Origin of the sequence: Xanthomonas hortorum pv. cynarae (genome assembly GCF_002939985.1) — a bacterium.
Lineage (GTDB): Bacteria > Pseudomonadota > Gammaproteobacteria > Xanthomonadales > Xanthomonadaceae > Xanthomonas > Xanthomonas hortorum_D.
The window spans coordinates 1-220,892 of the sequence record NZ_MDFM01000001.1; the positions used below are offsets into that span (position 1 = coordinate 1).

215 protein-coding genes and 14 tRNA genes (1 of these 229 running past the window's edge) are annotated in these 220,892 nt (G+C 64.1%); 139 read left to right on the plus strand and 90 right to left on the minus strand.

What is annotated here, in order from left to right; translation table 11 throughout:
• The 6 genes from XcyCFBP4188_RS00005 to XcyCFBP4188_RS00030 all read right to left on the minus strand — a co-directional run.
• A partial coding sequence (locus tag XcyCFBP4188_RS00005; RefSeq protein ID WP_104591455.1) for an ABC transporter permease occupies window positions 1-794 on the minus strand: 794 nt, incomplete at its 3' end.
• A complete protein-coding gene (locus XcyCFBP4188_RS00010) occupies window positions 791-1,630 on the minus strand; it encodes an ABC transporter ATP-binding protein (protein ID WP_046932160.1) in 840 nt (279 codons plus the stop codon). The genes XcyCFBP4188_RS00005 and XcyCFBP4188_RS00010, both read right to left, overlap by 4 nt.
• 3 nt (window positions 1,631-1,633) lie before the next feature.
• Window positions 1,634-2,680, minus strand: coding sequence for an ABC transporter substrate-binding protein (locus XcyCFBP4188_RS00015; protein ID WP_043909270.1), 1,047 nt, complete (start codon window positions 2,678-2,680; stop codon window positions 1,634-1,636).
• Between the two features lie 84 nt (window positions 2,681-2,764).
• Complete coding sequence (locus tag XcyCFBP4188_RS00020; protein WP_006453121.1) at window positions 2,765-3,682, minus strand: TauD/TfdA dioxygenase family protein; 918 nt, start codon at window positions 3,680-3,682, stop codon at window positions 2,765-2,767.
• A 245-nt stretch (window positions 3,683-3,927) separates the two neighbouring features.
• Window positions 3,928-6,411, minus strand: coding sequence for an ABC transporter permease (locus XcyCFBP4188_RS00025; protein ID WP_046932157.1), 2,484 nt, complete (start codon window positions 6,409-6,411; stop codon window positions 3,928-3,930).
• Entirely contained in the window at window positions 6,408-7,013 is a 606-nt protein-coding gene (locus XcyCFBP4188_RS00030) for an ABC transporter ATP-binding protein (protein ID WP_023902758.1), read from the minus strand. The genes XcyCFBP4188_RS00025 and XcyCFBP4188_RS00030 overlap by 4 nt, the downstream gene beginning before the upstream one ends.
• A 103-nt stretch (window positions 7,014-7,116) precedes the next feature.
• Here XcyCFBP4188_RS00030 and XcyCFBP4188_RS00035 point away from each other — a divergent pair, with 103 nt between their 5' ends.
• The 3 genes from XcyCFBP4188_RS00035 to XcyCFBP4188_RS00045 all read left to right on the plus strand — a co-directional run bounded on the left by XcyCFBP4188_RS00035 (window position 7,117) and on the right by XcyCFBP4188_RS00045 (window position 10,003).
• Complete coding sequence (locus XcyCFBP4188_RS00035) at window positions 7,117-7,785, plus strand: arylesterase (protein WP_043909587.1); 669 nt, start codon at window positions 7,117-7,119, stop codon at window positions 7,783-7,785.
• A gap of 91 nt (window positions 7,786-7,876) precedes the next feature.
• A complete protein-coding gene (locus tag XcyCFBP4188_RS00040) occupies window positions 7,877-8,590 on the plus strand; it encodes a response regulator transcription factor (protein ID WP_002811889.1) in 714 nt (237 codons plus the stop codon).
• A 141-nt stretch (window positions 8,591-8,731) separates the two neighbouring features.
• Window positions 8,732-10,003: a sensor histidine kinase gene (locus tag XcyCFBP4188_RS00045; protein WP_006451472.1), complete on the plus strand. Its 1,272-nt coding sequence runs from the start codon at window positions 8,732-8,734 to the stop codon at window positions 10,001-10,003.
• Between the two features lie 31 nt (window positions 10,004-10,034).
• Here XcyCFBP4188_RS00045 and XcyCFBP4188_RS00050 read toward each other — a convergent pair whose 3' ends face one another.
• A complete protein-coding gene (locus tag XcyCFBP4188_RS00050) occupies window positions 10,035-10,736 on the minus strand; it encodes an SGNH/GDSL hydrolase family protein (protein WP_104591456.1) in 702 nt (233 codons plus the stop codon).
• 318 nt (window positions 10,737-11,054) lie between these two features.
• Between XcyCFBP4188_RS00050 and XcyCFBP4188_RS00055 the strand changes: the two genes are divergently transcribed.
• From XcyCFBP4188_RS00055 to XcyCFBP4188_RS00085, 7 genes are all read left to right on the plus strand, one after another.
• Window positions 11,055-11,435 carry a diacylglycerol kinase gene (locus XcyCFBP4188_RS00055; protein ID WP_043909591.1) on the plus strand — a complete coding sequence of 127 codons (381 nt, stop codon included), beginning with the start codon at window positions 11,055-11,057 and terminating at the stop codon, window positions 11,433-11,435.
• A 343-nt stretch (window positions 11,436-11,778) separates the two neighbouring features.
• Window positions 11,779-12,411 carry a LemA family protein gene (locus XcyCFBP4188_RS00060; protein ID WP_006451475.1) on the plus strand — a complete coding sequence of 211 codons (633 nt, stop codon included), beginning with the start codon at window positions 11,779-11,781 and terminating at the stop codon, window positions 12,409-12,411.
• A gap of 317 nt (window positions 12,412-12,728) precedes the next feature.
• Complete coding sequence (locus tag XcyCFBP4188_RS00065; protein ID WP_104591457.1) at window positions 12,729-13,628, plus strand: TPM domain-containing protein; 900 nt, start codon at window positions 12,729-12,731, stop codon at window positions 13,626-13,628.
• On the plus strand, window positions 13,628-14,119 hold the full coding sequence (locus XcyCFBP4188_RS00070; protein WP_006451477.1) for a TPM domain-containing protein: 492 nt from the start codon (window positions 13,628-13,630) through the stop codon (window positions 14,117-14,119). Before XcyCFBP4188_RS00065 ends, XcyCFBP4188_RS00070 begins: the two co-directional genes overlap by 1 nt.
• A gap of 54 nt (window positions 14,120-14,173) precedes the next feature.
• The gene (gene lgt, locus XcyCFBP4188_RS00075) at window positions 14,174-15,064 is read left to right on the plus strand and encodes a prolipoprotein diacylglyceryl transferase (protein ID WP_006451478.1); all 891 of its coding nucleotides are present in this window, start codon (window positions 14,174-14,176) and stop codon (window positions 15,062-15,064) included.
• On the plus strand, window positions 15,061-15,855 hold the full coding sequence (locus XcyCFBP4188_RS00080; protein ID WP_006451479.1) for a thymidylate synthase: 795 nt from the start codon (window positions 15,061-15,063) through the stop codon (window positions 15,853-15,855). The genes lgt and XcyCFBP4188_RS00080 overlap by 4 nt, the downstream gene beginning before the upstream one ends.
• A 44-nt stretch (window positions 15,856-15,899) precedes the next feature.
• Window positions 15,900-16,394: a dihydrofolate reductase gene (locus tag XcyCFBP4188_RS00085; protein ID WP_104591458.1), complete on the plus strand. Its 495-nt coding sequence runs from the start codon at window positions 15,900-15,902 to the stop codon at window positions 16,392-16,394.
• Window positions 16,395-16,549: 155 nt separating this feature from the next.
• Here the strand turns inward: XcyCFBP4188_RS00085 and XcyCFBP4188_RS00090 are convergent, their stop codons facing one another.
• From XcyCFBP4188_RS00090 to XcyCFBP4188_RS00160, 15 genes are all read right to left on the minus strand, one after another.
• Window positions 16,550-17,737 carry an acyl-CoA dehydrogenase family protein gene (locus tag XcyCFBP4188_RS00090; protein ID WP_104591459.1) on the minus strand — a complete coding sequence of 396 codons (1,188 nt, stop codon included), beginning with the start codon at window positions 17,735-17,737 and terminating at the stop codon, window positions 16,550-16,552.
• A 268-nt stretch (window positions 17,738-18,005) separates the two neighbouring features.
• Window positions 18,006-18,764: an ABC transporter ATP-binding protein gene (locus XcyCFBP4188_RS00095; RefSeq protein ID WP_006451482.1), complete on the minus strand. Its 759-nt coding sequence runs from the start codon at window positions 18,762-18,764 to the stop codon at window positions 18,006-18,008.
• Entirely contained in the window at window positions 18,761-19,615 is an 855-nt protein-coding gene (locus tag XcyCFBP4188_RS00100) for an ABC transporter permease (RefSeq protein ID WP_104591460.1), read from the minus strand. Before XcyCFBP4188_RS00100 ends, XcyCFBP4188_RS00095 begins: the two co-directional genes overlap by 4 nt.
• Before the next feature lie 8 nt (window positions 19,616-19,623).
• A complete protein-coding gene (locus tag XcyCFBP4188_RS00105; RefSeq protein WP_104591461.1) occupies window positions 19,624-20,628 on the minus strand; it encodes an aliphatic sulfonate ABC transporter substrate-binding protein in 1,005 nt (334 codons plus the stop codon).
• Window positions 20,629-20,639: 11 nt separating this feature from the next.
• Complete coding sequence (ssuD, locus tag XcyCFBP4188_RS00110) at window positions 20,640-21,803, minus strand: FMNH2-dependent alkanesulfonate monooxygenase (protein ID WP_006451485.1); 1,164 nt, start codon at window positions 21,801-21,803, stop codon at window positions 20,640-20,642.
• Window positions 21,804-22,055: 252 nt separating this feature from the next.
• Window positions 22,056-22,619, minus strand: coding sequence for an FMN reductase (gene msuE / locus XcyCFBP4188_RS00115; RefSeq protein ID WP_006451486.1), 564 nt, complete (start codon window positions 22,617-22,619; stop codon window positions 22,056-22,058).
• 596 nt (window positions 22,620-23,215) lie between these two features.
• The gene (locus XcyCFBP4188_RS00120; RefSeq protein WP_006451487.1) at window positions 23,216-24,172 is read right to left on the minus strand and encodes a symmetrical bis(5'-nucleosyl)-tetraphosphatase; all 957 of its coding nucleotides are present in this window, start codon (window positions 24,170-24,172) and stop codon (window positions 23,216-23,218) included.
• 28 nt (window positions 24,173-24,200) lie between these two features.
• A complete protein-coding gene (apaG, locus tag XcyCFBP4188_RS00125; RefSeq protein WP_006451488.1) occupies window positions 24,201-24,584 on the minus strand; it encodes a Co2+/Mg2+ efflux protein ApaG in 384 nt (127 codons plus the stop codon).
• Window positions 24,585-24,620: 36 nt separating this feature from the next.
• Window positions 24,621-25,409: a 16S rRNA (adenine(1518)-N(6)/adenine(1519)-N(6))-dimethyltransferase RsmA gene (gene rsmA, locus XcyCFBP4188_RS00130; protein ID WP_006451489.1), complete on the minus strand. Its 789-nt coding sequence runs from the start codon at window positions 25,407-25,409 to the stop codon at window positions 24,621-24,623.
• Window positions 25,410-25,514: 105 nt separating this feature from the next.
• Complete coding sequence (gene pdxA / locus XcyCFBP4188_RS00135) at window positions 25,515-26,483, minus strand: 4-hydroxythreonine-4-phosphate dehydrogenase PdxA (protein WP_104591462.1); 969 nt, start codon at window positions 26,481-26,483, stop codon at window positions 25,515-25,517.
• A gap of 4 nt (window positions 26,484-26,487) precedes the next feature.
• Window positions 26,488-27,888: a peptidylprolyl isomerase gene (locus XcyCFBP4188_RS00140; protein ID WP_006451491.1), complete on the minus strand. Its 1,401-nt coding sequence runs from the start codon at window positions 27,886-27,888 to the stop codon at window positions 26,488-26,490.
• Window positions 27,885-30,314 (minus strand): LPS-assembly protein LptD, encoded by a 2,430-nt coding sequence (lptD, locus tag XcyCFBP4188_RS00145; protein WP_043909593.1) that lies wholly within the window; start codon window positions 30,312-30,314, stop codon window positions 27,885-27,887. The genes XcyCFBP4188_RS00140 and lptD overlap by 4 nt, the downstream gene beginning before the upstream one ends.
• Before the next feature lie 127 nt (window positions 30,315-30,441).
• On the minus strand, window positions 30,442-31,350 hold the full coding sequence (locus XcyCFBP4188_RS00150) for a histone deacetylase family protein (protein WP_006451493.1): 909 nt from the start codon (window positions 31,348-31,350) through the stop codon (window positions 30,442-30,444).
• A 37-nt stretch (window positions 31,351-31,387) separates the two neighbouring features.
• Window positions 31,388-31,945, minus strand: a complete 558-nt coding sequence (locus tag XcyCFBP4188_RS00155) for a cob(I)yrinic acid a,c-diamide adenosyltransferase (RefSeq protein ID WP_006451494.1) — start codon at window positions 31,943-31,945, stop codon at window positions 31,388-31,390.
• Between the two features lies 1 nt (window position 31,946).
• Window positions 31,947-32,525 (minus strand): hypothetical protein, encoded by a 579-nt coding sequence (locus XcyCFBP4188_RS00160; RefSeq protein WP_006451495.1) that lies wholly within the window; start codon window positions 32,523-32,525, stop codon window positions 31,947-31,949.
• A gap of 129 nt (window positions 32,526-32,654) precedes the next feature.
• On the opposite strand from XcyCFBP4188_RS00160, the gene ubiH reads away from it, so the two are divergent.
• The 5 genes from ubiH (at window position 32,655) to XcyCFBP4188_RS00185 (ending at window position 37,552) form a co-directional block, all read left to right on the plus strand.
• Window positions 32,655-33,863: a 2-octaprenyl-6-methoxyphenyl hydroxylase gene (gene ubiH, locus XcyCFBP4188_RS00165; protein WP_046932141.1), complete on the plus strand. Its 1,209-nt coding sequence runs from the start codon at window positions 32,655-32,657 to the stop codon at window positions 33,861-33,863.
• Window positions 33,860-35,041 (plus strand): UbiH/UbiF family hydroxylase, encoded by a 1,182-nt coding sequence (locus XcyCFBP4188_RS00170; protein ID WP_104591463.1) that lies wholly within the window; start codon window positions 33,860-33,862, stop codon window positions 35,039-35,041. Before ubiH ends, XcyCFBP4188_RS00170 begins: the two co-directional genes overlap by 4 nt.
• Window positions 35,042-35,143: 102 nt before the next feature.
• Window positions 35,144-35,863 carry an alpha/beta fold hydrolase gene (locus XcyCFBP4188_RS00175; RefSeq protein WP_006449029.1) on the plus strand — a complete coding sequence of 240 codons (720 nt, stop codon included), beginning with the start codon at window positions 35,144-35,146 and terminating at the stop codon, window positions 35,861-35,863.
• 114 nt (window positions 35,864-35,977) lie between these two features.
• The gene (locus tag XcyCFBP4188_RS00180) at window positions 35,978-36,409 is read left to right on the plus strand and encodes a nuclear transport factor 2 family protein (RefSeq protein ID WP_043907455.1); all 432 of its coding nucleotides are present in this window, start codon (window positions 35,978-35,980) and stop codon (window positions 36,407-36,409) included.
• 114 nt (window positions 36,410-36,523) lie between these two features.
• Window positions 36,524-37,552 (plus strand): SphA family protein, encoded by a 1,029-nt coding sequence (locus tag XcyCFBP4188_RS00185; RefSeq protein ID WP_043907453.1) that lies wholly within the window; start codon window positions 36,524-36,526, stop codon window positions 37,550-37,552.
• Between the two features lie 175 nt (window positions 37,553-37,727).
• On the opposite strand, the gene XcyCFBP4188_RS00190 is transcribed toward XcyCFBP4188_RS00185, so the two are convergent.
• Window positions 37,728-38,402, minus strand: a complete 675-nt coding sequence (locus tag XcyCFBP4188_RS00190; RefSeq protein ID WP_006449026.1) for a GntR family transcriptional regulator — start codon at window positions 38,400-38,402, stop codon at window positions 37,728-37,730.
• Window positions 38,403-38,637: 235 nt separating this feature from the next.
• Between XcyCFBP4188_RS00190 and XcyCFBP4188_RS00195 the strand changes: the two genes are divergently transcribed.
• The 3 genes from XcyCFBP4188_RS00195 (at window position 38,638) to XcyCFBP4188_RS00205 (ending at window position 40,972) form a co-directional block, all read left to right on the plus strand.
• Window positions 38,638-39,534 (plus strand): gallate dioxygenase, encoded by an 897-nt coding sequence (locus XcyCFBP4188_RS00195; RefSeq protein WP_006449025.1) that lies wholly within the window; start codon window positions 38,638-38,640, stop codon window positions 39,532-39,534.
• Window positions 39,535-39,544: 10 nt separating this feature from the next.
• On the plus strand, window positions 39,545-39,904 hold the full coding sequence (locus XcyCFBP4188_RS00200; protein WP_006449024.1) for a protocatechuate 3,4-dioxygenase subunit alpha: 360 nt from the start codon (window positions 39,545-39,547) through the stop codon (window positions 39,902-39,904).
• Window positions 39,905-39,970: 66 nt separating this feature from the next.
• Window positions 39,971-40,972, plus strand: coding sequence for a LysR substrate-binding domain-containing protein (locus XcyCFBP4188_RS00205; RefSeq protein ID WP_006449023.1), 1,002 nt, complete (start codon window positions 39,971-39,973; stop codon window positions 40,970-40,972).
• A gap of 198 nt (window positions 40,973-41,170) precedes the next feature.
• Here XcyCFBP4188_RS00205 and XcyCFBP4188_RS00210 read toward each other — a convergent pair whose 3' ends face one another.
• The 7 genes from XcyCFBP4188_RS00210 to XcyCFBP4188_RS00240 form a co-directional block, all read right to left on the minus strand.
• Window positions 41,171-42,649, minus strand: coding sequence for an AMP-binding protein (locus tag XcyCFBP4188_RS00210; RefSeq protein WP_104591465.1), 1,479 nt, complete (start codon window positions 42,647-42,649; stop codon window positions 41,171-41,173).
• Window positions 42,650-42,796: 147 nt separating this feature from the next.
• Window positions 42,797-44,266, minus strand: coding sequence for an aldehyde dehydrogenase (locus XcyCFBP4188_RS00215; RefSeq protein ID WP_104591466.1), 1,470 nt, complete (start codon window positions 44,264-44,266; stop codon window positions 42,797-42,799).
• 83 nt (window positions 44,267-44,349) lie between these two features.
• A complete protein-coding gene (locus XcyCFBP4188_RS00220) occupies window positions 44,350-45,177 on the minus strand; it encodes a p-hydroxycinnamoyl CoA hydratase/lyase (RefSeq protein ID WP_006449020.1) in 828 nt (275 codons plus the stop codon).
• A gap of 34 nt (window positions 45,178-45,211) precedes the next feature.
• Window positions 45,212-45,685: a MarR family winged helix-turn-helix transcriptional regulator gene (locus tag XcyCFBP4188_RS00225; RefSeq protein ID WP_006449019.1), complete on the minus strand. Its 474-nt coding sequence runs from the start codon at window positions 45,683-45,685 to the stop codon at window positions 45,212-45,214.
• A gap of 605 nt (window positions 45,686-46,290) precedes the next feature.
• On the minus strand, window positions 46,291-46,689 hold the full coding sequence (locus XcyCFBP4188_RS00230; protein WP_006449577.1) for an EF-hand domain-containing protein: 399 nt from the start codon (window positions 46,687-46,689) through the stop codon (window positions 46,291-46,293).
• A 144-nt stretch (window positions 46,690-46,833) separates the two neighbouring features.
• On the minus strand, window positions 46,834-47,556 hold the full coding sequence (locus XcyCFBP4188_RS00235) for a hypothetical protein (RefSeq protein WP_006449576.1): 723 nt from the start codon (window positions 47,554-47,556) through the stop codon (window positions 46,834-46,836).
• An 82-nt stretch (window positions 47,557-47,638) separates the two neighbouring features.
• Window positions 47,639-48,541, minus strand: coding sequence for an SMP-30/gluconolactonase/LRE family protein (locus XcyCFBP4188_RS00240; protein ID WP_074056735.1), 903 nt, complete (start codon window positions 48,539-48,541; stop codon window positions 47,639-47,641).
• A gap of 263 nt (window positions 48,542-48,804) precedes the next feature.
• Here XcyCFBP4188_RS00240 and XcyCFBP4188_RS00245 point away from each other — a divergent pair, with 263 nt between their 5' ends.
• Window positions 48,805-49,914 (plus strand): Gfo/Idh/MocA family protein, encoded by a 1,110-nt coding sequence (locus XcyCFBP4188_RS00245; RefSeq protein ID WP_006449574.1) that lies wholly within the window; start codon window positions 48,805-48,807, stop codon window positions 49,912-49,914.
• A 264-nt stretch (window positions 49,915-50,178) separates the two neighbouring features.
• Here the strand turns inward: XcyCFBP4188_RS00245 and rlmM are convergent, their stop codons facing one another.
• The 6 genes from rlmM to XcyCFBP4188_RS00270 all read right to left on the minus strand — a co-directional run bounded on the left by rlmM (window position 50,179) and on the right by XcyCFBP4188_RS00270 (window position 55,631).
• The gene (gene rlmM / locus XcyCFBP4188_RS00250) at window positions 50,179-51,222 is read right to left on the minus strand and encodes a 23S rRNA (cytidine(2498)-2'-O)-methyltransferase RlmM (RefSeq protein WP_006449573.1); all 1,044 of its coding nucleotides are present in this window, start codon (window positions 51,220-51,222) and stop codon (window positions 50,179-50,181) included.
• A 36-nt stretch (window positions 51,223-51,258) separates the two neighbouring features.
• Window positions 51,259-51,819 (minus strand): nucleoside deaminase, encoded by a 561-nt coding sequence (locus tag XcyCFBP4188_RS00255; protein ID WP_006449572.1) that lies wholly within the window; start codon window positions 51,817-51,819, stop codon window positions 51,259-51,261.
• A complete protein-coding gene (locus XcyCFBP4188_RS00260; RefSeq protein WP_006449571.1) occupies window positions 51,819-52,247 on the minus strand; it encodes a hypothetical protein in 429 nt (142 codons plus the stop codon). The genes XcyCFBP4188_RS00255 and XcyCFBP4188_RS00260 overlap by 1 nt, the downstream gene beginning before the upstream one ends.
• Before the next feature lie 175 nt (window positions 52,248-52,422).
• Window positions 52,423-52,611: a hypothetical protein gene (locus tag XcyCFBP4188_RS22830; RefSeq protein WP_155767605.1), complete on the minus strand. Its 189-nt coding sequence runs from the start codon at window positions 52,609-52,611 to the stop codon at window positions 52,423-52,425.
• Between the two features lie 123 nt (window positions 52,612-52,734).
• A complete protein-coding gene (locus tag XcyCFBP4188_RS00265) occupies window positions 52,735-53,664 on the minus strand; it encodes a DMT family transporter (RefSeq protein WP_006449569.1) in 930 nt (309 codons plus the stop codon).
• Window positions 53,665-53,891: 227 nt separating this feature from the next.
• Complete coding sequence (locus tag XcyCFBP4188_RS00270) at window positions 53,892-55,631, minus strand: glutamine--tRNA ligase/YqeY domain fusion protein (protein WP_006449568.1); 1,740 nt, start codon at window positions 55,629-55,631, stop codon at window positions 53,892-53,894.
• 244 nt (window positions 55,632-55,875) lie between these two features.
• Here XcyCFBP4188_RS00270 and XcyCFBP4188_RS00275 point away from each other — a divergent pair, with 244 nt between their 5' ends.
• Entirely contained in the window at window positions 55,876-56,517 is a 642-nt protein-coding gene (locus XcyCFBP4188_RS00275; protein WP_104591467.1) for a glutathione S-transferase family protein, read from the plus strand.
• Between the two features lie 2 nt (window positions 56,518-56,519).
• Window positions 56,520-56,750, plus strand: a complete 231-nt coding sequence (locus tag XcyCFBP4188_RS00280) for a putative signal transducing protein (RefSeq protein WP_006449566.1) — start codon at window positions 56,520-56,522, stop codon at window positions 56,748-56,750.
• A 426-nt stretch (window positions 56,751-57,176) separates the two neighbouring features.
• Here the strand turns inward: XcyCFBP4188_RS00280 and XcyCFBP4188_RS00285 are convergent, their stop codons facing one another.
• Genes XcyCFBP4188_RS00285 through XcyCFBP4188_RS00295 form a run of 3 tightly spaced genes read right to left on the minus strand, consistent with a single transcriptional unit; the run spans window position 57,177 to window position 60,252 of the window.
• Window positions 57,177-57,641 carry a response regulator gene (locus XcyCFBP4188_RS00285; protein WP_006452452.1) on the minus strand — a complete coding sequence of 155 codons (465 nt, stop codon included), beginning with the start codon at window positions 57,639-57,641 and terminating at the stop codon, window positions 57,177-57,179.
• Complete coding sequence (locus XcyCFBP4188_RS00290) at window positions 57,638-59,548, minus strand: ATP-binding protein (protein WP_104591468.1); 1,911 nt, start codon at window positions 59,546-59,548, stop codon at window positions 57,638-57,640. Before XcyCFBP4188_RS00290 ends, XcyCFBP4188_RS00285 begins: the two co-directional genes overlap by 4 nt.
• Entirely contained in the window at window positions 59,545-60,252 is a 708-nt protein-coding gene (locus XcyCFBP4188_RS00295; protein ID WP_006452029.1) for a helix-turn-helix transcriptional regulator, read from the minus strand. Before XcyCFBP4188_RS00295 ends, XcyCFBP4188_RS00290 begins: the two co-directional genes overlap by 4 nt.
• A gap of 124 nt (window positions 60,253-60,376) precedes the next feature.
• Here XcyCFBP4188_RS00295 and XcyCFBP4188_RS00300 point away from each other — a divergent pair, with 124 nt between their 5' ends.
• Window positions 60,377-60,892, plus strand: a complete 516-nt coding sequence (locus XcyCFBP4188_RS00300; protein ID WP_046933018.1) for an SgcJ/EcaC family oxidoreductase — start codon at window positions 60,377-60,379, stop codon at window positions 60,890-60,892.
• Between the two features lie 83 nt (window positions 60,893-60,975).
• Entirely contained in the window at window positions 60,976-61,626 is a 651-nt protein-coding gene (gene msrA / locus XcyCFBP4188_RS00305) for a peptide-methionine (S)-S-oxide reductase MsrA (protein ID WP_006451407.1), read from the plus strand.
• Window positions 61,627-61,888: 262 nt separating this feature from the next.
• Here msrA and XcyCFBP4188_RS00310 read toward each other — a convergent pair whose 3' ends face one another.
• The 6 genes from XcyCFBP4188_RS00310 to ahpC form a co-directional block, all read right to left on the minus strand.
• Window positions 61,889-62,458 carry a type 1 glutamine amidotransferase family protein gene (locus tag XcyCFBP4188_RS00310; protein WP_006451406.1) on the minus strand — a complete coding sequence of 190 codons (570 nt, stop codon included), beginning with the start codon at window positions 62,456-62,458 and terminating at the stop codon, window positions 61,889-61,891.
• Window positions 62,459-62,616: 158 nt separating this feature from the next.
• Complete coding sequence (locus XcyCFBP4188_RS00315) at window positions 62,617-63,585, minus strand: transaldolase (RefSeq protein WP_006451405.1); 969 nt, start codon at window positions 63,583-63,585, stop codon at window positions 62,617-62,619.
• Between the two features lie 61 nt (window positions 63,586-63,646).
• On the minus strand, window positions 63,647-64,078 hold the full coding sequence (gene rnk, locus XcyCFBP4188_RS00320) for a nucleoside diphosphate kinase regulator (protein WP_104591515.1): 432 nt from the start codon (window positions 64,076-64,078) through the stop codon (window positions 63,647-63,649).
• Between the two features lie 398 nt (window positions 64,079-64,476).
• On the minus strand, window positions 64,477-65,418 hold the full coding sequence (locus tag XcyCFBP4188_RS00325) for a LysR substrate-binding domain-containing protein (protein ID WP_006451403.1): 942 nt from the start codon (window positions 65,416-65,418) through the stop codon (window positions 64,477-64,479).
• A gap of 90 nt (window positions 65,419-65,508) precedes the next feature.
• Entirely contained in the window at window positions 65,509-67,101 is a 1,593-nt protein-coding gene (gene ahpF / locus XcyCFBP4188_RS00330; protein WP_006451402.1) for an alkyl hydroperoxide reductase subunit F, read from the minus strand.
• Between the two features lie 218 nt (window positions 67,102-67,319).
• Complete coding sequence (ahpC, locus tag XcyCFBP4188_RS00335; RefSeq protein ID WP_006451401.1) at window positions 67,320-67,883, minus strand: alkyl hydroperoxide reductase subunit C; 564 nt, start codon at window positions 67,881-67,883, stop codon at window positions 67,320-67,322.
• A gap of 201 nt (window positions 67,884-68,084) precedes the next feature.
• On the opposite strand from ahpC, the gene prmC reads away from it, so the two are divergent.
• Entirely contained in the window at window positions 68,085-68,936 is an 852-nt protein-coding gene (gene prmC / locus XcyCFBP4188_RS00340) for a peptide chain release factor N(5)-glutamine methyltransferase (RefSeq protein WP_043909491.1), read from the plus strand.
• Window positions 68,937-69,172: 236 nt separating this feature from the next.
• The gene (gene pip, locus XcyCFBP4188_RS00345) at window positions 69,173-70,114 is read left to right on the plus strand and encodes a prolyl aminopeptidase (protein ID WP_006451399.1); all 942 of its coding nucleotides are present in this window, start codon (window positions 69,173-69,175) and stop codon (window positions 70,112-70,114) included.
• A 147-nt stretch (window positions 70,115-70,261) separates the two neighbouring features.
• Here pip and XcyCFBP4188_RS00350 read toward each other — a convergent pair whose 3' ends face one another.
• From XcyCFBP4188_RS00350 to XcyCFBP4188_RS00360, 4 genes are read right to left on the minus strand one after another with little or no spacing between them, the layout of a single operon-like run.
• The gene (locus XcyCFBP4188_RS00350) at window positions 70,262-71,059 is read right to left on the minus strand and encodes an N-formylglutamate amidohydrolase (RefSeq protein ID WP_006451768.1); all 798 of its coding nucleotides are present in this window, start codon (window positions 71,057-71,059) and stop codon (window positions 70,262-70,264) included.
• Window positions 71,052-71,603 carry an NUDIX hydrolase gene (locus tag XcyCFBP4188_RS22415; RefSeq protein WP_006451767.1) on the minus strand — a complete coding sequence of 184 codons (552 nt, stop codon included), beginning with the start codon at window positions 71,601-71,603 and terminating at the stop codon, window positions 71,052-71,054. Before XcyCFBP4188_RS22415 ends, XcyCFBP4188_RS00350 begins: the two co-directional genes overlap by 8 nt.
• On the minus strand, window positions 71,600-72,595 hold the full coding sequence (locus tag XcyCFBP4188_RS00355) for a 5'-3' exonuclease (RefSeq protein ID WP_180334212.1): 996 nt from the start codon (window positions 72,593-72,595) through the stop codon (window positions 71,600-71,602). Before XcyCFBP4188_RS00355 ends, XcyCFBP4188_RS22415 begins: the two co-directional genes overlap by 4 nt.
• Window positions 72,583-73,158 (minus strand): nitroreductase family protein, encoded by a 576-nt coding sequence (locus tag XcyCFBP4188_RS00360; protein ID WP_104591470.1) that lies wholly within the window; start codon window positions 73,156-73,158, stop codon window positions 72,583-72,585. The genes XcyCFBP4188_RS00355 and XcyCFBP4188_RS00360 overlap by 13 nt, the downstream gene beginning before the upstream one ends.
• A 361-nt stretch (window positions 73,159-73,519) precedes the next feature.
• On the opposite strand from XcyCFBP4188_RS00360, the gene XcyCFBP4188_RS00365 reads away from it, so the two are divergent.
• A complete protein-coding gene (locus XcyCFBP4188_RS00365; RefSeq protein WP_043909883.1) occupies window positions 73,520-75,883 on the plus strand; it encodes a DUF1631 domain-containing protein in 2,364 nt (787 codons plus the stop codon).
• A gap of 186 nt (window positions 75,884-76,069) precedes the next feature.
• Here XcyCFBP4188_RS00365 and XcyCFBP4188_RS00370 read toward each other — a convergent pair whose 3' ends face one another.
• Window positions 76,070-76,936 carry an alpha/beta hydrolase gene (locus XcyCFBP4188_RS00370; RefSeq protein WP_104591471.1) on the minus strand — a complete coding sequence of 289 codons (867 nt, stop codon included), beginning with the start codon at window positions 76,934-76,936 and terminating at the stop codon, window positions 76,070-76,072.
• Window positions 76,937-77,067: 131 nt separating this feature from the next.
• Between XcyCFBP4188_RS00370 and XcyCFBP4188_RS00375 the strand changes: the two genes are divergently transcribed.
• Window positions 77,068-77,667 carry a TetR/AcrR family transcriptional regulator gene (locus XcyCFBP4188_RS00375; RefSeq protein ID WP_104591472.1) on the plus strand — a complete coding sequence of 200 codons (600 nt, stop codon included), beginning with the start codon at window positions 77,068-77,070 and terminating at the stop codon, window positions 77,665-77,667.
• A gap of 126 nt (window positions 77,668-77,793) precedes the next feature.
• On the opposite strand, the gene XcyCFBP4188_RS00380 is transcribed toward XcyCFBP4188_RS00375, so the two are convergent.
• From XcyCFBP4188_RS00380 to XcyCFBP4188_RS00395, 4 genes are all read right to left on the minus strand, one after another.
• Entirely contained in the window at window positions 77,794-78,288 is a 495-nt protein-coding gene (locus tag XcyCFBP4188_RS00380) for a DUF3106 domain-containing protein (RefSeq protein ID WP_104591473.1), read from the minus strand.
• 5 nt (window positions 78,289-78,293) lie between these two features.
• Complete coding sequence (locus tag XcyCFBP4188_RS00385) at window positions 78,294-78,638, minus strand: hypothetical protein (RefSeq protein WP_104591474.1); 345 nt, start codon at window positions 78,636-78,638, stop codon at window positions 78,294-78,296.
• Window positions 78,635-79,198 carry an RNA polymerase sigma factor gene (locus XcyCFBP4188_RS00390; RefSeq protein ID WP_074058743.1) on the minus strand — a complete coding sequence of 188 codons (564 nt, stop codon included), beginning with the start codon at window positions 79,196-79,198 and terminating at the stop codon, window positions 78,635-78,637. Before XcyCFBP4188_RS00390 ends, XcyCFBP4188_RS00385 begins: the two co-directional genes overlap by 4 nt.
• A 245-nt stretch (window positions 79,199-79,443) precedes the next feature.
• Window positions 79,444-79,863: a hypothetical protein gene (locus XcyCFBP4188_RS00395; protein WP_074056750.1), complete on the minus strand. Its 420-nt coding sequence runs from the start codon at window positions 79,861-79,863 to the stop codon at window positions 79,444-79,446.
• A 195-nt stretch (window positions 79,864-80,058) separates the two neighbouring features.
• Between XcyCFBP4188_RS00395 and sufT the strand changes: the two genes are divergently transcribed.
• The 5 genes from sufT to XcyCFBP4188_RS00420 all read left to right on the plus strand — a co-directional run bounded on the left by sufT (window position 80,059) and on the right by XcyCFBP4188_RS00420 (window position 87,518).
• Window positions 80,059-80,613, plus strand: coding sequence for a putative Fe-S cluster assembly protein SufT (sufT, locus tag XcyCFBP4188_RS00400; RefSeq protein ID WP_006451756.1), 555 nt, complete (start codon window positions 80,059-80,061; stop codon window positions 80,611-80,613).
• Window positions 80,614-80,677: 64 nt separating this feature from the next.
• A complete protein-coding gene (locus tag XcyCFBP4188_RS00405) occupies window positions 80,678-81,763 on the plus strand; it encodes a branched-chain amino acid aminotransferase (RefSeq protein ID WP_043909876.1) in 1,086 nt (361 codons plus the stop codon).
• 308 nt (window positions 81,764-82,071) lie between these two features.
• Complete coding sequence (locus XcyCFBP4188_RS00410; RefSeq protein ID WP_104591475.1) at window positions 82,072-83,814, plus strand: S8 family peptidase; 1,743 nt, start codon at window positions 82,072-82,074, stop codon at window positions 83,812-83,814.
• A 256-nt stretch (window positions 83,815-84,070) separates the two neighbouring features.
• Entirely contained in the window at window positions 84,071-85,480 is a 1,410-nt protein-coding gene (locus XcyCFBP4188_RS00415; RefSeq protein ID WP_074056753.1) for a S8 family peptidase, read from the plus strand.
• A gap of 340 nt (window positions 85,481-85,820) precedes the next feature.
• Window positions 85,821-87,518: a S8 family peptidase gene (locus XcyCFBP4188_RS00420; RefSeq protein WP_104591476.1), complete on the plus strand. Its 1,698-nt coding sequence runs from the start codon at window positions 85,821-85,823 to the stop codon at window positions 87,516-87,518.
• 209 nt (window positions 87,519-87,727) lie between these two features.
• Here XcyCFBP4188_RS00420 and ybaK read toward each other — a convergent pair whose 3' ends face one another.
• The 4 genes from ybaK to wrbA all read right to left on the minus strand — a co-directional run bounded on the left by ybaK (window position 87,728) and on the right by wrbA (window position 89,784).
• A complete protein-coding gene (gene ybaK, locus XcyCFBP4188_RS00425; protein WP_006451622.1) occupies window positions 87,728-88,201 on the minus strand; it encodes a Cys-tRNA(Pro) deacylase in 474 nt (157 codons plus the stop codon).
• Window positions 88,202-88,205: 4 nt separating this feature from the next.
• A complete protein-coding gene (locus XcyCFBP4188_RS00430; RefSeq protein WP_006451623.1) occupies window positions 88,206-88,691 on the minus strand; it encodes an asparaginase domain-containing protein in 486 nt (161 codons plus the stop codon).
• Between the two features lie 155 nt (window positions 88,692-88,846).
• Window positions 88,847-89,191 carry a DUF2069 domain-containing protein gene (locus XcyCFBP4188_RS00435; RefSeq protein WP_104591477.1) on the minus strand — a complete coding sequence of 115 codons (345 nt, stop codon included), beginning with the start codon at window positions 89,189-89,191 and terminating at the stop codon, window positions 88,847-88,849.
• Window positions 89,188-89,784 carry an NAD(P)H:quinone oxidoreductase gene (wrbA, locus tag XcyCFBP4188_RS00440; RefSeq protein WP_104591478.1) on the minus strand — a complete coding sequence of 199 codons (597 nt, stop codon included), beginning with the start codon at window positions 89,782-89,784 and terminating at the stop codon, window positions 89,188-89,190. The genes XcyCFBP4188_RS00435 and wrbA overlap by 4 nt, the downstream gene beginning before the upstream one ends.
• Window positions 89,785-89,895: 111 nt before the next feature.
• Between wrbA and XcyCFBP4188_RS00445 the strand changes: the two genes are divergently transcribed.
• The 4 genes from XcyCFBP4188_RS00445 (at window position 89,896) to XcyCFBP4188_RS00460 (ending at window position 93,365) form a co-directional block, all read left to right on the plus strand.
• Complete coding sequence (locus tag XcyCFBP4188_RS00445) at window positions 89,896-91,173, plus strand: YihY family inner membrane protein (RefSeq protein ID WP_104591479.1); 1,278 nt, start codon at window positions 89,896-89,898, stop codon at window positions 91,171-91,173.
• Entirely contained in the window at window positions 91,170-91,781 is a 612-nt protein-coding gene (locus XcyCFBP4188_RS00450) for a TlpA family protein disulfide reductase (protein ID WP_104591480.1), read from the plus strand. The genes XcyCFBP4188_RS00445 and XcyCFBP4188_RS00450 overlap by 4 nt, the downstream gene beginning before the upstream one ends.
• Entirely contained in the window at window positions 91,781-92,047 is a 267-nt protein-coding gene (locus XcyCFBP4188_RS00455; protein ID WP_006451974.1) for an acylphosphatase, read from the plus strand. Before XcyCFBP4188_RS00450 ends, XcyCFBP4188_RS00455 begins: the two co-directional genes overlap by 1 nt.
• A gap of 85 nt (window positions 92,048-92,132) precedes the next feature.
• A complete protein-coding gene (locus tag XcyCFBP4188_RS00460) occupies window positions 92,133-93,365 on the plus strand; it encodes a hypothetical protein (RefSeq protein ID WP_006451975.1) in 1,233 nt (410 codons plus the stop codon).
• Here the strand turns inward: XcyCFBP4188_RS00460 and ppk2 are convergent.
• The 5 genes from ppk2 to hemA all read right to left on the minus strand — a co-directional run bounded on the left by ppk2 (window position 93,347) and on the right by hemA (window position 99,638).
• Window positions 93,347-94,129 (minus strand): polyphosphate kinase 2, encoded by a 783-nt coding sequence (gene ppk2 / locus XcyCFBP4188_RS00465; protein WP_006451976.1) that lies wholly within the window; start codon window positions 94,127-94,129, stop codon window positions 93,347-93,349. The genes XcyCFBP4188_RS00460 and ppk2 overlap by 19 nt on opposite strands.
• Before the next feature lie 32 nt (window positions 94,130-94,161).
• Window positions 94,162-94,680, minus strand: a complete 519-nt coding sequence (moaB, locus tag XcyCFBP4188_RS00470) for a molybdenum cofactor biosynthesis protein B (protein WP_104591481.1) — start codon at window positions 94,678-94,680, stop codon at window positions 94,162-94,164.
• Window positions 94,681-95,573: 893 nt separating this feature from the next.
• On the minus strand, window positions 95,574-97,280 hold the full coding sequence (locus XcyCFBP4188_RS00480; protein ID WP_006450608.1) for an O-linked N-acetylglucosamine transferase, SPINDLY family protein: 1,707 nt from the start codon (window positions 97,278-97,280) through the stop codon (window positions 95,574-95,576).
• Window positions 97,277-98,362, minus strand: a complete 1,086-nt coding sequence (prfA, locus tag XcyCFBP4188_RS00485) for a peptide chain release factor 1 (protein ID WP_006450609.1) — start codon at window positions 98,360-98,362, stop codon at window positions 97,277-97,279. The genes XcyCFBP4188_RS00480 and prfA overlap by 4 nt, the downstream gene beginning before the upstream one ends.
• Window positions 98,340-99,638, minus strand: coding sequence for a glutamyl-tRNA reductase (gene hemA, locus XcyCFBP4188_RS00490; RefSeq protein ID WP_006450610.1), 1,299 nt, complete (start codon window positions 99,636-99,638; stop codon window positions 98,340-98,342). Before hemA ends, prfA begins: the two co-directional genes overlap by 23 nt.
• 65 nt (window positions 99,639-99,703) lie before the next feature.
• On the opposite strand from hemA, the gene XcyCFBP4188_RS00495 reads away from it, so the two are divergent.
• From XcyCFBP4188_RS00495 to XcyCFBP4188_RS00770, 55 genes are all read left to right on the plus strand, one after another.
• The gene (locus XcyCFBP4188_RS00495; RefSeq protein WP_104591482.1) at window positions 99,704-101,392 is read left to right on the plus strand and encodes a tetratricopeptide repeat protein; all 1,689 of its coding nucleotides are present in this window, start codon (window positions 99,704-99,706) and stop codon (window positions 101,390-101,392) included.
• On the plus strand, window positions 101,389-102,045 hold the full coding sequence (gene lolB, locus XcyCFBP4188_RS00500) for a lipoprotein insertase outer membrane protein LolB (RefSeq protein WP_006450612.1): 657 nt from the start codon (window positions 101,389-101,391) through the stop codon (window positions 102,043-102,045). The genes XcyCFBP4188_RS00495 and lolB overlap by 4 nt, the downstream gene beginning before the upstream one ends.
• Window positions 102,027-102,914, plus strand: a complete 888-nt coding sequence (gene ispE, locus XcyCFBP4188_RS00505) for a 4-(cytidine 5'-diphospho)-2-C-methyl-D-erythritol kinase (protein ID WP_006450613.1) — start codon at window positions 102,027-102,029, stop codon at window positions 102,912-102,914. The genes lolB and ispE overlap by 19 nt, the downstream gene beginning before the upstream one ends.
• 3 nt (window positions 102,915-102,917) lie before the next feature.
• Window positions 102,918-102,994, plus strand: a tRNA-Gln gene (locus tag XcyCFBP4188_RS00510).
• 163 nt (window positions 102,995-103,157) lie between these two features.
• The gene (locus XcyCFBP4188_RS00515; protein ID WP_006450614.1) at window positions 103,158-104,117 is read left to right on the plus strand and encodes a ribose-phosphate diphosphokinase; all 960 of its coding nucleotides are present in this window, start codon (window positions 103,158-103,160) and stop codon (window positions 104,115-104,117) included.
• A 109-nt stretch (window positions 104,118-104,226) separates the two neighbouring features.
• Window positions 104,227-104,862 (plus strand): 50S ribosomal protein L25/general stress protein Ctc, encoded by a 636-nt coding sequence (locus XcyCFBP4188_RS00520; protein ID WP_023902813.1) that lies wholly within the window; start codon window positions 104,227-104,229, stop codon window positions 104,860-104,862.
• Between the two features lie 51 nt (window positions 104,863-104,913).
• A complete protein-coding gene (gene pth / locus XcyCFBP4188_RS00525; RefSeq protein ID WP_006450616.1) occupies window positions 104,914-105,492 on the plus strand; it encodes an aminoacyl-tRNA hydrolase in 579 nt (192 codons plus the stop codon).
• A gap of 77 nt (window positions 105,493-105,569) precedes the next feature.
• Entirely contained in the window at window positions 105,570-106,661 is a 1,092-nt protein-coding gene (ychF, locus tag XcyCFBP4188_RS00530; RefSeq protein WP_104591483.1) for a redox-regulated ATPase YchF, read from the plus strand.
• 153 nt (window positions 106,662-106,814) lie between these two features.
• Window positions 106,815-106,900: transfer RNA gene (locus tag XcyCFBP4188_RS00535), tRNA-Tyr, on the plus strand.
• 29 nt (window positions 106,901-106,929) lie between these two features.
• A tRNA-Gly gene (locus XcyCFBP4188_RS00540) sits at window positions 106,930-107,003 on the plus strand.
• Window positions 107,004-107,036: 33 nt separating this feature from the next.
• Window positions 107,037-107,112: transfer RNA gene (locus XcyCFBP4188_RS00545), tRNA-Thr, on the plus strand.
• Window positions 107,113-107,158: 46 nt separating this feature from the next.
• Entirely contained in the window at window positions 107,159-108,349 is a 1,191-nt protein-coding gene (tuf, locus tag XcyCFBP4188_RS00550; RefSeq protein ID WP_104591484.1) for an elongation factor Tu, read from the plus strand.
• 106 nt (window positions 108,350-108,455) lie between these two features.
• Window positions 108,456-108,531: transfer RNA gene (locus XcyCFBP4188_RS00555), tRNA-Trp, on the plus strand.
• A gap of 49 nt (window positions 108,532-108,580) precedes the next feature.
• The gene (gene secE, locus XcyCFBP4188_RS00560; protein WP_006450619.1) at window positions 108,581-108,991 is read left to right on the plus strand and encodes a preprotein translocase subunit SecE; all 411 of its coding nucleotides are present in this window, start codon (window positions 108,581-108,583) and stop codon (window positions 108,989-108,991) included.
• 13 nt (window positions 108,992-109,004) lie between these two features.
• The gene (gene nusG / locus XcyCFBP4188_RS00565) at window positions 109,005-109,562 is read left to right on the plus strand and encodes a transcription termination/antitermination protein NusG (RefSeq protein ID WP_043908886.1); all 558 of its coding nucleotides are present in this window, start codon (window positions 109,005-109,007) and stop codon (window positions 109,560-109,562) included.
• 198 nt (window positions 109,563-109,760) lie between these two features.
• The gene (gene rplK / locus XcyCFBP4188_RS00570; protein ID WP_006450621.1) at window positions 109,761-110,189 is read left to right on the plus strand and encodes a 50S ribosomal protein L11; all 429 of its coding nucleotides are present in this window, start codon (window positions 109,761-109,763) and stop codon (window positions 110,187-110,189) included.
• Between the two features lie 3 nt (window positions 110,190-110,192).
• The gene (gene rplA, locus XcyCFBP4188_RS00575; protein ID WP_006450622.1) at window positions 110,193-110,891 is read left to right on the plus strand and encodes a 50S ribosomal protein L1; all 699 of its coding nucleotides are present in this window, start codon (window positions 110,193-110,195) and stop codon (window positions 110,889-110,891) included.
• A 549-nt stretch (window positions 110,892-111,440) separates the two neighbouring features.
• The gene (gene rplJ, locus XcyCFBP4188_RS00580) at window positions 111,441-111,974 is read left to right on the plus strand and encodes a 50S ribosomal protein L10 (protein ID WP_006450624.1); all 534 of its coding nucleotides are present in this window, start codon (window positions 111,441-111,443) and stop codon (window positions 111,972-111,974) included.
• 54 nt (window positions 111,975-112,028) lie between these two features.
• The gene (rplL, locus tag XcyCFBP4188_RS00585; RefSeq protein ID WP_006450625.1) at window positions 112,029-112,394 is read left to right on the plus strand and encodes a 50S ribosomal protein L7/L12; all 366 of its coding nucleotides are present in this window, start codon (window positions 112,029-112,031) and stop codon (window positions 112,392-112,394) included.
• Between the two features lie 294 nt (window positions 112,395-112,688).
• On the plus strand, window positions 112,689-116,840 hold the full coding sequence (gene rpoB / locus XcyCFBP4188_RS00590; RefSeq protein ID WP_006450626.1) for a DNA-directed RNA polymerase subunit beta: 4,152 nt from the start codon (window positions 112,689-112,691) through the stop codon (window positions 116,838-116,840).
• 100 nt (window positions 116,841-116,940) lie between these two features.
• Window positions 116,941-121,158 (plus strand): DNA-directed RNA polymerase subunit beta', encoded by a 4,218-nt coding sequence (gene rpoC, locus XcyCFBP4188_RS00595; protein ID WP_006450627.1) that lies wholly within the window; start codon window positions 116,941-116,943, stop codon window positions 121,156-121,158.
• A gap of 222 nt (window positions 121,159-121,380) precedes the next feature.
• Window positions 121,381-121,755 carry a 30S ribosomal protein S12 gene (gene rpsL, locus XcyCFBP4188_RS00600; RefSeq protein ID WP_006450628.1) on the plus strand — a complete coding sequence of 125 codons (375 nt, stop codon included), beginning with the start codon at window positions 121,381-121,383 and terminating at the stop codon, window positions 121,753-121,755.
• A gap of 12 nt (window positions 121,756-121,767) precedes the next feature.
• Window positions 121,768-122,235 (plus strand): 30S ribosomal protein S7, encoded by a 468-nt coding sequence (gene rpsG / locus XcyCFBP4188_RS00605; protein ID WP_006450629.1) that lies wholly within the window; start codon window positions 121,768-121,770, stop codon window positions 122,233-122,235.
• A 140-nt stretch (window positions 122,236-122,375) separates the two neighbouring features.
• Window positions 122,376-124,493, plus strand: a complete 2,118-nt coding sequence (gene fusA / locus XcyCFBP4188_RS00610) for an elongation factor G (protein ID WP_006450630.1) — start codon at window positions 122,376-122,378, stop codon at window positions 124,491-124,493.
• Window positions 124,494-124,543: 50 nt separating this feature from the next.
• A complete protein-coding gene (tuf, locus tag XcyCFBP4188_RS00615; protein WP_104591485.1) occupies window positions 124,544-125,734 on the plus strand; it encodes an elongation factor Tu in 1,191 nt (396 codons plus the stop codon).
• A 466-nt stretch (window positions 125,735-126,200) separates the two neighbouring features.
• Window positions 126,201-126,512: a 30S ribosomal protein S10 gene (rpsJ, locus tag XcyCFBP4188_RS00620; RefSeq protein ID WP_003486723.1), complete on the plus strand. Its 312-nt coding sequence runs from the start codon at window positions 126,201-126,203 to the stop codon at window positions 126,510-126,512.
• A gap of 11 nt (window positions 126,513-126,523) precedes the next feature.
• Window positions 126,524-127,174, plus strand: a complete 651-nt coding sequence (gene rplC / locus XcyCFBP4188_RS00625; protein ID WP_006450633.1) for a 50S ribosomal protein L3 — start codon at window positions 126,524-126,526, stop codon at window positions 127,172-127,174.
• A gap of 12 nt (window positions 127,175-127,186) precedes the next feature.
• Window positions 127,187-127,792 carry a 50S ribosomal protein L4 gene (rplD, locus tag XcyCFBP4188_RS00630; protein ID WP_023902821.1) on the plus strand — a complete coding sequence of 202 codons (606 nt, stop codon included), beginning with the start codon at window positions 127,187-127,189 and terminating at the stop codon, window positions 127,790-127,792.
• Window positions 127,789-128,088: a 50S ribosomal protein L23 gene (rplW, locus tag XcyCFBP4188_RS00635; RefSeq protein WP_002811694.1), complete on the plus strand. Its 300-nt coding sequence runs from the start codon at window positions 127,789-127,791 to the stop codon at window positions 128,086-128,088. Before rplD ends, rplW begins: the two co-directional genes overlap by 4 nt.
• A gap of 10 nt (window positions 128,089-128,098) precedes the next feature.
• Window positions 128,099-128,926: a 50S ribosomal protein L2 gene (gene rplB / locus XcyCFBP4188_RS00640; RefSeq protein ID WP_003486715.1), complete on the plus strand. Its 828-nt coding sequence runs from the start codon at window positions 128,099-128,101 to the stop codon at window positions 128,924-128,926.
• Window positions 128,927-128,932: 6 nt separating this feature from the next.
• A complete protein-coding gene (rpsS, locus tag XcyCFBP4188_RS00645) occupies window positions 128,933-129,202 on the plus strand; it encodes a 30S ribosomal protein S19 (protein ID WP_005993369.1) in 270 nt (89 codons plus the stop codon).
• Window positions 129,203-129,214: 12 nt separating this feature from the next.
• Window positions 129,215-129,550, plus strand: coding sequence for a 50S ribosomal protein L22 (gene rplV / locus XcyCFBP4188_RS00650; protein ID WP_002811686.1), 336 nt, complete (start codon window positions 129,215-129,217; stop codon window positions 129,548-129,550).
• A 17-nt stretch (window positions 129,551-129,567) separates the two neighbouring features.
• The gene (gene rpsC / locus XcyCFBP4188_RS00655) at window positions 129,568-130,302 is read left to right on the plus strand and encodes a 30S ribosomal protein S3 (RefSeq protein ID WP_006450636.1); all 735 of its coding nucleotides are present in this window, start codon (window positions 129,568-129,570) and stop codon (window positions 130,300-130,302) included.
• A 5-nt stretch (window positions 130,303-130,307) separates the two neighbouring features.
• Window positions 130,308-130,721 carry a 50S ribosomal protein L16 gene (rplP, locus tag XcyCFBP4188_RS00660; RefSeq protein ID WP_006450637.1) on the plus strand — a complete coding sequence of 138 codons (414 nt, stop codon included), beginning with the start codon at window positions 130,308-130,310 and terminating at the stop codon, window positions 130,719-130,721.
• Window positions 130,721-130,906 carry a 50S ribosomal protein L29 gene (rpmC, locus tag XcyCFBP4188_RS00665; RefSeq protein ID WP_006450638.1) on the plus strand — a complete coding sequence of 62 codons (186 nt, stop codon included), beginning with the start codon at window positions 130,721-130,723 and terminating at the stop codon, window positions 130,904-130,906. Before rplP ends, rpmC begins: the two co-directional genes overlap by 1 nt.
• An 11-nt stretch (window positions 130,907-130,917) precedes the next feature.
• Window positions 130,918-131,187 (plus strand): 30S ribosomal protein S17, encoded by a 270-nt coding sequence (rpsQ, locus tag XcyCFBP4188_RS00670; RefSeq protein ID WP_005993374.1) that lies wholly within the window; start codon window positions 130,918-130,920, stop codon window positions 131,185-131,187.
• 14 nt (window positions 131,188-131,201) lie between these two features.
• Entirely contained in the window at window positions 131,202-131,570 is a 369-nt protein-coding gene (gene rplN, locus XcyCFBP4188_RS00675) for a 50S ribosomal protein L14 (RefSeq protein ID WP_003486699.1), read from the plus strand.
• 15 nt (window positions 131,571-131,585) lie between these two features.
• Window positions 131,586-131,903: a 50S ribosomal protein L24 gene (gene rplX / locus XcyCFBP4188_RS00680; protein ID WP_006450639.1), complete on the plus strand. Its 318-nt coding sequence runs from the start codon at window positions 131,586-131,588 to the stop codon at window positions 131,901-131,903.
• Between the two features lie 11 nt (window positions 131,904-131,914).
• Window positions 131,915-132,457, plus strand: a complete 543-nt coding sequence (gene rplE, locus XcyCFBP4188_RS00685) for a 50S ribosomal protein L5 (RefSeq protein ID WP_006450640.1) — start codon at window positions 131,915-131,917, stop codon at window positions 132,455-132,457.
• Between the two features lie 18 nt (window positions 132,458-132,475).
• Window positions 132,476-132,781: a 30S ribosomal protein S14 gene (gene rpsN / locus XcyCFBP4188_RS00690; protein ID WP_005917137.1), complete on the plus strand. Its 306-nt coding sequence runs from the start codon at window positions 132,476-132,478 to the stop codon at window positions 132,779-132,781.
• A gap of 204 nt (window positions 132,782-132,985) precedes the next feature.
• Entirely contained in the window at window positions 132,986-133,384 is a 399-nt protein-coding gene (gene rpsH / locus XcyCFBP4188_RS00695; RefSeq protein ID WP_006450641.1) for a 30S ribosomal protein S8, read from the plus strand.
• A gap of 15 nt (window positions 133,385-133,399) precedes the next feature.
• Entirely contained in the window at window positions 133,400-133,927 is a 528-nt protein-coding gene (rplF, locus tag XcyCFBP4188_RS00700; protein ID WP_006450642.1) for a 50S ribosomal protein L6, read from the plus strand.
• 91 nt (window positions 133,928-134,018) lie between these two features.
• On the plus strand, window positions 134,019-134,378 hold the full coding sequence (gene rplR, locus XcyCFBP4188_RS00705; RefSeq protein ID WP_006450644.1) for a 50S ribosomal protein L18: 360 nt from the start codon (window positions 134,019-134,021) through the stop codon (window positions 134,376-134,378).
• 159 nt (window positions 134,379-134,537) lie between these two features.
• Window positions 134,538-135,080, plus strand: coding sequence for a 30S ribosomal protein S5 (gene rpsE, locus XcyCFBP4188_RS00710; protein WP_003486682.1), 543 nt, complete (start codon window positions 134,538-134,540; stop codon window positions 135,078-135,080).
• Window positions 135,073-135,264 (plus strand): 50S ribosomal protein L30, encoded by a 192-nt coding sequence (rpmD, locus tag XcyCFBP4188_RS00715; protein ID WP_006450646.1) that lies wholly within the window; start codon window positions 135,073-135,075, stop codon window positions 135,262-135,264. The genes rpsE and rpmD overlap by 8 nt, the downstream gene beginning before the upstream one ends.
• Before the next feature lie 4 nt (window positions 135,265-135,268).
• The gene (gene rplO / locus XcyCFBP4188_RS00720; RefSeq protein WP_012439114.1) at window positions 135,269-135,712 is read left to right on the plus strand and encodes a 50S ribosomal protein L15; all 444 of its coding nucleotides are present in this window, start codon (window positions 135,269-135,271) and stop codon (window positions 135,710-135,712) included.
• A gap of 7 nt (window positions 135,713-135,719) precedes the next feature.
• Window positions 135,720-137,087 (plus strand): preprotein translocase subunit SecY, encoded by a 1,368-nt coding sequence (secY, locus tag XcyCFBP4188_RS00725; protein ID WP_023902825.1) that lies wholly within the window; start codon window positions 135,720-135,722, stop codon window positions 137,085-137,087.
• A gap of 334 nt (window positions 137,088-137,421) precedes the next feature.
• Window positions 137,422-137,778, plus strand: a complete 357-nt coding sequence (rpsM, locus tag XcyCFBP4188_RS00730; protein ID WP_003486672.1) for a 30S ribosomal protein S13 — start codon at window positions 137,422-137,424, stop codon at window positions 137,776-137,778.
• Between the two features lie 10 nt (window positions 137,779-137,788).
• Entirely contained in the window at window positions 137,789-138,181 is a 393-nt protein-coding gene (gene rpsK / locus XcyCFBP4188_RS00735; protein ID WP_002811645.1) for a 30S ribosomal protein S11, read from the plus strand.
• Between the two features lie 14 nt (window positions 138,182-138,195).
• On the plus strand, window positions 138,196-138,822 hold the full coding sequence (gene rpsD / locus XcyCFBP4188_RS00740) for a 30S ribosomal protein S4 (protein ID WP_002811641.1): 627 nt from the start codon (window positions 138,196-138,198) through the stop codon (window positions 138,820-138,822).
• A 53-nt stretch (window positions 138,823-138,875) separates the two neighbouring features.
• On the plus strand, window positions 138,876-139,874 hold the full coding sequence (locus tag XcyCFBP4188_RS00745) for a DNA-directed RNA polymerase subunit alpha (RefSeq protein ID WP_002811635.1): 999 nt from the start codon (window positions 138,876-138,878) through the stop codon (window positions 139,872-139,874).
• Between the two features lie 181 nt (window positions 139,875-140,055).
• Window positions 140,056-140,439, plus strand: coding sequence for a 50S ribosomal protein L17 (gene rplQ, locus XcyCFBP4188_RS00750; protein WP_003486665.1), 384 nt, complete (start codon window positions 140,056-140,058; stop codon window positions 140,437-140,439).
• A gap of 312 nt (window positions 140,440-140,751) precedes the next feature.
• Window positions 140,752-141,270 (plus strand): disulfide bond formation protein B, encoded by a 519-nt coding sequence (locus XcyCFBP4188_RS00760; RefSeq protein ID WP_043908902.1) that lies wholly within the window; start codon window positions 140,752-140,754, stop codon window positions 141,268-141,270.
• A gap of 48 nt (window positions 141,271-141,318) precedes the next feature.
• Window positions 141,319-142,710, plus strand: coding sequence for a class II 3-deoxy-7-phosphoheptulonate synthase (locus XcyCFBP4188_RS00765; RefSeq protein WP_006450651.1), 1,392 nt, complete (start codon window positions 141,319-141,321; stop codon window positions 142,708-142,710).
• 86 nt (window positions 142,711-142,796) lie between these two features.
• Window positions 142,797-143,924, plus strand: a complete 1,128-nt coding sequence (locus XcyCFBP4188_RS00770) for a mechanosensitive ion channel family protein (RefSeq protein ID WP_074056773.1) — start codon at window positions 142,797-142,799, stop codon at window positions 143,922-143,924.
• On the opposite strand, the gene XcyCFBP4188_RS00775 is transcribed toward XcyCFBP4188_RS00770, so the two are convergent.
• The 3 genes from XcyCFBP4188_RS00775 to typA all read right to left on the minus strand — a co-directional run bounded on the left by XcyCFBP4188_RS00775 (window position 143,914) and on the right by typA (window position 148,000).
• Window positions 143,914-145,569 (minus strand): amidase, encoded by a 1,656-nt coding sequence (locus XcyCFBP4188_RS00775; protein WP_174705819.1) that lies wholly within the window; start codon window positions 145,567-145,569, stop codon window positions 143,914-143,916. The two genes, XcyCFBP4188_RS00770 and XcyCFBP4188_RS00775, sit on opposite strands and share 11 nt — an antisense overlap.
• 109 nt (window positions 145,570-145,678) lie before the next feature.
• The gene (locus tag XcyCFBP4188_RS00780) at window positions 145,679-146,098 is read right to left on the minus strand and encodes a DUF2127 domain-containing protein (RefSeq protein WP_174556015.1); all 420 of its coding nucleotides are present in this window, start codon (window positions 146,096-146,098) and stop codon (window positions 145,679-145,681) included.
• Between the two features lie 72 nt (window positions 146,099-146,170).
• Window positions 146,171-148,000, minus strand: coding sequence for a translational GTPase TypA (gene typA, locus XcyCFBP4188_RS00785; protein WP_006450655.1), 1,830 nt, complete (start codon window positions 147,998-148,000; stop codon window positions 146,171-146,173).
• A 218-nt stretch (window positions 148,001-148,218) separates the two neighbouring features.
• Here typA and XcyCFBP4188_RS00790 point away from each other — a divergent pair, with 218 nt between their 5' ends.
• Both XcyCFBP4188_RS00790 and XcyCFBP4188_RS00795 read left to right on the plus strand, forming a co-directional pair.
• Window positions 148,219-148,713 (plus strand): peptidylprolyl isomerase, encoded by a 495-nt coding sequence (locus XcyCFBP4188_RS00790; RefSeq protein WP_006450656.1) that lies wholly within the window; start codon window positions 148,219-148,221, stop codon window positions 148,711-148,713.
• 116 nt (window positions 148,714-148,829) lie between these two features.
• Window positions 148,830-149,816, plus strand: coding sequence for a malate dehydrogenase (locus XcyCFBP4188_RS00795; protein WP_006450657.1), 987 nt, complete (start codon window positions 148,830-148,832; stop codon window positions 149,814-149,816).
• Between the two features lie 173 nt (window positions 149,817-149,989).
• Here XcyCFBP4188_RS00795 and XcyCFBP4188_RS00800 read toward each other — a convergent pair whose 3' ends face one another.
• The 5 genes from XcyCFBP4188_RS00800 to XcyCFBP4188_RS00820 all read right to left on the minus strand — a co-directional run bounded on the left by XcyCFBP4188_RS00800 (window position 149,990) and on the right by XcyCFBP4188_RS00820 (window position 156,744).
• Window positions 149,990-150,604, minus strand: coding sequence for a glutathione S-transferase family protein (locus XcyCFBP4188_RS00800; protein ID WP_006450658.1), 615 nt, complete (start codon window positions 150,602-150,604; stop codon window positions 149,990-149,992).
• A 66-nt stretch (window positions 150,605-150,670) separates the two neighbouring features.
• A complete protein-coding gene (locus XcyCFBP4188_RS00805; RefSeq protein WP_014506828.1) occupies window positions 150,671-151,132 on the minus strand; it encodes a cell wall hydrolase in 462 nt (153 codons plus the stop codon).
• Window positions 151,133-151,907: 775 nt separating this feature from the next.
• A complete protein-coding gene (locus tag XcyCFBP4188_RS00810) occupies window positions 151,908-153,221 on the minus strand; it encodes an MFS transporter (RefSeq protein ID WP_043908907.1) in 1,314 nt (437 codons plus the stop codon).
• A 301-nt stretch (window positions 153,222-153,522) separates the two neighbouring features.
• Window positions 153,523-155,562: an NADPH-dependent 2,4-dienoyl-CoA reductase gene (locus tag XcyCFBP4188_RS00815; RefSeq protein ID WP_074056777.1), complete on the minus strand. Its 2,040-nt coding sequence runs from the start codon at window positions 155,560-155,562 to the stop codon at window positions 153,523-153,525.
• A gap of 159 nt (window positions 155,563-155,721) precedes the next feature.
• Window positions 155,722-156,744, minus strand: a complete 1,023-nt coding sequence (locus XcyCFBP4188_RS00820; RefSeq protein ID WP_006452597.1) for a zinc-binding alcohol dehydrogenase family protein — start codon at window positions 156,742-156,744, stop codon at window positions 155,722-155,724.
• A 411-nt stretch (window positions 156,745-157,155) separates the two neighbouring features.
• Here XcyCFBP4188_RS00820 and XcyCFBP4188_RS00830 point away from each other — a divergent pair, with 411 nt between their 5' ends.
• The 3 genes from XcyCFBP4188_RS00830 to XcyCFBP4188_RS00840 all read left to right on the plus strand — a co-directional run bounded on the left by XcyCFBP4188_RS00830 (window position 157,156) and on the right by XcyCFBP4188_RS00840 (window position 159,833).
• Entirely contained in the window at window positions 157,156-158,253 is a 1,098-nt protein-coding gene (locus XcyCFBP4188_RS00830) for an OmpA family protein (protein ID WP_023902839.1), read from the plus strand.
• A 190-nt stretch (window positions 158,254-158,443) separates the two neighbouring features.
• Window positions 158,444-158,962 (plus strand): hypothetical protein, encoded by a 519-nt coding sequence (locus tag XcyCFBP4188_RS00835; protein WP_006452595.1) that lies wholly within the window; start codon window positions 158,444-158,446, stop codon window positions 158,960-158,962.
• Between the two features lie 19 nt (window positions 158,963-158,981).
• Window positions 158,982-159,833 (plus strand): pseudouridine synthase, encoded by an 852-nt coding sequence (locus XcyCFBP4188_RS00840; protein WP_043910697.1) that lies wholly within the window; start codon window positions 158,982-158,984, stop codon window positions 159,831-159,833.
• On the opposite strand, the gene XcyCFBP4188_RS00845 is transcribed toward XcyCFBP4188_RS00840, so the two are convergent.
• Together XcyCFBP4188_RS00845 and kbl are read right to left on the minus strand one after the other, a co-directional pair.
• Entirely contained in the window at window positions 159,787-160,176 is a 390-nt protein-coding gene (locus XcyCFBP4188_RS00845) for an HNH endonuclease (protein ID WP_043910694.1), read from the minus strand. The two genes, XcyCFBP4188_RS00840 and XcyCFBP4188_RS00845, sit on opposite strands and share 47 nt — an antisense overlap.
• A complete protein-coding gene (kbl, locus tag XcyCFBP4188_RS00850) occupies window positions 160,176-161,384 on the minus strand; it encodes a glycine C-acetyltransferase (RefSeq protein ID WP_043910692.1) in 1,209 nt (402 codons plus the stop codon). Before kbl ends, XcyCFBP4188_RS00845 begins: the two co-directional genes overlap by 1 nt.
• A 90-nt stretch (window positions 161,385-161,474) precedes the next feature.
• Between kbl and XcyCFBP4188_RS00855 the strand changes: the two genes are divergently transcribed.
• The 5 genes from XcyCFBP4188_RS00855 (at window position 161,475) to XcyCFBP4188_RS00875 (ending at window position 166,480) form a co-directional block, all read left to right on the plus strand.
• A complete protein-coding gene (locus tag XcyCFBP4188_RS00855) occupies window positions 161,475-162,575 on the plus strand; it encodes a sulfate ABC transporter substrate-binding protein (protein ID WP_043910691.1) in 1,101 nt (366 codons plus the stop codon).
• A gap of 3 nt (window positions 162,576-162,578) precedes the next feature.
• Complete coding sequence (gene cysT / locus XcyCFBP4188_RS00860; protein WP_043888978.1) at window positions 162,579-163,439, plus strand: sulfate ABC transporter permease subunit CysT; 861 nt, start codon at window positions 162,579-162,581, stop codon at window positions 163,437-163,439.
• Window positions 163,436-164,389 carry a sulfate ABC transporter permease subunit CysW gene (gene cysW, locus XcyCFBP4188_RS00865; RefSeq protein WP_006452589.1) on the plus strand — a complete coding sequence of 318 codons (954 nt, stop codon included), beginning with the start codon at window positions 163,436-163,438 and terminating at the stop codon, window positions 164,387-164,389. The genes cysT and cysW overlap by 4 nt, the downstream gene beginning before the upstream one ends.
• A 7-nt stretch (window positions 164,390-164,396) precedes the next feature.
• Entirely contained in the window at window positions 164,397-165,428 is a 1,032-nt protein-coding gene (locus tag XcyCFBP4188_RS00870; protein ID WP_023902846.1) for a sulfate/molybdate ABC transporter ATP-binding protein, read from the plus strand.
• 335 nt (window positions 165,429-165,763) lie between these two features.
• Entirely contained in the window at window positions 165,764-166,480 is a 717-nt protein-coding gene (locus XcyCFBP4188_RS00875) for a TorF family putative porin (RefSeq protein ID WP_006452587.1), read from the plus strand.
• 247 nt (window positions 166,481-166,727) lie between these two features.
• Here XcyCFBP4188_RS00875 and XcyCFBP4188_RS22420 read toward each other — a convergent pair whose 3' ends face one another.
• The 3 genes from XcyCFBP4188_RS22420 to XcyCFBP4188_RS00890 form a co-directional block, all read right to left on the minus strand.
• The gene (locus tag XcyCFBP4188_RS22420; protein ID WP_146094018.1) at window positions 166,728-167,054 is read right to left on the minus strand and encodes a hypothetical protein; all 327 of its coding nucleotides are present in this window, start codon (window positions 167,052-167,054) and stop codon (window positions 166,728-166,730) included.
• 47 nt (window positions 167,055-167,101) lie between these two features.
• The gene (gene tdh, locus XcyCFBP4188_RS00880) at window positions 167,102-168,136 is read right to left on the minus strand and encodes an L-threonine 3-dehydrogenase (protein WP_006449402.1); all 1,035 of its coding nucleotides are present in this window, start codon (window positions 168,134-168,136) and stop codon (window positions 167,102-167,104) included.
• A gap of 411 nt (window positions 168,137-168,547) precedes the next feature.
• Window positions 168,548-170,983 carry a TonB-dependent receptor gene (locus XcyCFBP4188_RS00890; RefSeq protein ID WP_104591488.1) on the minus strand — a complete coding sequence of 812 codons (2,436 nt, stop codon included), beginning with the start codon at window positions 170,981-170,983 and terminating at the stop codon, window positions 168,548-168,550.
• Window positions 170,984-171,088: 105 nt separating this feature from the next.
• Here XcyCFBP4188_RS00890 and XcyCFBP4188_RS00895 point away from each other — a divergent pair, with 105 nt between their 5' ends.
• The 11 genes from XcyCFBP4188_RS00895 to XcyCFBP4188_RS00945 all read left to right on the plus strand — a co-directional run bounded on the left by XcyCFBP4188_RS00895 (window position 171,089) and on the right by XcyCFBP4188_RS00945 (window position 184,740).
• On the plus strand, window positions 171,089-173,170 hold the full coding sequence (locus XcyCFBP4188_RS00895; protein WP_104591489.1) for a phosphocholine-specific phospholipase C: 2,082 nt from the start codon (window positions 171,089-171,091) through the stop codon (window positions 173,168-173,170).
• Between the two features lie 242 nt (window positions 173,171-173,412).
• Entirely contained in the window at window positions 173,413-175,497 is a 2,085-nt protein-coding gene (locus tag XcyCFBP4188_RS00900; RefSeq protein WP_174705816.1) for a S46 family peptidase, read from the plus strand.
• 91 nt (window positions 175,498-175,588) lie between these two features.
• The gene (locus tag XcyCFBP4188_RS00905) at window positions 175,589-176,233 is read left to right on the plus strand and encodes a histidine phosphatase family protein (RefSeq protein ID WP_006449398.1); all 645 of its coding nucleotides are present in this window, start codon (window positions 175,589-175,591) and stop codon (window positions 176,231-176,233) included.
• Window positions 176,234-176,320: 87 nt separating this feature from the next.
• A complete protein-coding gene (locus tag XcyCFBP4188_RS00910) occupies window positions 176,321-176,830 on the plus strand; it encodes a hypothetical protein (RefSeq protein WP_006449397.1) in 510 nt (169 codons plus the stop codon).
• 136 nt (window positions 176,831-176,966) lie between these two features.
• The gene (folC, locus tag XcyCFBP4188_RS00915) at window positions 176,967-178,274 is read left to right on the plus strand and encodes a bifunctional tetrahydrofolate synthase/dihydrofolate synthase (RefSeq protein WP_006449396.1); all 1,308 of its coding nucleotides are present in this window, start codon (window positions 176,967-176,969) and stop codon (window positions 178,272-178,274) included.
• Window positions 178,275-178,333: 59 nt separating this feature from the next.
• Entirely contained in the window at window positions 178,334-179,404 is a 1,071-nt protein-coding gene (locus tag XcyCFBP4188_RS00920) for an SPOR domain-containing protein (protein WP_043907714.1), read from the plus strand.
• Between the two features lie 230 nt (window positions 179,405-179,634).
• Window positions 179,635-180,381: a CvpA family protein gene (locus XcyCFBP4188_RS00925; RefSeq protein ID WP_006449394.1), complete on the plus strand. Its 747-nt coding sequence runs from the start codon at window positions 179,635-179,637 to the stop codon at window positions 180,379-180,381.
• Window positions 180,382-180,411: 30 nt separating this feature from the next.
• A complete protein-coding gene (purF, locus tag XcyCFBP4188_RS00930; RefSeq protein WP_006449393.1) occupies window positions 180,412-181,878 on the plus strand; it encodes an amidophosphoribosyltransferase in 1,467 nt (488 codons plus the stop codon).
• Window positions 181,879-181,939: 61 nt separating this feature from the next.
• On the plus strand, window positions 181,940-182,743 hold the full coding sequence (locus XcyCFBP4188_RS00935; protein WP_006449392.1) for a ferritin-like domain-containing protein: 804 nt from the start codon (window positions 181,940-181,942) through the stop codon (window positions 182,741-182,743).
• Window positions 182,744-182,930: 187 nt separating this feature from the next.
• Complete coding sequence (locus tag XcyCFBP4188_RS00940; protein WP_043907712.1) at window positions 182,931-184,184, plus strand: zinc-dependent metalloprotease; 1,254 nt, start codon at window positions 182,931-182,933, stop codon at window positions 184,182-184,184.
• 136 nt (window positions 184,185-184,320) lie between these two features.
• A complete protein-coding gene (locus tag XcyCFBP4188_RS00945) occupies window positions 184,321-184,740 on the plus strand; it encodes a hypothetical protein (protein WP_006451730.1) in 420 nt (139 codons plus the stop codon).
• A gap of 31 nt (window positions 184,741-184,771) precedes the next feature.
• On the opposite strand, the gene lpxH is transcribed toward XcyCFBP4188_RS00945, so the two are convergent.
• From lpxH to XcyCFBP4188_RS00985, 8 genes are all read right to left on the minus strand, one after another.
• A complete protein-coding gene (lpxH, locus tag XcyCFBP4188_RS00950; RefSeq protein WP_006451731.1) occupies window positions 184,772-185,515 on the minus strand; it encodes a UDP-2,3-diacylglucosamine diphosphatase in 744 nt (247 codons plus the stop codon).
• Window positions 185,516-185,835: 320 nt separating this feature from the next.
• Window positions 185,836-186,378: a phosphatase PAP2 family protein gene (locus XcyCFBP4188_RS00955; protein ID WP_043909856.1), complete on the minus strand. Its 543-nt coding sequence runs from the start codon at window positions 186,376-186,378 to the stop codon at window positions 185,836-185,838.
• Entirely contained in the window at window positions 186,359-187,495 is a 1,137-nt protein-coding gene (locus XcyCFBP4188_RS00960) for a glycosyltransferase family 4 protein (protein WP_006451733.1), read from the minus strand. Before XcyCFBP4188_RS00960 ends, XcyCFBP4188_RS00955 begins: the two co-directional genes overlap by 20 nt.
• A 223-nt stretch (window positions 187,496-187,718) precedes the next feature.
• On the minus strand, window positions 187,719-189,245 hold the full coding sequence (gene ppx, locus XcyCFBP4188_RS00965) for an exopolyphosphatase (protein WP_006451734.1): 1,527 nt from the start codon (window positions 189,243-189,245) through the stop codon (window positions 187,719-187,721).
• A gap of 165 nt (window positions 189,246-189,410) precedes the next feature.
• A complete protein-coding gene (gene ppk1, locus XcyCFBP4188_RS00970) occupies window positions 189,411-191,513 on the minus strand; it encodes a polyphosphate kinase 1 (protein ID WP_043909862.1) in 2,103 nt (700 codons plus the stop codon).
• A 121-nt stretch (window positions 191,514-191,634) separates the two neighbouring features.
• Complete coding sequence (phoR, locus tag XcyCFBP4188_RS00975) at window positions 191,635-192,963, minus strand: phosphate regulon sensor histidine kinase PhoR (protein ID WP_006451736.1); 1,329 nt, start codon at window positions 192,961-192,963, stop codon at window positions 191,635-191,637.
• A gap of 79 nt (window positions 192,964-193,042) precedes the next feature.
• Entirely contained in the window at window positions 193,043-193,732 is a 690-nt protein-coding gene (phoB, locus tag XcyCFBP4188_RS00980) for a phosphate regulon transcriptional regulator PhoB (protein ID WP_006451737.1), read from the minus strand.
• Between the two features lie 195 nt (window positions 193,733-193,927).
• Complete coding sequence (locus XcyCFBP4188_RS00985) at window positions 193,928-195,574, minus strand: M48 family metalloprotease (protein ID WP_006451738.1); 1,647 nt, start codon at window positions 195,572-195,574, stop codon at window positions 193,928-193,930.
• 148 nt (window positions 195,575-195,722) lie between these two features.
• On the opposite strand from XcyCFBP4188_RS00985, the gene grxC reads away from it, so the two are divergent.
• The 3 genes from grxC to XcyCFBP4188_RS01000 all read left to right on the plus strand — a co-directional run bounded on the left by grxC (window position 195,723) and on the right by XcyCFBP4188_RS01000 (window position 197,679).
• Entirely contained in the window at window positions 195,723-196,031 is a 309-nt protein-coding gene (grxC, locus tag XcyCFBP4188_RS00990) for a glutaredoxin 3 (protein WP_006451739.1), read from the plus strand.
• Window positions 196,028-196,423, plus strand: coding sequence for a carboxymuconolactone decarboxylase family protein (locus XcyCFBP4188_RS00995; protein WP_006451740.1), 396 nt, complete (start codon window positions 196,028-196,030; stop codon window positions 196,421-196,423). The genes grxC and XcyCFBP4188_RS00995 overlap by 4 nt, the downstream gene beginning before the upstream one ends.
• A gap of 248 nt (window positions 196,424-196,671) precedes the next feature.
• On the plus strand, window positions 196,672-197,679 hold the full coding sequence (locus XcyCFBP4188_RS01000; RefSeq protein WP_006451741.1) for an isocitrate dehydrogenase: 1,008 nt from the start codon (window positions 196,672-196,674) through the stop codon (window positions 197,677-197,679).
• 158 nt (window positions 197,680-197,837) lie between these two features.
• Here XcyCFBP4188_RS01000 and XcyCFBP4188_RS01005 read toward each other — a convergent pair whose 3' ends face one another.
• Window positions 197,838-198,599 (minus strand): Bax inhibitor-1/YccA family protein, encoded by a 762-nt coding sequence (locus tag XcyCFBP4188_RS01005; RefSeq protein ID WP_006451742.1) that lies wholly within the window; start codon window positions 198,597-198,599, stop codon window positions 197,838-197,840.
• Between the two features lie 152 nt (window positions 198,600-198,751).
• Between XcyCFBP4188_RS01005 and XcyCFBP4188_RS01010 the strand changes: the two genes are divergently transcribed.
• From XcyCFBP4188_RS01010 to XcyCFBP4188_RS01030, 5 genes are all read left to right on the plus strand, one after another.
• Window positions 198,752-198,828: transfer RNA gene (locus XcyCFBP4188_RS01010), tRNA-Pro, on the plus strand.
• Window positions 198,829-198,870: 42 nt separating this feature from the next.
• A tRNA-Arg gene (locus XcyCFBP4188_RS01015) sits at window positions 198,871-198,947 on the plus strand.
• 32 nt (window positions 198,948-198,979) lie between these two features.
• Window positions 198,980-199,056: transfer RNA gene (locus XcyCFBP4188_RS01020), tRNA-His, on the plus strand.
• A gap of 84 nt (window positions 199,057-199,140) precedes the next feature.
• A tRNA-Lys gene (locus XcyCFBP4188_RS01025) sits at window positions 199,141-199,216 on the plus strand.
• 239 nt (window positions 199,217-199,455) lie between these two features.
• Window positions 199,456-199,902 carry a hypothetical protein gene (locus XcyCFBP4188_RS01030; RefSeq protein ID WP_248283106.1) on the plus strand — a complete coding sequence of 149 codons (447 nt, stop codon included), beginning with the start codon at window positions 199,456-199,458 and terminating at the stop codon, window positions 199,900-199,902.
• A 4-nt stretch (window positions 199,903-199,906) separates the two neighbouring features.
• On the opposite strand, the gene XcyCFBP4188_RS01035 is transcribed toward XcyCFBP4188_RS01030, so the two are convergent.
• Window positions 199,907-201,202, minus strand: coding sequence for a PAS domain-containing sensor histidine kinase (locus XcyCFBP4188_RS01035; protein WP_104591492.1), 1,296 nt, complete (start codon window positions 201,200-201,202; stop codon window positions 199,907-199,909).
• 287 nt (window positions 201,203-201,489) lie between these two features.
• On the opposite strand from XcyCFBP4188_RS01035, the gene XcyCFBP4188_RS01040 reads away from it, so the two are divergent.
• The 10 genes from XcyCFBP4188_RS01040 to XcyCFBP4188_RS01085 all read left to right on the plus strand — a co-directional run bounded on the left by XcyCFBP4188_RS01040 (window position 201,490) and on the right by XcyCFBP4188_RS01085 (window position 210,785).
• Window positions 201,490-201,574, plus strand: a tRNA-Leu gene (locus tag XcyCFBP4188_RS01040).
• Window positions 201,575-201,777: 203 nt separating this feature from the next.
• Window positions 201,778-203,073, plus strand: coding sequence for a trigger factor (tig, locus tag XcyCFBP4188_RS01045; protein ID WP_006451745.1), 1,296 nt, complete (start codon window positions 201,778-201,780; stop codon window positions 203,071-203,073).
• Between the two features lie 73 nt (window positions 203,074-203,146).
• Window positions 203,147-203,773: an ATP-dependent Clp endopeptidase proteolytic subunit ClpP gene (clpP, locus tag XcyCFBP4188_RS01050; protein WP_023902875.1), complete on the plus strand. Its 627-nt coding sequence runs from the start codon at window positions 203,147-203,149 to the stop codon at window positions 203,771-203,773.
• 124 nt (window positions 203,774-203,897) lie between these two features.
• The gene (clpX, locus tag XcyCFBP4188_RS01055) at window positions 203,898-205,184 is read left to right on the plus strand and encodes an ATP-dependent Clp protease ATP-binding subunit ClpX (RefSeq protein ID WP_006451747.1); all 1,287 of its coding nucleotides are present in this window, start codon (window positions 203,898-203,900) and stop codon (window positions 205,182-205,184) included.
• Between the two features lie 144 nt (window positions 205,185-205,328).
• Window positions 205,329-207,800 (plus strand): endopeptidase La, encoded by a 2,472-nt coding sequence (gene lon / locus XcyCFBP4188_RS01060; protein WP_104591493.1) that lies wholly within the window; start codon window positions 205,329-205,331, stop codon window positions 207,798-207,800.
• 214 nt (window positions 207,801-208,014) lie between these two features.
• Window positions 208,015-208,287 (plus strand): HU family DNA-binding protein, encoded by a 273-nt coding sequence (locus XcyCFBP4188_RS01065; protein ID WP_006451749.1) that lies wholly within the window; start codon window positions 208,015-208,017, stop codon window positions 208,285-208,287.
• Between the two features lie 11 nt (window positions 208,288-208,298).
• Window positions 208,299-208,373: transfer RNA gene (locus XcyCFBP4188_RS01070), tRNA-Val, on the plus strand.
• Between the two features lie 28 nt (window positions 208,374-208,401).
• A tRNA-Asp gene (locus XcyCFBP4188_RS01075) sits at window positions 208,402-208,478 on the plus strand.
• A gap of 94 nt (window positions 208,479-208,572) precedes the next feature.
• Window positions 208,573-208,649: transfer RNA gene (locus XcyCFBP4188_RS01080), tRNA-Asp, on the plus strand.
• A gap of 165 nt (window positions 208,650-208,814) precedes the next feature.
• Complete coding sequence (locus XcyCFBP4188_RS01085) at window positions 208,815-210,785, plus strand: peptidyl-prolyl cis-trans isomerase (protein ID WP_104591516.1); 1,971 nt, start codon at window positions 208,815-208,817, stop codon at window positions 210,783-210,785.
• 447 nt (window positions 210,786-211,232) lie between these two features.
• Here XcyCFBP4188_RS01085 and XcyCFBP4188_RS01090 read toward each other — a convergent pair whose 3' ends face one another.
• Window positions 211,233-212,411 carry a lytic transglycosylase domain-containing protein gene (locus XcyCFBP4188_RS01090; RefSeq protein ID WP_006450173.1) on the minus strand — a complete coding sequence of 393 codons (1,179 nt, stop codon included), beginning with the start codon at window positions 212,409-212,411 and terminating at the stop codon, window positions 211,233-211,235.
• Complete coding sequence (gene gloB, locus XcyCFBP4188_RS01095) at window positions 212,408-213,175, minus strand: hydroxyacylglutathione hydrolase (protein WP_006450174.1); 768 nt, start codon at window positions 213,173-213,175, stop codon at window positions 212,408-212,410. Before gloB ends, XcyCFBP4188_RS01090 begins: the two co-directional genes overlap by 4 nt.
• A 12-nt stretch (window positions 213,176-213,187) precedes the next feature.
• Here gloB and XcyCFBP4188_RS01100 point away from each other — a divergent pair, with 12 nt between their 5' ends.
• Genes XcyCFBP4188_RS01100 through dnaQ form a run of 3 tightly spaced genes read left to right on the plus strand, consistent with a single transcriptional unit; the run spans window position 213,188 to window position 215,075 of the window.
• Window positions 213,188-213,844, plus strand: coding sequence for a hypothetical protein (locus XcyCFBP4188_RS01100; RefSeq protein ID WP_006450175.1), 657 nt, complete (start codon window positions 213,188-213,190; stop codon window positions 213,842-213,844).
• A 31-nt stretch (window positions 213,845-213,875) separates the two neighbouring features.
• Window positions 213,876-214,328, plus strand: a complete 453-nt coding sequence (gene rnhA / locus XcyCFBP4188_RS01105; RefSeq protein ID WP_006450176.1) for a ribonuclease HI — start codon at window positions 213,876-213,878, stop codon at window positions 214,326-214,328.
• Window positions 214,329-214,340: 12 nt separating this feature from the next.
• On the plus strand, window positions 214,341-215,075 hold the full coding sequence (gene dnaQ / locus XcyCFBP4188_RS01110) for a DNA polymerase III subunit epsilon (protein ID WP_006450177.1): 735 nt from the start codon (window positions 214,341-214,343) through the stop codon (window positions 215,073-215,075).
• Here the strand turns inward: dnaQ and XcyCFBP4188_RS01115 are convergent.
• Window positions 215,072-215,776: a PP2C family protein-serine/threonine phosphatase gene (locus XcyCFBP4188_RS01115; RefSeq protein WP_006450178.1), complete on the minus strand. Its 705-nt coding sequence runs from the start codon at window positions 215,774-215,776 to the stop codon at window positions 215,072-215,074. The two genes, dnaQ and XcyCFBP4188_RS01115, sit on opposite strands and share 4 nt — an antisense overlap.
• Before the next feature lie 197 nt (window positions 215,777-215,973).
• Here XcyCFBP4188_RS01115 and XcyCFBP4188_RS01120 point away from each other — a divergent pair.
• Together XcyCFBP4188_RS01120 and XcyCFBP4188_RS01125 are read left to right on the plus strand one after the other, a co-directional pair.
• Window positions 215,974-216,064: transfer RNA gene (locus XcyCFBP4188_RS01120), tRNA-Ser, on the plus strand.
• 261 nt (window positions 216,065-216,325) lie between these two features.
• Window positions 216,326-216,730, plus strand: a complete 405-nt coding sequence (locus tag XcyCFBP4188_RS01125; RefSeq protein WP_006448436.1) for a DUF6165 family protein — start codon at window positions 216,326-216,328, stop codon at window positions 216,728-216,730.
• 105 nt (window positions 216,731-216,835) lie between these two features.
• Here the strand turns inward: XcyCFBP4188_RS01125 and XcyCFBP4188_RS01130 are convergent, their stop codons facing one another.
• A complete protein-coding gene (locus XcyCFBP4188_RS01130; protein ID WP_104591494.1) occupies window positions 216,836-217,885 on the minus strand; it encodes a glycosyltransferase family 9 protein in 1,050 nt (349 codons plus the stop codon).
• A gap of 20 nt (window positions 217,886-217,905) precedes the next feature.
• On the opposite strand from XcyCFBP4188_RS01130, the gene XcyCFBP4188_RS01135 reads away from it, so the two are divergent.
• The 4 genes from XcyCFBP4188_RS01135 to moaC form a co-directional block, all read left to right on the plus strand.
• The gene (locus XcyCFBP4188_RS01135) at window positions 217,906-218,655 is read left to right on the plus strand and encodes a 3-deoxy-D-manno-octulosonic acid kinase (protein WP_006448434.1); all 750 of its coding nucleotides are present in this window, start codon (window positions 217,906-217,908) and stop codon (window positions 218,653-218,655) included.
• Window positions 218,655-219,404 carry an MBL fold metallo-hydrolase gene (locus tag XcyCFBP4188_RS01140; RefSeq protein WP_006448433.1) on the plus strand — a complete coding sequence of 250 codons (750 nt, stop codon included), beginning with the start codon at window positions 218,655-218,657 and terminating at the stop codon, window positions 219,402-219,404. The genes XcyCFBP4188_RS01135 and XcyCFBP4188_RS01140 overlap by 1 nt, the downstream gene beginning before the upstream one ends.
• Entirely contained in the window at window positions 219,404-220,438 is a 1,035-nt protein-coding gene (gene moaA, locus XcyCFBP4188_RS01145) for a GTP 3',8-cyclase MoaA (protein ID WP_006448432.1), read from the plus strand. Before XcyCFBP4188_RS01140 ends, moaA begins: the two co-directional genes overlap by 1 nt.
• Window positions 220,439-220,514: 76 nt before the next feature.
• Window positions 220,515-220,892, plus strand: partial view of a cyclic pyranopterin monophosphate synthase MoaC gene (gene moaC / locus XcyCFBP4188_RS01150; protein WP_006448431.1) — the 5' portion only. It continues 120 nt past the right edge of the window; only the first 378 of its 498 coding nucleotides appear in the window; its start codon is at window positions 220,515-220,517; its stop codon lies off the right edge, out of view.

Sequence of the window (220,892 nt, forward strand, 5' to 3'; positions counted from 1 at the left end):
GCCAGGCCGGCGAACACCCGATCTGTATACAGCTCGTTGCGGTTCTGGAAGATGTACCAGCCCAGACCGCCCTGGCCGGAGGTGGCCCCGAACACCAGCTCGGCGGCGATCAAGGTGCGCCAGGCGAACGCCCAGCCGATCTTCAGCCCGGACAGGATCGCCGGCAGCGCGGCGGGGATCAGCAGCTGCGCCACGTAGCGCGGCCCACGCAGCCCGTAATTGCGCCCGGCCATGCGCAGCGTTTCCGGTACTGCCTGGAAGCCGGCATAGGTGGTCAGCGCGAGCGGCCACAGCACTGAATGCACCAGCACGAACACCAGGCTGCCGGTGCCCAGGCCGAACCACAGCAAGGCCAGCGGCAGCAGCGCGATGGCCGGTAGCGGGTTGAACATGGCGGTCAAGGTGCCGAGCACATCGCGGCCCCAACGTGTGGAGGCGGCCAGCGCGGTCAGCACGAATGCCAGCACCACGCCGAGCGCGTAACCCTGCGCCAGCACGCGCAGCGAGGCGCCAACGCGGCGCAGTAACTCGCCCGAGAGCAGTCCATCGTAAAACGCGCGTGCGGTCTGCAGGGCGCTGGGCAGCATCAGATCATCGCCAACCACGCGCGCGGCGATCTCCCATATGGCGACCAGCACCACCAGCACCAGCGCCTTGCGCAGCCACGGCGGCGCCTGCCAGCGCGCCGGCGCGGCGGTGGCAATCAATGCGGGATCCAGCGGTTGTAGTGCACGTTCGTACTCGGGCCGCACCGGCGGGAGCGGCGGCAGCGCGCTGGCGTCGCTACGGCTCATGGCAGCGCCTCGCGTTGCAGCGCGGCCGGGCGACGCAACGGTGCCACCTTGTCGTCGTCCAGGGTGTCGTCGGGCAGGTCGAACAGCAGCCGGTGAATCCGCTGCGCGGTCTGCTGAAACGCCACGCTGCCGGCACTCTGCGGACCAAATGCATGCGCGTTGAGTTCGGCGCGCACCTGCCCCGGATGCGGCGACAACAGCAGCACGCGATTGCCGACCACCAGGGCTTCTTCGATCGAGTGGGTGACGAACAGCAAGGTGAAGCGCGATTGCTCCCACAGTTCCAGCACCTGCTCCTGCATGCGTGAACGCGTCAACGCATCGAGTGCTGCGAAGGGCTCGTCCATCAACAACACGCGTGGGCGCATCGCCAAGGCACGCGCGATCGCCACGCGTTGCTTCATGCCGCCGGACAATGTGTGCGGATACGCATCTGCGAATGTGCTCAGCCCGACCTGCGCCAGACTGTCGTCCGCACGTTCGAGCGCTTCGGCACGCGAGAGCTTGCGTGCCGCGCGCAGACCGAACACCACGTTCTCGCGCACGGTTTTCCACGGCGCCAGCTGATCGAATTCCTGGAACACCACCACCCGGTCCGGTCCCGGCCCGGTTACGGCTTTGCCATCCAGACGGATCTGCCCCTCGCGCGGGGTCACAAAGCCGGCCACCGCCTTGAGCAAGGTGGATTTGCCGCAACCCGACGGCCCCAGCAGTACGAAGCGATCGGCTTCATGCACATCGAAACGCACGCGGTGGGTGGCACGCACCACGCGCTGCGCGGAAGCGTATTCCAGGCTGACGTGGTCGACTTGCAGCAATGGCGTCGGCGTGGGCATCGCTCAGCTCCCGCCCGCAATCAGCGGGTCGTCGAAGAAGTAGTCGCTCAGCTTGCTCGGCGTCTGCTTGATCGCGCCGCTGTGCTGCATGAATTTGCCCAGCCCCAGGGTGTTCTGCGGCACCACGCTGAACTGCACCTTTGGGTCCTTGAGGATCTGCAACACCAGCGCGCGATCGATGCTCGAACCATTGCGACGCAGAAAAATATCCGCCGCCTGCTCCGGATGCGCGGTGACGAAACGCGCGGCCTGATCCAGCGCGGCGACGAAGGCGCGATAGGTCTTGGGATTGTCGCGGCGGAATTTTTCGGTGGCATACAGCACCGTCGCCGACGAGGGGCCGCCTTCGATCTCGTAGGAGCTGGTCACGATATGCGCGGCCGGGTTACGCGCCAGTTCCTGCTCCTGAAACGGTGGGCTGGCAAAGTGCGCGGTGATCTCGGTGCGACCACGGATGATCGCGGCGGCCGCGTCCGGGTGCGGCAAGGCGACCTGCAGCGGATCCAGCTGATGGGTGCCCTTGTCGCCCCAACGTTGCTGCGAAGCGTGCTGCAGAAAACGCGACTGCACCGACACGCCGGTGGCCGGCACCGCAATCCGGTCCTGCGGGGTGAAATCGCCAATGGACTTGATGCGCGGATTGTTGCTGATCAGGTAATAAGGAAAGCTACCCAGCGATGCCACGCCGCGCACGTTCTGCCGGCCATGCGTGCGGTCCCAGATGGTGAACAACGGCCCGACACCGGCACCGGCGATATCGATCGAACCGGTCAGCAAGGCATCGTTGACCGCCGCGCCACCGGACAACTGCAGGAACTGCACGTCGATGTCCACGCCAGCGGCCTTGCCCTGCCGCTCGATGAGTTTTTGATCCTGCGCCACATCCAGCAGCAGATAGACGATGCCGAACTGTTTGGCGACGCGCAGTTTTCCTTCTGCCTGCGCATGCGCGCTGAGCAGCAGCGGTAACGCGGCCAGAAGCAGCAACGCGACACGCCGGGAGAAACGACGGCGCTGCGAAGGTGCGTGAGAAGTGACGGTCAAACGCATGCGGCGCTCCAGTCGAGAGGGGAGGGAAGATGCGTGTCTCACCACGCGTTACGTGCCGTGAGACGCGCTCGAGGCAGCGCGTTTCTAGAACGGCGCATCGCCTTCGATGGTGGTGCGGTTGAGCCGACGGCGCAGGTGATCCGGCGTGCCTGCGGCAAGATGCATCACCGAGCGGTTGTCCCAGAACACCATGTCGTGTGGCTGCCAACGATGCCGATACACCAATGCCTCGCGGGTGCTGTGTTCGAACAGAGCCTGCAGCAGCGCATCACTTTCGTCGTCGGGCAAGCCGACGATGCGAGTCGTGAAATGTTCGCTGACAAACAGCGCTTTCTGGCCTGTCTCCGGATGCGTGCGCACGATCGGATGCTGCACCGGTGTCACTTCGGCGATCTGTTCGGCCGTCAGCGCCGGACGCCACGGATTGCGCGCACGCAGCTCTTCGTACTTGGCCAGATAGCTGTGCTCGGCGCGCAGGTCCTGCACAGTGCGTTTGAGCGCATCGGGCAAGGTTTGCCAGGCCAGATGCTGATTGGCGAACAAGGTGTCGCCGCCCTCGCTGGGCAGCTCTTGCGCGTGCAGCAGCGAGCCCAGACTGGGCGTTTCCTTGTACGACAGGTCCGAGTGCCAGTAATGCCCGGCATCGCCCAGACCGATTGGTTCGCCGTTCTCCTTGATGTTGGACACCACCAGCACTTCCGGATGCCCACGCAACTGGAAATTGCGCAGCACATGGATCTGCAGCGGGCCGAAGCGCCGGCTGAAATCGACCTGCTGCGCCGGGCTGATGCGTTGGTCGCGGAACACCAGCACGTGGTGGTCCAGATGCGCTTGATGGATACGCGCGAAGGTGTCCGCATCCAGCGGCTGCGACAGATCCAGGCCGATCACTTCGGCGCCCAGCGGGGCATCGAACGGCACGATCTGCACGCCGGAAGCTTGCACTGTGGAAACCGCATCGCGCGGGGTCTGCGCACGCGCGGCGGAAGTGACGCTGGCCATGACGGTGGCACCTCGACGGCAACGAAAGGCCGCCTGGGCCGGCGACCGGACAGACCACTCTAGGCAGTCGTGCCGCCGCTGCGAACGTACGATTGGCAACGTGCTTATGCGCTGCAGGTATATGCGACCCGGCATGACGGGCGACGCAGCTTGGCGACGCCCGCTTCGAGCTCAACTGCTTTACGTCGATGAGTAGATATTGACGCAGCGCCGCCTGGGCAGCGCAGTCGCTTTGTGGTGCGCTCTTATTCCGCCCGCAACGCCAACGCTGGCGGCGTCGACAGGATGCGCCGGGTGCCCGACCAACCGGCCAGTAGACTCAACGCCAGCCCGAAGGCGCCGCCGATCAGCAGCCGCGGCCAATCCGGGGTCAGCGCGATCTCGAACGCTTTCTGCCCGACCACCGCGCCGATCACCGCTGCGGCGGTCACCGCCAGCGTTGCCGCCAACAGGCCCAGCGCACCGAATTCCACCAGCACCGCGCCACGCAACTGGCCGCGACGCGCGCCCAAGGTGCGTAGCACCGCGCTGTCGTAACGGCGTTCGCCTGCGGTGGCCTGCAAGGCGGCCAGCAGCACCAGCACGCCGGCCAGCAGGCTGAAGCCCATGACCAGTTGCACCGCCTGCGCCACCTGGTCGATCACCTCGCGCACGCGGCCGAGGATGGCGTCGATATCCAGCACCGAAATGTTGGGGTAGTCGCGGCTCAACGACGCCAGCTTGGGCGCATTGCCAGGTGGCAGGTGGAAGCTGGAAATCAGGTTGTATGGCGCATCGCCGACGGAACCTTGATTGAGCAGCAAAAAGAAATTGACCCGGAACGAATCCCAGTCGGCCTTGCGGATGCTGGTAACGGTGAAGCTGCGCTGCTGTTCGCCCAGCAGCAAGGTGATGCGGTCGCCGAGTTTGAGCTGATACCGCTGCGCCCAGCCTTCTTCTACCGAAGCCTCCGGTGCCGTGCTGTCGGCTGCCCAGAATTTGCCTTCCAGCAACGTATTTGCGGGGGGGAAGGCATGCCGCCAGGAGAAATTGACCGGGCGGTTGTCGCCGTCGCCATTGTCCTGTGGATCGCGGTCGCCGCGTGCCGGCGGTTTGTCGTTGATCGCCACCAGGCGCCCGGTCGAAAACGGCTCCACGGCCGCTTCGTTGACGCCCAAGCCGCGTAGCGTCTGCAGCACCGGCGCGGTCTGTTCGGGCTGGATATTCATCAGGAAGTAGTTGGGCGTATCCACCGGCAGACGCTCGCGCCATTGCCCCAGCAATCCGGGGCCGACAACCGCCAGCAGCAATAGCGCGCACAGCGACAGCGACAGCCCGACCAGTTGCACCACGCTCAGGCCACGCCGCCGCGTCAGCGAGGCCAGGCCCAACTTCCAGGCGCCACGCAGGCGATGCTGGATCGGCCGCAGCAACGTGAGCAGCCCCAGCCCTAGCGCCATCGCCACCAGCGCCAACGCAGCCAGCCCGCCCAGCACCCAGCCGGCCAGCACCAGATTGCCGGTGGCATAGACAGTCAGCGCCAGTGTGGCTGCCAGTGCCGCTGCGTAGACCAGCAGCGAACTCGGCGGAACGGCGGCAAAGCTGCGGTTGAGCACGCGCATCGGCGGCACGTTGCGCAGCCGCAGCAGCGGCGGCAGGCCGAAGCCCAGCAACAGCACCAGGCCGATGCCTGCGCCCGCCAGGGCAGGGGTGGCCTGCGGCAGCGGCAGCCGGTTCGGAATCAGGCTGCCCAGCGCCTGCACCAGGCCTTCCTGCGCGAGCATGCCCAGGCCGATCCCGACCAGGCAGGCCGGAATCGCGGTCAACAGCAATTGCAGCGACAGCATCGCGAGAATGTCGCGCTGGCGTGCGCCCAGGCAGCGCAACACGGCGACGGTGTCGATGCGGCGCATCGCAAACCGGTTGGCCGCCAATGCGGTGGCCACGCCGGATAACAGCACCGCCAGCAACGCCGACAAGGCCAGAAAGCGCCCGGCGCGATCGAAGGCCGCGCGCATGCCGCGCTGGGTGTCTTCGATGCCGACCAGACGGTATTCGCTGGCGCGTGGCTTCAACCAGGCGCGCAAGTCGGCGATGGCCTCCGGCGCACCTGAGAACATCAGCCGGTACGAAGCGCGACTGCCCGGGCCGAGCAGGCCGGCGCCGTCGATATCGGCGCGATTGACCAACAACGGCGGCGACAACTGCATCAGCTCGCCGGAGGCATCCGGTTCGGCACGCAGCACGCCGGTGATGGTGAGATGGCCGGCGCCGAATTCCAGCTGTTCGCCCACCCGCAGGCCCAGCGCCTCGAGCAGACGCGGGTCGGCATAGGCCTGACCCGGCGGCGGTGCGCTGGCGACGTTGCCTTCCGTGCCATCGCTGTCCTTGGAGACCAGCAACTGACCCCGCAGCGGGTAGCCAGCGCCCACGCCGCGGATATTGGCCATCTGGCTGGACTCGCCATGGAACAACACGCTGGGGAAGCTGACCATGCGCGTGCTCTGCAGCCCGCGCCGCTGCGCTTCAGCAGCGAAGTCGGCCGGAATCTCCTGGCGGCCGGTCACGCCCAGATCGCCGCCGAGCACTTCGGCCGCGCTGGAGGTCAGCGCCAACGTCACCCGGTCGACCAGCGTGCCGACCGCCGTCATCACCGCCACCCCCAGCACCAGCGCGGCGAACACGGTCAGCAGATCGCCGGCCAGAAACTCGCGGCGCACCGCGCGCGCGGCCTGTCGCAGCACGTTCATGCGGCCGGACCGGTCTGAGCGTGCAGGCGGCCGCTGTCGATGCGGTAGATGTGATGGCAGCGCTGCGCCAGCGTCATGTCGTGGGTGACCAGCACCAGGGTGGTGTCGCTGGTGGCGTTGAGCGCGAACAGCAGGTCGCTGATCTGCGCGCCGGTGGTCTGATCGAGGCTGCCGGTGGGCTCGTCGGCGAACAGGATGCGTGGCCTGGCCACGAATGCGCGTGCCAGCGCCACGCGTTGCTGCTCGCCGCCGGACAGCTGGCGCGGGTAGTGGCGCGCACGTGCGCTCAGGCCCACCGCCTCCAACACCTCGCGCACCCGCGCCGGATCTTCGCGCCCGGCCAGTTCCAGCGGCAATGCGATGTTTTCTTCGGCGGTCAGTGCCGGCAGCAGATGGAAGCTCTGGAACACAAAGCCCACCTCGCGCGCACGCAAGGCGGCACGGGCTTCTTCGTCGAGCTGGCCCAGGTCCTGGCCGGAGAGCGCGATGCTGCCGCGGCTGGGCAGGTCCAGCCCGGCAAGCAGGCCGAGCAGGGTGGTCTTGCCCGAACCGGATGCGCCGACAATGGCGATACTGTCGCCTTCACTGACCGTCAAGCTCACGTTGTCGAGGATGTGGAGTGTTCCCTCCGGTCCACTGACGGACTTGCCGACCTCGCGGACGTCGATGGCGGTGCGGGTGCTGGAGCGGGGGGCCAGACTGTCGATGAGGAATCTCCGAATGCGTGAAAGAACACTGCGATATGGCGCGCTGGTCATGTGGCTGCTGACACTGTCCCTGCTTGCGCCGGGAATTGCCTCTGCCAAAAGTCCGGTGGCAACCGCACCGATCCTGGTCGTGGGCGACAGCTTGAGCGCTGCGCACAACATCCCGGTGCAGTCCGGCTGGGTCACTCTGCTGGACCAACGCCTGAAGCGTGACATGGCGACGCCACCGGCAGTCGTCAATGCCAGCATCAGTGGCGAGACCACTTCCGGCGCATTGACGCGACTGCCCGGCCTGCTGGAAAAGCACCACCCCGGCGTGGTGGTGATCGAACTTGGCGGCAACGATGCATTGCGCGGCCTGACCCCGGCCCAGCTCAAGGGCAATCTGGAAAAGATGATCCAGCTCAGCCAGCAGGCCGGCGCAAAGGTGCTGCTGCTCGGTATCGATGTGCCGCCGAACTACGGCCCTGCCTACCGCGAACGCCTGAAGGCGACCTATGCCGACCTGTCCAGACAGTACAAGACCGCGCTGGTGCCGTTCTTCCTGGAAAAGGTCGCGCTACAGCCGGGGCTGATGCAGGCTGACGGCTTGCATCCGACCGCTGCGGCTCAGCCGAAGGTGCTGGAAACGGTCTGGCCGGCGCTGCGTCCACTGCTCGGTCGCTAGGCGTTGCCTGTCACAGAACGTCGCCGGTCCTTCACGCCCTTTCCACCGTCGATCCGGCATGTTTCACAAAGCTGAAGACCGAGGAAAGTCCATGCGTCAGACCAAGGAAACGTCCGGCCTCGTGCTGGTCGTCGAAGACAATCGCAATATCTCCGAAATGATCGGCGAGTACCTGGAAGGCCGTGGCTTCGAGGTCGACTATGCGCAGGACGGACTGGACGGTTATCGTCTGGCCGCGGAGAACAGCTACGACGTGGTCGTGCTGGATCTCATGCTGCCGCGCCTGGACGGCATCGAAGTGTGCCGCCGGCTGCGCAACGACGCACGCAAGTCCACCCCGGTGCTGATGCTGACCGCCCGCGACACGTTGGACGACAAGCTCACCGGCTTGGGCTTCGGCGCCGACGATTACCTGACCAAGCCGTTCGCGATTCAGGAACTGGAAGCGCGCCTGCGTGCTCTGATCCGTCGCGAGCGCCGCCAGGTGGGTTCGGAAGTGCTCAAGGTCGCCGACCTGGTGCTCGACCCGGTCAGCATGCGCGCCACCCGTGCCGGCACCGAGCTGCAGCTCTCCCCGATCGGCCTGCGGTTGCTCACCATCCTGATGCGCGAATCGCCGCGTGTGGTCACCCGCCAGGAAATCGAGCGCGAGATCTGGGGCAATGGGTTGCCGGATTCGGACACCTTGCGCAGCCATCTGTACAACCTGCGCAAGATCATCGACAAGCCGTTCGATCGCCCCCTGCTGCACACCGTGCAAAGCGCCGGCTATCGCATCGCCGACATCGCCCAACCGATGGCCTGATGTCGCTGGCCGGTCGCCTTCTGGCGGCCGGCTTTTCCTGTAGGCGCTCACGCGCCGCTCGCTTCCGCGTGCTGCCGGCTGGTTGCACGACGGGCTCACGGAAGCGTTGCCTCTAATCCGGCGCTCTCCCTGGATGCCGCAATGCCGCACGGGCTCCCACGAAAAATACGTCTCGCCTTCCTGTTGCAGGTCGCACTGGCGAGTCTGGCGATCGTCCTTGGCGGCTATCTGATCTCCTTCGTGATCAAGTACAGCCTGGTGCGCACCGTACTGGCCGACGAGGCGGTGCATTTTTGGCGCCTGCACAAGAGTGCGCCGAACAACCCGCCGCCGAATACCCGCAATATCCAGGGCTATTTCTCGCCTGCCGGCAAGCTCGGCGACAGCGCACCGCCGGTGTTGCAACGGTTGCCGCGCGGCTTCAGCGAAGTAGCCGCTGCCGACGCGCTGGTGTATGTGGATCAACGTCCGGAAGGGCGCTTGTATCTGGTGTTTTCGCGCTCGCGCGCCGCCCATCTGACCTTGTGGTACGGCGTGGTGCCGGCGATCGTGGTGTTGCTGTCGATCTACGGCGTGTCGTGGTTTACCTATCGCATCTCCAAACGCCTGGTGTCGCCGATCAGCTGGCTCGCACGGCGCGTTTCACAGTGGGACCCGCGCAATCCGGATGTGGATGAGTTGGCACCGGAGCGATTGCCCGCCGAATTGCAGGGCGAAACACGGCAGCTGGCCGCAGCGTTACATGCGCTGGGGCAACGGGTCAGCGACCACGTTGCGCGCGAACGCAATTTCACCCGCGATGCCAGTCATGAATTGCGCACGCCGCTGACGGTGATCCGCGTGGCCAGCGACATGGCCCTGGCCGACGACGAATTGTCGCCGCGCACGCAACGCAGCCTGCGCCGTATCCAGCGTGCCGGCCACGATATGGAAGCGGTGATCGATGCGTTTTTGATCCTGGCGCGCGAGGCCGAAATCGACCCGCAAAGCGAAACCTTCGACGCCGCCGAACTGGCCAGCGAAGAAGTCGACAGCGCGCGTGAGCTGCTTGGCGACAAGCCGGTGTCGTTGCAGATGGTCGGCGACCGCAGCCTGCAGATGTTCGCCCCGCCGCGGGTGATGCGCGTGGTGCTGAGCAATCTGTTGCGCAATGCCTGTGCCTACACCGACACCGGCAGTATCGAAGTCGAAGTGACCCAGGACCGCATCATCGTGCGCGACACCGGCATCGGCATGAGCGAAGAAGCACGTGCACGTGCATTCGAGCCATTCTTCCGCGCCGATCCCACACGCCCGCAGGGCACCGGCCTGGGTCTGTCGATCGTGCGCCGGCTGTGCGACCGCTTCGGTTGGCGGATCGAATTGCACAGCGAGACCGATGTGGGGACGTCGGTGGCGGTGGTGGTGGCCTGAGGGCGTTTTTTGTCGGCCGATCTGCCTGGTCTTACTTCTGCTCCAACACAGGTGCCACCGCTTTGCGCCAGATCGCGTAACCGTCGGCGGTCATGTGCAGCATGTCCTCGCGAAACAACTCCGGGCGCGGCTTGCCGCTGGCATCCAGCATTGGCGTGTAGACGTCCACGTAGTCCACGCGCGGTAGCGGCGCGAGTGCGTCCTTGATCAGGCGATTGGCCGTCACGATTGCCGGCAGCAAATGCGCGCGCGACGGGCTGGGTTTGATCGACAGATAGCTGATGCGCGCCTTCGGTAGATCGCGCCGAATGCGCGTTACGAATGCCAGCACATCGTCGCGCACCTGCTCCGGCGTACGGCCACTGTTGAGATCGTTGTCGCCGGCATACAGCACCATCTGGCGCGGCGCGTAGGGGAGCACGATGCGGTCCGCATACCAGGTGCTGTCGCGCACTTCCGAGCCGCCGAAGCCGCGATTGATCACCGGCTTGCCGGGGAAATCCTGCGCCAAGGTGTCCCAGAAACGGATCGACGAACTGCCGACGAACACAATGCCGTGCTTGGGTGGCCGCTGCTGCGCGTCGCTGTCGGCAAAGCGCTGCATGTCGTTTTCCCACGCGGCATTGGAGGCCTGCGCCGGGACTTGCGGCGCGGTGTGTGGGGTGTCGGCGTGGACGTGGCCGGACAACAACGCCAGGGCGCACAGCAGTGTGCGCAAGGGATGCTTGATCATGCGAGAGAGCCTACGGCAGTGAAGCGGACCGCTATGGTGCGACAGGCTGGAAGCGTAGGGCAAACCCGTTGGCTTTCAGGGCGTGGCATCGCATTGCGCGCAGATCGCTTCGCCGGGCCAGACCCGACAATGCGGCAGATGGTGCGCCTTGCGGCAGCATCCGACTGCCTTGTAGGCCCAACGCCACCTGTTCGGACGGGTGTCACGCCCTGGCGGTGCGCAGCGCCACGGTGCAAAATTCGGCCTTTCCTGAGTTGCGACCACACCATGCGTTCGATCCGTTCCCTGATACGCCCTTGCGGCCGGAAGCGCTGACGCGTGGCCGATCAACTGGGACACGTGCCGCGCGGCCCGCGCCGCATGCTCAAGGCGGCAATCTGGTCGTGGCAGGGATTGCGCGCGGCATGGCTGCATGAATCTTCGTTTCGGCTCGAGGTCTGCCTGGCCGTGGTGCTGGCGCCGCTGGGGCTGTGGCTCGGTCAGTCCGGTCTGGAGCGCATCGCGCTGATTGCGCCCTTGCTGATCGTGCTGGCCGCCGAATTGTTGAATTCCGCGATCGAGGCGGTGATCGAGCGCTACGGCCCGGAACACCATGTGCTGGCCGGCCGCGCAAAGGATATGGGCTCGGCGGCGGTGTTCTTGCTGCTGATCAATGTGCTGCTGTGCTGGGGGCTGATTCTGTTGCCGCGATTGTTCTGAGAGCGATTGGTCACGCGCGCGCCATGGCAGCCAGGCCCTTCTTGTAGGCGATTGCTTAGCGAAAGCGTGGAGACGTACATGGCGATGCGACGCATCAGAGTGCGAGTGCGAGTGCGTCAGCGGAAGAGCCCGGCGTTCGTGTTGCGCGTAGTGACTCTCCTCAACAATTGCCAGCCTCTGTCGCGCCTAGCGACCGCGCGCGCACCGATGCGTTCGAACTGAGGGTGTTCTTAATCCAAGAACTGACCGCCCAGCGGAACAACCCGCCAGTCGTACGCTTGTGCATGCCGGCTTGACTTGCCACATGGCATGCTGCAGCTCTTCTTAAACGGAACTCGCCTGCATGCCTGTCCTGATTCGCGCCCTGGTGTTGCTGATGCTGACCGTCTCGCTGTCCGGTTGCGGTTACAACGCGATCCAGCAGAAGGAGGAAGGCGTCAAGGCAGGTTGGTCGGAAGTGCTGAATCAATATCAGCGCCGCGCCGATCTGATTCCCAATCTGGTGCGCACGGTGCAGGGCTACGCTCAGCAGGAGCGCCAGGTGCTGACCGAAGTGACCAATGCGCGCTCGCGTGTCGGACAGATTCAGGTCAACGCCGACGACGCAGCGTCGCTGAAGAATTTTCAGCAAGCGCAGGGCGAACTCGGTAGCGCGCTGTCGCGCCTGCTGGTGGTCAGCGAGAATTATCCGCAGCTGAAATCCGACCAGTCGTTCCGCGATCTGCAGGTACAGCTGGAAGGCACCGAAAACCGCATCACCGTGGCGCGCGGTCGTTATATCCAGACGGTGCAGGAGTACAACACCTATATCCGTTCGTTCCCGCAGGTGATCACCGCCAAAATCTTCGGGTATCAGCCCAAGCCGAATTTCACCGTGGAAAACGAAGCCCAGATATCGCGTGCGCCGCAGGTGGACTTCGGTAATCAACAGGCGCCGCAGCAGCAGCCTGTGCAGCAACGGCAGCCTGCGCAGTAAGTAATTGCGATTTGCGCAGTATCAAATACTGCGGGGTTGGCCGCACGGCATGTCGAGGCAATTGTTAGGTTAGCCATGTCGATCTATCTATCGTCCGCTTGCTCAACCAACTTTCAGAAGCTGGGCATCAAGCCCCTCTCCAGCGGGAGAGGGGTTGGGGTGAGGGTACGGGGCGAAGCCTCTGTGCCGTTCAAACTGCACTAGGCTTCGCTCCGTACCCTCATCCGCCCCTGCGGGGCACCTTCTCCCGCAGGGAGAAGGGAAGCTAAGTGTCAGTGCTGATTAACTGTCAGTACTCATCAGGTAGGAGTTAGCTAATGCGGCAAACGCACAGATGGGTCTTGTGGATGATGGCGCTACTGCTGCTGCCGACATCGCTGCTGGCCCAGGACCTTGCAGCCATTCCGCCGCTACGCTCGCCAGTGGTCGATGTCACCGGCACATTGGATGCCACCCAGATCCAGCAGCTGGAGCAGCAGGCGCTCGCCTTGCAACAGCGCAAGGGCGCGCAGTTGCAGATCCTGATCGTGCCGACCACCCAGCCGGAGGCGATCGAGCAATACACCCAGCGCGTGTTCGACCAGTGGAAGATCGGCCGCAAGGGCGTGGACGACGGTGTATTGCTGCTGGTGGCCAAGGACGACCGCCGCGTGCGCATCCAGCCCGGTTACGGCCTGGAGGGCGCGATTCCCGACATCACCGCCAACCGCATCATCCAGGAGTATCTGGCACCGCGCTTCCGTGAGGGTGACTATGCCGGCGGCATCAGCGCTGCGACTGCGACGCTGGCCGGTTTGATCGAGGGCGAGGCTTTGCCCGCTCCGGTCAGCGGGCATGCCGATAGCGGCTCGGGCGATGGCTCGGGCGGTGGCGGCGGCTGGATCATGGCGTTGTTCATCGGCTTTGTCGTCGCGATGGTGGCGCGCGGCATTCTCGGTGCGTTGCCACGGCCGCTGCGCGCGTTGCTGACCGGCGTCGCAGCGGGCGGTGCCGCACTGCTCTTCACTTCATTGTTGTTCGCCAGCGTTGGCGCTGCGGTCATCGGGCTGCTGGCGGGGCTGGCATCCGGATCGCCGGGGCGCTTTGTCGGCGGCGGTGGCTGGGGCGGCGGCGGGTTCGGCGGATTTGGGGGCGGCGGCCGTGGCGGGTTCGGCGGCGGCGGTTGGGGTGGTGGTGGCGGGTCATCGGGAGGCGGTGGCGCCTCGGGGAGCTGGTAATGCGTTGGCTCAGGCATGTCTTTGCGCCCTCGGCGCAGCGTAGTTTCCCGGCCAGTTGCATGGACGCGATTGCCGCAGCCGTTGCAGCCAGCGAGCGCACCCACACCGGCCAGATCATGGTGGCGGTGGAAGCCGATCTGCCGCTGGACGCGCTATGGCGTGGGCACACCGCGCGCCAGCGTGCCGAGCAGGCCTTTGCGCAATTGCGCACCTGGGACACCGAAGCCAATAACGGGGTGCTGCTGTATCTGCTGCTGGCCGACCACGCCATCGAAGTGGTCGCCGACCGCGGTCTGCGCAGCCGCGTGCCGGACGCGCAGTGGGCGGAGGTGTGCCGGCGCATGCAGGAATTCCTGCGCGATGGCGAGCACGAGGCGGCGGTGCTGGCCGGGATCGAGGCGGTGACCGAGCTGTTGAGCGAGCATTTCCCGGCTGCTGCGAACGCGCAGCATGAAGACGAGCTGCCCGATCGTCCCCAGCTCTTAGGCTGAGCGCGTGCGAGATGTCAGAATAGACGCCTCGCTTTTTTGTGATCCGCGGTCCGCATGATCTATCTGCACGCCATCGACCCCATCGCCTTCTCGCTTGGCCCGGTGCAGGTGCACTGGTACGGGTTGATGTACTTGGCCGCGTTCTTCTCCGCCTGGGCGTTGGGACGCTCGCGCATCCTGCGCGGCCGCCTGCCGGGTGTGGACATGGACGGATTTTCCGACCTGTTGTTCTACGGCATGCTCGGTGTGGTGCTGGGCGGGCGCATCGGCTACATGCTGTTCTATGCGTTCGACAGCTTGCTGGCCAACCCGCTGATTCTGTTCAAGGTGTGGCAAGGCGGCATGAGCTTCCACGGCGGCCTGCTGGGCGTGCTGATCGCCTGCGGGCTGTGGGCGCGCAAGCACCGGCTGCACTTCTTCGACGTGATGGACTTCGTGGCGCCGCTGGTGCCGTTGGGTCTGGGCTTCGGGAGGCTCGGCAATTTCGTCGGCGGCGAGTTGTGGGGCAAGTTCACCCAGGCCGGATGGGGCGTGATCTTTCCGCTTGCACCGGAATTGGCCGGCCAGTTGCCGGCACAGATCCAGGCGCAGTACGCCACCGGTGCGTTGAACCAGTTCGCGCGCCATCCCTCGCAGCTGTACGAAGCCGCGCTGGAAGGCGTGGTGATGTTCGTGGTGTTGTGGGCGTTCTCGTTGAAGCCGCGTGCGCGTTATGCGGTGTCGGGGATGTTCGCGCTGCTGTATGGCGTGTTCCGTTTCATCGTGGAATTCGTGCGCGTGCCCGATGCGCCGATCGGCTACCTGGCTTTCAACTGGCTGACGATGGGGCAGATTCTGAGCCTGCCGTTGATCATCGGCGGGCTGGTGTTGTTGGCGATGTCGCGCCGCGCGCCGGTGTTGCAGCCGGTAGTGGTGAACACCGCCGTGGCGGGAGCCGCCAAGTGAAGCCGTATCTGGACCTGCTGCAGCATGTGCTGGAACATGGCGCGGAGAAGTCCGATCGCACCGGCACCGGCACGCGCAGCGTGTTCGGTTGGCAGATGCGCTTCGACCTCAACGACGGCTTTCCGCTGGTCACCACCAAGAAGCTGCACCTGCGCTCGATCATCCACGAGCTGTTGTGGTTTCTGCAGGGCGACACCAACATCGGCTATCTCAAGGACAACCAGGTCCGCATCTGGGACGAATGGGCCGACGCCGATGGCAATCTCGGCCCGGTTTACGGCAAGCAGTGGCGACGCTGGACCGGCCCGGACGGCGTGGAGATCGACCAGATGCAATGGCTGGTGGACGAGATCAAGCGCAACCCGGATTCGCGCCGGCTGGTGATCAGCGCCTGGAACGTGGGCGAGCTGCCGCAGATGGCGCTGATGCCCTGCCACAGCCTGTTTCAGTTCTATGTGGTGAACGGCAAGCTCAGCTGCCAGCTGTATCAGCGCAGCGGCGACATCTTTCTCGGCGTGCCATTCAATATCGCAAGTTATGCACTGCTGACGCATATGGTGGCGCAGGCCACCGGCCTGGGCGTGGGCGATTTCGTGCATACGCTGGGCGACGCACATCTGTATTCGAATCACTTCGAGCAGGCGCGCGAGCAACTGACGCGCACACCGCGCGCGTTGCCCACGTTGCGCCTGAATCCGGAGGTGACCGATCTGTTCGCGTTCCGCTTCGCCGACATCGCCATCGACGGTTACGACCCGCATCCGGCGATCAAGGCACCGGTTGCGGTGTGAGCGGCGGTCGCATCATGCAGCCTGCCTGCGCGGTATGCTGAGGCATGAAAATCACCTTGATCGTCGCATTCGACCGCAACAATGCCATTGGCCGCGATAACGAATTGCCGTGGAAATTGCCGGATGATCTCAAGCGCTTCAAGGCGCTGACGTTAGGCAAGCCGATCCTGATGGGTCGCAAGACCGCGCAGTCCTTGGGGCGTGCGTTGCCGGGGCGCTTGAATCTGGTGCTGACGCGTTCTGCGCAGGTGCCGTTCGAGGGTATGCAGGCGGTGGCTTCGGTCGATGAGGCGATCGCGCAGGCCGATGCATCCGGTGCGCAGGAGCTGTGCGTGATCGGCGGTGGCGAGGTGTATCGCCTGACGATGGAACTGGCAGATGTTATGGCCGTCACCGAGGTCGCCACGATCGTGGAGCAGGCCGACACCCACTTTCCGCCGATCGACCCGGCCGTGTGGGAACCGGTACAGCGCGAGCGACACACGGCCGATGCCCGCCATGCGTTCGCGTTCGATTATGTGGACTATCGCCGGCGCTGAGGCATGCGCGTTGCTGAAAGACCGAACGCTGCAGTGTGCTGTGGCGCGTGCGTTGAATGAGCGTATCGCCGCATCACGTTCAAGCAATCAAGCGCGGCTGACACAACGAGTGCGTGGATGCAGGCGAAACATCAGCGCACTCAGGAATGGAACACTCAGGAATAGAAACTTGGCGTCGGCGGCTGCTGCCGCAGCGCCCATTCGCCGAGTTCGCGCAGCTTGTAATCGACCGGGTCGTGCAGCGTCTGGGTACGCAGGTTGCGCCAGTAGCGGTCCAGCCGCAGCGCGGCGTGGGTGGCGCGCGCGCCGGTGACTTCGAACAGCTTGCTGCAGACTTCCAGCCCGACACGGGTGGTGGCGACCTTGGCGGCAGCCACCGCCAACGCGACCTGCGCGCGTTCGTCGCTGCTCAGTGCGTGCTCTTTGCGCCAGGCGGCATCGAGCAGCTCGGCGGCGCGACCGGTGAGTAGCCGGGCACTTTCCAGGCCCAGCCAGAACTCGCCGTAATGGGCAAGGATGTAGGGGTCCTCGCTGGCCTGTTCGACACCGGAGCGATGCCAGGCGCGGGCTTGGGTCAGGGTGTAGGTGCGCGCTTCTTCGAACGCGCCCTCGGCAATCCCCAGGAACAGATGCGCGAACAGCAACTGCGCGATCAATCGGCGCAGACAGGCGAACGGTGTGCTCAATGGGCCGGGATCGAGCAGCAGTTCGCTTTCTTCCACGCGCACGCGTTCGAAGGTGGCGCTGCCGCTGTCGGTCTGGCGCTGGCCGATGTTGTCCCAGTCGTGGCCCAGCGAGATGCCGCTGCGCGCAGTGGGAATGGCGCCGATCAGCAGTTTGCCGCTGCGTTCGTCCAATGCGGAGGCGATCAGCATCTGCGAGTCGATGGCACCGGAACAGAAACTCTTTTTGCCGGAGAACTCGCGCCAGCCGTCGCGGTGCACGGCGACGGTGCGGGTATCCAGCGGATTGAGTGCGTTGCCCCAGAACCAGTGCGCGCGCGCGGTCTGTTCCAGCCATGGCTGCCACTGCGCTGGCTGGCCGAACAGGCGCACGGTGGCCAGCATCAGTTGGTGGAAGCCGAAGACATGCGCGATGGAACTGTCGACTTTGGCGAATGCGCGCACGATCTGCAGCACCTCGCTCCAGCTGGCGCCGAGCCCGCCGTACTGCACGGGAATGCTCAGCGCGAGCAGGCCGCTGGCGCGCAATGCATCGCGTTCGGCCTTGGGCGTGCCGCCGCGTGCATCGCGTTCGATCGCGGTCTCGGCGAATTCGGCCGCCAGGCGCTGGGCGGTCTGCAGCGGAGTGAGCAGGGACGGTTGTGGTGGGAGGCTCGTCATGCGCGATGGCCTTGTCGGATGGGAAACAGTGCGGTCAGTGCGGGTTGACCAGTAGCAAGTGTTGAGTGCTGATGATCGGGGTGGCAGCCAAGCAGCGTCTTGCGCCTGCATTTCAGTTCGGCAGACGCGTCAGGCGCGGCGAGCAAAACGACTGTGCGCTCATCAGATCGGCATGCACGGTACTCGGAATCTCATGTGCCACGCTTGCATGATCTTGTCTGCGACTTGTCCAAGCCCGGCTGACGGCCGCTCTCGCGCCTGATCATCTTCAAAACACATGGATGTCGTGCAGCGCCGCGAGCAGGGTCTGGCGGGCGTGACGCAGTGCCGGTTCGTCGGCCTGACGGTCGCGTGGACGCGGCGTGTCCAGCTGCAGTGCATGCGCAATCGATCCGGGCTGGCCGCCGATGACAATCGCACGGTCGCTCAGGTAGACCGCCTCTTCGATGTCATGGGTGACCAGCAACACGCTGAACGCATGTTCGCCGGCCAGACGCAGCAGCAGGTCCTGCAGCTTGATGCGGGTGAACGCATCCACCGCGCTGAAGGGCTCGTCGAGCAGCAGCACGCGCGGTTGCCGGTACAGCCCACGGGCCAGCGCCACGCGTTGCGCCTGGCCGCCGGAAAGTTGCTTGGGCAGCGCGCTCGCGTAGTCGAGCAGGCCGACTTCGCCCAGCAACTGCTGCACGCGTGGAGATTGCCGCGCCGCCGCTGGCGACAGATCCGAATCGTCGGCAAAGGCAACATTGGCGGCCACGTCCAGCCACGGCAGCAGGCGCGGTTCCTGGAAGATGAAACCGATGCGCCGGTCGACCCCGCGCACGCGCGCGCCATCCAGCACCACCTCGCCGGCGTAATCGCGTTCCAGACCGGCCACGATGCGCAGCAGGGTGCTTTTGCCGCAACCGCTGGCGCCGATCAGGCTGACAATCTCGCCCGGTGCCACCTGCAGCTCGATGTCGCGCAGCACCTGGCGTGCGCCGAACTGCTTGCCGGCGATGCGCAGCTGCAGACCGGTGCTGCTCACGTGTGGTTTCCTGCATGGCCAGGCACGCTGCGGTTCTGCAGATTGTCGCGCCAGCGCAAGGTGCGCGATTCGATCGCCTTGAGCACGCTGTCGCTGAGTTTGCCGAGCAGGGCCAGCAGCACGATCGCACCGATCACGATATCCGGCCGCGAGGTTTCGCGCCCGTCGCTCAGCAGATAGCCCAGCCCGCGCGTGGCGGCAATCAATTCGGCCGCCACCAGAAACATCCAGGCCAGACTCAGGCTGGTGCGCAGCCCGGTGAAGATGGACGGCAGCGCCGCCGGCAGCAGGATCCGCCGCACCAGGCGCGGTTTGGACAGGCCGTAGCTTTCGCCCAGTTCCACCAGCGTGCGGTCGACCTGGCGCAGGCCGCTGACCACGCCCAGATACACCGGGAAGAACGCGCCGATGGCGATCAGGGTGATCTTCGGCGCCTCGTCGATACCCATCCACAGCAATAGCAACGGCACCCAGGCCAGGCTGGGCACTGCGCGCAGCGCCTGGAAGCTGGGGTCGATCAGCTGTTCCAGCCAGCGGCTCAGTCCAACCCCGACGCCGATCAGCAAGCCCAGGCCGGCGCCGATGGCGAAGCCGGCCAGCACCCGCAACACGCTGGCGCCGATATGGCTAGCCAGCCCGCGGCCGGCCTCGTCTGCCAGCGTGGTCAGGATCTGGCTTGGCGGCGGCAGCAGGTAGCGCGGTGTCCAGCCGAGCGCCGAGGCGATTTCGAGCGCGCCGAAGAAGCTCAATGGCAACAGCCAGCCGAGGCTGCTGGCCGGCAGTCTGAGTCGCAGTCGCGCCGGCGCCGTGGTCGATAAGCTGCGCGCAACGCGCAAGGAGGTGTCGTTCATCGCCGCGCTCAGCCCTGCGCCACACGTGCGCGTGTGGCGTAACTGGGATCGATCAGTGCGGCCAGCACCTTGGTCAGGTCGGTGCCGGGCCGGACCAGGCCTTCTTCCAGCAGGATGGGCGCCGCGCTCTGCAGCGCCGCCCGCTCTTCGGGGCCAATCACCGGATTGCGCAGGTCGGTGCGCTGCAGCTGTAGCGTGGCGACCTGGAGTGACAACCGGGCCTCGGTGGCGATCAGCGCAGCAAGTTCGTCGGGGTGGGCGATCGCCCATTTGCGCGCTTTTTCGTAGGCCTGGATCACCAGCGGAATCTGATCGGGGTAAGCGGCCGCGAAGGTCTCGCTGACATTCAAGAAACCACGGGAATTGAAGGCGACGTTGCGGTAGATCAATCGCGTGCCGGCCTCGATCTGGCTCGCGGCGAGGTGCGGGTCCAGGCCGGACCACGCGTCCACATCGCCGCGTTCGAGCGCGGTGCGCCCGTCGGGATGCTGCAGATGGACGATCTCCACCGCGTTCTTGCTCAACCCCGCCTGCCGCAGCGCGCGCAGCAGGAACAGGTAGGCGTCGGTGCCCTTGGTGGCGGCGATGCGTTTGCCTTTGAGTTCGGTCAGTTGCCGGATAGGCGAGTTCTTGCCCACCGCCAGCGCGATCCATTCGGGGCGCGAGTAGATGTACACAGCCTTGATCGGATTGCCGTTGGCGCGCGCCAGCAGCGAGGCCAGGCCGGCGGTGCTGCCGAAGTCGATGCTGTTGCCGCCCAGGTATTCCAGCGCGCGATTGCTGCCGGCCGACAGCACCCATTTGACCTGCGTGCCCTGCGCCTTGAGCGCTTGTTCCAGCCAGCCGAAGTGCTTGAGCACCAGCGAGGTCGGCGAGTAGTAGGCGTAGTCCAGGCGCAGTTGTTTGGGAACCGCACCGTTGGCTTGCGCAAGGGCGGCGCGCGACAACAGCGGCGAGGTGCCGAGCGCGACGCCGGCGAGGGTTCCGAATTTCAGCAGGTTGCGGCGCTTCATAAATGCTCCAGTCAGCGCGCCGCAGCGCGCGGCACGATGGTGTTGGCGATGACCTCGCCGAAGGGCCCGCTCAGGGCCTGCCCGGGCAGCTTCTGCTTGAGCGCGCGCGGCAGCAGCGGGAACACCAGCTCGGCGAAGCGGTAGGCCTCCTCCAGATGCGGATAGCCGGAGAAGATGAAGGTGTCGATGCCGAGCGCTGCGTATTCCTCGATGCGCTTGGCCACGGTCTGCGGGTCGCCGACCAGCGCGGTGCCGGCCCCGCCACGCACCAGGCCGACGCCGGCCCACAGATTCGGGCTGACTTCCAGATCGGCGCGGGTGCGGCGCTGACCGCTGCTGTGCAGCGCGGCCATGCGCCGCTGGCCCACCGAGTCCATGCGTGCGAAGGCGCTCTGGGCACGCTCTACGGTGTCATCGTCCAGGTGACTGATCAGCGACTCCGCTGCTGCCCACGCTTGTTCATCGGTCTCACGCACGATCACATGCAGGCGGATGCCGAAGGTGAGCGAGCGCCCAAGTGCGGCGGCCTTGCTGCGCACCGAGGCGATCTTTTCCGCCACCGCTTCGGGCGGCTCGCCCCAGGTGAGATAGGTATCGACCTGTTCGGCGGCCAACTCGTGCGCAGCATCGGAAGAACCGCCGAACCACACCGGCGGATACGGCTGCTGCACGGTGGGATACAGCAGCTTGGCCGCCTTGACCTGCAGATGTTTGCCGTCGAAGTCGTAGCTGTCGCCTGCGTGGCTGTGGGCGATGATCTCGCGCCAGATGCGGATGAATTCTGCCGAGGCTTCATAGCGCTCGGCGTGGTCGAGAAACACGCCATCGCCTTCCAGCTCGCCACGGTCGCCGCCGGTGACCAGGTTCACCAGCAGGCGCCCGCCGGACAGCCGATCGAAACTGGCGGCCATGCGTGCGGCCAGCGCTGGCGCCATCAGGCCAGGGCGCAGCGCGACCAGAAACTTCAGCCGGCGTGTGGCGTTGATCAGACTGGACGCGACCACCCAGGGGTCTTCGCAGGAACGCCCGGTGGGAATCAGCACACCGTCGTAGCCCAGCGTGTCGGCCGCAACGGCCACCTGGGTCACATACTCGGCGCTGACCTGGCGTGCGCCGGCGCTGGTGCCCAGATAGCGGCTGTCGCCGTGGGTGGGAATGAACCAGAACATGTCCATGGTTGGTCTCTTTTGTGCGAGTTCCTCGCAGGAGCCCGCACATCCATGTGCGGGGATTAGATCGGGCGAGTCCGTCGCAGGAGCCGCACATCCGTGTGGGGAGTAGAACGGGCCAATTCGTTGCGGGAGCCATCGCATCTATGCGTACGTGTGCTAAGCGAGTTCTTTGCAGAAATAGTCCGTCATTGCGTGCGCGGGGACTTAATAAACGGCTGATCTAACAGAGCTCGCACTTGCGCATGCAGGATTTGCTCAGGCAATACGCCGCAGCGCGTCGGCGCGGGCGCCGAGTACGCCTGCGGCGCGTTCGGCGGCCAGTTCGATGCGTTGACGCAGGGCCGGATTGACCACGCGGTACTCCTGGAAATCGGTCTCGGTGGCGTAGATGCCGATCGGCAAGGTCAATGCTTGGAAGAAGGCGAACAGCGGGCGCAGTTGATGGTCGATCACCAGTGCATGCCGCTCGCTGCCGCCGGTGGCCGCGAGCAGGATCGGTGTGTCGATCAGCGCGTTGATGTCGATCAGATCGAACAGATGCTTGAGCAGGCCGGGATAGGAGCCGCGATACACCGGCGCGACGACCAGCAGCAGGTCGGCCGATTCGATCTGGCGTAACGCCTGTTCGGTCGTCTCATCCAATTCGCTGCGCCACAGCGCCGCGCCCAGCGGCCGGGCGATATCGCCGAGTTGGAGAATGCTGGGTTTGATCGGCAGTCGTCGCGCAAGTTCGGCAAGCGTTGCCTCAGCCAACGCAAGGCTGCGAGAAGGGCGCGAGGTGCCGCCGGAAACGGCAACGACATTCAACGGAGTGCGCATGCAAGAGTCCTGTGGTGGCGGTATCGGGCAGTCACGTAAATCCGTGCCATCCGGATAACAACAGTGTTGCTGCAAGGTAAAGAGCAGTGCGTCGGCACTGTTTTCTGTATCGACAGCGTGGCATCCCATCTGACTGCACACTGGCAGACATGGCAATGCACGCTACCTTCAAATGCGCTGATGGCTTATCAGATTTGAGAATGACTTTATGAAAAACGCGTCATTTGCCGTGTTTTATCGATCTTTCCATCGCCACTCATGATGCCGATGGCATGACGAAACTGCCTGCGGAGATAAGTGCAGACCGAATGTGGGTGGAGAACGATTAACTCAGCAGGTTGCGCTGCGAACCTGATCGAAACTCCGCCGCAGTTCGCCGAACGTTGCGTCGTTGGCAGGGCATTGGCTTTGCGGATTCCTGCATTTCATCGAAGCAGCCGACTACTTCCAGTCGCAACGTATCTCGGCATGCAGGCGTGCTGGAAGCCGAGAGCGCAAGCATTCCAGTCAGGTAGCAGCGCCACGATAACGCCGGCACGCTGCCACCAAGCAAACGCTCGGCATGCTGCAACCAGCACGCCGAGCAATCCCGCTTTTCACTCTGCGGCGGGCGGGGGCGTGTTGGGGGCCGTGGTGGAACTTGCGTTCGCGTTCGCGGTGTCGCCACCGCCACCACGCTGGCGTTGCCGACGACGCGGTGGTCGTGCGCGCTGCGCTGCCTGCGGCGGGTGCGTGATCGGAATGCCGGGCACCTGCACCACGCGCAGTTCGTCGGTATCCAGCTGCAAGGCGGTGAGCTTGCCGCCCCACACCGCACCGGTATCGATGGCGTGCACGCCCTGGGTGATGGTCAGTCCAAGCGCGGACCAATGCCCGCAGACGATCTTCAGATCGCGCTCCACCCGGCCCGGCACTTCGAACCACGGATACAGACCCTGCGCCTGCGTGCCCGGCGTGCCCTTGTCGTCGGTGGCGATGCGCCCGCGCGGGGTGCAGTAGCGCATGCGCGTGAACAGGTTGATGATCGCGCGGCTGCGGTCGTAACCGCTCAAGCCCGGCGACCAGCCCGGCTGATCGCCGTACATGTTGCGCAGCAGTTTGCGATAGCCGCCGCCCTGCAATTGCTGCTCGACTTCGCGCGCATGCCTCTCGGCCAGTTGTGTGGTCCACTTCGGTGCCAGCCCGGCATGGATCATCATCCAGCCCAACGCGCGGTCTACATGCGCCAGTTTCTGCATGCGCAGCCAGTCCAGCAGCACGTCGCGATCTTCGGCCAGCACGATGCGCAGCAGATCCGGATTGACCTTGCGCTGTTCTTCTTCCGAACGCGCGCCGATCGCCAGCAGCGAGAGATCGTGGTTGCCCAGCACCACCACGCTATGCGCGCGCAGCGAATGCACCAGCCGCAGCGTTTCCAGCGATTGACCGCCGCGGTTGACCAGATCGCCGCAGAACCACAACGTGTCTTGCGCGGGATCGAAATTGATTTTTTCCAGCAAGCGCTGGGTGATGTCGTAGCAACCCTGCAGGTCGCCAATTGCCCAGACGCTCATCGCGTGCGCTCCATCATTGCAACATCCATCAGTGCAGCGTCCTGGGTACGCTCAGCACGAAGGCGGCGATCGGGGCGGTGAATTCGGTGCCATCGTCGGCCACCATGTCGTAGTGACCTTGCATCTGTCCCTGCTCGGTTTCCAGCAGCACGCCGGAGGTGTAGTTGAAGGCCTCACCCGGGCGCAGCCATGGCTGCTCGCCGACCACGCCTTCGCCATCCACCCGCTCGGTGCGTCCGTTGGCATCGGTGATCTGCCAATGGCGCGCGATCAGGCGCGCGGGCAGCGCGCCCGCGTTCTGGATGCGGATGCTGTAGGCGAAGGCATAGCGGCCTTCTTCCGGGGTCGATTGATGAGCGAGGAAGCGGGGCGACACCTCGACCTCGACCCGATAGCGCGGATCATCTTGCATGGGAAAAGTCTAAGGAAAACGATGTGGGAGGGGCGCTCAAGCCAGCTCGACATTGGCCAGACGGATGAAATCCGCGACCTCGAGTTGTTCGGCGCGTGCATCCGGGCGCACCTGCGCGGCCTCGAAATGCGCCGGTTCGCAGACCTCGGACAGGGCATTGCGCAAGGTCTTGCGGCGCTGCCCGAAGCCGGCGCGCACCACGTCGGCAAAGCGCCGGCGGTCCTTGATCAGCACCGTGGCCGGGTCGCGCGGCACCAGCCGCACCACCGCCGAGTCCACCTTGGGCGGCGGCCGGAACGCCCCGGGCGGCACCACGAACAACGCGGTGACCTCGCAGTACGCCTGCAGCATCACGCTCAGCCGGCCATAGACCTTGCTGCCGGGGCCGGCGGCCATGCGGTCGACCACTTCTTTTTGCAGCATGAAGTGCATGTCGGCCACCGCGCCTGCATGGTCCAGCGCATGGAACAGGATCGGCGAGGAAATGTTGTAGGGCAGGTTGCCGACCAGCCGGATCGGCGTGCCATTGGCCAGCGCGGTGAAATCCACGCTCAACACATCGCGATGGATGATGCTCAACGCGCCGATCGGTGCGGCGGCGTCGGTCAATGGCGCGATCAGGTCGCGGTCGAATTCGATCACGGTCAACGCGCCGTGCTTGCGCAGCAGCGGGAAGGTGATCGCACCCTGGCCAGGGCCGATTTCGACCAGATGCTGGCCGGCGCGCGGAGCCACTGCCTGCACGATGCGGTCGATGTAATACCGGTCGGCAAGAAAGTGCTGGCCAAGCGACTTCTTGGCCGGAGCGCTGAAGGAATGATTCATGTGCGCAGTTTAACGGAGCCAGTGCATGCAATCGGTGTCGTTTCTGACTGCCTGACGAATCTAACGGGCGATCGGCGGGCAAATGCGCACGCGATCAGGCATCGCTCAGCCGCGTGCGGCCAATCGCGCGCACAAGGCGGTCGCGGCCATCAGGCTGGACGGGTCGGCAATCCCGCGCCCGGCCAGCTCCAGCGCGGTGCCATGATCGACCGCCACGCGCGGGTAGGGCAGGCCGAGCGTGATATTCACCGCCTGCTCGAAGCCGCTGTACTTGAGCACCGGCAGGCCCTGGTCGTGATACATCGCCACCACCGCATCGAAACCGGTGAGCTTCTGCGGCAAAAATGCGGTGTCGGCCGGTAGCGGGCCGATCAGCTGCATGCCTTCGCCGCGCAGTTGCTCCAGCACCGGGATGATGATGTCCAGTTCCTCGCGGCCCAGATGCCCGTCTTCGCCGGCATGCGGATTGAGGCCGAGCACGGCGATACGCGGGTGTTCCAGGCCGAAGTCGCGCTGCAATGCCGCCGCAGTGATACGCAGGCAGCGTGCAACGGTATCGGCAGTGATCGCATCGGCCACCGCGCGCAGCGGCAGATGCGTGGTCACCAGCGCGACCCGCACGATCGCATTGGCCAGCATCATCACCACTGGGCAGCCGGCCTGTTCGGCCAGTAATTCGGTGGTGCCGGAATAAGGGATGCCGCCGGCATTGATCACCGCCTTGTGCACCGGGCCGGTGACGATGCCCTGCAACTTGCCGGACAGACAGTCGCCGGCCGCGCCACGCAGGCCGGCGATGACCGCCGCCGCGTTGGCAGGGTCGGGTGTGCCGAAGCGGGTTGCCACGGCCTGGCGGATCGGATGCAACGGCAGATCGCCGGGTGCACGCGCAGGTTGATCCGGATCGAGCAGGCGCACAGACAAGTACAGCGCCTTTGCGGCGCTGTGCAGGGTATCGGGATCGGCGTAGGCGATCAGGTGCGCATCGGAGCGCGGCCGCTGGGCGAGCCGGACACAGAGTTCCGGCCCGATCCCGGCCGGCTCGCCTGGCACCAGCGCGAGCGACGGGAGCATCGAATCAGCGCGTCGGCTGTGCCGGCGGCGGCGTCGGTGCGGAAGGCGCCGCAGGGTCTGCCGGCTTGGCCGGAGCGGCAGTGGCGTCGCCATCGGCACGGTCGCCGGTGCGGAAGCTCACATACGCTTCGCCGCGCAGTTCCTGCAGGTAGCGGTTGTACTCTTCTTCCAGCTTGCGACGGCCGATCGTTTCACGGATCTGCGCACGCTGGCTCTCGGCACTGACATCGGTCTGGCGGCTACCGACGCGCTGCACGATATGCCAGCCCGCCTGAGTGCGGAACGGCTCGGACACTGCGCCGTCTGCCAGGCCTTCGACCTGCTTGCCGAAATCCGGGCCGAACGCGTCGGCCGGGAACCAGCCCAGATCGCCACCCTGACCACGGCTATTGGTGTCTTCGGAAGACTCCTTCGCCGTGGCCTGGAAGTCGGCGCCACCGGTGATACGCGCACGCAGCGTATCGATCTTGGCCTTGGCCTGCGCCTCGGTCTGGTTGTCGCCGATACGTACCAGAATGTGGCGTGCGTTGTACTCAGTGACCAGTTTCTTTTCGCCACCGGCATTGGCGTCACGCATTTCCACCAGCTTGAGCAGCTGAAAGCCGCTCGGGCCGCGCAGCGGTCCGGCCACCTGGCCAGGCTGCATGTCGCGGATCAGCTGAGCGAACGCGTTGGGAATTTCGTCCAGGCTGCGCCAGCCCAGGTCGCCGCCTTCCAGTGCATTCGGGCTGTCCGAATAACGCACCGCAGCGGCCGAGAAATCCAGCTCGCCCTTGTCGATCAGTGCCTTCACGCCATCGACCTTTTTCTGGCCGGTGGCGATCTGTTCGGCGTTGGCGCCTTCCGGCAGGCCGACCAGAATGTGCGCCAGGTGATATTGGCTGCCGGTGGTGGCCTGTTGGGCCAACGCGGTATCCACTTCACCTTCACTCACGCTGATGCGGCTCTGCGCAAAGCTCTGGCGCAGGCGCTGCACGATGATTTCGTCGCGCACCGAGGCACGGAAGTCGCCATAGCCCATGCCATCGGCGGCCAGCTTCTGGCGCAAGCCATCCACCGTGGTGCCGTTCTGCTGCGCAATGCTGGCGATCGCCCGGTTGAGCTCCTCATCGCTGACGCGAATACCGGTGCTGTCGGCGCGGCCAACCTGCAACTTGACCAGCACCAGACGCTCGAGCACCTGACGCTGCAGGACATCGTCCGGCGGCAGCTGATTATCGCGGCCGGCGTACTGCGACTTGACGTTGCGCACAGCGCGATCGAGCTCGCTCTGCAGCACCACGTCTTCGTCCACGATGGCAGCGATGCGATCCAGTGGCTGGGATTGCTGTGCCGAGGCCATCGGCGAAACCGTGCTGGTGATCACCAGCAGCGAGGCAAGTAACACAGAGAAAGGCTTGGTCATGGAATCAAGTTCGGATCGTAATCGTCCGGATTAGTCGTGGTGTTGCTGGGCGGGACCAAGTACAGGTCGTCGCGGTAATAGCCGAGAATAGCACGGCGCAAAGTGCGGTCCGTGTTCTGCCCGAACGAGCTCAAGCCCTTCAGCACGAACTCCACCTGGATGGAGTTGTCCATCTCGCCGTTGCGGTTGCGCACGAACCGGCGCACCAGCCCACGCACGGCCAGACAGCAGCTGTCCCACTGCACGCCCCCGATGATTTCCAGCGGCTTGCGGTCCAGCAGCGAGTAGTAATAACGACCGACAGCGCTCCAGGTGGGATTGATCGGATACAGAAACGAGAAATCAGCCTGCTTGAGCTGATCGCTTTCGTCGATCAGGTTGCGCCGGTAGCGATATGCCAGGTTGATGACGCCGTCGTTGTTGAGCAGATAACGCGTGCGCAGGCTGGCCAGATCTTCCTTGCGCGAGTTGGGGTTCCACTGATAGGTGGCGCCCATCGACCAGCGATCGTTGATCATGTAGTTGGCATCGGCCACCCAGGCGGACTTGCCCTGTTCGATGGTCTGCTCGCTACCGGCCGCCGAGTTGGTGCTGTTGTTGATGGTGACCAGCGAATCGTTGAAGTACAGGATCTGGCCTGCACTCAACGACAACTTCTCGCGACCATCGTCCTGGCGCAGCCAGCGCGAGGTCACCGCCAAGGTCAACTGGTTGGCATCGTTCTGGCGGTCGGCACCGGTGTAGCGCGAATCGCGGAACAGTTGGCCGTAGCTGAAAGTAAACGGACGCGTATCGAAGACCGGCAGGTCGTCCTGGTCGCGGTAGGGCACGTACAGGTAATACATGCGCGGCTCCAACGTATTGAGATAGTTGGTGCCGAACAGCGAGGTCTCGCGGTCGAAATACAGACCGGCATCCACCGAGGCGATCGGGAGGCTGCGTGAGGGCGAGCGATCGCCGGTCAGCGGCGCCGTGTTGGCCAGCGTCGAATCCAGCTGGTACGTGGTATAGCGCCAGGCCACGGTCGGCGTCAGGAACCACGCCGCACCTGACAAAGGCATCGAGATGTAAGGCTTGATATCCAGGCGTGAGCCGCTGCCGTATTCCTTGTTACGGATATTGGTGCGGACGTAATCGTCCCCGTCGTCGCCGTTGGTGTTTCCGTCCCTAGGGGGCTGGACAAAGTAAGAGTCGTCGTGGGTAAAGCGCACCGCTTCCGCATACACGCCAGCTTCGAAAATGCCGAACGGCTTCTCCCAGGTGAAATACGCACGCGGTTGCCGGTTGTAGGGCAGTGACTGCTCATCAAGCGTGTAGTCGGTCAGCTGCCAGCGGTCTGCCATCAGGCCCGCGGTCCAGGTCTCGCCGGTGCCGTAGATGCCCACGGTGCTTTGCAAGCTGGAGGCCGAGCCCATGCCGTTGATGCGGCTGGTGAAGTCCTCCACATAGCGCGTGTCGCTGACCCAGGCAATGCTGCTGCGCGCCTGCCAGTACTTGTTGACGTTGTGATAGCCGCTGTAGAAGACGCTGCCACGGTCCTTGTCGCGCAACTTGTCGTTGGGCAGATAGTTGCCGGTGATCTCGCCGCGGCCGCCCTCGTACAGATAACGGAATTCGGTACCGAACATGAAACCGCGCTTGCTCATGTAGCGCGGCAGCAGCGTGGCGTCGTAATTCGGCGCCAGGTTGAGGTAGATCGGCTGCAGGTAATCGAAGCCGTTGCGGCCGGACAGGCCGAACTGCGGGAACAGCAGGCCGGTCATGCGGCGGTCGTCGATCGGAAACTTGAACCACGGGAAGTACAGCACCGGCACCTTGCCGATCTGCAGCACGGCGTTGCGCGCGGTACCGAAGCCTTCTTCGTTGTCGACGTCGATCTCCGGCGCGCGAACGCGCCATATCGGCTGCGAGGGATCGCAGGTGGTATAGGTCGAGCGGTGCATCTGCCCGACCTGGCCCTGCAGGTCCACCGATTCCGCCGCGCCATTACCGCGGCGATCCACCAACTGGTACTGGATGTTGCTGACCTTGTGGGCGTCGGTATCCTGATTGCCTTCGGCGCGGTCGGCGACCATGCGGAAGGAAGTGTCCTGATAGCGCACGTTGCCTTCGGCGATGTAATTGCCGGTCTCGGTGTCCATGCGCAGGTTGTCCGCACCCAGGAACTGGTCGCCGCGCTTGAGCGCCACGTTGCCCTGGTATTGCGGGGTGGTGCTGGTGCCGGACAGCTGATCGCCTTCGATATCGGTGGGCAGCTGTTGGCGCATCTCGGCAGCCTTGGCATCGGCGGCCGGGGCGCCGTCGAAACCGGGAAGCGGGTCCACGGCAGGGCACAATCCCCAGTTCAGCGGCTTGTCGGCAGCCATGGCCGGGAGGCAGATGGCAATGCTCAAAGGCAGGGGCAGCAGGCGAAGGACTCGGCGCACGCGTGGGTTCAACCAGTAAAATGGCGACTAGCTTGCCGTATACCCCGCATGGGGGCAATGAAAAGCCCCCGCATCGGGAGGGCGAGGTTCATCGCAATGGGTGGCGCGACCAACGCGCCGTTGGGGTTCAACGCAGTGCGGCCACGTGCGCCACGCTGCTCTCGCGCAAGGCTTGCAGGTCGTAGCCGCCCTCCAGCATGGAGACGACGCGGCCGCGCGCATGCCGTTCGGCCAGGGTGCGCAAGGCACGGGTCAGCCAGGCAAAATCGTCGGCGTCGAGCATCAGATCGGCCAGCGGGTCGCGCAGATGCGCATCGAAGCCGGCAGAGATCAGGATCAGCTGCGGGCGGAAGGCATCGATCAGCGGCAGCATCTCGTCTTCCCACACGTTGCGGAAGCGCAGCCCGTCACTGCCCGGTGGCAGCAGCAGGTTGTGGATATTGCCTATGCCACGCTCGTAGACGCTGCCCGAATGCGGATACAACCCGGACTGGTGGGTGCTGAGGTATTGCACGGTCGGGTCGCGCTCGAAGATCGCCTGCGTGCCGTTGCCGTGGTGCACGTCGAAATCCACGATGGTGATCCGCTCCAGCCCATGCCGGTCGCGCGCATGCGCGGCAGCCAGCGCAATGTTGTTGAACAGGCAAAAGCCCATCGACACCTGGCCGGTAGCATGGTGGCCCGGCGGGCGCACCGCGCAAAAGGCGGTACGGGCGAGGTCCTGCATCACCGCATCCACCGCGGCGATGCCGGCACCTGCCGCGCGCAAGGCGGCCGCGCGCGAGCCGGGCGACATCACGGTGTCCACATCGAGCCGGTGATGGCCTTCGAAGGCGGTTTCCAGTACCGCATCGACCTGTTCGCGCTCGTGCACCCGGCACAGGTCGCCGAGCTTGGCCAGCGGCGCCTCACGCCAGTCCAGATCCGGGAAGGCGTCGCGCAGGGCATCGACCACCGCTTCCAGACGGGCGGGGCGCTCGGGATGCTCGGGGCCGGCGTCGTGGCCGAGGCAGGCGGGATGGGTAAAGACCAACATGTTGCAAATCTAGCCTGTCCGCCGTGCCATGTGCAGATCAGCCGCGCCGGCGGTCGTGCCGCCACAGCACTTCCTGCTGGCCATCGGCACGCGCCAGCACGCGGGCGAGTACGAACAACAGGTCGGACAGGCGATTCAAATAGCCGATCGCCTCGCTGCGCACTTCCTCCTGACGCGACAGCGCAACGGTCTCGCGTTCGGCCCGGCGCACGATGGTGCGGGCCAGATGGCAACGTGCGGCCGCTTCGCCACCGGCCGGCAGGATGAATTCCTGCAGCGGGGGAAGCGTGTCGTTGAAGTGATCGAGTTGACGCTCCAGCGCCTCGATATCGGCGGCGTCGATAGCTGCATGCCCGGGGATGCACAGCTCGCCACCCAGATCGAACAACTGGTGCTGGATGGTCGTCAGCAGCGCGGCGATCGGCTCCGGCATGCCCGGGGCGGCCAGCAATACGCCGATGGCCGAATTGGCTTCGTCCACGGTGCCGTAGGCAGTGACGCGCAGCGCGTCCTTGCCGGTGCGGCTGCCGTCGCCCAGACCGGTGCTGCCGTCGTCGCCGGTGCGCGTATAGATGCGTGAGAGCCGGTTGCCCATCTCAGCCGGCCTGGGTCTGGCCGTGCGCGCTGGTCAGGCGCTCGGCGGCAACCTGGATCACCGCGGCCGCCGCAACGTAGAGCGCGGCGCTGCGCAGGTAAGGCCCCAGCCAGTCGGTGTAGTTCTTGAACCAGCCGGCGACGGTCGGCTCGGCCACGCTGGCGCTGATCCAGTAGAAGCTGCCCTGGGCGATCAGCTGGCATAGCGCCACGGCGATCAGCAGTGCAGGCACAAGTCTGGCCAGCGCGCTCCACTCGGCGCCGCGGTAATGCCGGCGCAGCCAGACGCCACCGGCCCACAGCGCGAAATACGCCGGGATCAGGCACCAGTAAGCGGGCGACACGCAGTAGTGCTGCCAGAAGCTCAGGCCCTGCCGGGTGATCACCAGCCAGTCCACCGCCACCGCCAGCAGCATCAGCAGCGGGAACGCCAGTTTGCTGCGCGCGGCCAGATGGAATCCGCCAATGAAAAACACCGCCCACGAGGCGTCCGGGACCGGCGCGAAGTGGTTGATCCGCGTGGCCGCCATCGCAATGGCGAGCAGACTCAAAATCAGGGTGTCGTGCGAGCGAGGAGTCATGCGCGAAAGGAGCCGGATCACAGGCCCGGGAGTGTAGCGTGGAACCCGCCGCGCCACGCGCGCCTGGCGCGTCAAGCTGTCCCACCCGATCACGCCAACAGGCCATGGGCGAAGGCTTATCATGTGGGGATGACACACCTACATGACGTTCTGATCGTGGGCGGCGGCCTGGTCGGCTCCAGCCTGGCGATCGCGCTGGACCGCATCGGCCTGGATGTCGGGCTGGTGGAAGCCACCCCGGCCGGCACTCCGCCAGCGGTGTTCGACCAACGTAACCTCAGTTTTGCCGCCGCCACCGTCAACGCGCTCGGCGTACTTGGGGTGATGGCCAAGCTGCGCAGCCCGCCGGGGCCGATCCGGCGCATCCATGTCAGCCGCGCCGGCGACTTTGGCCGGGTGCAGCTGGACGCCGCCGACTACGGGCGCGACAGCTTCGGCCAGGTGGTGGTGGCGCGCGACTTCGGTGACGCCTTGCAGGCACGCCTGGACGAACTGACCCATCTACGCCGTTATCGCCCGGCGCGTTGCATCGGGGTCGAACCGGTGCAGGACGGCCTGCGCGCACTGCGCCTGTCTACCGATGAAGGCGAGCAGCTTGTGCGGGCCAGGCTGGTGGTCGGCGCCGATGGCCGCGACAGCGCAGTGCGCGAGCTGCTGCATATCGGCAGCGAAGCGCACGACTTTTTCCAGACCCTGTTCGTCGCGCGGGTGCGCGCATCCAAGCCGCCGGATGGCACCGCGTGGGAGCGCTTCGGCGAGCACGGGCCAACGGCATTACTGCCGCGCGGCGACCGACATTACGGCGCCATCCATTGCGTGGCGCGTGCCGACGCCGAGGCGGTGGCTGCGCTCGACGAGGCCGGCTGGCTGGCCCGCCTGCAGCGCGCGGCCGGTTGGCGCGCCGGGCGTTTTGTCGCCAGCGGCGAGCGCAGCGCGTATCCGTTGGTGCAGGTGCTGGCCACCAATCTGCTGGCCGAACGTGTGGTGCTGATCGGCAATGCGGCGCAGACGCTGCACCCGATCGGCGCGCAAGGCTTCAACCTCGGCTTGCGCGATGCGCTGACGCTGGCCGAATTGATCGAACACGATCGCAGCGATGCCGGTGCCGGCGCGCTGTTGAGCGAGTATCTGGCGCGTCGGCGGGTGGACCGCGAACAGACCATCGGGTTTTCCAGCGGATTAGCACGGCTCACCGGCAATCCGGCGCCGTTGCTGCGGCCGTTGCGCAGTCTCGGGCTGCTGGCCACCTCGCAGGCAGCGCCGCTGCAATCGATGCTGGTCGGCGGGGCGATGGGCTTCCGTGGCGACGTGCCGCAGCTGTGCCGGGGGATTGCATGAGCCGCCGCAGCACCCGCGATGCGTTGATCGTCGGCGGTGGCGTGGTCGGTGCCGCCTGCGCGCTGGCCCTGGCCGATGCGGGCTTGAGCGTCGCTTTAGTCGAAGGCCGCGAGCCTGCGCAGTGGCGCGCAGAGCAACCCGATCTGCGCGTGTACGCCTTTGCCGCTGACAACGCGGCGCTGCTCGACAGCCTGGGCGTGTGGAAGGCCGTGCGCGCCGCACGCGTGCAGCCGTACCGGCGCATGCGGGTCTGGGACGCAGGCGGTGGCGGCGAATTGAGTTTCGATGCCGACACGCTGGGCCGCGAACAACTTGGCTGGATCGTCGAACACGCGTTGCTGGTCGATCGCCTGTGGGCCGCCGTGCATGCCGCAGGCATCGCAGTGCATTGCCCGGCGCGCGTGACCGAGCTGGAGCAGGACGCAAGCAGCGTGCGCCTGCGCCTGGATGACGGCAGTCGGCTGGAGGCGGCGATTGCGATTGCCGCCGATGGCGCGGCATCCACGTTGCGCGAGTTGATCGGCCTGCCGGTGGCGCGGCATGCCTATGCACAGCGCGGCGTGGTCGCGTTCGTGGAGACCGATCAGCCGCATCACTCCACCGCATGGCAGCGCTTTTTGACCACCGGCCCGCTGGCATTCCTGCCGTTCGCCGATGGCCGCAGTTTGATCGTGTGGACCTTGCCGGATGCCGAAGCCGAGCGCGTGTTGGCGCTCGACGATGCCGACTTCTCGCGCGAGTTGACCCAGGCCTTTGCCGCGCGACTGGGCGACGTGCGCGTGGTGTCTGCGCGCGCGGCATTTCCGCTGCAGCGGCAGTTGGTGGAGCAGTACGTCAGCGGCCGCGTGCTGACCTTGGGCGACGCCGCACACGTGGTGCATCCGCTGGCCGGGCAGGGCGTCAATCTGGGCCTGCGCGATGTGGCGGCGTTGCGCGATGAGGTGCGCAACGCGCTCGCAAAGCGTGCCGACTGGGCCGCCCCACATCGCCTGCAGCGCTGGGCACGCACGCGGCGCAGCGAAAACACCGTTGCCGCGTATGGCTTCGACGCGATCAACACGGTGTTCTCCAACGACGAGATGCATGTGACCCTGCTGCGTGGCACGGTGCTGGGGGTGGCGGGCAAGCTCCCGCCGTTGGTGGATCTGCTGTGGAAGCGCGCGTCCGGCAACGCGTGAGCGCACCGCGTTGACGGTCTGCTGGCCGCTATGTTCCAGCGTTAATAGCGAAGGCCGCAGTTTCCATACGACGGACGCGCCCGGGCTGGCTACAGTCGGGCCATGACCTCCGCCGTTTCCGCACGACTCAACCCGCCGCTGCTCCTGCTGAGCGGGCTGCTGTGTGACGCCAGCATCTGGGACGCGCAACGTGCGGCGCTGGCGGACATCGCCGAGGTGCGCGTGCTCGATTTCCCGGGCATCGACAGCGTGCAGCAGATGGCTGCACAGGCATTGGCCGCGGCGCCTGACCAGTTTGCGCTGGCCGGTCATTCGATGGGCGGCCGGGTGGCGCTGGAGATCGTGCGGCAGGCGCCGGCGCGCGTGCAGCGTCTGGCGCTGCTGGACACCGGCGTGCATCCGGCGCACGCGCAGGAGCATGCGCAGCGCGGTGCGCTCGTGGAGCTTGCGCGCCGTGACGGCATGCAGGCGCTGGCCCGCCAGTGGTTGCCGCCGATGCTGCACCCCGACCGCCACGACGACGCCGAACTGATGCAGGCACTGGTCGCCATGGTCATGCGGCAGACCCCGCAGAGCTATGCCGCCCAGGTGACCGCGCTACTGAATCGGCCCGATGCCGCGCCCGTGCTGGCGCAGGTGCATTGCCCGACGCTGCTTGGCGTGGGCCGGCAAGACAGCTGGAGTCCGCTGGAACGTCATCAGGACATGGCGCGGCAGATCCCGCACGCGCAGCTGGTGGTGTTCGAGCACAGCGGGCATATGACGCCGGTGGAAGCGCCTGCTGCGGTCAGTGCCGCGCTGCGCGATTGGCTGGCTGCATGACCACCGTCTCCCCGTGCGGCGTCACACCCATCGGCTCGCGAATGCACGTCCGCTGACGTCAGCGTCGCCCGCCACTTTTTTTCTCGTATCACCCATTGCCAGTGAGGCCACCGCGTGTCCCCAGACGCTTCGATCATCGTTGCTTGCGAACAGCTGATCCGCCGGTTCGCCTTGCACAACGATCGCCATGAACATGACGCACTGGCTGCGTTGTTCACCGCAGATGGCGTCTTTGCAAGGCCTAGCGCACCAGACGCGCCCGTGCATGGGCGCGAGGCGATCCGCGAGGCATTCCGTGCACGGGCGCCGCGCAGAACTTGCCATCTCATGCTCAATACCCTGGTCAGCGTGCACTCAGACGCATTGGCCCATGCACACAGCTACGTGGCGCTGTACAGCGCACCACAGGCCATCGCCCCGCCGCCGTGGACCACACAGGCGCCGGCATTGATTGGCACGTTCGACGATGTGCTGGTGCGCCAGGACGACCACTGGCTGTTCAAACAACGCCTCGGCGCATTGCTGGTGCGCGTGGAAGCGCACTAGACACCCACCACCGCTGTTCAACGGTGCCCCCGGCGAACCCGGGTGGCATCGCACCACTGCTCCTCCCCCCTGTCGCGTTGCCTCAATCGCCCATCCTTATCGGAGAATCGCCTAGTGGAACGCGCACGCTTGTCTGTTGGTCGTCGTCCTTCATCGTCCCGGTCGCGCCGCCAGCATGCGGGCAGGCTGGCCCTCTTGCTTGGCACGCTGGCACCGGCGGTCGTCCTCGCGCAGGCAGCGCCCGACACAGTGGCCATGCCGCAGGGCATCAACCTGGGCGGCACCAGTTTCATGGATGGCTTCGGCTCCACCACGCCGGGCTGGACGGTGCTGGAATACCTGCGTTACTACGACTTGAACACGATCAAGAATGCGCGCGGGGATAACTCGCCTGCGTTTCGCGACCCGCAGGTCGGGGTCAGCGCCTTACTGACCCAGTTGATCTACGTGACGCCGTATTCGCTGGGGCGCGGTTCGCTGAGTTTCAACACCATCATCCCGCTGGTGAACTACGACACCTCGTTCGCAGCCGACAGCCCGGTGCGATTGAGCAGCAATGGGTTTGGCATGGGCGATATTTCGTTCGGTCCGGCGCTGCAGATGCCGCCGGTCATGCGGGACGGGCGTGTGTTCTTCTTTCAACGCTTTGCGCTGGATCTGTTCGCACCGGTCGGCAAGTTCGATCGCGACATTGCCATCAACCAGGGTACTGGCTTTTGGTCGATCGCACCGCACTGGGCATTCACGGTGCAGCCCACCGATAACTGGGAAATCAGTGCGCGCATCAACTATCTCTACAATTTCCGCACCGACCGTGCCGGTGGCGTGCCGCCGATCCCGGGCTTTCGGTTTCGCAATGGCCAGGCCGGCGACGCGGTCTGGGTCAACTTTGCCAGCTCGGTGAAAGTGAGCGAGCAACTGCGCGTGGGTGTGAACGGCTATTTCCTGCAGCAGCTCAAAGACAACCGGACCAATGGCGCGCGCGTGGCGGACAGCAAGCGCATGCAGCTGTATCTGGGGCCCGGGCTGTCATGGCGCGTGGATGCAAAGAACCTGTTCAACCTCAACCTTTACATCCCGCTGGACGTGGAGAATTCGGTCGCCGGTAACAGCGTGAACCTGATGTACGTGCATTCGTTGTAGTGCGGCCCAACGGCGTGCATGCGGGCGCAAAGTCGGCATGCACGTGACGTGCAGCGCGGGGGGGACGTGACTCGCACTGCGCGCCTGCGCAACGCAAGGGAGCTGGCGCGCGTGAGTGTTGACGTCGGCTGCCTTCGCGGTTTGGCCGCGCTGAAAACGCAACCGAGCCGCAGAGTTACATCCCCATGCTGTGCCGCTGCGTGTTGGCATGCTCGCGGAACAACAGTTCGGCGCGCGCGCCGTCGCGTTGCTCGATGGCCGACACGATCGCCCCATGTTGCCGATGCCCGTAATACAGATCGTCGTAGGCCAGCGTCGGCGAGCGTTGCCCGAACACCACGTTGGTGGGGCTGACAAACGGGACCAGCGTGCAACGGTCCACCGTCTCAATCAGGATCGGTTTGTCGGCCGCCATCACGATCATGCGGTGGAACCGCGCGTTCATCTCGCCGTAGGCCAGTTCGTCGCTGGCATCCAGGGTGCGCTTGGCCAGAATGCGGTCACCCTCGTCCAGGCAGGCATGCAGGGCGGCGAGCAGGGCGGCAGAGGCGCCTTGTTCGGCCACGGCGCGTGCGGCCATACCTTCCATCAGCGCCCGGACCGCCAGCGCGTCCAGGCTCTCCTGCTGGCTGAAACGCCGCACCGCATAACCGCGGTTGCCCGTCTGTACCAGCAGGCCTTCCTGGCACAGCGCCGGCAATGCCTGCCGGATGGGGGTGCGGGAAATGGCCAGACGCTCTGCCAAGGCCGCTTCGGTGATGCGTTCGCCCGGGGCATAGGTGCCGCACAGGATCAATTCGCGTAGTTGCTGGACCGCTTGCAATCGGTGGTTGTTCGCCATTGGCTCCATTCTCTCGCGCCGTACCGCAGCGCACGTTCCTTCGAGCGGGGAAACTTGCAATTACGTGTATAAAAACCTTGCGGATGAGAACGCTTGATGGCAATTTGGATCCCAAGGATACCGTTTTGGCGGTCCGGAGTCGTTGGTCTTCCTTCTTTGGGATCCATTGCGTCGCTGATCCCGACTCAACCAATGACGCGCGTTTGGCCCCAAAAGCGGCCGGCCTGCGTCGCAGGAGTGCAACATGGCAAGCATCATCGGCGGCATCGGAACCTCCCACGTTCCCACCATCGGGGTGGCCTACGACAAGGGCAAACAGCAGGATCCGCTCTGGAAGCCGCTGTTCGACGGTTACACACCGGTGGCCGCCTGGTTGGCCGAACAACAGGCCGACGTGCTGGTGTTCTTCTACAACGACCATTGCACGACCTTCTTCTTCGATCTGTACCCGACCTTCGCACTGGGCATCGGCGAGCGCTTTCCGGTCGCCGATGAAGGTGCGGGGCTGCGCAATCTGCCGCCGATCCGCGGCGATGTGCAGCTGCAGGCGCATATCGCCGAATGTCTGGTCAACGACGAATTCGACCTGACCGTGTTCCAGGACAAGCCCATCGACCACGGCTGTGCGGCGCCATTGCCGCTGCTGTGGCCGCACGTGCCCGACTGGCCGGGCACGGTGGTGCCGATCGCCATCAACGTGCTGCAGTACCCGCTGCCGACTGCGCGCCGCTGCTACCGCCTGGGCCAGGCGGTACGTCGCGCGATCGAATCCTATCCGGAAGATCTCAAGGTGGTGGTGGTGGGCACCGGCGGGCTCTCGCATCAGATCCATGGCGAACGCACCGGCTTCAACAACACCGAGTGGGACATGGAATTTCTGGATCGCTTCCAGCACGAGCCGGAATCGCTGACCGAACTGACCCACACCGATTACGTGCGCCTGGGCGGTGCCGAGAGCGTGGAGCAGATCATGTGGCTGGCGATGCGCGGTGCCATGGACGGGCCGATCCGCAAGCTGCATCAGAACTACTACCTGATGACCACCACTGCGATGACCGTGGTGCTGTACGAGCCTGGCGAAGAAGCCGCCGGCGCGCTGCGCTCGGCAGAGTTGCTCGCGCACACCGCGAACGCGGCATGAGGACCTGACGATGAATCCGCAAGTACAGGGCATGGAGCAGATCGGCGGCACCTACGTGTTCGATCTGCGCACCAGCAACCGCGCGCTGCGCATCAATCGTTTCTTTTGGCACATGATCCGCGCCCCTTGGCGCGATCGTTTTTTGCAGGATGCCGAAATGCTGATGCAGGAAGCCGAGCTCACCGATCAGGAAAAAGCGCTGATCCGTGCGCGCGACTGGCTCGGCCTGGTGCAGTATGGCGCCAATTTTTTTGTGATCGAGAAATTTGCACGCGTGGTGCGCATGACCAATCTGCAGGTTTACGCCATCATGCGCGGCGAATCTTTCGACGACTTCATGCAGACGCGGCGTGTGCCCGATGCACGCTGATCTGCACGCGTCGGCCCTTTGCCGCAGCGCGGCTTCACCCGACTTCCCAAACGTAAGGTCCTCCCCATGACCATGTCCTCTGTGTTCTTCGAACACCGCATCAAGGTCCGGCATCTACGTGTCATCGAGGCGCTGGACCGGCAAAAAAGCCTGTTGCGCGCCTCACGCGTATTGAACGTCACCCAGCCCGCATTGACGCGCGCCCTGCAGGAGATCGAAGAGATCGTCGGCGCGCCGTTGTTCGAGCGCCATTCGCGCGGCGTGCGCCCCAATGCGATGGGCGAGGTGCTGGTACAGACCGCGCATGTCGTTCTTGGCCAGCTACGGCGTGCGCAAGATACCTTCGAGGGTCTGTTGCAGGACGATGCGCTCACCATCACGGTGGGCGCATTGCCGGTGGCGGCAAGCGGATTGTTGCCGGCCGTGCTGGCCGCGTTGTACCGCGCCGAGCCAACGTTGCGGGTGCGCCTGCTGCACGGGCGTACCGACGAGTTGCTGCCCAAGCTGGCCGGCAACGAGATCGACCTGGTCGTGGGTCGGCTGTATCCGCTGGCCCGTTACGATGCGCTGATCCGCAAGGTGCTGTACCAGGATCCGATCGCCTTGGTCGCGCGCAGCGATCACCCCTTGTTTGCCAACGGCCCGGTGCGCATTGCCGAAGCGGTCGCCTACCGGCAGGTGTTGCCGACGTTGAGCCAGCATGTGGAGCGCGATGTGGCCCAGGTGATGCGCGAACACGGCCTGGCCACGCGCGATCAGTTGCGTTCCAGCTCGGCCAGTTTCACCCGCGAGATTTTGCTCGGCACCGACAGCATTGCGGTGATGCCGAGCATGATGGTGGCCGGCGATATCGCACGTGGCGAGCTGCGCGCCTTCCAGCTGCAGCAGCCCTCGCAGGCGCGGGCCGGCGGGGTGATCTATCGCGATGGCGCAGCGATCCATAAACCCGGCGTGCGCTTGCTGATGCGCGAGCTGGAGCACCAGTTGGGGGTGATGGCCGAGCAGGGTGCGGTGTGGGTGGATGAGCAGATCGGCGAAGACGACATGCTGCTGGACGCGTCTGCGTAATCGACTGATGGTGTCACGAGAAGGGCTTGATGCGTGCTGTCGATCACTGCGCTGTGGGTCTGATGCAAGCGAACAACGGGTAGCCCAGGCTGCCCGTTTTGTTGTGTGCGGCCAGATTGTGTGCGGCCAAGTCGTCCGCATCCGGCCGCTGAATTGATGGCTTGAAGATGGCTGGGCGCAGCACGCGCCCAACGCATATCACGCCTCCTTCGCCAATGCCTCTTTCAAACGCGCCTTCTGCAATTTGCCGGTCGCGGTGCGTGGCAGCGTCTCGACGACGCGCAGGTGTTTGGGCACCTTGTACTTGGCCAGGCGTTCGACCAGATAGGCGCGGATCTGGTCCAGATCCGGTGCCTCATCGGTGGGCACGATTGCCAGATAACCGACTTCGCCCCACTGCTGGTCGGCGATGCCCACCACCGCGCATTCGCGCACTTGCGGATGCTCGGCGAGCACGGCTTCGATTTCTGCCGGATAGACGTTCTCGCCGCCGGAAATGAACATGTCTTTCTTGCGGTCGACGACCCAGAAAAAACCATCCGCATCGCGCTGCACGATGTCGCCGCTGCGGAACCAGCCGTGCTCATCGAGCGCCTCGGCGCTTGCCTGCGGGTCGCGCCAATAACCGGGGCTGAGATTGGGCCCGCGCAGCAACAGCTCGCCGGGGACACCGGCCGGGCAGTCGTTGCCATCGCCATCGACCACGCGCGTTTGCACCGCCGGTGTCGAAATGCCGACCGCGCCGAGCTTGTTGCGGATCACCGCGCAGTCCACCGACATGCCGAATACCGTGCCGGCCTCGCTCATGCCGAAACCGCACACCATCGGGATGCCGTCGTCCAACCAGCCGAGCAGATCCTCGCTGGCATGTGGCGCGCCGCCGCTGACCAGCGCGGTCAGGTGACGCAGCGAGGCCGCATCGAAACCGGGCTGGCTGCGGAAGGCCTGCATCATCTGCGGCACGCCGACGTAATGCGTGATTCCCAGCGATTGATCGCTCAGCCAGCCCAGGGTACGTTTTGGTTCGAAGCGGCTGGACACCTGGATCGAGCCGCCGACGGCCAATACCGGGCGCACATTGGTGACCAGACCGATGATATGGAACATCGGCGCCTCGCACAGAAAGCTGCTGGTCGCATCCACGCGGGTGGTGACGCCGAAGTTGTGCGCCACCTGTTGCAGGTTCTGCTCGCTCAGCATCACGCCTTTGGGCTGTCCCGAGGTGCCGGAGGTGAACAGGATCAGGCTGACGCGATCGGGCGGAATCGGCGCGGTGTCGGCGGGTTCGAGTGCGTTGGCCTCTTCAATGAAGTCGGTCAGCGGCACGACATCTGCGCGCCCGGCGGCGACGTCATCGCCTAAAAACAGGCCAGGTTCTGCGCGTTGTAACAAGGCATCCAACTCGCCCGCACTCAATCGCCAGTTGAGCGGCACATAGATCGCGCCGACCCGCCCGCAGGCGAAATGCAGCGCCACCTGCCAGACCGAATTACGTGCCAGCACCGCCACGCGTTCGCCATCCACACAGCCGCGCGCTTGCAGTAATGCGGCGAAGCGGCCGATCAATGCATCGAGTTCGGCGTAGGTCCATTGCGCGCCGAGCAACAGGTCGCGTGCGGCGAGCGTGTGTGGCGCAAGGCGGGCGTGAAAAGCGATCGAGTCGGTCGGCATGGTCATGGCGTGGTCTTCCGGAGTGCGGAGTTGGGGAGTGACTGGCGTGAGTGCGACTGCTGAGAGCTGAAGGTTGAACGTGGCTGACAAAGGTGTCCGACAGAACGTAGCGAGCGTTTATGTAGCGGACGCATCGTTGTGCCGATGGAGGTTCTAACTGAGATAAATGGTCCTGGTTTCAAGAAATGCGTGCAGGCCTTCGATACCGCCTTCGCGGCCGATACCGGAATTCTTGAACCCACCGAATGGCATCTCGATATCCACCCACATGCCATTGATGCAATGGCTGCCGCTGCGCACACGGCGTGCGATGCGATACGCGCGCTCGGGATCTTCGCTGTAGACCGTGCCGTGCAGACCGAAGTCACTGGCATTGACCTTGGCGATCAGGTCGGCGCCGTCGTGATAATCGATAAAGCTGACCACCGGGCCGAAGATCTCTTCGCGCGCGATGGTCATGTCCGGTGTCACCTCGGCAAATACCGTTGGCTCGATAAAGAAACCGCGCGGCAAGTGCGTCGGACGACCGCCACCCATGACCAGGCGCGCACCCTCGGCGCTGCCTTGCGCGATGTAGGACTGCACGCGCTCGAGCTGGCGGCCAAGCGCCAACGGGCCCATGCCGGTATCGGCAGCGAACGGGTCGCCGAGCTTGAGCGCACTCAATGCCGCGCAATAGGCTTGCAGGATCTCTTCGCGCCGCTGCGCCGGCACCAGCACGCGAGTGAGCGCGAAGCACACCTGGCCGGTGATCGGCATGGAGTAGGGCACCAGGCTGGGCAGCACCTTGGCCAGATCGGCATCGTCGAGCACGATCGCTGCGGATTTGCCGCCCAGCTCCAGCCCGACCCGCGCTAACCGCTGCGCGCAGGAAACGCCGATCGCTCGGCCCGCCTGGGTGGAACCGGTAAAGCTCACCTTGTCCACCTGCGGATGACGGATCAGCTGTTCGCCGACCTCGCGACCGGCCGGCAACAGATTGAACACGCCATCGGGGACACCGGCGGCGCTGATGCATTCGGCCAGGATGTAGGCATCGATCGGCGTTTCCGGGGAGGGCTTGGCCACCACCGTGCAACCGGCGGCCAATGCGGCGGCGACCTTGTAGCAGAGCAGCACCAATGGGGCGTTCCATGGCGTGATCGCTGCGACCACGCCGACCGGTTCTTGCACGACATGCACGCGGCCACCGTTGGCGCGTGCACGCGGCTCCACGAACGGATGAGTGGCGATCAGGTCGCCGTAGTAATCGAACAGGCCGGGCGCTTGCTGCGAGGCGCGGCGGCTGAAGCCGATGGTGGCGCCGACCTGGCCGGTCCAGGCCTCGGCCAGTTCCGGCATGCGTGCACGCAGGTGTTCGGCAACGCGCTTGAGCACCACGCCACGTTCGGGCGGCGACAGTTGTGGCCAGGGGCCGCTGTCGAACGCGGCACGCGCAGCAGCGACTGCTGCATCGGTATCGGCAGAGGAGGGTTCGGTGTAACGCAGCAGGCGCTCTTCGGTGTGCGGCGCGATCACATCGACATGGCGATCGCCGGTGCTGGCGCGCCACTGACCATCGATGAACAGACCCAAAGGCCCACGCGCGGCAATCCCGCGCAGGGTTGCGGACAAGGCTTCCATACTGCCTCCTCGGTGCGAAAAACCACTGGCAGCGCCAGCGATGCGTGTGCTGCACGCATCGCGTCAGACGCCGTAGGCGTTACTCAGGCGCTGTTTTTAGTGAGGTCGTATTCGCCCAGGCCGGGCTTGTAGCTCTTCTCGTCGATGAACTGACGGATGCCTTCCTTGCGGGCGTTGTTGTCGAACGAATTGGCCGCTTCCTGCATGCGCACCAGATAATCTTCGGCTTCGTCGTAGGTCATGGTGCCGACACGGCGCACCGCATCTTTTGCGTATTTCAGTGCGACGGGGTTTTTCTTGAGCAGCAACTCGGCCACTTCGCGGGTGCGCGTTTCCAGCCGTTCCAGCGGCACGCTTTCGTTGACCAGGCGCCATTCGGCAGCTTTCTTGCCGTCCACCATTTCGCCGGTCAGCGTCATCCACATCGCATCGCGCATGGACAGCAATTCCACTGCGACCTTGGTGACGCCGCCGCCGGGCAGGATGCCCCAGTTGATTTCCGACAGGCCGAACTGCGCCTCGTCGGCGGCAATCGCCAGGTCGCAGGCGAACAGCGGGCCGAAACCGCCGCCGAAGCACCAGCCGTTGACCATGGCGATGGTCGGCTTCTGGTACCAGCGCAGGCGGCGGAACCAGCCGTAGGATTCGCGCTGCGAGCGGCGTACGCCACGCAGGCCCTGGGCTTCGGTTTCGCGGAAATATTCCTTCAGGTCCATGCCGGCCGACCAGGCGGTGCCTTCGCCACCGAGCACCAGTACGCCGACGTTGTCGTCGAATTCCAGCTCGTCCAGCACATCCATCATGCGGCGATTGAGCGCCGGGCTCATCGCATTGCGCTTGTCGGGGCGTGCAAACTTCACCCAGGCAATGCGGTTTTCGATGCGGACCGATACCACGTCATGCTCGTTCAAGCGGCGTCTCCTTGGAGTCGTAATGGTGCGGGGATCAGAGTTCTTCGGTCAGCGCGGTGTCTGCCACGCCGGCCCGTTCCAGTGCGGCGCTGGCGTTTAATTTGCACAGCAGGCGCAGCAGTGTTTGTCGCTCGGAGGCCTGCAGATCGCTGCAGGTGCGCTCGACCGCGCGGGCCAGGCAGGCCTGCGCCATGGCAAGCGTGCGTTCGCCCGATGGCGTGAGGTACAGGCCCTTGCTGCGCCGATCGCGGCCGGCCAGGCGTTCGATCAGGCCTTGCTCGGCCAGGAGGTTGGCGATCTTCATACCGGCGGCGCGATTGACCAGCAGGCGGTTACCGAGTTCGGTCTGGTCGCAGCCGGGCTGGTCGCGGATATGGATCAATGCGGTGACGCGCGCCGGGGTGAGCTGCAGCTCGGCCAGCTCCTGGCGCGCGGCATGGCTGGACGCCAATGCGGCCAGTTGCAGTTGGTAGCCAAGGTCTGCGGCAAGTGCCAGGCGAGCGGTCATCGATCCATCCAAATTGTATCCTTTAAATACAATCTAGCCGACCAAAGCGGGCGCCGCAAGAGGCAGATGCGACGACAAACGAAGCGTCGTGCGCGATGGCGTAGCGCCGGTGTGCTGGCACGCGTAGAGCGACTGATCTGTGGCCTGGCTGCAAGGTCCTTGCCCGCCCAGCATCGCGGGACATGCTGCAGGTACGTCCATCTAGGCGAATGCGATGACAAACGAAGCGTGGTGCGCGATGGCGTAGCGCCGGTGTGTTGGCACGTGTAGAGCGACTGATCTGCAGGCTGGCTGCGGGGTCCTTGCCCGCCCACCATCGTGGGACACGCCGCAAGTACGTCCGTGTAGGCTCTTACGCGGCATCCATGCCGCGTAAGGTCCCGCGACGGTGGGCGGGCAAGGACCAGTGGAGATGGTCGGTGGGCGTGGTTGCGAGCAGTGTGCGTTTTGCGGGCGTTCGATGAGGTACGGTCTGATCGGCCCTTTTCGATCCGAAGAATGTCACTTCCGTGTCCGACATCGGGCCAGTCGTCAACGAAGGCGCGTGTGGCCAACACTTGCAGCTATCGCTACGGCGTTTGGTAGGTTTTGTTGGTCGCTCTTGGTTACTGGATCAACCAGCCGGCGAGCTGTTCGCGAGTCAGGTGGCCGCTATGGCGCGTGTCTAGCGCATCGAATTCGTCGGCCAGCGCGGGGTTGGCCTGCGCTTCGGCGCGGCTGATGCTGCCGTCGCCATCGGTATCCATTGCCTGAAAGTCGATGCGGTAGCTGCCGACCACGCTGCTGGGTTGGATCGAACGCACGATCACGCTGGATTCGCCGCGTGGGCGCTCCAACTGAGTCTGGTGGGTGACGTCGCCGCTGGATAGCGGCTGGGTGCGAATGACGTTGGGAACGTCGACCAGCGGCATGCTGCTGGCGGGTGTGGGTGTTTGTTGCGCGAAAGCGTTGCTGCCCAAAAGCAGCAAGATGGTCGTTACGGTGATGCGGGTGGTGATGGTCATCAGATCCCCCTGATGTGGAACAGCTCGCAAGTCTAGAACGTGTGGCGCCCCTTGCGAGGATCTGCGTTGCTGATGAGCCATGATGCATGGCGTGTCGCCACGGTGATCGCACGCCACCGAGTGACACGCCACTGTGCGTCCTACTCAGCCAGGAATGAACGGAAACACGATCTTCAACAATCCCTTCAAGCCGCCCTCGGCGGTGCTGGCCACGGCCTTGGCACCGAGACTGTTGAGTGCGCGCCGCACGTCTTCCCACCGCAGTTGCGCGATGTCCTTCTTCAACAGATCCCCCACTTCTTCAGCGGTGGGCGTGAGCTTTTGCAATTCACGCACGGTGGCCTGCGGATCCGGCTGCAGATAGCCCCAACGTTCGGCGATCTTCAGCAGCGTGTCGAAACGCACCGCAACCACTTCGCGATTGCGCTCGTACACCGGCAGGGCGCCGACATCGAGAATGGCCTGCTCGAATTGCTGCGCATCGTCCGGGTGTTCGATACGCACGGCCAGAAATCCTTCCTTGCGGCTGCGTTCGCTGACGTGCTTGGTACCGGAGCGCAGATTGTCTTCGGTGAGCACGTTGGCGACGATGCGCTGCATCGCCGCGTCGCCCTCTTCGGGCACCAGCGAGCGCCAGCGCGCATAGCCGTCGCGGCGCAAGGCCTTGACCTTGGCCGAGGTCACCCGCAGGTGTAATGCGACCATCGCGTTGGAGCTGTTGCGCGAGATGGCGCCGTCGCGTTCTAGCAGCACGAAGATCAGCAATTCCAGATCGCGCTTGGTCAGCGACTGGAAACCCTGCAGCAGGGTCAGGCGCAGGAATTCGTTGCCGAAGGCGGCTGCGTCCTTGAGTTCGATCGGTTGCATGGGGGAGTCCTCTACAGGTGATCTGCAGGATGCCAGGACGCTGTTGCGCGACCTGAGAACCAATGCGACGCGGGCAGCAGTTTCAGCGTCCGGTTTCGCGCCCCGGGCGATCGGATCTGAACGTTTCAACTGCGCCGCGATCCTGCAAGGTGACGAACACCTGTTTGCCATCTTTGCCGCCGAACGCGACATTGCTGGCCTTGCGGCCTTTCAGTGCGACGGTACGCAGCAACTTGCCCTGTGGCGAGACCACCGCAATCTGCCCGGCGTCGTAGCGGCCGATATAGAGATTGCCGTCAGCATCGCAGCGCATCCCGTCCATGCCGAAGTCGGGGAATTGGATCAGCAGGCGTTTGTTGCGCAATGCGCCGTCGACGCGGTCGTACACCCACACTTTGCGCGACATGCTTTCGTTGACGTACAGATGCTTGCCGTCGGGGCTGATATCCAGCCCGTTGGGAGTGGTCATGCCGGCTTCCAGTAATTGCACTACGCCCTCGCGACTGATCTGCCACAGGCGCCCGCTGTTGTCCTTCCAGTTCGGGTCGCTTGCATAGAAGCTGCCATCGGGTGCGAGTGCCAGATCGTTGGGGCCATCGGCATCGGGCAGCGCGGCGAAGGTGCTCACTGCGCGCGTTTGCATGTTCACTTGCAGAATCTTGTGGCCGGTGTAATCGGCCACATACATCGCGCCGTCGCGGAAGCGGATGCCGTTGCCGGTGCTGCCTTCGGGCAAGGTCACAAAGACCTCAGGTGTTGCGCTGCCATCGGCGTGCAAGGCGATGCGCGCGATGGTGCCGTCCTTGCCCAGATTCACTGCATAGAGCGCGCCGTCTGGCCCGGCTGCTGGACCCTCGGCGTTATGCGTGAAGGCGCCATCGCCGATCAGGTCGCGCGCAACGAAGGGCGCATCGGCGGCAATCGCCAGCGAGCTGGACAACAGCAACGCCAAGGGAAGGAAACGACGGCGTGCGACAGCGATCATGCGGCATGCTCCGGATGGGATCGTTGGCAGTGTGCCAGAACGTGCGCAGCGACCATGGCGGTGATCACGCACGATCAAGTAAGGTGCCCGGGCAGCATTGGCCGACGGCGACCAGTTTCACGATGGCGCCCACCTTCGGGTGGCGCGATTGGGACGCGGTGCGGCATGTCCCCACTGGCACTCCGGTTTGGGTGCGTCGTCGTCAGATGACGATTGCGCGCGCTGGCTGTGTCAGCCGCTCTCATCTTGCGAAGGAGGTTTGCATGTCCGTGGAATCGATCACACGTCGCCGTTTGCTCGCCGCTTTCGGCAGTGCAGGCATTCTGCTTGCTGCGCCTGGCTGGGCATTGCCGAAGAAAACCCCTGGAAAACCGCTGAATGTAGCGTTGGCCGGTCTGGGCAGTTATGCCAGCGAGCAACTTGCGCCGGGCCTGGCCTTGACCAAGCATTGCAAGCTGGCCGGTATCGTTACCGGCACACCGTCGAAGATTCCGCAGTGGCAGTCCAAGTACGGCATTGCCGACCGCAACGTCTACAACTACGAGAACTTCGATCGTATCGCCGACAACGACGAGATCGATGTGGTGTACATCGTCACGCCAACCCATCTGCATGCGCCGCTGACCCTGCGCGCGGCGGCGGCCGGCAAGCATGTGTGGTGCGAAAAGCCGATGGCGATGCACGCCGGCGAATGCGAGGCCATGATCAAGGCCTGCAAGCGTAACAAGGTGGCATTGACGATCGGCTACCGCATGCAGCACGAACCCAATACGCGTCGCCTGATTGCGATGGCCAGCGAAAAGCCGTTCGGTGCGATGCAGCGTGTGCGTGCCGAGGCCGGTTACAACGGTTATCACGATGCGACCAAGGCCGACCGTCCGTGGCGGTTGCGTTCGCAATTCGGCGGCGGTGCCATGTACGACATGGGCGTGTATCCGCTCAATGCCGCGCGCTACACGGTGGGCACCGAACCACTGGCGGTGACGGCCAAGCGCTGGACCGATCGTCCCGACCTGTTCGACGAAGTCGACGAGCATATGGACTTCACGCTTGAATTTCCCAATTCAGTGCGCGCCGAGTGCAAGACCAGCTTCGGCAAAAACATGAATGTGCTGCGCGCCGAGTGTGAGCGCGGCTGGTACGAGCTGTCGCCGTTCCAGAGCTATCAGGGCGTGACCGGCAAGGCCAGCGATGGACGCGTGTTCGACGCCAAGGTGCCGCACCAGCAGGCGTTGCAGATGGACGAAGACGCGCTGGCGATCATCAACGGCACACCGCTGCGTACGCCCGGCGAAGAAGGCCTGGGCGACATCCGCATTGTCGATGCGATTTACCGCTCGGCACGCGAGGGCAGCAAGCGGATCGTGCTGTGATCGCGCCTCGCTTCGTCAATCGACGGGGCAGGCCCGCCCGAGCCATGCGAGCAGGCTGGCGCGCACCAGCCTGCCACGATGACGTACCACAGGCCGTGCAGTCCACTAACGGAGCGGCTGCCCAGCAATCGCGTCGGACTGCCAACACTGCGACTGCGCGCGGGTGAAACATCACATCAAGCCACGCGAATGCTCGCCAGCGCCCAAAGCAATGACGCCACCAATCCCCCGCTTTTACGAATCCCCAATCCCCAATCCCAGCTCTCAGCCCCGCATCGCCAGCACCGTGATCTCTTCGCGATCGTGATACAGCTGCTTGGCGCGCACGATCAGCGATTTCTCGGACTGTTGCTCGAACAGATCCAGACACAGGCGGGTTTCGTCCCAGCGCTTTTTCATCGGCAGCTTGAGGTTGAAGATGGTGTTGCGGCACCAGCCTTCGCGGATCCAGGTGGCCATGCGTTCTGCGACGCGACGCGGTTGCTCGACCATGTCGCAGACCATCCAGTCCAGCGGCTGCGCAGGCTTCCAATGAAACCCGTCGGCGCGCAGATGCTCGACCAGACCGGTTTCCAGGACATGCTCGCGTAACGGGCCGTTGTCGACGCTGGTGACATGCACGTGCTGGCGCGTGAGCACCCACGTCCAGCCGCCAGGCGCCGCGCCCAGATCGGCCGCGCGCATGCCTGGCTTGACCAGCGCTTCGCGTTCTTCGGGTGTGAGCAGGGTGAGCAGTGCTTCGTCGAGCTTGAGCGCCGAGCGCGACGGCGCCTCTGGCAGTAGTTTCAGGCGCGGGATGCCCAGCGGCCACGGCGCGCTGTCGGCGCTGTCGGCCACTGCCAGCAAGGCGTGGTCGCCATCGAGAAAACAGATATGCAACCGTGCCTGGCGCGGCTGCGGTTTGTCGGTGAGCAGGCCGGCCTTGCGCAAGGCCGGACGCAGCGCATTGCCGAAGCTGCGTGCCAGCCCTGCCAGCGGCTTGCCGGCATCCGAATCCGGGTGTTCCACCCACAGATCGCCGAAGCGCGGCTGGCCTTCCAACGCGGCCAGGATCGGCGTGATGCGGTCCTTGGGATCGATGCCTTTGAGCTCGGCAATCACCACCAGTTTCTGCCGCGCGAAGATCAGCTCGCGCCAGTGCAGCTTTGCAGCCAGTTGTGCGGCTTCATCGCAGACGAATAGCACATAGCCGTCGTTGCGTTGCGTGCGCGCATAGCCGGCGATGCCGACGAATGCGGCGCGCGCGCTCAACTCGGCGGCCAGCTCTGGCTCGAAGCCCTGGCGGCAATAACACAGCAGCCCGCTCATCGCAGTGCCTGGCGTGCGCGATCGCTGCGTGGCAGATCAATAATGGTCACCGCCGCCCTCGCCATAGTTGCGCAGCACCGCACACGCCTGTTCACGGTGCACGTCGCGCACCACCTCGATGCCGCGGCGGGTAAGTTCGCCCACCCAATCGGCGGGCAGCGGGCCTTCGTCGAATTCGGTCAATGCCATCACGTCTTCGGCGCGTGCGCCGATCAGCAGACGATCGATGCCGGCCCACACGGTGGCGCCGTAGCACTGGCAGCACGGCTGCGCAGAGGTGGCCAGCGTCACCGGCGACAGCACATCGTTCAGGCGCGGCGTCTGCAGGCGCTGCTGCGCGAGCATGTAGGCCATGTTTTCGGCATGCGCCAGCGAAGTGGTCTGCGGCACCACGCGGTTCACTGCTGCGGCGATGATGCGGTTGTCCGGGCCGAACACGACCGCGCCGAACGGGCCGCCGCTGCGTTCCTGCACGTTCATCCGCGACAGCTCGATCGCTAGCGCCACCTTGTCTTCGTCGCTGGGATAGGCGCGGCTGTCGTCGACATGCGCGTGGATCCAATCGGGCAGCGTGAGGTGGACTTGCGCGTAAAGCATCAGTGGACCGTTTCGGTAGAGGGGGGAGCGGGGCGCAGTGTATCGGCCTGCGCGTCCTTTGCGGCACATTGCCCGGCCACGCACTGGCAGGCGCTGATCTCGCGGAAGCCGCACACGCTCATCATGCCGCTGGCCTGGCACTGCGCCAGTACGCCCTTGGGGTCGGTGGCGCTGTTGACGTTGACGCAGGCTGGAAAAGCGCCACAGCAGTTGCCGACGTCTTTCACCGTGCAATCAGCATCGGTGCGGCAGGTGGTGGTGACGACGATGGGTTTGCCGGTTGCCTGGCCGGTCGCCGGCCCACTTGCCGAGCCGGTCTCCGGAGGCGGCGTGGCCGTATCGGTCGGGGGGGCGGCCACGCAGCCGATCGAGACAAGACAGGCCAGCAGCAATATCGTGCTCAGACACCGGGACAAAAGACGGGACATGTGGCCGCTCCGATCAGGACAGGTGAGCTGCCATGGTAAGCCCCTGATGTGCGGAGTGCTGCAAAGCCTGGGTCACCTGCAGAAGACCAGGTGATCCAGGTCTTGCGACCTTTGCGGCCGACGGCGCTGGCTGCGGCGTATCGCATGCCGATAAACGCCTGCAACTGCAGTGCAGTCAACGATGTCTGCGCAGTGCGGAGTTGCAGCGGGTGGCGAGGTCCAGTTGCTGCATGCTTTCATCGCGGCGATCGGTGGGCAGATCGTCATCTGGCGTATTCGGCAGCAGCGCGCAGAGCGCTTCTGCCGGGGTGACCGCGTTTGAGGTCGCCGGTGGCTGCGAGCAGGCCGCCAGGCCGACCGACAACGAAAAAACAGCGCTGCATAGCGTGTTCACACGTCTGCGCGAAGGCGGTTGTGGGAGGCACATGGCGGTGTTCCTGAGGACACAGCCTGCAATCTAGGCGGATGCGCACGTGAGTTGCCGCCATCATTTCGCTTCCGCATGCAGTGCTGCGCACCACAACACGCCGACCAGCAAACAGGCGATGGCGGCCAGCTCCAATGGCGTGGGTAGGCGCATTTCCCAGGCAAAGCCGTACAGCAGCGCAAAGATCGTTTCGAACACGATCATCTGGCCGACCAGGGTCAGTGGCAACACGCGGCTGGCCCGGTTCCACAATGCGTTGCCGATCACCGAGGCCAGGATGCCCAGCAACAGCGAAATGCCCCAGAAACTCGCCCATTCGATCGGCGCGTGCGTCGCGCTGCCGATCAGCGCGGCCGGCGCCAGCACCAGCGCCAGTGCACCGGTGACCACGCCGGTCAGCAGCGACCAATCGCCGCCGGACAGGTCCGGGCGCCGCCGCAGCCAGCGCGCATTGACGATCGAATAGGCCGACCACGATGCCAACGCACCGAATGCGCAGAGCAGGCCGGCAATGCGCGTGGCGCGATCGCTGGCGTGCTGGCCGGAATCGTGTTGCAAGGTGTCCAGGGCCACCAGCGCCACGCCAATGACGCACAACAGGCACGGCGCAGCCAGGCGCCGCAATTGCACTGCGCCGGCGGCACGCGTGCCGATCACGGTGACCACCACCGGCAACAGGCCGATGATCAGCGCGGTGGCCGCACTGCCGGCCCATTGCACTGCGCTGCCGAGCAGCACGTAATAGATCAGATTGCCCAACAAGCTCAGACGCACCAGCGCCCACCACTCGGCGCGCCCCATCCGCGCAGCGGTCTGGCGCGCGCGCGGTGCCAGCACCAACGCCGCCACCGCGCCGTACGACAGATAGCGTGCCACGGCCAGTTGCAACGGCGTAAATGCCGCCAGCAATTGCGGTGCCAGGAATACCAATCCCCACAGCGCGCCTGCACCGATCCCGCAGGCGACACCCACCATCAAGCGCTCACGCATCGTGCTGCTCCTTTATGCCGTGCAGCATGCAATGAAGTGCGGCACGCAGGCTCCATTGCGCTTGTTCAATTGTTCATTAGCTCAGAAGACAAGGCTCTGAGGTGGCGTCACGTGCGGTGCGTGACGCGCGTGGCAGCCAGCAGCGCGCCGCTAACCGGATGCCACGCGTCGCTGCAGCTGTCACTGCCGATCCGCACCGAATGATAGCCATCCGGTGCGGAGTTGATTCACTTGGCCCAGGTGTCGCGCAGGGTGACGCTACGATTGAACACCGGCGTGGCGGCACTGTGGTCGCGGCGATCGGCAACGAAGTAGCCGGTACGCTCGAACTGGAACGACTGCTCGGGTGCAGCCTGTGCCGCGCTCGGCTCCACATAGCCGCGCACGCTGCGCTTGGACTCGGGGTTGAGATAGTTGCGGTAGGTCTTGCCCTCGGACTCGTCGTCAGGCTTTTCCACAGAGAACAGGCGGTCGTACAGGCGGATTTCCGCTTCCACCGCATGCGCGGCGCTGACCCAGTGGATGGTGCCCTTGATCTTGCGGTTGGCACCTTCCATGCCCGGACGCGATTCCGGATCCAGCCAGCCACGCAGCTCGACGATCTCGCCAGCAGCGTCCTTGATCATCTCATCCACGCGCGCAATGCCGGCACCGCGCAGGCGGACTTCGCCGCCCGGCACCAGACGCTTCCAACCCTTGGGCGGCAACTCGGCAAAGTCCTCGCGCTCGATCCACAGCTCACGCGAGAACGGCACCTCGCGCGTGCCGAAGCTCTCGTCCTTGGGGTGATTGGAAAAATTCAGCGTTTCGTTATGGCCTTCCGGCAGATTGCTCAGCACCAGCTTGATCGGGTCGATCACCGCCATGCGGCGTGCGGCGGCCGTATCCAGATCCTCGCGCAGGCAGCCTTCCAGCACCGAGAAATCGATCAGCGAATTCTGCTTGCTGATACCCACACGATCCACGAACAGGCGCATCGCCGCCGGCGTGTAGCCGCGCCGACGCAGGCCTTGCAGCGTGTACATGCGCGGGTCGTCCCAGCCGTCCACCAGCTGTTCTTCCACCAGCGCGGTGAGTTTGCGCTTGCTCATCACCGTGTAGTTGATGTTGAGGCGCGAAAATTCGATCTGGCGCGGCTTGGCGGCCTCGCGTGGCAGGCCCTTGTCCAGCAGCGGCTGCAGCAACTCCGGATGCGCGGCCAGATCCACCTTGTCAACGCACCAGTCGTAGAGAGGCCGGTGGTCTTCGAATTCCAGCGTGCACAGCGAATGGGTGATGCCTTCCACCGCATCGCCCAGCGAATGCGCGAAGTCGTACATCGGGTAGATCGGCCATGCGTTGCCGGTGTTCTGGTGCTCGACATGCTTGATGCGGTACAGCGCCGGGTCGCGCAGATTGATGTTGCCGCTGCCCATGTCGATCCTGGCGCGCAGCGTGCGCGCGCCATCGGGGAATTCGCCGGCGCGCATGCGCCGGAACAGGCCCAAATTTTCATCGGCACTGCGCTCGCGGAACGGCGAGTTGCGGCCGGGCTCGGTCAGCGTGCCGCGGTACTCGCGCACCTGCTCGGCGGACAGATCGCAGACGAAGGCATGGCCATCGCGGATCAGTTTTTCCGCCGCCAGGTAATACACCTCGAAGTAGTCCGAGGCGTGGCGCAGCTGCGCCCATTCGAAGCCCAGCCAGCGCACGTCGTCCTGGATGGCGACCACGAACTCGGGGTCTTCCTTGGCCGGGTTGGTGTCGTCCAGGCGCAGATTGCACAGCCCGCCGAACTCAGCTGCCAGGCCGAAATCCAGGCAGATCGCCTTGGCGTGGCCGATATGCAGGTAGCCGTTGGGCTCGGGCGGGAAGCGGGTGCGGATGACCGTGTGTTTGCCGCTGGCCAGATCCTCGCGGACGATCTGGCGGATGAAGTCTTTCTTCTCCGCCGGGGCGGTGGCGTCGGTGGCTAGGGTCTCGGACATGCGCGCATCAGCAATAGGTAAACCACAAGTTTAGGCGGTGGCACCGGTTTAGGGGTAGGACGCGTGTGGGTGGCCGGGAGTTGGCGGCCATCGCGCGCCTTCGCTACCTGCGGGCAAGCACCGGGCTGGCAAGGTCTCTGTGGTCGACCCCAGGCAGGACCAGCTGCATCGGCGAGCGATAACCAGGCTGGCCGTCATCGCCGCCGACGCGTACGCTGCGCCGATCCTTCGGAGTGCCCCACGCATGCCATTGCCCCGCCTGGTGATCGGCGACAAGACCCTGTCCTCCTGGTCGCTGCGCCCGTGGCTGTTGCTGCGGCACTTCCAGGTGCCGTTCGAGGAGATTGCGCTGCCGCTGGATACGCCCGAGTTCCAGGCCCGCATCGCTGGCTATTCGCCGACCCGGCAGGTGCCGGTGCTGTGGAACGGCACCTTGCATGTCTGGGATTCGCTGGCAATCTGCGAATACGTCAACGAGCGCTGGCTAGATGGGCGCGGCTGGCCGGCGGACCTGGCCGTGCGGGCGCAGGCGCGCGCCGCCGCCGCGGAAATGCATTCAGGCTTCGCCGCCCTGCGTACCCAACTACCGATGGATCTGGCCCGCGCGCCCAGCCCCGCGCACTGGGACGCGGCCGCTGAGCGTGACATCACCCGCATCCAGGCGCTGTGGGCCAGCCTGCGCGCCGAGCACGGGCATGCCGGCCAGTACCTGTGTGGTGAGTTCGGCATTGTCGATGCGATGTTCGCCCCGGTCGCACTGCGCTTTGCCAGCTACGGGGTGCCGCTGTTCGAAGCCGCTGGCGACTATCTTGCCGCACTCGATGCACTGCCGGCACTGCGCGAGTGGAAGCAGGGCGCAGTGCGCGAACGTCTGGGGCGTCATTGACCATGCAGATCGCGTACCGCGCCAGTCACATCATCGACGCGCATCTGGCCAAGCACGCGCTGGAAGATGCGGGCATCACCGCGTTTGTGTTCGGCGAGTCGCTATTGGGCGGCGCCGGCGAACTACCCGCATTCGGCGTACTGCAGGTCTGCGTGGCCGACCTGCATCTGAGTCAGGCGCAGGCGGTGCTGGCTCAGATCGGGTTGTGCGGCGAGGTTACGCGGGCGGTGTGATGTTCATGGCGGCAATCAGGACGTAGCGAGCGGTCGAGCAGTCGTTTTGTTAGCTACTCTTTCGAGTCGTGGTGTGGCTTAGATGTAGTCAAATGTCTAGGTCAAGAGCCTAGGTGGTCGAGGGCGCGATGCCCTCACCGCTCGCGGGACACGCCGTGAACCCATCCCTGGGGGCTCGGTGGCGGCATCCATGCCGCCACACGGTCCCGCAATCGGTGAGGACACCGCACCAGAAAGTTTGCTGGCTGTTTTATTGAAAGCTACGCACACCGATCAACTCGACTGGTCCTTGCCCGCCCACCGTCGCGGGACCTTACGCGGCATGGATGCCGCGTAAGAGCCTACAGGGACGTACTTGCGGCGTGTCCCGCGATGGTGGGCGGGCAAGGGCCCCACAGCCAAGCCGCAGATCATCCCCCTAAAAGCTTAACTCTGCTGACGCCACCCCGGCGGCGCCGCATCCGGCGCGGCGAGAGCACGCAGACGCTTGAACAGCACCGTGGTTTCGGCCACGTTCCAGACCCGCAGCGCGACCTCGAAGGTGTCCAGGGGCTTGGTCAAAAAATCCTTCGCGCCGAGGCCTAACGCACGGTGGCGCGCGCTGCGGCTGGGGTCGGCGGTGAGCACGATCACCGGCAAAAAGTGGCCGGGGTCGGACAGCCGCGCCAGCTGTTCCAGCAGTGCATAGCCATCCAGCTCGGGCATTTTCAGATCCAGCAGGATCAGGTCCGGCGCAAATGCAGACACCAGCCCCATCACCCGCAATGGGTCGGTGGTGGCGATCACCTGTTGGAAGCCTTCGCGCTGCAGCAGGTCTTCGAGCAACCGCACATTGGCCGGCTCGTCGTCGACGATGAGGATGCGGGAACCCAGGATTTCGTCGCGTGTCATGCCAGCAGCCCGTCGATCACAGTGAAGAATTCCGCCACATCGAGCGGTTTGGTCAGATACGCGCGTACGCCCTGATTGCCCACACGTGCCAACGTGGCAGTGGTGGCATCGGCGCTGATCACCACCACCGGCACCTCCGCAGTGGCCGGCTGGCTTTGCAACTCGCGCAGCAATTCTTCGCCGTTGCCGTCGCTCAAATGCAGATCCAGCAGGATCAGATCCGGCAGGCCGTGCTGCAGCAGCTCGCGCGCCTGCGCCAGGCTGGCCGCTTCGAGCAGTTGCCATTGCGGGCGACGCTCGCTGAGGGTGCGGATCAAGGCCTGGTTGGATGGGTTGTCTTCGATGCTCAGCAACCGGCACACACCGCTGCCGGCGCTGCTCGGCGGCACGATGGTGCGCGCCGGCTCGCTACGTTGCGGGTCACCCTGCGGTAGCGCGATCCAGAAGCGCGCGCCATCGCGGCTGCTGTCCACGCCGATGCGCCCGCCCATTGCCTCGATCAGGCGCTTGCTCAACGCCAGGCCCAGGCCCGTGCCTTCCACCGCCGAACGCTCCGCACCCAGCCGCTCGAACGGCGTGAACAACCGTTCGATCTGTGCCGGCGTCAGCCCTGCGCCCTGGTCTGCAACGGTGATGCGCACCTGCTCGCCATCCGGCTGCGCGCTCACCTGCACCTGGCCGCCGGTGCGATTGAACTTGACCGCGTTCGACAGCAGATTGAGCAGCACTTGACGCAGCCGCTGCGCATCGGCGCGCACCGTCCACGGCCCGTCGATGGCGGCCGGTTGCAGTGCGATGCCGTACTTGTCCGCGTCCGGGGCGATCAGGCCCAAGGCTTCGTGCACGGCGGCACGCACCGAGATCGGTTCCGGGCTCAGATCCAGCTGATCGGTTTCGATACGCGCGATATCCAGCAGCTCGGTGATCAAACCCAGCAAGTGCCGGCCGGCACCGAGAATGTGTTGCAGATGGCGTCGATGCGCAGGTTCGGGCAGATCCATTTCCAGCACCTGCGCGTAGCCCAGAATTGCATTGAGCGGCGTGCGTAATTCGTGGCTGCTGCGCGAGAGGAATTCGGTTTTTGCGCGGTTGGCGGTTTCGGCCTCGCGACGTGCCAATTGCGCTTCGGCCGCGCGCGCGGCGAGCAGTTCGCTGGCCTGGGCCAGGCGCTGACCGACCTGGCCCAGTTCATCGCCTGCACGCGGCTGCGGTGCCAGCGGCAAGCCTTCGCCCAGCCGATCCGCATTGGCCGCCAACGTGCGCAAGCGCCCGGACAACGCCGAGGCGAACCACGCCACCGCAAACACCGCGCCCAGGCCACCGAGCATCGCCGCGCTCAAGGTGATGATGAGATTGCGCTGGCGCAGCCCCTGCGCCTTGGCGGTGCGTACCTGCAACTGCGCGGTTTCGTAGTTGCGCAATTCGCGTAGTTCGGCGCGCAGGATGTCGAGTTTGTACTTGCCGTCCCACAGCTGGCGGATCTCTTCTTCGCGGCTCAGATCCGGTGCCAGCAAACGGCGCCAGCCCTGCATTTTTTCGGCAAATAACGGTTTGATGCGCGCAAACCGCTGCGCTTGTCCCGGGTCGGTGATGCGTTGCGACAGCCGCTCTGCCACGCGTTGCAGACGCGGTTCGGCATCGCGATACGGGGTGAGGAATTCGTCGCGGCGCACCAGGCGATAACCGCGCACGCCGGCTGCGGTTTCTGCCAGGAGTGCGTGCGCTTCGTAGAGATCGCTCAGCACTTCAAGGGTCTGCCGCACATCGTTTTCGGCGGCGATGTTCTGCCGTTCCACGCTGTAGATCGCCATCAGTGCGACCGCCAGCAGCAGCAGCGGCAAGGTCACCACCGCCAGGCTCTTGCGGGTGATCGGCCAATCGTTCCAACGCACTGCCAAAGCATTCATAGCGCGAGTCCGGCATGGACCGCGTACACCGCGGCCTGGGTGCGATCTTTTACCTCAAGTTTCTGCAGGATTCGCTCCACATGCACTTTTACCGTGCCGGGAGAAATCCCCAGTTCAGCTGCGAGCGTGGCGTTGGTGAGCCCGCGCGGGAGCAGCGACAGCACCTGTTTCTCGCGTTTGCTCAGTGCGCTGAGGCGATCGTCCTGCACTGGTTTACGCCGGCGCGTGGCGAGCGGTTTGGCCGGTTCGGCCACCATTGCCGGCAGCAATAGCGCGAACGCTTGTAGCGCCTGCACATCGTCGTTGCCGGGCGCGGGGCGGCTGTCATTCCAGGCAACGCACAGCATGCCGTGGGTGGTACCCAGCGCATGGATCGGTACCTTGGCTTCGCGCATATCGGCCGGGCGCGGTGGCATCAACCAGCTCGCTTCATGGCTGTCGCCGGCAGCGCTGGCGCCGGGCGGCAGTGCGCGGCCGCGGCTGGCGAGTACCTGCGCGCGCGGCCCGCGTTGCGCGAGCACCGCGCCATGTTCCAGGCCCAGCAACAGCAACACGCGTCCCAGCACCGCATCGCAGGCCTGCTCCGGGGTCTGCGCCTGCCGTAGCGCCACAGCGGTCTCCCAGAGCGCTTGCCAACGTGCGCTATCGGAGGCGTCGCGTCGTAGCGCAAGACGCCAATCGCCAGCATTGGTGGGGGTTTCCATGTCTTGCCTCTAGGCCGATCAGCATATTTGAGTATATGCCACTCGGCAGAATTTTCGAGGCCGGGCGATTTCGATACTGAGCCTGCCCGAAGAGGCACCCCCATCAACTACACGGAGATTCCCCATGCGTCGCACCTTTATCTCTCTGGTTCTGGCTCTGGCTGCCACCCCGGCGCTGGCTGGCGGCGTGATGCACTACACCGACAAGGCCAAGCTGCCTGCCGATGGCGAAGAGCGCGAAGTGGCTGCGTTGTTCGACACCTGGAACGCGGCGCTGGCCACCGGCAACCCGCACAAGGTTGCCGATCTGTACGCACCGGACGGCGTGCTGCTGCCGACCGTCTCCAACGAAGTGCGCGCCTCGCGGGCGCAGATCGAAAAGTACTTCGAGATGTTCCTGACCAAGAAGCCGCAGGGCGTCGTCAACTACCGCACCGTGCGCGTACTCGATGAAGACAGCGCGGTGGACGCTGGTGTCTATACCTTCACGCTGACCGACAAGGACGGCAAGAAGAGCACGGTGCAGGCGCGCTACACCTTCGTGTACGAAAAGCGTGACGACAAGTGGCTGATCATCAACCACCACAGCTCGGCGATGCCGGAAGTGGACACCGCCACTGCCTCGTTGACCAAGAAGTAATGCCGTATTGGCCGTAGCGGCTTGAAAGCCGCTACGGCCGGCGCCATCCAGCAGGCAACCCTTACACACGCGGGAGTTGCACCATGCTGGGAATCGGCGCCTTCAAGCAACGCATGCCACGTCCAGGCGAAGCACTACCGGGGCGCGAGCAAGCGCTGCCGCTGCACAACACGCACCTGATCAACGGCCATCCGTTGCGCGGGGAGTTCACCGGCCTGGCCCAGGTGCAATTCGGGCTTGGCTGCTTCTGGGGCGCAGAACGCAAGTTCTGGAACGTGCCAGGGGTGTACAGCACGGCAGTGGGTTACGCCGGTGGCGAAACGCCCAATGCCACCTACCGCGAAGTGTGTTCCGGACAGACCGGCCACACCGAAGCGGTGCTGGTGGTCTATGACGCACAGGCGGTGTCGTTTGCGCAATTGCTGCGCACCTTCTGGGAAAGCCACGACCCCACCCAGGGCATGCAGCAGGGCAACGACGTCGGCACGCAATACCGCTCGGCGATCTATTGCACGACACAGCAGCAATACGACGCTGCGCTGGCCAGCCGCGATGCGTACCAGCAACAACTGGACGCAGCCGGGTATGGCGCAATCACCACGGAGATCCGTTTCCCGGCGCCCACGTTTTATTACGCCGAAGACGATCACCAGCAATATCTCGCCAAGCATCCCAATGGCTATTGCGGGCTTGGCGGAACGGGAGTGAGCTGCCCGATCGGGCTGGATGCCTGACGGAAAGGCGGGTCGGATTGAGCGCTGTCATCCAGTGTGGTGACGTGCCGATGGCCAACAGTGACCGGCAGCGTTATCACGATCAGGCAGCGCATGGGAGTGCATGCCAGGCAACTTGAATGGCTACGTTGGAGACAACGTGGCCATCTTTTTTTTGTGGCGGTCGCAAGGCGATGCCTGCGACGCGGTGGCGGAGCAGCGATGCAATGCGTGCAGCGAATCAGCTGTGCCGGTTCGGATCCGCCGGCTCACACCTTCCAGGTCAGACAAACTCACCGGCGAACATGCCGCGTAATTGCGCGAGCATGTCGGTGCGTTCCGGATGCAGCAGTCGCATGCAGGCCAGCGCGAAACCGACCGGGCTGGTGCCGGGCGCGGTGATCACGCCGTCGGCAGCGACGACTTTTTCGTGGCGATAGTGTGTAGCGCCTGCATAAGGCACAACGTGTTCCTGCAGAAAGGCCAACGTGTTGCTGGTATGCGCGCGGTCGTCGAGCAAACCGGCATAGGCCAGTGCAATGGTGGCGCCGCAGATTGCAGCGACCGGGCGCTGCTGTTGCACGCGCTTGACCAACAGGCCGCTTAGCCCTGGAATCTCACCGGCCTGCCAGCGTTCGCTGCCGGGCAGGATCCAGAGATCGGCCTCCAGCGGTGCCAGATCGGAAAGCGCGAAGTCCGGTGTGATGCGCAAGCCGCCAATCGACTGCACCGGCTGGCCGTCGATACTGGCGATGGCAACCTGGTCGCCGAACCATTCACGCGCCGCCGGCAAGACCACACCGATTTCCCAATCGGCCACGCCGTCGACCATCACCACTGCAATGTTTGCCATTGTCCGCTGCGCCAGTTGAGGAATCCGGATTCTAGGCAGTGCGCGCGCGGCGGTTGTAAGCGTTGTGTGGAGGATGGCGCTGAACTAAATGCCAGAAACGACAACGCCCGCAGGCTGAAAAGCCGCGAGCGTTGACGTCACACAACCGTGATAGGCAATCAGCCGGCGAGTTTGTCGGCGATGGTCTTGCGCAGCGCCTGCAGATCCTTGGCGAAGGTGTCGATGCCGCTGGTCAGCTTGTCGGTGGCCATCGGGTCGGCGGCCAGATCGGTGGCGAAGCTGTCGCTGTCGATCGGGGTGATCTGTGCGTTGTCGGCCTGCGCAGGGGAGAGCTTGCGCGGCAACTCGCCGTGTTCGGCGTCGAGCTTTTCCAGCAGCTCCGGCGAGATGGTCAAACGATCGCAACCGGCCAGCGCTTCGATCTGCGCGGTGGAGCGGAACGAAGCGCCCATCACCACCGTGGACGAGCCACGCTGTTTGAATTCGTTGTACACCGTGCGCACGAACACCACGCCCGGATCTTCGTCGATGCCGGCCGGGGTCTGCCCTTGGGCGACGTAGTAATCCAGGATCCGGCCAACGAACGGCGAAATCAGGAACACGCCGGCTTCTGCGCAGGCCAGCGCCTGCGAGCGGTTGAAGATCAACGTGAGGTTGCAGTCGATGCCTTCCAGCTGCAGCTGGCGGGCCGCTTCGATGCCTTCCCAGGTCGCTGCAATCTTGATCAGGATCTTGTCTTTTGACACGCCGCGCTCGGCATACATCGCGATGAACTTGCGCGCCTTGGCGATGGTGGCTTGGGTGTCGTGCGCCAGGTCGGCATCGACCTCGGTGGAGACGCGGCCCGGCACCAGTTCGGACAGTTTGGTGCCCACGCCGATGGTGAGGCGGTCGGCCACTTCATTGACGGTGCTGGTGCGGTCTTCACCGCCGTGTTCGCGGCCCCAGGCCAGTTCCTGCTCGATCAACTCCGCATAGACCGGCAGGTCCAACGCTTTCTTGACCAAGGTGGGATTGGTGGTGCAGTCGACCGGCTTCAGACGCTTGATGGCGTCGTAGTCGCCGGTATCGGCAACGACGACAGACAGCTCACGCAGTTGAGCAAGCTTGGAGGGGGATGCAGTCATGCGGGTTCTCTCGAATCGTGGACGGGTCGGGGATAGGACGCAGCGCGTTACGTTAGCGCGCTCAGCGTTGTAAGTCGTCGGCCAATGCATGTTGGTCGTGCACGGCAGTCACACGCAGGCGCAGGTCGCGTCCGTCGGGCGTGCGCCAGTCGATGCTCTGGCCGACCGACAGGCCAAGCAGCGCACTGCCAACCGGCGCGAGCACCGAAATGCGGCCGTGCTGTACATCTGCCTCGTGCGGATACACCAGGGTGAGCGTATGTCGTTCGCCATGCAGCTCATCTTCGCAGTCGATGCGGGAGTACATGGTGACGACATCGCCGGGAATCTGATCGGGTGGCACAACGCGTGCGCGGCCCAGTTCGTCGCTCAGCGCAGTGGCGGCGGGATGCTTGTTGAACGGGGGCGAATCGAGCAATGCCTCGAGACGGGCGAGGTCATGGCTGGAAACAAGAATGGACGGCGGCAAGCCGCTGTGGTGTTGCGAAGGCATGGGAATCTCCTGACGACGACAGCTCGCCAACACGGTGAGCGTCATCTACAAGATGAGGGCGCCGTTGCTCGATCGCAATGCGCGGCCAGGTAGCGCAAGGCATCGTGCTTGCTGAGTGAGGCAGACGCGGTTTTGCGGGTTGCCGGCATTGGCCAAAGGGTCAGGCAAGCGCGCCAATGTGTCAGCCCGTGGTCGCAAGCAACCGGGTTGGAGTCTGCCGCATGCCAATGACGCGGAGGCCGCCGTGTGTTTTCAGATGACTCGCGCAGTAACCAAAAGCGAAACAAAAAACGACGCTCGCGCGTCGCTTATGTCCGGTGTCAGGTGAGAAAGCATCGCGCGAAGCGACCGCAGCCGTGAAACAATTTCCCGAATCCCGAATCCCGAATCCCGAATCCTCAGGCAGCGACCGCCTTGGGGCCGGTGGTCGGCTGGTCCAGGGTGAACAGGCTTTCCGGCAATTCCTTGAACAACTGCGACAGCTGCTCCAGGAACGCGGTCATGGCCGAACTGCGGCGCCAGACCATCGCGATACGGCGGCTGGGCTGCTTGTCTTCGCGGAAGCGGATCAGGCGGATATTTTCCGAACGTGCCACCGGCGGCTTGACCGCCAGCAGCGGCAGCAAGGTCACACCGACATTGGCCGCCACCATCTGGCGCAATGTTTCCAGGCTGGTGGCCTGGAATTCGGATTTTTCCAGCGCGCCGGCCAGATGGCACACATCCAGCGCTTGTTCGCGCAGGCAGTGGCCGTCTTCCAGCAACAACAGGCGCTGCTCGGACAGATCGTCCAGCGTCATGCTGTCGTGGCGCGTCAGCGGATGGCCTTCCGGCACCGCCAGCACGAACGGTTCTTCGAACAGAAATTCTGCGTGCAGCTGATCGTCCTGCAACGGCAATGCAAGCAGTGCCGCATCCAGACGCCCTTCGCGCAGCTGGTGGATGAGCTGATCGCTCTTTTCTTCGATCAGCAGCAGTTCCAGACGTGGAAAGCGCTGGCGAATGCCCGGCACCACATGCGGTAACAGATACGGTGCCAGGGTGGGGAAAATGCCCAGCCGCACGGTACCCGCTTCCGGGTCCTGACTACGTCGTGCAGCTTCCTTCATCTGTTCCACTTCGGCCACGATGCTGCGTGCGCGCACCGCCGCTTCGCGGCCGGCAGGCGTCAACATCACCTTCCGCGGCGCGCGCTCCACCAACGAGACGCCGAGTTCGTCTTCGAGTTTCTTGATCTGGGTGGACAGGGTTGGCTGACTGACGAAACACGCCGTTGCAGCACGACCAAAATGCTTGTGGTCGGCCAGGGCTACCAGATACTTCAGGTCACGCAGATTCATGTGCAGCAGCCCTTGTTGCGTTGACGGGAAACGACGTGAGCACTTGGCGAGCTTAACGCCCGGCGGTGCCGGGCGCTGTGTTGTGGGCGGTTATGCGGCCTCAGCCACAACCTCGGCGCTGACCGGTGCACTGGAGCGGATCAGGTAATCGAACGCGCTCAGTGCAGCCTTGGAACCTTCGCCCATCGCGATCACGATCTGCTTGTACGGCACCGTGGTGGCGTCGCCTGCGGCGAACACACCGGGGATGTTGGTCTGGCCACGGTCGTCGACGATGATCTCGCCGCGCGGCGACAACGCCACCGAGCCCTTGAGGAATTCGGTATTGGGCAGCAGGCCGATCTGCACGAACACGCCTTCCAGATCGACATGCTGGATGTCGCCGCCGGTGCGGTCCTTGTAGACCAGGCCGGTGACCTTCTGGCCATCGCCCAGCACTTCGGTGGTCTGCGCGCTGGTGATGATGCGCACGTTGTGCAGGCTGCGCAGCTTGCGTTGCAGCACCTCGTCGGCGCGCAGCTTGTCGTCGTATTCCACCAGCGTGACATGCGCAACGATGCCGGCCAGATCGATCGCGGCCTCAACGCCCGAATTGCCGCCACCGATCACCGCCACGCGCTTGCCCTTGAACAGCGGGCCATCGCAATGCGGGCAATAGGCCACGCCCTTGTTCTTGTACTGATCTTCGCCCGGCACGTTCATCTGCCTCCAGCGTGCGCCGGTGGACAGGATCACGGTCTTGCTCTTGAGCGAGGCGCTATTGGCGAGCTTGATCTCGATCAGGCCATCGGCACCGGCCGGAATCACCTGCTCGGCACGCTGCAGATTCATGATGTCCACATCGTACTGGCGCACGTGCTGCTCGAGCGCGGCTGCCATTTTCGGGCCTTCGGTTTCCGGCACCGAGATGAAGTTTTCGATCGACATGGTGTCCAGCACCTGGCCACCGAAACGCTCGGCGGCCACGCCGGTGCGGATGCCCTTGCGTGCGGCATACACCGCCGCTGCCGAACCGGCCGGGCCACCGCCGATCACCAGCACGTCGAAGGCGTCCTTGGCCGCAATCTTGACCGCGTCGCGCTTTGCAGCGTTGGTGTCGAGCTTGGCGACGATCTGCTCCAGCGTCATGCGGCCCTGGTCGAACAATTCGCCGTTCAAGTAGACGGTGGGCACCGACATGATCTGGCGGGTTTCGACTTCTTCCTGAAACAGCGAGCCGTCGATGGCAACGTGCTTGATGCGCGGGTTGAGCACGGCGGCAAGATTCAGCGCCTGCACCACGTCCGGGCAGTTCTGGCACGACAGCGAGAAATAGGTTTCGAACTGGTAGTCGCCATCCAGATGCTGCACCTGCTCGATCAGCTCGGCGGTGGCCTTGGAGGGGTGGCCGCCGACCTGCAGCAGCGCCAGCACCAGCGAGGTGAACTCGTGGCCCATCGGCAGGCCGGCGAAGCGCAGCGAGATGTCCTGGCCGGGCGTGGTCAACGCGAACGACGGCTTGCGTTGGTTGTCGTCGCGGTGGATGTCCAGGCTGATCTTGTCCGACAGCAGCACCAGGTCTTCGAGCAGGTCGAGCATCTCGCGCGAGCCGGCGCTCTCGTCGATCGAGGCATTGATCTGAATCGGCCGCGTGACCCGTTCCAGGTAGGCGGTCAGCTGGGTCTTGAGGTTGGCATCCAACATGGAAAACTCCTGGGACTGGGCAAGGGGAGGGCGTGGCGTCGCTGCGATGAGGCAGGTCGCCGGGGAGGAGGGGATGAACCGCAGCCGGCGCAATGCTCGGGAATGCGTGCTGGCGATGGCTGGCGGGCAGCCCGGCACCGGCTCCGGTTCACCCCCGGCCCATCGCTGGGCCGGAGATGTCCCTCCGGCCTGGCGACAGGCCGAAGGGATGCGTCGACTTAGATCTTGCCGACCAGGTCCAGCGACGGAGCCAGGGTCTTGGCGCCTTCCTTCCACTTGGCCGGGCAGACCTGGCCAGGGTTGTTGGCGACGAACTGGGCAGCGGTCAGCTTGCGCAGCGTCTCGGTGACGTCGCGGGCGATCGAGTTGTCGTGGATTTCCAGCGTCTTGATCACGCCTTCCGGATTGATGATGAAGGTGCCGCGCAGGGCCAGGCCTTCTTCTTCGATATGCACGCCGAAGGCGCGGGTCAGTTGGTGGGTCGGGTCGCCGATCAGCGGGAACTGCGACTTGCCGACGGCCGGCGAGGTCTCGTGCCACACCTTGTGCGAGAAGTGCGTGTCGGTGGTGACGATGTACACCTCGGCGCCGGCCTTCTGGAACGCAGGATAGTTGTCGGCGGCGTCTTCCACTTCGGTCGGGCAATTGAAGGTGAAGGCGGCCGGCATGAAGATCAGCACCGACCACTTGCCCTTCAGGCTGGCTTCGGTGACTTCGATGAAATTGCCGTTGTGGTACGCATTCGCCTTGAACGGCTTGACCTGGGTGTTGATGAGAGACATTGAGTTTCCTCGAGCGATGAAAGGGGGGCGGGGGATGGAACAGCCGCCATGGTAGGCAGGATCGATAGATTTCTCAAATCGATTAATGGGATTGCATAGATAGGCTGGGGCTATCGAATTTGCAGGCTGTCTCTGCCGCTGCAGGGGCCATTCCATCTCCGATAATGGTCAGCCGATGTTTCGCAGGAGTGAATGATCCGTATGAGCGACGACCCAGCCGGCCTTGCTGCCGACCAGCTGCTGCGGCGGGCAGCCGAGCGGATCGAGCGCAGCGATGCCGAACCGTTGCTGCTGCATGCGCTGGGGCGCGACCGCGCCTGGTTGTTTGCGCATGGCCGCGATCCGGTTGCGGATGCTGTCGCGCAGGCGTTCGAGGCGCTGGTGCAGCGGCGTCAGGCCGGCGAACCGGTCGCGTATCTGACTGGCACGCGTGGATTCTGGACGCTGGATCTGGCGGTCTCGACTGCTACCTTGATCCCGCGCGCCGATACCGAGGCGCTGGTCGAGCTCGCCCTTGAGCGCTTCGACAACATGCAAGGCCGCTGCGCCGCCGATCTGGGCACCGGGAGCGGCGCGATCGCGCTGGCCATCGCCAGTGAGCGGCCACACGCCCAGGTGATCGCCACCGATGCCAGTGCCGCAGCGCTTGCTGTCGCCCAGCAAAACGCCAGCCGCCATCAGCTACGCAATGTCGAATGCCGGCTGGGTTACTGGTTTGCACCGCTGGCGGGCGAGCGCTTCGATCTGATCGCCAGCAACCCGCCGTATATCGCAGCGCACGATCCGCATCTGAGGGAAGGCGATCTACGCCACGAGCCGGCCAGCGCGCTCGCCTCCGGCCCCGATGGCCTGGACGACATCCGGCTGATCGTCGCCGATGCGCCCATGCATCTGTTGCCGGGCGGATGGCTGCTGCTCGAACACGGCTGGGACCAGGGCACGGCGGTGGCCGACCTGCTGCGCGCGCGCGGTTTCGAAGCGGTGGCGACGCATCAGGATCTGGAGCAGCGTGATCGGGTGACGTTGGGGCGCTGGTCGCCCGCTGCGAGCTAGCGCGGCGGGCCACGGAGCGGTCGCTAGGTGGAGGGTGGACGACGCGCTCAGAGCTGAAACAGGACATGCCGATTCCGGGCACCGACCGCGCCCGTCCGGCGCTGCGTGCAGGAGCCTTGCTCCATCGCTTCAAGCCCTCGCGCTTCGCCGTGCGCCCGCCCTGGCTCGATCGCATAGGGCGCCCGCGTGTGCAGACCGGGTGCCGATACACTAGCGGTTTCCCGCAGGACCGACGCATGCGCATGCTCTATCCCGAGATCACGCCGTACGACCACGGCACCCTCCAGGTCGACGACCGCCACACGCTGTATTTCGAGCAGTGCGGCAACCCGCAGGGCAAGCCGGTGGTGATGCTGCACGGCGGCCCCGGCGGCGGTTGCAACACCAAGATGCGGCGCTTCCACGACCCGGCCAAGTACCGCATCGTGCTGTTCGATCAGCGCGGCGCCGGCCGCTCGACCCCGCATGCCGATCTGGTCGACAACACCACCTGGGATCTGGTCGCCGATATCGAGCGCTTGCGCGAACACCTGGGCATCGCGCGCTGGCAGGTGTTCGGCGGCAGTTGGGGCTCGACGCTGGCGCTGGCCTACGCGCAGACCCACCCGCAGCAGGTCACCGAGCTGGTGCTGCGCGGCATCTTCCTGCTGCGTCGTTTCGAGCTGGAATGGTTCTATCAGCAAGGTGCCAGCCGGCTGTTTCCGGATGCCTGGGAGCATTACATCAACGCGATTCCGCCGGTGGAACGCGCCGATCTGATGTCTGCCTTTCATCGCCGCCTCACCAGCGATGACGAAGCCACGCGCCTGGCCGCAGCCAAGGCGTGGAGCGTGTGGGAAGGCGCCACCAGCTTCCTGCATGTGGACGAGGATTTCGTCACCGGGCATGAGGACGCGCACTTCGCACTGGCGTTCGCGCGCATCGAAAATCATTACTTCGTCAATGGCGGTTTCTTCGAGGTCGAAGATCAGCTGCTGCGCGACGCGCACCGTATCGCCGACATCCCCGGCGTGATCGTGCACGGCCGCTACGACGTGGTGTGCCCGCTGCAAAGCGCATGGGATCTGCACAAGGTGTGGCCGAAGTCGACACTGCAGGTCAGCCCGGCATCCGGCCATTCGGGCTTCGAGCCGGAAAACGTCGATGCCCTGGTGCGTGCGACTGATGGGTTCGCCTGAGCGAGTAGATCAATCGCAGCCGGGGCATGCTCGGACGCAGTAAGTTCGCGACCCGCGTAGGAGCGTGCCTGCGCGCGATGAGGCGTCACCGATAACGCCTCGTCGCGCGCAGGCACGCTCCTACAGGGATTGCCCTGTCGGCGTGTTTCAGTGCGGCAGCAATGCCTGCGCCAGTGGCGGCAGGATGCGTGCCAATCGCTGTGCCCAAGCGTGTTGCCCAGCTGCATCGGCGATCAAATCCTGGCGCAGTTCCAGCTCCACATGCAGCAGGCCGCGGCCTTCGCCGTAGACCGGAATCGCGTAGTCGCTGGTGTCGCTGATCGCGTAGGGCTGGTTGTCGCCGACCACCAGATCCGGCTCCTCGCGCAAGGCCTGCAACAGGCGATGTGCCAGCCGCGTGTCGCGGTGGTACAGCACGCCCGCATGCCAGGGCCGCGCGTTGCCGGCCATGGCCGGGGTGAAGCTGTGCATCGAGAGCAGCAGTGTCGGCTGATGGCGCGCCTGGCGTGCATCGAGTTCTGTAGCGATACGCGCGTGATACGGCGCGAAGATTTCATCGATGCGTTGTTGCCGATCAGTTGCCGTCAACCCGAGATTGCCGGGAATCGATGTGCCGTCGCTCACCTCGGGCATCAGCGTGGCCGAACCATGCGGACGATTGCAGTCGATCACCAGCCGCGAATAAGTCTGGGCAATGGCGAACGCATCCAGCGCATCGGCCAACAAACGGGTGACTTCGGCAATGCCGATATCCCAGCCGATATGGCGGTCCAGCGCATGCTGCGGCAAACCCAGGTTGGCCAGCCGCGCCGGCACGCGCTGACCGGCGTGATCGGCGATCAGCAACCACGGCGATGCCGCGTGCGCGTTGAACACAGTGAACGTTGCGGGATCGTCGGCGCCCAGCAAGCGGGCAGGGGTGACTTCAGTCGTCGCTTCAACCACGCGGGGTGCCGTCCAGTGCGTGGTCGACCAGGTACAGCCCGGCCCACAACTTGGGATCCATCTGATAACCCTCGGCCATCTTCTGCACCAGCCAGGCGCCGACCTGTGCACGCGGGATTTCATGCACGGTGATGTCTTCGCTGGCATCGCCGCCGCCTTCGCCGACCTTGCGCAGGCCGGTGGCGCGCACGAAGGCGATCTTCTCGCTGCTGGCGCCGGCCGAGGTCGGGCCGATCATCAGCACTTCGGCGTGCTCGGCGGTCCAGCCGGTTTCTTCTTCCAGTTCGCGAATTGCCGACAGCTCGATCGATTCATCGGCATGCACATCGCCGACCAGGCCCGCAGGCATTTCGATGGTGCGTGCCTGCAGCGGCACGCGGAATTGTTCGACGAACAGCATCGCATCGTCGGGCGTCACCGCCACGATGATCGCGGCCAGGCCGCCGGCATGCACGCGCTCGGAATATTCCCAGGTGCCGCGCACGACCATGCGCTGGTACTTGCCTTCGTAGACCACGGTGGGCGGGGTGTCGTGTCGGTTCATGGGTGCAGACCTTGTTCCAGGGAAACGGTGGGAAGCGCTGCGGGTGCGCCGGTGCACGCGGCCAGCAGCCGACGCCGGGTGAGCGGGCCAAAACGCAGGCTCTCGCACAATCCGGTCAGCATGTCCGCGTCGGCCTGCGCACGTGTGAAACCTGTTGCGGTCAGCGCCAACGGCGCATTGAGCGCAATGGTGCTGAGCTGGCGCCACAGCAAGGCATGTTCGCGTTGTTCGCGCAGCCGCACCGCCATCTGTGCGGCGCCACGCAGGCGCAAAAATGGGAGTTCGTCCACGCGCTCCAGCAAGGCATCCAGGCTGCCGAAATGCGCCAGCAATATTGCGGCGGACTTGGCGCCGATGCCGGTCACACCCGGAATGTTGTCGATGGCATCGCCGCACAGCGCCAGATAATCGGCGATCTGGTGCGCATGCACGCCATAGCGGGCCTTGACGCCGTGCATGTCCCAGCGTTGATTGCGTGCGTAATCCCATTGTTCGTCGTGTTCGACCAACAGCTGCGACAGATCCTTGTCGGCCGAGACGATCACCCCGCGCAAGCCCTGCGCACGCGCGCTGTGCAAGGCGCTGCCGATCAGATCGTCGGCTTCGTAATCGCGGTGGGCCAGCACGCTCAGCCCCAATGCCGCGCACAGCGCCTTGCAATGCGCGAACTGGCGCCGCAGCGCGTCCGGTGCCGGGGTGCGATTGCCCTTGTAAGCGGGGTACAGGGCGTGGCGAAAACAGCTGTCCAGCGCTTCGTCGAAGGCGATGGTGATGTGCGCGGGGTCTTCGCGTTCGAGCAGGTCGAGCAGGAAGCGCGCAAAGCCATGCACCGCATTGGTCGGCCAGCCCTGCGCATCCTGGAATTCGTCCGGGATGGAATGCCAGGCGCGGAACACGTACAGGCTGGCATCGACCAGGTACAGCGGGGTCGGGCGCGCGCTGGTGGGCGGAGCGCCGTCGATCGAGGTGGTGTGCGTGGTCACGGCGTCCAGTCGCGCAGCAACGCACGCGGATCCGGGCGCTCGCGTTCGGGGACCTGCATGCGTGGCGTGCCGATGTGGATGAAGCCAGCGATCCGCTTGTTTTCCTCCAGGCCCAGATAGGCGGTCACCGCCGGGTCGTAGGCCATCCACGCGCTCAGCCATTGCGCGCCGAAACCGTGCGCCTGCGCCGCCTGTAGCAGTGCAAAGCACACGCAGCCGGCGGTCAGCAATTGTTCCTGTTCGGGCACCTTGTGCTCAGGGCGCAGCGAAGCGATCACTACGATCGCCAATGGCGCATCGTTGAAGCGCCCGCGTTCTTTCGCGATCGCCGCAGCCGATGCCAGCGGGTCGGCGGCCTGGGTGCGTTCGGCCAGGAAATCGCCCAGTGCCTGGCGCGCGTCCCCGCTGATGCGCAGAAAGCGGAACGGCACCAGCTTGCCGTGATCGGGCACGCGCACCGCCGAGGTGAGCATGCGCAGCAGGGTGTCCTCATCCGGCCCGGGCTCGCCGAGCTGTTTGGAGGGGACCGAACGGCGCGCGTCCAGCGCCTGGAGCGAATACGGTGCGTGCATAGTTCCGGATCGAGGCAGCGAAACGGCAATTATAGACGGGCCCTTCCCAACGCCCGCCGCATCGTGCCTGGCCAGGCACCCGCAGGTGCAGCCGGGCCAGGGCCGACGGCGTGGGCGGGCCTGCCAAGCGCAAGGCTTAACCCTCGCCAGCGTATAAAGGGCTTGGCAAGCGCCACAGCGGCGCTGCAAGCTACGATGTTCACTTGACACGCAAACCACGGGCGGTCACGAATAAAGTGAGAGATTCATCACATTTAATGGATGAGCGAAACGCCTACCATGCAATAGCGGAATTTGGGGCCGCGTCCGTTTTTTCTTGTTTGAATATTTTCACGCCTGCAGGGGCGGGGAGCCTTTGCGCATGACTTTTCAGCCCAGTCCGTCGGGACACCCGGGCCGTGACCAACGCTTGCTTGAACAGGCGCATGCCGCGTTCGTGCCGGCGATTGCGCAGGTATTTGCCGCTGCAGTCGCACATTTCGACGATGTGCTGTTCGATCGCGCCGAATCTGCGGGCACCTCGCAGTTGCTGTTTCTCGACGGCATGCGCGAGCTGCGTCGCAAACGCGACGACGTGGCCGACCGCTTCCGCCAACAGCTGGAAGACGGCTGGCAGGCGCTGGTACTGGGCATGCCGCTGTCGGCCGAAGTGGTGCTGGCTGGCGAAATCGGCACCGGCCCGCTGAGCCTGGTGCCCGAACATGTGCTGGAATCGCGGTTGGCAGTGCGCAATCTGGCCACCGTGCTGCTGCGCGACTTCAAACAGGTCCTGGCGCGGGTGGACCGCCGCCTGGGCTGGATCGCCGGCGGCCTGGAACTAGTGGCCGATACCAACCCGATCGGCCCGGAACACCTGGGCGTGGCCATCCACGAAGCCTTCGCCATCTGCGACCTGGCGCCGGAAGTGCGCCTGGTGCTGATCAAGCTCTGCGAGCGCGACCTGGCCGAGCCGATCGGCAAGTTGTACGCGCGCCTGGACGAAACCCTGCTCAAGGCCGGCGTCATGCCGGAAATGTCGCCACCCAAGCGTCAGCCGCCCCGCGCGCAGCCGCGCAGCGACACGCCCGAAGAGCGCGCGCGGCCCGATGGCCAGGGGCAGGGCGCGGCTGCCGAGATGGGCGGCGACGATCAGAACGACCAATACGCACCGGCCTGGGCCAACCGTTTTCTGGATCGCTGGGCGCATAGCCGCGGCCGCATGCAGGCTGCCACCCAGCGCGGTCATACCGATGGCGGCGGCAACGCAGGTGGGATGGACGGCGATGGCGATCATCCCGGCGGTAGCCAGGGCATGCTGCTCGAAGCGCTGCACGAACTGCTGCAGCAGACCCGTAGCGTGCGCGACAGCGCCGCGTCTGCGGCAACGGTGGCGGTGGGCCAGCAACGCCCCCTGAGCCAGCGCGAAATGATGTCGGTGCTGTCGCTGCTGCAGGCCACGCCGAGCGGGACGTTGGGCGCTTCCATGGGCGATGACAACGAATCGCTGGCGCAGCGATTGAAGAACGAAGTGCTGTCCAGCGCCACCCGGCTGGGCGTGGATCCGGCCACCGCAAAACTCGACCCGATGGACGAAGATGCGATCGATCTGGTCGGCATGCTGTTCGATGTGATGCTGGACGAGCGCGATCTGGAAAATCGCTCGCGCGAGATGATCGGCCGGCTGGTGGTGCCGTTCGTCAAGGTCGCGCTGCTGGATCGCAAGATGTTCGTGCAGAAGACCCATCCCGCGCGGCGCCTGCTCAACTCGCTGGCCGAGGCCTGCGAAGGCAATACCGGCGACAGCGCGGCCGAACGCGTGCTGATGGGCAAGGTCGAGGAAATCGTCGACCGCCTGGTCGCCGAATTCAACGAGAACCTGGCGATCTTTCAGACCCTGGAAGAAGAATTCCGCGACTTCCTGTCGCAGCACCGGCGCCGGGTGGAGATCGCCGAGCGTCGTGCCACCGAAACCCAGCGTGGCCAGGAGAAACTCGAACTGGCACGCAGCCGCGCGTTGTTCGAACTGGAGCAACGCGTGCTCGCCGGCGCGCCATTGCCCAAGGCGGTGGAAGATTTCCTGCGCCAGCCCTGGCTGCATCATCTGACCATGGCGATCCTGCGCGACGGCGACGAGGGTCCCGGCACCGTCGAAGCGCTGGCGCTGGCCGATGGCGTGCTGGAAGAACTGGCCGAGGCGCGTCGCCATATCGTCGGCAAGCCGTGGCTGCAGGTCTGGCAGCCGGCGCTGTATCGCGTGTTCGCCAGCATCGGCCTGCATGGCGATGCGGTGGTGGTGGCGATCAGTGCGCTGCACGACACCTTGCAGGCGATTGCCGAAGCGCGCCCTGAACTGGAAAAGTCGCTGCCCGACTTGCCGCAGGTCAACCTGCCGCCGCCGGCCGCCGAAAGCATCAATGTGGTGCTGGGCGCCGAAGCGGTGGCGCAGAGCATCGACAGCGCCGACGCCACGCGTTTTCGCGCGATGGATATCGGCACCTGGCTGGACTTTGTCGACAAGGACGGCAAGGTGCAGGCCGGCAAGCTGTCCTGGGTGAGTCCGATCTCGCAACGCCTGCTGTTCGTCAACCGCCGCGGCGTGCGTTTTTGCGTCGCCTCGCCGGAAGAACTGGCGGTGATGGTGCGGCTGGGTCGCCTGCGCGAACACATCAACGACGGCGCCTTCGACAGCGCGATGCAGGGCGTGATCGATCGCCTGGATCCGCTGCATAACGGCACCGTGCACTGAGGGCTGCGATCAAGGCACCTGCGCGCGCCGCCAGGCGTGCGCGGCCTTTAAGCGATGCGGCAAGGCCACCGGTACGCGGCGGTTCCAAGCGTTCCATCCGCATCCACCTGGCGACCGATCGCTAGGTGGTTCAGCCAATTCAAACAGGCCGGCACGCTCGCAATGTGCGTGCCCTTGCGGTCTGGATCAGGGCGATGCCGGGCCGATGAACTGCAACGCCTGATCGATCACCGAAGCATGGTCGACCATGCGGTTGTGGCCCAGTCCTTCGGTACTGACCAGTTGCGCGCCCGGCCAGAGCGCCGCAAAACGTGCGCCTTCTTCCCAGGGGGTTTCGCGGTCGCGGCGGTCGTGAATGATCAGCGCCGGGCGGTCACCGAAGTGCGGCAGGCGCGGCGTTGCGTCGAAATCGGCGAAGCGCTTCCCGGTCAGCTGATGCAACCAGTTTTCAAACGGTGCGAACGCGCCGGGTGCGATGCCGAATGCGCGGAACTGGCGCTGCGCACTCTGTGCCGGTGCCAGCAGCGGGGCGATCAGGACATAGCGTGCCGGCCGCCACGCGGGGGCGTCGGCAAAGACTGCTGCTGCCGCGCCCAGGGAATGGCCGATCAAGGCGGCCGGGCGTCCGTGGCGGCCGCCGATGTCGCGCAAAATCCGCACGAAATGCGGCATGTTGCTGATCCTGCCGCCGCTCAAGCCATGTGCGGCCTGATCGAACGCCACCACCGCATAGCCGAGCGCCCGCAGCTGCGGCACCCATGCCGCAAAGCGCAGCCCGTAACTGGCCCAGCCATGCGACAGCAGCACATACGGCTGCTGCGCCGGGTCGCCCCACCGGTAAACGGCAATGTCGACGCCATCGATGTGCAGGCGCTGGCGATGCGCATCGGGCAACTGGGCGGCGAGTCCGGCGGCCTGCCGGCGGCCGGCCGCTGCCGGGGTCACGAAGCGGCGAGCCAGAAAGCGACCGGTCGGGCCGGGGGCCAGTCGACTGGCGCTGGCCAGCACGCCGCGCAGCAGGCGCGCACGCAATTTGGCGATGGACGAAGACATGGCGAGATCCTTGGAGTGGGCGACGTCGTATTGGATCTTGTCGTCGACAAGATGTGGATGAGTCTGCCCAGTCCATCTTGTCAGCGTCAAGATGATCTGCTCCACTGAGGTCTCTGCAAACGAAGTTGCCCATGTCGCAATCATCCGTGCCTGCTGCGTATCACCATGGCGATCTGCCGGCTGCGTTGCGGCGCGCAGGGTGGGAACTGTTGGGCGAGGCCGGTGCGCGCGGGTTGACCTTGCGCGAGTGCGCGCGCCGCGCCGGTGTCTCGCATGCCGCGCCGGCGCATCATTTCGGCTCGCTCGACGGGCTGCTGTCGGAACTGGCCGCCGATGGCTACGAGCGCATGCTCGATCAGATTCTCGCGACCCAGCAGGAACTGGCCGATCCGCTATTGGGATGCGGGCTGGGCTATATCCGCTTCGCCAGCGCGTTTCCGCAGCACTTCCGGCTGATGCTGGGGCTGGATCTGCGCTCGCGCAGCTTGCCCAGACTGTTGTATGCCAGTGAAGCGGCGATGGCCTGCCTGCGCGAGACGCTGCGGATGCAGTGGATCGCGCGGCACGGCAGCGCCCCGAGTGCCGAGGTGCTGGAGCAACGCACGCTGCTGGCCTGGAGCACGGTGCATGGGTATGCCTTGCTGGCGATCGATCGCAAGCACGCCGGGCTGCTCGCATTTGCGCCCGAACAGGTGCTGGCCCCGCTGCTGCAAGCGGTGCTGATGCCCTGATTGCGCACGATGGGCGCTGTCATGCCCGGATCGCGTCGTCGATCCGCTTTGCTGCCTGATACGTGAATCAGCCCACACGACGGCACGCGGGATCGCCTGCGATATCGCTCAATCGTCAGCTGTCGCTCAATCGTCTACCGGCGGATGCTCGCGCAGCCAGGCGCTGCGTTCGGCCGGGCTCATCTTCTGCCAGCGTTGCTGCAGCGCGTTGCGTTCTTGCTGGTTGAGCGTGCGCATGCGTTCGAACAAGGCCTTGGCTTCGCGGCGCTGCTCGGGACTCATGTTGCGGAAGCGGTCCATGCCGGCCTTGGCCTGCTTGCGCTGTTCGGGGGTCATGTCCAGCCAGCGGCGTGCGTGGCGATACATGCGCGGGCGCTCTTCGGGCGCCTCGTTCCAGCGTTCGCGCAGCGCATCGATCAGCACCTGGCGCTGCTGTTGGGTCAGTTTTTCCCACTCGGGCATGGGCGTCTCCGCCTCGCGCGGTCCCGGACCCCGCGGGCCGGGGCCATCGGAGGAGGGTGGCGGCCCCGGCGGGCCCGGCGGAGGTGCCTGGGCCAACAGCGACGCGCAGGGCCCGGCGCACAGCAGCAGGGTCAATAGCAGGAGGGTGGTGCGGGTCATCGTGCTTATTCCATGGCCAAGGCGGTGTCGGACCCGAGCCAGACGTACAGGTCCGGGTTCTGGGTCAGCATGTCGTCGGTATCGGTGGTGGTGGTGGCGATCGCCTGGGTCGCGGCGGTGTCTGAGGGTGCCGATTCGCCCGGCCGCAGTTGCAGGCCGATGCCGATCGCCAGCAACCCCGAACACGCGGTCGCCAATAACCAGTAACCGCGATGGTTGCGCGAGGGCGCAGTTGCGTGACGTGCCTGGCGCAGGCGTGCCAGCGTCTGCGGCGGCAGGCTGGTGAGCGCGGCGGTGTGCAGTTGACGCAGCTGCGCGTCGAACCGGGCCGGATCGTGGGAGCGGTTCACAGGAAATCCTCGAACTGTTTTTGCAACGCGTCGCGCGCACGCGACAGGTGGGTTTTGACCGAGCCTTCGGAGCAGCCCATCGCCTTGGCGGTGGTGGCCACGTCCAGCTCTTCCAACACGCGCAGCGTGAACGCTTCGCGCTGGCGCGCCGGCAGGCTGCGCAGGGCCTCGACCAGGCGCTGGTAGGCCTGTTGGTGTTGCTGTTGGTCGACTGGACCGGTGCCGGGGTCGGCCCAGTCGATGGTGCCTTCGTCGTCGGAACGTTCGGCCGGCGCCCAGAATTTCAGGCGGAAGGTACGCCGCCGCTGCAGGTCGATGATGCGGCTACGCAGGATGCTCCAGAACAGCGGCGTCCATTCGGCGGCCGGGCGCTCGCGGTAACCGAGCAGCTTCACCATGGCGTCCTGCACCGCATCCAGCGCGTCTTCGCGGTGACGCAGGCCGGCCTCGGCAAAACGGAACGCACGCGGACCGATGCCGGCCAGAAAGGCGTCCAGCGACACGGGCGCAGTGACGGCCGGTGGAGAGAGCTGCGGATCGAAAGGGGTTCCCACCAGCACAGCGTAGCTTCCGCGGAGACGGTACAACGTCAACGGGCGAGGGTGGATTCGGTTGACACGCCTGCGCGCTGTCGCCGCGCGGATGGGCGGCCGTGCGCACGCCATGCACCAGACGATGCGAAGAGGCGATCAACTGTGTGCTGTCTTTCACCGGCCGTGGCGGCACGGGCGGAGATCGGCCACCTCGTCGCCGCTGGCGAGCGCTGCCGTCGATCCGGCAGTCAAGACCCGCTGATCTCAGCTGCTCAGCGCGCTGCCCACCAGCCAAGCACCAGCGCCGCGAGATAACAGGCCAGGTCGAAACCGCTATTGGCCAGCTGCAACAAGGTCCAGGCCAGGCCGGCGCCCATCTTCTGTGCTGAGGTCCACGGGTCCAGTCCCAGCGAGCCGCCAAGCTGTGCGGACGCAATGCCCCAGTTGGCACCGACGATCACCAGGACCGTGGCCACCAAGGTGACGCCGATGCGCACACTGCCGGCGCGCAACGTGCCCAGGCGCAGCATCCAGGCCACTTCCAGCGCGACCAGCAGCGCCATCCAGCCGGCCTGATGACCAAGCGCAAGGGCGATGAGCATCCAGGCGATGAGGGCGGTGACGCATCCCAGCAGCAGGAGCGGGGGCCAGAGCCAGTGGGCGGTTCTGGCGGACGCGGTGGTGGGCGGCATTGGAGCTCCTGACAGTGCGCACATGATAGAGCGCGTGGCGCGTTTTGCGCTGCACTGCCGGTGTGAGCCACGGTGGCTGCAGGTGACTGTGTTTCAGATGGAATGCAGCGTCGGCGGCACGACCGGCAGCGGCATCGCCGTGGTCGGCTAGAATGGCCGACTTGCGCGCATCCGCCGCGGCCCCATATCCAGCCCATGTATTCCCGTAGCAGCGAACCCGTCCAGTTCGAACGCGATTGCGATGCCGTCATGGTGCCGCAGGGCGATTCGGTGACTCTGCCCGCAGGCAGTTATGGCTATATCACCCAGGCGCTGGGCGGCAGCTATACCGTCTTTGTCGAAGGCAATCTGTTCCGCATTGCCGGCAAGGATGGCGATGCGATCGGCAAGGAGGCCCCGCCGGGGCTGGAACTGCCCGCCAACGCCAGCGATGAAGAGGTGGAAGCGCTGGTGTGGCAGCAGCTGCGCACCTGCTTCGACCCGGAAATTCCGTTCAATATCGTCGATCTGGGCCTGGTCTACGAGGCGGTGATCAGCCATCGCGAAGAAGACGATCAGCGCCGGGTCGACGTCAAGATGACCCTCACCGCGCCCGGTTGCGGCATGGGCGAGATCCTGGTCGACGACGTGCGCAGCAAGGTCGAGATGATTCCGACCATCGCCGAGGCCGATGTCGAGCTGGTCTTCGACCCGCCGTGGGGCCGGCATATGATGTCCGAAGCGGCCCGTCTCGAGACCGGCATGCTCTGATCGTCAGGCGCCATGTCGAAGAGGTGGCGCCGCGTCCTTTCGCCCGCCATACAGGAAACTTCCGGTGTCCGTGTCCTTCGCTTCCACCCGTTCCCCGTCGCCACGCAGTGCCGACGAGCTGTCCGTGATCCTGGCCGCGCCCGGTTTCGGGCTGCACTTCACCGACCATATGGTCGCCATTTCCTGGACCAACGAGCTCGGTTGGCACGACGCGCAGGTGCGCGCGTATGGCCCGCTGCAGCTGGATCCGGCCGCCTCGGTGCTGCATTACGGCCAGGAAATCTTCGAAGGCATCAAGGCCTACCGGCATGCCGACGGCTCGATCTGGACCTTCCGCCCGCAGTCCAATGGCGAACGCCTGCAGCGCTCGGCGCGCCGGCTGGCGCTGCCGGAACTGCCGGTCGACCTGTTTGTCGAATCGCTGCGCCAGCTGGTGGCGGTGGATGCCAGCTGGGTGCCGTCAGCCCCGGAAACCAGCCTGTATTTCCGCCCGTTCATGATCGCCGATGAGGCGTTCCTGGGCGTGCGTGCCGCGCACAAGGCCTCGTACTACGTCATCGCAAGTCCCGCCGGCCCGTACTTCGCCAAGGGCGTTGCGCCGGTGTCGATCTGGTTGTCCACCGAATACGCGCGTGCGGCCAAGGGCGGCACCGGTGCGGCCAAGTGCGGCGGCAACTACGCCGCCTCGCTGCTGCCGCAGCAGAAAGCCTATGCGCAGGGCTGCTCGCAGGTGCTGTTCCTGGACCCGGTGGAAGGCAAATACATCGAAGAACTGGGTGGCATGAACGTGTTCCTGGTCTACAAGGACGGCACGTTGGTGACGCCGGAATTGTCCGGCAGCATTCTGGAAGGCATCACCCGCGACAGCATCCTGCAACTGGCCCGCGACCGCGGCATGCAGGTGATCGAGCGCAAGGTCGCCATCGACGAATGGAAGCAGGGCGTAGCGTCGGGCGAGATCACCGAGGTGTTCGCCTGCGGCACCGCGGCCGTGGTCACCCCGATTGGCGAGCTGAAGGGCGATGACTTTGCGGTCGGCGATCTGTCCGCGCCGGCCGGCGAGGTGACCATGTCGCTGCGCCAGGAACTCACCGATATCCAGTACGGGCGTGTCCCGGACCGCCATGGGTGGTTGGTGCGTTTGTCGTAAGCCGACACATTTCGTCAAAAAAGGGTCCCCGCATGTCAGTGCGGGGGCCTTTTTTGTTTGCGAGACAACAAAAAGGAGGATTTCGACAGGAATCGGGTCGAATTCAGCATGAATTACCTGTGATTGATGTCACAGAAACGTAATTTTTTTTCTAAAATTACCAACTGCGTATTGTCCAGTCCGGTTTAGTTGGTATAGGTTCGCTGAACGGATCGATAACAGGGGCGATCCGGGACTCCGGATCTTCGCCCAAGGCGGCGTTTCCGGAAACACCGCTTCGGCGGTTCTCTTGACTGGAAGGGAATTCAATGATCAACGAGACGTTTCGTCTGCGTCACCATGCGCTCCGCATCCTGGGTGTGTCGGCACTCACCTCGCTGCTGCTGGCAACGCCGGCCTTTGCAGGCGAGGTTTACTTAGACGGCCTGGCCACCGCGCAGACGCATCAGAAATTCATCGTGACTTACAAGGACGGCAGCAACGCGCTGGCCAGCCCAACCGCATTGAGCACTTCGCTGCGAGACGCTGCACGCGCGGTTCCGGCCAAGGCCGGCAAGGCACTGGGCTTGAACTCGGTGCGCCGCCTGGCGCTGGGACCGGAGCTGGTCCAATCCACCCGCGCACTGGACCGTCAGGAAGCAGAAACCCTGATGCGCCAGCTGGCCGCCGACCCCAACGTACAGAGCGTGGAAGTCGATCAGATCCTGCATGCCACGCTGACCCCGAACGACACCCGCCTGTCCGAGCAGTGGGGCTTCGGCACCACCAACGCCGGCCTCAACATCCGCCCGGCCTGGGACAAGGCCACCGGCACCGGCGTAGTGGTGGCAGTGATCGATACCGGCATCACCACCCATGCCGATCTCAACGCCAACATTCTGCCCGGCTACGACTTCGTCAGCGACGCGACCGCTGCGCGTGACGGCAATGGCCGCGACAGCAACCCGGCCGACGAAGGCGACTGGTATGCCGCCAACGAGTGCGGCACCGGCATTCCGGCCTCCAATTCCAGCTGGCATGGCACCCATGTGGCCGGCACGGTGGCTGCGGTGACCAACAACAGCACCGGCGTGGCCGGTACCGCCTACAACGCCAAGGTTGTGCCGGTGCGGGTGCTGGGCAAGTGCGGCGGCTCGTTGTCTGATATCTCCGACGGTATCGTCTGGGCCTCGGGCGGCACGGTCAGCGGCATTCCGGCCAACGCCAATCCGGCCGAAGTCATCAACATGTCGCTGGGCGGCGGCGGCGCCTGTTCGTCCACCCTGCAGAACGCGATCAATGGTGCGGTCTCGCGCGGCACCACCGTGGTAGTGGCTGCCGGCAACGATTCGGCCAACGTCTCCGGCTCGTTGCCGGCCAACTGCGCCAACGTGGTTGCAGTGGCGGCCACGACCTCGGCCGGCGCCAAGGCCAGCTATTCCAACTTTGGCACCGGGATCGATGTGTCCGCGCCGGGTTCGGGCATTCTGTCCACGCTCAATAGCGGTACCACCACCCCGGGCAGTGCCAGCTACGCGTCCTACAACGGCACCTCGATGGCGGCGCCGCATGTCGCCGGTGTGGTTGCGCTGGTGCAGTCGGTTGCGCCGACCGCGTTGACGCCTGCGGCGGTGGAGACCTTGCTGAAGAACACTGCACGTGCGCTGCCTGGTGCCTGTTCGGGCGGTTGCGGTGCCGGCATCGTCAACGCCGATGCTGCGGTGGTTGCGGCCATCAACGGCAGCAGTGGTGGCGGTGGCGGAACCGGCAACACCCTGACCAATGGCACGCCGGTCACCGGCTTGGGCGCTTCCACCGGTGCGGAGCTCAACTACACCATCGCGGTTCCGGCCGGCAGCGGCACGCTGACCGTGGCGATCAGCGGCGGCAGCGGCGATGCGGACCTGTACGTGCGTGCCGGCAGTGCACCGACCGACAGCAGCTACACCTGCCGGCCGTACCGCAGTGGCAATGCCGAAACCTGCACCATCAGCGCGCCCTCGGGCACCTACTACGTGCGCGTCAAGGCTTACAGCACGTTCTCCGGTGTGACCCTGAGAGCCAGTTACTGAGGCCCGCGTCGGCACTGCCTGGCCGTTGTCAGGCAGTGCCGCCCCGTAGCCGCGTCACCCCATCAGCGATCTATCGCCCACGTCTGCCATATCGGCAGGCGCAGGGGATGTGTTGCCGCTCGGCCGGAATGGACATCGGCCAATCGTCTCAGCGGGTGTACGCGCCCGTGCAATTCCCGACCCGATCCGCAGTGCGCGGTGAGGGTCTGGCCATCTCGCCGCAGCTGCGGCACCTCTCATAATTAAGGAACGATCGATGTCCAATGTGTCGCAACGTCGTGCGCCTGCGCGCGCGCTGGTGGTCCTGGGTGTTTCTGCGCTGACCTCGCTGCTGGCCGTGCCGGCGTTCGCCGGTCAGGTGAATCTGTCCGGGCTGGATTCGCAGCCCACGCTGGACCGTTTCATCGTCAAATACCGGGATGGCAGCAGTGCGTCGGTGAGCCCGACCTCGATGCGCGCATCGCTCAATTCCGTTGCCAGTGCGGTGCCAGCACGCGCCGGTCGTACGCTGGGCCTGAACCATGTGCGTCGCACCGCGCTGGGTTCAGAAGTGCTCAAGACCACCCGTGGCCTGGATCGCGCCGAAGCCGAGACGCTGATGCGCCGGATCGCTGCCGACCCGGGCGTGGAGTACGTGGAAGTCGACCAGATCATGTACCCGACGCTGACCCCGAACGACACGCGTCTATCCGAGCAATGGGGCTTCGGCACCACCGCATCGAGCATCAACGTGCGTCCGGCCTGGGACACCGCCACCGGTACCGGCGTGGTGGTCGCAGTGATCGACACCGGCATCACCAGCCATCCGGATCTCAACGCGAACGTATTGCCGGGCTACGACTTCATCAGCGATGCGGCGCGTGCGCGCGACAACAACGGCCGTGACAACAATGCCGCCGACCAGGGCGACTGGCGCGCTGCCAACCAGTGCGGGACCGGCGTGGCGGCCGCCAATTCCAGCTGGCACGGCACCCACGTGGCCGGCACCATCGCTGCAGTGACCAACAACAGCACCGGCGTGGCCGGCACCGCGTTCAACGCGCGCATCGTGCCGATCCGTGCGCTGGGCCTGTGTGGCGGCACCACCTCCGATATCGCCGATGCGATCGTCTGGGCTTCCGGCGGCACTGTTTCGGGCGTTCCGGCCAATGCCAATCCGGCTGAGGTGATCAACATGTCGCTGGGCGGCAACGGCACGTGTTCGAGCACCTACCAGAACGCCATCAACGGTGCGGTCTCGCGCGGCACCACCGTGGTGGTGGCGGCCGGCAACAGCAACGCCAACGTGGCCAACTTCACCCCGGCCAGCTGCGCCAACGTGATCTCGGTGGCGTCCATCACCTCGGCTGGCGCACGTTCCAGCTTCTCCAACTTCGGCACCACCATCGACATCTCCGGCCCGGGCTCGGCGATCCTGTCCACGCTCAACAGCGGTACCACCACGCCCGGCAGTGCCAGCTACGCCTCCTACAACGGCACCTCGATGGCGGCCCCGCATGTGGCTGGCGTGGTGGCGCTGGTGCAGTCGGCAGCGACCCGTCCGTTGACCCCGGCGGCGGTGGAGACCTTGCTGAAGAACACCGCGCGTCCGCTGCCGGGCGCCTGCTCGGGCGGCTGCGGTGCGGGCATCGTCAACGCGGCTGGCGCGGTTAGCCAGACCCCGTAAGGCTGCGCTGACGACGCCGATGCCGGTGCTGTTGCCGGCATCACGTCGGGTCTGCCCCGACTGCACCGTCGGTGTTTTGAAACCTGCACTGCCCCGCTTCGGCGGGGCAGTGTGCGTTCGGGCATCGGCGATTGCCCGGCTGCGAGGCAGCGCCGACGGCAATGGCTGAACGAAGCGCTCGCCAGTGCAGGTTGGCCGCTTCAGTGCCGCGTGCGGCACGCCGATAGCCACCCCACGTGAGGCATGGCGGTATGCATGCCCACGCATGGGGCAGGGCGCATTGCAGTGGCGTTAGCGCGTTGCCATCCGGGTTGCCAGATCTTTGGGGAGGGATGGATTCATGTCGTATCACTCAGTTGGCGCACTGCGCCGCGCGGCGTTCGTCTGCGCATTGTCATGCACGTTTCATGCCGCCGCTGGCGAGGTCAATCTGCAAGGATTGAGCTCCAGCAGCACCCATCAGCGCTTCATCGTCAGCTACAAGGACCGCGTCGGCAGCAGCCGGGCGACCGGCCTGTCGGCGCCCTGGCGCGACATCGCGCGCGCCGTGCCGGAAGCGCGCGGACGTGCGCTAGGTCTGTCGGCCACGCGCCGGCTCAGTACCGGCCCGATGCTGCTGGTGGCCGACCGCAAGCTGGACCGCGTGGATTCGGAAAGCCTGATGCGGCGCCTTGCCGCCGACCCGGCCGTTAAACGCGTGGAAGTAGACATCCTGATGCGACCGTTGCTGGTGCCCAACGACCCGGGCGTACCGCAGCAGTGGGCGATGGGCGCGACCGCCGCCAGCCTCAACGTGCGCCCGGCCTGGGACCGTTCCGCCGGCAAGGGCATCGTGGTGGCGGTGATCGACACCGGCATCACCAACCATCCGGACCTCGCGGCCAACGTGTTGCCCGGTTACGACTTCATTATCGACCCTGCAATCGCGCGCGATGGCAATGCGCGCGATGCAACTGCCGCCGACCAGGGCGACTGGGCGGCGGCCAACGAATGCGGGCCCGGCGCGTCGGCCTCCAATTCCAGCTGGCATGGCACGCATGTGGCGGGCATCGTGGCGGCGGTGGGCAACAACGCGGTGGGCGTTGTCGGCACTGCCTTCAATGCCAAGATCCTGCCGCTGCGCGTGCTGGGGCGATGCGGCGGCTACATGTCCGATATCGCCGATGCGATCGTGTGGGCGTCGGGCGGCAAGGTGAACGGCGTGCCGAACAATCCGAACCCGGCCACGGTGATCAATCTGTCGCTGGGCGGCTCCGGCACGTGCTCGACGACGTTGAGCAATGCCATCACCGCTGCGGTGACGCGCGGCAGCGCGGTGGTGGTGGCCGCCGGCAACAGCAATATGGATGTCTCCACCAGCGTACCGGCCAACTGCCCGAACGTGATCGCGGTGGCGGCCACCACCTCGTCCGGCGCCAAGGCCAGCTTCTCCAACTTCGGTAAGGGCGTGGATATCGCCGCGCCCGGGCAATCGATCGTGTCCACGCTCAATACCGGCACCACGGTACCCGGCAACGCGGCGTACGCGGTATACAGCGGCACCTCGATGGCGGCGCCGCATGTGGCAGGCGTGGTGGCGTTGATGCAGTCGGTGGCACTGAATCCGCTGACCCCGGCAACGGTGAAGGCCCTGCTCAAGAGCAGCGCACGGCCACTGCCGGTCGCCTGCACCCAGGGCTGCGGGGCAGGGCTGGTGAATGCCGATGGCGCGGTGACGGCGGTGATCGATTCGACCACCTTGACCAGGAATGTGGCACGCACCGGGCTGAGCGCGGCGCTCTCGGATTCGTTGTATTACCAGGTCAACGTGCCAGCCGGCACGCGCTCGCTCAAAGTGACGCTTGCCGGTGGCAGCGGCAATGCCGACCTCTCCGTGCGGGCGGGCGCGCCGCCCACCGATGCGGCCTACAGCTGCCGCAGCATGCTGCCGGGCAATGGCGACAGCTGCACGCTGGCCGCGCCCGCGGCGGGCATCTATTACGTGCGCTTGAAGGCGACGCTGGGCTTTTCTGCGGTCAGCGTCACTGCAGCGTATTGAGCGATCCCGGTGCGGTGGTGTTGCCGCACCGGGCTGATGCCGAGATTTCTGGATCGCGAGCACTGGTCAGTGCACGTGGACGTGCGCTGCGACGTCGGTCAGAGGTCGTAGTGGTCGCAGTGGTCGACTGCGATGCACACGGTAGGCCCTGGGTTTTCAGTGTCGGCCGCGCGCACCGACCGGTGCGCGCGGCATCGTGGTGTATGCGCTCACTCGCACAGCAGGCAGGCGCGCCCAGCCAGTGCGTGCAACAGCTGGTCGCCCGGCAATTCCAGCAATAAACCGCGTTGCCCGGCGTTGATCCACAGCGACGGTGCATCCAGCGCGGTGGCTTCGATCAGCACAGGCGCCGGGCGTTGTTGCCCGAGCGGGCTGATGCCGCCGACCTTGTAACCGGTGCGACGCTGCGCATCGGCCACCTCCATCATGCGCGCCGACTTGCCGCCGTATGCGCTGGCCAATTTCTTCAACGACACCCGGCGATCGCATGGGATCACCACGCACACGGCCTGGTCGTCGACCCAGGCCATCAGCGTTTTCAGCACCGTATGCGGCGCCAGCCCCAGCGCGTTGGCCGCTTGCAATCCCTTCGCGTCGGCATCGGCCTGGTACGCGTAGGGATGCAGCACATAGGCCACGCCGGCTGCGTCCAATGCTGCGGTCGCGCGGGTCGCCTTGCTCATCGCTTCAGAGCGACTCGAAGCGGTTGGCGGCGACGTTCTTGCGCACTTTTTCCGGGTTCCAGATCCGCCCGTTCATGGCGATATACACGCCGGCCGGCAGCGACTGCACCGCGCCGACTGCGCAGCCGATATTGAATTCGGCATCCGAGCCGCGGAAGCGCGCCGGGTTGAGCGCGCCGGTCATCACGATGGTCTTGTCGGCGATCGATTGCAGCACCTTGCCGGTTTCCACCATCGAATCGGTTCCGTGGGTGATCAGCACATGGCGCGTCGGCTGGGCGGCAATGGTGGCGCGCACCAGCTCGCGGTCGGCAGCGTTGATGTGCAGCGAATCCTTGCGGATGATCGGGATCACCGAAAAGCGGAAGGTCACGCCCAGTTCCTTGAGGATCTGGCCGATCTGCGGGTCGCCGATCTGGTAGTCCGATTTGTCGTCGAAGTAGATCTTGTCGATCGTGCCACCGGTGGTGACGATCAGGAGGTCTTCCATTGCTGGGAATCCTTAAAGCGGGTGATGCAGTGTGAGATGCAAACGAGACGTCCCATGCTGCGATGAAGCAGGCGGGCGACGCAGCATCGGCGCGGTATAAAACGCGCGAGGGTCGCCATGATACGACCCCGGCGCGCGCGCTGCAGGACGCTGGGCTAGCCCGCCGCGCGCCGCTTGCCGAACCGTGCCGCCACGCCCGGGCCGCTGACCAGCGCCACCACCAGCAGGGCCAGCAGCAATTCCAGCCACGCCAGCCCACGCGCTTGCGGCTGGCTCCAGGCCGCCATCACGCCATGACTGAACCAGCCCAGCGCGAACACCCCTGCCCAGAACCGCGCGCGTGCACTGCGCAGCGCCAGCGCGGCCATCAATGCCGGCGGCAACGCGAACACCAGCAGCGCCGCGGTACGGTGGCGGTCGTCGTGAAACCAGACCACGAACACCACCGCCAGCGCCAGCAGTGCGGCGGTCAGCAGCCAATGCAGGGCGCGCAGGCTCATGGGCTGGCCAGCCGCCGCGCGATATCGGCCACCCGGCGGCCGAGCGCGCGCGCCAGCAGGGCTTCGTCATCGCTGGGCTGCGGGTCGCCGCTGGCGCCGGACACATGGCTGGCGCCATAAGGCGTGCCGCCGCTGGTGGTGTGGCTCAGCGCAGCTTCGGTAAACGGAATGCCGACGATCAGGCAGCCGTGATGCAACAACGGCAACTGCATCGACAACAGCGTGGACTCCTGGCCGCCGTGCATCGAGGCGGTGGAGGTGAACACGCCGGCCGGTTTGCCGGCCAGGGTGCCGCTGGCCCATTCGGCGCCCAGGCCGTCGAGAAAATGCTTCATCGGCGCGGCCATGTTGCCGAAGCGGGTCGGGCTGCCCAGCAGCAGCCCGCTGCATTCGGCCAGATCGGCCTTGTCCACATACGGCGCGCCCTCGTCCGGCACCGGCGGGGCGCTGGTCTGGGTCACCGCCGCCACCGGCGGCACCGTGCGCAGCCGCGCGCTCATGCCGGGCACTTCGCCGATGCCGCGCGCGATCTGCCGCGCCAGCCGCGCCACCGAACCGCCACGGCTGTAATACAGCACCAGAATCTCCGCCATCGCGCATCTACCGCTTGTGTGAGTTGCCGCAGTATCGGCGATGGCGTGGTCGGGCTGCACGCCGCAGGTGCGACAAGGCCGCGATGACGGCGCATCGGGTACCCTTGCGCGATGTCGCGTGTGAACAAACTCCACCAATGGAAAGAACGTCTGCGTGACCGCGCGCGGACGGTCAGTTTCGGCCGTTTCCTGTGGCGCCGCTTTCTCGATGACCGCCTGTTCCAGGCCGCCGCGTCGCTCGCCTACACCACGGTGTTTGCGCTGGTGCCGTTGGCAATTGTGGTATTCGGGGTGCTGTCGGCGTTTCCGGCGTTCAACGAGTGGAAGGACGCGCTGACCGACTTCATCTTCAACAACTTCGTGCCCGGCGCAGCGCGCTCGGTGCAGAACTATCTCAACCGTTCGCTGGAAGATCTGGGCAAGTTCACCGTGGCCGGTATGGTCGCGCTGGTGGCCTCGTTGCTGATCACCCTGCACAGCATCGAGCAGACCTTCAACAGCATCTGGCGCGTGGCTGCCGCGCGGCCCAAGGTGACGCGGTTTTTGATTTATTGGACCGTGCTGACCCTGGGCACGATGCTGGCCGCCGCCTCGATGGCGATGGCCGCCTACGTGTTCGCGCTACCGCTGTTCCGTACCACCGAAGGTCAATGGCTGGCCGAGTTCGCCTGGCGGCTGGCGCCGATGGCGGTGGAGTTCGTCTGTATCGTGCTGATCTACCGCGTGGTGCCGCAGCATGGGGTGCGCCTGCGGCATGCGCTGCCGGGCGCGCTGCTGGCGGTGATCCTGATGGAGATCGTCAAGTGGGGCTTCGGTTTTTATCTGGGCAATTTCCAGACCTATCAACGCATCTACGGCGCGTTGTCGGCGCTGCCGATCCTGCTGTTGTGGATCTATCTGAGCTGGGTGTCGGTGTTGCTGGGCGCGTCGTTGGCTTCGTCGATGGCGGCGTTCCGCTATCAACCCGAAGCCATGCGCCTGCCGCCGGGCTTCGAGATCTACGGCCTGTTGCGCTTGCTCGGCCGTTTTCGCCAGGCGCGCATCCACGGCAACGGGCTCGACGAAGACCGCATCCTGGCGCTGGAGCCCATGCTCACCGATACGCTGATGCAGGAGCTGCTGTGCGAGCTCAAACGCATCCGCCTGCTGCGTCGCGACGAGCGCGGCCAATGGCTGCTGGCGCGCGATCTGGACGTGGTGCCGCTGGCCGAACTCTACGAAAGCTGCCAACTGCGGGTGCCGATCGAAGACCGCCCGTTGCCGTGTCGCGACGATGCCTACGGCCAGGCCGCCGCCGCTGCGCTGGAACAATTGCGTCAACCGCTGCGCAGCGTGCTGGCGCAACCGGTCGGCGACCTCTACACCCATCTTCCCGGAGATATTCCATGACCCTGCGCCTTGTGCGCGGCGCCTGTGCGCTGCTGTTGCCGCTGTTGTTGATGACCGCCTGCAAGCCCACCGGCGAGGGCGCCCCCGCCGCCGACACCAGCACTGCGCCTGCAGCAGCCCCCCAGGCGCCGGACAAACCTGCCGCAGCCGCAGACCCGGCAACTGCGCCGGATACCTCGGTGGTGCAGCAGACCGCCGAGATGCCGAAGCTGTCGCTGCCCACCGTCACTGGCGAGGCCTACGATCTGGCTGCGCATCGCGGCAAGTGGGTGGTGGTCAATTTCTGGGCCACCTGGTGCGCACCCTGCCTGAAGGAGATGCCGGAGCTGTCGGCGCTGCACACCATGCGCGACAGCATCGAAGTGGTGGGCCTGGCCTACGAAGACATCACCAGCGCCGACATGCAGGCGTTTCTGAAAGATCACCCGGTGTCGTATCCGGTGGCCATTCTCGACCCCTACCAGCCGCCACAGGACTTCGCCACGCCGCGCGGCTTGCCGATGACCTATCTGATCGGTCCGGATGGCAAGGTCGCCAGGCAGTTCCTCGGCCCGGTCACCGCGCGCGATATCGAAACCGCCGTGGGCATCACCGGCAAGGCCGGCTGATGCAGGCGGCGCGCTTCGTCGTCACCGGCGTGGTGCAGGGCGTGTGGTTCCGCGCCTCCACCCGCGAGCGTGCCGTTGCACTGGGCGTGCGCGGCCATGCGCGCAATCAGGCGGACGGCAGCGTGGAAGTGATCGCCGCCGGTACCGATGCCGCGTTGAACGCGCTGGAAACCTGGCTCTGGCAGGGCCCGCCAGCGGCCAAGGTCGCGACCGTAACGCGCACGCCTTGCGCGATGCCGCCGACTGAAGACTTTGTAACTGGCTGAGCATTCGCCGTTGGAGCAGGGCAACAGACTTGCATGGCCTCGCCGATAACCTCCTCAACGCGATCACAGCGTGCAGGGGGAATGTATGGCCGCTCCATCTCAAGACCGCAATGACAGGCACGCGTTGCCTGCACACCGCAGCAACCGTCAACTGACGCAGCTCGCGCCGTGGTTGTATCTCGGCGTGCTGCTGGGCAGCGGCTGGTTGTTGTTCCTGCAACCGCAGACCCGCGTGCTGCAACCCGAGCAGGCGGCGACGAGCTGGTTGCTGGCCTGGATCTTCGGCGGCATCGTGATTGGCGCGGTGCTGTGGAGCCTGCGGCTGGCGCGCGACGGCCTGGGGCAGGCGTCTTCGGCCAGCTATCCCATGTCTGCACGCCTGCCCGATTCGTGGACGGACGCCTACGCTGCCTTGCTGCGCCCGGCCAACGCTGCGCCGCTCTCCGCGCCCAAGCCCGACCCGGCCGATACCCAGCGCGGCGCGGCCTGGCACCGGTTCGGCGGCGGCATGCTCAGCGTGGAAAACTTCGATCCCAACGACGCCACCCGCGCGCCCTGGGACAACCTGGACGCGCAGACCTGCATCGCCCGTCTGGACGATGTGCGCCCGGCCTGGCAGAACGCCAGCGCCAACCGCGCGCTGCAGCAGGAGCGTCGCTACTGGCTGGATGTGGTGCTGTCGCTGCTCGATCACGGCGTCACCCGTCCGCTGCAGGACGGCTATCTGCCCGATACCGCCACGCTGCGTACCGAGCGCTTCCTGCTCGGCGCCGATGCCGGCCCGATCGTGCTGGCCGATGTGCCGGCGTTGTTCGCACGCCGATTGGCGCTGGCCATCGAGACCATGCCGACGCCGCAGCGCGAGGCCGCTGGCGTGCAGTGGCGTTTGCTACAGCAACTGCACGGTCTGGTCGCTGAAAGCCGCATGCTGGACGAGCGTTCGCAGGTCATCCAGGTGCTGGCGTGGAATCCGGACGTGGACCTGGACCAGGTCGAAGTGGCCTACATCCTGGCCGACGAATACCGCCAGGGCATGCGCGACTGGTTACGCCGCGCCGCACTGGTGCGTCTGCCCGACAGCGCGCTACGCCTGGACGAAGTCTTGCTGTCGTCGTGCAGCCCGCTCGGCGCGCAGGCCGATGATGTGGATTACATCGAAGCGATGCGTCCGCTGCACCGCGGTTTCATGCAGCTGTTCAGTCAGCGCCTGAGCCAGTTGGTGTTGCAGGCCGAGCAGGCCGAGCGTCAGGCCGGCCTGTATCCGTTGCCGCGGACCACCGCTGCCAGCGACGAACTCTCTCAGGACTGGCCGGCGTAATCGTCGATCGGTTCCAACACGCCATAACGTTCCTTGTGCGGTTTGCCGTCCAACGGCGGCAGCTGCACTTTTTCTTCGGGCACCGCGGTGTCCGGCAGCCGATCCAGCAGGTCACGGATCAGGCTCAATCGGCCCAGCTTCTGGTCGTTGAACTCCACCAGCGTCCACGGTGCGTCCGGCGTATGCGTCACTTCGAGCATGCGCTCGCGCGCAGCGGTGTAGTCGTCGTACTTGCTGCGTGACTGCAGATCCACCGGCGACAGTTTCCAGCCCTTGAGCGGATCTTCGTGGCGTTCGGCGAAGCGCTGTTCTTGCTCGGCCTGATCCACGCACAGCCAATACTTGAACAGCAAAATGCCGTCGTCGACCAGCAGTTGTTCGAAGCGTGGCGCCTGCTCAAGAAACGCCTCGTATTGGGCGTCGGTGCAGTAGCCCATCACCCGCTCCACACCGGCGCGGTTGTACCAGCTGCGATCCATCAGCACCAATTCGCCGGCCGCCGGCAGATGCGCCACATAGCGCTGGAAATACCACTGCGTGCTTTCGCGATCATTGGGTGTCGGCAACGCTACCACCCGGCATTGGCGCGGATTGAGATGGCTGGCGATGGTCTGGATCACACCGCCCTTGCCGGCCGTGTCGCGGCCTTCCACCAGCACCAGTGCGCGCTGGTTGGTATGCCGCAGCCAGCGCGCCATGTTGACCAGTTCAAGCTGCAGCGGTGCCAGCAGTTTTTTGTAGGCCTTGCGTTTCAGGTGCGACATGCGCGTTCCAACAACGGTGGAGAGCGCGCAGGCTATTCGCCCAGACGTGGACTCAGTGTCGCCAGATTGCAGGGCTTGGTGCGCGCATCCAGTTGTGCACGCACGATCTTTTCCCACGCCGTGCGGCAGGCCGAGGTGGAGCCGGGCAGGCAGAACACGAAGCTGTGATTGGCCAGGCCTGCGAATGCACGCGACTGCAGCGACGAGGTGCCGATTTCTTCCACGCTGATGGCGCGAAACAATTCGCCAAACCCGGGCATGGTCTTGTCCAGCAACGGGGTGATCGCCTCCGGCGTGCTGTCACGGCCGGTGAAGCCGGTGCCACCGGTGATCAGGATGCCGTCGACCTGCGCATCGGCAATCCAGTTCGAGACGATCGCGCGCATGCGGTAACGGTCGTCCGGGCATAACGCGCGTTCGTGCAGCACGTGACCGTCGTGAGTGAGGGCCTCGACCAGATAATCGCCGGAGCGGTCATCGGCCAGGCTGCGGCTGTCGGACACCGTCAGCACGCACAGGTGCAAGGGAATGAAGTCGAGATTGGAAGGCATGCCGCCAGCCTAGCGAGCCTGGACGGCCGGGTACAGCAGTACGGCGTGAAGCCGCACAACGTCAGTCGCAGTCGAGGATCCGCTGACACTGGCAATTAGCAACTGACAGTTCGTGGCAAATCGATAAGCCGCTCTCCCTGGGGGCGAGAAGGCACAGCTTGCGCGCCACTGGTGTGCGTGCCGCCGAGCGCCCACGCCACAAGGTTGGACGCCCCTCTCCCTCCGGGAGAGGGGTTGGGGTGAGGGTACGTCCAGGCGCGCCGTGTCAGTTGCCGGCTTCGGTAAGGGCATCAGCGCGGCCGGGGATCGGCTCCTCGGCTCGGTCAGACATCCTGTCTGACTCGCCGCCGCGGCACATCCCTGTGCCGCTCTCCGCCAATCCCCGGCCACGCTGCCGCCTCAGCACTTCATTACTGTGACTTCAAGGAGTTTGAACTTGATATTGAGGAAGTTGTCTGGAGCCCCTCTCCCGCCGGGAGAGGGGTTGGGGTGAGGGTACGGCGAAGCACGATGCCTGTCGGTACTGGCTTCGGTCGGTACTAGCTTCGGCAAGGGGCAGCAGCGCGGCCGCGGACTGGCTCCTCGGCTCGGTCAGACATCCTGTCCGACTCGCCGCCGCGGCACATCCCTGTGCCGCTCTCCGCCAATCCCCAGCCACGCTGCCGCCTCGGCACTTCATTACTGTGACTTCGAGGAGTTTGAACGCGATATTGAGGAAGTTGGCTGAGCCCCTCTCCCGTTGGGGCGAGGAGGCACAGCTTGCGCGCCATGGGCGCGCGTGCCTTGGAGCGCCCGCGCCTCAAGCGCGGGCCGGGGCGTGGAGCGGGGGTTGGGGGTTGGGGGTGAGGGTGCGGCGGAAGACAGCCATCTATTTTGAAAGCAAAAAGCCCGCGCTAAATTCCCAACCAACCATGGCGCCGCGCGAGTGCCTGCGACAACTCAGCAAAATCATCCGCAAACCCATCCATCTCAAACACCCCGGACGCACGGCGCAGCACATCCACCCGCTTACGCAACGCACCCAGCGCCGCCGGATCACTCGCCAACGCCACCGCCTTGGCAACAAACGCGGCATCGTCCGCCACATTCATCTCAGCCAACCCAAGATGATGATTCAAGCTGCCGGCTACCCGCGCCGCAAAGGTCTCCCCAGGCGTCGTCAATACCGGGCAACCCACCCATAACGCATCCGATGCAGTGGTATGCGCGTTGTAAGGATGCGTATCCAAAAATAAATCCGCATGCCGGTAGCGCGCCAGATACTGCGCATGCGGCAGCTTCGGCATGAATACTAGGCGTTGCGCATCCACGTCTTGGGCCTGCGCCACCGCACGCAAGCGCGCGTCGGCCTCACCTGGCCCGGACAACAGCCACAGCACGCTGCCCGGCACCGCGCGCAGTACTGCCAACATGCGTGCCATGCTGCGCGGATTGAGCTTGTAGCTATTGTTGAAGCAGCACAGCACCACGCCATGCTCGGGCAAGCCGCACTGCGTACGCGAAGGCGGCTCGGCAACCACACGCGAGGTGTCCGATGGCTGAAATGCACCTCGCAAGCGCAACACCTTCTCGCTGTAAAACGGCTCCAGTGACGGCGGCAGCGCGAATGCATCGCCCAGCACGTAGTCCATCCACGGCGCACCGGATGTGCCCGGATACGCCAGCCAGTTGAGTTGCACCGGCGCTGGCCGCAGCGCGAACACTTCCGGTCGCCCGCCGCCGCCCCAGCCGCGCAGATCGAACAACAGATCGATGCCCTGGTCGCGGATGTGCTGCGCAGTGGCCAGATGCCCGAGCGCGGTGACATCGTGCAAGTTCGTGGCCTGCGCCAGGCGCGCGCGAATCTCGCTGCGGTCATCATGGCTGGTCGCAAACAGATGCACTTGCAATTCCGGCTGTCGGCGGCGCAGTGCTTCGAATAACGCCACCGTCAGCAAGCCGGTGGGATGCGCGCCAAACCCATTGGAGACGAAGCCGACCCGCAACGCGCCCTGGCGGCGCACGGCAGTTGGTGGTAACGGGCGCAGGACGGAAGCAATTGTCTGCGCGCGCGTTCGTGCACACGCGAGCTGTTCGGCAGCGCTGGCGTCCTCGCTCAGGAAGGCGAATGGCTCCACCGCCGCAACGCCCTGCGCCACGGCGGCACGTACCTGCGCAGCCAGTGCATCCAGCTCGCGCCAATCGCACAGGCGGCGGCGCCAGTTGAGCAATTGCGCAGTGATGTAGGGCTCGTCGGGCAGCAAGTGATGTGCACGCGTATACGCGGCCGCCGCAGCTTCGGCCTGGCCCGCGTCTTCCAATGCATGCCCAAGCCACAATGCGATGCCAGGATGCTGTGGCACCAGGTCCGATGCCTGCTGCAACAACGACGCTGCTTCTGCATGCCGTTGCTGCGCCCAGCGCACCCGTCCAAGCCGCGCCACCGCTTCCGGATGGCCCGGGTGCAGTGCAAGCGCGCGTTGCACCGCGGCTTCGCCGGCGGCGATCGCGCCCATGCCGAGTTCGGCGTCGGCCAGCATCAGCCAGGCGATGAAATCGCCGGGGTGGTGTCGCACCGCCTCGCGCAGCTGCAACAGCTCGCGCGGGACCTGTGCACTCACGGGCTGTCGCTCAACCGCGCCAGTTCGTCGGCCTGGTGTTCGTGCAGTAAGCGTGCGATCAAGGCATCCAGATCGCCTTCGATGATGTTGGGCAGGTCGTACAACGTGAGGCCTTCTACGCGGTGGTCGGTGATGCGGCCCTGCGGGAAGCTATAGGTGCGGATGCGTTGGCTACGATCACCGCTACCTACCTGCAATTTGCGCGTCTGCGCTTCGGCGGCCGCCGCCTTGCTGCGTTCGGCTTCCACCAGTTGCGCCTTCAGGCGCTTCATCGCCTTGTCGCGATTGGCGTGCTGGCTGCGCTCGGTCTGGCATTCCACCACCACGCCGCTGGGCACGTGGGTAATACGGATTGCCGATTCGGTCTTGTTGACGTGCTGACCGCCGGCACCGGACGAGCGAAATGTATCCACCTTCAGGTCCGCCGGGTTGATCACGATCTCTTCCACATCGTCGGCTTCGGGAATGATCGCCACCGTGGCGGCCGAGGTATGGATGCGGCCCTGCGATTCGGTGGCCGGCACGCGCTGCACGCGGTGGGTGCCGGATTCGAACTTCAGCCGCGAATACGCACCGCGCCCGACCACCCGTGCCACCACTTCCTTGTAGCCGCCGTGTTCGCCGGGGCTGTCGGATTCGATTTCCACCTTCCAGCCCTGACGCTCGGCATAGCGGGCATACATGCGGAACAGATCGCCGGCAAAGATTGCCGCCTCGTCGCCGCCGGTGCCGGCGCGCACTTCCAGAAACAGATTGCCTTCGTCGCGCGGGTCGCGCGGTACCAGCAGCAGGGCCAGCTGCGCGTCCAGCTCGTCCAGGCGTGCCTGTGCGGTAGCGATTTCCTCTTCGGCCAGCTCGCGCATTTCCGGGTCGTTGCGCATGGCTTCGGCTGCACTCAGATCTGCCTTGGCGCGCGCTTCGTCTTCCAGGGCGACGGCCAACGGCTCCAGCTGCGACAGCTCGCGCGACAGCGTGCGGAACTTGTCGTTGTTGCTCACCACCTCGGGGTCGGAGAGCAGGTGCTGCAGTTCTTCGCGGCGCTCGGCCAGCGCTTCGAGCTTACGGCGCAGGGTCGGCGTCATCAGTCCTCACGATCGGGGTAGCTACAGGGGGATGTTGGTAACCGGGTTTTTCCGGAAACAGCCGGTCGGCCGCGCTGGTCAGTTCCAGGTCGTTGTTGAGCGCCGCATCGCGTAACGCGGCAGTTGGCGGGTGCAGCAAACGGTTGGTCAGCGCATGCGCCAGTTGTTCCAGGACTTCATCGGCTGGCTTGCCGTTATTCAATTGCTGGCGCGCCTTGGCCAGCAATTCGTCGCGGGTGCTGTCGCCGAACGCGCGCAGCCGTTTGAGCGGCGCCTGGCGCGCGTTGGCCTGCACCGTTTCGACATAGCGCGCGACCTGCAGATCGATGATCGCTTCGGCCTGGTCGGCGGCTTCGCGGCGGCCGCGGCGGTTGTCTTCCACCGCGCGTTCCAGGTCGTCCACCGTGTACAGGTAGGCATCGCCGAGCTCGGCCACCGAGGCCTCGATATCGCGCGGCACTGCCAGGTCGAACAACAGCATCGGCTTGCGTTTGCGCGCGCGTAGCGCCTGTTCCACCTGCACCCGGGTCACGATTGGCTCGCGTGCGGCAGTAGCCGAAAACACCACGTCGGCCTCGGCCAGATGGCGGTCCAGATCGGTCAGCGGCAACGCATAGCCACCGTGCTGGCTCGCCAACGTCTGCGCATGTGCAAGGGTGCGGTTGGCGATCAGCAAGCGGCGCACGCGGCCTTCGCTCAGATGTTTGGCGGCCAGCTCGATGGTTTCGCCGGCACCGATCAGCAGTACCGTGGATTCGTTGAGGCGGGCAAACGATTCCTGCGCCAGCCGCACCGCAGTGGAGGCCACCGACACCGGATTGGCGCCGACACGGGTATCGGTGCGCGCACGCTTGGCCACCGAGAAGGTCTGCTGAAACAGGCGGTCCAGCCCGCTGCCCAGCGCACCGTGCGCACGTGCCACCGCCCAGGCGTCCTTCACCTGACCCAGAATCTGCGGCTCGCCCAGCACCATCGAATCCAGCCCGGTGGCGACGCGAAACAGATGCCGCACCGCCGCTTCTTCCTGATGCTGATACAGATAACCGCTCAAGCCCGGCGCATGTGTCTCCAGCCAGGTCACCAGGCTGTGCGGGTCGTCGGCCATCGCGTACAGCTCGGTGCGGTTGCAGGTGGACAGCAACGCGGCCTCGCGCACCTGCGGCAACGCGCGCAAGGATTCGAGCGCGCGCGGCAGCGCCTCACCTGCGAACGCCGCGCGTTCGCGCAGGTCCACAGGTGCGGTCTGGTGATTCAGTCCGAGCACCCACAACGTCATTGTTCAGTTGCTTGCGATAAGCTGGCGGCCATTCAGGGCCCCATTTTACGGCCCGGTTGCCCCCGATGCCTGTACCGATTCGCATCCTGAGTGTTCTTTTGCTGGTAGCAGTCTCCGCCAACGCCATTGCAGCACCCAAAAAAGCTCCGCCCACGCCGCCGACCAGCAGCGCCGGCACCACGTCGCTGGAACCCGTGCTCGCCGGTGAATTCGCCTTGCAGGCCGGGCAGTTGGACGATGCCGCCCGCGCCTATCTGGACGCGGCCAAGGCCGAAGCCGGCGACGCCGGGCTGGCCGAACGCGCCGCCCGCATCGCCATGCTGGCCAACGACGATGCCCGCGCGGTCGAAGCCCTGGCGCTGTGGCGCGCGCGCGCGCCCTCGTCGATGGCCATGCGCAGCACCGAAGCCTCGCTGGCCCTGCGTCGTAACGACCTGCGCACCGCACGCCGCGACCTGCTCGGCCTGCTCAAGGAGCCCGACCCACGCGGCTGGCGCTTCGCCCTGATTGCCCTGGCCAATGGCGGGCGCGAGCCGGAAGCCTCGGCCGACGCGCTCGAAGACCTGGTCAAGGCCGGCGCCATCCCCAATCAGATCGAGGCCTGGCAGGAATTCGGCCGGCTCGCCCTGCGCATGGAGCGCCCGGCGCTGGCCAAGCGCATCGTGGACGAAGTAGTGCGCCGCTTTCCCGAAGAGCCGCGCGTGGCCTTGTTGCACGCCACTCAGCTGCAGCAGGAAGGCAAGAACGACGAAGCGCTGGCGCTGCTGAAGAACATCGAGCCGCAGGCGGTGAAGGACTCCGAGCTGCGTGGTGCGCTGGCATTCGCCTACGACGCCATGGGCCAGACCGAGGCGGCTGCACGAGTGCTCTCGACCGGGCCGCAGGACACCCAGACCTACGGGCTGCGTGCCTCCATGCTCGCCAAGGAAAAAGACCGCACCTCGCTGGAGGCGCTGTACGGCGAGCTCAAGCGCAACGCCACCAAGCCCGATCCGGACCGTCGCCTGCTGCTCGGCAAGATCGCCGAGTTCCTCAAGCGTTACGACGAAGCAGTGGAGTGGTATCGCGGCGTGCCCGGCGGCCCGCAGCTGAGCGAAGCGCGTCTGCGCGCGGCCAGCGCACTGTACGAACTGGGCCGCAAGCCCGAGGCGCTTGCCGAAGCCCGCGCGCTGCAGGGCGATGCCAGCGCCGACGATGATGCGCGTCGCGACGCCTATGTGCTCGAAGCCGATCTGCACCAACGTGCCGGCGATGCACCGGGGGAACTGGATGCTTTCGAGCGCGGCCTGGCTGCGTATCCAGACGACGGCGCGCTGCTGTATGCACGCGGCCTGGCCTGGGAACGCCGTGACGACGTCCCGCGTGCCGAGGCCGATCTGCGCAAGATTCTGGTGGCCGAGCCGGAAAATGTCGGGGCCCTCAACGCGCTGGGCTACACCCTGGCCGACCGCACCACCCGCTACAAGGAGGCGCTGGCGCTGATCGACCGCGCCCGTACTGCCGATCCGGACAACCCGGCCATCGTCGACAGCTACGGCTGGGTGCTGTACCGCATGGGTCGCCTGAAGGAAGCCCTGGTGCAGCTGCGCCGCGCCTGGGCGCTGGTCAAGGACCCGGAAATCGCCGCGCATGTCGGCGAAGTGCTGTGGGTCAGCGGCAAGCAGGACGAGGCACGGCGCTATTTCGATGAAGCGCGCCGTCTCGATCCCGACAACCGCGCGCTGCAACGCGCCGTGGAAAAGTTCGGGCTATGAGGGGTGGTGTAGTCCGCGCACTGGCCCTGAGCGGGCTGCTGCTCGCAGGCTTGTCCGGCTGCGTCAGCGTGCCGCGCGGGCAGGGCAGTGGTGCGGCCGTGGTCGAGCAGGTCTCCGATGGCGCGCGTCAGGCCGAAGCCGCACGTCAGGCCTGGTTGCAGGCGCACCCGAACTGGTCGTTCCAGGGCCGGGTGGCGATCAGCAAGGGCAGCAATGGCGGCAGCGGCCGCATCGACTGGCAGCAGGACGGCCCGCGCTATCGCGTGCAGCTCAGCGCGCCGGTGACCCGGCAGAGCTGGGTGCTCACCGGCGACACCACTACCGGCGCCGGGCGTTTGGAAGGCCTGGAAGGCGGCCCTCGCAGCGGCGCAGATGCCGAGCAGGTACTGCTGGAAGCAACCGGATGGACCATCCCGGTCAACCAGATGCCCGATTGGGTACGCGCACTGCGGATCGCCGATGCGGGCGCAGAGCGCGTGGATCTGGATGCTGCCGGCCGCCCACGCACTGTGCAGCAGGACGGTTGGATCATCGACTTTCTCGCCTGGGCCCCGGCCAGCGCCGGCCAGCCCGAGCTGCCGCAGCGCATCGAAGCCCGCAACGGCGAAGCCAAGGTGCGCCTGCTCATCGACCAATGGACGGTCTCGCCCTGATGTCAGCGTTGGAAGCGGGCTGGTCGGCGTGGCCTGCGCCGGCCAAGCTCAATCTGTTTTTGCAGATCGTCGGCCGTCGCGCCGATGGCTATCACCTGCTGCAAACCGTGTTCCGGCTGCTGGACTGGGGGGACACCATTCATCTTCGTCTGCGCAGCGACGGCCTGATCCGGCGCATCGGCGACAGTCTGCCGGGCGTGGCCGAGGACGATGATCTGGTGATCCGCGCCGCGCGCCTGCTGCAATCCAGCGCTGGCGCGCAGGCCGGCGCCGACATCCGGGTCGACAAACGCATCCCTGCCGGCGGCGGTTTCGGCGGCGGGTCGTCGGATGCGGCCACCGTGCTGGTCGCGCTCAATGCCTTGTGGGGACTGGGTTTGCCGGTCGATGCCCTGGCCGAGCTGGGCTTGCGGCTTGGCGCCGACGTGCCGGTGTTCGTGCGCGGACACAACGCCTGGGCCGAAGGCATCGGCGAACAACTGACCCCGATCAGCCTCTCCAAAGCATCCTATGTGCTGGTCGATCCAGGCATTCACGTGCCCACACCTGTTTTATTTCAATCACAGGAATTGACGCGGGATGCCGCGCCCGTGAAAATAGCGGACTTCGCTTCGGGTTCTCTGCTCGACAATGCGTTCGAGCCGGTCCTCCGGCGCCGTGAACCCGCCATCGAGGCAGTGTTCCAGGCGCTTTCCAGGATCGGGACGCCGCGTTTGACCGGGTCAGGGAGCGGTTGTTTCGTCGAATTCGCCACGCGCGCTGCTGCAGAGCAGGCCTTGGCGCAGTTGCCGGACAATCTGAGGGCGTGGGTTGTGGAAGGTGCAGCGCACTCGCCACTGCTCGACGCACTGGACGCGAGACAAGTTTGATGCAGGGGCGTCGCCAAGAGGCCCAAGGCACCAGGTTTTGATCCTGGCATTCGTAGGTTCGAATCCTACCGCCCCTGCCATTTTATGCAGGTCCCTCTGCAACAGTCGTAGACGCAGGTCCCTCTGCAACAGCCCGCACATCCATGTGCGGGGATTGAAAGAAAAGCAAAGCCTGGCATTGGTTCGGCTTTATTCCGCTCCACCATCGACCCACCCGCTCTTTGCCGCCGCCCGAGAGATCTCATGCAAGACCAACGTAATCTGCTGGTGTTCTCCGGCAATGCCAACAAGCCGCTTGCCAAGAGCATCTGCAAGGAGCTTGGCGTTCGCATGGGCAAGGCGCTGGTCACGCGCTTTTCCGATGGCGAAGTACAGGTCGAAATCGAAGAGAGCGTGCGCCGGCAGGAAGTGTTCGTCATCCAGCCGACCTGCGCGCCAAGCGCCGAAAACCTGATGGAGCTGCTGGTGCTGATCGACGCGCTCAAGCGCGCCAGCGCCGCGTCGGTGACTGCGGTGATTCCGTACTTCGGTTACTCGCGCCAGGACCGCCGCATGCGTTCCTCGCGCGTGCCGATCACCGCCAAGGTCGCCGCCAAGATGATCTGCGCGATGGAGGCCGACCGCGTGTTGACGGTCGATCTGCATGCCGACCAGATCCAGGGCTTTTTCGATGTGCCGGTCGACAACGTCTACGCCTCGCCGCTGCTGCTGGCCGACATCTGGCGCGCCTACGGCACCGATAACCTGATCGTGGTCTCGCCGGACGTGGGCGGTGTGGTGCGCGCGCGCGCCGTCGCCAAGCGTCTGGACGATGCGGACCTGGCCATCATCGACAAGCGCCGTCCGCGCGCCAATGTCGCCACGGTGATGAACATCATCGGCGACGTGCAGGGCAAGACCTGTGTGCTGGTCGACGATCTGGTCGATACCGCCGGCACTTTGTGTGCAGCCGCTGCAGCGCTGAAGCAGCGCGGCGCGCTCAAGGTCGTGGCCTACATCACCCACCCGGTGCTGTCCGGCCCGGCGGTGGACAACATCAACAATTCGCAGCTCGACGAGCTGGTGGTCACCGACACGATTCCGTTGAACGAAGCCGCGCGCACCTGCGCCAAGATTCGTCAGCTGAGCGTGGCCGAACTGCTGGCCGAGACCATTCGCCGCATCGCCTTCGGCGAGTCGGTCAGCTCGCTCTACGTCGACTGATTTTTCATTCGGTGCCCGGTTCTCCGGGTGCCTGCACCACGTCTCACCTGGTCGCGGGTGAGACGCTTCATCGCCGCGAGGCGATATTCCAAACCAGGTAGTAAATCCAATGGCAAAGACACACGAAATCAAGGTCGAGCGCCGCGCGAACGAGGGGAAGGGTGCGAGCCGCCGCCTACGTCACGCTGGCGTCATTCCGGCCATCGTCTACGGTGGCGAACTCGAGCCGGTCAGCATCCAGCTCAACCACGAGCAGATCTGGCTTGCCCAGCAAAACGAGTGGTTCTACTCGTCGATCCTCGACCTGAACCTCAATGGCGACGTGCAGCAGGTCCTGCTGCGTGACATGCAGCGCCATCCGTTCAAGCAGCTGATCATCCACATCGACTTCCAGCGCGTCAGCGCCAACGAGAAGCTCAGCGCCGCTGTGCCGCTGCACTTCGTCAACGAAGCAACCTCGCCGGCCGGTAAGTCCAGCGAAGTGGTCGTGACGCACGAACTGAACGAAGTTCAGGTCGTCTGCCTGCCGAAGGATCTGCCGGAGTTCATCGAAGTGGACCTCGGTGCCCTGGAAGTTGGCAACGTGATCCATCTGTCCGAGATCAAGCTGCCGGCCGGTGTGGAAATTCCGGAGCTGAAGCTGGGCAAGGAGCACGACGTGGCGGTGGTTGCTGCCAAGCACGTGCGCATCGAAGAAGAAGACGCTGCCGGTGAAGAAGGTAGCGAAGGCGCCGAGACCAAGTAATCCGTCGGCCGATCCCTCGCACTGCGCGGGGGATCGGCTGCGGTGACTGGCATGTCTGCACTCCGCCTGATTGTGGGACTCGGGAATCCCGGTCCGGAACACGCGCAAACCCGGCACAACGCCGGGTTTCGTTTCGTCGATGCCCTCGTCGAGCGCCATGGCGCGCGCTGGGGGCTGGATGCCAAGTTGTTCGGCGAGACCGCCAAGGTCGAGATCGCCGGGCATCCGGTCTGGCTGCTCAAGCCGGCCACCTTCATGAATCTCAGCGGCAAATCGATCACCGCCGCGTTGCGGTTCTGGAAGATCGAGCCGGAACAGCTGCTCGTTGCACACGACGAACTGGATCTGGCGCCGGGCACTGCGCGGCTCAAGTTCGATGGTGGCCACGGCGGCCAGAACGGTCTGCGCGATACCATCCGCCTGCTGGGGCACGGCAAATTTCACCGCTTGCGTGTCGGCATTGGTCATCCCGGTCACAAGGATCGCGTGGTGCCATGGGTGCTGGGACGGGCAGGGCGCGACGACGATGCGGCGATCGGTGCGGCAGTGGACGCCGCCATCGATGTGCTGCCGCTGGCAGTGGAAGGTAATTTCAACGAGGCGATGAAGCGCCTGCATACGGAAAAATAGAGAATGGGGAATCGGGAATGGGAGGAGCGCTGCTCTTGCCATTCTCGATTCCCGATTCTCCATTCACTGGAAAACCCATGGGTATCAAATGCGGCATCGTCGGCCTGCCCAACGTCGGCAAGTCGACCCTGTTCAACGCGCTGACCAAGGCCGGCATCGCTGCGGCCAATTTCCCGTTCTGCACCATCGAGCCGAACGTCGGCATCGTGCCGGTGCCGGATCTGCGGCTGAACCAGCTGGCTGAGATCGTCAAGCCGCAAAAGCTGATCCCGACCGCGGTCGAGTTCGTCGATATCGCCGGCCTGGTCGCGGGTGCGGCCAGCGGCGAAGGGCTGGGCAACAAGTTCCTGGCCCACATCCGCGAAGTCGATGCGATCACTCACGTGGTGCGTTGCTTCGAGAACGACGACGTCATCCACGTGAACAACAAGGTCGACCCGATCGCCGATATCGAAACCATCGATACCGAGCTGGCATTGGCCGATCTGGATAGCGTGGAAAAGGCGCTCAACCGTGCCGAGCGCAGTGCCAAGGGCGGCGACAAGGATGCAGCGGCACGCAAGCCGGTGCTGGCCAAGTTGCAGGCCGCGCTGGCCGACGGCAAGGCCGGCCGCTCAGTCGGTCTGGACGAGGAAGAAAAAGCGCTGGTGCGCGATCTGTTCCTGCTCACGCTCAAGCCGGTGATGTACATCGCCAACGTGCTCGAAGACGGTTTCGAGAACAACCCGCACCTGGATGCGGTGCGTGCGCATGCAGTGACCGAAGGTGCCGAAGTGGTGCCGGTCTCGGCAGCGATCGAGGAAGAGCTGTCGCAGCTCGACGACGAAGATCGCGACACCTTCCTGGCTGACCTGGGCCTGACCGAGCCGGGCTTGAATCGCGTCATTCGCGCGGCCTACAAGCTGCTTGGCCTGCAGACCTACTTCACCGCAGGCGTCAAGGAAGTGCGTGCGTGGACGGTCAAGGCCGGCTCCACTGCGCCGCAGGCCGCAGCGGTGATCCACACCGATTTCGAGAAGGGCTTCATCCGCGCCGAGACGATCGGTTTCGACGACTTCATCAAGTACCGCGGCGAAACCGGCGCGCGCGATGCCGGTCGTCTGCGGCTGGAAGGCAAGGAATATCGCGTCAAGGAAGGCGATGTGCTGCACTTCCGCTTCAACGTCTGAGCGGGTGCGTGCGGCCGGCATGGCTGCGCACATTCAGACGTGACAAATAGCGCGAAATTTTTGTTGACACTGCTTGTCTCCCACAACAAAATAGCGGGCTGCTTCACCCCGAACCGAATCGCTTTATCGCGCCCCGGTCCGGTAGTAAAAGCTGGAGGGATACCCAAGCGGCCAACGGGGGCAGACTGTAAATCTGCTGGCTTACGCCTTCGGTGGTTCGAATCCACCTCCCTCCACCAGTTTCATGTTGTGTCTTGCAGTTCCCGGTGCGGGAGTAGTTCAACGGTAGAACCTCAGCCTTCCAAGCTGATGGTGCGGGTTCGATTCCCGTCTCCCGCTCCATTGAACGTAAATGCATGGCATAATGCAAAACTCGCTCACGTAGCTCAGTCGGTAGAGCACCTCCTTGGTAAGGAGGAGGTCGAAGGTTCGATTCCTTTCGTGAGCACCATTACTCAATCGTCTTCAACTCCAAACGATTACCGAGACACGCACCCATGGCAAAAGCTAAATTTCTTCGCGAAAAGCTGCACGTTAACGTCGGCACCATCGGTCACGTCGACCATGGCAAGACCACGTTGACCGCTGCGCTGACCAAGATCGGTGCCGAGCGTTTCGGTGGCGAGTTCAAGGCGTACGACGCGATCGACGCAGCGCCGGAAGAGAAGGCGCGTGGTATCACGATCTCGACCGCGCACGTTGAATATGAGTCCGCAGTGCGCCATTACGCGCACGTCGATTGCCCCGGCCACGCCGACTACGTCAAGAACATGATCACAGGTGCTGCGCAGATGGATGGCGCGATCCTGGTGTGTTCGGCCGCCGACGGCCCGATGCCGCAGACCCGTGAGCACATCCTGCTCTCGCGTCAGGTCGGTGTGCCGCACATCGTCGTGTTCCTGAACAAGGCCGACATGGTCGACGACGCCGAGCTGCTTGAGCTGGTCGAGATGGAAGTGCGTGAGCTCCTGAGCAAGTACGACTTCCCGGGCGACGACACCCCGATCATCCACGGTTCGGCCCGTCTGGCGCTGGAAGGCGATCAGGGCGACATCGGTGTGCCGGCGATCCTGAAGCTGGTCGAAGCCCTCGACACCTTCATCCCGGATCCGACCCGCGACGTCGACCGTCCGTTCCTGATGCCGGTCGAAGACGTGTTCTCGATCTCGGGTCGTGGCACCGTGGTGACCGGTCGTATCGAGCGCGGCATCATCAAGGTCGGCGACGAAATCGAAATCGTCGGTATCCGCGACACGCAGAAGACCACGGTCACCGGCGTTGAAATGTTCCGCAAGTTGCTGGACCAGGGTCAGGCAGGCGACAACGCCGGTCTGCTGCTGCGCGGCACCAAGCGTGACGACGTGGAGCGCGGCCAGGTGCTGTGCAAGCCGGGTTCGATCAAGCCGCACACCGAGTTCGAAGCCGAAGTCTACGTGCTGTCCAAGGATGAGGGTGGCCGTCATACCCCGTTCTTCAAGGGCTACCGTCCGCAGTTCTACTTCCGCACCACCGACATCACTGGCGCTTGCCAGCTGCCGGAAGCCGTGGAGATGGTGATGCCGGGCGACAACGTGAAGATGGTCGTGACCCTGATCAACCCGGTCGCGATGGACGAAGGTCTGCGCTTCGCCATCCGTGAAGGCGGCCGTACCGTCGGCGCCGGCGTGGTTGCCAAGATCATCAAGTAAGTGCCTGCATCCAGTCGCCTCGCGGCGGCTGGATTCAAGCGAATGGCGGGCCGGCTGAACCTCGGTCCGCCTTCGTTGTCTTAGGGTTTGCGGTAAACGAGTACATACGCCAGTAGCTCAATTGGCAGAGCAGCGGTCTCCAAAACCGCAGGTTGGGGGTTCGAGTCCCTCCTGGCGTGCCACTCCTCTTTCCGGCCCAGTAATTCGGGTCAGATCGGTAACTAGAGTCGGATGAATAGCAAAATCGAGCCTTCCAAAAGCGCGTCTGCTGCAAGCGCTGATATCGTGAAATACGTCCTCTCCGCGCTCCTGGTGATTGCGGGGTTGTTTGTGTGGTTCTGGTTTTCTGCGCCTGAACGTGCAACCCAGTTTGGAGCCTGGACGCCGCAATTGCGCGCGCTGGCTGTGATCGTTGGGTTGGCGGCGGGTGCGTTTGTGTTTCTGGGGACCGGCAAAGGCCGTGAAACCCGTGAATTCATGTCCGAATCCAGGTTCGAGTTGCGCAAGGTGGTCTGGCCGACGCGCCAGGAAGCCATCCGTACTACCTGGGTCGTGATTGTTGTTGTAATCATTCTGAGTTTGCTGTTGGGCGGCTTCGATTTCGTCATCCAGAAGCTCACGCAGTGGTTCCTGGCTCGTTAAGGAGAATCAAGCAGTGAAGCGTTGGTATGTCGTTCACGCCTATTCAGGCTTTGAAAAATCTGTCGCTCAAGCCTTGCGCGACCGCATCGTGCGTGCCGAGATGGAAGAGCGTTTCGGTGACGTGCTGGTGCCGACCGAAGAAGTCATCGAGATGCGCGCCGGCCAGAAGCGTCGGTCCGAGCGCAAGTTCTTCCCCGGCTATGTGCTGGTGCAGATCGAGACGCACGAAGAAGCCGGTATCCCGCGTATCGACAATGAAAGCTGGCACTTGGTGAAGGAAACTTCCAAGGTGATGGGTTTCATTGGTGGCACGGCCGACCGCCCGTTGCCGATTCGCGACGAAGAGGCGGATGCAATCCTGCAGCGTGTGCAGGATGGTGTCGAGAAGCCGCGTCCGAAGGTGTTGTTCGAGCCGGGTCAGATGGTGCGCGTCACCGATGGCCCGTTCAACGACTTCAATGGCGTTGTTGAAGAAGTCAATTACGAGAAGAGCCGGCTGCGGGTTGCCGTACTCATCTTTGGTCGCTCCACGCCGGTCGAGCTCGAGTTCGGTCAGGTCGAGAAGGGCTGACCCAGTCGGGTGCTGCCTAGGCACTCGCAACAATTGCTGCTATAGTTCGCGGCTCGCTCACCTGGCGAACCGCCGGGAAATAATGGCTGCCTTATGGCAGCCATCTGCGTGTTACCAGAAACGTGAAGCCGGGACACGTGATTTCCCGGTCCGATGGGGAGCCTGTCGTCAAGGCGCTAGCACCCGGAGAGTGTCGAAATGGCTAAGAAAATACTTTCGTATATCAAGTTGCAGGTCAAGGCCGGTCAGGCCAACCCTGCGCCGCCGGTGGGCCCTGCGCTGGGTCAGCGCGGTCTGAACATCATGGAGTTCTGCAAGGCGTTCAATGCAGCGACTTCCAAGCTGGAGTCGGGTCTGCCGACGCCGGTGATCATCACCGCGTATTCCGACCGTACCTTCACGTTCGTCACCAAGAGCACCCCGGCCAGCGTGCTGCTTAAGAAGGCTGCAGGCGTGACCTCCGGCTCCAAGCGCCCCAACACCGACAAGGTGGGCAAGGTGACGCGCAAGCAGCTGGAAGAGATCGCCAAGGTCAAGGAAGCCGATTTGACGGCGGCCGAGCTGGAAGCGGCAGTGCGTACGATTGCGGGTTCTGCCCGCAGCATGGGTTTGACGGTGGAGGGCTAAGACATGGCACAGAGCAAGCGAGTTAAGGCCATTGCGGCCGCTGTCGTTCCGGGCAAGACCTATGCCTTCGATGACGCAATCAAGATCTTGAAGACCGTGACCAAGGCCAAGTTCGTCGAGTCGATCGACGTTGCTGTGCGCCTGGGCGTGGACGCCAAGAAGTCCGACCAGCAGGTGCGCGGTTCCACCGTGCTGCCGGCCGGTACCGGCAAGAGCGTGCGCGTTGCAGTGTTCGCACCGGCCGGCGCCAAGGCTGACGAAGCCCTGGCTGCAGGCGCCGAGGCAGTGGGCATGGACGACCTGGCAGAGAAGATGCAGGCCGGCGATCTGAGCTACGACGTGGTCATCGCCACCCCGGACGCAATGCGCGTCGTCGGTAAGCTCGGCACGCTGTTGGGCCCGCGCGGCCTGATGCCGAACCCCAAGGTCGGCACCGTGTCGGCCAACCCGGGTGAAGCCGTCAAGAATGCCAAGTCGGGTCAGGTGCGCTACCGCACCGACAAGGCCGGCATCATCCACTGCACCATCGGCAAGGCCAGCTTCGATGACGAAGCGCTGAAGTCGAACCTGCAGGCGCTGCTGCTGGACCTGATCAAGGCCAAGCCGGCTACCTCCAAGGGGACCTACCTGCAGAAGGTGTCGGTCAGCTCGACGATGGGTCCTGGCGTCACGGTTGATCAGTCCAGCCTTGCGCTGAAGTGAGTTGATGGGTCAGGCCTGTCATGGGCCTGACCCGTCGATGGAGTACAGCATTGTTTTTCCGGCCCGGGTCACCGTGTGCTGGGAGTCCGTTCCCTCCTTTGGGGTAACGGACATTTTGAAGGCGATCGCCGGCATGTCCGGCGGTAGCCGTCAAAGACCGCAGGCGCGGTCAGCGCAGATCGACGACGGGCAGGGATGCTCACATTGGCAAGGAGTCGCCGTCGATGCAGCGGGGTCGCTTAATCAGGTTCGTATGAGCCGGCCGGCGTAGATGGTGTCGCCCTTCTGGAGCTTTCTGGTTTACGCGCGTCTGGGACATCCCGGATCGAGCCCACTCCAGGTCTAGAAAGGCCACCAAAGGAACATCGGTCGATGTTCCCGGCTTCCAGGATGGAGGCTGCCCTGGACCGCAACCGGCAGGAGCCGCGAGCGGAGTAGTTTGAAGCGGGGATTGGAGATTCGGCATTGGGGATTGGCAGAAGCGGCTTCATCAGCTCTGACCAATCCCGAATCGCTAATCCCGAATCCCGGCTTTAACGGAGGAGTGCAATGGCTCTCAATCTGTCTCAGAAGCAAGAAGTAGTCGCCGAGCTGGCAGACATCGCCGCCAAGGCCCACTCCTTGATCGCCGCCGAATACGCTGGCATCACGGTCTCCCAGATGACCGCGATGCGCAAGCAGGCCCGCGAAACCGGGGTGTTCTTGAAAGTTGTCAAGAACACCCTGGCCGCGCGCGCCGTTGAAGGTACTGATTTCGCTGTCGTCGCTGACAAGCTGGTCGGTCCTTTGCTGTATGCGTTTTCGATGGAGGAGCCCGGCGCTGCCGGTCGCCTGATCAAGGAATTCGCCAAGGGCAACGACAAGTTGCAGGCCAAGGTCGTGTCCATCGGCGGGGAACTGTTCCCGGCTGGTCACGTCGACGTGTTGGCATCGCTGCCGACCCGCAATCAGGCCCTGGCCATGCTGGCCCGCGTGCTGTCCGAACCGGCTGCCATGTTCGCCCGTGCCGTCAAGGCCGTTGGCGACAAGCAGGGTGGTGGCGATGAAGCCGCCGCGCCGGTCGCCGAGACTGCCGAAGCTTGATGTCCTAGCGTCTGCTAGAACCCCAATCCAGAAAATTATTTAAAGGTAATCACAATGTCCCTTACCAACGAACAGATCGTCGAAGCCATCGCCGAGAAGTCCCTGATGGAAGTGATGGAGCTGGTCAAGGCCATCGAAGAGAAGTTCGGCGTCTCCGCCGCCGCTCCGGTCGCTGCTGCTGCAGCTGGCCCGGCTGCCGTGGTTGAAGAGCAGACCGAGTTCAACGTGGTGTTGGTCAGCTGCGGCGCCAACAAGGTCGGCGTCATCAAGGCCGTCCGCGCCGTGACCGGCCTGGGTCTGAAGGAAGCCAAGGATCTGACCGAAGCCGGTGGCATCCTGAAGGAAGGCGCAACCAAGGACGAAGCCGAGAAGATCAAGAAGGAACTGACCGAAGCCGGCGCGACCGTCGAAGTCAAGTAAGCAGCATCTTGCATCGCCAGCGTTTCAGGGTGATGCACTGAAGGCTGGGAGCGTAAAGCTCCCGGCCTTTGGCCGTTGATGGAAAGCCGGGATTTGAGAGTCGGCATTCGGGATTCGAAGGCAATCTTCGCCATCCCCAATCTGGTCATCCCAATCTCCGCTTCACCGAGTTGGTAGTTGGAAGTAGCAAGAGAAGGCGTGCTGGTGCCGGCAATACCAGCGACTTCCAACTGACAATTTTGTTATTTCAGGGCCGCGGCGACGCTGCCCCCGCAACCTAGGGTGGAAGACCTCATGACGTCTTATTCGTTCACCGAAAAAAAGCGTATCCGCAAGGATTTCGGTAAGCAGCGCTCGATTCTCGAAGTGCCGTTCCTGCTTGCGATCCAGGTGGACTCCTACCGCGAATTCCTGCAGGAAGACGTGGAGCAGAACAAGCGCAAGGACCTCGGTCTGCACGCAGCGCTGAAGTCGGTGTTCCCGATTTCCAGCTACAGCGGCAACGCCGCGTTGGAATACGTCGGTTACAAACTGGGTCAGCCGGTATTTGACGAGCGTGAATGCCGTCAGCGTGGCATGAGCTACGGCGCGCCGCTGCGCGTGACCGTGCGCCTGGTGATCTACGACCGCGAGTCGTCGACCAAGGCCATCAAGTACGTGAAGGAGCAGGAGGTCTATCTGGGCGAAATCCCGCTGATGACCGACAACGGTACCTTCATCGTCAACGGCACCGAGCGCGTGATCGTCTCGCAGCTGCACCGTTCGCCGGGTGTGTTCTTCGATCACGACCGTGGCAAGACCCACAGCTCGGGCAAGCTGCTCTACAGCGCCCGCATCATTCCGTACCGCGGCTCCTGGCTGGACTTCGAGTTCGACCCGAAGGATGCGCTGTTCACCCGTATCGACCGTCGTCGCAAGCTGCCGGTGTCGATCCTGCTGCGTGCGCTTGGCTACAACAACGAAGAGATGTTGGCCGAGTTCTTCGAGATCAACACCTTCCACATCAATCCGGACGAAGGCGTGCAGCTGGAGCTGGTGCCGGAGCGTCTGCGTGGCGAAACGCTGAACTTCGACCTGGCCGATGGCGACAAGGTCATCGTGGAAGCCGGCAAGCGCATCACCGCGCGTCACGTCAAGCAGCTCGAAGCCGCCGGCGTCGCCGCGCTGGCCGTGCCGGACGATTATCTGGTCACGCGCATCCTGTCGCACGACGTGGTCGATAGCTCTACTGGCGAACTGCTGGCCAATGCCAATGACGAGATCACCGAAGACCAACTGGCTGCGTTCCGCAAGGCCGGCGTCGATGCGGTCGGCACCCTGTGGGTGAACGATCTGGATCGTGGTCCGTACCTGTCCAACACCCTGCGTATCGATCCGACCAAGACCCAGCTGGAAGCGCTGGTCGAGATCTACCGCATGATGCGTCCGGGCGAGCCGCCGACCAAGGAAGCCGCACAGAACCTGTTCCACAACCTGTTCTTCACTTTCGAGCGCTACGACCTGTCCACGGTCGGCCGGATGAAGTTCAACCGTCGCGTCGGCCGCAAGGAAGTTCTTGGCGAGTCGGTGCTGTACGACAAGAAGTACTTTGCCGAGCGTAACGACGAAGAGTCCAAGCGCCTGGTCGCCGAGCACACCGACACCTCCGACATCCTGGAAGTGCTCAAGGTGCTCACCGAGATCCGCAACGGTCGCGGCGTGGTCGATGACATCGATCACCTGGGCAACCGTCGCGTGCGTTCGGTCGGCGAAATGGCCGAGAACGTGTTCCGCGTGGGCCTGGTCCGCGTCGAGCGCGCGGTCAAGGAGCGGTTGTCGATGGCCGAATCCGAAGGTCTGACCCCGCAGGAACTGATCAACGCCAAGCCGGTGGCTGCTGCGATCAAGGAATTCTTCGGCTCCTCGCAGTTGTCGCAGTTCATGGATCAGAACAACCCGCTGTCGGAAGTGACGCACAAGCGTCGCGTCTCCGCACTGGGCCCGGGCGGCCTGACCCGCGAGCGCGCCGGCTTCGAAGTGCGCGACGTGCATCCGACCCATTACGGCCGCGTCTGCACCATCGAAACGCCGGAAGGCCCGAACATCGGCCTGATCAACTCGCTGGCCGTGTTCGCCCGCACCAACCAGTACGGCTTCCTTGAAACCCCGTACCGTAAGGTGCTGGACGGCAAGGTGTCCGACGACGTCGAGTATCTGTCGGCGATCGAAGAAAACGAGTACGTGATCGCCCAGGCGAACGCGCTGACTGATGCCAAGAACATGCTCACTGAGCAGTTCGTGCCGTGCCGGTTCCAGGGCGAGTCGCTGCTGAAGCCGCCGGCCGAAGTGCACTTCATGGACGTCTCGCCGATGCAGACCGTGTCGGTCGCCGCGGCGCTGGTGCCGTTCCTGGAGCACGATGACGCCAACCGCGCACTGATGGGCGCCAACATGCAGCGCCAGGCCGTGCCGACGCTGCGTTCGCAAAAGCCGCTGGTCGGTACCGGTATCGAGCGTGCGGTTGCGCGCGACTCGGGCGTGACCGTGAATGCGTTGCGTGGTGGCGTGATCGAGCAGATCGACGCAGCCCGTATCGTGGTCAAGGTCAACGAGGCAGAAATTGGCGGCGGCACCGATGCCGGCGTGGATATCTATAACCTGATCAAGTACACCCGCTCCAACCAGAACACCTGCATCAACCAGCGTCCGCTGGTGAATGTGGGCGACGTGATCGCGCGCGGCGACGTGCTGGCCGATGGCCCGTCCACCGACATCGGTGAGCTGGCGCTGGGTCAGAACATGCTGATCGCGTTCATGCCGTGGAACGGCTACAACTTCGAAGACTCCATCCTGCTCTCCGAGCGCGTGGTGGAAGAGGATCGTTACACCACGATCCACATCGAAGAACTGACCTGCGTTGCGCGCGACACCAAGCTGGGGCCGGAGGAAATTTCCGCCGACATCCCGAACGTGTCCGAGCAGGCCCTGAACCGTCTGGACGAAAGCGGCGTGGTGTACATCGGTGCGGAAGTGCGCGCCGGCGACATCATGGTCGGCAAGGTCACGCCGAAGGGCGAAAGCCAGCTGACTCCGGAAGAAAAGCTGCTGCGTGCGATCTTCGGTGAGAAGGCGTCCGACGTGAAGGACAGCTCGCTGCGCGTGCCCCCGGGCATGGACGGCACCGTCATCGACGTGCAGGTCTTCACCCGCGACGGCATCGAGAAGGACAAGCGTGCGCGTCAGATCGAAGAGTCCGAAATCAAGCGCGTCAAGAAGGACTTCGACGACCAGTTCCGTATTCTGGAAGCGGCCATCTACGCACGTCTGCGCTCGCAGATCGTGGGCAAGGTCGCCAACGGCGGTCCGAATCTGAAGAAGGGCGACAACGTCACCGACGCGTACCTGGACGGGCTGAAGAAGTCCGATTGGTTCCAGCTGCGCATGAAGGACGAAGACGCAGCCGATGCCATCGAACGTGCGCAGAAGCAGATCCAGGCGCACGAGAAGGAATTCGAAGCACGCTTTGCCGACAAGCGCGGCAAGATCACTCAGGGCGACGACCTCGCACCGGGCGTGCTGAAGATGGTCAAGGTGTTCCTGGCAGTGAAGCGCCGCATCCAGCCGGGCGACAAGATGGCAGGCCGCCACGGCAACAAGGGTGTGGTCTCCAACGTCGTGCCCGTCGAGGACATGCCGTACATGGCCACCGGCGAGCCGGTCGACATCGTGCTGAACCCGCTCGGCGTGCCGTCGCGTATGAACATCGGCCAGATTCTGGAAGTGCATCTGGGCTGGGCCGCCAAGGGCCTGGGTCGCAAGATCCAGCGCATGCTGGAAGCCCAGGCCGCAGTCAGCGAGCTGCGCAAGTTCCTGGACGACATCTACAACCACGACAGCGCGATCAATGCACAGCGCGTGGATCTGTCGCAGTTCAGCGATGAGGAATTGCTCAACCTGGGCAAGAACCTGATCGATGGCGTGCCGATGGCCACCCCGGTGTTCGACGGCGCCAGCGAAGCGGAAATCAAGCGCATGCTGGAACTGGCCGAACTGCCGCAGAGCGGTCAGACCCAGTTGTACGACGGTCGTACCGGCGAAGCGTTCGATCGCAAGACCACGGTCGGCTACATGCATTACCTGAAGTTGAACCACTTGGTCGACGACAAGATGCATGCACGTTCGACTGGCCCGTACTCGCTCGTCACCCAGCAGCCGCTGGGCGGCAAGGCCCAGTTCGGTGGTCAGCGCTTCGGTGAGATGGAAGTCTGGGCGCTGGAAGCCTACGGCGCGGCCTACACCCTGCAGGAAATGCTGACGGTGAAGTCCGACGACGTGCAGGGCCGCAACCAGATGTACAAGAACATCGTCGATGGTGAGCACGAGATGGTCGCGGGCATGCCGGAATCCTTCAACGTGTTGGTGAAGGAAATCCGCTCGCTGGCGATCAACATGGAACTGGAAGAGTAATCGAGCTGGATCCAGGCGCCGTAATGCGGTGCCTGGATCCGGAACGTAATGCCCTCGGTTTCATCTCAGATACGAAATTCCTCCGACCCGGAGATATCCAATGAAAGACCTGCTCAACCTCTTCAATCAACAGCGCCAGACGCTGGATTTCGACGCGATCAAGATCGCGCTGGCCTCGCCTGACCTGATCCGTTCGTGGTCCTACGGCGAAGTGAAGAAGCCCGAAACCATCAACTACCGCACCTTCAAGCCCGAGCGTGACGGCCTGTTCTGCGCTGCCATCTTTGGTCCGATCAAGGACTACGAATGCCTGTGCGGCAAGTACAAGCGCATGAAGCACCGTGGCGTGGTCTGCGAAAAGTGCGGCACCGAAGTCACCCTTGCCAAGGTGCGTCGTGAGCGCATGGGTCACATCGATCTGGCGTCGCCGGTCGCGCATATCTGGTTCCTCAAGTCGCTGCCCTCGCGCATCGGTTTGATGCTGGACATGACCCTGCGCGACATCGAGCGCGTGCTGTACTTCGAAGCCTACGTGGTCACCGAGCCGGGCCTGACCCCGCTCGAGCGCCGCCAGCTGCTGACCGAAGAGCAGTACCTGACCGCACGCCAGGAGTACAACGACGACTTCGACGCCGCCATGGGCGCCGAGGCCGTGTACGAACTGCTGCGCACGATCGAGCTGCAGTCCGAAATGACCCGTCTGCGCGAAGAAATCGCCAGCACCGGTTCGGAAACCAAGCTCAAGCGTCTGACCAAGCGCATCAAGCTGATCGAAGCCTTCCTGGAATCGGGCAACCGTCCGGAGTGGATGGTCATGACCGTGCTGCCGGTGCTGCCGCCGGACCTGCGTCCGCTGGTGCCGCTGGATGGTGGCCGCTTCGCGACCTCGGATCTGAACGATCTGTACCGCCGCGTGATCAACCGCAACAACCGTCTGCGTCGTCTGCTCGAGCTCAATGCGCCGGACATCATCGTGCGCAACGAAAAGCGCATGCTGCAGGAATCGGTCGATGCGCTGCTGGACAACGGCCGTCGCGGCCGTGCCATCACCGGCACCAACAAGCGTCCTCTGAAGTCGCTGGCCGACATGATCAAGGGCAAGCAGGGCCGGTTCCGTCAGAACCTGCTCGGCAAGCGCGTGGACTACTCCGGTCGTTCGGTCATCACCGTCGGTCCGTACCTCAAGCTGCACCAGTGCGGCCTGCCGAAGAAGATGGCGCTGGAGCTGTTCAAGCCGTTCGTGTTCGCCAAGCTGCAGCGTCGCGGCCTGGCCACCACCATCAAGGCCGCCAAGAAGCTGGTCGAGCGCGAAGAAGCCGAAGTCTGGGACATCCTGGAAGAAGTGATCCGCGAGCATCCGGTGCTGTTGAACCGCGCGCCGACCCTGCACCGTCTGGGCATCCAGGCGTTCGAGCCGGTGTTGATCGAAGGCAAGGCCATTCAGCTGCATCCGCTGGTGTGTACCGCCTTCAACGCCGACTTCGACGGTGACCAGATGGCCGTCCACGTGCCGCTCTCGCTGGAAGCCCAGCTGGAAGCGCGTGCGCTGATGATGTCCACCAACAACATCCTGTCGCCGGCCAACGGCGAGCCGATCATCGTGCCGTCGCAGGACGTGGTGTTGGGCTTGTACTACATGAGCCGCGCGCTGGAGAACAAGAAGGGCGAGGGCATGGTGTTCGCCAACACCAGCGAAGTGAAGCGCGCCTACGACAACCGCGTGGTGGAACTGCACGCAAAGGTCAAGGTCCGTATCACCCAGGTGGACGTCGATGCCGTCGATGGCAAGCGCACCAGCGGTACCTCGATCGTGGATACCACGGTCGGTCGTGCGCTGTTGAGCGAAATCCTGCCCGAAGGCCTGCCGTTCCAGCTGGCCAACACCGAGATGACCAAGAAGAACATCTCGCGTCTGATCAACTCCAGCTACCGTCTGCTGGGCTTGAAGGACACCGTCGTGTTCGCCGACAAGCTGATGTACACCGGCTATGCTTACGCCACCCGCGCAGGCGTGTCGATCGGCATCGACGACATGCTGATCCCGGACGAGAAGAAGGGCATCCTCACCGAGGCAGAAGCCGAAGTGCTGGAAATCCAGGAGCAGTACCAGTCCGGTCTGGTCACCGCCGGCGAGCGTTACAACAAGGTCGTGGACATCTGGTCGCGCACCAGCGAGCGCATCGCCAAGGCGATGATGGACACCATCGGTACCGAGAAGGTCGAAAATGCCAAGGGCGAAACCATCGACCAGAAGTCGATGAACTCACTGTACATCATGGCCGACTCCGGTGCGCGTGGTAGCCAGGCGCAGATCCGTCAGCTGGCCGGTATGCGCGGCCTGATGGCGCGTCCGGACGGCTCGATCATCGAGACGCCGATCAAGGCGAACTTCCGCGAAGGCCTGAACGTGCAGGAGTACTTCAACTCCACCCACGGTGCCCGTAAGGGTCTGGCCGATACCGCGCTGAAGACCGCGAACTCGGGTTACCTGACCCGTCGTCTGGTCGACGTGGCGCAGGACGTGGTCATCACCGAAGTCGACTGCGGCACCACCGAAGGGTTGATCATGACCCCGATCGTGGAAGGCGGCGATGTGGTCGAGCCGTTGAAGGAGCGCGTGCTGGGCCGTGTGGTGGCCGAGGACGTGTACCTGCCGGGCAACGACGAAGAACCGATCGTCACCCGCAACACGCTGCTCGACGAAGCCTGGGTTGCCAAGTTGGAAGAGGCCAGCGTGCAGTCGGTGAAGGTGCGTTCGACCATCAGCTGCGAGTCCTCGTTCGGCGTGTGCGCACGTTGCTACGGTCGCGATCTTGCACGTGGTCACCAGGTCAACATCGGTGAAGCGGTCGGTGTCATTGCCGCACAGTCCATCGGTGAGCCGGGTACCCAGCTGACCATGCGTACGTTCCACATCGGTGGTGCGGCTTCGCGTGCGGCTGCGGTGGACAACATCACCGTCAAGACCACCGGTTCGGTGAAGTTCAACAACCTCAAGTCGGTGGCGCACGCCAGCGGCGCACTGGTTGCGGTCTCGCGTTCGGGTGAACTGTCAGTGCTCGATGGCCATGGCCGCGAGCGCGAGCGTTACAAGCTGCCTTACGGCGCCACCATCACCGCCAAAGACGGCGATGCGGTCAAGGCCGGGCAGGGCGTTGCCAACTGGGATCCGCATAACCACCCGATCGTGTCGGAAGTGGCCGGTTTCATTCGCTTCATCGACTTCGTCGACGGCGTCACCGTCATCGAGAAGACCGACGAACTGACCGGTCTGGCGTCGCGCGAAATCACCGACCCGAAGCGTCGCGGTGCACATGCCAAGGAACTGCGTCCGATCGTGCGCATCGTCGATGGCAAGGGCAATGATCTGACGATCCCGAACACGGATCTGCCGGCCCAGTACCTGTTGCCGCCGCGCTCCATCGTCAACCTGCAGGACGGCGCCGCCGTCGGCGTGGGCGACGTGGTCGCCAAGATCCCGCAGGAAGCGTCCAAGACCCGCGACATCACCGGTGGTCTGCCGCGCGTTGCCGATCTGTTCGAAGCCCGCAAGCCGAAGGATCCGGCGATCCTGGCCGAGCGTTCGGGCATCATCAGCTTCGGCAAGGACACCAAGGGCAAGCAGCGTCTGATCATCAAGGACACCGATGGTTCGGAACACGAAGAGCTGATCCCGAAGTACCGCCAGATCATCGTGTTCGAAGGCGAGCACGTGACCAAGGGCGAGACCGTGGTGGACGGCGAGCCGAGCCCGCAGGACATCCTGCGTCTCCTGGGTGTCGAGCCGCTGGCCGCGTATCTGGTCAAGGAAATCCAGGACGTGTATCGCCTGCAGGGCGTGAAGATCAACGATAAGCACATCGAGGTGATCACTCGCCAGATGCTGCGTAAGGTCGAGATCACCGATCAGGGCACCAGCAAATTCCTCAACGGCGAGCAGGTCGAGCGCCAGCGCGTCATCGAGGAAAATGTCCGCTTGGTCAAGCGCAACGAATTGCCGGCCAAGTACGATCCGGTGCTGCTGGGTATCACCAAGGCCTCGCTGGCCACCGAGTCGTTCATCTCGGCGGCTTCGTTCCAGGAGACCACCCGCGTGTTGACCGAGGCTGCCGTGCGCGGTACCCGCGACAACCTGCGCGGTCTGAAGGAAAACGTGATCGTGGGTCGTCTGATCCCGGCCGGTACCGGTCTGGCCTACCATGCCGGACGCCGCAAGTCTTCGGGTCTGACCGACTCGGAAATGGAAACGCTGTCGGGCAAGCCGGCAGTGGCCGAACCGGTCGCCACGGTGGCCGACGCTGGCGCGGACGAGGAGTAAGCGCTCCGACGGCGGTCGCAAGATCGCCGTAAGCCAAGCGAAAAGGAGGGCAGGAGGCCCTCCGTTTTCCGGCCTTTGGATGGGCCAGCAGGGTTAGATTTCCGTGAAGTTGACGGAGTTTCGTCCTGCCAGCTATACTTCCCTGTCTCGGCGGGCCGTTTTTCGGCCTGCCTTTGTTTTCGTGCAAGGCCGTCTCGGCCTCTCAATCAGAAGAATCAACTGATGACGACGATCAATCAGCTGGTCCGCAAGCCTCGGCAAGCGACCACCTACAAGAGTGCCTCCCCGGCACTGGACAAGTGTCCGCAGCGCCGCGGCGTCTGCACACGCGTCTACACCACTACCCCGAAGAAGCCGAACTCGGCCCTGCGTAAGGTTGCCAAAGTGCGCCTGACGAACCAGGAAGAGATCATCAGCTACATCGGTGGTGAAGGCCACAACCTGCAGGAGCACTCCGTGGTCCTGATTCGCGGTGGCCGCGTCAAGGATCTTCCCGGTGTGCGTTATCACACCGTCCGTGGTTCGCTGGACGCCGCCGGCGTCGCAAAGCGCCGTCAAGGTCGTTCCAAGTACGGCGCCAAGCGCCCGAAGAGCTAAGGAAATACTCCAATGTCCCGTAAAGGTTCTACTCCGCAGCGCACCGTCCTGCCTGATCCAAAGCATGGCAGCGAAACCATTGCCCGCTTCATCAATATGGTGATGCAAAGTGGCAAGAAGTCGGTTGCTGAGAAAATTGTCTATGGCGCGATGGACGTCATTGGCGAAAAGAATCCGAATGCCGTCGAGCTGGTGCAAAAAGCACTGGACAACGTGGCCCCGGCTGTCGAAGTTAAATCGCGTCGCGTCGGTGGTGCTACCTATCAGGTGCCCGTCGAAGTGCGCTCCTCCCGTCGCACGGCGCTGGCAATGCGCTGGTTGATCGATTCCGCGCGCAAGCGTGGCGAGAACACCATGCCGCGCAAGCTGGCTGCAGAACTGCTGGACGCCTCGGAAAGCCGTGGCGGCGCGATCAAGAAGCGCGAAGAGACGCACCGTATGGCGGAGGCGAACAAGGCGTTCGCACACTACCGCTGGTGACCTCGTGGGCCTTGGTAACGGGGCCCTTCAGCACCATCTGAGTGCTGTTTGCGACGCGCGATTGGCGTCGCATCTAAATCCGAAGGCCGCCGAAAGGCGGCGTTCGGCCATCCGAAATCCAAGAAATTGAGAGGCTCCCCGTGGCCCGCACCACCCCTATCGAGCGTTACCGCAACTTCGGCATCATGGCTCACATCGATGCCGGCAAGACCACCACCTCCGAGCGCATCCTGTTTTACACCGGCGTCAGTCACAAGATCGGCGAAGTCCATGACGGCGCCGCGGTGATGGACTGGATGGAGCAGGAGCAGGAGCGTGGTATCACCATCACCTCCGCTGCCACCACCGCGTTCTGGTCGGGTATGGACAAGTCCATGCCGCAGCATCGCCTCAACATCATCGATACCCCCGGGCACGTCGACTTCACCATCGAAGTGGAGCGCTCCTTGCGCGTGCTCGACGGTGCGGTGTTCGTGCTGTGCGCCGTGGGTGGCGTGCAGCCGCAGTCCGAGACCGTGTGGCGCCAGGCCAACAAGTATTCCGTGCCGCGTATGGCCTTCGTCAACAAGATGGACCGTACCGGTGCCAACTTCGACAAGGTCGTCGAGCAGCTGAAGGCCCGTCTGGGAGCCTACGCCGTGCCGATGCAGGTGCCGATCGGTGCTGAAGACGGTTTCGAGGGCGTGGTCGACCTGCTGAAGATGAAGGCGATCCATTGGGATGTTGCCTCGCAGGGCACCACCTTCGAATACGGTGACATCCCGGCCGATCTGGTCGAGATTGCGACCGAGGCGCGTTCGTTCATGGTTGAAGCGGCTGCAGAAGCCAGCGAAGACCTGATGGACAAGTACCTCAACGAAGGCGACCTGACCGAAGAAGAGATCCTGGTGGGTCTGCGCGAGCGCACCCTGAAGGTCGAGATCGTGCCGGTGTTCTGTGGCTCGGCGTTCAAGAACAAGGGCGTGCAGGCCATGCTCGACGGCGTCGTGCACCTGTTGCCGTCGCCGGCCGACCGTCCGCCGGTCCAGGGCATCGACGAAGACGAGAAGGAAGACACCCGTCCGGCGACCGATACCGCGCCGTTCTCGGCGTTGGCGTTCAAGATCATGACCGACCCGTTCGTGGGCTCGCTGACGTTCTTCCGTGTCTATTCGGGCACGCTGAACTCCGGCGACCAGGTCTATAACCCGGTCAAGTCGAAGAAAGAGCGCGTGGGCCGCATCCTGCAGATGCATTCCAACAATCGCGAAGAGATCAAGGAAGTGCGCGCGGGTGACATCGCCGCAGCCGTGGGTCTGAAGGACGTCACCACCGGCGATACGCTGTGTGCGCAGGACAAGATCATCACCCTGGAGCGCATGATTTTCCCGGAGCCGGTGATCTCGATGGCGGTGGAGCCGAAGACCAAGTCGGACCAGGAAAAGATGGGTACGGCCCTGGGTCGTCTGGCGCAGGAAGATCCCTCGTTCCGCGTCAAGACCGACGAAGAATCCGGCCAGACCATCATCTCCGGCATGGGCGAGTTGCACCTGGACATCATCGTCGACCGCATGCGTCGCGAGTTCAATGTCGAGGCCAACGTTGGCAAGCCGCAGGTTGCGTATCGCGAAACGATCCGCAAGACCGACGTCAAGTCCGACTACAAGCATGCCAAGCAGTCCGGTGGTAAGGGTCAGTACGGTCACGTGGTGATCGAGCTGTCGCCGATGACCGAAGAAGATCGCAAGAACGATAACGTCAAAGACGATTTCCTCTTCATCAACGACATCACCGGCGGCATCATTCCGAAGGAATTCATCCCCTCGGTCGAAAAGGGTCTGCGCGAAACGATCACCAGTGGTCCGATCGCCGGCTTCCCGGTGGTGGGTGTCAAGGTCAAGCTGGTGTTCGGCTCGTACCATGACGTCGACTCCTCGGAAATGGCGTTCAAGCTGGCCGCGTCTATGGCGTTCAAGCAGGGCTTTGCGAAAGCCAGCCCGGTGTTGCTTGAGCCGATCATGAAGGTCGAGATCGTCAGCCCGGAGGATTACCTGGGTGACGTGATGGGCGACGTGAGCCGCCGTCGTGGCGTGTTGCAGGGTCAGGACGACAGCCCGTCGGGCAAGATCATCAATGCGATGATTCCGCTGGGTGAGATGTTCGGTTACGCGACTTCGCTGCGCTCGATGAGCCAGGGTCGCGCAACGTTCTCGATGGAATTCGACCATTACGAAGAAGCGCCGACCAACATCGCCGACGCTGTCACCAAGAAGGGCTGAGTTCGCTCAGCCGCTTCAAACAAAATTTTCCAATTAGAGGTTAGTGAGTCATGGCAAAAGCTAAATTTGAGCGCAAGAAGCCGCACGTGAACGTCGGCACCATCGGTCACGTCGACCATGGCAAGACCACGTTGACCGCCGCGCTGACCAAGATCGGTGCCGAGCGTTTCGGCGGCGAGTTCAAGGCGTACGACGCGATCGACGCGGCGCCGGAAGAGAAGGCGCGCGGCATCACGATCTCGACAGCACACGTCGAGTACGAATCCGAGAACCGTCACTACGCGCACGTCGATTGCCCCGGCCACGCCGACTACGTCAAGAACATGATCACCGGTGCTGCGCAGATGGACGGCGCGATCCTGGTGTGTTCGGCTGCTGACGGCCCGATGCCGCAGACCCGTGAGCACATCCTGCTCTCGCGTCAGGTCGGTGTGCCGCACATCGTCGTGTTCCTGAACAAGGCCGACATGGTCGACGACGCCGAGCTGCTTGAGCTGGTCGAGATGGAAGTGCGTGAACTCCTGAGCAAGTACGAGTTCCCGGGCGACGACACCCCGATCATTCATGGTTCGGCCCGTCTGGCGCTGGAAGGCGATCAGAGCGACATCGGCGTGCCGGCGATCCTGCGCCTGGTCGAAGCCCTCGACACCTTCATCCCGGAGCCGACCCGCGACGTCGACCGTCCGTTCCTGATGCCGGTCGAAGACGTGTTCTCGATCTCGGGTCGTGGCACCGTGGTGACCGGTCGTATCGAGCGCGGCATCATCAAGGTCGGCGACGAAATCGAAATCGTCGGTATCCGCGACACGCAGAAGACCACGGTCACCGGCGTGGAAATGTTCCGCAAGTTGCTGGACCAGGGTCAGGCAGGCGACAACGCCGGTCTGCTGCTGCGCGGCACCAAGCGTGACGACGTGGAGCGCGGCCAGGTGCTGTGCAAGCCGGGTTCGATCAAGCCGCACACCGAGTTCGAAGCTGAAGTCTATGTGCTGTCCAAGGATGAGGGTGGTCGTCATACCCCGTTCTTCAAGGGCTACCGTCCGCAGTTCTACTTCCGCACCACCGACATCACTGGCGCTTGCCAGCTGCCGGAAGCCGTGGAGATGGTGATGCCGGGCGACAACGTGAAGATGGTCGTGACCCTGATCAACCCGGTCGCGATGGACGAAGGTCTGCGCTTCGCCATCCGTGAAGGCGGCCGTACCGTCGGCGCCGGCGTGGTTGCCAAGATCATCAAGTAAGTGCCTGCGATCCGGCGACGCCTCGTCGCCGGATCAGCACGTAAGCAACGCAAGGGGTCGGCGCAAGCCGGCCTTTTTTTGTTGAGCGGAAATGTGCGCGTGCAATGCGATTCGCAGGGTAGAGCGCTTGCGCCAGTAAAAACAGCTCGCTATAATGCACGGCTCGGTGTCCCTGGGTAGGGCGCAGAGTTACAGCGAAAAGAACGGCAGGACGCCGCTCGTGTTCGCCAGACCGGGAAGGTCGCGTTGCATGGAGCACTCAACAACTCACGTGTTGTTGACGGTGCTCTCGTTGCGCACTATACTTTTCCGTCTGGGCAGACCGGTTTACCGGCCTGCCTCAGTTTTTGGGCGGAGGAAATGCCCTCGCTGGCAGGACGCATGGCGATTTCATCTACGCAGGAATATCGGGGCAGGTATCCCAGAGGCCTTGCCCGTCGCTCTTTTAACGAAGGAAGCTTCCGTCATGTCGGAACAAAAGATCCGGATTCGGTTGAAGGCGTTCGATCATCGATTGATCGACCGTTCGGCCAGCGAGATCGTCGAAACGGCTAAGCGGACCGGCGCGCAAGTGCGTGGCCCGATCCCGTTGCCGACCAAGATCGAACGTTACACCATCCTCGTATCCCCGCATGCCGACAAGGATGCGCGTGACCAATACGAAACCCGCACGCACAAGCGTGTGCTCGATATCGTCGACCCGAACGACAAGACCGTGGACGCGCTGATGAAGCTCGAACTCGCGGCTGGCGTCGACGTCCAGATCAAGCTGACCTGAGGACTACGACCATGACGAAGAAATATTCGTTGGGCTTCGTAGGCCGCAAGGCCGGTATGAGCCGCGTCTTTACTGAAGACGGCCGCTCGGTACCGGTCACGCTGATCGAAGCAACTCCAAACCGCATCGCGCAGATCAAGACCGTCGAAGCTGACGGCTACAGCGCAGTGCAGATTACCGTTGGTGCCCGTCGCGCCGCACTGGTCAACAAGCCGGCTGCTGGTCACTTCGCCAAAGCGAAGGTGGAAGCGGGTCGCGGCCTGTGGGAATTCCGCGTTGAAGATGCGCAGCTCGGCGATTTCGCCGTTGGCGGCGAAATCAAGGCGGACATCTTCGAGGTCGGCCAGAAGGTCGACGTCCAGGGCGTCACCAAGGGTAAGGGTTTCCAGGGCACCATCAAGCGCTACAACTTCCGTATGGGCGATGCAACTCACGGTAACTCGCTGTCGCATCGCGCGCCGGGTTCGTTGGGTCAGCGCCAGACCCCGGGTCGTGTTTTCCCGGGTAAGAAGATGTCGGGCCACATGGGCGCCGTGCAGCAAAGCACGCAGAACCTGGAAGTGGTCAAGGTCGACGTCGAGCGTGGTCTGATTGCTATCCGCGGCGCCGTGCCTGGCGCAGCTGGTGGCGACGTGATCGTCCGTCCGGCGAGCAAGGCATAAGGAGAGATGACGATGGAACTCGTTATCACGGGTAGTAACAACAAGGTCTCGGTCTCCGATGCCGTGTTCGGTCGCGAATTCAGCGAAGATCTGGTTCACCAGGTCGTCGTCGCTTATCGCAATGCCGGCCGCGCTGGTACCAAGGCTCAGAAGACGCGTTCGGAAGTTGCGGGCACGACCAAGAAGTCGAAGAAGCAGAAGGGCGGCGGTGCGCGTCATGGCGCGTTGACGGCTCCGATCTTCGTCGGTGGCGGCGTGACCTTCGCGGCCAAGCCGCGCAGCTTCGAACAGAAAGTCAACCGCAAGATGTACCGTGCGGCCATCTGCGCGATCTTCTCTGAGCTTAATCGCCAGGGTCGCCTGATGATCGTCGAAGCGTTCGACGTCGAAGCAACCAAGACCCAGGGTCTGATCGAGAAGCTGAAGGGACTGGATGTGGGCAAGCGCCCGCTGATCGTCACCGAAGAAGCCTCCGAGCACCTGTACCTGTCCGCTCGCAATCTGCCGTATGTGCAGGTGCGTGATGTGCAGGGTCTGGATCCGGTCGCTCTGGTCGGGGCCGATACGGTCGTGATCACCGCCGATGCGGTCAAGAAGATCGAGGAGTGGCTGGCATGAGCAGCAACGAAAAAATCTTCAGCGTGCTGCGTGCTCCGCGAGTCTCTGAAAAGACCGCGCGCCTGCAGGAAATCTCCAACCAGTATGTCTTCGAAGTTTCGAACGAAGCCACCAAAGCCGATGTAAAGGCCGCGGTTGAGCAGCTGTTCGACGTCAAGGTCAAAGCTGTCAACGTGGTCAACGTCAAGGGCAAGAGCAAGTCCTTCCGTAACCGTGCTGGTAGCCGCGGCAATTGGCGCAAGGCGTACGTCCGCCTGGTTGATGGTCAGTCCATCGACGTAACGGCTAAGGCCTGAGGTCCATCCCATGCCATTGATGAAGTTCAAACCCACCTCTCCCGGCCGTCGTTCCGCCGTGCGTGTGGTTACTCCCGATCTGCACAAGGGCGCACCGCACGCGGCGCTGCTCGATTCGCAGAGCAAGTCCGGTGGTCGTAACCACCATGGCCGCATCACCGTGCGTCACGTCGGTGGTGGCCACAAGCAGCACTACCGCATCATCGACTTCAAACGCAACAAGGAAGGCATTCCGGCGCGTGTGGAGCGGATCGAATACGATCCGAACCGTACCGCTCATATCGCCCTGCTGTGCTATGTCGACGGCGAGCGTCGCTACATCATTGCCCCCAAGGGCTTGAAGGCTGGCGATCAGGTCATTGCCGGTGCCAACGCACCGATCAAGACCGGCAACACGCTGCCGCTGCGCAACATCCCGGTCGGTACGACGGTTCACGGTATCGAGCTGAAGCCGGGTAAGGGTGCTCAGATCGCACGTGCTGCCGGTGCTGCCGTCCAGCTGGTCGCTCGCGAAGGCATCTATGCCACGCTGCGTCTGCGCTCGGGTGAAATGCGCAAGGTGCCGGTCGAGTGCCGCGCCACCATCGGTGAAGTCGGTAACGACGAGCACAACCTCGAGAAGCTGGGCAAGGCTGGCGCCAAGCGCTGGCGCGGTGTTCGTCCGACCGTTCGCGGTGCGGCCATGAACCCGGTCGACCATCCGCACGGTGGTGGTGAAGCGAAGGCTGGTCAGGGTAATCCGCATCCGGTCACCCCGTGGGGTGTTCCGACCAAGGGTTACAAGACGCGCAAGAACAAGCGCACCCAGCAATTCATCGTCCGCGATCGTAGGGGCTAATCGACCATGGCACGTTCACTTAAGAAGGGCCCGTTCGTCGATCACCACCTTGCAAAGAAGGTGGAGTCCGCTGCGGGTAGCAAGAAGCCGATCAAGACCTGGTCGCGCCGTTCGATGATCCTGCCCGAAATGGTAGGCATCACCATCGCCGTGCATAACGGTAAGAACCACATTCCGGTGCTCGTCAACGAGAATATGGTCGGCCACAAGCTCGGCGAATTTGCCGTCACCCGGACCTTCAAGGGTCACGGTGGCGACAAGAAGTCGAGCAGGTAAGGAGAGATGACGATGGAAGCGAAAGCAATCCTGCGCACCGCGCGCATCTCCCCGCAGAAGGCCCGCCTGGTCGCTGACCAGGTGCGTGGACTGTCCGCCGAACGTGCGGTCAATCTGCTGAAGTTCTCGGACAAGAAGGCTGCACACCTGATCAAAAAGGTAGTGGAGTCGGCTATTGCCAATGCCGAGAACAATCAGGGCGCGGATGTCGACGAGCTGAAGGTCAAGACCATCATGGTTGATGAAGGTCCCTCCCTGAAGCGTTTCATGGCGCGGGCGAAAGGCCGCGGTACCCGCATCCTCAAGCGCACCAGTCACATCACTGTGATTGTTGGCGCCGCCAAGTAAGCGGAAAGGAAAAGACCATGGGTCATAAAGTTCATCCGACTGGAATCCGTCTTGGCATCGCCAAGGACTGGAATTCCAAGTGGTACGCAAACAAGGCCGACTTCGCCGGTTATCTGGCAGCCGACCTGAAAGTGCGTGAAATGCTGCGCAAGAAGCTCGCGCAGGCAGGTATCAGCAAGATCTTGATCGAGCGCCCTGCCAAAACCGCCCGCGTGACGATCCACACTGCCCGTCCGGGCGTGGTGATCGGCAAGCGTGGTGAGGACATCGAAAAGCTGCGTAAGGAAGTGAGCGCGATGATGGGTGTTCCTGCCCACATCAACGTCACCGAAGTACGCAAGCCGGAGCTGGATGCGCAGCTGGTCGCCGAGTCGATCGCGCAGCAGCTTGAGCGTCGCATCATGTTCCGCCGTGCAATGAAGCGCTCGGTCGGTAACGCGATGCGCCTGGGTGCCCTGGGCATCAAGGTCAACGTGGCTGGCCGCCTCAACGGTGCAGAAATCGCCCGTTCGGAGTGGTACCGCGAAGGCCGCGTGCCGCTGCACACGCTACGTGCCGACATTGATTACGGTTTTGCCGAGGCGTCCACGACGTACGGCATCATCGGTATCAAGGTCTGGATCTATAAGGGTGAGGTCTTCGACTTCTCCCAGGTTGGCCAGGAGAAGCAGGACGACAGCCCGCGCAACGATCGTAACGATCGCGGCGACCGTGGTGACCGTCCTTCGCGCCCGGCTCGTGAAGCGAGGTAACGGCAATGTTGCAACCCAAGCGAACCAAATATCGCAAGATGCACAAGGGCCGTAACGACGGCCTGGCATGGAGCGGAAACGCCGTCAGCTTCGGCGAGTACGGCCTCAAGGCAACCGCGCACGGTCAGCTGACCGCGCGTCAGATTGAAGCAGCACGTCGTACGATCAGCCGCCACGTCAAAAAGGGCGGCAAGATGTGGATTCGTGTGTTCCCCGACAAGCCGATCACCAAGAAGCCGATCGAAGTCCGCATGGGCTCCGGTAAGGGCAACGTGGAGTACTGGGTCGCGCAGATTCAGCCGGGTCGCATGATCTATGAAATCGAAGGTATTCCCGAAGATGTCGCACGTGAGGCATTCCGCCTTGCCGCCGCGAAGCTGTCGGTGACTACCACTTTCGTGACCCGGACGGTGCGCTGATGGACATCAAACAACTCCGCGAGAAGTCGGCTGACGAACTGAAGGCCCACCTGACCGATTTGCGTAAGGAGCAGTTCTCGCTCCGTATGCAGCAGGTCACCGGCCAGCTGCCGAAGACCCACGATACCCGCCGGGTACGCCGCGAGATTGCTCGCGTCAAGTACCTGCTCGGCAGCACCAAGTAAGGACGGCCGCGATGAGCGATAACAACGAAAAGCAAGCGCTGCGCACGGTCGAAGGCCGTGTCGTCAGCAACAAGATGGACAAGACGGTCACCGTGTTGGTGGAGCGCCAGGTCAAGCATGCTCTGTACGGCAAGTACATCAAGCGCTCGACCAAGCTGCACGCACACGACGCCGACAATGCCTGTAATGAAGGCGACGTCGTGCGTGTGACCGAGATTGCTCCAATGTCCAAGACCAAGAACTGGCGGGTGGTTGAAATCGTCACCCGTTCGGCCGGCTAAGGGAGATCTGAATCATGATCCAGATGCAGAGCTACCTCGATGTGGCCGACAATTCGGGTGCCAAGGAAGTGATGTGCATCAAGGTGCTGGGCGGCTCGAAGCGCCGCTACGCACACATTGGTGACATCATCAAGGTGACCGTCAAGGACGCCATTCCGCGTGGCAAGGTCAAGAAAGGCGAAGTCTACGACGCCGTTGTGGTGCGTACCCGTAAGGGTGTGCGCCGTCCCGACGGTTCGCTGATTCGCTTCGATGGCAACGCCGCTGTGCTGTTGAACAATAAGCAGGAGCCGATCGGGACCCGCATCTTCGGGCCGGTGACGCGCGAGCTGCGTTCCGAGAAGTTCATGAAGATCGTCTCGCTCGCTCCCGAAGTGCTGTGAGCGGAGGACATATACATGGCTAACCGTATCAAGAAGGGCGACCAGGTCGTCATCAACACCGGCAAGGACAAGGGTAAGCAGGGTGAAGTTGTGCGTGTGGATGGCGATCGCGTGATCGTCTCCAATGCCAACATCATCAAGCGCCACACCAAGCCGAATCCGCAGGCGGGTGTCGCCGGCGGCGTGGTCGAGCGTGAAGCGTCGATCCATATCTCCAACGTCAATATCGTCAACCCGGCAACGGGCAAGGGCGAGCGCGTTGGCTTCAAGGTGCTGGAGGATGGACGCAAATTGCGTGTGTTCCGCTCCAGCGGTGAGGCGCTCGACGCCTGAGGAATGCGATCATGAACACTCGTCTCGAAAAGTTTTACAAGGAAAACGTGGTGCCGGCCCTAATGAAGGAGTTCGGCTACACCAATCCGATGCAGGTGCCGAGGCTGGTCAAGGTCACGCTCAACATGGGCGTGGGCGAGGCGGCAACCAACAAGAAGATTCTGGAAAATGCAGTCGGCGACATGTCCAAGATCTCCGGTCAAAAGCCGGTGGTCACCAAGTCGCGCGTTTCGGTCGCATCGTTCAAGATCCGCGACGGTTGGCCGATCGGCTGCAAGACCACGTTGCGTCGCGCCAAGATGTACGAGTTCCTGGATCGTCTGATCAACATCTCGCTGCCGCGCGTGCGCGACTTCCGTGGTGTTTCCGGTCGTTCCTTTGACGGTCGTGGCAATTTCAACATGGGTGTGAAGGAACAGATCATCTTCCCGGAAATCGATTTCGACGCTGTCGACGCGATCCGCGGTATGGATATCGCCATCACCACCACCGCCAAGACGGATGCGGAAGCGAAGGCGCTGCTGGCAGCGTTCAAGTTCCCGTTCCGTAACTGACCGTAGAGGACATCCGAAATGGCAAAGACCTCCATGATCCACCGCGACATCAAGCGTGCAAAGCTGGCGAAGAAATTCGCCGGCAAGCGTGATGCGCTGAAGAAGATCCTCTCCAGTCAGGATGCGTCCTACGAAGAGAAGATCGATGCGTCGACCAAGTTGCAGAAGCTGCCGCGCGATTCGTCGCCGAGCCGCCACCGCAACCGTTGCGAACTTTCCGGTCGTCCGCGCGGTGTCTACCGCAAGTTCGGTCTGGGTCGCAACATGCTGCGCAAGGCCACGATGAACGGCGACGTTCCGGGTCTGCGTAAGGCAAGCTGGTAACAGCTTTCCGGTCGTTCGCGGCCGGTTTGAACAGGATTGTTCTGTTCAACAAGGGAGTCCGACGCAAGTCGGGCTCTTTTGTCGTATACTTCCGCTTCTGTCTTGCCTGTACAGGCTTGGCATGGCGTAAAGGGTTCTGGCCCATCCCCAGGAAAACACAAGATTTTCGCGAAAGCGGATATCGGTGCACTCAAAGGTACTCATATGAGCATGACTGATCCCATCGCCGACCTGCTGGTACGCATCAAGAATGCGGCCGCGGTTGGTAAGCAGACGGTGAAATTGCCGTCGTCCAAGATCAAGGTTGCGATCGCCCAAGTCCTGAAGGACGAGGGTTACATCACCGACCTGCGCGTGACAGCGACCGAGAACAACAAGTCGGAGCTGGAAATCGTGCTGAAGTATTTCGAGGGCCGTCCGGTCATCGAGACCCTGAAGCGTTTCTCGCGCTCGGGTCTGCGCCAGTACCGCGGCAAGACCGAGCTGCCCAAGGTCCTGGGTGGACTGGGCGTCGCCATCATCTCCACGTCGAAAGGCATCATGACCGATGCGCAGGCTCGCGAAGCCGGCGTTGGTGGTGAAGTCCTGTGCTTCGTGGCCTAAGGGAAGGAATCGAACATGTCCCGTGTAGCCAAGAAGCCTGTGTCCCTTCCGAAGGGTGTTGAGCTCAACGTCCAGCCCGAGCTGGTCAGCGTCAAGGGCCCGAAAGGCACCCTGACCCTGCCGAAGCCGGTTGGCGTCGAAATCGCCATCGACGGCGATGTTGCAACCCTGTCGGCCAACGATCCGTCGCAGCTGGCCATCACCGGCACCGTGCGCGCCATCCTGGCCAATATGGTCAAGGGCGTGTCCGACGGCTTCGAGCGCAAGCTTGAGCTGGTCGGCGTCGGTTACCGCGCCGCCATGCAGGGCAAGGATCTGAGCCTGGCGCTCGGTTTCTCGCACCCGCTGGTGTTCGTGGCGCCGGAAGGCATCACGCTGTCGACCCCGACCCAGACCGAAATTCTGGTCCAGGGCGCAGACAAGCAGCGCGTCGGCGAAGTCGCCGCCAAGATTCGCGGTTTCCGTCCGCCGGAACCCTACAAGGGCAAGGGTGTGAAGTACGCCGGTGAAGTCATCATTCGCAAGGAAGCCAAGAAGGCGTAAGGCAGGTCCCTCTGCTAGGAGCCCGGCCATCCATGGCCGGACTTTTCAATGCAAAAGCCTGTTTTCCTTCAGCTTCCGTAGGATAAATATCATGAGCATCAACAAGAACATCGCCCGTCTGCGTCGCGCCAAGTCCACCCGTTCGCACATTCGTGAGCTGGGCGTCGCCCGCTTGTCGGTGCTGCGCACCGGCCAGCATCTGTATGCGCAGGTCTTCACTGCCGACGGCTCCAAGGTGATCGCTGCTGCGAACACGCTGCAAGCCGACGTCAAGGAAGGTCTGAAGAACGGCAAGAACAGCGATGCGGCCGTCAAGGTCGGCAAGCTGATCGCCGAGCGCGCCAAGGCTGCGGGTATCGAGAAGGTCGCATTTGATCGCTCGGGCTACCGCTACCACGGCCGTATCAAGGCGCTGGCCGACGCGGCTCGCGAAGGCGGCTTGAAGTTCTAAGCACTGCTGCGAATGTGGCCAGCGGCCACATTCGCGTTACCGCCGGCAGGGGAGATGCCGGACCGTCCCGTTCTTTTGTAACGGTGCCGGGAACACAGTTCCATTCCACAACCATAAGCGGCCCCGAGCCGTACATACTCAATCAATCAAGGAATCAAGATGGCAGAAGAACGTGCACCGCGGGGTCGTGATCGCGACCGTAACCGCGAAGAGAAAGTCGACGATGGCATGATCGAAAAGCTGGTCGCGGTCAATCGCGTCAGCAAGACGGTCAAGGGCGGTCGCCAGTTCACCTTCACCGCGTTGACAGTGGTTGGCGATGGTCTGGGCAAGGTTGGTTTCGGTTACGGCAAGGCGCGCGAAGTGCCGGTTGCCATCCAGAAGTCGATGGAGCAGGCGCGCAAGAATCTGGCGACTGTCGATCTGAACAACGGCACCTTGTGGCATGCCGTCAAGTCCGGTCATGGCGCAGCTCGCGTCTACATGCAGCCTGCTTCGGAAGGTACCGGCGTCATCGCTGGCGGCGCCATGCGCGCTGTGCTGGAAGCGGTTGGCGTGAAGAACGTGCTGGCCAAGGCGGTCGGTTCGCGTAATCCGATCAACCTGGTGCGTGCAACGCTGAAGGGTCTGTCGGAAGTGCAGTCGCCGGCGCGTGTTGCGGCCAAGCGCGGCAAGAAGGTGGAGGAGCTCAACCATGGCTAAGGACACTGGCAAGACTGTGAAGGTGCGCCTGGTGCGTGGCCTGCGTGGTACCCAGTCGCGTCACCGCCTGTCGGTGCATGCGTTGGGCCTGAATAAGATCAACGATGTGCGTGAACTCAAGGACAGCCCGCAGGTGCGTGGCCTGATCAATACGGTTCACTACCTCGTCAAGGTTGAGGACTAATCCCATGACTATGCATCTCAATGACCTCAAGCCCGCTGACGGCGCTCGTACCGAGCGCACGCGCGTCGGTCGCGGCATCGGCTCCGGCCTTGGCAAGACCTGTGGCCGTGGCCACAAGGGCTCGTTCGCTCGCAAGGGTGGCGGCAAGATCAAGGCGGGTTTCGAAGGCGGCCAGACCCCAATGCAGCGTCGTCTGCCCAAGATCGGTTTCCGCTCCAAGATGGCGCGTGACAGCGCTGAAGTGTTGTCCTACCAGCTGGATAAGCTGGAAGCCGGTGAGATCGACTTTGCAGCGTTGCGTGCGGCCAATCTGGTCCCGAGCCGCGCCAAGAAGGCGAAGATCGTGCTGAAGGGCGAGCTGAGCAAGAAGTTCGTGCTGAAGGGTGTCGCTGCGACTGCAGGCGCCAAGGCAGCAATCGAAGCTGCCGGCGGCAGCGTAGAGGAGTAATCGGCAGATGGCGCAGGCTGGCATTGGTAACCTCGGTGGCGGGCTTGGCAAGTTCACGGAACTTCGCCAGCGGCTGTTGTTCGTCCTCGGGGCATTGATCGTCTATCGCATCGGCTGCTACGTGCCGGTGCCTGGCGTGAATCCCGATGCCATGCTTTCGTTGATGCAGGCGCAGGGTGGCGGCATCGTGGACATGTTCAACATGTTCTCGGGCGGCGCCCTGCACCGTTTCAGTATTTTTGCGTTGAACGTGATGCCGTATATTTCGGCATCGATCGTGATCCAGTTGGCCACGCACATCTTTCCCGCGCTCAAGGCGATGCAGAAAGAAGGCGAATCCGGCCGACGCAAGATCACCCAGTATTCGCGCATCGGTGCGGTGCTTCTGGCAGTAGTGCAGGGCGGCAGTATCGCGCTGGCACTGCAGAATCAGACCGCGCCGGGTGGCGCTCCGGTGGTATACGCGCCGGGCATGGGCTTTGTGCTGACTGCAGTAATTGCACTGACTGCCGGCACCATCTTTCTGATGTGGGTGGGCGAGCAGGTCACTGAGCGCGGCATCGGTAACGGTGTGTCGTTGATCATCTTTGCCGGCATCGTCGCAGGTCTTCCGTCGGGCGCAATCCAGACTGTCGAAGCATTCCGCGAAGGCAATCTGAGCTTCATCTCGTTGCTGCTGATCGTCATCACCATCCTGGCCTTTACGCTGTTTGTGGTGTTTGTCGAACGCGGACAGCGGCGTATCACGGTCAACTATGCGCGTCGCCAGGGCGGCCGCAATGCCTACATGAATCAGACCTCGTTTCTGCCGTTGAAGCTCAACATGGCAGGCGTGATTCCGCCGATCTTCGCATCCAGCATCCTGGCATTCCCGGCGACGCTGTCGATGTGGTCCGGTCAGGCCGCATCGGGCAGTGGTGTGGGTTCGTGGTTGCAGAAGATTGCCAATGCGCTTGGACCTGGTGAGCCAGTGCATATGCTGGTGTTTGCTGCGCTGATCATCGGCTTCGCGTTTTTCTATACCGCGCTGGTGTTCAACTCGCAGGAAACTGCCGACAACCTCAAGAAGTCCGGTGCGTTGATTCCGGGCATCCGTCCGGGCAAGGCGACTGCGGATTATGTGGACGGCGTGCTGACGCGTTTGACTGCGGCTGGTTCGTTGTACTTGGTCATCGTCTGCTTGTTGCCGGAAATCATGCGCACGCAGCTCGGCACCTCGTTCCACTTCGGTGGCACCTCGCTGTTGATTGCGGTGGTGGTGGTGATGGACTTCATTGCGCAGATCCAGGCGCATCTGATGTCCCACCAGTATGAGAGTTTGCTGAAGAAAGCCAACCTCAAGGGCGGCTCCCGCGGCGGTCTGGCGCGCGGTTAAAGTGGTACACTAGAACTTCATTACGTGAAGACGGCCTGGTTCCCGGGCCACGATCTTCCGATCAGAAGGGCGGCTCGCGCGAAGTCTCGCGCGCGGGTGTGACGAGGTGGTCCTGTGCGGGAGTAGTACAGGCGATTCGGAGAAGTTTTCTGGATCAACATCGTCCGGCGCCGGAGCGAGGGCACACTCCCCACGCCGGGTCCATGGAACTTTCTGGTTCCACGGGCTTCAAAGCAATCCGAGGCCTTGCTACAATTCCGAGTTCACTTTTGATCCATCCTGCCGGATGGCGCCTGGGCGCTGTCGGGCCATCACTCAGTTGGAGAATCGCGTCATGGCGCGTATTGCAGGCGTCAACCTGCCAGCCCAGAAGCACGTCTGGGTCGGGTTGCAAAGCATCTACGGCATCGGCCGTACCCGTTCGAAGAAGCTCTGCGAATCCGCAGGCGTTACCTCGACCACGAAGATTCGTGATCTGTCCGAACCCGAAATCGAGCGTTTGCGCGCCGAAGTCGGCAAGTATGTCGTCGAAGGCGACCTGCGCCGTGAAATCGGTATCGCGATCAAGCGACTGATGGATCTGGGCTGCTACCGCGGTCTGCGTCATCGTCGTGGTCTCCCGCTGCGTGGTCAGCGTACCCGTACCAACGCCCGCACCCGTAAGGGTCCGCGCAAGGCGATCAGGAAGTAAGGGATAGATCATGGCAAAGCCAGCAGAAAAGAAAACGAAGAAGAAGATCAAGCGCGTCATCACTGATGGCGTCGCCCACGTCCACGCTTCGTTCAACAACACCATCATCACCATCACCGATCGCCAGGGCAATGCACTGTCGTGGGCTACGTCCGGCGGCGCCGGGTTCCGTGGTTCGCGTAAGTCGACCCCGTTCGCTGCTCAGGTTGCCGCCGAAAAGGCTGGCCGCGCTGCGCTCGATTACGGCGTGAAGTCGCTGGAAGTGCGTATCAAGGGTCCGGGTCCGGGCCGTGAGTCGGCCGTGCGTTCGTTGAACAACGTGGGCTACAAGATCACCAACATCATCGACGTGACGCCAATCCCGCACAACGGGTGCCGTCCGCCGAAGAAGCGTCGCGTCTAAGGGAGCGATAAGAAATGGCTCGTTATATCGGTCCTACCTGTAAGCTCGCCCGCCGCGAAGGCGCCGACCTTTCCCTCAAGAGCCCGGCGCGCGCGCTGGACTCCAAGTGCAAGCTTGAGCAAAAGCCCGGCCAACACGGCGCGGCTCGCAAAGGCAAGCTCTCCGACTACGCTACCCAGCTGCGTGAAAAGCAGAAGGTCAAGCGCATCTATGGTTTGCTGGAACGTCAGTTCCGCAACTACTACAAGAAGGCCTCGACCAAGAAGGGCAACACCGGCGAGAACCTGCTGCAGTTGTTGGAAACCCGTCTGGACAACGTCTGCTACCGCATGGGCTTTGCCGTCACCCGTCCGGCCGCGCGCCAGCTGGTGTCGCACCGTGGCGTGCTGGTCAATGGCAAGTCGGTGAATCTGGCTTCGTACCAGATCAAGGCTGGCGATGCGATCACGCTGTCGGAAAAGGCACAGAAGCAGCTCCGCGTGCAGGAAGCCCTGACCGTGGCTGAGCAGCACGACATGACGCCGTCGTGGGTCGAAGTCGATTCGAAGAAGTTCAGCGGCGTGTTCAAGGCTGTTCCGGATCGTGCCGACCTGCCTTCGGATATCAACGAAGCGCTGATCGTCGAGTTGTATTCGAAGTAATTCACATTGGAGAGCCTCCGGCACCGCCGGAGGTTCGCAGGAGACCCCGCAACATGACGGTTACCGCCAACCAGGTTCTGCGCCCCCGTGGTCCGCAGATCGAACGTCTTACCGACAATCGCGCAAAGGTCGTGATCGAGCCCTTGGAGCGCGGTTACGGGCACACGCTGGGCAATGCCCTGCGTCGTGTGCTGTTGTCGTCGATCCCGGGTTTTGCGATCACCGAGGTCGAGATCGATGGCGTGCTGCACGAGTACACCACGGTCGAAGGGCTGCAGGAAGACGTGCTTGACGTCCTGCTCAACCTGAAAGACGTGGCAATTCGTATGCACAGTGGCGATAGCGCCACGCTGTCGCTGTCCAAGCAGGGTCCGGGTACGGTCACTGCGGCCGACATCAGGACCGATCACAACGTCGAGATCATCAACGGCGACCACGTGATCTGCCACCTGACCAAGGACACGGCGCTGAACATGCGCCTGAAGATCGAGCGTGGTTTCGGCTATCAGCCGGCTGCCGCGCGTCGTCGTCCGGACGAAGAGACCCGCACCATCGGTCGTCTGATGCTGGATGCATCGTTCTCGCCGGTGCGTCGCGTTGCCTATGCCGTGGAAGCTGCGCGTGTGGAACAGCGCACCGACCTCGACAAGTTGGTGATCGACATCGAAACCAACGGCACGATCGATGCCGAGGAAGCCGTGCGCACCGCCGCCGACATCCTCAGCGATCAGCTGTCGGTGTTCGGTGATTTCACCCACCGCGATCGCGGTGCGGCCAAGCCGGCTGCCAGCGGCGTGGATCCGGTGCTGCTGCGCCCGATCGACGACCTCGAGCTGACCGTGCGTTCGGCCAACTGCCTGAAGGCCGAAAGCATCTACTACATCGGCGATCTGATCCAGAAGACCGAAGTGGAGCTGCTCAAGACCCCGAATCTGGGCAAGAAGTCGCTCACCGAAATCAAGGAAGTGCTGGCACAGCGCGGCCTTGCACTGGGCATGAAGCTGGAGAACTGGCCGCCGGCCGGTGTCGCTCAGCACGGCATGCTTGGTTAATGTGTCAAGGCATGGGCGTCTTCGGGCGCCCATGTTTGTTTTTTCCACATCGACGGGCCAAAGCCCGCGGTGACATCCGGTCAAAGGACGGCCGGCTCGGACCAACCGCAGTCCATTCAACAGCGCCAGGATGGCGACAACGTCTCTCAAGCAGTCTCAACATTCTTAGGAAATCACACTCATGCGTCACCAGAAATCCGGTCGTAAATTCAACCGTACCAGCGCGCACCGTGAAGCCATGTTCCGCAATATGGCTGCTTCGCTGTTCAAGCACGAGCTGATCAAGACCACCTTGCCGAAAGCCAAGGAACTGCGTCGCGTCGCCGAGCCGCTGATCACCATCGGTAAGGTCGATGGCGTTGCCAATCGTCGTCTGGCGTTCGCTCGCCTGCGCGACAAGGAAGCAGTGGGCAAGCTGTTCGTCGAGCTGGGCCCGCGTTACGCGACCCGTCCCGGCGGCTACCTACGTATCCTGAAGGCCGGCTTCCGTGCCGGTGACAATGCGCCGATGGCGTATGTCGAGCTGGTCGACCGTCCGGTCGTCGCCGAGGAAGTGGCCGAGTAATCGGATCGCTCTTCGCAAAGATTCTTGAAAAAGCCCGGCTAGCGCCGGGCTTTTTCGTTGGTGCGTCGAACGTGATTGCATTGGTGCCAGCGATGCGTGGGGCTGCGCAATGATGGCAGCACGCAGTCGCCAGATGCCGGGTCGGTGCTGCTTTGCTGCTGGATGCGATCACGGGCGGGTGTTGTCTTGATGCTGTCAGGCAGATGCGCGCTGTGTGCTTGGCGCCCTTCGAGCCGGCAGACGCAGGCTTGCGTGGTCATGGCGGCGGCGATGGCAGATAATCGATGACTCGATCCTAGGCAAGCGGTAACGATGAATCCATTTCGTTGGGGTTTCCGGGCGCAATCTCTGCTGGGCTTTCTTGCATGCGCAGGATTGCTTGCCTATGCGATCTACGTGCAGCTGCATCTTGGGCTTGAGCCATGCCCGCTGTGCATCTTCCAGCGCATCGCGTTTGCGGCACTGGCTGTGTTTTTCCTGCTGGGTGCGTTGCATGGGCCACGCGCTGCGGGCACGCGCAAGGTCTATGGTGTGCTGAGTTTCATCGCTGCCGGCGTGGGCATGGGTATCGCGGCGCGGCATGTCTGGGTGCAGGTCCGGCCCAAGGACATGATGTCGTCGTGCGGGCCGCCGCTGAGCTTTCTGAGCGAGACGATGGGGCCATTCGAAGTGTTCCGCACCGTGCTGACCGGCACCGGCGACTGCGGCAATATCGATTGGCGCTTTCTGGGCCTGAGCATGCCGATGTGGAGCATGCTGTGGTTCGTGGGCTTGGCGCTGTGGGCGCTGTATGCCGGGTTCAAGCAGCGTGGTCCGCGTAAATTGTTCTGATCGTTCCGTTCCGGCAATGGCCGGCGCCCGAGATTTCTGGAGTTCACGATGTCCGCTTCCCTTCATCCGTCCGTCAACGAGGCAGACCAGTGGTCGCCGCAGAGTTGGCGCCAGCGTCCGGCGCTGCAGATGCCGACCTACCCGGACGCAGCTGCGTTGGAGCACACCTTGGACGAGTTGCGGCAGTTGCCGCCGCTGGTGACCTCGTGGGAAATCTTTGCGCTCAAGCGCCAGCTGGCCGAGGCCCAGGAAGGCAAGCGATTCCTGCTGCAAGGCGGCGATTGCGCGGAGAATTTCAGCGATTGCGAATCGGGCACGATCTCCAACCGCTTGAAAGTGCTGCTGCAAATGAGCCTGGTGCTGGTGCACGGCCTGCACCTACCGGTGGTGCGCGTAGGACGCTTTGCCGGACAGTACGCCAAGCCGCGTTCGGCCGACACCGAAACCCGCGATGGGGTGACCTTGCCGAGTTATCGCGGCGATGTGATCAATGCGCCGGCGTTCACCGAAGCGGCGCGCATACCGGATCCGCGCCGCATGATCACCGCGCATTCGCGCTCGGCGATGACGATGAATTTCGTGCGGGCCTTAATTGACGGTGGCTTTGCCGACCTGCACCACCCCGAATACTGGAATCTGGATTGGGTGGGCTATTCGCCGCTGGCGGCGGACTACCAGAAGATGGTGTCCTCGATCGGCGATGCAGTGCGCTTCATGGAAACCTTGTCCGGGGCGGAGGTGTACAACCTCAATCGCATCGATTTCTACACCTCGCACGAGGCGCTGTTGCTGCCTTACGAGGAAGGCTTGACCCGTCAGGTGCCGCGTCAGTGGGGCTGGTTCAACCTGAGTACGCATTACCCGTGGATCGGCATGCGCACCGCTGCGCTGGATGGCGCGCATGTTGAGTATCTACGTGGCGTGCGCAATCCGATCGCGATCAAGGTCGGGCCGTCGGTACAGCCGGACCAGTTGCTGCGTCTGATCGATGTGCTCAATCCGGAAGACGAGCCCGGCCGCTTGAGCTTCATCCATCGTATGGGCGCGGCCCAGATCGCCGAAAAATTGCCGCCGCTGCTGGATGCGGTCAAGCGCGATGGGCGGCGTGTGCTGTGGGTGTGCGATGCGATGCACGGCAATACCGAAAGTACCGGAAATGGCTACAAAACAAGGCGTTTCGACAATATCCGCAGCGAGGTGGAGTTGTCGTTCGATCTGCATGCGGCGGCCGGGACGCGGCTGGGCGGCGTGCATCTGGAATTGACCGGCGAAGACGTCACCGAATGCACCGGCGGCGCGCGCGAGTTGACCGAGCGCGATCTGGAGCGTGCCTATCGTTCCAGCGTGGATCCGCGCTTGAACTATGAGCAGTCGCTGGAAATTGCGATGGCGATCGTACGCAAGCAACAACAGGTGGTGGCGCAACCGCTGGGCGCGTGATTTCAATGTGCGTATGACGTGATGCTCATGCCGCTTGCGGCATGATCCTGCAGCCATCCCTCTTTCCCCCCCACAGGAGGAACGGTTTGACTGCCGATTGGAACGTCATCCGCGAATACGCAATCCCGCTTGGTGCCTCGCTCTTGGCGGGCATCGTTGTCTGGTCGTTGATGCTGTGGCTGTTTCGCCGCATGCAGGGCCGCGACTATCGCCGCGCACGCATCATTCGCGTGGTCACCCTGCCGGCTGCCTTCATCCTGCCGTTGCTGTTTCTGGGCATCGCCACCGAGGCGACGCCGCTATCGGGCAAAGGCCTGGCAGCGGTGCAGCATCTGTTGCATGTCGGCATCGTCGGCTGCGTGACCTGGTTATTGGTACGCGCGGTCGCCGCCGGCGAGATGGCGATTCTGCGCAGCAACCCGATCGAGGTGTCCGACAACCTCACTGCACGGCGTATCCAGACCCAGACCCGTGTGCTGAGCCGGGTGGTGATGGGAGCGGTGATCCTGCTCGGTATCTCGGTGGTGCTGCTGACGTTTCCGCAGGTGCGCCAGATCGGCAAGACGCTGCTGGCCTCGGCCGGCATCATCGGGCTGGTCGCCGGTATCGCGGCCAAGCCCGTATTCGGCAACTTGATCGCCGGTCTGCAGATCGCGTTGACGCAGCCGATCCGGCTGGACGATGTGGTGATTGTGGAAGGCGAGTGGGGTCGCATCGAGGAGATCGGCAGCTCGTACGTGGTGGTGCGGATCTGGGACGAGCGGCGCATGGTGGTGCCGTTGACCTGGTGGATCGAGCACCCGTTCCAGAACTGGACACGCAGCAGCGCCGATCTGCTCGGTACCGCGTTCCTGTGGCTGGATTACCGCACCCCGATCGCGGCGGTGCGCGCGGAGCTGGAGCGCATCTGCAAAAGCGAGCCGCTCTGGGATGGGCGCGTGTGCGTGACCCAGGTGACCGAAACCAGCGAGAGCACGATCCAGGTGCGTCTGCTGGTGAGCGCACGTAATTCCGGAGATGCGTTCGATCTGCGCTGCATCGCGCGCGAGCGCATGATCGACTTCCTCACCCGTGAGCATGCTTACGCACTGCCAAGGATCCGCGCCGAGATCGCGGCGCAGGAAAAACCGCCGGTGCATGCAGCCGAGCCGATCGCCCAGGAGAGCGTGCGCTCGCCCGGTGCCGAAGACGGCGAGCCTGCGACTACGGTTTAGGCACTGGCACTGGCACCGGCGCCGGCACGGCAGTGGACGCCGCGGCCGGTGCGCTCGGCGCATAGCTGGGCGCAAAGCTGGGCGCAAAGCGCGCCTTGCTGCGTTGCTCGTAGGCGTAGGCCAGTTCGAGCAAGCGCGGCTCGCTCCAGGCGCTGCCCATGAACAGCAGGCCGAGTGGCAGGCCCTGGGTCTGCCCCATCGGCACGCTCAGGCTGGGATAACCGGCCACCGCGGCGGCACCGTAACCGGCGCCGGGAAAGCTATCGCCCTTGACCAGATCGGTGACCCAGGCGGCGCCGGTGGTCGGTACGATCAGCGCATCCAGGCGATGGGCCTTCAGTGCGGCGTCGATGCCTTCCGGCCCGGCCAGTCGTTTGGCGGTGGCGCGCGCAGTGAGGTAAGCGGGGTCTTCCAGGCCAGGTGCCGCCTGCGCTTGCTCGAACAGCTCCTGCGCGAAGTAGGGCATCTCGCGCTGCGCATGCGCGCGATTGAAGGCGATTAGCTGTTCCAGGCTCGACACCGGTGCGGTGTGGCTGCGCAGATAGGCATTCAACCCGGCCTTGAATTCGACCAACAAAACCGTCTGGTCAGCGGCATCCCACTTGCCATCGGTGGCCAGGCTGGTTTCGATGACCGTGGCCCCCGCTGCACGCAGGCTCTGCACGGCGCGATCCAGCGCTGCGGCAATGGCGGGATCTTCGCGCAGCGGGTTGCGCAACAGGCCCAGTCGTGCGCCACGCAAGCCATCGGGTTTGAGGTGCGCGAGATAGTCCGGCGTTGAAGACGGCGCGTCGCGTGTGGCCGGATCCTGCGGATCGGGTGCGGCGATCGCCTGCAGCAACGCGGCAGCATCGGCAACGCTGCGCGTCATCGGGCCGGCGGTGTCCTGGCTGGCCGAGATCGGGATGATGCCGTCGCGGCTGATCAGGCCCACGGTCGGTTTGAGTCCGACCAATCCATTTACCGAGGCCGGGCAGGTGATGCTGCCGTCGGTCTCGGTGCCGATGCCGACGGTGGCTAGGCTGGCGGCGATCGCCGCGCCCGTGCCGGCACTGGAGCCGCAGGGATTGCGATCCAGCGCGTAAGGATTGCGGGTCAGCCCGCCGCGTGCGCTCCAGCCGGAACTGGACTTGGTGGAGCGAAAATTGGCCCACTCACTGAGGTTGGTCTTGCCCAGAATCACCGCGCCGGCCGCGCGCAGGCGCTGCACCAGAAACGCATCGCGGCTGGGCTTGAAATCGGCCAGGGCCAGCGAGCCTGCGCTGTTGACCATCGGCACAGCATCGATGTTGTCCTTGAGCAACACAGGAATGCCATGTAACGGGCCGCGCACGCGACCGGCGCGGCGTTCGGCGTCCAATGCGCGGGCGTCCGCTTCGGCCTGTGGATTGAGTTCGATCACCGAGTTGAGTTTGGGGCCGGCGCGATCGAGCGTGGCGATGCGCTGCAGGTATGCGCGCGTGAGTGCCAGGCTGCTGGTCTTGCCGGAAGCCATACTCGCCTGCAGGCCGGCGATGTCGGCATCGGTCAGATCCAGTTGCTCGGCGGTCGGTACGTTTGCATCGACTTGTGTCAGGCCATCAACGGGCGCAGGGCCATCGGCATGTGCACAGCCGCACAGCGCAAGCAATAGCGCAAAGGACAAGGTGGTGGATTGCATTGATGGTCTTCCCCGGGGGACTGTTCGCAGGCTAACGGCGCTGCGTCGGGGTGACAACGTGTAGGAAGAAGTGCCCGCAGACGGGCAGGGTGCGTCAGCGACGCCGGCGCTTGAGCAGGTCGCGTGCCAGCACGCCGACCACGATCAGATTGATTGCCAGTACGCCCCAGGCGGTCCAGCCGGGATGGCGGACGATGGCGTAGATATCGAATGGCAGATAGATGGCCGCCGACAGGCAGCCCAATACCGAGGCCCATGCCTTGGCACGCCACAACCCCCAGGCTTCCACCACATGCAGCAGGCCGTAGGCCAGCATGGCGGCAGCGGCCAGATGGACAGCGTCGGGACTGATGGTCTTGAGCAACGACGGCAGTGCGCCGTGGTCGGGATCCAGACTAAACCGGCGGATCAGGGTACTGACCGCGTTTTGCAGCGGGAGCGGGCCCAGAATTTCCAGGCTCGTCGCCGCCAACAGCGCAAGCGTCCCTTTGACCGCCTCTAGCAAGGCGATCACATGCAGCCCCGGATGCGCACGCGGATCCGGGCTGTAGGGTTTGTTGCTCACGACCGTGGGCTAACCAGCAACTCAGCCCGAACGGCCGGAGCGCTTACGATCACTTTCGGTCAGGCCCTTCTTGCGCAGACGGATTTCCTTCGGGGTGACTTCAACCAGCTCGTCGTCCTCGATGAAGTCCAGTGCCTGCTCCAGCGTGTACTTGATCGCCGGGGTCAGCTTGATCGCATCGTCCTTGCCCGAGGCGCGCATGTTGGTCAGCGGCTTGGTCTTGATCGCATTGACGGTCAGATCGTTGTCCTTGGAGTGGATACCGACCAGCTGACCTTCGTACACGTTGTCGCCTTCGGCAGCGAACAGACGGCCACGCTCTTCCAGCGGCCCCAGCGCATAGGCCGGGGTGGCGCCTGCAGCGTTGGCAATCATCACGCCGTTCTGGCGCTTGGCGATCGCGCCCTGTTCCTTCGGACCGTAATGGTCGAACACGTGGAACAGCAGGCCCGAGCCCTGGGTCAGGGTGCGGAACTCGTTCTGGAAGCCGATCAGACCACGCGCCGGGATCATGTAATCCAGACGCACACGGCCCTTGCCGTCGGACTCCATGTTCTTCAGCTGGCCCTTGCGGCTGCCCAGCTTTTCCATCACGCCGCCCTGGTGCTGCTCTTCGATATCGACCACAAGCTGTTCGATCGGCTCCATCTGCTTGCCGTCGATCTCCTTGATGATCACTTCCGGACGCGACACGGCCAGCTCGTAGCCTTCACGACGCATGTTTTCGATCAGCACCGACAGATGCAGTTCGCCACGGCCGGAGACCAGGAACTTGTCGGCGTCGGAACCTTCTTCGACCTTCAATGCCACGTTGTGCACCTTCTCGCGGTCCAGACGGTCGCGCAGCTGGCGGCTGGTCAGGAACTTGCCGCCGGACAGATCCTTGTTGCCGGCGAACGGCGAGTTGTTGACCTGGAAGGTCATCGAGATGGTCGGCTCGTCCACGGTGAGCGGCGGCAGGCCTTCCGGCGCGTCGAGCGCACACACGGTGTCGGAAATGGTCAGCTCGGACACGCCGGAGATGGCCACAATGTCGCCGGCCTCGGCGGTGTCCTGCTCGATGCGCTCAAGGCCCAGGAAGCCCAGCACCTGCAGCACCTTGCCCTGACGCTTCTTGCCTTCGCGGTCGATCACGCTGACCGGCATGTTCTTCTTCAACACACCGCGCTGGATGCGGCCGATGCCGATCACGCCGACAAAGTTGTTGTAATCGAGCTGGCTGATGCGCATCTGGAACGGGCCGTCCGGATCCACGTCCGGTGCCGACACGTGCTGCATGATCGCTTCGTACAGCGGGGTCATGTCGCCGTCGCGCACGCTCGAATCCAGGCTGGCATAGCCGTTCAATGCAGAGGTGTAGACGATCGGGAAATCCAGCTGCTCGTCGGTTGCGCCGAGCTTGTCGAACAGGTCGAACACCTGGTCGATCACCCAGTCCGGGCGTGCGCCGGGACGGTCGATCTTGTTGACCACCACGATCGGCTTGAAGCCCATCGCAAAGGCCTTCTGGGTCACGAAGCGCGTTTGCGGCATCGGGCCGTCCATCGCGTCGACCAGGATCAGCACCGAGTCCACCATCGACAGCACGCGCTCGACTTCGCCACCGAAGTCGGCGTGTCCCGGGGTGTCGACGATGTTGATGCGGTTGCCGTTCCAGGTGATGGCCGTGTTCTTGGCCAGGATCGTGATGCCACGTTCCTTTTCCTGATCGTTGCTGTCCATCACACGCTCAGCCAACACGGTGCGTTCGGACAGGGTGCCGGACTGCTTCAGCAGGCAGTCGACGAGGGTGGTCTTGCCGTGGTCGACGTGCGCGACGATGGCGATATTGCGGAGTTTTTCGATGGACATGCGGAAAGGGCCCCTGTCTGGCGCCAGTCTTGAGAAGGTAAGCCCGACATTATAGCGGTTTCGTTGCCGTGCCGTTGCGCCCGGCCGTCAGATGGTTCAAGACGCCCATTCAGCTTGCTGTGCACCCCCCGACAATGGTCGTACGCCTGCACGGCCGGCTGCACGCCCGGGTGTATTCTAATGGGCTGTCATACACCCTGAAACCTGCAAGGATTTCCATGTCCCTGATTGCCCATTTCGACACCACCCGCGGCCCGATCGTGGTTGAGCTGTTCGCCGACAAGGCCCCGCTGACCGTTGCCAACTTCGTCAACCTGGTCCAGCGCGGTTTCTACGACGGCCTGAGCTTCCACCGTGTCATCGCCGACTTCATGATCCAGGGCGGCTGCCCGGAAGGCTCCGGCCGCGGCGGCCCGGGCTATCGTTTCGAAGATGAAGCCAACAACGGCGTCGGTCACGACCGCGGCGTGCTGTCCATGGCCAATGCCGGCCCCAACACCAACGGCAGCCAGTTCTTCATCACCCATGTCGCCACCAACTGGCTGGACGGCAAGCACACCGTGTTCGGCAAGGTCACCCAGGGCCTGGACGTGGTCGATGCGGTCGCCCAGGGCGATGTGATCAACAAGGTGACGATCGAAGGCGACACCGACGCCGTGCTGGCCGCCAAGGCCGACCGCGTCGCGGAGTGGAACAAGATCCTCGCCGCCTGATGTCTTTCCCCGAACGGCCGCCAAGTGCGGCCGTTCGCTTGTCACTGCGCGCCGCCAGGCCTTGCGCCACGCCAGCGTGCACCTTCACCCACGTTTTTTAGCAGAGGAAACTCCCCATGAAAGCACCTGTTCGTGTTGCCGTGACCGGCGCTGCCGGCCAGATCGGCTATGCCCTGCTGTTCCGCATCGCCTCCGGCGAAATGCTGGGCAAGGATCAGCCGGTGATCCTGCAATTGCTGGAACTGTCCAATGAAAAAGCCCAGGCCGCGCTCAAGGGCGTGATCATGGAGCTGGAAGACTGCGCATTCCCGCTGCTGGCCGGCGTGGTCGGCACCGACGACGCCGAAGTGGCGTTCAAGGACATCGACGTTGCGCTGCTGGTTGGCGCGCGTCCGCGCGGCCCGGGCATGGAGCGCAAGGACCTGCTGCTGGAGAACGCCAAGATCTTCACCGCGCAGGGCGCTGCCCTGAACAAGGTCGCCAAGCGTGACGTCAAGGTGCTGGTGGTCGGCAACCCGGCCAACACCAATGCCTACATCGCGATGAAGTCGGCGCCGGATCTGAACCCGAAGAACTTCACCGCCATGCTGCGTCTGGACCACAACCGCGCGCTGAGCCAGCTGTCGCAAAAGCTCGGCAAGCCGGTCGGCGGTATCGAGAAGTTGGTGGTGTGGGGCAACCACAGCCCGACCATGTACCCGGACTATCGTTTCGCCACCTCCGATGGCGCCTCCATCGGCGATGCGATCAACGACCAGGAATGGAACGCGTCCACCTTCATCCCGACCGTAGGCAAGCGCGGCGCGGCGATCATCGAAGCGCGCGGCCTGTCTTCGGCCGCGTCGGCTGCCAATGCCGCCATCGATCACGTGCGTGATTGGGTGCTGGGCAGTGACGGCAAGTGGGTGACGATGGGCGTGCCGTCCGACGGCTCCTACGGCATTCCCGAAGGCGTGATCTTCGGCTTCCCGGTGATCACCGCCAATGGCGAGTACACCCTGGTCAAGGATCTGCCGATCGACGACTTCAGCCAGAAGTACATCGACAAGACCCTGGCCGAGCTGGAAGAAGAGCGCAGCGGCGTGTCGCATCTGCTGGGCTGAGTTCTGCTTCAGGTTGTAACGAAAACGCCGGGCAGTGCCCGGCGTTTTTTATGCGTCGTGTAAGTGATGCGTTGCGTTGTGGCGCAAAAAATCAATCACGCACGTCGATGTGGGACTCTCCGTGCGGTAGGTGCTGCCGCCGCACTCTGATCAACTCGCGCGATGCGATCGGCCTACGCCAGACCTTCGGCTTTCAATGCGGCCTGCACATCGGCATCGGCCAGCATGCGCTGCACGAACGCATCCAGTGCATTCAAGCCACTCAGATCCACGCCGACCTTCTGCGCCCACAACAAGGTCACGAACAGATACGCATCGGCACCGGTATGGGTGTCGCTGGCCAGCCAGGTACGATCCTGCAGATGCGTGTTGGCACGTTCGTACAAGGTGCGCAACTTGCTGCGTGCGTCGTCGTGGCTGCGCGCAAGCAGCGCGTCGTCCTGCAGATACGCAGTGCTGCCGAAGATCGGCTTGAATGTCGGATGCACATCGGCATTGGCGAAGGCGATCCAGCGATTGATCTCGGCGCGGCTGCGCGCAGTGCCGTCGCCGGACAGACCGGTAAGCGGTGCGATGTCGGCGATGTAGTTGAGGATGGCCGCGTTCTGATTCAACGCCCAATCGTCGACCACCAACAGCGGAACCGCGCCGGCCGGATTCAGGCGCAGATACTCGGGGGATTTCATCGTGGCGGCATCGACAACGGTCAGCTCGAACGGCAGGCCCGACCAGCGCAACACGATGTGATCTGCCAGCGAGCACGCGCCGGGCTTGGTGTACAGCTTCATAGGAATTCCACGCGAGAACGAAGGCGCAAGCTTAGCGGCAACGCATGCGCGCGTGCGTGGAAAGCGTCAGGATGCAGTGCGTGGACGCAGCTTCTGCACGCGATAGAACGTGTGGTCGCCGATGGTGGCAACCTGATACGCATTGCGCCAGCTGGGGCTCGCAATCGCGCTGGCGGCAAAGTGGCTCGCGCCCGGCACGATCTCTTTGCGTTGGCCTACCGGTAACGCCCAGTTGCGCTCTGCGGCCAATGCCACATCCAATGCCTTGTTCCAGGCATCGTCATTCTTGAGCTGAGTTCCCGGTGACACGATGGTCGGCGCGAACTGCTTGCGCGCGGTGACCACCTGACACATCGAATCGCCCCACAAACCACTGTCCAGACGACGCAACGCGACTTCTGCAACGGCTTGTTGGCCACGCAAGGTCTGGTCGCGTGCTTCCAGGTATACGGTGGTACTCAAACACAACGAATCTGCAGCCGGCTGCGGCAATAATTGCGACAGCCAAAGTATCCAAGCCAGTTTCATAGAACTCCTTGCTCCGTATGGGCCGATCCGCAGGCCATCCAAAGTGGATGCACCAGTGCGAAGGGCTTGGCGTCATGGGGAGGCGACCTACCAAGGGCCGCCAAGTCTCCGGCGAAAGACACATCTGCCGAAGGTGCCCACCAAATACGGTGGGTCAAAAAGTTGGCGCAAGGTAGGCGGCGATCACATAATCCCTGCTGAATGGGCTGGGTTGACGCGCGTGATTGCCCGCTGTGTCTAGTGCTTCGCTGGATGAGAGCTTTGCGATGCAACATTGAGATGCGTCGCATCGATGTAGCGACTGCAGATATTGAGACTTAGGTCCGCGTGATACGCATGCAGTGTTTGACAATTGCACAGTGTGATTGTTTTGCGCTGCATGCACGGAAGTTGCGTATGCCGCACCAAATATGTTCTGCGCTACACGCCATCATCACTCACTAACATGCCTATGCGCCGATTTCAGGCGCATCGACTATGTATCGAGATGCGCATGCGGGTAAGTGCTTAACGCAATGGTCCGCACATGGCTTGCGTTGGTAGCTTCGCGCAGGCGTATCGGTGTTCGCAGCATGCGACGATGTTTTGTTAGCCGCTCTAAGTCGCTACAGTTTTGAACCCATCGTGCGTATTTGAGTGAGGCGCTTCAATTCAGCGTGGCGCAGAAGATTTTTGTGCATGCAGTGCATGCACCGCGATTGCGGGTGCGCATCATTGCAATCAGCGAAAAACGTCATGTGCAATCGCTGAAGCTCTTGCTGCGTTATCGAGACGATTACACGTGGCGCGAAGGCAGCGCTGCTGCGACAGATCTGCGTTTTCCAGACATCACAAAGGCGCTGCCGACCCAGGCGATCAACACGCACAGCACGCCGCAAATCATCGGACCCAATGCCATTGCCCACGCCAGATGTGCGTTGTGACCAGAGCGATAGTCGGATGCGCCAAGTAGCAATCCGATCAATGCACTGCCTGCTGCCAATGCAAGTTGGGCGGTGGCGGTGAGTGCGGCAAATCCGCGCGCCTGCTGTGCTGGACCGTGGCGCGAGGCGAGTTCTGCATGCCGTGCCCAGACCCATTGCCCGGCACTGCCCGCCGCCAGACCCATGCCGAAGGCCAGGCTGGCATCCAGCACGGTGTGGCGAGAGACAGCCATGGCGAACACCAGCCCAAGTGCGGCCAACGCCGCTCCGCTGACGCCTAGTCGACGCATTGCCACGGTCGGCCAGCGGGCAGCCAAGGGCTGCACGACGACGCTGCCAAGCGCATAGGCAATCAACACCGCGCTACCCCATCCCGCCGAGCCGATACGCGACTGCGCCAGATACGGCGCCAATTTGGTAAATGTCGGCAGCGCCAACGCCAGTGCTGCGATGACGGCCAACGGCAGTAACTGATCGCGCTGCCATCGTGGCGCAGATGGTGGTGCTGGAGTGCCTGCAAGCACATGTGCGTAGCGCTGTAGCGTCTGCCGTAACCACCACGCCGATAGCAGTGCGAGGCTGCCGGACAGCGCGACGATCATCAGCGCTGTGGATGCGGCGGTGTGCGCGCCGTCTTTCAGTAGCAGGCCGATCGCTGCGCTGACCAGCAACGCGGCCAGCCCGCTCCCGATCAGACGCAGCGCACTGACGCCGCGCGCGCCATGCCAAGGCCAGTGCCCCATTCCCAACAAGGTGTTCTGAGCCACGTCGCCGATCGCATATGCGGCGCGAAACGGCAGGCTGAGCAGCAGGACGCTGATCAAGCGGATATCGGGTGGAAATGCCGGCGTGACAAAGACCAACGACAAGGCGACAGCTGCCAGCGCAATGCCGCGCCATTGCGACCGCCCAGCCCACGCCAGGCTGGCGCCGGCACTCCAGCGCTTCGCTGCGAAGACGCCCATTACTGCGCTCACGACCAGGCCACCGGCGACCGAGACGCCCGCCGCAATCGCGCCCAGTCCGACGTATTCGGTCAACGCAAAAATCAGCAGCAATTCTGCGGTATACCAGAGCAGGCTCTTGCCGAAATGCGCCGCAGCGTAGGCCAGCAACGCTGCGGGCGGGAGGGTAGGCGGCGGCGATGCAGTCCGGATCGATGGCATGCCGGGTTTATAGCCGAGCCGCGCGACAGAAAAAAGATGTACCGAGCATGCTCCGACCAGCGGCGTACGCGGTGGTGTCGCGCTATTGATGGCAGCGTCGACGCCGGCACCGATCTGTCTCTGTCTTAGGTGCCCGCGTACACTTGCGCAAGCGTCTGCCGAGCAGACAGGCGGTTGCCTTAAAGACCGCCGATATCAGCATCGAAGTGAAACCAATGCGGCTCTCTTGCAGATGCACACACCCGCTCTGGCGTCGTAATGAAGAACGGCTGTGGCTTCCACGACATCGCGTGCAAGCGCGTTACAAGGTTGCCGCCAACCGGCACGCCTGATTGATCGCACGCTTGGCATCCAGTTCGGCGGCAACATCCGCACCGCCGATCAGATGCGGTTGCTGTCCGTTTGCCTGCAGCGCGGCAAGCAGCTCGCGACGCGGTTCCTGCCCGGCGCAGACCACCACCGTGCCGACATCGAGCAGTTGCTCGGTGCCTTCCACGCGGATCCGCAGACCGGCATCGTCAACGCCCAGATACTCCACGCCGCCGAGCATCTTGACGCCCTTGGCCTTGAGCGTGGCGCGGTGGATCCAGCCGGTGGTCTTGCCCAGACGCGCGCCGGGTTTGCCGGGGCTGCGCTGCAGCAGCCAGACCTGACGGGCAGGGCGCTCGGGTTGCGGTTTGGCCAACGCGCCGCGTGTTTCGAAGCTCGGGTCCACGCCCCATTCGGCCATCCAGCGCGCCGGATCCAGCGCTGGCGAGACGCCTTCGTGCACCAGAAATTCGCCGACATCGAAACCGATTCCGCCGGCGCCGATGATGGCGACCTTGTCGGCCGCTACATGGCGGCCCAGTACCACGTCCAGGTAATTGACCACCATCGGATGATCGGCACCGGGGAAGTCCACCTTGCGCGGCTCGATGCCGGTGGCCAGCACGATCTCATCGAAGGCCTTGAGGTCGTCCGCCTGCACGCGTGTCTGCAACCGCAGCGCTACGCCGGTGGCTTCGATACGGTGTCCGAAATAGCGCAGCGTCTCGTTGAATTCTTCCTTGCCCGGGATGCGCTTGGCGACATTGAATTGCCCGCCGATTTCATCGCTTGCATCGAACAAGGTCACCTGGTGGCCGCGCTCGGCCGCCACCGTTGCGCAGGCCAGTCCGGCAGGGCCTGCACCGACCACCGCGATGCGCTTGGGCGTGGTGGTCGGGGTGTAGATCAGCTCGGTTTCGTGCACTGCGCGTGGGTTGACCAGGCAGCTGGCCAGCTTGTTGTCGAACACATGATCCAGGCAGGCCTGGTTGCACGCGATGCACGTATTGATCGTGTGCGACTGGCCGGCGCTGGCCTTGTTGGCCCATTGCGGGTCGGCCAACAGTGGGCGCGCCAGCGACACCATGTCGGCTGCGCCGTCGGCCAGAATGCGCTCGGCCACTTCGGGCATGTTGATGCGGTTGGTTGCCACCACCGGGATGCGCAGGTGCGGCTTGAGCTTGGCGGTGACACCTGCAAACGCCGCGCGGGGTACCGATGTGGCGATGGTCGGGATGCGCGCCTCGTGCCAGCCAATGCCGGAATTGATGATGGTGGCGCCGGCTGCCTCGATTGCCTGCGCCTGCGCCAGGATCTCCTGCCACTGGTTGCCGTCATCGACCAGATCCACCAGCGACAGCCGGTAGATGATGATGAAGTCCGGCCCGCAGGTCTCGCGGATGCGCCGAACGATCTCCACCGCAAAGCGCATGCGCTTGGTCGCATCGCCGCCCCAGGCATCGCTGCGCTGGTTGGTGCGTGCGGCGGTGAATTCGTTGATGAGATAGCCTTCCGACCCCATCACCTCCACGCCGTCGTAACCGGCCTCGCGCGCCAGCCGCGCCGCGCGCGCATAGGCCGCGATCTGTCGATCCACCGCACGCGCCGACAACGCACGCGGAGTGAATGGATTGATCGGCGCCTTGAGCCTGGACGGCGCCACCGACAACGGGTGATAGGCGTAGCGCCCGGCGTGCAGCAGCTGCAGGCAGATCTTGGCGCCGTGTGCGTGCACCGCACGGGTGACCTGACGATGCGGGCGCACTTCCCACGGCCACGACAGCTTGCCGCCGAACGGCTTGAGCCAGCCCACCACATTCGGCGAAAACCCACCGGTGACGATCAGCCCGACGCCGCCGGCCGCGCGCTCGGCGAAATACGCCGCCAATTTAGGGAAATCGCGCGCACGGTCTTCAAGACCGGTGTGCATCGAGCCCATCAGGACGCGATTGCGCAATTGCGTGAAACCCAGATCGAGCGGGGTGAACAGGTGCGGGTAGGGCGAGTCAGGCAGGCCGGTGGCGGGCGACATGATATGGATACGCTGGCGTACGGAGTGCGCACGATGCAGGCAAACGGGCGTGTCGGCAAGTCTTGACGCACGCGGCCAGTGCTGGGGGCAGTCTGCTGGAGGGGGCGGGACCCGCAAGCCCGCGCAAACGCAGCGGGCAAACTCAACCAGTGGCGCCGATCACCAGCCCGCCAGCACCAACTTGCCGATCGTGCTGCCGCTTTCCAGCCGCCGATGCGCCTCGCGCAACTGCTGCGCATTGATCGGCGACAGCGTCTCGGTCTGCGTGGTGCGCAGTTCGCCCGCATCGATCAGGCTGGCCGCACGATTGAGGATGCGGTGCTGCTCGACCATATCTTCTGTTGCATAGCGGGCGCGCGTGAACATCAGTTCCCAGTGGATGCCGATGCACTTGGATTTGTACGGGTCGCCAATCGACAGCGGGCCGCGCGGCTCCACGATCAAGCCCACGTGTCCCTGGGGTGCCAGGATCTCGCCCAACTGCTGCCAGTAGCGGTCGGTGTCGGCCAGATTGAGCGCCGCATCCACACTCTGCAGGCCTAGCGCCTGCAATTGCGGGTGCAACGGTTGGTGGTGATCGATCACATGCTGCGCGCCCATCTGGCGCACCCATTCAATCGTCTCCGGACGCGATGCAGTGGCGATGACCGTGAAGCCGGCATGCCGCGCCAGCTGGATCGCAATGGAGCCCACGCCACCGGCACCCCCGATGATCAGTAAGTGCTTGCCGCGATTGCGTGCGCCGTCGAAGGCGAACGGCATGCGCTGGAACAACAACTCCCACGCGGTCAGCGTGGTCAGCGGCAACGCAGCCGCCTCGGCGAAGCTGAGCGAGGTCGGCTTGCAGCCGGCGATGCGCGCATCGACCAACTGGTACTGCGCGTTGCTGCCCGGCCTTCCGATATCTCCTGCGTAATAGACCTCGTCGCCCACCACGAATGCAGTGACCTCCGGGCCGACCGCTTCGACCACGCCGGCGGCGTCGTAGCCGAGAATTTTCGGCGCATCCAGCGTTTGCGGCTTGGGCGCACGTACCTTGGTGTCGACCGGATTCACCGAGATCGCCTCCACACGCACTAATAAGTCATACCCGGACGGCGCCGCAGGCGACGGAAGCTCCATGTCAAGCAGCGACTCGGGATCGTCGATTGGAAGATGGCGAGTGATGGCGATGGCTTTCATCGAGGCGCTCCTTTGGGGAGTTCAGGGTGCGTTGTGATGCCATTGACCCGCAACCACCAAGCCCACAATTCAGCTCGGACTAGGGCTCGCATTCACCAATGTGGTCGCGGAGTCATGCCGCCTGTCCCCCGGGGGTCAGACCGCAAGCGTATTCAACTGGCTTAATTGGGCTGCCGTTCATGCGGGGCAATTGTGCTAACTGAGCGCCCGGTCCTTTCCTTCATGAAGCTGTATACGTAGTATTGAGTGGGATCGCCGTCTCTGTTGATTGCTTTCACATGTTATATGTCCGTTAACGCGATCTTCACTGAAGCCGGCTTAATCTGCGCCCCGATGGCTCTGGATGTGACGAGCATCTTTACCAAGAACAATGCCTCTATCGGTTTATCTCCCAAAGAAGGAGCTGTATACATGAACAAGAAAATTCTCACTGCCGCGTTGCTTGGCGGCCTGGCGTTTGCCCAGGCTGCTTCCGCGCAGGAATTCGATGACCGTTGGTACCTGACCGGTAGCGCTGGCTTCAACTTCCAGGACAGCGATCGTCTGACCAATGATGCTCCGTTCGTGACCCTGGGTCTGGGCAAGTTTGTCAGCCCGAACTGGTCGATCGACGGCGAGCTGAACTATCAGAACCCGAATTTCGATGCCAACCAGGACCAGAACTGGAGCCAGTACGGCATCTCGTTCGACCTGCGTCGCCACTTCATCGCTGAAGGCCGCGGCTGGAACCCCTACCTCCTGTTCGGTCTGGGCTACCAGCGTTCGGAAGAAGAGTTCGACGCAACCCCGAACCCGGTTTCGCCGGGCCAGCAGAAAGACGGCAACTTTGCCGCCAAGGCTGGCGTCGGTCTGCAGACCACCTTCGACAAGCGCGTTGCCGTGCGTGCCGAGTTGGCCTACCGCGCTGACTTCAACGACCAGAGCGTTGCTGCTCCGCAGGAAGACTGGTTCGGCGACGTGCTGGCTTCGGTCGGCGTCGTGATCCCGTTGGGACCGGCTCCGTCGACCGCTCCGCCGCCGGCTCCGGCTCCGGTTGCTCCGAGCTGCGCAGACCTGGATGACGACGGTGACGGCGTCAACAACTGCGACGACAAGTGCCCGGCTTCGCAGCCTGGCCAGACCATCGGTCCGGACGGTTGCCCGGTTCCTGTGTCGATCGACCTGAAGGGCGTGAACTTCGACTTCAACAAGTCGACCCTGCGTCCGGACGCACAGTCCATCCTGAGCGAAGCGACCGAGATCCTGAAGCGTTACCCCGACCTGAAGGTCGAGGTTGCCGGTCACACCGACTCGAAGGGTACCGACGCGTACAACCAGAAGCTGTCCGAGCGTCGTGCGACCACCGTGTACGACTACCTGACCAAGAACGGCGTTGATGCGTCGCGTCTGGTTGGCCCGATCGGCTACGGCGAGAGCCGTCCGATTGCTCCGAACGCCAACCCGGATGGTTCCGACAATCCGGAAGGCCGTGCGAAGAACCGTCGTACCGAGCTGAACGTCCAGAACTAATTGGACCGCTAGCTGCTGCATACAAAACCCGGCCTTGTGCCGGGTTTTGTCTTTGTAGGGCCAGGAAAAGTGCGTCGAGTCGCCGCCAAACCTGTCTGTGTTGCCATCCAGGCACGGTTCCGGTTGAAACAGCGTTCATCGCTGCCTACACTCGCCGCGTCAACACCAAACTCATAATTGGAAGAACCCGATGCTGCGTACCGCCACGGCAGGTTTGCTCTGTCTCGCTTTGATTCCTGCCGCTTACGCCGCCCCGAACTGCGCCGGCAGCACGGTGTCCCAGCCGCTGCCGTTGCCTGCCACGGTGATTGCGCCGGCGGCGGCCGAGTTCTACACCCGTAGCGTCCAGCTGGGCATGCCCACCGGCGTGTTGGCCCAGCCCTACACCAGCGAGCAATCGGTGGACCGCGTGCTGCTGCGGTTGCGCGTGGAAGGCTGCCAGGACCTGGCCAAGGTGATTCCGCCCGGCGGCACGGTCAATCCGAACGATCCGGCCGCCTACAAGGCCACCACTGCGTTCGACAACACGCCGTGGCGTTTTGACATGAGCCAGAACGGCAAGCGCATGACCGCCGAAGAATTCGATGCCTGGATGAAGGCGCGCGGTGTGCGTGTGGTCAAGGCGCGTCCGGTGGCTGCGCCGGCTCCAGCTGCTGCTGCGGCAACTGCAATGCCTGCGGCCGACGCCAAGTCGGTCGAAAACAAGTAAGCGGCACGGTCGGGACGGCATGACCCGGCGGCCTCCGCCGGCAACGTCCCGGCAACGCAAGCGTGGTCCTGCTGGTGCTTCGCGCGCCTCCGTTACGGCCACCGCGACCACCGCACCGCGCCACGGGCTGGCGCGCGTGCTGTCCAAATTGGGCGTGTGTTCGCGTACCGAAGCGGCACGCTGGATCTCCGAAGGGCGGGTCAGCGTGGCTGCGCGTGTGGTCCACGACCCCGAATATCCGATCCGCGCCGATCAGCAGTCGAGCATTACCGTCGACGGGCAGCCGTTGGCCGGGCCGGCGCGCTGCTATCTGATGCTCAACAAGCCGCGCGGCGTGGTCACGACCGTGCGCGACGAGCAGGGCAGGGACACCGTGTATCGCTGCTTCGATGGTGCCGGATTGCCGTGGATCGCGCCGGTCGGGCGATTGGACAAGGCCAGCGAAGGGCTGCTGCTCTTCAGTAACGACCCGCAATGGGCGGCGGCGGTGACCGATCCTGCGACCGGGCCGGACAAGACCTATCACGTGCAGATCGATTGCCGCCCGAGTGCCGAGCAACTGGCGCAGTTGCGGGCCGGTGTGGTCGATCCCGATCCTGAGGGCGATGGTGCGCTGCTGCGCGCCAAGCACGTTGGCGTGCTGCGCGAAGGCGAGCGCAATGCGTGGCTGGAGATCGTGCTGGACGAGGGCCGCAATCGGCAGATCCGCCGCTTGTTGGCAGCGCTGGAGATCGGGGTGCTGCGGCTGGTGCGGGTGGCGATCGGTGCGCTGGCAATGGGTGAGTTGGGCAAAGGCGCGTGGCGCATGCTCAGCGCCGAGGAAGTCAGGGCGCTGACGGCGGCTCCCGCCAGCGCGCCAGACGCGCGCTGAGCAAGGCGCTGACGACTTCAAAAGCACGTGCGTCGCCGGCGCCGTTGGCATCGTGGCGGCGACCCTTGGCGTGATTGCAACCGGCACAGGCCAGGGCGAGATTACGCGCCGCATTCGCATCGTCGCCGACCATCGCGCACAGCGCGGCCGCTGCGCGACCGCCGAACCAGGCCTGCGGGATTACGTGTTCCAGGGTGGTGTGGCCGAGCGGCTCGCCATCGGCGCGCAGCTGCAAGCGCCGACGGCAATGCAGGCAGCGGGTTTCCCAACTGCCGTCCAGTAAATGCGCCTGGGCATCGGTGTGCGCCGCCAGCAACAGCCGTTGGCGCAGCACCGTGCGCATCAGTTTTTGATGACGTCCAGTTCGCGGCCGATCTTGATGAATGCAGCGATCGCCTGATCCAACTGCTCGCGGGTGTGCGCGGCGCTGATCTGGGTACGGATGCGTGCCTGGCCCTTGGGCACCACCGGGAAGAAGAAGCCGATGGCGTAGATGCCTTCTTCCAGCAGGCGCTCGGCGAATTGTTGCGCCAGCGGTGCGTCGTAGAGCATCACCGGGCTGATCGGATGCACGCCGGGTTTGACGTCGAAACCGGCGGCGGTCATGCGCTCGCGGAAGTAGCGGGTGTTGTCGACCAGTTGCGTACGCAGCTCGCCAGCGGCTTCCAGCATCTCGAACGCCTTGATGCCGGCAGCCACCACGTGCGGCGGCAGTGAATTGGAAAACAGATAGGGACGCGAGCGCTGGCGCAGCAATTCGATGACTTCACGCTTGGCGGTGGTGAAGCCGCCCAGTGCGCCGCCCATCGCCTTGCCCAGCGTACCGGTGAAGATATCGATCTGGTCCAGCACGCCTTTGACCTCGGCCGAGCCGCGGCCGCTCGCACCGAGAAAGCCGGTGGCGTGGCATTCGTCGATATGCACCAGTGCGTTGTACTTGCGGGCGAGGGCGGTGATCTCGTCCAGCGGGGCGATGAAGCCGTCCATCGAGAATACGCCGTCGCTGGTGATCAGCTTGGTCTTGCAGCCGGCGGCATCGGCGGCCTGCAGCTGCGCTTCCAGGTCGGCCATGTCGCAGTTGGCGTAGCGGAAGCGCTTGGCCTTGCACAGACGTACGCCGTCGATGATCGAGGCGTGGTTGAGCGCGTCGGAGATGATGGCGTCGTGCTCGCCGAGCAACGGTTCGAACAGGCCGCCGTTGGCATCGAAACAGGCGGCATAGAGGATGGTGTCCTCGGTGCCGAAGAAGTCGGCGATGGTGCGCTCGAGTTGCTTATGCAAATCCTGGGTGCCGCAGATGAAGCGCACCGAGGCCATGCCGAAGCCGTGCGTGTCCAGCGCGTCCTTGGCGGCCTGGATGATGTCCGGGTGGTCGGCAAGGCCCAGATAGTTGTTGGCGCAGAAGTTGAGCACGCTGCGGCCGTCGGCGAGGGTGATCTGCGCCGACTGCGGGCCGATGATGATGCGCTCGGACTTGAACAGGCCCTGGGCCTGGATCGCCTCCAGTTCGACAGCGTAATGGGCGGTCAGCGCGGCGGGAGTGTTGGTCATGGCGATCGCAGTGGCAGAAAGAAGCACGATTTTAACGATCACAGCGGCATACCACTACGTCATGCAAAATCGGTATAAGCGCAGGCGTGTATGTCATTTCACCGCCCGCGTAGCGCTGCGCAGCATGGCATGCTTGCTGTTCAGCTGCGCCCAACCGGCCAGGAGATTGCTGTGACCCACCCCCGCTACCGCTTCGTGTCGATCCTGTTGTGCAGCTTGCTGGCCCTGGCCGGCCCGGCTGGCGCGCGCGACATCGGTCTGCTCAATGTGAGCTATGACCCCACCCGCGAGTTCTATCGCGACTACAACAGCGCGTTCGCCGCGCATTGGAAGCAGCAACATCCGCAGGACACGGTGACGGTGGAAACCTCGCACGGCGGCTCCGGGAAACAGGCGCGCGCAGTGATCGACGGCATCGAGGCCGATGTGGTCACGTTGGCGCTGGCCTACGACGTGGACGCGATCGCCGAGAAGGCCAAGCTGATCGACAGCGATTGGGAAAAGCGCCTGCCCGACAACAGCGCGCCGTACACCTCGACGATCGTGTTCCTGGTGCGCAAGGGCAACCCGAAGAACATCCACGATTGGCCGGATCTGCTGCGCTCCGGCGTGGCGGTGGTGACGCCCAACCCCAAGACCTCCGGCGGCGCGCGCTGGAATTATCTGGCTGCCTGGGCGTATGCCGACCGCATCTTCAAGGGCGACCGCGCGCGCATCGTGCGCTACATGCAGGCGCTGTTCCGCAACGTGCCGGTGTTGGACACGGGCGCGCGCGGTGCCACGACGACCTTCGTGCAGCGTGGTATCGGCGATGTGCTGCTGGCCTGGGAAAACGAAGCACTGCTGGCGCGCGATGAACTGGGCAAGGACAAGTTCGAGATCGTGGTGCCGAAGTTGTCGATCCTGGCCGAGCCGTCGGTGGCCTTGGTCGACAAGAACGTCGACAAACACGGCACGCGCGATGTGGCCGAGGCCTACCTGAAGTATCTATACGCGCCGGAAGGCCAGAAACTGGCGGCCAAGCATTTCTATCGCCCGCGTCACCCGGAATTTGCCGACCCGGCGGATCTGGCGCGCTTCCCGGACATCAAGCTGGTGACCATCCAGGAAGCGTTCGGCTCGTGGGACAAGGCGCAGCAGGAACACTTCGCCGACGGTGGTGTGTTCGATCAGATCCAGGCAAAAAAGTAGGCAATGCAGATGTCGGTTGCTCCCCATCCAGCGCCGTCATCGCGCCGACGCGTGATGCCGGGGTTGGGCTTGAGTCTTGGAATTACGCTGACCTGGCTGGGATTGATTGTGTTGATCCCGCTGCTGGGCATCTTTATCAAAACCAGCGGATTGGGTTGGGACGGCCTTTGGCGGGTGTGGAGCGAGCCACGGGTGTTGTCGGCGTTGCGGGTGAGCTTCGGTACGGCGTTCGTAGCCGGCGCCTTCAACGCACTCATGGGAACCTGGGTGGCGTGGGTGTTCGTGCGCTACAACTTCCCGGGCAAGCGCTTCTTCGACGCGGTGATCGATCTGCCATTCGCGTTGCCCACCGCAGTTGCAGGTATCGCGCTGACTGCGTTGTATGGCGGCAACGGTTGGGTCGGGCGCTGGCTGGAGGCGATCGGTATCAAGGTCGCCTATACGCAGTTGGGGATCGTGCTGGCGCTGGTGTTTGTCGGCCTGCCGTTCGTGGTGCGGGTGGTGCAGCCGGTGCTGGCCGAGAGCGAGCGTGAACTGGAAGCGGCCGCCGCCACGCTGGGCGCCTCACGTTGGCAGACGGTCTGGCGGGTGGTGCTGCCGGGACTGTGGCCAGCGGTACTGACCGGGTTTGCGCTGGCCTTCGCGCGCGGCGTGGGTGAGTACGGTTCGGTGATCTTCATCGCCGGCAATCTGCCCAATTCCACCGAGATCGCGCCGCTGCTGATCACCATCCGGCTGGAAGAATTCGATTATGCCGGCGCCACCGCGATTGCGGCGGCAATGCTGCTGCTGTCGTTCGTGATCCTGCTGGTGGTCAATACGCTGCAGGCACGCCTGCTGCGCTATCAACGGAGGCCTGCATGAACGATGCTGTTTCGTCGCTGCCCTCCATGCTGCAGAACCGCACAATGACCGAACAGGCGCGCCGCATCACCGACTCGGCCACCAACGAGCCTCGCTGGGTGCAGTGGTTGATGATTCTGGGCGCGCTGCTGTTTCTGCTGGCGTTTCTGCTGCTGCCGCTGGTGCTGGTGTTTGCCGAGGCGCTGCGGGGTGGTTGGGAAACGTTTTTGCGCGCAGTGGTCGATCCGGATGCGTTGTCAGCGATCAAGCTGACCTTGATCGTGACTGCGATCGTGCTGCCGCTGAATCTGGTATTCGGGGTGGCGGCGGCGTGGGCGGTGAGCAAGCATCGCTTTCCCGGCAAGCGCTTGCTGATCAGCCTGATCGATTTGCCGTTTTCAGTGTCGCCGGTGGTGGCGGGTTTGATCTTCGTGCTGATCTTCGGGCGCAGCGGTTGGGCGTGGCCGTTGATCGACGAAGGTTGGCGGGTGCAGCTGCCGTTTTTTGGCGAGATGCTGATTCAGCTGCCACGCATCGTGTTCGCGCTGCCGGGCATCGTGCTGGCGACGACTTTTGTCACGTTTCCGTTTATTGCGCGCGAGCTGATGCCGCTGATGGAGCAGCAAGGCAGCGATGAAGAACTGGCGGCATTGAGCCTGGGCGCGAGCGGCTGGCAGATGTTCTGGCGGGTGACCCTGCCCAATATCCGTTGGGGCCTGATGTACGGCGTGCTGCTGTGCGCGGCGCGCGCGATGGGCGAGTTTGGTGCGGTGTCGGTGGTGTCCGGGCATATCCGCGGGCGCACCAATACGCTTCCCTTGCATGTGGAAATTCTCTACAACGAATACGCCTACAGCGCCGCGTTTGCGTGTGCCTCGCTGCTGGCATTGACCGCGCTGCTGACGCTGGCGCTGAAGACGTATCTGGAATGGCGGCATGGCGACTCGCTCGCCGCCAACCACCGACATTGAGGTGAACATGGGCATCCGCATCCACCGCCTGCGCAAGCAGTTCGACACGTTCACTGCGCTGGACGACATCACGTTGGACGTGCGCCAGGGTGAGTTGCTGGCACTGCTGGGGCCGTCGGGCTCAGGCAAGACCACGTTGTTGCGCATCATGGCCGGGCTGGAGCATGCCGATGGCGGGCAGGTGCTGTTCGGCGATGAAGATGCCACGCGCATGAGTGTGCAGTCGCGCCGGGTCGGCTTCGTGTTCCAGCACTACGCGTTGTTCAAGCATATGGACGTGTTCGAGAACATCGCCTTCGGTCTGCGGGTGCGGCGCGGTAACGAGCGTTGGGCTGAAGCGCGTATTCGCGCACGCGTGGAAGAATTGCTGGCGCTGGTGCAGTTGCATGGCCTGGAGCAGCGCTATCCCACCCAGCTGTCCGGTGGTCAGCGTCAGCGTGTGGCACTGGCGCGTGCGTTGGCGATCGAGCCGCGCGTGCTGCTGCTGGACGAGCCATTTGGGGCGCTGGATGCGCAGGTGCGCCGCGACCTGCGCCGCTGGCTGCGCGAGCTGCACGAACGTACCGGTCTGACCACGGTGTTCGTGACCCACGATCAGGAAGAAGCGCTGGAACTGGCCGACCGGGTGGCGATCCTCAACCGCGGCCGCATCGAGCAGCTCGACACCCCGGCGATGATCTACGACAAGCCGGCCTCGCCGTTCGTCTATTCGTTCGTGGGCGCGGTGAACCGCATTCCTGGTGTGCTGGCGGAAGGTCGGATCCAGGTGGCCGGGCATGCATTGCCGGCGGCTAACGCCGCGTTGGCCGCAGGCCCGGTGGAGGTGTATGTGCGACCGGAAGATCTGGTGCCCGATGACGCCGGTTGGCCGGCGACAGTGGCCTGGTCGCAGCGCAGCGGTGCGCGTCTGCGTCTGCGCGCAACGCTTGAGCCGGCAGGCAACGAGGTGGAAGTGGAACTGCCGGCCTCGGCGGGGAGTTTTCAGCCAGGGCAGCAGCTAAGGCTGGCGGCGCGGCATTACGGGGTGTTTCCGGTGTGATTCAACGCCGGCTGGGGCCGGTATTGAATGGGGACTTGGGATTTGGGAGTAGGGATTCGGGATTCGCAGAGCGGGTCCGCTTTTGCTTTGGCATTACGAATCCCCAATTCCCAATTCCCAATTCCCAATTCCCAATTCCCAATTCCCAATCTCAAGATCCTGCGCATTCAGTCGATGAGATGGGCATCCTGATCAGCACTATCGGTGGTTAAAGCCTGTGTGCTGGTTCAAAGGCGCACGACGTTGATGTTGCGCTGCAATGACAGTTGGACTAATAAAGTCACTGCAGCGTTGCTTCGCGTCATCCGACCGCCCATCGACCCAGGAGATGCTCCATGAAGCCGTCCCCCCTCGCGTGTTGTCTGTCGTTGTTGTTGCTCGGTGTCGTGCCGTTGGCGCATGCGCAGGATGAAGAAGCGCCAGCGTCGCCCTTCAGTGGCACCTTTGCGGTCACCAGCGATTATCTGTTCCGCGGTATCTCGCAGACCAATGAAGAGCCCGCCTTCCAGGCCGGACTCACGTACACGACGCCGTTCGGCGTGTACATCGGCACCTGGACCTCCAATGTCGATTACGGTGCGGGCGATCCGGATTGGGAAGTGGATGGCTTTGTCGGCTACAACACCGATCTGGGCACTAACTGGAATTTCGATGTGATGGTCAACCGCTACCAGTACCTGGGAGCCGGCGCGTCCAACTACGCCGAACTGATCACCAAGACCACGTTTTTGAAGACCTATAGCTTGACCGTTGCCTATACCAACGATCTGTATGGGTCGAAGACCGACGGCTATTACTACGCGCTCGATGCCAACTGGACGTTGCCGTACGACTTCACGTTCGGCGCGCACGCCGGGCACAGCGTTTACACCTCGGCGCTCAGTCAGGTGGATCACGATTACAACGACTTCGGGGTGAATGTCGGCAAGGCGTTCGGTCCGCTGGGTTTGAGCGTGGGCTATTACGACACCAGCGAAGCGGCCGAATTCGGCTTCGGTCGGCAGAATTCGCAGAACCATCTGGTGGCGACTGCCACGGTCACCTGGCCTTGATGGCGATCGACTAAATAGCGGCTCTGACAACTTGGCCGTGTAGTTGCGAGGCGGGAAGTGTTGATGCTCGGCTGCTTCAGCATCTACATCTAAACGATGCTTAGAAATCAGATTTCGGCTGGCTTGTTTTGGAGTGTTTGCACAGTGCGGATAGGTCGCTTGTAGAGCGGCTGATCTGCGACTTGGCTGCAGGGCCCTTGCCCGCCCACCCTCGCGGGACACGCCGCAAGTACGTCCGTGTAGGCTCTTACGCGGCATCCATGCCGCGTAAGGTCCCGCGACGGTGGGCGGGCAAGGACCAGTCGAGTTGATCGGCGTGCATAGGTTTCAATAAAGCAATCAGCAAACTGTCTGGTGCGGTGTCCTCACCGATTGCGGGACCGTGTGGCGGCATGGATGCCACCACCGAGCCTACACGGAAGTACTTGCGGCGTGTCCCGCGAGCGGTGCGGGCATCGCGCCCTCGACCAACTGAGCCTTTGCCTGCAGCCTCGCCGACCTTGCGTTTCTTGAGGCGCTCCGCTCGCACCTGATGATTGCCGGCTGCGTGTGTCAGCACTCTGAAGATGGACACGCAAAAGGCGCCTCGCGACGCCTTTTGCGTTCAAGCGTATTGGCCGATCAGTTCCAGCTCAACACGACCTTGCCGGCCTTGCCTTCTTCCATCAGGTCGAAGCCCTTCTGGAAATCGTCGATCGGCAATTGATGGGTCAGCACTTTGTGCAGTGGAAAGCCCGACAGCACCAGTTGCGTCATCTTGTACCAGGTCTCGTACATCTTGCGGCCGTAGATGCCCTGTACGGTGAGGCCCTTGAAGATGATCTTGTCCCAGTCGCAGCCGGCGCCGCGCGGCATGATGCCGAGCATGGCGATCTTGCCGCCGTGATACATGCAGTCGAGCATGTCGTTGAACGCGCGCGGGTTGCCGCTCATTTCCAGCCCCACGTCGAAGCCCTCCATGTGCAGGTCGGCCATGACGTCCTTGAGCGATGTCTTGGAGACGTTGACCACGCGGGTGGCGCCCATGTCGGCGGCCAGCTTGAGACGGAAATCGTTGACGTCGGTGACCACCACGTTGCGCGCACCGATGTGCTTGCAGATACCGGCGGCGATGATGCCGATCGGGCCGGCGCCGGTGATCAGCACGTCTTCGCCGATCACGTCGAATTCCAACGCACAATGCGCGGCGTTGCCGTAGGGGTCGAAGAATGCGGCCAGCTCGGAGGGAATCTGGTCGGGGATCGGCCACAGGTTGCTGGCCGGCATCACCATGTATTCGGCAAATGCGCCGTTGACGTTGACGCCGATGCCGACCGTGTTGGGGCACAGATGCGGGCGGCCGCCGCGACAATTGCGGCAATGCCCGCACACGATGTGGCCTTCGGCCGAGACGCGCTGGCCGACCTGGTAACCGGTGACCGCCGAACCGAGCTCGGCCACACGGCCGACGAATTCATGGCCGATGGTCAGGCCGGGTGTGATGGTGCGCTGGCTCCACTCGTCCCACACGTAGATGTGCAGATCGGTGCCGCAGATTGCGGTCTTTTCCAGCTTGATCAGCACCTCGTTGGGGCCAGGGCTGGGGACGGGAACCTGTTCCAGCCAGATGCCCTTGTTCGCTTCGCGCTTGACCAGCGCCTTCATCGTCTGCGCCATCTGGCGGGACCTGCTGAGTGAAAGTAAGGCGGCGATTATAGGCGTCGCGAGGTTTGCGCCATGCGGCGGTGCGGGAATTGGCGGTGTCGGCCGACACGGATCTTGGCTAGGTAAGTCCCGATCCAGCCCTTCTCCCACCGGGAGAAGGTGGCGCGCAGCGCCGGATGAGGGGCGCCTCAGAGATTTACCAGTCCCTGCAATGACCAACGCGTCGCTACGCGCCTTCAGAAGTGACGCGCCGACTGCTTCGCCCGTACCCTCACCCAAACTCCCGCTCCGCGCCCCGGCCCGCCCCGGCCCGGCCCGCCCCGGCCCGCGCTTGCGGCGCGGGCGCTCCCAGACACGCGCGCCAGTGGCGCGCAAGCCGCGCCTTTTCGCCCCGCAGGAGAGGGGGGAAAGAGCGCCGGCAACTCAGAACTTCACATCCAGACTCATGAAGTACTGCCGTGGCGCGCCGACCACCATGGTCTGGTTGTAGCCATCCGGATCGGAGGCGACATAGCCGTTGGTGCCGGTGCTGGCGAAGTAGCGCTTGTCGGTGAGGTTGGTGATGTTGAGCGCCAGCGCCACATCGGCCACTCCGCCCACACGACCGAAGTCGTACCGCGCGCCGGCGTTGAACAGCCAGTACGAGGGCACCTGCGAATCATTGAGGAAAGTGATGTAGCGCTTGTCGACGTACTTGCCGTCCAGATCCAGGCGCAGGTTGCCGAGTTGGTAGCTGGCGCTGGAGGAGAACATCAACGCCGGGATGCCGACCACGTCCTTGCCGGAGGTGGCGACCACGCCGTTGTTGAGGTAGTCGTCCTGATAGCGCGAGCGATTCCACGACAGCGAATTCAACCAGCTCAGGCCTTCCATCGGACGCCACATCAACGCCAGGTCGGCACCGGCGCTGTGCACGGCACCGACATTGCTCAGGATCGCCGCGCAGGTCTGCACCGCGGTGCACGGCGAGGTGGTCAACAAGCGGTTGGAGAACTTGGTTAAGTAGGCGTCGGCCGACAGCTGGAACTGCGCATCCTGCACGCGGTAACCCACCTGCACGGTCTGCGATTCTTCCGGCTCCAGCGTCGAACGGCTGCGGTCGAACGCGGCCTGCGAGGTGCCGAACGGGGTGAAACCGAAGGCGGCGATGTTCTTGCTGTAGGAGGCGTAGATGTCCTGGCGGTCGTCGAGCTTGTAGTTCACGCCAACCTGCGGCAAGAAGTTGTCTTCAGCGCGAATGCGTCCCTGTGCCAGCGCGGTGGTCGGCACCAGCGATTGCGCGCGCGTGGTGGTGCTGAGCGCCTTTGCGCCGTAGTTGAGGGTCAGGCGATCGTCGAGCAGGCGCACGGTGTCCTGCAGGTACAGCATGCGGGTCTGGGTGGTATAGCGCTGCAAAAAGTCGCGACGGAACGGGGTCTGCGCTTCGTACACATTGTACAGCGAGGTGTAGCCCTCGTTGCCCAGCGCGAAGTAATTGCGCCCTTGCGTGGTGCGTGCATTCTCGGCCCACACGCCGGCTTCCAGATCGTGATTGCCCCACGACCACTTCAGTGCGCTGGTACCGCCGAAACGGTCCAGGCCATAGTCGGTGGTGCGCATCGACACCGGGATCTGCGCCGAGGTGACGACATACGGCGTCACCCACTGCCCCTCGCCGCGATTGGCGTGGTAGTAGCCGGCGGCGTCCAGTGTTGCACCGCCGAACACGAACGTGCCCGACAAACCTGCCAGGTTGTCGCGACGCAGACCACCGCCTGCGTAGTAGCTGGCATCCAGCCAACTGTAATCATCGGGCAGTCCCGCCAGCGATTGCGGGTAGCCGTTGGCCACGCCGCTGGTGGCACCGGTGTTTTGATACGCACGCGCCATCTGCACCGCAGTGGCCCAATCCGGCTGCAGATAATCGTAGTCCCAGCCCAGCGCGCGCTGGCTGGTCAACGACAGATCCATGTAGTCGTATTCCTTGCGCCGCGAGGTATCCACAAACAGGCTTAAACGGTTGCCTTCGCCCCATTGGTACACGGTCTTGAGGTTGGCCTGCTCGGACTGCTGGTCGCCGAAGCCCTTCCACTTGTCGGTGGTGGCATTGGCATAAGACAGATACGCCGACAACCCATTGCGATCGCCGGTGTCGCCACGCACGAAGGTGCGACGCGTCGCATCGCTACCCACTGTCTGCACCAGCCGCAGGCCGGGCGTGGTCTGCGGATCGGCCGAGTAGAACTGCATGGTGCCGCCGAGATTGGTGTTGGACGCAGTACCGAGCGCGCCGGCGCCTTGCGCGATTTCCACCGAGCCGAGGTTTTCCGAAATGATGGCACGCGTGATATGCAGGCCGTTGGTGACGCCGTAGCTCATGTTGCCGAGCGGAATGCCATCGAGTGTGTAACCGAGCCGGCTCTGATCGAAGCCATGCAAGGTCACCTGCGTGGACCATTCGTAGGTGCCGAACGGGTCGGCCGATTGGAACTGCACGCCCGGCAATTTTTCCACTGCCTTGAAGGCGCTGCTGCCCGGTGTCAGTTGCTCGATGTCCTGCCGGCTGATGCGCTGCACCTGGCGCGTGCTGCCTTGCGAGACCACGTTGATCGCATCCAGCTGGGTGGCATTGGTTGCGGTATCGGCGGTGGTGACCGGCGCCTCCGCGACCGGCGCGTCTGCAGTGGCAGCCGGATCGGCAGCCGTTGTGGCGGCAGAGGCCATGACGGGAAGCAGCGCTGCCAGGGCGAGCGCCAGCGGAGTGACATGAAAACGACGAGTGGAAGTCATGGGGGAATCCTGTTCGGGCACGGCTGAGGGCGGACGCACGGTGCAAGACCGACGTTTCGCGACGCAGGGTGTCAACGACTCATGAAACATTGATGACGGTCGCTGTCTTAAAACTGTCGCGCTCGCCCGCTATACGTGTCGTGTCCAGCCGCCACCTGCGGCCATGCACCCGTATTTCTGCCAGGTTTCGCATCCATGACGTCTTCCCCCTCGCGCCGTGATTTCCTCAAGCGCGTCGCCGCGCTGACTGCTGCCGGCGCCTTGCCGTCTTCGATCGGCCGCGCACTCGCGCTGCCGGCCAACTCGCGTACCGGCACGCTGCGCGACATCGAACACGTGGTGATCCTGATGCAGGAAAATCGTTCGTTCGATCATTACTTCGGTGCGCTGCGCGGCGTGCGCGGTTTCGGCGATCCGCGTCCGCTGCAGTTGCGCGATGGGCAGCCGGTATGGAGCCAGCCGGCAAAGGACGGTCATCGCTTGCTGCCGTTCGCCTTCGATTCACAAAACACCTCCGCGCCGTTGATCAAGAGCCTGGATCACTCGTGGAAAGCCGGCCACGGGCAGGACCCGGCGCGCTGGGCCGAGTACGACGCCTGGGTGCCATACAAAGGCGAATTGACGATGGGGTATTTCCAGCGTCACGACATTCCGTACTACCACGCGCTCGCCGATGCGTTCACCATTTGCGACGGCTATTTCTGTTCGCTGCACGGGCCGACCAATCCCAATCGCATGTATCTGTTCACCGGCACCAGCGGCCCCAGCGTGGGCAATGTCGGTGCGCAAGCGGTGACCAATGCCGACGACGGCAACTGGACCGCCGACATGGCGCGCGACAAACCCGGTTACGCGGCGATGGACTGGACCACCTACGCGCAGCGTCTGCAGGCCGCGGGTGTGGATTGGCGCGTGTATCAGGAATACGACAACTTCGGCTGCAACTCGCTGGCGTATTTTTCGCACTATCGCGATCTGCAACCCGGCGACGAACGCTATCGGCGCGCGCGTGCGTGCGTGCCCGGTTCCACCGCGGAAAATGCCGCCACCACGCAGGCCGAGCATCTGGTCGCCGCGATCGCCGCCGATGTGCAGGCCAATCGTTTGCCGCAGGTGTCGTGGGTCGTTCCGCCCACCGCCTATTGCGAACATCCGGAAGCACCGCCGGCCTACGGCGAATCGCTGGTGGCGCGTTTGATCGATGCGCTCACCGCCAATCCGGAGGTCTGGGCGAAGACTGCGCTGATCATCAATTACGACGAGAACGACGGTTTCTTCGATCATGTGACCGCGCCATTGCCGGCGCTGGATGCGCACATGGGGCGCAGCAATGTCGACACGCGTGGCGAAGTCTACGAGGGGCTGCCGATCGGCCTGGGCATCCGCGTGCCGATGCTGGTGATCTCGCCGTGGACGCGCGGCGGCTGGGTCAATTCGCAGGTGTTCGATCACACCTCGGTACTGCGCTTGCTGGAGCGCCGTTTCGGCGTGGCCGAGCCCAACATCAGCCCGTGGCGGCGTGCGGTGAGTGGCGATCTGACCAGCGTGTTCGATTTCCGCAAGCCTGACGATTCGGCGTTGAGCGCATTGCCGGCGATCGGCGACTATCGCGCACGCACTGCTGCGGTGAGCGGAAAACCGCTGCCGGTACCGCCGACCACCGCGCGCATGCCGCGACAGGAGCCGGGACAACGTCCGGCGCGCGCGCTGCCGTACGCCTTGCAGGTGCATGCACGCGTGCAGAACGACACTGGCGTGCAACTGCAGTTCGTCAACAGCGGCGCTGCTGCAGCCGCGTTCAACGTCTACACCAGCGCTGCAAGTGGTGGCCCGTGGTACTACACCGTGCTGCCCGGCACGCAGCTCGACGATGTACCGCTTGGCGCTGCACACATCGGTGCCTATGCCTTGAGCGTGCATGGGCCGAATGGATTCCTGCGCGAGTTCGCGGGCGAACTTGCCGCCGCTGTGACGCAATCTGCAGCGCCGTGGTTGGAAGCCAGGCAGGACGGCGAAATGCTGGTGCTGGAACTCGGCAATGCCGGGCGCCAACCGTGCACGCTGCAACTGCGCGCACTGGATTACGCAGACCCGACCGCGCGCGCCGTGCAGCTGGCCGCAGGCCAGCGGCAAACCATCCGCCTGCCGTTGGCAGCAAGCGATCACTGGTATGACGTTGTCGTTGAGCAGCCGGGTGGGGCATTCCGCCGGCGCCTGGCCGGGCATCTGGAAACCGGCAAGCCCAGCCGCAGCGATCCGGCGTTCGGTCGCGCCTGAGCCGGCGTCCGGCCACGGCTGGAACGACGCCTGCCCGGCCAGGCGGGGCTGCGCGCAGCGAGCACACCGGCAGGAGCTGGATCAGGGCGCGGACCCTGCCGTTGGTCATGGGGTCCGCTGCAGATGTGAGGGTTACACTGTAACGCTCACCTTTCCGGGGCTGTACGATGCGTCCGAACCTGCTTGCCGTTTCCATGCTGACAACACTCGCGCTCGCGGCATCCGCACAGGCAGGCGAGGGGATGTGGGTTCCGCAGCAACTGCCCGACATCGCCGGCCCGCTGCAGCAGGCCGGCTTGCGCCTGTCGCCGCAGCAACTGGCCGACCTGACCGGCGATCCGATGGGCGCGGTGGTCGCACTGGGTGGCTGCACTGCCAGCTTGGTGTCGCCGCAGGGCCTGGTGGTGACCAATCACCATTGTGCTTATGGCGCGATCCAGCTCAATTCCACAGCGCAAAAGAATTTGATCAAGGACGGTTTCAGCGCCGCCACACCTGCAGACGAACTGAGCGCAGGCCCCACCGCGCGCATCTACGTGCTCGATGCCATCACCGACGTGACCGCGCCTGCCAAGGCCGCGATGGCGACGGCCGGCGATGATCCGCTCAAGCGCACACTGGCCCTGGAGGATTTCAGCAAGCAGCAGATCGCCGCCTGCGAGGCGCAGCCCGGTTACCGCTGTCAGTTCTTCAGCTTTGCCGGCGGAAATGCCTACCGGCTGTTCAAGAATCTGGAGATCAAGGACGTACGTTTGGCCTATGCGCCGCCAGGCAGCGTGGGCAAGTTCGGTGGCGATATCGACAACTGGATGTGGCCGCGCCACACCGGTGATTTTTCGTTCTACCGCGCCTACGTGGGCAAGGACGGCAAGCCGGCCGCCTATGCCAAGGACAACGTGCCGTACCAGCCCAAGCACTATCTGAAGTTCGCCGACCAGCCGCTGGGCGCAGGCGACTTCGTGATGGTGGCCGGTTACCCGGGCCGTACCAATCGTTACGCGCTGGCCGCCGAATTCGACAACACCGCCGGCTGGACCTATCCGGTGGTGGGCAGACATTACAAAGACGTGATCGCTCTGATCGAACAGGCCGGCAAGCAGAATCCCGACATCCAGGTGAAATACGCTAGCACCGTGGCCGGCCTCAATAACGCCGCCAAGAACTACGATGGGCAACTGGAAGGCTTCAAGCGCATCGGGGCGCAGGCGCAGAAGCAGGCTGACGAAGCCGCGGTGCTGGCCTGGCTGAAGGGGCGTGGCGCAGGCGGGCGCCAGGCGCTCGCGGCGCACGACACCCTGGTCAAACTGCTCAAAAGCGACCAGGCCACCCAGCAGCGCGACTTCGTGCTGCGGCAGTTCGACGCCACCGGCACGGTGGGGGCGGCAGTGACGCTATACCGGCTCGCGCTGGAACGCGCCAAGCCCAATGCCGAGCGCGAATCCGGGTACCAGGACCGCGACCTGCCGGCCATCGAAGGGACGATGAAGCAGATGGAGCGCCGCTACGTGCCGGCCATGGATCGGCAGCTCCAGCAGTACTGGCTCAGCCAGTATCTGAAGCTGCCCGCCAACCAGCGCATTGCCGCACTGGACCAATGGCTGGGCGGCGGCGATGCGGCCGCCGTGCAGGCCGCGTTGGGCAAGCTCGATGCCACCACGTTGGGCAGCACCGAGGCCCGCCTGAAGTGGCTGGCCGCCGATCGTGCCGCGTTCGAGGCTAGTACCGATCCGGCGATCCAATATGCCGTGGCGGTGACTCCGGCGCTGTTGCAGATCGAGCGCGAAACCAAGCTGCACACCGGCGAGCAGCTCAAGGCGCGGCCGGTGTATTTGCAGGCCCTGGCCGATTACAAAAAGAGCAAGGGCGAGTCGGTGTATCCGGACGCCAACCTGTCGCTGCGCATCACCTTCGGCAACGTCAAGGGTTACACCCCCAAGGATGGCGTGGCCTATACCCCGTTCACCACTCTGGAAGGTGTGGCCGCCAAGGACACCGGCGCCGATCCGTTCGATTCGCCCAAGGCGTTGCTGGAGGCGGTCAAGGCCAAGCGCTATGCCGGGCTCGAGGACAAGCGGCTGGGCTCGGTGCCGGTCAACTTCCTGTCGGATCTGGACATCACCGGCGGCAACTCCGGTTCGCCGGTGATGGACGCTCACGGCAAGCTGGTCGGGCTGGCGTTCGATGGGAACTGGGAGTCGGTGAGCAGCAACTGGATCTTCGATCCGTCCATGACCCGGATGATCGCCGTGGATAGCCGGTATCTGCGCTGGGTCATGACCGAAGTCGCCCCGGCGCCGCAGCTGTTGAAGGAACTCGGCGTGCGCTGAGGCGGCCGGCCGGCACGGGGGCGGGAGGGGTTATGATGCGCTCCCGTTTCGCTGCGGCGAGCCGGACCCTCCCCCAAGGAATCTCTCGCGCATGCGCATCCTGCTTGCTCGTCACGGCGAGACGCCGTGGAACGCCGAAGGCCGTTACCAGGGCCAGATCGATATCCCGCTGTCGCCGGTCGGCGAAGGCCAGGCCGCCGCGCTCGGCGCGCGCCTGCAGTCGCTGGAGATCACCCGCGCGGTGGCATCGCCGCTGTCGCGTGCGCAGGCCACTGCGAAGCTGGCGCTGGGCAGTGCACGCGAGAGCTTGCTGCAGACCGATGCGGACCTGCAGGAAATCGCGCATGGCGAATGGGAAGGCTTGCTGGCTAGCGAGATCAACGACAAGGATCCGGCGCGCTTGCGTGCCTGGCGCGAAGAGCCCGACACCGTGCTGATGCCCGGCGGCGAATCGCTGCGTCAGGTGCTGGACCGCAGCTGGCGCGGGCTGGCGCGCGCGGCCGATGGCCTGGGCGCCGACGACACCTTGCTGGTGGTTGCGCACGATGCGGTCAACCGCGTGATCCTGTGCAAGATTCTGGGCCTGCCGCTATCCAGGCTGTGGACCTTCCGCCAGGCACCGACCACGCTCAACCTGCTCGAAGGCGAGGACGTGGATCACCTGGAAGTGGTGCGCCTGAACGATTGCGCGCATCACACGCCATTTTTCGGTGAAGCCAAGCATCGGGCGTTGTAAGGCTTCGATTGGAAGGGGGTAAGCAGTTCGGTGGCGCGCAACAGTGGAGCAACCTCCGAGCCTACAAAGCCCATCAAGCTGGCACTGGTGCTCGGACTCTTAGGCCTGCTGGTGCTGGGAGTCTTCGGCGATTTCATCCCCGCCACCTTTTTATCTGGTCGGCAATGGGTAGCGCCGATGGTGCTGACAGGAGCCATTCTGACGGCCCTGCCTTTTCTGCATGCCTACCGCTACGGGCGACTTAAGGCAGTTGTCAGCAAGGGCGTGTTCAATACGTTGCTGGCGATCGTCGTGGCGCCGCCGTTGCTGGGCTGCGTGTGCTGGCTGATGCTGGCCCGAGGTGCGCCGTGGGTGTACACGCGCATCGCCGGTGTCAGCTTTCAAGAAACCCATGTCATGCAGACTGAGTACTTTCAAAGCGGGCGTTCGTGCAAATACCGATTGAGTGGCGGGCCGCTGGAAGATCGGTTTCCCAGCCATCTGTGCATCAGTGAGGCGCTGTATCGTCGGCATCCCGATCAGCAGATGACCGTGGTGTTGACCGGTCAGCGCTCGGTGCTGGGAATGCGGGTTGCAGCGATCGAAGACGTCCCGTGATCGAGGACGTCTCGACACAGGTAATTGGATTTGGCAACGACAAGCGCATGTGCCTGAGCACGCCGTCGTCTTTTGTCCGAGCACGTGGCGGCCTGCAAATTCGCGATAATGCAGTTCTTCCTGCGCAGTCTTCGCCGTGAACGCAACGAACTCTCTCTCCGACTGGCTCGCCTACATCGAGCAACAGCATCCGCAGAACATCGCCATGGACCTGGAGCGCGTGCGCGAGGTCGCTGCGCGTTTGCAGCTTGCAGCGCCGGCCACCCACGTCATCGTCGTCGGTGGCACCAATGGCAAAGGCTCCACCGTGGCCTTTATCGAGGCGATCGGGCGCGCGGCTGGCTGGAAGGTGGGTACCTACACTTCGCCGCATCTGCTGCGTTACAACGAGCGCGTGCGTATCGACGGAGACGAGGCCAGCGATGCACAACTGGTCGACGCCTTTGCAGCCGTCGAAGCGGCGCGCGGCCAGACCGCACTGACCTATTTCGAGTACGGCACGCTCGCAGCGCTGTGGCTGTTGCAGCGCTCCGCGCTGGACCTGGCGGTGCTGGAAATCGGCCTGGGCGGGCGCCTGGATGCGGTGAACATCATCGATTCGGATGTGGCGGTGATCACCACCGTGGATATCGACCACACCGATTGGCTGGGCGAAGACCGCGAAGCGATCGGTACCGAGAAGGCCGGCATCATCCGCGCCTGGAAACCAGTGGTGCTGGGCGAAATCGATCCGCCGTCGAGCGTGTTGCGGCGCGCCTACCAGCTGGGCGCCAATGCAATCCGCGCCGGCAGCGATTACTTCTTCGAGCCGATCGATGCACAGCAATCCGACACACAACAATCCGCCCCGCAGCATTGGCGTTGGCGCGATGTTGCAGTGACCCTGGAACTAACGATGCCGGCCCTGCACGCGCCGGTGCAACTGGCCAACGCCGCCGCTGCGATCGCCGCGCTGCAGGCATTGCCGGTCGAGGTACCCCCAGCGGCCTGGGCGCAGGGCATCACCAACGCGCAAGTGGCCGGGCGCCTGCAGCGCATCGATGTCGCTGGCGTGCAGGTGGTGCTGGATGTCGGCCACAACCCGCAGGCGGCGCGAGCGCTGGCCGACGCACTCGGCGCGCAAGCGCACCCAGGAAGCACGTATGCGATCTACGCCGCATTGGCAGACAAGGACGTGCCGGGCGTGGTGGAGGCGGTAGCCGCGCAGATCGACCACTGGATGCTGGCCGGGCTGGCCGGCGCACGTGGGCAGTCGGCCGAGGCATTGCAGCAACGCCTGCAGGGCACCGCCGCAGCGCAGGCGCCGTGCCATCGTGACGTCGCAAGCGCACTGCGCGCGGTACTCGCAGCAGCCAAACCAGGCGATCGCGTGCTGGTGTTCGGCTCGTTCCATACCGTCGCCGACGCGCTGCACGTACTTCATTCAGGCCACCAAGGTCGGTAGCCCGACTGCGGCCTTATAATCGCCGCGGCAACCCGCCACGCCGCCTCTCGTCTCTTTACGTGGATACTGCTCTGAAACAGCGATTGATTGGCGCCATCGTTCTGGTGGCGCTTGCCGTGATCTTCCTGCCGATGCTGGTCAAGGGCCCTGCGCCGTCGAGCGGCGTGGCCGATGTGCCGCTCGAGGCACCCGCAGCGCCTGCCAATGGCGAGTTCGAAACCCGCGAATTGCCGCTGGTCACCCCGGGCGATGCGCCTGCCGGCGGTGCACTGGGCATGCGCGGTGCCGCCACGGCGCCGGCAGCGGTGCAGGACAACCCGGACGCGGCCGACCTGGCCAACCCCTCCAGCGCGCCGTCGGCCCCTGATGTGGCCGCCGGCAACTACGCGGTGAATTTCGGTGCCTACGCCACCAGTGCCGATGCCGATGCGGTGATCGCGCGGCTCAAGCAGGCGCAACTGCCGGGCTTCAGCGAAAAGACCCAGATCAACGGCCGCCCTGCCTGGCGCGTGCGCGTGGGGCCGTATGTCGATCAGGCCCAGGCCGAATCGGCTCGCCTGCAGGCAGTGAAGGTGCGCGGTGACGTCAACGCGCAGGTGGTGACGCTGGATGCCAATACCGCCGCGCCAGCGCCAGCGCCAGCAGCTGCACCGACGCCTGCGCCAGCCGCAAAGCCCAGCAGCAGTGTGGCAGCCGCCAGCACCACCGCGCCGACCAGGACCGAAAGCCTGCCGCCAGAACCCGCCAAGCCGGTAGCCGCCGCGCCCAAGCCGGCCGAAGTGCCCAAGCCTGTGCCGGCCAAGCCGGAGGTGGCCAAAGCCGAGCCGGCCAAGCCCGAACCTGCCAAGCCGGTCGTGGCTGCGCCTACCGCGCCGGCAGCGCCTGCGGCCAGTTCGGTCGGTTTTGCGGTGCAGTTGGGTGCATTCGGCCGCGCCGAAGACGCCAATGCCTTGCGCGACCGCGTGCGCGCCGCCGGCTTCAGTGCGTTCGTCGAACAGGTCCGCACCGACAAGGGGGCGCTCAACCGCGTACGTGTCGGCCCGGTGGCCAACCGTGGCGATGCCGAACAGCTGCGTGCTCAGGTGGCGGCCAAGGTCGGCATTTCCGGCATGGTGCGCCCGCATCCGTAAAACGGCTGCGCCGCCATCGGGTGGGCGTTGCCGGAATCAGACATCTGCATCGGCGCGACCCTTCGTACACTGCGCGTGCTGCAGGCCGTCCGCATCAAGCCTGACAGCCACTCACGACATATCGCCAGTGGTTTTCAGATTCCCGACCGCCTCACACCCATGGAGGGGAGCGCAATGAACACCGAGCCAGGTTGCAGCAACGGCGCGCGCGCCGCGCGGAGAAGTTGGCAATGATCGACATGGTGCTGGGCGTCATCATTCTGGTGTCGGCCCTGTTGGGCTTGCTGCGCGGCTTTGTCGCAATCGTGGTCGGTACGCTGTCGTGGTTGCTTGCTGGCTGGGCCACATTCCAGTTCGGCGGCTCGGCCGCGCGCTGGATCGCCGACGGCAAGCATCCGTCGGCCACCGAGTCGTTCGGCGGCTACGCGATGGTGTTCGTCGGCGTGCTGATCACCGTAGCGGTGATCGGCATGGTGATCCGTGCCGGCGTGGACGCAGTGCGGCTCGGCGGGATGGACCGCATGCTCGGCTTCGGCCTGGGCGTGGTGCGCGGCGGCTTTCTGGCCAGCGTGCTGGTGCTGCTGATGAGCTTTACCCCGCTACCGCGTGAGCCGGCGTGGCGGCAATCGGTGCTGATGCCGATGCTGTCGCCGGGTGCGGGCTGGATGCGGGCGCAACTGCCGGCTTGGCGCATGCCGTCGATGGACATGCCATCGATGGAACTCGGCAACTTGCCAACGGAGTTGGGGAAGTTGCCCTCGGCAGGCGATAATACGGACCTGGGCAAGGCGCTGTCCGGGTCCGGTCTGAGCGACACCATCACGCGTGCGCTTGGGCAACCCGGTAAAGCTGCCAGCGACGGACGCGATCCGACGCAGGCGATGCCGGCCAATATCGATCCGGCGCAGATTCGCGGCGGAGAAAGCGACCCGGCTCGGGTCGAGTCTCAAGGCCAGGCACGGCCACCTTCACAGTAACGGCGCAAGCCGCAGCGGAGAACGCGCACCATGTGTGGCATCGTCGGTATTGTCGGCAACCAAAACGTCGCCGGGCAGCTTTATGACGGCCTGACCGTCCTGCAGCATCGTGGGCAGGACGCCGCAGGCATCGCCACCGCCGATGGCACGCGCCTACGTGTGCAAAAGGCCAACGGCCTGGTGCGCGATGTCTTCGACGAAAAGAAGATGGCGGTACTGGAAGGCCGCGTCGGCATCGCGCATTGCCGCTATCCCACCGCCGGCTCGGAAGGCATGGACGAGGCGCAGCCGTTCTACGTCAACTCGCCCTACGGCATCGCGCTGGCGCACAACGGCAACCTGATCAACACCGAGGCTTTGCGCCAGCAGGTGTTCGAGGCCGACCGCCGCAACATCAACACCGATTCGGACAGCGAAGTGCTGCTGAACGTGTTCGCCTACGAGCTGGATGCGCAGCGCATGCTCACCCCCGAGGCGGCGATCCGCGCGGTGGCCGGTGTGCACCGTCGCTGCAAGGGCGGCTATGCGGTGGTGAGCGTGGTGCTGGGCCTGGGCCTGGTGGCGTTCCGCGACCCGCACGGCATCCGTCCGCTGGTGCTGGGCAAGCGCGATCACGCCGAAGGCACCGAATACATCGTGTCCTCCGAATCGGCCGCGCTGGACATCCTCGGCTACCAGCGCGTGCGCGATGTGCGTCCCGGCGAAGCGTTGGTGATCACCGCGCGCGGCGAGCTGTTTTCGGAAATCTGCGCCGCGCCCACCGACCATGCGCCGTGCATCTTCGAGTACGTGTATTTCGCGCGTCCCGATTCGATGATCGACAACATCTCGGTGCACAAGGCGCGCATGCGCATGGGCCTGAAGCTGGGCGAGAAGATCCTGCGCCTGCGCCCGGATCACGATATCGACACCATCATTCCGATCCCGGACACCTCGCGCGATGTGGCGCTGGAGATGTCCAACGTGCTCGGGGTGAAGTACCGCGAAGGCTTCGTCAAGAATCGCTATGTGGGCCGCACCTTCATCATGCCGGGGCAGGGCGAGCGGCAGAAATCGGTGCGCCGCAAGCTCAACCCGATCCACCTGGAATTCCGCAACCGCGTGGTGCTGCTGGTCGACGATTCGATCGTGCGCGGCACCACCAGCCGGCAGATCGTGCAGATGGCGCGCGATGCCGGTGCGCGCAAGGTGTATCTGGCCTCGGCCGCACCGCCGGTGCGTTACCCCAACATCTACGGCATCGACATGCCGGCCGCCGAAGAACTCATCGCACACGGCCGCAGCGAGCACGAGATCCAGGAATTTCTCGGCTGCGACTGGCTGATCTATCAGGATCTGGAAGACCTGGAAGTGGCGGTGCGCGAAGGCAACCCGGACATCAAGCAGTTCGATTCCTCGTGCTTCAACGGCGAGTACATCACCGGGATCGAGCCGGGTTATTTCCAGCGCATCCAGCAGTTGCGCTCCGACGAAGCCAAGCGCAAACGCCGCGCGTGATGGTGGTGCGGCAGCGTTGTGGAGTTGCGCTGCCCGCGAACGACGGAGCGCTGACGTGACGATGGATCTCTTGCAGGCCGCGCACGCCTGCCTGCAAGCGGCCGATCCGCTGGAGAAGGTCGCGCTGACCCAGCGGCATGCGGCCGCGTTCCGCGCCGGCACGCTGTCGTTGCCATCGCCGCAGGCCGCGCCCCCCGCGCCGATCTGCATGCCTGGCCGGCCTGCACGGCCGGTGCTGGTGCATCCGCGCGAGGTGCCACGGCGGGGATTGGGCAGGCCGGAAGGGCGCGCCGCCTTCATCCACGCCATCGCGCATATCGAACTCAACGCCATCGATCTGGCCTGGGATGCGGTGTATCGCTTCCGCGGGTTGCCGGATGCGTTCTATGCGGATTGGGTAGCGGTGGCCGACGACGAATCGCGTCACTTCATGTTGCTGCGCGCGCGATTGCAGGCGCACGACCACGACTATGGCGATTTTCCCGCGCATAACGGCCTGTGGGAAATGTGCGAGAAAACCGCGCATGACGGCCTCGCACGCATGGCCCTGGTGCCACGCGTGCTGGAAGCGCGTGGTCTGGACGTGACACCGGCCATGATCGTCAAGCTGCGCTCGCTCGGCGACATCGCCACTGCGCAGGTGCTGGAAACCATCCTGCGCGAAGAAGTGGCGCATGTAGCGGCCGGCTCGCGCTGGTATCGCTGGTATTGCGCGCAGGCCGGCATCGAGCCGCGTGCGCGTTTCAAGGCGCTGCTGCGCGAATACGCCGGCGGCTATCTGCATGGACCATTCAATATCCAAGCGCGGCTGCTTGCCGGCTTCGATGAGGATGAGTTGGCCAGTCTGGTGGAGCAGGCTGGCTGAAAAATGTGCGCAGGTTCCCTCTGCGCAGCCGCCGGAATCGCATGCATTCAAGGCGAGCATCACAGAACTGTAATTTTCCTTTGCAACTACTTGCAATGTGGACTGCCGCTCCGGCCTTAATGGCGTCCCGGGGGCAGGGGCCCGGTGTTTCACATCCGTTACTTCCATGTCTAAAGAGAGAGAGACGATGAAGTCGAAGTCGATGTGCACCACGGTGGGTCTGATTGCCATGTGTCTGGCCGGTTCGGCCGCCGCTGCCGGCAAACCGCTGTATCAATCCGGTCCTGCGCTGAGCCGCAGTGCAGCCGCCACTGCCACCACCGAACCCTCGCTGCAACGGGTGTTGAGCTCACCGTCCACAGCCACCGCGCAGGTAGTCCAGCTCGATGCCGGTGCAGTCACCGCCTCGGAAAAGCTGCTGGAACTGCAACTGGATGGCCAGACCATCACCGCCACCCAGGCCAAGGTCGATGCCCTGGAAGGCGGCGATAGCGTGTGGTACGGCAACCTCGGCCCGCGCGCTGGTACGCGTGCACGCACGCTGTCGGGCGTGGATCCGCTGAACTCCGCGATCCTGGTCCGTAGCGGCGACACCGTCACCGGCACCATTCGCTACGCCGGCAAACTCTATCGCCTGCGTCCGCTGGCCGATGGTCGCCACGTGCTGGTGCAGGTGGATGAGCAGCGCATGCCGCAGGAGCATCCGGCCGAATACAGCCTGCTGCCCAAGTTCGACATGCCCGGCGACGGTCGTGTCACCGCTGCCGCCGCCTCGTCCGGCAGTCCGGCGACCATTCGCGTGCTGGTGGTCGCCACCAATCAGGCGGTGACTGCGTACGGCGGCAACATGCAAGCGCTGGTGCAGCTGGCGGTGGCCGAGGCCAACCAGGGCTACACCAACAGCAACGTCGGCATCACCCTGCGGCTGGCGCGTTACGAGACCACCAGCTACAGCGAAACCGGCAACTTCACCACCGACCTGCAGCGCTTCCGCGTGACCAACGACGGTTACATGGACAGCATCCACACCAGCCGCAACACGTATACCGCCGATGTGGGCGTGATCGTGTTGAACAACGCCACTTACTGCGGACTGGCATCGGGGATTGGGTCGACCGCCGCAACCGCGTTTGCATCGGTGTACTGGGATTGCGCCACCGGCTACTACAGCTTTGCGCATGAAATCGGGCACCTGCAGAGCGCACGCCACGACGCCACCAACGACCCGAGCACCTCGCCGTATGCCTACGGTCACGGCTATCGCTATGGCAACAGCTGGCGCACCATCATGGCCTACGACTGCAGCAGCGGTTGCCCGCGCCTGAACTATTGGTCCAACCCCAACATCAACTACAACGGCATCCCGATGGGCAATGCCAGCACCGCCGACAATCAGCGCGTGCTGGTCAACACCAAGGCCACGATTGCCGGCTTCCGCTGAGGTTGACGTTGAGCGTTTCGCTGTCGGCCCGGCACTCCATGTGCCGGGCTTTTGCCGCTACACCCGCGCGCGGGTGTAACGCAGACTAGGCGCACCGTCGGCAACTGCCGGCCTTGTCTTGTGGAGCGGAGCACTCATGTCCAAGTCCTTGCGTTATGCGGCGCTTTGCCTGGCCGTACTTGCGGTTGCCGGCTGCAAACAGCAACCCGCCGCGCCGGCTCCCTCGCAACCCAAGCCCGCTGCTGTGGCGACGGCAACGCCCACCGGCAACGATGCCGAGGCGCGCGCCCTGCATGTGCTGGAAGCGCGCTTGCAGAGCGATCATTTTTATCCGGACAACTGCATCAGCATCCTGTCCGAACAGGGCGATGCGCCCACCCCGGATGCCTTCGAATTCGCAGTGCACGAGCGCCATGGCAACGACTGCCCTGGCGACCCGCAGACCAGCCCGGTACGCGACCGCTTCCGCGTGCAAGCCGATGGCACAGTACTCTGGTACGACGTGGTCAATGCCGATTTTGTCGACTACGCCGAGCATGCGCGTAGCGTGCAGTGATGCCTTTGCTCGCTAGGTTCTCTCAGCCACGTTAAAGCGCCAACTGCTCCAGCGCGATGCTACCGGCATCCACACGCAACACCGAGCCTTGTTCGTACCAGTCGCCCAGCACAATGCGCGTGCAGGTGTGGCCACCGGCCTGCAGCGTGTGCACGTTGGGGCGATGGGTATGACCGTGGATCAAGCGATCTACGCCATAACGCACGAAGGTCGCTTCCACTTCGGCCGGTGCGACGTCGGTAACGGTTTCGAAGCGCAATTGATCGCCCTGCTTGAGTTCCGATTGACGCGCCTGGCTTGCCGCGCGCGCCTGCTGCGCGAACGCTACCCGTGCGGCCAGCGGCTGGGCCAGGAACTGCGCCTGAAACACCGGGTCGCGCGTCTGTGCACGGAACGCCTGATAGGCGGTGTCGTCGGTGCATAGCAGATCGCCATGCATCAACAGCGTCGGATGCCCGTACAGATCGATGACGGTGGGATCGGGCAGGATGCGGAAGCCGGCGCGCTGCGCATAGGTCTGGCCAACCAGAAAATCGCGGTTGCCTGCCATGAAGAACACCGGTACGCCGCTATCGGCGACGGCATGCAGCGCAGTGGCGACAGCGTCTGCGGCGGCCGACGGGGTGTCATCGCCGATCCAGGCTTCGAACAGATCGCCGAGGATGTAGAGCGCGTCGCTGCCGGGCACCTGCGTGCGCAGGAAGTCCAGAAACAGCTCAGTAATCGCCGGCCGGGCCGGATCCAGATGCAGGTCGGAAATGAACAGGGTCGTCATTGCGCCATTGTACGGCGGCAGCGCGGGACGGGAACCGGGACGCTGGGGTAGGCAGCGTGAGCAGGACAAGCACGGAGCGAAATGCCCTCTCCCTGCGGGAGAGGGGTAGGGGTGAGGGTACGGGGCGAAGCCACACGCTGAAGTTGCAATGGCTGCGTGTTGGCTTTTTATCAACCTTCGCGAGAGATCTTCTACGGCGAGTGCGCGAGGCTTCGCACGTACCCTCATCCGCCCCTGCGGGGCACCTTCTCCCGAGGGGAGAAGGGAGTGGCGAGGTTGCTTGCTCGTCAGAGAATCTCTGCGCTGCTGGTCCCTGCTTTTTACCCCAACAACACCGGCAATCCCCACAAAGACAAACTGGCCAGCACCACCCCGATCGCGGTCGCAGCCAGCACATCGCTTGGATAATGCAGCCCCAACACCACCCGCGACAGCGCCACGCCCGCCGAGAACGGCACCAGCAACGGTGCCAGCCACGGATAGTAGGCCAGCGCCACGATGCTGAAGGACACCGCGTGCAAGGTGTGGCCGGAGGGGAAACTGAACTCGTCCAGCGGCGCTACCCAGGCGCGAATGCGCACGTCGGCTGCATACGGGCGCGGGCGCCGCGTCCAGCGTTTGAGTGACTTGTACAAGGTCAGCGCGAGCACACCGGTGGCTGCCATGTGCGCAGATGCGCGTACGCCGTCCATGCCGTCGAGCAGCACCAACAGGCCCATCAGGCCATACCAGAACACCCCATCGCCGAGCCGGCTGATGGTGGCGAACGCGCGCCGCACCGGGTGACGCCGGCACCAGTGATTGGCGCGCCGGCACCAGCGCGCTTCGTGACCGCGTAGAACCTCAAGCCGCGTTGCCGACATAACGCCCCCGTGCAGCAGTGATGCCCAGCAACAAGGCTTCGAAATCGGACACCACATTGTCCGGGTGCAGTTTCTGCATCGCTTGCGCGGCCGCAGCACCCATGCGCTGGCGCATCGCGTCGTCGTCGGTGAGTGCGACGGCGGCCTGGATAAACGCCGCGTCGGTCTCGACTGCCGCGCCGCTGTGACCGCTGCGCAGATACTCGCGTGCGGCGCCGTAATCGAAAGCGACCGTGGCCACACCGCTGGCCATCGCCTCCAGGGTCACGTTGCCGAAGGTCTCGCTGCGGCTGGGGAACAGGAACAGATCGCCGCTGGCGAAGTGGCGTGCCAGCGCCTCGCCGCGCTGGATGCCGCAGAAAATGAAATCGGGGTTCTCGTGCGCGATCTTGTCGCGTGCCGGGCCATCGCCCACCCACACAAAGCGTGCTTTCGGGCGGATCTGCTGCAGCTTGCGAAAGGCATGGATGGCAAGGGGCAGGTTCTTTTCGTTGGCGATGCGTCCGACGTAGATTGCAGCGAAGCCTTCACCTTCGATGCCCCATTCGGCACGCAGCGCGTGATCGCGTCGCGCCGGATCGAACTGCTGGTTGTCCACCGCGCGTGCCAGCAATTGCACGCGCTCGAATCCGCCTTCGCGCAGGAATTGCTGCAGTTCGCGCGTCGGCACCAGGGTGGCATCGGCCTGATTATGAAAGCGCCGCATCCAGCGCAACGCGGTGCCTTGCAGCCAGGCGGCGCCGTAGTCGGGCAGGTATTCGTCGAAACGCGTATGGAAGCCGGTGGCGACCGGGATGCCGAGCCGGCGCGCTGCACGCATCGCCGACCAGCCCAAGGGGCCTTCCGTGGCCACATAGATCGCATCCGGTTGCGTGATTCGCCAATGACGGATGAGCCGCTGCGTTGCCGGCAGCCCGAATTTCAGCCCCGGATAGCGCGGCAGCGATGCGCCGCGCACCAACAATGCAGTCGCCGGTCCCGTATCGCCGCTCTGACGCGGGCGCACCACGTCCACCTGATGTCCGCGTGCGCGCAGGCCGGTTTCCAGGCCGTGCACGGTCAGCGCCACACCATTGACTTCGGGGGGATAGGTTTCGGTAACGATCGCGTAGCGCATGCCCGTTCTCCGGTTTTGGCTAGCTTCCGGGAGAGCGATGGCATGGATGTTGCGACGATAAGTCGCGGCGGTGACAAGCGCGACGGGAGTGGGGATTTGGGATTCGGGATTGGAGATTCGCAGAAGCGGGCTGTGCAAATGTCAGCAAGCCCGCAACACATGGTATGCCGGGATCAACAAATCCCCAATCCCGAATCTCCCATCCCGCCTGAGGCCACCGGCCTCAGGTCACAAACGGTTTGAACGCGATTCCCAGCCCGGCCATGCTTTCGACTTCGCCAATCAGATCGGCGCGCAGCAACGGGCGCGAGTCGATCCAGCTTTGCGACAGGATCAATGACAGTCGGGTGTCATCGGCAGTGAGTTCCAGGGTCGGAATCGGGTCGGACTCGTGCGCGCGATGCAGCAGCACTGCCAGCCGCAACAATGCGGCCTTGCGTCGGGTCGGCAGCAACAGACGATCCGGCAGCGCCTCGAACGCGGTCTTGGGCACGTTGCGCCGGTGCGTACGCACCAGCGACGCCAGCACCTGCTGCTCCTGCCGCGAGAAACCGGCGATATCCGAATGCTCCAGGATGTAGCTGCCGTGCACGTGATATTGGCTGTGCGCAATGATCAAGCCCAGCTCGTGCAACCGCGCGGCGCGGCGCAACACCTGCGCATCGTCGCCATCCAGTTGCCAGGATTCGCAGACCTGATCGAACAGGCGGCAGGCGGTGGCTTCCACGCGCTGGGCCTGCACTTCGTCGATCCCGTAGCGCTGCACCAACGAGGCCACCGAGCTGTCGCGCGGGTCGTTCTCGCCGCCGCGGCCGAGCATGTCGTAGAGGATGCCTTCGCGCATCGCCGCCTTGCTGACCATCAGCTTCTCCAGCCCCAGGGCCTGGAATGCAGCCTCGAGCACCAGAATGCCGCCGGCAATGATCGGGCGCCGCTCGGCAGCCAATCCGGGCAGCTGGATGTCTTCGATGCGCTTGGCCTTGAGCAGTTCATCGCGCAGCGCCGGCAGCGCCTCGGCGGTGATCGCGCCCTTGGTGAGTTTCATCGCCGCACAGATTTCGCCGATGGCCTTGTGGGTGCCGGACGAGCCGATCGCTTCGTGCCAGCCCAGCGCCTTGTACTGATTGGCGAACTGCTGGAACTCGGCGCCGATCTCGGTCAGCGCGTCCTTCCATTTCTTTTTCGACAACTTGCCGCCGGGAAAAAAACGTCGTGTGCTGGCGATGCAGCCGGCCTGCAGACTTTCACGTTCCAGCGTCTGAAAACCGCGGCCGATGATGAACTCGGTCGAGCCGCCGCCGATGTCGATCACCAGCCGGCGCTGATCGGGCTTGGGCGGCTGCGCATGCGCAACGCCCAGATAGATCAGGCGCGCTTCCTCGCGGCCGCTGACCACCTCGATCGCATGCCCGAGCGCGGTTTCGGCAGGCATCAGGAACGCTTGTGGCGAACGCAGCTGACGCACCGTGTTGGTGGCCAGCGCACGCACGCGCAACGACGGCACTTCACGAATGCGCTGGCCGAAGCGCGCCAGACATTCCAGCGCGCGTTGGCGCGCTTCGTTGGAAATGCCACCTTTGCCATCCAGGCCATCGGCCATGCGCACGGTCTCGCGCAGGCGATCGACGACGCGCAGCTGACCCATCAGGTAGCGCGCAATGACCATGTGGAAACTGTTGGAGCCTAAGTCGATGGCGGCAAGGTAATCGCCGTCGCGCAGTGGCGGTATCGTGGGGGAGGGTGTTGGCATGGCCGCATGGTAGCCGATGGATGGTTGGCCCCGTGAGAGGCACCGACAAAACGACTGCGCACACTGCGGCAAGGCGCGTGTGGCGCCGCGTACCAACCACGAGCCGGCTGCGCTGCGCCGCCGGCACCAACGCACGACTGCGCGCTACGTGTTGTCAGCCGCTCGTTAGACCCGATCGAGCAAGGTCATCTGCGCCGAATGCGCCGGCTCGCCGGGGCCCGGCGTGCGCTTGTGATAGACGCCCTCGGCATCCAGCTCCCAGGCGTTGACGTTGTCGTCCAGGTAGTTCTGCAACGCTTCGCGATAGACCCGCTTGGCCAGGTCCGGGTCCAGGATCGGGAAGCAGGTCTCCACGCGCCGCAACAGGTTGCGTTCCAGCCAGTCGGCACTGGCGCAATACAGTTCCGCCGCGCCATCGTTGCCGAACCAGTACACGCGGCTGTGCTCCAGAAAGCGCCCCACGATCGAACGCACGCGGATGTTGTCGGAGAAGCCCGGCACGCCCGGCCGCAGCGTGCAGGCGCCGCGCACGATCAGATCGATCTGCACACCGGCTTGCGACGCCGCGTACAACGCGCGCACCACCTGCGGCTCGTTGAGGGCATTCATCTTGGCGATGATGCGGCCCGGGCGACCATTGCGGGCTAGCCGGGTTTCGCGTTCGATCCGCTTCAGCACCCCGGTATGCAGGGTAAACGGCGATTGCAGCAGCTGCTCCAGCTTCATCCGCGGTGCAAGACCGGACAATTGCTGAAACAGCATGTGCACATCGTTGCCGATTTCCACATCTGCGGTGATCAGGCTGATGTCGGTGTACAGACGCGCGGTGCCGCTGTGGTAATTGCCGGTGCCCAGATGCACGTAGCGTTTGAGCTTGCGGCCCTCGCGTCGCACGATCAGAAGCATCTTGGCGTGCGTCTTGAAGCCGACCACGCCGTACACCACCTGCACGCCGGCTTCCTGCAACTTGTCGGCCAGGCCCAGGTTGGCTTCTTCGTCGAAGCGCGCGCGCAACTCCACCACCACGGTGACGTCCTTGCCGTTGCGCGCGGCCAGGATCAACGCATCGACAATCAACGAGTCCTTGCCGGTGCGGTACAGCGTCTGCTTGATCGCCAGCACGTTCGGGTCGACCGCGGCCTGGCGAATCACGTCCAGCACCGCAGTGAACGCATCGAAGGGGTGATGCAACAACACATCGCCCTTCTTGACGATCTCGAAGATGCCGTCGTTGTCGCGCAAGGTGCGCGGATTGAACAACGGATACTTCAGTTCCGGGCGCTGCACCAGATCGTAGACCTGGGTGACACGGCTCAGATTGACCGGCCCGACGATGCGGTACACCGCGTTTTCGTTCAAGCCAAAGTTCTGCAGCAGGGTGCGCATGATCGGCGACGGGCAGTCGTGCGCGATCTCCAGCCGTACCGCCGGCCGGTAGCCGCGCGTGACCAGTTCGTCGCGCAAGGCCAAGGCCAGGTTTTCGACTTCTTCCTCGTCCACCACCAACTCGGAGTTGCGGGTGACGCGGAACTGATACGAGCCCTTGACCTGCATGCCCGGAAACAGCTCATCCACGAACTCAGATAGCACCGACGACAAGAACACGAAGCTTTGCGTTCCATCCGGCGACAGACTGGCCGGCAGCTGGATGATGCGCGGCAACGAGCGCGGCGCCCGCACGATGGCCAGGTGGCCGGCGCGGCCGAACGCATCCTGGCCCTCCAGCACCACCACGATGTTCAAGGTCTTGTTGAGAATCTTCGGGAACGGATGCGCCGGGTCCAGCCCCAACGGCGACAGCACCGGCATGATCTCGTTGCGGAAGTAGGCACGTAGCCAACGCTTCTGGCGCGAATTCCACACCGTTCGGCTGAGCACCGCCACGCCGGCCGTTTCCATCGCCGGGCGCAGCACTTCGTTCCACACGTAATACTGCTGCTCGACCAACTTTGCCGCGCGATCGTGCACTGCGTTGAGGATGGCGGTCGGGCTCAAGCCGTCCGGCGCCGGCGGCAGGCCAAACTCCTGCGCATGTCGGACGGTGGCCGCGCGGATTTCGAAGAATTCGTCCAGGTTGGTGCAGGAAATGCACAGGAAGCGCAGCCGTTCCAGCAACGGGACCTGCTCATCCAGCGCCTGCGCCAGCACCCGGAAATTGAAATCCAGCTGCGACAGTTCGCGGTTGATATACAGCGACGGCTCGCGCAACGGATCGGCGGCGATCTCTTCGGAAGAAGCGGTGTCGTGGGAGTGTTTGGCGTGGCCCATGGAGTCGATCATCAAGACGGAATGGAATGCGTCGTTAGCGCGCGCAACATGCAGCACGGTGCGACTTGGCGCGCGCTGCGCAGGTGCATCGCACCGCGCTGCGACGCGCACCCACTACATATCACGCCGAGCGTGACAGTGGCAGGGACTGATCGCGCTGCACCACGCGTGCAGCCACAAAATGACACGAGAATTCGCTGCCGCGCCCGACTTCGCTTTCGATCTCCAGCCGCGCCTGATGCAGCCCCAGGATGTGCTTGACGATCGACAACCCCAGCCCGGTCCCGCCGCTCTCGCGCGAGCGGCTGCTGGAGACGCGATAGAAGCGCTCGGTGATGCGTGGCAGATGCGAGGCGGGAATGCCGTAGCCGGTGTCACGCACCGCCAGTGCCGCGCCATCGCCATCGCGCATGAAGCGGATCGTCACCTTCCCACCGCCCGGCGTATAGCGCACCGCGTTGGTGACCAGGTTGGAGAACGCGCTATGCAGTTCCTTGTTGGAGCCAAGCAGATCCACGCCGGCCTCATCGAACACTTCCACCGTGTGGCGGCCCTGGCTGTGCGCTTCGGCCTCGCGGCGCAAGGTCGAGAGCATCGGCGCCATCGCCACATGTTCTTCGCCGAGTTCTTCCTGCGATTCCAGCCGCGACAGCGTCAGCAGATCTTCGACCAGCTGCGCCATGCGTTGCGATTGCTTGCGCATCTCCGCCAGCATCGGGCCCGAGTCGGGGAAGTCCTCCGGGTCGAGCATGTCCAGATAGCCGTGTACCACCGTCAGCGGCGTGCGCAATTCGTGCGAGACATTGGCCACGAAGTCGCGGCGGACCTGCTCCAGCCGCAGCAGCTTGCTGACATCGCGCGCCACCAGCAGCCAGTAATCGTCGGAATACGGGATCAGGCGCAGATTCAAACGTAGATCCGGATCGACCGGCGAGGCAGCATCGAGCATGGGTTCTGCATTGCGACCGGCCGCCAGCCAATGCGCCAACGGCAACGGCTGCAACCGCTCCACCACCGACACGCCCATATCGCCGGGATGATGCAGGCCAAGCAGGCCACCGGCCGCCTTGTTGAACCACTGCACGCGCTGGCTGTTGCGATCCACCACCACCACCGCATCGGGCAACGCCTGTGCGGCGGCGCGGTAGGTGCGCAGCATGTCGATCAGGCGACGCTTGCGCCCGCGCATTTCGGCCTGGCTGCGATAGAGCAGCCGATCCAGTTCGTTCCAGGCACCGACGCCGGCCGCCGGCTCGGCACGCTGGCGCGCAGTGAGCCGCCGCAGCACCTGCCGCAGCCGCCAGTAATGCCAGGCCAGTACGCCCAGTGCAGTCAGCGTCAGCGCCATCCACACATGTTCGATCAGCACGCCGGTCAGCACGGCAGCGCCCAGCAACAGCGCCAGGGTACCGAGCGTCTTGAACCAGGCGGAACGAATATGTTGAGGCATGGAAGGCGTTACCACGGAGCGTCGGGTAGGCACGCAGCCCGACCGGTGTCAACGGCCGGGCCGGCCTGTGCGGCAGGCATCAGGCGGCCGAAGAGAAACGGTAGCCCGAGCCACGCACGGTCTGCACCATGTTTTCCAGGCCGAACGGTTCCAGCGTCTTGCGCAGGCGGCGGATATGTACATCGATGGTGCGCTCTTCCACGTACACGCTGCCGCCCCAGACATGATCCAGCAGTTGGGTGCGCGTATACACGCGCTCCGGATGGGTCATGAAAAAGTGCAGCAAGCGGTATTCGGTCGGGCCGATCGGCACCGGCGCGTCGCCGGCGAACACCCGATGCGCGGCGCCATCGATGCGCAGCCGGCCCACGGCCACGCTGCCATCTTCGTCGTCCTCGCGGGTGCGGCGCATCACCGCACGGATGCGCGCCAGCAACTCGCGCGCCGAGAACGGCTTGACCACGTAATCGTCGACCCCGGCTTCCAGGCCACCGACGCGGTCGTTTTCTTCGCCGCGCGCGGTCAGCATGATGATCGGAATCTCGCGAGTCAGCGATTCCTTGCGCCAGCGCCGCGCCAGGTCCAGCCCGCTGGTGCCTGGCAACATCCAGTCCAGCAGGATCAGGTCCGGCACACGGTCGGCGATGGCGGTCTGCGCCTCGCGGGCGTCGCCAGCATGGATGGGTTCGAACTCGCCCTTGCGCAGCGCGAACGCCACCATGTCGCGGATTGCGGGTTCGTCGTCGACGATCAGGATGCGTTTCTGCACGCGGGGCTTACCGTCTGGCTTCGATGGTCGCCAGTAGACTACGGTTTTGTGACTCTAATGTGACATGGCGGGCGCATTACGTCGTTCGCGACACTCATAAGCGGGCTGTGCTGCGAGGCGACAGGCAGGCGTTGCGGCATCGAGCACGCCATTTGTCATCCCGAAAAGTGACATTACCGCACTGCATGACATGCGCTAACGCGTGGACAGATCCGGGTCGCGGATGCCCTGGCGGCGCAGTTCCAGCACCGTGGGCGTAATGGCGGCAATGCGGGCGTCCACGCGCGCACGTGTCACATAATCGAGATCTTTCTTCTTCAGCGCCTCCAGCTGGATCAGCGCCTGTTCGGCGCGGCCGTTCAAGTACGCCGATTCGGCATAGGCCTCGCTGGCGCGCAGCTGGTCGCCGGCCAATTCGCAGGCGCGGGCGTAGGTCTGCTGCAACAACGCATCATCGCTGTTGCGATACAGCAGCGGTTCCAGCACCTGGCGCGCACGCTGGCCGGATGTCTCGGTCGCCTGCTCGTTGAGCGCGCCGGCATAGGTCAGCGCCACCGCACGGTTGGTCGGCAATTGCTTGAGCAGCGCATCGAAACGCGCATTGGCCACCTCGCGCTGGCCCACGCGCGCCTGCGCCTCGCTCAGGCCCAGCGTCAGCCATAAATTATCCGGATGCGCCTCCAGCAGGCTGGCCAGTTCGGCCACCGGCTCGCTTGGCCGCCCGCCGCTGTTGCGCAAGCGCGCCAGGGCCAGCCCGTAGCGCTGCGCATCGGTCAGGCCGCCCTTGGCGCTGCGGCGCAGAGTCTCGTATTCGCGGATGGCCGCATCCGGCGTGGCCGCGCTGAGCACGCGCAGGCGCTCCTTGGCCCAATCGAAGCCCTGCTGTTCGCCGCTGCGGCTGAGCGCATCCACCGGCAACCGCAGCGCATACGGAAGAATCGCGTTGCCGTTGTGGCTCAGTGGCTCCGACAGCGAAGGATCAGAGGGATTCACGCGCTCCTGGCGCGTGCCGCCCGGCACCGAGGTGGTCAGCACCACGGTGTTCTTCTTCATCTGTTCGGCGCGCGCCTTGGCCTCGCTGATGCGGGTGACGGTGACCGGGTGGGTCTGCAGGAAGTCCGGCGCGCTGTAGCCGCCCTCGTTGGCGCGCATCGCCACCGACATGCGCTCGAAGAAGCCGGCCATCGCATCCACGTCGTAGCCGCTGCGCACCAGCGTGCGAATGCCCAGCCGGTCGGCTTCGGACTCGTTGGAGCGGGTGTAGTCGATCTGGCGCTGCTGCATCAGCCCCATGGCGCTGGTGATGCCGGCCATGGTGGCGTCGCCCTTGGAATTGCCGCCGGCCTGTTGCGCGGCCACCACCGCCGCCAGCATGCCGAGCAGGATCGGGATCTGATCGCGCTGCGCCCGCTCCACCCCGCGCAACACGTGCTGCTGGGTGACGTGGGCGATTTCGTGCGACAGCACTGCGGCCACTTCGTCCTCGCGCTCGGCCGTCAGCACCAGCCCGGCGTTGACCGCGATGTAGCCGCCCAGGGTGGCGAAGGCGTTGATCTGGCGGTCGCGCAGCATAAAAAACGTAAACGGCTGCTGCGGTTGGTCGCTGTTGGCGCCCAGCCGGGTGCCCATGGTCTGCAGCCAATCGGTGACCAGCGGGTCGTCCAGCACATAGTCGTAGTTGCGCAACTCGGCCAGCATCATTTTGCCGTACTCGGCCTGGCGCGCCGGGGTCAGCAACTCGCCGGCAGACGAACCGATATCGGGCAGGCGGCTTTCCTGCGCAGGTGCCACACCCATGGCAACGGCCAGCGTGAGGGCGGTGGCGAGCGGTAGCAGGCGCAAGTGGAACTCCCAGGTGATGCGCGGAGCATGCGGGCAGCACGGCGCAGGGGCGTGAATCGACAGTTAATCCACAGTGTTGCGGTGACGACATGGAAATTCCAGTCGCCCGGTACCATTGTCAGACCTCAGACCAACCACGGAGTTTCCCGTGAGCCAAGACCCTAACGTGCAGGATGCGGCCACCGGCCCGCAGATCACCCTGTATTCCTCCGCGATCTGCCCGTACTGCGTGGCGGCCAAGAACTTCCTCAAGAGCAAGGGCCGGACCTGGACCGAGGTGCGCATCGACCTGGACCCGGCCGAGCGTCACAAGATGGTCGCGCTGGCCAAGCGCACCAGCGTGCCGCAGATCTTCGTCGGCGACGTCCACGTGGGCGGCTACGACGACATGATGGCCATGCACCGCGCCGGCAAGCTCGAACCGTTACTGGCCGGCGCCACGGGCGGCCAGGCATGAGTGAGCACGAGGGCGGCAGCGACGACCGTCTGCGCGAGTTCACCGAATTCCGCCAGCGCATGAATCAACGCATCCTGGCCGAGCCCAACCAGGTGGTGCGCCGCTTCTTCGCGCTGGACACCCAGACCTATCAGGCCGGCGCGCTGGACGTCAAAACCAAGGAGCTGCTCGGCCTGGTCGCCTCGATGGTGCTGCGCTGCGACGACTGCATCAGCTACCACGTCGCCCAATGCAAGGAGGCCGGCGTGACCCGCGAAGAGTTCTTCGAAACCTTCTCGGTCGGCCTGGTGGTCGGTGGCTCCATCGTCATCCCGCATCTGCGTCGCGCGGTGGATTTTCTCGACCAGCTCGAAGGCGGCGCCCAGGCGCCGGCGCAGAACGCGCACGATTGATGCGTAACGGATCCGGTGCCGACCGGCGTGTGAGTCGGAATTGGTGATTCGGGATTCGTCAAAGCGAGCCGGTTGTGTGCGCCGCCCGTCGAGGCGGCGCGTTGCGTTGGGTGCTCGCCGCCCTTAGACCAAGGTCGGTTTGGGCGCCTTCACCGGCATCGGGCATAATTGCCTGTGAAACCTCCTTGCGCCGCTCTGCCGGGTTTTGCGGCTGGCGCTCCCCCCTTCAAGTTCGGAAACCCAACGTTATGACGCAGACAATCACGGTCATCCGCGGCGACGGTATTGGCCCGGAGATCATGGATGCCACGCTGTTCGTGCTCGACGCGCTGCAAGCTGGCCTGACCTACGAGTACGCCGACGCTGGCCTGGTCGCGCTGGAGAAGCACGGCGATCTGCTGCCCGAGTCCACCCTGGCTTCGATCACCAAGAACAAGGTTGCGCTGAAGAGCCCGCTGACCACGCCGGTCGGTGAAGGTTTCAGCTCGATCAACGTCGCCATGCGTCGCAAGTTCGACCTGTACGCCAACGTGCGTCCGGCCAAGTCGTTCCCCAACACCAAGTCGCGTTTCGCCGATGGCGTGGACCTGATCACGGTGCGCGAGAACACCGAAGGCGCGTACCTGAGCGAAGGCCAGACCGTGTCCGAGGATGGCGAGACCGCGTTCTCCGGCGCCCGCGTCACCCGCAAGGGCTCCGAGCGCATTGTGCGCTACGCCTTCGACCTCGCCCGCGCCACTGGCCGCAAGAAGGTCACTGCGGTGCACAAGGCCAACATCATCAAGTCGACCTCGGGCCTGTTCCTGAAGGTGGCACGTGACGTGGCGACGCAGTACCCGGAAATCGAATTCCAGGAAATGATCGTCGACAACACCTGCATGCAGCTGGTGATGCGCCCGGAACAGTTCGACATCATCGTGACCACCAACCTGTTCGGCGACATCATCTCCGACCTGTGCGCCGGTTTGGTCGGCGGCCTGGGCCTGGCCCCGGGCGCCAACATCGGTCTGGATGCCGCGATCTTCGAAGCCGTGCACGGCTCGGCACCCGACATCGCAGGGCAGGGCAAGGCCAACCCGTGCGCGCTGCTGCTGGGCGCCGCACAGATGCTGGACCACATCGGTCAGCCGCAGAACGCCGAGCGCCTGCGCGAAGCCATCGTGGCCACCCTGGAAGCCAAGGACTCGCTGACCCCCGATCTGGGTGGCACCGGCAACACCATGGGCTTTGCCAAGGCCATCGCCAGCCGCCTCTGAGCATCGAAGCGAGCTGCAAAAAGAAAGGGCGCCTTAGGGCGCCCTTTCTTTTTGTGCGGGTCAGATTACTTGAAGTCAGTGTCAGGCCATCAAGCGCGGGAAATCGCTGTTGCGATTCCCCAGTCCCGATTCCCCATTCCCCATTCCCCATTCCCCGCTTAATTGCGCGACTGCAGCTTCGACAGCAGGCGCAGGAACTCGATGTACAGCCACACCAGCGTCACCATCAGGCCGAATGCGCCGTACCACTCCATGTGCTTGGGAGCGCCCTGTTCCACGCCGGTTTCGATGAAGTCGAAGTCCAGCACCAGGTTCAGCGCCGCAATGACTACCACGAACAGGCTGAAGCCAATCCCGATCAAACCCGAGTCATGGATGAACGGGATGCGCACACCGAAAAAGCCCAGCACGATGGTTGCCAGATACACCAGCGCAATGCCGCCGGTTGCCGCAACCACGCCCAGCTTGAAGTTCTCGGTGGCCTTGATCAGCCCACTGCGGTAGGCGAACAGCAGCGCGAACATCGTGCCGAAGGTCAGTAGCACCGCCTGGAACACGATGCCGTTGAAGCGCGCCTCGTACACCGCCGAAATCGAGCCAAGAAAGAAGCCTTCCACCAGCGCATACAGCGGCGCGGTGATCGGTGCCCAGGTCGGCTTGAAGCTGGTCGCCAGTGCGAACACCAGCCCGCCGATCGCGCCGGCAATCATGTACAGCTTGGCTGCAGGCAATGGCATGCCATCGGCACCGATCGACTGCGACCAGGCGAAAGCGGCGGTGAGCACGGCCATCAACAACAACGCACCGGTCTTGTTGACGGTGCCGTTGAGGGTCATCGCCTGGCCGTCGCGGGTGACGACCGAGCCGGAGCCAAGGTCGAGGAATGTGGATTCCCGAAGGGCAGGGTTGCCGCTACGCATGCGTGTTCTCCATGAGATGTAGGTGCTCGCCATGGTGGTGAGCGTTGTCGCGAGGATACCGGATCGGTGAATTGACGCAGAGTGATTGACAGCGAGGCCAATCGTTCCCAAAATAGCCGACCTTTCCAGCCTTCGGGATTGAAAGGTCCCGCCGGGGTATAGCGCAGTCTGGTAGCGCGCCTGCTTTGGGAGCAGGATGTCGGGGGTTCGAATCCCTCTACCCCGACCATTCCGAGCTTCCTGCGGCGTGGGAATGCAACGTTCGGTCCGGGCGCCCGTAGCTCAACCGGATAGAGCACCGGCCTTCTAAGCCGGCGGTTACAGGTTCGAGTCCTGTCGGGCGCGCCATCGGCGGTGCGGTAGGAAGTAGGTTTTCAGTGGTGGCTGTAGCTCAGCTGGTTAGAGTACTGGATTGTGATTCCAGATGTCGGGGGTTCGAGTCCCCTCAGCCACCCCACTGATTGCAGGAAATGTTGGGCCCGACGCATCGCGGGGTGTTGCAACGAAGCAAAAACGCACATACAATGTGCGACCAGTTTCAGGGCCGTTAGCTCAGTTGGTAGAGCAGTTGACTCTTAATCAATAGGTCCAAGGTTCGAATCCTTGACGGCCCACCAAATAAAAGCACTTAGGCAAACACCTAGGTGCTTTTCTTTTTTCCGGCACTGGAAACAAGAAGAGACGTCTCAAGGCAGGAACTGCGCCAGTTGTTCGCTTGCAGCGAATTCTGCTGCTGTGTCTGTTCAGCAGTTGCCTGATCAAGCTTGTTGCTTGGCCGGCACTAAGTCTGCTTGCATCGGATGCCTGGTGACCTGTGGTCTGCAGCCCAGGCCGGCAAACTCAAATGAGGCGTGATGTGTCCAGAGCAACACGGCGCTCGATCCTCCAGCAGGTCGTGATCTTTGCAGTGGTCGGTCCTCCGCTAGGCGGATTGCTGGGCTTTCTGCAGTGGGCGCGGTTAGATGGCGAGACTGCTTTTCTGATCGCAGGCTTGTCCTACGTTCTGGTGTTGCCGGTGTTTGCTGCCGCTGGTGCGGGATTGATGTGCGCGTTGATGTGCCGTCGTCTGTATCGCGAGCGTGGGCCAAACCCCTTTGTCCAGATCGCAATCGGCGCGCTGAGCGGCCTGCTTTCGGCTGGGTTGGTCGTGTTGCTCACAGCGGTCATCGGCGGCTGGTCCATGGGCTCGGATCGCGATCTGATCCTGGCCTTGGTACGAAGCGGGCTATGGGGCGGCGGCATCTGCGCATTGCTTGCGTGGCTCTTCAGGTCACGCTTGTCGCGAACAACTGCAGGCGCGTAAGCGCTCAGGGCGATGCGGTCAGCTCAGACCTCTGGCTTCGTTGCATACGCGGAAACGCCAGCAAGAAGCGCGCACCTTTACCGGGAGCCGAACTCACTTCGACAAAGCCACCGGCCTGACGCACCGCGCTATACACCTGCGTCAAGCCAAGCCCGGCTCCTTTGCCTGCGTCCTTGGTAGTGAAATAGGCTTCGAATAGCCGCGATTGCACACCTGCATCCATGCCATGTCCGCTATCGGCAACGGTGATGGTGACGTAATGCCCGCCCGGTTTGCTCAGGCTCGCGTTCTCGGCCGCCACGACGGTGTCGCCGGTTTCGATACGGATGGTGTCCCCGCTCTTGCAGGCATCGCGGGAGTTGATCACCAGATTCAGGATCGCGCGCTCCACCGTATGGCGGTCGACCATGGCGCAGCATCCGCCTTCGCTGGTGCGCAACTGCAATTGCAACTCGGCGCCGATCACCTGTTCCAGCAATGGGCTCAGTTGTTCGGCCAATGCAGCAAGGTCCACTGCTTCCGGGCTGTACGGATACTGGCGCGAAAATCCGACCAGTCGCTGCGCCATGACCGATCCATGTTGAAGCGCCGCGTCGGCCACGCTCAATAGCTTGGCATCGTGCGCATCGATCCTTTCGCGCTGTACGACCAGGTCGATGGCCGATGTCGCTGCCTGCAGTACGTTGTTCAAGTCGTGAACGACGCCTGCCAGCAATTGGCCGACCGCTTCGCCTTTCTGTGCCTGCTCGGAAATTTTCTCGGCCGCTCCCTGTGCGGCGCGCGCAATGTCCAGATCGCCTTCGATGCGCTCCTGCAGGTCGCGCAGGGTATGCAGTTCGGTCGACAGCGAATTTTCGCGCGCACGCGCCAGCATCAAGGCGCCGGTGGAAAACTCGCGCTCGGCCTTGAGCATGGAATCCAGTGTATGGAACGCCGCCTCCAGCGCCCTGCGGTCGGAGATGTTCTTGCTCACTGCAAGAATCGCCTCGACGTTGCCAAAGGCGTCGAACAGCGGGCTGGTGACCACCTGCCAGGTCTGACGCACGCCGGCGAAGTTCACGCAGGCGGCCTCGAATTCCTGGATCAAGCCATTCGCGGAACCGGCGATCGCCGCATCGACCAGGCCCACGGCCTCTGGCGGCCACAGTTCGCGCCATGGCTGCGAGATGAGCTGGTCGGGATGGCTGACGCCGAGTCCGGCCAGCCCATTGACGTTGATTGCCGTGATCCGCCCATCGAGGTCGATCTCTTTGATGCAATCGCGGGACAGTGCCACGATCTGGCGATATCGGTCTCTCATCGCGACTGCTGCCTCACTCATCTAGATTTAACGGAATTTTCGCAAATCCTACCTTTACCGTGTACGAGTAAAAGTACGAGGCTTCGATCGTTGCGGCGATGCAAAGTTTAACGGTTCACCTCGCTTCCCGGGCAAAGTGCGTCAGCGATAGCTTGGACGATCAGCTGCGAAAGCCTGCGGGTCGGCTTCAGCCTATTGGGCTTAAGCCTATTGAAGGTGCGCTGCGGCATCACGACGCTTTTTCTTTCCCGGCATCCCTGCAACAATGCGCGGGCAAGCGCAGCATCGCGAAAGTGGCGGAATTGGTAGACGCACCAGATTTAGGTTCTGACGCCGCAAGGCGTGGGGGTTCGAGTCCCCCCTTTCGCACCAATGCAGTGCGGCCGTGAGTGTTCCGGCCGCTGCATGATCCGCAAAACCGGCTGTCCAGACTTGAGCGACGCGGTTGTGCGCATTCCGCTGGCAGCGGCAGCCGTTATCGGCGAAACTACAAGGCTCGGCGGCTTTCTCGCCATCCGTCAACCCGCATCTTCCATCTCGTGCCGACGCTTGTGCTGTCGGTGGCAGGAGTCAACATGCAAGCATCGATCGAATCCACCGGCAATCTGGAACGCCGCCTGACCTTCACCCTGCCGCAGGAGCGTCTGGAGACGCACGTCGGTGGCCGCCTGCGCGAGATCGCGCGGACCGCGCGCATCAAGGGGTTCCGCCCCGGCAAGGTGCCCGCCAAGGTCATCGAGCAGCGTTTCGGTCAGCAGGTGCGTGCCGAGGCAATGGATGGTTTGCTGCGTGAGACCTTCGATTCGGCCGTGCGCGAGCATGCGCTGCGCCTGGCGGGCAATCCGCGGATCGACAAGGCCGGCGAGAGCGATTTCGATTTCGTCGCCACCTTTGAAGTGGTGCCGGACTTCGGCGACATCGATGTGACCACGCTGTCGGTGGTGCGCCATACCGCCGAAGTGACCGACGCCGACATCGACCAGATGATCGAGAACCTGCGTCTGCAGCGTCGCACCTGGAACCCGGTCGAGCGTGGCGCCCAGGTCAATGACCTGGTGGCGCTGGAGACCTGGTCGCAGGCCGGCGACGAGCGTCTGCCCGCCGAAGGCGTGGAGACCGGCAGCAGCGTGCTCGGCTCGGGCGTGATGTTCGATCAGATCGAAAAGGGCCTGGAAGGTCTGGCCAAGGGCGAAGACAAGACCCTGACCATCGACTTCCCGGCCGAGTGGCGCGTGCCACAGCTGGCCGGCAAGACCGTGCAGGTGCACGTCAAGGCGGTCGAGGTCTCCGAGCCGGTGTTGCCGGTGGTGGACAATGAGTTCATCAAGAGCTTCGGCGTCAAGAGTGGCGATGCCGAGCAGTTCCGCGCCGACATCCGCACCAACCTGGAGCGCGAGCTCAAGGGCGCGCTGATGAACCGCCTGCGTCGCGAAGTGGGCGAGCAGCTGATTGCCGCCTATGCGCATGTGGAAATGCCGCCGCGTCTGGTCGAAAACGAAGCACGTTCGATGCTGGCCCAGCAGGTGGAGCAGGTCCGCCGTAGCGGCCGCAACCCGGGCGAGATCCCGGCCGATGCCCATCAGGGTTTCATGGACGCGGCCGCCAAGCGCGTACTGGTCGGTCTGCTGGTGGGCGAGGTGGCCCGTCGTAACGAGCTGCGTCTGGAATCCAAGCGCGTCAGCGAAACGCTGCGTCTGATCGCCTCGACCTACGAAGAACCGGAACAGGTCATTGAGATGTACCGCAACGACCCCCAGTTGATGGGTGGGCTGCAGAGCCGTGTCATGGAAGAGCAGGTGATCGACTGGATTGCCGAGCGCGCCCAGCACACCGAGCAGCCGATGTCGTTCCAGGATGCGATCCGTCAGTAATGCGAGTCCCTCGCAAGAGCCCGCACATCCATGTGCGGGGATTCAACTAATAGACACAGGAGATTCCCCTCGCGTGGACAATGTAACCAGAGCCTTGAACCTCGTCCCGATGGTGGTCGAACAGACCAGCCGCGGCGAGCGTGCGTACGACATCTACTCGCGCCTGCTGAAGGAGCGTCTGATTTTCCTGGTCGGCCCGATCGACGACCATATGGCCAATGTGATCGTGGCGCAGCTGCTGTTCCTGGAAGCGGATAACCCGGAAAAGGACATCAGCATCTACATCAACTCGCCCGGTGGCGTGGTCACCGCCGGCATGGCGATCTACGACACCATGCAGTACATCAAGCCGGACGTGAGCACCATCTGCGTCGGCCAGGCTGCATCGATGGGCGCGCTGTTGCTGGCATCGGGCGCGGCCGGCAAGCGCTATGCGCTGCCGAACTCGCGCGTGATGATCCATCAGCCCTTGGGTGGCTTCCAGGGTCAGGCGACCGATATCGACATCCACGCCCGCGAGATCCTGACGCTGCGTTCGCGTTTGAATGAGATCCTGGCCAAGCACACCGGCCAGTCGCTGGAAACCATCGGGCGCGATACCGAGCGCGACAACTTCAAGAGCGCGGTCGATGCGCAGGCCTATGGCCTGGTCGATCAGGTGCTGGAGCGTCGTCCGGAAGAGTCGATCCAGCCGTCCTGATCGCCAGATGCCTGAAATTGCAGGAAAAACGGCAGGGTCGGGCTGGACGGATGTCCTCTCGACCCTGTGCTATTCTCGAAATCGAACCCCCGTGCATCGGGTGGGGTAACTGGGTAACAGAAGCATGAGCGAAGACCGCCAAGGTCGTTCCGGCGACAGCAACAAGATTCTCTACTGCTCGTTCTGCGGTAAGAGTCAGCATGAAGTCCGTAAGCTGATTGCCGGTCCCAGCGTATTCATCTGCGATGAGTGCGTTGAGCTGTGCAACGACATCATCCGCGAGGAACTCGAAGAGAAGGCGCAGTCGGCACGTTCCAGCCTGCCCAAGCCGCGCGAGATTCTCGAGGTGCTGGATCAATACGTGATCGGGCAGCTGCGCGCCAAGCGCACGCTAGCAGTGGCGGTGTACAACCACTACAAGCGTATCGAGAGCCGCAGCAAGAACGACGAAGTCGAGCTGGCGAAATCCAACATCCTGCTGGTCGGTCCGACCGGCTCGGGCAAGACGCTGCTGGCCGAAACGCTGGCGCGCCTGCTCAATGTGCCGTTCACCATCGCCGATGCGACCACGCTGACCGAAGCCGGCTATGTCGGTGAGGATGTGGAAAACATCATCCAGAAGCTGCTGCAAAAGTGCGATTACGACGTCGAGAAGGCGCAGCAGGGCATCGTCTATATCGATGAAATCGACAAGATCTCGCGCAAGAGCGAGAACCCGTCGATCACCCGCGACGTGTCCGGCGAAGGCGTGCAGCAGGCGCTGCTGAAGCTGATTGAAGGCACGGTAGCCTCGGTGCCGCCGCAGGGCGGGCGCAAGCATCCGCAGCAGGAATTCCTGCAGGTCGACACCAAGAACATCCTGTTCATCTGCGGCGGCGCGTTCGCCGGCCTGGACAAGGTGATCCAGCAGCGGTCCAACGATGCCGGCGGCATTGGCTTCGGTGCCAAGGTCAAGAGCAGCGAGCGCAAGCAGGAAGTCGGCAAGATCCTGGCCGAAGTCGAGCCGGAAGATCTGATCAAGTTCGGCCTGATCCCCGAGTTCGTCGGCCGCCTGCCGGTGGTTGCCACGCTCGAGGAGCTGGACGAGCCGGCGCTGATCAAGATCCTGACCGAGCCCAAGAACGCCATCACCAAGCAGTTCAAGAAGCTGTTCGATATGGAAGGCGTTGAGCTGGAATTCCGTCCCGACGCCCTGTCTGCGATCGCCAAGAAGGCGCTCAAGCGCAAGACCGGCGCGCGCGGCCTGCGCACCATCGTCGAATCGGTGTTGCTGGATACGATGTACGAGCTGCCGTCGCAGGAAAATGTCAGCAAGGTGGTGGTGGACGAGTCGGTCATCGAGCACAAGTCCGAGCCGTATCTGATCTACCAGGCGCAACCGGCTCCGGCCAAGGCAGCGTCCGGCGACTGAGCCCCTGATGCCGCGTCTCCAGGCCTTGGCCTCGCTCGCGGATAAAGGGTTTCCGACCGCTACTTGCAAGACCTCGCCGATGGCCCCATAACGGGGCCATCGGCTTTTTTTACGCCCTATTTCCCGATTCCAGCGGAGCGCCCCATGGCCCAGTCCCAACCAGAAGTTCTCGATCTGCCAGTGTTGCCGCTGCGCGACGTGGTGGTGTTTCCGCATATGGTGATTCCGCTGTTCGTCGGTCGCGACAAATCGATGCGCGCGCTGGAAAAAGCCATGGAGGCCGACAAGCGCATCCTGCTGGTGGCGCAGAAGTCGGCTGAGACCGACGACCCGACCGCAACCGATCTCTATACCGTCGGCACGCTGGCGCAGGTGTTGCAGTTGCTCAAGCTGCCCGATGGCACCATCAAGGTGCTGGTCGAAGGGCTGTCGCGGGTCACCGTCGACAAGGTCGTCGAGTTGGACGGCGCACTGCAGGGGCAGGGCATCGAGGTCGAAGCCAGCGATGCGCGCGAGCCACGCGAACTTGAGGCGATCGCGCGTTCGCTGATGTCGCTGTTCGAGCAATACGTCAAGACCAATCGCAAGCTGCCGCCGGAGTTGTTGCAGACCCTGGCCGGTATCGATGAGCCGGGCCGTCTGGCCGACACCATTGCCGCGCATATTGGCGTGCGTCTTGCCGACAAGCAGCGCCTGTTGGAGATCACCGAAATCGGCGAGCGCCTGGAGTTGCTGGTCGGTCTGGTGGACGGTGAGATCGATGTGCAGCAGCTGGAAAAGCGCATCCGCGGCCGCGTCAAGTCGCAGATGGAGAAGAGCCAGCGCGAGTACTACCTCAACGAGCAGATGAAGGCGATCCAGAAGGAGCTGGGCGATCTGGACGACGCGCCGGGCGAACTGGAAGAAATCGCCCGCAAGATCGCCGAGGCGGGCATGCCCAAGCCGGTCGAGACCAAGGCAAAGGCCGAGCTCAACAAGCTCAAGCAGATGTCGCCGATGTCCGCCGAGGCGGCCGTGGTGCGCAACTATCTGGATTGGTTGTTGGGCGTGCCGTGGAAGAAGCGTTCCAAGGTGCGCAAGGATCTGAAGGCTGCGCAGGACACGCTGGACGCCGATCACTACGGTCTTGACAAGGTCAAGGAGCGCATCCTCGAGTACTTGGCCGTGCAGTCGCGCGTGAAGCAGATGAAGGGGCCGATCCTGTGCCTGGTCGGGCCGCCGGGCGTGGGCAAGACCTCGCTCGGGCAGTCGATCGCCAAGGCGACCAACCGCAAGTTCGTGCGCATGAGCCTGGGCGGTATCCGCGACGAAGCCGAGATCCGTGGCCATCGCCGGACCTATGTGGGTTCGATGCCGGGCCGGCTGGTGCAGAACCTCAACAAGGTGGGCAGCAAGAATCCGCTGTTCCTGCTCGACGAGATCGACAAGATGTCGATGGATTTCCGTGGCGACCCATCGGCGGCGTTGCTGGAAGTGCTCGATCCCGAACAGAACAATTCCTTCAACGACCACTATCTGGAAGTCGATCTGGATCTGTCGGAAGTGATGTTCGTCGCCACCTCCAACTCGCTCAATATCCCCGGTCCGTTGCTGGACCGCATGGAAGTGATCCGCATCCCCGGCTATACCGAGGATGAGAAGCTCAACATCGCCATGCGCTATCTGGTGCCCAAGCAGATCAAGGCCAACGGCTTGAAGCCGGAAGAGATCGAGATCGGCAGCGACGCCATCCAGGACATCGTGCGCTATTACACGCGCGAATCTGGTGTGCGTAACCTCGAGCGCGAAGTCGCCAAGATCTGCCGCAAGGTGGTCAAGGAAATCGCGCTCGTCGGTCCGCAGCCGGTAGTGAAAAAGGCCGTCGCCAAGAAGGGCAAGCCCAAGGCCCTGGTCGTGGTGAACTCGAAGAATCTCGACAAGTACCTGGGTGTGCGCCGCTTCGATTTCGGGCGCGCCGAAGAAGAGAACGAGATCGGCCTGGTCACCGGTCTGGCATGGACCGAAGTCGGCGGCGAGTTGCTGCAGGTCGAATCCACGCTGGTGCCGGGCAAGGGCAACCTGATCCTCACCGGTCAGCTCGGCAACGTCATGAAGGAATCGGCATCGGCTGCGTTGTCGGTGGTGCGTTCGCGCGCCGAGCGACTCGGCATCGATGTGGACTTCCTGCAGAAGCAGGACGTGCATGTGCACGTGCCCGATGGCGCCACACCTAAGGACGGTCCCAGCGCAGGTATCGCGATGGTGACCTCGCTGGTGTCGGTGCTGACCAAGGTGCCGATCCGCGCCGATGTGGCGATGACCGGCGAGATCACCTTGCGTGGTCGCGTCTCGGCGATCGGCGGATTGAAGGAGAAACTGCTGGCTGCCTTGCGCGGCGGCATCCGCACCGTGTTGATCCCCGACGAGAACCGCAAGGATCTTGCCGACATTCCTGCCAACGTGACGCGCGATCTGAAGATCGTTCCGGTCAAGTGGATCGACGAAGTGCTGGATCTTGCACTGGAGCGTCCGCTGGCACCGAAGAAGGCGGGCAAGGAGAAGGCCCGCAAGACTGCCTCGCGCGTCGCCGTGCGTGGCAAGTCCCGCACTACTCCGGGTACCCGCGTCAAGCACTAAAAGCGCTTGTCTAAACCCAGGCAAAACAAGCCAAAACCCGCGTCGTTATTGGGTTTTGGCTTGCGTGCGGTTGGGGGCGCTGGTATAAATGCACGACTCGTGGGCGCGGCAAATTGTGATGCGTCACGCGATACCACTTGTGTCGGGTTCTTCGCTAACGGCAAGAGCGCCGATTGTCGATTCCGCGGCATCTGCCGCAAAGGGAGTTTCAAGAATGAATAAAACCGAATTGATCGATGGCGTTGCCGCTGCCGCTGACATCTCCAAGGCTGAAGCCGGCCGTGCTGTCGACGCGGTTGTGAGCGAAATCACCAAGGCACTGAAGAAGGGCGAAGCCGTCACCCTCGTCGGCTTTGGTACCTTCCAGGTCCGCGAGCGCGCTGAGCGCACCGGCCGCAATCCGAAGACCGGCGACAGCATCAAGATCGCGGCTTCGAAGAATCCTGCGTTCAAGGCTGGCAAAGCCCTGAAGGATGCAGTAAACTAATCGACTCGCTAGGGTGCTTAGCTCAGCGGTAGAGCGTCTCCCTTACACGGAGAGGGTCGGGGGTTCGAAACCCTCAGCACCCACCATTAAGCACCAGGCAAACGTTTCAAGTGCGGAGCGGTAGTTCAGCTGGTTAGAATGCTGGCCTGTCACGCCGGAGGTCGCGGGTTCGAGTCCCGTCCGCTCCGCCAGTTACACCCGAAGCCCCTGAGCAATTGGGGGCTTCGTTTTCTCCACAGCATTCGCATTGCGAATGATGCAGAGAGAGAAGTCCAAGTTTAAAGCGGAGCGGTAGTTCAGCTGGTTAGAATGCTGGCCTGTCACGCCGGAGGTCGCGGGTTCGAGTCCCGTCCGCTCCGCCAGTTATACGAAAGCCCTCGGCCTTGTGCCGGGGGCTTTTTTTTGCAGCATTGCCCGAGGTTACGCGTTTAATGGCGCATCGCGGCCGATGGCGTGGAGCATTGGGCTGGGTGCTCGGCGCCAAGCGCGTTACACTGCGCGGCTCGCCCACAGGCCGTGATTTGCCAATGCTGCAGAAACTTCGCGACAAGACGTCAGGCTGGATCGCTACCGCCATCCTGGGGTTGCTGATGATTCCGTTCCTGTTCGTCATCGACAACAGCTACCTCGGCGGCATTGGCGCCAACAACGTGGCCAAGGTGCAGGCGCCGCCCACATGGTGGAAATCGGCACCGTCCTGGTGGCCGGTGTCGCTGCTGTGGCAGCACCATGAAATCAGTACGCAGGATTTCCGCGCACGCTTCGAGCAGGCGCGTATGCAGGAGCGTCAGCGCCAGGGCGATAATTTCGACCCGCGCACGTTCGAATCGCGCGAAAACAAGCTGCAGGTACTCGATCAACTGGTTGACGAGCAAGTGGTGCGTCTGGGCGCCGAAGACGCCGGCATCGTGATCGGCGATGCGACCGTGCGCGATTACATCACCGGCATTCAGGCGTTCCAGGTCGATGGCAAATTCAGCCCCGACCAGTACCGCGCCGCACTCGCACAAGGCACGCCACCGCGCACGCCGGCGCAGTTCGATGCGTTGGTGCGCGACAGCTTGCAGCAGTCGGTGATTCCGCAGGCGATTGCCGAATCGGGCTTTGCGACCAAGGCCGAGTTCGAGCGCCTGCTCAAGTTGATGGGCGAAACGCGCGACGTGGAGCTGGCGATGCTGCCGCCACCGGCTGCAGACACCGCGCCGGTCAGCGATGCGCAGATCAAGCAGTGGTACGACGGGCATGCGCAGGATTTCCGTCAGCCGGAGACCGTGACGATCGAGTACGTCGAGATCAATGCGGCCAAGTTGCAGCCGGCAACCGCCGCCGACGAGGCGACCTTGCGCAAGCGCTATGAAGAAGAGAAGGGCCGCTTTGTCGAGCCGGACCAGCGTCTGACTTCGCACATCCTGATCAGCGCTGGCAGCGACCCCGCCGCGCAGAAGGCTGCCGAAGCGAAGGCAGCCAAGCTCGCCGCAGAAGCCAAGCAGCCGGGCGCCGATTTTGCTGCATTGGCGAAGGCCAACTCGCAGGATCCGGGCTCCAAGGGGGCTGGTGGCGATCTGGGTTGGGTCGAGAAGGGCACGATGGTCAAGCCGTTCGAAGACGCGTTGTTCGCAATGAAGGCTGGCGATGTGGTTGGCCCGATCAAGAGCGAGTTCGGTTACCACGTGATCCAGCTGCGCGAGGTCAAGGGCGGCCAGGGCAAGTCGTTCGAGCAGGTGCGCGATCAGCTCGCTGCCGAGCAGCTCAAGGCCGATGCCGACAAGGCGTTTGCCGATGTGAGCGGCAAGTTGGTGGATCAGGTCTACAAGAACCCCACCGTGTTGGAGCCAGCGGCCAAGCAGGTCGGTCTGCCGGTCCAGACGCTGGGCCCGTTCTCGCGTGCCGATGCCAGTGGTATCGCCGCCAATCCTGCAGTGCTGCGTTCGGCATTCTCCGAGACGCTGGTGCAGGACGGCACGGTGAGCGACCCGATCACCATTGCGCCGAATCACAGCGTGGTGTTGCGGGTGACCAATCATGGCGCCGAGCAGGCGCTGCCGTTGGACAAGGTGCGCGACAAGGTGATTGCGGCGATCCATGCCGACCGCACCGAGAAGGCCGCCGCAGCGGCTGCGGATGCATTGTTGGCGCGGGTGCAGAAGGGCGAAACGTTGCAGGCGCTGGCGGCCAGCGAGAAGCTGCAGGTGCAGCCGATCCCGGGCCTGCCGCGCACCGCGCCGATCCCGACACCGGCGGCAAACCGTGCCATCTTCAGCGCGCCGCGCCCGACCGAAGGCAAGCGGTCGGTGGGCAAGGTGGAGCTGGACGGCGGGCGCTTTGCGGTCTTCGTCATCGCCAAGGCCACGCCAGGCGATCTGAAGCAAATGCCGGCCGAGCAGCAGACCATGCTGCGCGAACAGCTGAGCCAGATCGATGGCAACAACGCGGCGCAGGCGTACGTCAAGGAAATGCGCAAGCGCTACAAGATCCAGATCGAAGAGGCGCAGCTGTAAGGCTGCCTTCTTCAGCTGGTGAAGACGAGAAAGCCCGGGTGACCGGGCTTTTTCTTTGGGATATCGGTCCGTGCCGTGGGGCTGAGGCCTTGTAGGTGCGTTTGACGTACTCGGCCGATGTCTTCGGGTTCGGGGTCGATGGTGTGTCTGCTGCTTCAAGAGCGCTAGAAAGACCGCTCTCCAAGGCTGCCCACATCCTGACGAGCACGCGTGGCCACGCAGTTCGCAGTCGATTGAGCGGGGTGGCCCACTGCCGTTCGATTATTTCAACACGCCTGCTGTGTCGCCGGCAGCCTCGCCCGGGCATTCAAGCGCACAGCAACTGCAGCACCATGCAGTCCTTGATCACGCTGATACTGGCTGTCTAGAACGTCATGCGAGCGACGGTGGCATGCGCGATGTCGCTGCGGACCAAGCGGGCCCCTACGTAGGCTGCGTTGTGTCGGCTTAAGGCCTGTCGTCGAACGACAACACCATGCCTGGCTTCAGTACCGCACGCTTGTCCAGCCCATTGCTGGCAAGCAACGTCGCCACAGTCACGCCGTAGCGGCGCGCAATGGCCCAGGCGGATTCGCCGTTGCGCACCGTATGCGTACGCGCTTGCGCGTTCGACGTCCTGGCAGTCGTGGCGACCACCGTAGGCGCGGCATCGTTGGTCTCGGCAATCCTGCCCACATCAGCGGATGCGACGACGGCACCGGCCGAGCCTGGCTGCGCTGCCGCGACTGGTGCAAGTACATGCACACCACTTGGCGCAGCACGTGCGCTGGCCAATGCCGGATTCAGCCGGGCGAGCAGCTGCGGCTCGATGGCACGCTGTCCGGCCCAGGCGTTGAGGCTGGTGCCAACCGGCAATGCGTGTTCGGTCAGTACCGGAACCGGGCGGTCGAGCGAGGTCAGCAAGTTGCCCTGCTGTTGCGCGTGGTCGAGCACACAGGCGAGCGCGTGCAGCTTTTCCACATACTCATAGGTGACCTTGGACATGCCGGGCAGCTCGGACGGACGCGCGTTCTGCGCGTTCATGCCGGCCGTGCGCATCGCCTGTAGCACACGGTACTCGCCAGCGTTGTAGGCCATCAGCGCCAGGCGCCAATCGCCGCCGAACATGCCGTAAAGCGTCTTGAGATAACGTACCGCAGCGGTGGTGGAATCCACTGCCGAGAGGCGGCCGTCGTATTGCGCGCCAACCGGCACATGGTGGTTGCGCGCCGTGGTGGCGATGAACTGCCACAAGCCGGCCGGTCCGCTGCCATTGCGCGCGCCCGGGCGGTAGCCGCTTTCAACAAAAGGAATCAGCGCAAACTCGGTCGGCATGTCGGCCTTGCGCAGCTCGTCGACCACGTAGCCGAACAGCGGCAGGACGTCCTGTGCATCGTCGGCCAGGCGGGCTGGTGCACGCGAGAAGTGCTGTTCCCAACGCGTATCGCTGTGCTCGCTATCGCAGCCTGGATCTGCACGCCCGTCCAAAAACGACGAAAAGATGTCCTGGCCGTTGCGTAGGCTAGGTGCGGCTGGCGGCGTCGTTGAGCTGACTGCGGGTTTGGTGCGGCTTGCGTCGATAGGCGATGCGGCTGCCGGTGCAATGGCCGCACAGGCGGCCAGCACTGCCAAAAGCAAGCGCCTCATGCGCGAAATTCGTCTTTCCAGCGCCGAAGTTCGGCGAAAACATCTACATCGGAGGAAAGTGCGCAAGATGCGCGCGCTGCGGCTGCGGCGCGAATCTCGGAACTGCTGGTGCGTAGAAAAGGGTTGGTGGCCAGTTCACTCTTGAGCGAAATCGGCAGGGTAGGACGGGCTGCTTGACGCATGGCCTGGGCTTCCTGTTGACGGCGCTGCAAGGCAGCGTTGGTGGGATCGACGTGCAGCGCGAAGGACGCGTTGGCCAACGTATATTCGTGGCCGCAACACACAAGCGTTTCGCCAGGCAAAGAGGCCAGACGCTGCAACGAGTCGAACATCTGAGGAGCGGTACCTTCGAACATCCGCCCACAGCCTAGGCTGAACAGCGTATCACCGCTGAACAGATGCTCGTCGGTGACAAAGGCGATGTGGCTGAGGGTGTGGCCCGGCACCTCGAGCACTTCAAAGCCCATGCCAAGCAGAGTCAAGCGCTCGCCTTGTCCAACCTGGCGGGCATCGGCCGGACTGCGTTCGTCGGCAGGGCCGAACAGTTCCAGGTCCGGCCAGCGCTGCTGCAATGCCGCCACGCCGCCGATGTGGTCGGCATGGTGGTGGGTGAGCAACACGGCGCTGGGAGTGAATCCTTCGCGCTTTGCGGCAGCGAACACCGGCTCTGCCTGACCGGGGTCGACGATGACAGCGCGGCCATCCGCAGCGACCAGCGCCCAGATGTAGTTGTCTTCGAATGCGGGCAGGGCGGTCAGTCGCATAGAATTGGGACCATGCCTGCCACGCCCTTCTCCCGTCAAGCTGGCGTCTCATCCTGGTTTGAAACAGGCGCGGGGCGCAGTCTGCTCCAGCTGGAGCGCCAAGTGGCGCTGGCGGCGCTGCAAACGCGTCCGTCGCAGCCCTGGTTGTGGCTGACGCCAACCACCGACCTACCGCCGCGCGAGGCGTTGCAGGGGCGTGGGTTGCGCTTGTATCGCAGCGCGGGGCGCTTTGCTGGCGATGCGCGTTGCGCGATGCCGTTCCCGTTGCCGGCCGAGAGCCTGCAGGCGATCGTGGTGCAGCATGCGGTGGTCGGCGGCGCGGCGGAATTTTTGGCCGAATGCGAGCGGCTGCTGATGCCCGGCGGCCGGCTGTGGCTGTTCACGCTCAATCCGATGAGCCCCTACCGCTTTCGCTGGGCGCGACGTGGTCCGGTCGCCCTGCGGCCGGATCGTTGGCGGTTGCTGGCGCAACGTGCGGGGCTGCAATGCGTTGACCAGGAACGTTACCTGGGGCCGATCTGGCGCACCGGAAGTGGCCCCTCCGGCCCTGGCCGCGCACCCTGGCGCGCGGTGTATTTACTCGAAGTGGAAAAGCGTGCTGCCGCTTCGATCGGCCCGACCCCGATCGCGATGCCCTCGCGCTGGCCACAGCCCGTGGCCACGATTTGACGACTGACTACTTTCCAAACACCAGAAGCTGATGAAATCAATTGAAGTGCATACCGATGGCTCCTGCCTCGGCAATCCCGGGCCGGGCGGTTGGGCGGCCCTGTTGCGTTACAACGGCCGCGAGAAGGAATTGGCCGGCGGCGAAGCCACCTCCACCAATAACCGCATGGAGTTGATGGCGGCGATCATGGCGCTGGAGACGCTCACCGAGCCATGCCAGATCGTGCTGCATACCGACTCGCAATACGTGCGGCAGGGCATCACCGAATGGATGTCCGGCTGGGTGCGGCGCGGTTGGAAAACTGCTGGCGGCGACCCGGTCAAGAATCGTGAACTGTGGGAGCGGCTGCATGCGGCCACGCAGCGTCACAGCATCGATTGGCGTTGGGTGAAAGGCCACAATGGCGACCCGGATAACGAGCGCGTCGACGTGCTTGCCCGCAATCAGGCCATCGCCCAGCGCGGCAGCCTGGCAACACAATAAGCAAGAGGATTCATGCGTCAGATCATTCTCGATACCGAAACCACCGGCCTGGAATGGCGCAAGGGCAACCGCGTCGTCGAAATCGGTGCAGTGGAGCTGCTGGAGCGGCGCCCCAGCGGCAACAACTTCCATCGCTATCTGAAGCCGGATTGCGACTTCGAACCCGGCGCGCAGGAAGTGACCGGGTTGACCCTGGAATTCCTGGCCGACAAGCCCTTGTTCGCCGATGTGGTGGAGGAGTTCCTGGCCTACATCGACGGCGCGGAACTGATCATCCACAACGCTGCGTTCGATCTGGGCTTCCTGGACAACGAACTGTCGCTGCTGGGCGACAACTACGGCCGCATCGTCGAGCGCGCCACCGTGGTGGATACCTTGATGATGGCGCGCGAGCGTTATCCGGGGCAGCGCAATTCATTGGACGCCTTGTGCAAGCGCTTGGGCGTGGACAACTCGCATCGCCAGTTGCACGGCGCCTTGCTCGATGCGCAGATCCTGGCCGATGTGTATATCGCGCTGACGTCTGGCCAGGAGGAAATCGGGTTTGCCAGCGCCGATGCCGGTCAGAGCACCCAGGACGCTGACGGCATGATCAGCTTCGATCCGGCACTGCTGTTGCCGCGCCCGCGCGTGGCGGTGACTGCCTCGGAGTCGCAGGCGCACGAGGCGCGTCTGGCGCAGTTGCGCAAGAAGGCCGGGCGTGCGCTGTGGGATGCGCCGGTCGAAGAAACTGCCGCTGCCGGCTAGTAGCTACGCACCAGAATCGCGGTGATGTTGTCCGAGCCGCCGCCATCCAGTGCGGCGGCGACCAGGCATTCGACGCATTCCTGGGCGCTGCAATCGGCTTGCGACAAGGTTGCGGCGATGGTGGCGTCGTCGATTTCTTCGGTCAGGCCGTCGCTGCACAACAGCAGCTGCATGCCGGATTTGAGTTCGCCCTGCATGGTGGCGACATTGAGGTGGGCCGGGTCGGTCACGCCCAACGCCTGGGTCACCACGTTGCGATGCGGATGCGCGCGTGCCTGCTCGCTGGTGAGCGTGCCCTGCGCGATGAGTTCCTGCACGTAACTATGGTCCTGGCTCAGCTGTGCCAGCCGGCCGTCGCGCCACAGATAGGCACGGCTGTCGCCGACCCAGGCCACTTCGAAGCGCTGGCCCAGCACGCGGGCGGCGACCACGGTGGTGCCCATCGGCAAGGTATCGTTGCAGCGGCGCGAGGTCTTGATGATCTCTTCGTCGGCGATACGCACCGCCTGCGCTAGCGGTGTACCTGCGCGCACTTCGCGCACGATGGTTTCGCGCGCCAACGCGCTGGCCACTTCGCCGCAGGCATGCCCGCCCATGCCATCGGCGACCAGCCACAACCCCAGCTCGCTGTCGCCGTAGTACGTGTCCTCGTTGAGGTCGCGACGCAGGCCGACGTGGGTGAGATGTCCGAATTCGAGCATGGGGCCGGGTCGCCAGAGGAAAGATGCGCCACCATCATCGCGGCCGGACCGGCCAGCGGCAACAGACTGCTTGCCGGTACTGCAGTGCGGGTTCACTCCGGACCCAGATGGCGCCGTGTGTCGAGCTTGCCCAGCCCGCTTGTGGCTTGGCGCCTGTGCCCGTATGATTCACGGCCCCGGGACACCGGGGACCATCTGGAGAGGTGGCAGAGCGGTTGAATGTACCTGACTCGAAATCAGGCAGGCGTTTATAGCGCCTCGGGGGTTCGAATCCCCCCCTCTCCGCCAGATTGAGGCGAGTAGTTGTGCCAGTGCTGCGTGAGTTTCGCCGGCGTCATTGGGGGGGTGAGAAGCCCCGGGTTCGACAGACAGCGCAGCTGTCTGCACGGCGAAGCCGCCCGCAGGGCGAAGGCACGTAGTGCCGAGTGAATCCCCCCCCCCTCTCCGCCAGATTCGCATCAGCCCCCGCAAGGGGGCTTTTGTTTATGGGTCGCAGCCAGCCGGTGCGATGCCTACACTTCCACCTTTGCTATCCGTTGGAGGCATGACATGTCCGAGATTCTGGTGCCGGTGTCCTTTGGTGAGCTGCTCGACAAGATCGCGATCCTGCAGATCAAGTCCGAGCGCATCAGCGACCCTGCCAAGCTGACCAATGTGCGCAACGAGCTGTCTGCGCTGGAAATCAGCTGGATGGCGCATCCGGCCGCCGGTCACGATATCGTGCGTTTGCGTGCCGCGCTCAAGGCCGTCAACGAGCGGCTGTGGATGATCGAAGACGACATCCGTCTCAAGGAGCAGGCGCAGACCTTCGACGATGCATTCGTGCAGCTGGCGCGCAGCGTCTATATCGAAAACGATGAGCGCGCGCGCATCAAGAAAGAGATCAACCTGGCGCTAGGGTCGTCGTATGTGGAAGAGAAGTCGTATCAGGACTATCGCGCCAAGGGTGTCTGAGCGCTGATGCTTTGCGCTGCCCCTAGGCAGCCGAGCAGCGGCGCAGTGCGCGCCGCTTGCTCAAGCGATTGAATGCCTGTTTGAGCGAGCATCCGTCGCCGCCCCTCAGCGTGGATGATCGGTGCGATAACGCTCGAAAGCAGCGATCGCATCGCCCACGGTGATCAGCGACATCACCTCGTCGAACTCGATCTTGGTGCCCCATTTCAGCTGGTCGGCCGGCTTGCCCAGGTGTTTGCGGGCGGCCGCGTCGTAACGGTCCACGCAATAGCGCACGTCCGAATACGGGCCGCTGCGCAGCGGATTGCTCGCTGCATGCAGGCCGAGCACTTTGGTGCCCATCGCGTTGGCGATATGCATCGGCCCCGAATCAGGTGTGACCACCAGATCGGCGCGGGCGAGCAGGGCGGGGAGCTGCTTGAGCGTGTCCTTGCCGACCAAGTCCAGCACCGGCGTGCGCGCGGCCGCGACGATGGCATCGGCGGTGCTGCGTTCAAGCTCGCTGCGGCCACCGCACAGCACGATTCGCCAGCCTTGCGCAGCGGCGTGATCGGCCAGTGCCGCGTGGCGGTCGGCGTACCAGTTGCGGCGCGCATGGCTGGAGCAGGGCGAAATCATCAGCACCGGGCGGCCGTCGTTATCCCACTGCGCGCGCGCCCAGGCATGCGCCTCGTCCGGCACTGGTAGATCCCAGCGCACCTGGGTCTGGGTCAAGCCGAGCGGCTGCGCGAAGCTGCCGATGGCGTCGAGCACGTGGATGCCGGGGCGGTCGGCGATGCGCTCGTTGACGAACAGGCCGTGCAGGTCTTTGGAGCGGCTGCGGTCATAGCCGATGCGGCGCTGCGCCGGCACGAATGCCGACAGCACATTCGCTCGAAAGGCCACCTGCATCTGCAGCAAGGCATCGAAGCGGCCCAGCGGCGCCAGCGACTGGCGCAGCGCGCGCATACCGGCCACGCCGGTGCGCTTGTCGTAGGCATGAAACTGCACGCCGGGCAGGCCGTCGAGCAACTTCAGCCCGGCCTTGTCGATGATCCAATGCAGCTGGCTTGCCGGAAACCCCGCCTGCAAGGTGCGCACCAGCGGCACCACGTGGGTGACGTCACCCAGGGCGGACAGGCGCAGCAGGCATAACGAAGCGGGCGTAGAAGCCATGGTGTTGTTAGACTCGATAGATGGTTTCTTTCGACGCCACTGAAGCGCTGACGCCGTACCGCGAAGGCCGCGGTTATGGCGCCATTCTGTTCGACCGCGAACGGCTGCGGCAAGCCGATGCCACGCTGTTTTCGCCGCAACACTGGGGCGACAGGGCGCGGCCGGTGGATGAGGGCGGGCGTGGCGGGGCGTGGTTTGTGGATGCGCCGTTCGGCCGCAGCGTGTTGCGCCAGTATCTGCGTGGCGGCATGGCTGCCCGGGTGAGTCGCGATCACTACCTGTGGAAAGGGGCGGGGCGCACGCGCAGCTTCGCCGAGTTCCGGCTGATGCGCGAGTTGCTCAGCCGGAAGTTGCCGGTGCCGCGCCCGTTGGCGGCCTGCTACCTGCGCGAAGGATTGGGCTATCGCGCTGCGCTATTGATGGAGCGCCTGGAAAACGTGCGCTCGCTGGCCGATCACGCGCAGGTTGCCGGGCGTGGCGCGCCGTGGGAAGAGACCGGGCGATTGATTGCGCGCTTTCATCGCGCCGGCCTGGATCACGCCGATCTCAATGCGCACAACATTCTGTTCGATACTGGTGGGCACGGCTGGTTGATCGATTTCGACCGTGGCGTGTTGCGCATTCCGGCCACGCGCTGGCGCGAGCGCAATCTGGCGCGGCTGCATCGCTCGCTGTTGAAATTGCGCGGCACGCGCAGCCGCGAAGATGTCGACAAGGATTACGAGCGCCTGCATCGCGCTTACGAACTGGCCTGGGGCCGGGGCTACTGATGAACTGGGCGTTGCGTGTGCAGGGGGTCGGCAATGCGTCGGCGGTGGCGCTTGGCTCGCCGATGGCCACACTCGAGCGTGCCGGCGCGCCGTGGCTGACCATCGACTGCGGCAGCGAGGGGCTGACTGCGTACCAGGCCCATTACGGCCGGTTGCCGCAGGCGTTCTTCATTACCCATGTGCATCTGGACCATGTTGGCGGGCTGGAGCGGGTGTTCGTGGACAGCTATTTCTCCGAGCGGCGCGGGCGCACCCGCCTGTACGTGCCGGCGCCGGTAGTGCCGCTGCTGCAGCGGCGGATCGCCGACTACCCGAACGTGCTGGCCGAGGGCGGCGCCAACTTCTGGGATGCGTTTCAGCTGGTGCCGGTCGGCGATGCGTTCTGGCACGACGGCGTGCGGCTGGAGGTGTTCCCGGTGCGCCACCATTGGCCGGAGACCGCGTACGGGCTGCGCCTGAAGGGTGCGCTGGTGTGGAGCGGCGATACCCGGCCGATCCCGGAAATGCTGGCCCGCTATGCCGATGACGGCGAACTCATCGCGCATGACTGCGGCGTTCACGGCAACCCGTCGCATACTGGCGTGGACGATTTGGAGCGGGAATACCCGCAGGACCTGTTGAGCCGCATGCTGCTGTACCACTACGCCAGCGACGCCGACGGCGACGTGCTCCGCGCACGCGGCCATCGCGTTGCGGTGCCTGGACACTACCTGGAGCTGGCGGAGCCGACAACCGCCATGGTGCTCTGATGAGCGCCTTGCTGCTGCCGAATCAGACCGCAGCGCCGATGCAGGACCGCTATGGCCGGCCGCTGCGCGATTTGCGGCTGTCGGTCATCGAGGCCTGCAACTTCCGCTGCGGTTACTGCATGCCGGCCGATCGGGTGCCGGACGATTACGGTTTCGATGCGCAGCAAAGGCTGAGCTTCGATCAGCTGGAAACGCTGGTGCGCGCGTTCGTGTCGGTGGGCGTCACCAAGGTGCGTCTGACCGGCGGCGAGCCGCTGCTGCGACGCGACCTGCCGAGCTTGGTTGCGCGACTGACCGCCATCGACGGCATCGAGGATCTGGCGCTGACCACCAACGGCACCTTGCTTGCGCGTCAGGCGGTTGCCCTGCGCCAGGCCGGGCTGCGCCGCATCACCGTAAGCATGGATGCCTTGGATCCGGAGCTGTTCAGACGCATGAGCGGCAACCGCGGCGAGATCGCGCAGGTGCTGGCCGGTATTGCCGCTGCCGAGCAGGCCGGCTTCCAGCGCTTAAAGATTAATTGCGTGGTGCAGCGCGGCATCAACGAAGACCAGGTGCTGCCGTTGGTGGAGCACTTCCGTGGCACCGGCCACGTGCTGCGCTTCATCGAGTTCATGGATGTGGGCAGCTGCAATGGCTGGACGCCGGATGCGGTGGTGACCTCTGCGCAATTGCACGAACGCATCCACGCACGCTGGCCGCTGGCGCCGCTGGATGCCAATTACACCGGCGAAGTGGCGCAACGGCATGCCTTTGCCGACGGCGCGGGCGAGGTGGGTTTCGTCAGTTCGGTCAGCGTGCCATTTTGCGGCGATTGCCAGCGCGCACGCGTGTCGGCCGATGGGCAGTTGTATACCTGCCTGTTTGCTAGCCAGGGCCATGACCTCAAGCCGGCGTTGGGCCAGGGCGAGCATGGATTGTCCGAACATCTGCGTGCGCGCTGGAGCATCCGTGGCGACCGCTACAGCGAGGTGCGTGCGTCGTCGATGCCGCGCCGCGGCAAGCCGGTCGAGATGTTTTTGATCGGTGGGTGAGGGGCGGTTGTTTCATCAGGGCACCGCTTTCACCGAGAATGCCGCATCCTGAGCGCCTGTCATTGTGTCGTTTCCCATGTCCGCAAAAACCCGTTCCGCACGCCTGACCCACCTGGATGACGCCGGGCTGCCCACCATGGTGGATGTCTCGGACAAGACGGTCACCGCACGCAGTGCCACTGCCGAAAGTCGCGTGCGATTTCCTGCAGCCGTGGCCGCGCAGCTGCGCTCCAACGGCTTGCGCAGCGCCAAGGGCGGCATCGTGGAGACCGCAGTGATCGCCGGCACCATGGCGGTCAAGCGCACGCACGAATTGATTCCGTTCTGCCACCCGCTGCCCATCGATGCGTGCCGCTTCGAGATCGACTGGGTTGGCGAACAGGTGCTGCACATCAGCTGCACGGTGCGCTGCGTACATCGCACCGGGGTGGAGATGGAAGCGCTTACCGGTGCC

What these genes read in the sequence shown, in the direction of transcription:
- pth (WP_006450616.1), top strand. Translation starts at nt 104,914, where the DNA reads ATGTCTGCACTCCGCCTGATTGTGGGACTCGGGAATCCCGGTCCGGAA.
- XcyCFBP4188_RS00430 (WP_006451623.1), bottom strand. Translation starts at nt 88,691, where the DNA reads ATGGAAGACCTCCTGATCGTCACCACCGGTGGCACGATCGACAAGATC.
- ppk1 (WP_043909862.1), bottom strand. Translation starts at nt 191,513, where the DNA reads ATGGGCCACGCCAAACACTCCCACGACACCGCTTCTTCCGAAGAGATC.
- sufT (WP_006451756.1), top strand. Translation starts at nt 80,059, where the DNA reads ATGTATTCCCGTAGCAGCGAACCCGTCCAGTTCGAACGCGATTGCGAT.
- rpsM (WP_003486672.1), top strand. Translation starts at nt 137,422, where the DNA reads ATGGCGCGTATTGCAGGCGTCAACCTGCCAGCCCAGAAGCACGTCTGG.
- XcyCFBP4188_RS00215 (WP_104591466.1), bottom strand. Translation starts at nt 44,266, where the DNA reads ATGGAAGCCTTGTCCGCAACCCTGCGCGGGATTGCCGCGCGTGGGCCT.
- XcyCFBP4188_RS00870 (WP_023902846.1), top strand. Translation starts at nt 164,397, where the DNA reads ATGGGCATCCGCATCCACCGCCTGCGCAAGCAGTTCGACACGTTCACT.
- XcyCFBP4188_RS00810 (WP_043908907.1), bottom strand. Translation starts at nt 153,221, where the DNA reads ATGCCATCGATCCGGACTGCATCGCCGCCGCCTACCCTCCCGCCCGCA.
- XcyCFBP4188_RS00235 (WP_006449576.1), bottom strand. Translation starts at nt 47,556, where the DNA reads ATGCAACCGATCGAACTCAAGGACGCAGCCGCCTTCGGCAACGAATTC.
- XcyCFBP4188_RS00120 (WP_006451487.1), bottom strand. Translation starts at nt 24,172, where the DNA reads ATGAGCGTCTGGGCAATTGGCGACCTGCAGGGTTGCTACGACATCACC.
- rplO (WP_012439114.1), top strand. Translation starts at nt 135,269, where the DNA reads ATGACTATGCATCTCAATGACCTCAAGCCCGCTGACGGCGCTCGTACC.
- XcyCFBP4188_RS01005 (WP_006451742.1), bottom strand. Translation starts at nt 198,599, where the DNA reads ATGCGTAGCGGCAACCCTGCCCTTCGGGAATCCACATTCCTCGACCTT.
- rsmA (WP_006451489.1), bottom strand. Translation starts at nt 25,409, where the DNA reads ATGAATCATTCCTTCAGCGCTCCGGCCAAGAAGTCGCTTGGCCAGCAC.
- XcyCFBP4188_RS00315 (WP_006451405.1), bottom strand. Translation starts at nt 63,585, where the DNA reads ATGACTGCATCCCCCTCCAAGCTTGCTCAACTGCGTGAGCTGTCTGTC.
- XcyCFBP4188_RS00380 (WP_104591473.1), bottom strand. Translation starts at nt 78,288, where the DNA reads ATGACCCGCACCACCCTCCTGCTATTGACCCTGCTGCTGTGCGCCGGG.
- cysT (WP_043888978.1), top strand. Translation starts at nt 162,579, where the DNA reads ATGCAGATGTCGGTTGCTCCCCATCCAGCGCCGTCATCGCGCCGACGC.
- XcyCFBP4188_RS00150 (WP_006451493.1), bottom strand. Translation starts at nt 31,350, where the DNA reads ATGTTGGTCTTTACCCATCCCGCCTGCCTCGGCCACGACGCCGGCCCC.
- XcyCFBP4188_RS00020 (WP_006453121.1), bottom strand. Translation starts at nt 3,682, where the DNA reads ATGGCCAGCGTCACTTCCGCCGCGCGTGCGCAGACCCCGCGCGATGCG.
- XcyCFBP4188_RS00225 (WP_006449019.1), bottom strand. Translation starts at nt 45,685, where the DNA reads ATGACCGCTCGCCTGGCACTTGCCGCAGACCTTGGCTACCAACTGCAA.
- XcyCFBP4188_RS00265 (WP_006449569.1), bottom strand. Translation starts at nt 53,664, where the DNA reads ATGCGTGAGCGCTTGATGGTGGGTGTCGCCTGCGGGATCGGTGCAGGC.
- XcyCFBP4188_RS00370 (WP_104591471.1), bottom strand. Translation starts at nt 76,936, where the DNA reads ATGTCTTCGTCCATCGCCAAATTGCGTGCGCGCCTGCTGCGCGGCGTG.
- XcyCFBP4188_RS00240 (WP_074056735.1), bottom strand. Translation starts at nt 48,541, where the DNA reads ATGATCGCTGTCGCACGCCGTCGTTTCCTTCCCTTGGCGTTGCTGTTG.
- ppk2 (WP_006451976.1), bottom strand. Translation starts at nt 94,129, where the DNA reads ATGTCGCACCTGAAACGCAAGGCCTACAAAAAACTGCTGGCACCGCTG.
- rplC (WP_006450633.1), top strand. Translation starts at nt 126,524, where the DNA reads ATGACGAAGAAATATTCGTTGGGCTTCGTAGGCCGCAAGGCCGGTATG.
- XcyCFBP4188_RS01115 (WP_006450178.1), bottom strand. Translation starts at nt 215,776, where the DNA reads ATGCTCGAATTCGGACATCTCACCCACGTCGGCCTGCGTCGCGACCTC.
- XcyCFBP4188_RS00895 (WP_104591489.1), top strand. Translation starts at nt 171,089, where the DNA reads ATGACGTCTTCCCCCTCGCGCCGTGATTTCCTCAAGCGCGTCGCCGCG.
- XcyCFBP4188_RS00745 (WP_002811635.1), top strand. Translation starts at nt 138,876, where the DNA reads ATGACGGTTACCGCCAACCAGGTTCTGCGCCCCCGTGGTCCGCAGATC.
- lgt (WP_006451478.1), top strand. Translation starts at nt 14,174, where the DNA reads ATGATCTATCTGCACGCCATCGACCCCATCGCCTTCTCGCTTGGCCCG.
- XcyCFBP4188_RS01000 (WP_006451741.1), top strand. Translation starts at nt 196,672, where the DNA reads ATGACGCAGACAATCACGGTCATCCGCGGCGACGGTATTGGCCCGGAG.
- XcyCFBP4188_RS00495 (WP_104591482.1), top strand. Translation starts at nt 99,704, where the DNA reads ATGCCTGTACCGATTCGCATCCTGAGTGTTCTTTTGCTGGTAGCAGTC.
- XcyCFBP4188_RS00065 (WP_104591457.1), top strand. Translation starts at nt 12,729, where the DNA reads ATGCGGCAAACGCACAGATGGGTCTTGTGGATGATGGCGCTACTGCTG.
- XcyCFBP4188_RS00275 (WP_104591467.1), top strand. Translation starts at nt 55,876, where the DNA reads ATGCCATTGCCCCGCCTGGTGATCGGCGACAAGACCCTGTCCTCCTGG.
- XcyCFBP4188_RS00375 (WP_104591472.1), top strand. Translation starts at nt 77,068, where the DNA reads ATGTCGCAATCATCCGTGCCTGCTGCGTATCACCATGGCGATCTGCCG.
- XcyCFBP4188_RS00285 (WP_006452452.1), bottom strand. Translation starts at nt 57,641, where the DNA reads ATGACACGCGACGAAATCCTGGGTTCCCGCATCCTCATCGTCGACGAC.
- rpsE (WP_003486682.1), top strand. Translation starts at nt 134,538, where the DNA reads ATGGCAGAAGAACGTGCACCGCGGGGTCGTGATCGCGACCGTAACCGC.
- apaG (WP_006451488.1), bottom strand. Translation starts at nt 24,584, where the DNA reads ATGCAAGATGATCCGCGCTATCGGGTCGAGGTCGAGGTGTCGCCCCGC.
- secE (WP_006450619.1), top strand. Translation starts at nt 108,581, where the DNA reads ATGAATAGCAAAATCGAGCCTTCCAAAAGCGCGTCTGCTGCAAGCGCT.
- pip (WP_006451399.1), top strand. Translation starts at nt 69,173, where the DNA reads ATGCGCATGCTCTATCCCGAGATCACGCCGTACGACCACGGCACCCTC.
- XcyCFBP4188_RS00820 (WP_006452597.1), bottom strand. Translation starts at nt 156,744, where the DNA reads ATGAAAGCCATCGCCATCACTCGCCATCTTCCAATCGACGATCCCGAG.
- XcyCFBP4188_RS00060 (WP_006451475.1), top strand. Translation starts at nt 11,779, where the DNA reads ATGCCTGTCCTGATTCGCGCCCTGGTGTTGCTGATGCTGACCGTCTCG.
- XcyCFBP4188_RS00290 (WP_104591468.1), bottom strand. Translation starts at nt 59,548, where the DNA reads ATGAATGCTTTGGCAGTGCGTTGGAACGATTGGCCGATCACCCGCAAG.
- XcyCFBP4188_RS00025 (WP_046932157.1), bottom strand. Translation starts at nt 6,411, where the DNA reads ATGAACGTGCTGCGACAGGCCGCGCGCGCGGTGCGCCGCGAGTTTCTG.
- XcyCFBP4188_RS00325 (WP_006451403.1), bottom strand. Translation starts at nt 65,418, where the DNA reads ATGAATCTGCGTGACCTGAAGTATCTGGTAGCCCTGGCCGACCACAAG.
- phoR (WP_006451736.1), bottom strand. Translation starts at nt 192,963, where the DNA reads ATGCCTCAACATATTCGTTCCGCCTGGTTCAAGACGCTCGGTACCCTG.
- rpsL (WP_006450628.1), top strand. Translation starts at nt 121,381, where the DNA reads ATGACGACGATCAATCAGCTGGTCCGCAAGCCTCGGCAAGCGACCACC.
- rplJ (WP_006450624.1), top strand. Translation starts at nt 111,441, where the DNA reads ATGGCTCTCAATCTGTCTCAGAAGCAAGAAGTAGTCGCCGAGCTGGCA.
- XcyCFBP4188_RS01100 (WP_006450175.1), top strand. Translation starts at nt 213,188, where the DNA reads ATGCCTGCCACGCCCTTCTCCCGTCAAGCTGGCGTCTCATCCTGGTTT.
- XcyCFBP4188_RS00935 (WP_006449392.1), top strand. Translation starts at nt 181,940, where the DNA reads ATGGATCTCTTGCAGGCCGCGCACGCCTGCCTGCAAGCGGCCGATCCG.
- XcyCFBP4188_RS00800 (WP_006450658.1), bottom strand. Translation starts at nt 150,604, where the DNA reads ATGAAGCTGTACACCAAGCCCGGCGCGTGCTCGCTGGCAGATCACATC.
- clpX (WP_006451747.1), top strand. Translation starts at nt 203,898, where the DNA reads ATGAGCGAAGACCGCCAAGGTCGTTCCGGCGACAGCAACAAGATTCTC.
- rnk (WP_104591515.1), bottom strand. Translation starts at nt 64,078, where the DNA reads ATGCCTTCGCAACACCACAGCGGCTTGCCGCCGTCCATTCTTGTTTCC.
- rlmM (WP_006449573.1), bottom strand. Translation starts at nt 51,222, where the DNA reads ATGAGCGGGCTGCTGTGTTATTGCCGCCAGGGCTTCGAGCCAGAGCTG.
- rpmD (WP_006450646.1), top strand. Translation starts at nt 135,073, where the DNA reads ATGGCTAAGGACACTGGCAAGACTGTGAAGGTGCGCCTGGTGCGTGGC.
- XcyCFBP4188_RS00875 (WP_006452587.1), top strand. Translation starts at nt 165,764, where the DNA reads ATGAAGCCGTCCCCCCTCGCGTGTTGTCTGTCGTTGTTGTTGCTCGGT.
- gloB (WP_006450174.1), bottom strand. Translation starts at nt 213,175, where the DNA reads ATGCGACTGACCGCCCTGCCCGCATTCGAAGACAACTACATCTGGGCG.
- XcyCFBP4188_RS00070 (WP_006451477.1), top strand. Translation starts at nt 13,628, where the DNA reads ATGCGTTGGCTCAGGCATGTCTTTGCGCCCTCGGCGCAGCGTAGTTTC.
- rpsQ (WP_005993374.1), top strand. Translation starts at nt 130,918, where the DNA reads ATGAGCGATAACAACGAAAAGCAAGCGCTGCGCACGGTCGAAGGCCGT.
- rplE (WP_006450640.1), top strand. Translation starts at nt 131,915, where the DNA reads ATGAACACTCGTCTCGAAAAGTTTTACAAGGAAAACGTGGTGCCGGCC.
- XcyCFBP4188_RS00760 (WP_043908902.1), top strand. Translation starts at nt 140,752, where the DNA reads ATGAATCCATTTCGTTGGGGTTTCCGGGCGCAATCTCTGCTGGGCTTT.
- rplN (WP_003486699.1), top strand. Translation starts at nt 131,202, where the DNA reads ATGATCCAGATGCAGAGCTACCTCGATGTGGCCGACAATTCGGGTGCC.
- msrA (WP_006451407.1), top strand. Translation starts at nt 60,976, where the DNA reads ATGCTGGGAATCGGCGCCTTCAAGCAACGCATGCCACGTCCAGGCGAA.
- XcyCFBP4188_RS00925 (WP_006449394.1), top strand. Translation starts at nt 179,635, where the DNA reads ATGATCGACATGGTGCTGGGCGTCATCATTCTGGTGTCGGCCCTGTTG.
- XcyCFBP4188_RS00455 (WP_006451974.1), top strand. Translation starts at nt 91,781, where the DNA reads ATGCAGGCGGCGCGCTTCGTCGTCACCGGCGTGGTGCAGGGCGTGTGG.
- XcyCFBP4188_RS00960 (WP_006451733.1), bottom strand. Translation starts at nt 187,495, where the DNA reads ATGCGCTACGCGATCGTTACCGAAACCTATCCCCCCGAAGTCAATGGT.
- XcyCFBP4188_RS00210 (WP_104591465.1), bottom strand. Translation starts at nt 42,649, where the DNA reads ATGACCATGCCGACCGACTCGATCGCTTTTCACGCCCGCCTTGCGCCA.
- XcyCFBP4188_RS00900 (WP_174705816.1), top strand. Translation starts at nt 173,413, where the DNA reads ATGTGGGTTCCGCAGCAACTGCCCGACATCGCCGGCCCGCTGCAGCAG.
- prfA (WP_006450609.1), bottom strand. Translation starts at nt 98,362, where the DNA reads ATGACGCCGACCCTGCGCCGTAAGCTCGAAGCGCTGGCCGAGCGCCGC.
- msuE (WP_006451486.1), bottom strand. Translation starts at nt 22,619, where the DNA reads ATGCGCACTCCGTTGAATGTCGTTGCCGTTTCCGGCGGCACCTCGCGC.
- XcyCFBP4188_RS00520 (WP_023902813.1), top strand. Translation starts at nt 104,227, where the DNA reads ATGGCAAAGACACACGAAATCAAGGTCGAGCGCCGCGCGAACGAGGGG.
- ssuD (WP_006451485.1), bottom strand. Translation starts at nt 21,803, where the DNA reads ATGGACATGTTCTGGTTCATTCCCACCCACGGCGACAGCCGCTATCTG.
- XcyCFBP4188_RS01035 (WP_104591492.1), bottom strand. Translation starts at nt 201,202, where the DNA reads ATGAGAGACCGATATCGCCAGATCGTGGCACTGTCCCGCGATTGCATC.
- ppx (WP_006451734.1), bottom strand. Translation starts at nt 189,245, where the DNA reads ATGCCAACACCCTCCCCCACGATACCGCCACTGCGCGACGGCGATTAC.
- XcyCFBP4188_RS00415 (WP_074056753.1), top strand. Translation starts at nt 84,071, where the DNA reads ATGTCCAATGTGTCGCAACGTCGTGCGCCTGCGCGCGCGCTGGTGGTC.
- XcyCFBP4188_RS00045 (WP_006451472.1), top strand. Translation starts at nt 8,732, where the DNA reads ATGCCGCACGGGCTCCCACGAAAAATACGTCTCGCCTTCCTGTTGCAG.
- XcyCFBP4188_RS00805 (WP_014506828.1), bottom strand. Translation starts at nt 151,132, where the DNA reads ATGAAACTGGCTTGGATACTTTGGCTGTCGCAATTATTGCCGCAGCCG.
- XcyCFBP4188_RS00190 (WP_006449026.1), bottom strand. Translation starts at nt 38,402, where the DNA reads ATGGAGCCAATGGCGAACAACCACCGATTGCAAGCGGTCCAGCAACTA.
- XcyCFBP4188_RS00170 (WP_104591463.1), top strand. Translation starts at nt 33,860, where the DNA reads ATGAGCCGCCGCAGCACCCGCGATGCGTTGATCGTCGGCGGTGGCGTG.
- XcyCFBP4188_RS00410 (WP_104591475.1), top strand. Translation starts at nt 82,072, where the DNA reads ATGATCAACGAGACGTTTCGTCTGCGTCACCATGCGCTCCGCATCCTG.
- tuf (WP_104591484.1), top strand. Translation starts at nt 107,159, where the DNA reads ATGGCAAAAGCTAAATTTCTTCGCGAAAAGCTGCACGTTAACGTCGGC.
- XcyCFBP4188_RS00450 (WP_104591480.1), top strand. Translation starts at nt 91,170, where the DNA reads ATGACCCTGCGCCTTGTGCGCGGCGCCTGTGCGCTGCTGTTGCCGCTG.
- rnhA (WP_006450176.1), top strand. Translation starts at nt 213,876, where the DNA reads ATGAAATCAATTGAAGTGCATACCGATGGCTCCTGCCTCGGCAATCCC.
- purF (WP_006449393.1), top strand. Translation starts at nt 180,412, where the DNA reads ATGTGTGGCATCGTCGGTATTGTCGGCAACCAAAACGTCGCCGGGCAG.
- XcyCFBP4188_RS00015 (WP_043909270.1), bottom strand. Translation starts at nt 2,680, where the DNA reads ATGCGTTTGACCGTCACTTCTCACGCACCTTCGCAGCGCCGTCGTTTC.
- lon (WP_104591493.1), top strand. Translation starts at nt 205,329, where the DNA reads ATGGCCCAGTCCCAACCAGAAGTTCTCGATCTGCCAGTGTTGCCGCTG.
- ybaK (WP_006451622.1), bottom strand. Translation starts at nt 88,201, where the DNA reads ATGAGCAAGGCGACCCGCGCGACCGCAGCATTGGACGCAGCCGGCGTG.
- XcyCFBP4188_RS00175 (WP_006449029.1), top strand. Translation starts at nt 35,144, where the DNA reads ATGACCTCCGCCGTTTCCGCACGACTCAACCCGCCGCTGCTCCTGCTG.
- XcyCFBP4188_RS00795 (WP_006450657.1), top strand. Translation starts at nt 148,830, where the DNA reads ATGAAAGCACCTGTTCGTGTTGCCGTGACCGGCGCTGCCGGCCAGATC.
- rpmC (WP_006450638.1), top strand. Translation starts at nt 130,721, where the DNA reads ATGGACATCAAACAACTCCGCGAGAAGTCGGCTGACGAACTGAAGGCC.
- XcyCFBP4188_RS00085 (WP_104591458.1), top strand. Translation starts at nt 15,900, where the DNA reads ATGAAAATCACCTTGATCGTCGCATTCGACCGCAACAATGCCATTGGC.
- rpoC (WP_006450627.1), top strand. Translation starts at nt 116,941, where the DNA reads ATGAAAGACCTGCTCAACCTCTTCAATCAACAGCGCCAGACGCTGGAT.
- XcyCFBP4188_RS00200 (WP_006449024.1), top strand. Translation starts at nt 39,545, where the DNA reads ATGAATCCGCAAGTACAGGGCATGGAGCAGATCGGCGGCACCTACGTG.
- XcyCFBP4188_RS01065 (WP_006451749.1), top strand. Translation starts at nt 208,015, where the DNA reads ATGAATAAAACCGAATTGATCGATGGCGTTGCCGCTGCCGCTGACATC.
- XcyCFBP4188_RS00295 (WP_006452029.1), bottom strand. Translation starts at nt 60,252, where the DNA reads ATGGAAACCCCCACCAATGCTGGCGATTGGCGTCTTGCGCTACGACGC.
- XcyCFBP4188_RS00890 (WP_104591488.1), bottom strand. Translation starts at nt 170,983, where the DNA reads ATGTTTCATGAGTCGTTGACACCCTGCGTCGCGAAACGTCGGTCTTGC.
- tig (WP_006451745.1), top strand. Translation starts at nt 201,778, where the DNA reads ATGCAAGCATCGATCGAATCCACCGGCAATCTGGAACGCCGCCTGACC.
- XcyCFBP4188_RS00270 (WP_006449568.1), bottom strand. Translation starts at nt 55,631, where the DNA reads ATGTCCGAGACCCTAGCCACCGACGCCACCGCCCCGGCGGAGAAGAAA.
- XcyCFBP4188_RS00105 (WP_104591461.1), bottom strand. Translation starts at nt 20,628, where the DNA reads ATGAAGCGCCGCAACCTGCTGAAATTCGGAACCCTCGCCGGCGTCGCG.
- lpxH (WP_006451731.1), bottom strand. Translation starts at nt 185,515, where the DNA reads ATGACGACCCTGTTCATTTCCGACCTGCATCTGGATCCGGCCCGGCCG.
- XcyCFBP4188_RS00995 (WP_006451740.1), top strand. Translation starts at nt 196,028, where the DNA reads ATGAGTGAGCACGAGGGCGGCAGCGACGACCGTCTGCGCGAGTTCACC.
- XcyCFBP4188_RS00830 (WP_023902839.1), top strand. Translation starts at nt 157,156, where the DNA reads ATGAACAAGAAAATTCTCACTGCCGCGTTGCTTGGCGGCCTGGCGTTT.
- XcyCFBP4188_RS00945 (WP_006451730.1), top strand. Translation starts at nt 184,321, where the DNA reads ATGTCCAAGTCCTTGCGTTATGCGGCGCTTTGCCTGGCCGTACTTGCG.
- XcyCFBP4188_RS00955 (WP_043909856.1), bottom strand. Translation starts at nt 186,378, where the DNA reads ATGTCGGCAACGCGGCTTGAGGTTCTACGCGGTCACGAAGCGCGCTGG.
- XcyCFBP4188_RS00205 (WP_006449023.1), top strand. Translation starts at nt 39,971, where the DNA reads ATGACCATGTCCTCTGTGTTCTTCGAACACCGCATCAAGGTCCGGCAT.
- hemA (WP_006450610.1), bottom strand. Translation starts at nt 99,638, where the DNA reads ATGACGTTGTGGGTGCTCGGACTGAATCACCAGACCGCACCTGTGGAC.
- XcyCFBP4188_RS01135 (WP_006448434.1), top strand. Translation starts at nt 217,906, where the DNA reads ATGGTTTCTTTCGACGCCACTGAAGCGCTGACGCCGTACCGCGAAGGC.
- XcyCFBP4188_RS00395 (WP_074056750.1), bottom strand. Translation starts at nt 79,863, where the DNA reads ATGCCGCCCACCACCGCGTCCGCCAGAACCGCCCACTGGCTCTGGCCC.
- XcyCFBP4188_RS00300 (WP_046933018.1), top strand. Translation starts at nt 60,377, where the DNA reads ATGCGTCGCACCTTTATCTCTCTGGTTCTGGCTCTGGCTGCCACCCCG.
- rplR (WP_006450644.1), top strand. Translation starts at nt 134,019, where the DNA reads ATGAGCATCAACAAGAACATCGCCCGTCTGCGTCGCGCCAAGTCCACC.
- ubiH (WP_046932141.1), top strand. Translation starts at nt 32,655, where the DNA reads ATGACACACCTACATGACGTTCTGATCGTGGGCGGCGGCCTGGTCGGC.
- XcyCFBP4188_RS00460 (WP_006451975.1), top strand. Translation starts at nt 92,133, where the DNA reads ATGGCCGCTCCATCTCAAGACCGCAATGACAGGCACGCGTTGCCTGCA.
- XcyCFBP4188_RS01090 (WP_006450173.1), bottom strand. Translation starts at nt 212,411, where the DNA reads ATGAGGCGCTTGCTTTTGGCAGTGCTGGCCGCCTGTGCGGCCATTGCA.
- XcyCFBP4188_RS01085 (WP_104591516.1), top strand. Translation starts at nt 208,815, where the DNA reads ATGCTGCAGAAACTTCGCGACAAGACGTCAGGCTGGATCGCTACCGCC.
- XcyCFBP4188_RS00245 (WP_006449574.1), top strand. Translation starts at nt 48,805, where the DNA reads ATGTCCGTGGAATCGATCACACGTCGCCGTTTGCTCGCCGCTTTCGGC.
- XcyCFBP4188_RS22415 (WP_006451767.1), bottom strand. Translation starts at nt 71,603, where the DNA reads ATGAACCGACACGACACCCCGCCCACCGTGGTCTACGAAGGCAAGTAC.
- XcyCFBP4188_RS00365 (WP_043909883.1), top strand. Translation starts at nt 73,520, where the DNA reads ATGACTTTTCAGCCCAGTCCGTCGGGACACCCGGGCCGTGACCAACGC.
- prmC (WP_043909491.1), top strand. Translation starts at nt 68,085, where the DNA reads ATGAGCGACGACCCAGCCGGCCTTGCTGCCGACCAGCTGCTGCGGCGG.
- ychF (WP_104591483.1), top strand. Translation starts at nt 105,570, where the DNA reads ATGGGTATCAAATGCGGCATCGTCGGCCTGCCCAACGTCGGCAAGTCG.
- ahpC (WP_006451401.1), bottom strand. Translation starts at nt 67,883, where the DNA reads ATGTCTCTCATCAACACCCAGGTCAAGCCGTTCAAGGCGAATGCGTAC.
- rplX (WP_006450639.1), top strand. Translation starts at nt 131,586, where the DNA reads ATGGCTAACCGTATCAAGAAGGGCGACCAGGTCGTCATCAACACCGGC.
- XcyCFBP4188_RS01140 (WP_006448433.1), top strand. Translation starts at nt 218,655, where the DNA reads ATGAACTGGGCGTTGCGTGTGCAGGGGGTCGGCAATGCGTCGGCGGTG.
- rplV (WP_002811686.1), top strand. Translation starts at nt 129,215, where the DNA reads ATGGAAGCGAAAGCAATCCTGCGCACCGCGCGCATCTCCCCGCAGAAG.
- ahpF (WP_006451402.1), bottom strand. Translation starts at nt 67,101, where the DNA reads ATGTTGGATGCCAACCTCAAGACCCAGCTGACCGCCTACCTGGAACGG.
- secY (WP_023902825.1), top strand. Translation starts at nt 135,720, where the DNA reads ATGGCGCAGGCTGGCATTGGTAACCTCGGTGGCGGGCTTGGCAAGTTC.
- rplB (WP_003486715.1), top strand. Translation starts at nt 128,099, where the DNA reads ATGCCATTGATGAAGTTCAAACCCACCTCTCCCGGCCGTCGTTCCGCC.
- XcyCFBP4188_RS00905 (WP_006449398.1), top strand. Translation starts at nt 175,589, where the DNA reads ATGCGCATCCTGCTTGCTCGTCACGGCGAGACGCCGTGGAACGCCGAA.
- moaA (WP_006448432.1), top strand. Translation starts at nt 219,404, where the DNA reads ATGAGCGCCTTGCTGCTGCCGAATCAGACCGCAGCGCCGATGCAGGAC.
- rplW (WP_002811694.1), top strand. Translation starts at nt 127,789, where the DNA reads ATGAGCAGCAACGAAAAAATCTTCAGCGTGCTGCGTGCTCCGCGAGTC.
- rpsK (WP_002811645.1), top strand. Translation starts at nt 137,789, where the DNA reads ATGGCAAAGCCAGCAGAAAAGAAAACGAAGAAGAAGATCAAGCGCGTC.
- rplD (WP_023902821.1), top strand. Translation starts at nt 127,187, where the DNA reads ATGGAACTCGTTATCACGGGTAGTAACAACAAGGTCTCGGTCTCCGAT.
- XcyCFBP4188_RS00260 (WP_006449571.1), bottom strand. Translation starts at nt 52,247, where the DNA reads ATGTCCCGTCTTTTGTCCCGGTGTCTGAGCACGATATTGCTGCTGGCC.
- rplQ (WP_003486665.1), top strand. Translation starts at nt 140,056, where the DNA reads ATGCGTCACCAGAAATCCGGTCGTAAATTCAACCGTACCAGCGCGCAC.
- XcyCFBP4188_RS00280 (WP_006449566.1), top strand. Translation starts at nt 56,520, where the DNA reads ATGCAGATCGCGTACCGCGCCAGTCACATCATCGACGCGCATCTGGCC.
- rpsH (WP_006450641.1), top strand. Translation starts at nt 132,986, where the DNA reads ATGAGCATGACTGATCCCATCGCCGACCTGCTGGTACGCATCAAGAAT.
- XcyCFBP4188_RS00040 (WP_002811889.1), top strand. Translation starts at nt 7,877, where the DNA reads ATGCGTCAGACCAAGGAAACGTCCGGCCTCGTGCTGGTCGTCGAAGAC.
- XcyCFBP4188_RS00090 (WP_104591459.1), bottom strand. Translation starts at nt 17,737, where the DNA reads ATGACGAGCCTCCCACCACAACCGTCCCTGCTCACTCCGCTGCAGACC.
- XcyCFBP4188_RS00840 (WP_043910697.1), top strand. Translation starts at nt 158,982, where the DNA reads ATGACCCGGCGGCCTCCGCCGGCAACGTCCCGGCAACGCAAGCGTGGT.
- XcyCFBP4188_RS00515 (WP_006450614.1), top strand. Translation starts at nt 103,158, where the DNA reads ATGCAAGACCAACGTAATCTGCTGGTGTTCTCCGGCAATGCCAACAAG.
- rplK (WP_006450621.1), top strand. Translation starts at nt 109,761, where the DNA reads ATGGCTAAGAAAATACTTTCGTATATCAAGTTGCAGGTCAAGGCCGGT.
- rpsJ (WP_003486723.1), top strand. Translation starts at nt 126,201, where the DNA reads ATGTCGGAACAAAAGATCCGGATTCGGTTGAAGGCGTTCGATCATCGA.
- rplA (WP_006450622.1), top strand. Translation starts at nt 110,193, where the DNA reads ATGGCACAGAGCAAGCGAGTTAAGGCCATTGCGGCCGCTGTCGTTCCG.
- rpsD (WP_002811641.1), top strand. Translation starts at nt 138,196, where the DNA reads ATGGCTCGTTATATCGGTCCTACCTGTAAGCTCGCCCGCCGCGAAGGC.
- XcyCFBP4188_RS00255 (WP_006449572.1), bottom strand. Translation starts at nt 51,819, where the DNA reads ATGCTTTACGCGCAAGTCCACCTCACGCTGCCCGATTGGATCCACGCG.
- dnaQ (WP_006450177.1), top strand. Translation starts at nt 214,341, where the DNA reads ATGCGTCAGATCATTCTCGATACCGAAACCACCGGCCTGGAATGGCGC.
- XcyCFBP4188_RS00420 (WP_104591476.1), top strand. Translation starts at nt 85,821, where the DNA reads ATGTCGTATCACTCAGTTGGCGCACTGCGCCGCGCGGCGTTCGTCTGC.
- tdh (WP_006449402.1), bottom strand. Translation starts at nt 168,136, where the DNA reads ATGGCGCAGACGATGAAGGCGCTGGTCAAGCGCGAAGCGAACAAGGGC.
- rpsS (WP_005993369.1), top strand. Translation starts at nt 128,933, where the DNA reads ATGGCACGTTCACTTAAGAAGGGCCCGTTCGTCGATCACCACCTTGCA.
- ispE (WP_006450613.1), top strand. Translation starts at nt 102,027, where the DNA reads ATGGACGGTCTCGCCCTGATGTCAGCGTTGGAAGCGGGCTGGTCGGCG.
- kbl (WP_043910692.1), bottom strand. Translation starts at nt 161,384, where the DNA reads ATGACCAACACTCCCGCCGCGCTGACCGCCCATTACGCTGTCGAACTG.
- lolB (WP_006450612.1), top strand. Translation starts at nt 101,389, where the DNA reads ATGAGGGGTGGTGTAGTCCGCGCACTGGCCCTGAGCGGGCTGCTGCTC.
- XcyCFBP4188_RS00360 (WP_104591470.1), bottom strand. Translation starts at nt 73,158, where the DNA reads ATGCACGCACCGTATTCGCTCCAGGCGCTGGACGCGCGCCGTTCGGTC.
- XcyCFBP4188_RS00035 (WP_043909587.1), top strand. Translation starts at nt 7,117, where the DNA reads ATGAGGAATCTCCGAATGCGTGAAAGAACACTGCGATATGGCGCGCTG.
- XcyCFBP4188_RS00765 (WP_006450651.1), top strand. Translation starts at nt 141,319, where the DNA reads ATGTCCGCTTCCCTTCATCCGTCCGTCAACGAGGCAGACCAGTGGTCG.
- XcyCFBP4188_RS00195 (WP_006449025.1), top strand. Translation starts at nt 38,638, where the DNA reads ATGGCAAGCATCATCGGCGGCATCGGAACCTCCCACGTTCCCACCATC.
- XcyCFBP4188_RS00855 (WP_043910691.1), top strand. Translation starts at nt 161,475, where the DNA reads ATGTCATTTCACCGCCCGCGTAGCGCTGCGCAGCATGGCATGCTTGCT.
- wrbA (WP_104591478.1), bottom strand. Translation starts at nt 89,784, where the DNA reads ATGGCGGAGATTCTGGTGCTGTATTACAGCCGTGGCGGTTCGGTGGCG.
- XcyCFBP4188_RS00155 (WP_006451494.1), bottom strand. Translation starts at nt 31,945, where the DNA reads ATGGGCAACCGGCTCTCACGCATCTATACGCGCACCGGCGACGACGGC.
- XcyCFBP4188_RS00845 (WP_043910694.1), bottom strand. Translation starts at nt 160,176, where the DNA reads ATGCGCACGGTGCTGCGCCAACGGCTGTTGCTGGCGGCGCACACCGAT.
- cysW (WP_006452589.1), top strand. Translation starts at nt 163,436, where the DNA reads ATGAACGATGCTGTTTCGTCGCTGCCCTCCATGCTGCAGAACCGCACA.
- rpsC (WP_006450636.1), top strand. Translation starts at nt 129,568, where the DNA reads ATGGGTCATAAAGTTCATCCGACTGGAATCCGTCTTGGCATCGCCAAG.
- XcyCFBP4188_RS01125 (WP_006448436.1), top strand. Translation starts at nt 216,326, where the DNA reads ATGTCCGAGATTCTGGTGCCGGTGTCCTTTGGTGAGCTGCTCGACAAG.
- XcyCFBP4188_RS00160 (WP_006451495.1), bottom strand. Translation starts at nt 32,525, where the DNA reads ATGACTCCTCGCTCGCACGACACCCTGATTTTGAGTCTGCTCGCCATT.
- XcyCFBP4188_RS00940 (WP_043907712.1), top strand. Translation starts at nt 182,931, where the DNA reads ATGAAGTCGAAGTCGATGTGCACCACGGTGGGTCTGATTGCCATGTGT.
- rpoB (WP_006450626.1), top strand. Translation starts at nt 112,689, where the DNA reads ATGACGTCTTATTCGTTCACCGAAAAAAAGCGTATCCGCAAGGATTTC.
- moaB (WP_104591481.1), bottom strand. Translation starts at nt 94,680, where the DNA reads ATGCCTTCCAATCTCGACTTCATTCCCTTGCACCTGTGCGTGCTGACG.
- rplP (WP_006450637.1), top strand. Translation starts at nt 130,308, where the DNA reads ATGTTGCAACCCAAGCGAACCAAATATCGCAAGATGCACAAGGGCCGT.
- XcyCFBP4188_RS00140 (WP_006451491.1), bottom strand. Translation starts at nt 27,888, where the DNA reads ATGACCAAGCCTTTCTCTGTGTTACTTGCCTCGCTGCTGGTGATCACC.
- rpsG (WP_006450629.1), top strand. Translation starts at nt 121,768, where the DNA reads ATGTCCCGTAAAGGTTCTACTCCGCAGCGCACCGTCCTGCCTGATCCA.
- pdxA (WP_104591462.1), bottom strand. Translation starts at nt 26,483, where the DNA reads ATGCTCCCGTCGCTCGCGCTGGTGCCAGGCGAGCCGGCCGGGATCGGG.
- XcyCFBP4188_RS00100 (WP_104591460.1), bottom strand. Translation starts at nt 19,615, where the DNA reads ATGAACGACACCTCCTTGCGCGTTGCGCGCAGCTTATCGACCACGGCG.
- XcyCFBP4188_RS00445 (WP_104591479.1), top strand. Translation starts at nt 89,896, where the DNA reads ATGTCGCGTGTGAACAAACTCCACCAATGGAAAGAACGTCTGCGTGAC.
- XcyCFBP4188_RS00310 (WP_006451406.1), bottom strand. Translation starts at nt 62,458, where the DNA reads ATGGCAAACATTGCAGTGGTGATGGTCGACGGCGTGGCCGATTGGGAA.
- rplF (WP_006450642.1), top strand. Translation starts at nt 133,400, where the DNA reads ATGTCCCGTGTAGCCAAGAAGCCTGTGTCCCTTCCGAAGGGTGTTGAG.
- XcyCFBP4188_RS00010 (WP_046932160.1), bottom strand. Translation starts at nt 1,630, where the DNA reads ATGCCCACGCCGACGCCATTGCTGCAAGTCGACCACGTCAGCCTGGAA.
- XcyCFBP4188_RS01130 (WP_104591494.1), bottom strand. Translation starts at nt 217,885, where the DNA reads ATGGCTTCTACGCCCGCTTCGTTATGCCTGCTGCGCCTGTCCGCCCTG.
- XcyCFBP4188_RS00815 (WP_074056777.1), bottom strand. Translation starts at nt 155,562, where the DNA reads ATGTCGCCCGCCACCGGCCTGCCTGACTCGCCCTACCCGCACCTGTTC.
- XcyCFBP4188_RS00790 (WP_006450656.1), top strand. Translation starts at nt 148,219, where the DNA reads ATGTCCCTGATTGCCCATTTCGACACCACCCGCGGCCCGATCGTGGTT.
- typA (WP_006450655.1), bottom strand. Translation starts at nt 148,000, where the DNA reads ATGTCCATCGAAAAACTCCGCAATATCGCCATCGTCGCGCACGTCGAC.
- rpsN (WP_005917137.1), top strand. Translation starts at nt 132,476, where the DNA reads ATGGCAAAGACCTCCATGATCCACCGCGACATCAAGCGTGCAAAGCTG.
- XcyCFBP4188_RS00230 (WP_006449577.1), bottom strand. Translation starts at nt 46,689, where the DNA reads ATGACCATCACCACCCGCATCACCGTAACGACCATCTTGCTGCTTTTG.
- tuf (WP_104591485.1), top strand. Translation starts at nt 124,544, where the DNA reads ATGGCAAAAGCTAAATTTGAGCGCAAGAAGCCGCACGTGAACGTCGGC.
- XcyCFBP4188_RS00435 (WP_104591477.1), bottom strand. Translation starts at nt 89,191, where the DNA reads ATGAGCCTGCGCGCCCTGCATTGGCTGCTGACCGCCGCACTGCTGGCG.
- rplL (WP_006450625.1), top strand. Translation starts at nt 112,029, where the DNA reads ATGTCCCTTACCAACGAACAGATCGTCGAAGCCATCGCCGAGAAGTCC.
- XcyCFBP4188_RS00835 (WP_006452595.1), top strand. Translation starts at nt 158,444, where the DNA reads ATGCTGCGTACCGCCACGGCAGGTTTGCTCTGTCTCGCTTTGATTCCT.
- XcyCFBP4188_RS00050 (WP_104591456.1), bottom strand. Translation starts at nt 10,736, where the DNA reads ATGATCAAGCATCCCTTGCGCACACTGCTGTGCGCCCTGGCGTTGTTG.